Source organism: Thomasclavelia ramosa DSM 1402 (genome assembly GCF_014131695.1).
GTDB classification, from domain to species: domain Bacteria; phylum Bacillota_I; class Bacilli_A; order Erysipelotrichales; family Coprobacillaceae; genus Thomasclavelia; species Thomasclavelia ramosa.
On record NZ_CP036346.1, the window covers coordinates 2,939,490 to 3,170,175 of the forward strand.

Annotated in this window: 226 protein-coding genes, 3 pseudogenes, 2 riboswitches and 3 other annotated features (2 of these 234 only partly in view); of the genes and pseudogenes, 55 read left to right on the top strand and 174 right to left on the bottom strand. The window is 31.9% G+C overall.

The genetic code is table 11. The features are described 5' to 3' along the window. From rpoC to rplK, 7 genes are all read right to left on the bottom strand, one after another. Window positions 1-829, bottom strand: partial view of a DNA-directed RNA polymerase subunit beta' gene (rpoC, locus tag EYR00_RS14050; RefSeq protein ID WP_003539646.1) — the 5' portion only. 2,840 nt of this gene lie to the left of the window's left edge; 829 of the gene's 3,669 nt are visible here — the first part of the coding sequence; the start codon lies at window positions 827-829; its stop codon lies beyond the left edge, outside the window. An 11-nt stretch (window positions 830-840) separates the two neighbouring features. Continuing rightward, window positions 841-4,512, bottom strand: a complete 3,672-nt coding sequence (rpoB, locus tag EYR00_RS14055) for a DNA-directed RNA polymerase subunit beta (protein WP_003539644.1) — start codon at window positions 4,510-4,512, stop codon at window positions 841-843. Window positions 4,513-4,673: 161 nt separating this feature from the next. After that, a complete protein-coding gene (locus EYR00_RS14060) occupies window positions 4,674-5,267 on the bottom strand; it encodes a class I SAM-dependent methyltransferase (protein ID WP_003539643.1) in 594 nt (197 codons plus the stop codon). Between the two features lie 54 nt (window positions 5,268-5,321). Beyond that, window positions 5,322-5,693 (bottom strand): 50S ribosomal protein L7/L12, encoded by a 372-nt coding sequence (rplL, locus tag EYR00_RS14065; protein WP_003539642.1) that lies wholly within the window; start codon window positions 5,691-5,693, stop codon window positions 5,322-5,324. 29 nt (window positions 5,694-5,722) lie between these two features. Further along, the gene (gene rplJ, locus EYR00_RS14070; protein WP_003539641.1) at window positions 5,723-6,322 is read right to left on the bottom strand and encodes a 50S ribosomal protein L10; all 600 of its coding nucleotides are present in this window, start codon (window positions 6,320-6,322) and stop codon (window positions 5,723-5,725) included. Between the two features lie 37 nt (window positions 6,323-6,359). Then, window positions 6,360-6,484, bottom strand: a sequence feature (ribosomal protein L10 leader region). A gap of 11 nt (window positions 6,485-6,495) precedes the next feature. Then, window positions 6,496-7,182 carry a 50S ribosomal protein L1 gene (rplA, locus tag EYR00_RS14075; protein WP_003539640.1) on the bottom strand — a complete coding sequence of 229 codons (687 nt, stop codon included), beginning with the start codon at window positions 7,180-7,182 and terminating at the stop codon, window positions 6,496-6,498. Window positions 7,183-7,249: 67 nt separating this feature from the next. Next, window positions 7,250-7,663 carry a 50S ribosomal protein L11 gene (gene rplK, locus EYR00_RS14080; RefSeq protein WP_003539639.1) on the bottom strand — a complete coding sequence of 138 codons (414 nt, stop codon included), beginning with the start codon at window positions 7,661-7,663 and terminating at the stop codon, window positions 7,250-7,252. Between the two features lie 356 nt (window positions 7,664-8,019). On the opposite strand from rplK, the gene EYR00_RS14085 reads away from it, so the two are divergent. Continuing rightward, on the top strand, window positions 8,020-8,781 hold the full coding sequence (locus tag EYR00_RS14085) for an SDR family NAD(P)-dependent oxidoreductase (RefSeq protein ID WP_008792706.1): 762 nt from the start codon (window positions 8,020-8,022) through the stop codon (window positions 8,779-8,781). Between the two features lie 145 nt (window positions 8,782-8,926). Here the strand turns inward: EYR00_RS14085 and EYR00_RS14090 are convergent, their stop codons facing one another. The 3 genes from EYR00_RS14090 to EYR00_RS14100 form a co-directional block, all read right to left on the bottom strand. Further along, window positions 8,927-9,310, bottom strand: coding sequence for a desulfoferrodoxin family protein (locus EYR00_RS14090; RefSeq protein WP_003539637.1), 384 nt, complete (start codon window positions 9,308-9,310; stop codon window positions 8,927-8,929). 176 nt (window positions 9,311-9,486) lie between these two features. Continuing rightward, entirely contained in the window at window positions 9,487-10,230 is a 744-nt protein-coding gene (tpiA, locus tag EYR00_RS14095) for a triose-phosphate isomerase (RefSeq protein ID WP_003539636.1), read from the bottom strand. Between the two features lie 15 nt (window positions 10,231-10,245). After that, window positions 10,246-11,430 (bottom strand): phosphoglycerate kinase, encoded by a 1,185-nt coding sequence (locus EYR00_RS14100; RefSeq protein ID WP_003539635.1) that lies wholly within the window; start codon window positions 11,428-11,430, stop codon window positions 10,246-10,248. Between the two features lie 84 nt (window positions 11,431-11,514). Here EYR00_RS14100 and EYR00_RS14105 point away from each other — a divergent pair, with 84 nt between their 5' ends. From EYR00_RS14105 to EYR00_RS14115, 3 genes are all read left to right on the top strand, one after another. Beyond that, complete coding sequence (locus EYR00_RS14105; protein ID WP_003539634.1) at window positions 11,515-11,826, top strand: rhodanese-like domain-containing protein; 312 nt, start codon at window positions 11,515-11,517, stop codon at window positions 11,824-11,826. A 106-nt stretch (window positions 11,827-11,932) separates the two neighbouring features. Further along, window positions 11,933-13,057, top strand: a complete 1,125-nt coding sequence (locus tag EYR00_RS14110) for an ABC transporter ATP-binding protein (RefSeq protein WP_003539633.1) — start codon at window positions 11,933-11,935, stop codon at window positions 13,055-13,057. A 1-nt stretch (window position 13,058) separates the two neighbouring features. Next, the gene (locus tag EYR00_RS14115; protein WP_009300313.1) at window positions 13,059-14,621 is read left to right on the top strand and encodes an ABC transporter permease/substrate-binding protein; all 1,563 of its coding nucleotides are present in this window, start codon (window positions 13,059-13,061) and stop codon (window positions 14,619-14,621) included. A 211-nt stretch (window positions 14,622-14,832) separates the two neighbouring features. On the opposite strand, the gene EYR00_RS16145 is transcribed toward EYR00_RS14115, so the two are convergent. From EYR00_RS16145 to EYR00_RS14130, 6 genes are all read right to left on the bottom strand, one after another. Next, on the bottom strand, window positions 14,833-15,135 hold the full coding sequence (locus EYR00_RS16145; protein ID WP_081446390.1) for a group II intron maturase-specific domain-containing protein: 303 nt from the start codon (window positions 15,133-15,135) through the stop codon (window positions 14,833-14,835). Beyond that, a complete protein-coding gene (locus tag EYR00_RS15990) occupies window positions 15,059-15,547 on the bottom strand; it encodes a reverse transcriptase domain-containing protein (RefSeq protein ID WP_009008928.1) in 489 nt (162 codons plus the stop codon). The genes EYR00_RS16145 and EYR00_RS15990 overlap by 77 nt, the downstream gene beginning before the upstream one ends. Window positions 15,548-15,574: 27 nt before the next feature. Further along, window positions 15,575-15,856, bottom strand: a complete 282-nt coding sequence (locus EYR00_RS15995) for a reverse transcriptase family protein (protein ID WP_003539622.1) — start codon at window positions 15,854-15,856, stop codon at window positions 15,575-15,577. Next, window positions 15,843-15,989: a hypothetical protein gene (locus EYR00_RS15655; protein ID WP_003539621.1), complete on the bottom strand. Its 147-nt coding sequence runs from the start codon at window positions 15,987-15,989 to the stop codon at window positions 15,843-15,845. Before EYR00_RS15655 ends, EYR00_RS15995 begins: the two co-directional genes overlap by 14 nt. Window positions 15,990-16,427: 438 nt before the next feature. Beyond that, the gene (locus tag EYR00_RS14125; RefSeq protein WP_003539619.1) at window positions 16,428-16,571 is read right to left on the bottom strand and encodes a cyclic lactone autoinducer peptide; all 144 of its coding nucleotides are present in this window, start codon (window positions 16,569-16,571) and stop codon (window positions 16,428-16,430) included. Beyond that, a complete protein-coding gene (locus EYR00_RS14130; protein WP_040434437.1) occupies window positions 16,552-17,124 on the bottom strand; it encodes an accessory gene regulator B family protein in 573 nt (190 codons plus the stop codon). Before EYR00_RS14130 ends, EYR00_RS14125 begins: the two co-directional genes overlap by 20 nt. A 125-nt stretch (window positions 17,125-17,249) precedes the next feature. Here EYR00_RS14130 and EYR00_RS14135 point away from each other — a divergent pair, with 125 nt between their 5' ends. Then, window positions 17,250-17,954, top strand: a complete 705-nt coding sequence (locus tag EYR00_RS14135) for a LytR/AlgR family response regulator transcription factor (protein ID WP_003539617.1) — start codon at window positions 17,250-17,252, stop codon at window positions 17,952-17,954. Next, window positions 17,951-19,213, top strand: a complete 1,263-nt coding sequence (locus EYR00_RS14140) for a sensor histidine kinase (protein ID WP_009300317.1) — start codon at window positions 17,951-17,953, stop codon at window positions 19,211-19,213. Before EYR00_RS14135 ends, EYR00_RS14140 begins: the two co-directional genes overlap by 4 nt. Window positions 19,214-19,229: 16 nt before the next feature. Here EYR00_RS14140 and EYR00_RS14145 read toward each other — a convergent pair whose 3' ends face one another. From EYR00_RS14145 to EYR00_RS14155, 3 genes are all read right to left on the bottom strand, one after another. Further along, on the bottom strand, window positions 19,230-20,084 hold the full coding sequence (locus EYR00_RS14145; protein ID WP_003539614.1) for a YitT family protein: 855 nt from the start codon (window positions 20,082-20,084) through the stop codon (window positions 19,230-19,232). Window positions 20,085-20,194: 110 nt separating this feature from the next. Next, window positions 20,195-21,085: a PHP domain-containing protein gene (locus EYR00_RS14150; protein ID WP_003539612.1), complete on the bottom strand. Its 891-nt coding sequence runs from the start codon at window positions 21,083-21,085 to the stop codon at window positions 20,195-20,197. Then, complete coding sequence (locus EYR00_RS14155) at window positions 21,086-22,072, bottom strand: ROK family protein (protein WP_003539611.1); 987 nt, start codon at window positions 22,070-22,072, stop codon at window positions 21,086-21,088. Between the two features lie 130 nt (window positions 22,073-22,202). Between EYR00_RS14155 and EYR00_RS14160 the strand changes: the two genes are divergently transcribed. After that, the gene (locus EYR00_RS14160) at window positions 22,203-22,760 is read left to right on the top strand and encodes a TetR/AcrR family transcriptional regulator C-terminal domain-containing protein (protein WP_003539610.1); all 558 of its coding nucleotides are present in this window, start codon (window positions 22,203-22,205) and stop codon (window positions 22,758-22,760) included. 110 nt (window positions 22,761-22,870) lie between these two features. Then, the gene (locus tag EYR00_RS14165; RefSeq protein WP_003539607.1) at window positions 22,871-24,562 is read left to right on the top strand and encodes an oleate hydratase; all 1,692 of its coding nucleotides are present in this window, start codon (window positions 22,871-22,873) and stop codon (window positions 24,560-24,562) included. 12 nt (window positions 24,563-24,574) lie between these two features. Here the strand turns inward: EYR00_RS14165 and EYR00_RS14170 are convergent, their stop codons facing one another. From EYR00_RS14170 to EYR00_RS14220, 11 genes are all read right to left on the bottom strand, one after another. After that, window positions 24,575-24,691 (bottom strand): LPXTG cell wall anchor domain-containing protein, encoded by a 117-nt coding sequence (locus EYR00_RS14170; protein ID WP_008792698.1) that lies wholly within the window; start codon window positions 24,689-24,691, stop codon window positions 24,575-24,577. Between the two features lie 21 nt (window positions 24,692-24,712). After that, entirely contained in the window at window positions 24,713-25,216 is a 504-nt protein-coding gene (locus tag EYR00_RS14175; protein ID WP_003539605.1) for a hypothetical protein, read from the bottom strand. A 121-nt stretch (window positions 25,217-25,337) separates the two neighbouring features. Further along, window positions 25,338-27,020, bottom strand: a complete 1,683-nt coding sequence (gene ilvB / locus EYR00_RS14180) for a biosynthetic-type acetolactate synthase large subunit (protein WP_003539603.1) — start codon at window positions 27,018-27,020, stop codon at window positions 25,338-25,340. A 14-nt stretch (window positions 27,021-27,034) separates the two neighbouring features. Continuing rightward, window positions 27,035-28,708: a dihydroxy-acid dehydratase gene (gene ilvD / locus EYR00_RS14185; RefSeq protein ID WP_003539601.1), complete on the bottom strand. Its 1,674-nt coding sequence runs from the start codon at window positions 28,706-28,708 to the stop codon at window positions 27,035-27,037. 12 nt (window positions 28,709-28,720) lie between these two features. Beyond that, window positions 28,721-29,803 carry a 3-isopropylmalate dehydrogenase gene (gene leuB, locus EYR00_RS14190; RefSeq protein ID WP_003539599.1) on the bottom strand — a complete coding sequence of 361 codons (1,083 nt, stop codon included), beginning with the start codon at window positions 29,801-29,803 and terminating at the stop codon, window positions 28,721-28,723. 5 nt (window positions 29,804-29,808) lie between these two features. After that, entirely contained in the window at window positions 29,809-30,288 is a 480-nt protein-coding gene (gene leuD / locus EYR00_RS14195) for a 3-isopropylmalate dehydratase small subunit (protein ID WP_003539597.1), read from the bottom strand. Beyond that, entirely contained in the window at window positions 30,288-31,562 is a 1,275-nt protein-coding gene (gene leuC, locus EYR00_RS14200) for a 3-isopropylmalate dehydratase large subunit (RefSeq protein WP_003539595.1), read from the bottom strand. The genes leuD and leuC overlap by 1 nt, the downstream gene beginning before the upstream one ends. 98 nt (window positions 31,563-31,660) lie before the next feature. Continuing rightward, window positions 31,661-32,677: a ketol-acid reductoisomerase gene (ilvC, locus tag EYR00_RS14205; protein WP_003539587.1), complete on the bottom strand. Its 1,017-nt coding sequence runs from the start codon at window positions 32,675-32,677 to the stop codon at window positions 31,661-31,663. 20 nt (window positions 32,678-32,697) lie between these two features. Continuing rightward, window positions 32,698-33,207, bottom strand: a complete 510-nt coding sequence (gene ilvN / locus EYR00_RS14210; RefSeq protein WP_003539586.1) for an acetolactate synthase small subunit — start codon at window positions 33,205-33,207, stop codon at window positions 32,698-32,700. A 17-nt stretch (window positions 33,208-33,224) separates the two neighbouring features. After that, window positions 33,225-34,901, bottom strand: a complete 1,677-nt coding sequence (gene leuA / locus EYR00_RS14215) for a 2-isopropylmalate synthase (protein ID WP_003539584.1) — start codon at window positions 34,899-34,901, stop codon at window positions 33,225-33,227. Between the two features lie 73 nt (window positions 34,902-34,974). Beyond that, window positions 34,975-35,226 (bottom strand) — a binding site (T-box leader). Window positions 35,227-35,390: 164 nt separating this feature from the next. Next, complete coding sequence (locus EYR00_RS14220; protein ID WP_003539581.1) at window positions 35,391-36,014, bottom strand: CpXC domain-containing protein; 624 nt, start codon at window positions 36,012-36,014, stop codon at window positions 35,391-35,393. 159 nt (window positions 36,015-36,173) lie between these two features. Here EYR00_RS14220 and EYR00_RS14225 point away from each other — a divergent pair, with 159 nt between their 5' ends. After that, a complete protein-coding gene (locus EYR00_RS14225) occupies window positions 36,174-37,379 on the top strand; it encodes a CapA family protein (RefSeq protein ID WP_003539579.1) in 1,206 nt (401 codons plus the stop codon). 36 nt (window positions 37,380-37,415) lie between these two features. Here the strand turns inward: EYR00_RS14225 and EYR00_RS14230 are convergent, their stop codons facing one another. The 10 genes from EYR00_RS14230 to EYR00_RS14275 form a co-directional block, all read right to left on the bottom strand. Beyond that, window positions 37,416-38,135 carry an ABC transporter permease gene (locus EYR00_RS14230; RefSeq protein ID WP_003539578.1) on the bottom strand — a complete coding sequence of 240 codons (720 nt, stop codon included), beginning with the start codon at window positions 38,133-38,135 and terminating at the stop codon, window positions 37,416-37,418. Further along, complete coding sequence (locus tag EYR00_RS14235) at window positions 38,132-38,983, bottom strand: ABC transporter ATP-binding protein (RefSeq protein ID WP_003539576.1); 852 nt, start codon at window positions 38,981-38,983, stop codon at window positions 38,132-38,134. Before EYR00_RS14235 ends, EYR00_RS14230 begins: the two co-directional genes overlap by 4 nt. Before the next feature lies 1 nt (window position 38,984). Further along, window positions 38,985-39,761, bottom strand: a complete 777-nt coding sequence (locus tag EYR00_RS14240) for a MerR family transcriptional regulator (RefSeq protein WP_040434436.1) — start codon at window positions 39,759-39,761, stop codon at window positions 38,985-38,987. A gap of 235 nt (window positions 39,762-39,996) precedes the next feature. Next, on the bottom strand, window positions 39,997-40,491 hold the full coding sequence (gene tnpA, locus EYR00_RS14245) for an IS200/IS605 family transposase (protein ID WP_003535475.1): 495 nt from the start codon (window positions 40,489-40,491) through the stop codon (window positions 39,997-39,999). 280 nt (window positions 40,492-40,771) lie between these two features. Next, window positions 40,772-41,812, bottom strand: coding sequence for a D-alanine--D-alanine ligase family protein (locus EYR00_RS14250; protein WP_003539572.1), 1,041 nt, complete (start codon window positions 41,810-41,812; stop codon window positions 40,772-40,774). Further along, a complete protein-coding gene (locus EYR00_RS14255; RefSeq protein WP_003539570.1) occupies window positions 41,809-43,161 on the bottom strand; it encodes a UDP-N-acetylmuramoyl-tripeptide--D-alanyl-D-alanine ligase in 1,353 nt (450 codons plus the stop codon). Before EYR00_RS14255 ends, EYR00_RS14250 begins: the two co-directional genes overlap by 4 nt. Window positions 43,162-43,170: 9 nt before the next feature. Next, window positions 43,171-44,406: a DUF5050 domain-containing protein gene (locus tag EYR00_RS14260; protein WP_003539561.1), complete on the bottom strand. Its 1,236-nt coding sequence runs from the start codon at window positions 44,404-44,406 to the stop codon at window positions 43,171-43,173. Between the two features lie 100 nt (window positions 44,407-44,506). Beyond that, window positions 44,507-45,853 (bottom strand): DUF5050 domain-containing protein, encoded by a 1,347-nt coding sequence (locus EYR00_RS14265; protein WP_003539558.1) that lies wholly within the window; start codon window positions 45,851-45,853, stop codon window positions 44,507-44,509. Between the two features lie 109 nt (window positions 45,854-45,962). Next, on the bottom strand, window positions 45,963-46,979 hold the full coding sequence (locus EYR00_RS14270; protein ID WP_003539556.1) for an oxidoreductase: 1,017 nt from the start codon (window positions 46,977-46,979) through the stop codon (window positions 45,963-45,965). 85 nt (window positions 46,980-47,064) lie between these two features. Then, window positions 47,065-47,985, bottom strand: coding sequence for an AEC family transporter (locus EYR00_RS14275; RefSeq protein WP_003539554.1), 921 nt, complete (start codon window positions 47,983-47,985; stop codon window positions 47,065-47,067). A gap of 112 nt (window positions 47,986-48,097) precedes the next feature. Here EYR00_RS14275 and EYR00_RS14280 point away from each other — a divergent pair, with 112 nt between their 5' ends. Together EYR00_RS14280 and EYR00_RS14285 are read left to right on the top strand one after the other, a co-directional pair. Further along, window positions 48,098-48,343, top strand: coding sequence for a GIY-YIG nuclease family protein (locus EYR00_RS14280; RefSeq protein WP_008792687.1), 246 nt, complete (start codon window positions 48,098-48,100; stop codon window positions 48,341-48,343). 74 nt (window positions 48,344-48,417) lie between these two features. Continuing rightward, window positions 48,418-49,290 carry a methionyl aminopeptidase gene (locus EYR00_RS14285; RefSeq protein ID WP_003539550.1) on the top strand — a complete coding sequence of 291 codons (873 nt, stop codon included), beginning with the start codon at window positions 48,418-48,420 and terminating at the stop codon, window positions 49,288-49,290. 81 nt (window positions 49,291-49,371) lie between these two features. Here the strand turns inward: EYR00_RS14285 and EYR00_RS14290 are convergent, their stop codons facing one another. Then, window positions 49,372-50,454, bottom strand: coding sequence for a metallophosphoesterase (locus tag EYR00_RS14290; RefSeq protein ID WP_008792686.1), 1,083 nt, complete (start codon window positions 50,452-50,454; stop codon window positions 49,372-49,374). Between the two features lie 356 nt (window positions 50,455-50,810). Between EYR00_RS14290 and EYR00_RS14295 the strand changes: the two genes are divergently transcribed. Further along, on the top strand, window positions 50,811-51,464 hold the full coding sequence (locus tag EYR00_RS14295) for a DUF3298 and DUF4163 domain-containing protein (RefSeq protein ID WP_003539546.1): 654 nt from the start codon (window positions 50,811-50,813) through the stop codon (window positions 51,462-51,464). A gap of 149 nt (window positions 51,465-51,613) precedes the next feature. Here the strand turns inward: EYR00_RS14295 and EYR00_RS14300 are convergent, their stop codons facing one another. The 4 genes from EYR00_RS14300 to EYR00_RS14315 all read right to left on the bottom strand — a co-directional run bounded on the left by EYR00_RS14300 (window position 51,614) and on the right by EYR00_RS14315 (window position 56,787). Beyond that, window positions 51,614-52,621: a Gfo/Idh/MocA family protein gene (locus EYR00_RS14300; RefSeq protein ID WP_003539544.1), complete on the bottom strand. Its 1,008-nt coding sequence runs from the start codon at window positions 52,619-52,621 to the stop codon at window positions 51,614-51,616. Beyond that, the gene (locus tag EYR00_RS14305; protein ID WP_003539542.1) at window positions 52,621-53,637 is read right to left on the bottom strand and encodes a Gfo/Idh/MocA family oxidoreductase; all 1,017 of its coding nucleotides are present in this window, start codon (window positions 53,635-53,637) and stop codon (window positions 52,621-52,623) included. Before EYR00_RS14305 ends, EYR00_RS14300 begins: the two co-directional genes overlap by 1 nt. A gap of 721 nt (window positions 53,638-54,358) precedes the next feature. Continuing rightward, window positions 54,359-55,810 carry a glycoside hydrolase family 1 protein gene (locus tag EYR00_RS14310; protein ID WP_003539538.1) on the bottom strand — a complete coding sequence of 484 codons (1,452 nt, stop codon included), beginning with the start codon at window positions 55,808-55,810 and terminating at the stop codon, window positions 54,359-54,361. A 32-nt stretch (window positions 55,811-55,842) separates the two neighbouring features. Beyond that, entirely contained in the window at window positions 55,843-56,787 is a 945-nt protein-coding gene (locus EYR00_RS14315; protein ID WP_003539537.1) for a DUF7916 family protein, read from the bottom strand. 218 nt (window positions 56,788-57,005) lie between these two features. Between EYR00_RS14315 and EYR00_RS14320 the strand changes: the two genes are divergently transcribed. Beyond that, window positions 57,006-57,782 carry a MurR/RpiR family transcriptional regulator gene (locus EYR00_RS14320; RefSeq protein WP_003539536.1) on the top strand — a complete coding sequence of 259 codons (777 nt, stop codon included), beginning with the start codon at window positions 57,006-57,008 and terminating at the stop codon, window positions 57,780-57,782. A 33-nt stretch (window positions 57,783-57,815) separates the two neighbouring features. Here EYR00_RS14320 and EYR00_RS14325 read toward each other — a convergent pair whose 3' ends face one another. The 7 genes and pseudogenes from EYR00_RS14325 to EYR00_RS14355 all read right to left on the bottom strand — a co-directional run bounded on the left by EYR00_RS14325 (window position 57,816) and on the right by EYR00_RS14355 (window position 63,428). Then, window positions 57,816-58,295 (bottom strand): VOC family protein, encoded by a 480-nt coding sequence (locus tag EYR00_RS14325; protein ID WP_003539535.1) that lies wholly within the window; start codon window positions 58,293-58,295, stop codon window positions 57,816-57,818. A gap of 106 nt (window positions 58,296-58,401) precedes the next feature. Next, window positions 58,402-58,718, bottom strand: a pseudogene (locus tag EYR00_RS16000) (PTS sugar transporter subunit IIB). Between the two features lie 22 nt (window positions 58,719-58,740). Beyond that, window positions 58,741-60,159, bottom strand: coding sequence for a glycoside hydrolase family 1 protein (locus EYR00_RS14335; RefSeq protein ID WP_003539532.1), 1,419 nt, complete (start codon window positions 60,157-60,159; stop codon window positions 58,741-58,743). Between the two features lie 11 nt (window positions 60,160-60,170). Beyond that, window positions 60,171-61,097 carry a type I phosphomannose isomerase catalytic subunit gene (locus tag EYR00_RS14340; protein WP_003539530.1) on the bottom strand — a complete coding sequence of 309 codons (927 nt, stop codon included), beginning with the start codon at window positions 61,095-61,097 and terminating at the stop codon, window positions 60,171-60,173. 36 nt (window positions 61,098-61,133) lie between these two features. Next, window positions 61,134-61,598 carry a zinc-ribbon domain-containing protein gene (locus EYR00_RS14345; protein WP_003539528.1) on the bottom strand — a complete coding sequence of 155 codons (465 nt, stop codon included), beginning with the start codon at window positions 61,596-61,598 and terminating at the stop codon, window positions 61,134-61,136. Between the two features lie 16 nt (window positions 61,599-61,614). Further along, on the bottom strand, window positions 61,615-62,034 hold the full coding sequence (locus EYR00_RS14350) for a zinc ribbon domain-containing protein (protein ID WP_003539527.1): 420 nt from the start codon (window positions 62,032-62,034) through the stop codon (window positions 61,615-61,617). Between the two features lie 62 nt (window positions 62,035-62,096). Beyond that, the gene (locus tag EYR00_RS14355) at window positions 62,097-63,428 is read right to left on the bottom strand and encodes a PTS sugar transporter subunit IIC (RefSeq protein WP_040434435.1); all 1,332 of its coding nucleotides are present in this window, start codon (window positions 63,426-63,428) and stop codon (window positions 62,097-62,099) included. A gap of 250 nt (window positions 63,429-63,678) precedes the next feature. Between EYR00_RS14355 and EYR00_RS14360 the strand changes: the two genes are divergently transcribed. Then, window positions 63,679-65,583 carry a BglG family transcription antiterminator gene (locus EYR00_RS14360; RefSeq protein ID WP_003539523.1) on the top strand — a complete coding sequence of 635 codons (1,905 nt, stop codon included), beginning with the start codon at window positions 63,679-63,681 and terminating at the stop codon, window positions 65,581-65,583. Window positions 65,584-65,699: 116 nt separating this feature from the next. Here EYR00_RS14360 and rpiB read toward each other — a convergent pair whose 3' ends face one another. The 4 genes from rpiB to rpe are packed head-to-tail and all read right to left on the bottom strand — an operon-like array spanning window position 65,700 to window position 68,642. After that, window positions 65,700-66,155, bottom strand: a complete 456-nt coding sequence (gene rpiB / locus EYR00_RS14365; RefSeq protein WP_003539522.1) for a ribose 5-phosphate isomerase B — start codon at window positions 66,153-66,155, stop codon at window positions 65,700-65,702. A gap of 15 nt (window positions 66,156-66,170) precedes the next feature. Further along, window positions 66,171-67,637 carry a glycoside hydrolase family 1 protein gene (locus tag EYR00_RS14370; protein WP_003539519.1) on the bottom strand — a complete coding sequence of 489 codons (1,467 nt, stop codon included), beginning with the start codon at window positions 67,635-67,637 and terminating at the stop codon, window positions 66,171-66,173. Between the two features lie 36 nt (window positions 67,638-67,673). Continuing rightward, window positions 67,674-67,973 (bottom strand): PTS sugar transporter subunit IIB, encoded by a 300-nt coding sequence (locus tag EYR00_RS14375; RefSeq protein ID WP_003539517.1) that lies wholly within the window; start codon window positions 67,971-67,973, stop codon window positions 67,674-67,676. 15 nt (window positions 67,974-67,988) lie between these two features. Continuing rightward, window positions 67,989-68,642 carry a ribulose-phosphate 3-epimerase gene (gene rpe, locus EYR00_RS14380; protein WP_003539516.1) on the bottom strand — a complete coding sequence of 218 codons (654 nt, stop codon included), beginning with the start codon at window positions 68,640-68,642 and terminating at the stop codon, window positions 67,989-67,991. 200 nt (window positions 68,643-68,842) lie between these two features. Here rpe and EYR00_RS14385 point away from each other — a divergent pair, with 200 nt between their 5' ends. Beyond that, window positions 68,843-69,862, top strand: coding sequence for a LacI family DNA-binding transcriptional regulator (locus EYR00_RS14385; protein WP_003539514.1), 1,020 nt, complete (start codon window positions 68,843-68,845; stop codon window positions 69,860-69,862). 582 nt (window positions 69,863-70,444) lie between these two features. On the opposite strand, the gene ascB is transcribed toward EYR00_RS14385, so the two are convergent. From ascB to ychF, 15 genes and pseudogenes are all read right to left on the bottom strand, one after another. Continuing rightward, window positions 70,445-71,866: a 6-phospho-beta-glucosidase gene (ascB, locus tag EYR00_RS14390; RefSeq protein WP_008792679.1), complete on the bottom strand. Its 1,422-nt coding sequence runs from the start codon at window positions 71,864-71,866 to the stop codon at window positions 70,445-70,447. A gap of 59 nt (window positions 71,867-71,925) precedes the next feature. Next, complete coding sequence (locus tag EYR00_RS14395) at window positions 71,926-73,362, bottom strand: glycoside hydrolase family 1 protein (protein ID WP_008792678.1); 1,437 nt, start codon at window positions 73,360-73,362, stop codon at window positions 71,926-71,928. 167 nt (window positions 73,363-73,529) lie between these two features. Further along, complete coding sequence (gene uxuA / locus EYR00_RS14400) at window positions 73,530-74,573, bottom strand: mannonate dehydratase (RefSeq protein ID WP_003539506.1); 1,044 nt, start codon at window positions 74,571-74,573, stop codon at window positions 73,530-73,532. 17 nt (window positions 74,574-74,590) lie between these two features. Continuing rightward, window positions 74,591-75,352, bottom strand: a complete 762-nt coding sequence (locus tag EYR00_RS14405) for an IclR family transcriptional regulator (protein WP_008792677.1) — start codon at window positions 75,350-75,352, stop codon at window positions 74,591-74,593. Between the two features lie 166 nt (window positions 75,353-75,518). After that, a complete protein-coding gene (locus tag EYR00_RS14410) occupies window positions 75,519-75,815 on the bottom strand; it encodes a hypothetical protein (protein WP_003539502.1) in 297 nt (98 codons plus the stop codon). Then, on the bottom strand, window positions 75,805-76,596 hold the full coding sequence (locus EYR00_RS14415) for an IclR family transcriptional regulator (RefSeq protein WP_003539500.1): 792 nt from the start codon (window positions 76,594-76,596) through the stop codon (window positions 75,805-75,807). The genes EYR00_RS14410 and EYR00_RS14415 overlap by 11 nt, the downstream gene beginning before the upstream one ends. Before the next feature lie 55 nt (window positions 76,597-76,651). Further along, window positions 76,652-77,971 (bottom strand): PTS sugar transporter subunit IIC, encoded by a 1,320-nt coding sequence (locus EYR00_RS14420; protein ID WP_003539498.1) that lies wholly within the window; start codon window positions 77,969-77,971, stop codon window positions 76,652-76,654. Window positions 77,972-78,107: 136 nt separating this feature from the next. Beyond that, window positions 78,108-82,343: a 2-hydroxyacyl-CoA dehydratase gene (locus EYR00_RS14425; protein ID WP_003539496.1), complete on the bottom strand. Its 4,236-nt coding sequence runs from the start codon at window positions 82,341-82,343 to the stop codon at window positions 78,108-78,110. A gap of 9 nt (window positions 82,344-82,352) precedes the next feature. Then, window positions 82,353-82,784: a MarR family winged helix-turn-helix transcriptional regulator gene (locus tag EYR00_RS14430; RefSeq protein WP_008792673.1), complete on the bottom strand. Its 432-nt coding sequence runs from the start codon at window positions 82,782-82,784 to the stop codon at window positions 82,353-82,355. 170 nt (window positions 82,785-82,954) lie between these two features. Then, window positions 82,955-83,152, bottom strand: a pseudogene (locus EYR00_RS14435) (helix-turn-helix domain-containing protein); the annotation flags it as partial. Window positions 83,153-83,164: 12 nt separating this feature from the next. Further along, entirely contained in the window at window positions 83,165-83,326 is a 162-nt protein-coding gene (locus EYR00_RS14440; protein ID WP_003539491.1) for an AraC family transcriptional regulator, read from the bottom strand. Between the two features lie 93 nt (window positions 83,327-83,419). Then, a complete protein-coding gene (locus tag EYR00_RS14445; protein WP_008792671.1) occupies window positions 83,420-84,787 on the bottom strand; it encodes an O-antigen ligase family protein in 1,368 nt (455 codons plus the stop codon). 87 nt (window positions 84,788-84,874) lie between these two features. Further along, complete coding sequence (locus tag EYR00_RS14450; protein WP_008792670.1) at window positions 84,875-86,371, bottom strand: LCP family protein; 1,497 nt, start codon at window positions 86,369-86,371, stop codon at window positions 84,875-84,877. 246 nt (window positions 86,372-86,617) lie between these two features. After that, window positions 86,618-87,421: a class B sortase gene (gene srtB / locus EYR00_RS14455; protein WP_003539485.1), complete on the bottom strand. Its 804-nt coding sequence runs from the start codon at window positions 87,419-87,421 to the stop codon at window positions 86,618-86,620. After that, window positions 87,421-88,521, bottom strand: coding sequence for a redox-regulated ATPase YchF (gene ychF / locus EYR00_RS14460; protein ID WP_003539483.1), 1,101 nt, complete (start codon window positions 88,519-88,521; stop codon window positions 87,421-87,423). Before ychF ends, srtB begins: the two co-directional genes overlap by 1 nt. A 117-nt stretch (window positions 88,522-88,638) precedes the next feature. Here ychF and EYR00_RS14465 point away from each other — a divergent pair, with 117 nt between their 5' ends. The 4 genes from EYR00_RS14465 (at window position 88,639) to EYR00_RS14480 (ending at window position 92,664) form a co-directional block, all read left to right on the top strand. Continuing rightward, window positions 88,639-88,863, top strand: coding sequence for a Smr/MutS family protein (locus EYR00_RS14465; protein ID WP_003539481.1), 225 nt, complete (start codon window positions 88,639-88,641; stop codon window positions 88,861-88,863). A 9-nt stretch (window positions 88,864-88,872) separates the two neighbouring features. Continuing rightward, entirely contained in the window at window positions 88,873-89,346 is a 474-nt protein-coding gene (locus tag EYR00_RS14470) for a phosphatase PAP2 family protein (RefSeq protein ID WP_003539479.1), read from the top strand. Between the two features lie 503 nt (window positions 89,347-89,849). Then, the gene (locus tag EYR00_RS14475) at window positions 89,850-90,644 is read left to right on the top strand and encodes a MurR/RpiR family transcriptional regulator (RefSeq protein WP_003539475.1); all 795 of its coding nucleotides are present in this window, start codon (window positions 89,850-89,852) and stop codon (window positions 90,642-90,644) included. Window positions 90,645-90,777: 133 nt separating this feature from the next. Continuing rightward, window positions 90,778-92,664, top strand: coding sequence for a CE1 family esterase (locus EYR00_RS14480; RefSeq protein WP_003539466.1), 1,887 nt, complete (start codon window positions 90,778-90,780; stop codon window positions 92,662-92,664). A 35-nt stretch (window positions 92,665-92,699) separates the two neighbouring features. On the opposite strand, the gene EYR00_RS14485 is transcribed toward EYR00_RS14480, so the two are convergent. The 9 genes from EYR00_RS14485 to EYR00_RS14525 all read right to left on the bottom strand — a co-directional run bounded on the left by EYR00_RS14485 (window position 92,700) and on the right by EYR00_RS14525 (window position 105,997). Beyond that, complete coding sequence (locus tag EYR00_RS14485; RefSeq protein ID WP_003539465.1) at window positions 92,700-94,409, bottom strand: carbon starvation CstA family protein; 1,710 nt, start codon at window positions 94,407-94,409, stop codon at window positions 92,700-92,702. A gap of 173 nt (window positions 94,410-94,582) precedes the next feature. Then, entirely contained in the window at window positions 94,583-95,245 is a 663-nt protein-coding gene (locus EYR00_RS14490; protein ID WP_003539461.1) for an HAD family hydrolase, read from the bottom strand. After that, on the bottom strand, window positions 95,235-96,647 hold the full coding sequence (gene lacG, locus EYR00_RS14495) for a 6-phospho-beta-galactosidase (RefSeq protein WP_003539459.1): 1,413 nt from the start codon (window positions 96,645-96,647) through the stop codon (window positions 95,235-95,237). Before lacG ends, EYR00_RS14490 begins: the two co-directional genes overlap by 11 nt. Window positions 96,648-96,649: 2 nt before the next feature. Continuing rightward, window positions 96,650-98,296: a lactose-specific PTS transporter subunit EIIC gene (locus EYR00_RS14500; RefSeq protein ID WP_003539457.1), complete on the bottom strand. Its 1,647-nt coding sequence runs from the start codon at window positions 98,294-98,296 to the stop codon at window positions 96,650-96,652. Between the two features lie 21 nt (window positions 98,297-98,317). Then, window positions 98,318-98,626, bottom strand: coding sequence for a PTS sugar transporter subunit IIA (locus EYR00_RS14505; RefSeq protein ID WP_003539455.1), 309 nt, complete (start codon window positions 98,624-98,626; stop codon window positions 98,318-98,320). Between the two features lie 19 nt (window positions 98,627-98,645). Beyond that, window positions 98,646-101,279 (bottom strand): PRD domain-containing protein, encoded by a 2,634-nt coding sequence (locus EYR00_RS14510; protein WP_040434434.1) that lies wholly within the window; start codon window positions 101,277-101,279, stop codon window positions 98,646-98,648. A 357-nt stretch (window positions 101,280-101,636) separates the two neighbouring features. Beyond that, complete coding sequence (locus tag EYR00_RS14515; protein WP_003539453.1) at window positions 101,637-103,373, bottom strand: ABC transporter ATP-binding protein; 1,737 nt, start codon at window positions 103,371-103,373, stop codon at window positions 101,637-101,639. Then, complete coding sequence (locus tag EYR00_RS14520) at window positions 103,366-105,084, bottom strand: ABC transporter ATP-binding protein (RefSeq protein WP_003539449.1); 1,719 nt, start codon at window positions 105,082-105,084, stop codon at window positions 103,366-103,368. Before EYR00_RS14520 ends, EYR00_RS14515 begins: the two co-directional genes overlap by 8 nt. Before the next feature lie 85 nt (window positions 105,085-105,169). Beyond that, a complete protein-coding gene (locus EYR00_RS14525; RefSeq protein WP_003539447.1) occupies window positions 105,170-105,997 on the bottom strand; it encodes a MerR family transcriptional regulator in 828 nt (275 codons plus the stop codon). 244 nt (window positions 105,998-106,241) lie between these two features. On the opposite strand from EYR00_RS14525, the gene EYR00_RS14530 reads away from it, so the two are divergent. Beyond that, a complete protein-coding gene (locus EYR00_RS14530; protein ID WP_003539445.1) occupies window positions 106,242-107,825 on the top strand; it encodes a putative polysaccharide biosynthesis protein in 1,584 nt (527 codons plus the stop codon). 22 nt (window positions 107,826-107,847) lie between these two features. On the opposite strand, the gene EYR00_RS14535 is transcribed toward EYR00_RS14530, so the two are convergent. Beyond that, the gene (locus EYR00_RS14535) at window positions 107,848-108,783 is read right to left on the bottom strand and encodes a TRM11 family SAM-dependent methyltransferase (protein WP_003539443.1); all 936 of its coding nucleotides are present in this window, start codon (window positions 108,781-108,783) and stop codon (window positions 107,848-107,850) included. Window positions 108,784-108,847: 64 nt separating this feature from the next. On the opposite strand from EYR00_RS14535, the gene EYR00_RS14540 reads away from it, so the two are divergent. Next, on the top strand, window positions 108,848-110,014 hold the full coding sequence (locus EYR00_RS14540; RefSeq protein ID WP_003539441.1) for an O-antigen ligase family protein: 1,167 nt from the start codon (window positions 108,848-108,850) through the stop codon (window positions 110,012-110,014). A gap of 27 nt (window positions 110,015-110,041) precedes the next feature. On the opposite strand, the gene EYR00_RS14545 is transcribed toward EYR00_RS14540, so the two are convergent. The 14 genes from EYR00_RS14545 to EYR00_RS14610 all read right to left on the bottom strand — a co-directional run bounded on the left by EYR00_RS14545 (window position 110,042) and on the right by EYR00_RS14610 (window position 123,678). Then, complete coding sequence (locus EYR00_RS14545; RefSeq protein WP_003539439.1) at window positions 110,042-110,215, bottom strand: hypothetical protein; 174 nt, start codon at window positions 110,213-110,215, stop codon at window positions 110,042-110,044. Window positions 110,216-110,549: 334 nt separating this feature from the next. Next, window positions 110,550-110,726, bottom strand: a complete 177-nt coding sequence (locus tag EYR00_RS14550) for a hypothetical protein (protein WP_003539438.1) — start codon at window positions 110,724-110,726, stop codon at window positions 110,550-110,552. A gap of 77 nt (window positions 110,727-110,803) precedes the next feature. Further along, the gene (locus EYR00_RS14555) at window positions 110,804-111,577 is read right to left on the bottom strand and encodes a ZIP family metal transporter (protein ID WP_003539437.1); all 774 of its coding nucleotides are present in this window, start codon (window positions 111,575-111,577) and stop codon (window positions 110,804-110,806) included. Between the two features lies 1 nt (window position 111,578). Then, window positions 111,579-112,091 (bottom strand): TetR/AcrR family transcriptional regulator, encoded by a 513-nt coding sequence (locus EYR00_RS14560; RefSeq protein ID WP_003539436.1) that lies wholly within the window; start codon window positions 112,089-112,091, stop codon window positions 111,579-111,581. 104 nt (window positions 112,092-112,195) lie between these two features. Further along, window positions 112,196-114,592: an ATP-binding cassette domain-containing protein gene (locus tag EYR00_RS14565; protein ID WP_003539435.1), complete on the bottom strand. Its 2,397-nt coding sequence runs from the start codon at window positions 114,590-114,592 to the stop codon at window positions 112,196-112,198. Window positions 114,593-114,604: 12 nt separating this feature from the next. Then, complete coding sequence (gene mscL / locus EYR00_RS14570) at window positions 114,605-115,057, bottom strand: large conductance mechanosensitive channel protein MscL (protein ID WP_008792661.1); 453 nt, start codon at window positions 115,055-115,057, stop codon at window positions 114,605-114,607. Window positions 115,058-115,297: 240 nt separating this feature from the next. After that, on the bottom strand, window positions 115,298-117,205 hold the full coding sequence (locus EYR00_RS14575) for an FtsX-like permease family protein (protein WP_003539433.1): 1,908 nt from the start codon (window positions 117,203-117,205) through the stop codon (window positions 115,298-115,300). Further along, entirely contained in the window at window positions 117,202-117,957 is a 756-nt protein-coding gene (locus tag EYR00_RS14580; protein WP_003539432.1) for an ABC transporter ATP-binding protein, read from the bottom strand. Before EYR00_RS14580 ends, EYR00_RS14575 begins: the two co-directional genes overlap by 4 nt. Window positions 117,958-118,051: 94 nt before the next feature. After that, on the bottom strand, window positions 118,052-119,050 hold the full coding sequence (locus tag EYR00_RS14585) for a sensor histidine kinase (RefSeq protein ID WP_003539431.1): 999 nt from the start codon (window positions 119,048-119,050) through the stop codon (window positions 118,052-118,054). Further along, window positions 119,043-119,714, bottom strand: coding sequence for a response regulator transcription factor (locus EYR00_RS14590; RefSeq protein ID WP_003539430.1), 672 nt, complete (start codon window positions 119,712-119,714; stop codon window positions 119,043-119,045). Before EYR00_RS14590 ends, EYR00_RS14585 begins: the two co-directional genes overlap by 8 nt. Before the next feature lie 106 nt (window positions 119,715-119,820). Next, a complete protein-coding gene (locus EYR00_RS14595; protein WP_003539428.1) occupies window positions 119,821-121,935 on the bottom strand; it encodes a glycerophosphodiester phosphodiesterase family protein in 2,115 nt (704 codons plus the stop codon). 99 nt (window positions 121,936-122,034) lie between these two features. Then, window positions 122,035-122,490 (bottom strand): hypothetical protein, encoded by a 456-nt coding sequence (locus tag EYR00_RS14600; RefSeq protein WP_003539427.1) that lies wholly within the window; start codon window positions 122,488-122,490, stop codon window positions 122,035-122,037. A 44-nt stretch (window positions 122,491-122,534) separates the two neighbouring features. Further along, the gene (locus EYR00_RS14605) at window positions 122,535-123,353 is read right to left on the bottom strand and encodes a MerR family transcriptional regulator (protein WP_003539426.1); all 819 of its coding nucleotides are present in this window, start codon (window positions 123,351-123,353) and stop codon (window positions 122,535-122,537) included. Further along, entirely contained in the window at window positions 123,346-123,678 is a 333-nt protein-coding gene (locus tag EYR00_RS14610) for a winged helix-turn-helix transcriptional regulator (RefSeq protein ID WP_003539425.1), read from the bottom strand. The genes EYR00_RS14605 and EYR00_RS14610 overlap by 8 nt, the downstream gene beginning before the upstream one ends. A gap of 104 nt (window positions 123,679-123,782) precedes the next feature. Here EYR00_RS14610 and EYR00_RS15660 point away from each other — a divergent pair, with 104 nt between their 5' ends. Then, complete coding sequence (locus EYR00_RS15660) at window positions 123,783-123,920, top strand: hypothetical protein (protein WP_003539424.1); 138 nt, start codon at window positions 123,783-123,785, stop codon at window positions 123,918-123,920. 21 nt (window positions 123,921-123,941) lie between these two features. Continuing rightward, window positions 123,942-124,319 (top strand): annotated as a pseudogene (locus EYR00_RS15665) (flavin reductase); the annotation flags it as partial. A gap of 36 nt (window positions 124,320-124,355) precedes the next feature. Here the strand turns inward: EYR00_RS15665 and EYR00_RS14620 are convergent. Genes EYR00_RS14620 through EYR00_RS14630 form a run of 3 tightly spaced genes read right to left on the bottom strand, consistent with a single transcriptional unit; the run spans window position 124,356 to window position 127,071 of the window. After that, window positions 124,356-125,981, bottom strand: a complete 1,626-nt coding sequence (locus tag EYR00_RS14620) for a family 1 glycosylhydrolase (RefSeq protein ID WP_154670629.1) — start codon at window positions 125,979-125,981, stop codon at window positions 124,356-124,358. A 60-nt stretch (window positions 125,982-126,041) separates the two neighbouring features. Next, complete coding sequence (locus EYR00_RS14625; RefSeq protein ID WP_003539419.1) at window positions 126,042-126,587, bottom strand: RNA 2'-phosphotransferase; 546 nt, start codon at window positions 126,585-126,587, stop codon at window positions 126,042-126,044. Further along, window positions 126,580-127,071, bottom strand: coding sequence for a GNAT family N-acetyltransferase (locus EYR00_RS14630; protein ID WP_003539418.1), 492 nt, complete (start codon window positions 127,069-127,071; stop codon window positions 126,580-126,582). Before EYR00_RS14630 ends, EYR00_RS14625 begins: the two co-directional genes overlap by 8 nt. 145 nt (window positions 127,072-127,216) lie before the next feature. Between EYR00_RS14630 and EYR00_RS14635 the strand changes: the two genes are divergently transcribed. Continuing rightward, window positions 127,217-127,954: a NifB/NifX family molybdenum-iron cluster-binding protein gene (locus tag EYR00_RS14635; protein ID WP_040434433.1), complete on the top strand. Its 738-nt coding sequence runs from the start codon at window positions 127,217-127,219 to the stop codon at window positions 127,952-127,954. Between the two features lie 33 nt (window positions 127,955-127,987). Here EYR00_RS14635 and EYR00_RS14640 read toward each other — a convergent pair whose 3' ends face one another. The 5 genes from EYR00_RS14640 to EYR00_RS14660 form a co-directional block, all read right to left on the bottom strand. After that, window positions 127,988-128,263, bottom strand: a complete 276-nt coding sequence (locus EYR00_RS14640; protein WP_009008885.1) for a PTS glucose transporter subunit IIA — start codon at window positions 128,261-128,263, stop codon at window positions 127,988-127,990. A gap of 1,052 nt (window positions 128,264-129,315) precedes the next feature. After that, a complete protein-coding gene (locus EYR00_RS14645) occupies window positions 129,316-130,767 on the bottom strand; it encodes a glycoside hydrolase family 1 protein (protein WP_003539407.1) in 1,452 nt (483 codons plus the stop codon). A gap of 2 nt (window positions 130,768-130,769) precedes the next feature. Next, the gene (locus EYR00_RS14650; RefSeq protein ID WP_003539406.1) at window positions 130,770-131,111 is read right to left on the bottom strand and encodes a PTS sugar transporter subunit IIA; all 342 of its coding nucleotides are present in this window, start codon (window positions 131,109-131,111) and stop codon (window positions 130,770-130,772) included. 41 nt (window positions 131,112-131,152) lie between these two features. Then, on the bottom strand, window positions 131,153-132,439 hold the full coding sequence (locus EYR00_RS14655; protein ID WP_003539405.1) for a PTS sugar transporter subunit IIC: 1,287 nt from the start codon (window positions 132,437-132,439) through the stop codon (window positions 131,153-131,155). Between the two features lie 23 nt (window positions 132,440-132,462). Continuing rightward, complete coding sequence (locus EYR00_RS14660) at window positions 132,463-132,786, bottom strand: PTS sugar transporter subunit IIB (protein WP_008792651.1); 324 nt, start codon at window positions 132,784-132,786, stop codon at window positions 132,463-132,465. 194 nt (window positions 132,787-132,980) lie between these two features. Here EYR00_RS14660 and EYR00_RS14665 point away from each other — a divergent pair, with 194 nt between their 5' ends. Next, window positions 132,981-134,897, top strand: a complete 1,917-nt coding sequence (locus EYR00_RS14665; protein ID WP_003539402.1) for a BglG family transcription antiterminator — start codon at window positions 132,981-132,983, stop codon at window positions 134,895-134,897. Window positions 134,898-134,948: 51 nt separating this feature from the next. Here the strand turns inward: EYR00_RS14665 and EYR00_RS14670 are convergent, their stop codons facing one another. Together EYR00_RS14670 and EYR00_RS14675 are read right to left on the bottom strand one after the other, a co-directional pair. Next, the gene (locus EYR00_RS14670; RefSeq protein ID WP_003537319.1) at window positions 134,949-136,280 is read right to left on the bottom strand and encodes a 6-phospho-alpha-glucosidase; all 1,332 of its coding nucleotides are present in this window, start codon (window positions 136,278-136,280) and stop codon (window positions 134,949-134,951) included. Window positions 136,281-136,601: 321 nt separating this feature from the next. Next, window positions 136,602-137,360, bottom strand: a complete 759-nt coding sequence (locus EYR00_RS14675; protein ID WP_003539401.1) for a MurR/RpiR family transcriptional regulator — start codon at window positions 137,358-137,360, stop codon at window positions 136,602-136,604. A gap of 165 nt (window positions 137,361-137,525) precedes the next feature. On the opposite strand from EYR00_RS14675, the gene uraA reads away from it, so the two are divergent. After that, window positions 137,526-138,794: a uracil permease gene (uraA, locus tag EYR00_RS14680; RefSeq protein WP_003539400.1), complete on the top strand. Its 1,269-nt coding sequence runs from the start codon at window positions 137,526-137,528 to the stop codon at window positions 138,792-138,794. Window positions 138,795-138,977: 183 nt separating this feature from the next. Further along, a complete protein-coding gene (locus EYR00_RS14685) occupies window positions 138,978-140,081 on the top strand; it encodes a DUF362 domain-containing protein (protein WP_009008884.1) in 1,104 nt (367 codons plus the stop codon). A 25-nt stretch (window positions 140,082-140,106) separates the two neighbouring features. On the opposite strand, the gene EYR00_RS14690 is transcribed toward EYR00_RS14685, so the two are convergent. The 8 genes from EYR00_RS14690 to EYR00_RS14725 form a co-directional block, all read right to left on the bottom strand. Beyond that, window positions 140,107-141,210, bottom strand: a complete 1,104-nt coding sequence (locus tag EYR00_RS14690) for a helix-turn-helix domain-containing protein (RefSeq protein ID WP_003539398.1) — start codon at window positions 141,208-141,210, stop codon at window positions 140,107-140,109. Window positions 141,211-141,438: 228 nt separating this feature from the next. Continuing rightward, complete coding sequence (bioD, locus tag EYR00_RS14695; protein WP_003539397.1) at window positions 141,439-142,101, bottom strand: dethiobiotin synthase; 663 nt, start codon at window positions 142,099-142,101, stop codon at window positions 141,439-141,441. Next, window positions 142,098-143,057, bottom strand: coding sequence for a biotin synthase BioB (gene bioB, locus EYR00_RS14700; protein WP_003539396.1), 960 nt, complete (start codon window positions 143,055-143,057; stop codon window positions 142,098-142,100). Before bioB ends, bioD begins: the two co-directional genes overlap by 4 nt. Continuing rightward, window positions 143,051-143,623, bottom strand: coding sequence for a biotin transporter BioY (locus EYR00_RS14705; RefSeq protein ID WP_003539395.1), 573 nt, complete (start codon window positions 143,621-143,623; stop codon window positions 143,051-143,053). Before EYR00_RS14705 ends, bioB begins: the two co-directional genes overlap by 7 nt. Next, window positions 143,610-144,572: a biotin--[acetyl-CoA-carboxylase] ligase gene (locus EYR00_RS14710; protein ID WP_003539394.1), complete on the bottom strand. Its 963-nt coding sequence runs from the start codon at window positions 144,570-144,572 to the stop codon at window positions 143,610-143,612. Before EYR00_RS14710 ends, EYR00_RS14705 begins: the two co-directional genes overlap by 14 nt. 94 nt (window positions 144,573-144,666) lie before the next feature. Next, window positions 144,667-144,996: a hypothetical protein gene (locus EYR00_RS14715; protein WP_003539393.1), complete on the bottom strand. Its 330-nt coding sequence runs from the start codon at window positions 144,994-144,996 to the stop codon at window positions 144,667-144,669. Next, window positions 144,996-145,457, bottom strand: a complete 462-nt coding sequence (locus EYR00_RS14720) for a helix-turn-helix transcriptional regulator (RefSeq protein WP_003539392.1) — start codon at window positions 145,455-145,457, stop codon at window positions 144,996-144,998. Before EYR00_RS14720 ends, EYR00_RS14715 begins: the two co-directional genes overlap by 1 nt. A 265-nt stretch (window positions 145,458-145,722) precedes the next feature. Beyond that, window positions 145,723-146,124 (bottom strand): phosphoheptose isomerase family protein, encoded by a 402-nt coding sequence (locus EYR00_RS14725; protein ID WP_003539391.1) that lies wholly within the window; start codon window positions 146,122-146,124, stop codon window positions 145,723-145,725. Between EYR00_RS14725 and EYR00_RS16150 the strand changes: the two genes are divergently transcribed. The 3 genes from EYR00_RS16150 (at window position 146,097) to EYR00_RS14740 (ending at window position 148,345) form a co-directional block, all read left to right on the top strand. Then, window positions 146,097-146,327, top strand: a complete 231-nt coding sequence (locus EYR00_RS16150; RefSeq protein WP_224209039.1) for a hypothetical protein — start codon at window positions 146,097-146,099, stop codon at window positions 146,325-146,327. The genes EYR00_RS14725 and EYR00_RS16150 overlap by 28 nt on opposite strands. 255 nt (window positions 146,328-146,582) lie before the next feature. Then, complete coding sequence (locus tag EYR00_RS14735) at window positions 146,583-147,956, top strand: PH domain-containing protein (RefSeq protein WP_003539389.1); 1,374 nt, start codon at window positions 146,583-146,585, stop codon at window positions 147,954-147,956. Further along, window positions 147,953-148,345 carry a GntR family transcriptional regulator gene (locus tag EYR00_RS14740; protein ID WP_003539388.1) on the top strand — a complete coding sequence of 131 codons (393 nt, stop codon included), beginning with the start codon at window positions 147,953-147,955 and terminating at the stop codon, window positions 148,343-148,345. The genes EYR00_RS14735 and EYR00_RS14740 overlap by 4 nt, the downstream gene beginning before the upstream one ends. A 43-nt stretch (window positions 148,346-148,388) precedes the next feature. On the opposite strand, the gene EYR00_RS14745 is transcribed toward EYR00_RS14740, so the two are convergent. Beyond that, window positions 148,389-148,943 carry a DUF3795 domain-containing protein gene (locus EYR00_RS14745; protein ID WP_003539387.1) on the bottom strand — a complete coding sequence of 185 codons (555 nt, stop codon included), beginning with the start codon at window positions 148,941-148,943 and terminating at the stop codon, window positions 148,389-148,391. A gap of 172 nt (window positions 148,944-149,115) precedes the next feature. Here EYR00_RS14745 and EYR00_RS14750 point away from each other — a divergent pair, with 172 nt between their 5' ends. From EYR00_RS14750 to EYR00_RS14760, 3 genes are read left to right on the top strand one after another with little or no spacing between them, the layout of a single operon-like run. Beyond that, window positions 149,116-150,111 carry an ROK family protein gene (locus EYR00_RS14750; RefSeq protein WP_003539384.1) on the top strand — a complete coding sequence of 332 codons (996 nt, stop codon included), beginning with the start codon at window positions 149,116-149,118 and terminating at the stop codon, window positions 150,109-150,111. Further along, window positions 150,098-150,724: an HAD family hydrolase gene (locus tag EYR00_RS14755; RefSeq protein WP_003539382.1), complete on the top strand. Its 627-nt coding sequence runs from the start codon at window positions 150,098-150,100 to the stop codon at window positions 150,722-150,724. Before EYR00_RS14750 ends, EYR00_RS14755 begins: the two co-directional genes overlap by 14 nt. Next, window positions 150,725-151,321 carry a sugar O-acetyltransferase gene (locus EYR00_RS14760; protein WP_003539380.1) on the top strand — a complete coding sequence of 199 codons (597 nt, stop codon included), beginning with the start codon at window positions 150,725-150,727 and terminating at the stop codon, window positions 151,319-151,321. A gap of 140 nt (window positions 151,322-151,461) precedes the next feature. On the opposite strand, the gene EYR00_RS14765 is transcribed toward EYR00_RS14760, so the two are convergent. The 4 genes from EYR00_RS14765 to EYR00_RS14780 all read right to left on the bottom strand — a co-directional run bounded on the left by EYR00_RS14765 (window position 151,462) and on the right by EYR00_RS14780 (window position 156,150). Beyond that, window positions 151,462-152,601: a hypothetical protein gene (locus tag EYR00_RS14765; RefSeq protein ID WP_003539378.1), complete on the bottom strand. Its 1,140-nt coding sequence runs from the start codon at window positions 152,599-152,601 to the stop codon at window positions 151,462-151,464. A gap of 43 nt (window positions 152,602-152,644) precedes the next feature. Further along, the gene (locus EYR00_RS14770) at window positions 152,645-154,297 is read right to left on the bottom strand and encodes a glycoside hydrolase family 13 protein (protein WP_003539376.1); all 1,653 of its coding nucleotides are present in this window, start codon (window positions 154,295-154,297) and stop codon (window positions 152,645-152,647) included. A 277-nt stretch (window positions 154,298-154,574) separates the two neighbouring features. Further along, a complete protein-coding gene (locus EYR00_RS14775; protein WP_008792637.1) occupies window positions 154,575-155,642 on the bottom strand; it encodes a GTP pyrophosphokinase in 1,068 nt (355 codons plus the stop codon). Window positions 155,643-155,826: 184 nt separating this feature from the next. Further along, on the bottom strand, window positions 155,827-156,150 hold the full coding sequence (locus EYR00_RS14780; protein WP_003539364.1) for a winged helix-turn-helix transcriptional regulator: 324 nt from the start codon (window positions 156,148-156,150) through the stop codon (window positions 155,827-155,829). 161 nt (window positions 156,151-156,311) lie between these two features. Here EYR00_RS14780 and EYR00_RS14785 point away from each other — a divergent pair, with 161 nt between their 5' ends. From EYR00_RS14785 to EYR00_RS14800, 4 genes are all read left to right on the top strand, one after another. Continuing rightward, a complete protein-coding gene (locus EYR00_RS14785; protein WP_003539353.1) occupies window positions 156,312-157,163 on the top strand; it encodes an SIR2 family NAD-dependent protein deacylase in 852 nt (283 codons plus the stop codon). Then, window positions 157,160-157,927, top strand: coding sequence for a protein-ADP-ribose hydrolase (locus EYR00_RS14790; RefSeq protein ID WP_003539352.1), 768 nt, complete (start codon window positions 157,160-157,162; stop codon window positions 157,925-157,927). Before EYR00_RS14785 ends, EYR00_RS14790 begins: the two co-directional genes overlap by 4 nt. Window positions 157,928-158,152: 225 nt before the next feature. Continuing rightward, window positions 158,153-160,183, top strand: a complete 2,031-nt coding sequence (ppk1, locus tag EYR00_RS14795; protein WP_008792634.1) for a polyphosphate kinase 1 — start codon at window positions 158,153-158,155, stop codon at window positions 160,181-160,183. Between the two features lie 34 nt (window positions 160,184-160,217). Next, window positions 160,218-161,285 carry a 6-phosphofructokinase gene (locus tag EYR00_RS14800; protein ID WP_003539342.1) on the top strand — a complete coding sequence of 356 codons (1,068 nt, stop codon included), beginning with the start codon at window positions 160,218-160,220 and terminating at the stop codon, window positions 161,283-161,285. 39 nt (window positions 161,286-161,324) lie between these two features. Here EYR00_RS14800 and EYR00_RS14805 read toward each other — a convergent pair whose 3' ends face one another. After that, complete coding sequence (locus EYR00_RS14805) at window positions 161,325-161,900, bottom strand: histidine phosphatase family protein (protein ID WP_003539341.1); 576 nt, start codon at window positions 161,898-161,900, stop codon at window positions 161,325-161,327. Window positions 161,901-162,782: 882 nt separating this feature from the next. Here EYR00_RS14805 and EYR00_RS14810 point away from each other — a divergent pair. Beyond that, window positions 162,783-163,502, top strand: coding sequence for a glucosamine-6-phosphate deaminase (locus EYR00_RS14810; RefSeq protein WP_003539339.1), 720 nt, complete (start codon window positions 162,783-162,785; stop codon window positions 163,500-163,502). 98 nt (window positions 163,503-163,600) lie between these two features. On the opposite strand, the gene EYR00_RS14815 is transcribed toward EYR00_RS14810, so the two are convergent. From EYR00_RS14815 to hcp, 4 genes are all read right to left on the bottom strand, one after another. Then, window positions 163,601-164,917 carry a sensor domain-containing diguanylate cyclase gene (locus tag EYR00_RS14815; RefSeq protein WP_009300381.1) on the bottom strand — a complete coding sequence of 439 codons (1,317 nt, stop codon included), beginning with the start codon at window positions 164,915-164,917 and terminating at the stop codon, window positions 163,601-163,603. A gap of 124 nt (window positions 164,918-165,041) precedes the next feature. Continuing rightward, window positions 165,042-165,530 carry a hemerythrin domain-containing protein gene (locus EYR00_RS14820; RefSeq protein ID WP_003539336.1) on the bottom strand — a complete coding sequence of 163 codons (489 nt, stop codon included), beginning with the start codon at window positions 165,528-165,530 and terminating at the stop codon, window positions 165,042-165,044. A 1-nt stretch (window position 165,531) separates the two neighbouring features. Next, window positions 165,532-166,104: a hypothetical protein gene (locus tag EYR00_RS14825; protein WP_003539334.1), complete on the bottom strand. Its 573-nt coding sequence runs from the start codon at window positions 166,102-166,104 to the stop codon at window positions 165,532-165,534. Window positions 166,105-166,114: 10 nt separating this feature from the next. After that, on the bottom strand, window positions 166,115-167,953 hold the full coding sequence (gene hcp, locus EYR00_RS14830) for a hydroxylamine reductase (RefSeq protein ID WP_003539332.1): 1,839 nt from the start codon (window positions 167,951-167,953) through the stop codon (window positions 166,115-166,117). 130 nt (window positions 167,954-168,083) lie between these two features. Here hcp and EYR00_RS14835 point away from each other — a divergent pair, with 130 nt between their 5' ends. Further along, entirely contained in the window at window positions 168,084-168,746 is a 663-nt protein-coding gene (locus EYR00_RS14835) for a Crp/Fnr family transcriptional regulator (protein WP_008792629.1), read from the top strand. Here the strand turns inward: EYR00_RS14835 and EYR00_RS15950 are convergent. From EYR00_RS15950 to EYR00_RS14915, 17 genes are all read right to left on the bottom strand, one after another. Continuing rightward, the gene (locus EYR00_RS15950) at window positions 168,728-168,853 is read right to left on the bottom strand and encodes a hypothetical protein (RefSeq protein WP_003539328.1); all 126 of its coding nucleotides are present in this window, start codon (window positions 168,851-168,853) and stop codon (window positions 168,728-168,730) included. The genes EYR00_RS14835 and EYR00_RS15950 overlap by 19 nt on opposite strands. Before the next feature lie 73 nt (window positions 168,854-168,926). Next, window positions 168,927-169,289 (bottom strand): MmcQ/YjbR family DNA-binding protein, encoded by a 363-nt coding sequence (locus tag EYR00_RS14840; RefSeq protein WP_003539327.1) that lies wholly within the window; start codon window positions 169,287-169,289, stop codon window positions 168,927-168,929. Between the two features lie 24 nt (window positions 169,290-169,313). Then, window positions 169,314-170,369 carry a YdcF family protein gene (locus tag EYR00_RS14845; RefSeq protein WP_003539326.1) on the bottom strand — a complete coding sequence of 352 codons (1,056 nt, stop codon included), beginning with the start codon at window positions 170,367-170,369 and terminating at the stop codon, window positions 169,314-169,316. Window positions 170,370-170,535: 166 nt separating this feature from the next. Then, a complete protein-coding gene (locus EYR00_RS14850) occupies window positions 170,536-171,504 on the bottom strand; it encodes an aldo/keto reductase (RefSeq protein ID WP_003539325.1) in 969 nt (322 codons plus the stop codon). 112 nt (window positions 171,505-171,616) lie between these two features. Next, window positions 171,617-172,510, bottom strand: a complete 894-nt coding sequence (locus EYR00_RS14855; RefSeq protein ID WP_003539324.1) for a LysR family transcriptional regulator — start codon at window positions 172,508-172,510, stop codon at window positions 171,617-171,619. Between the two features lie 104 nt (window positions 172,511-172,614). Beyond that, on the bottom strand, window positions 172,615-173,793 hold the full coding sequence (locus EYR00_RS14860; protein WP_003539323.1) for a S8 family peptidase: 1,179 nt from the start codon (window positions 173,791-173,793) through the stop codon (window positions 172,615-172,617). A 601-nt stretch (window positions 173,794-174,394) separates the two neighbouring features. Continuing rightward, a complete protein-coding gene (locus tag EYR00_RS14865; protein WP_040434432.1) occupies window positions 174,395-174,805 on the bottom strand; it encodes an arsenate reductase/protein-tyrosine-phosphatase family protein in 411 nt (136 codons plus the stop codon). 93 nt (window positions 174,806-174,898) lie between these two features. Next, the gene (locus tag EYR00_RS14870) at window positions 174,899-175,234 is read right to left on the bottom strand and encodes a thioredoxin family protein (protein ID WP_003539315.1); all 336 of its coding nucleotides are present in this window, start codon (window positions 175,232-175,234) and stop codon (window positions 174,899-174,901) included. A 281-nt stretch (window positions 175,235-175,515) separates the two neighbouring features. Next, window positions 175,516-176,520, bottom strand: a complete 1,005-nt coding sequence (locus EYR00_RS14875) for a permease (RefSeq protein WP_003539313.1) — start codon at window positions 176,518-176,520, stop codon at window positions 175,516-175,518. 100 nt (window positions 176,521-176,620) lie between these two features. Further along, window positions 176,621-176,896, bottom strand: coding sequence for an ArsR/SmtB family transcription factor (locus EYR00_RS14880; protein ID WP_003539311.1), 276 nt, complete (start codon window positions 176,894-176,896; stop codon window positions 176,621-176,623). Between the two features lie 197 nt (window positions 176,897-177,093). After that, window positions 177,094-178,578, bottom strand: coding sequence for a lysine--tRNA ligase (gene lysS / locus EYR00_RS14885; protein WP_003539309.1), 1,485 nt, complete (start codon window positions 178,576-178,578; stop codon window positions 177,094-177,096). 35 nt (window positions 178,579-178,613) lie between these two features. Further along, window positions 178,614-178,849: a binding site (T-box leader), on the bottom strand. A gap of 42 nt (window positions 178,850-178,891) precedes the next feature. Next, a complete protein-coding gene (locus EYR00_RS14890; protein WP_020994447.1) occupies window positions 178,892-179,137 on the bottom strand; it encodes a helix-hairpin-helix domain-containing protein in 246 nt (81 codons plus the stop codon). Between the two features lie 126 nt (window positions 179,138-179,263). Next, on the bottom strand, window positions 179,264-180,547 hold the full coding sequence (locus EYR00_RS14895) for an O-acetylhomoserine aminocarboxypropyltransferase/cysteine synthase family protein (protein WP_003539302.1): 1,284 nt from the start codon (window positions 180,545-180,547) through the stop codon (window positions 179,264-179,266). 459 nt (window positions 180,548-181,006) lie between these two features. Beyond that, a complete protein-coding gene (locus EYR00_RS14900) occupies window positions 181,007-181,834 on the bottom strand; it encodes an alpha/beta hydrolase (protein ID WP_336244501.1) in 828 nt (275 codons plus the stop codon). A gap of 199 nt (window positions 181,835-182,033) precedes the next feature. Beyond that, on the bottom strand, window positions 182,034-182,723 hold the full coding sequence (locus tag EYR00_RS14905) for a MurR/RpiR family transcriptional regulator (RefSeq protein ID WP_008792618.1): 690 nt from the start codon (window positions 182,721-182,723) through the stop codon (window positions 182,034-182,036). Beyond that, window positions 182,710-183,471 carry a MurR/RpiR family transcriptional regulator gene (locus tag EYR00_RS14910; protein WP_003539299.1) on the bottom strand — a complete coding sequence of 254 codons (762 nt, stop codon included), beginning with the start codon at window positions 183,469-183,471 and terminating at the stop codon, window positions 182,710-182,712. The genes EYR00_RS14905 and EYR00_RS14910 overlap by 14 nt, the downstream gene beginning before the upstream one ends. A gap of 101 nt (window positions 183,472-183,572) precedes the next feature. After that, window positions 183,573-184,991, bottom strand: a complete 1,419-nt coding sequence (locus EYR00_RS14915) for an NAD(P)/FAD-dependent oxidoreductase (RefSeq protein WP_008792617.1) — start codon at window positions 184,989-184,991, stop codon at window positions 183,573-183,575. A 139-nt stretch (window positions 184,992-185,130) separates the two neighbouring features. Further along, window positions 185,131-185,236: riboswitch (TPP riboswitch) on the top strand. Between the two features lie 60 nt (window positions 185,237-185,296). On the opposite strand from EYR00_RS14915, the gene thiM reads away from it, so the two are divergent. From thiM to EYR00_RS14945, 6 genes are all read left to right on the top strand, one after another. Next, the gene (thiM, locus tag EYR00_RS14920) at window positions 185,297-186,121 is read left to right on the top strand and encodes a hydroxyethylthiazole kinase (protein WP_003535748.1); all 825 of its coding nucleotides are present in this window, start codon (window positions 185,297-185,299) and stop codon (window positions 186,119-186,121) included. After that, window positions 186,099-186,746 (top strand): thiamine phosphate synthase, encoded by a 648-nt coding sequence (gene thiE, locus EYR00_RS14925; protein ID WP_224209040.1) that lies wholly within the window; start codon window positions 186,099-186,101, stop codon window positions 186,744-186,746. Before thiM ends, thiE begins: the two co-directional genes overlap by 23 nt. Next, window positions 186,739-187,377, top strand: coding sequence for an HAD family hydrolase (locus tag EYR00_RS14930; RefSeq protein ID WP_003535746.1), 639 nt, complete (start codon window positions 186,739-186,741; stop codon window positions 187,375-187,377). Before thiE ends, EYR00_RS14930 begins: the two co-directional genes overlap by 8 nt. Window positions 187,378-187,379: 2 nt before the next feature. Next, on the top strand, window positions 187,380-188,174 hold the full coding sequence (gene thiD, locus EYR00_RS14935; protein ID WP_008792614.1) for a bifunctional hydroxymethylpyrimidine kinase/phosphomethylpyrimidine kinase: 795 nt from the start codon (window positions 187,380-187,382) through the stop codon (window positions 188,172-188,174). Window positions 188,175-188,249: 75 nt separating this feature from the next. Then, window positions 188,250-191,696: a bifunctional diguanylate cyclase/phosphodiesterase gene (locus EYR00_RS14940; protein ID WP_040434133.1), complete on the top strand. Its 3,447-nt coding sequence runs from the start codon at window positions 188,250-188,252 to the stop codon at window positions 191,694-191,696. 127 nt (window positions 191,697-191,823) lie between these two features. After that, complete coding sequence (locus tag EYR00_RS14945; RefSeq protein ID WP_003535742.1) at window positions 191,824-193,263, top strand: alanine/glycine:cation symporter family protein; 1,440 nt, start codon at window positions 191,824-191,826, stop codon at window positions 193,261-193,263. A gap of 13 nt (window positions 193,264-193,276) precedes the next feature. On the opposite strand, the gene EYR00_RS14950 is transcribed toward EYR00_RS14945, so the two are convergent. After that, on the bottom strand, window positions 193,277-193,549 hold the full coding sequence (locus EYR00_RS14950; RefSeq protein WP_003535740.1) for a hypothetical protein: 273 nt from the start codon (window positions 193,547-193,549) through the stop codon (window positions 193,277-193,279). A 206-nt stretch (window positions 193,550-193,755) separates the two neighbouring features. On the opposite strand from EYR00_RS14950, the gene EYR00_RS14955 reads away from it, so the two are divergent. Beyond that, window positions 193,756-194,178 (top strand): TspO/MBR family protein, encoded by a 423-nt coding sequence (locus EYR00_RS14955; RefSeq protein ID WP_081446368.1) that lies wholly within the window; start codon window positions 193,756-193,758, stop codon window positions 194,176-194,178. A 51-nt stretch (window positions 194,179-194,229) separates the two neighbouring features. Here EYR00_RS14955 and EYR00_RS14960 read toward each other — a convergent pair whose 3' ends face one another. Together EYR00_RS14960 and EYR00_RS14965 are read right to left on the bottom strand one after the other, a co-directional pair. Continuing rightward, window positions 194,230-194,664, bottom strand: coding sequence for a hypothetical protein (locus EYR00_RS14960; protein WP_003535736.1), 435 nt, complete (start codon window positions 194,662-194,664; stop codon window positions 194,230-194,232). 63 nt (window positions 194,665-194,727) lie between these two features. Further along, complete coding sequence (locus tag EYR00_RS14965; RefSeq protein ID WP_003535734.1) at window positions 194,728-195,678, bottom strand: NAD-dependent epimerase/dehydratase family protein; 951 nt, start codon at window positions 195,676-195,678, stop codon at window positions 194,728-194,730. A 210-nt stretch (window positions 195,679-195,888) separates the two neighbouring features. Between EYR00_RS14965 and EYR00_RS14970 the strand changes: the two genes are divergently transcribed. Next, complete coding sequence (locus EYR00_RS14970; RefSeq protein WP_003535732.1) at window positions 195,889-196,782, top strand: MurR/RpiR family transcriptional regulator; 894 nt, start codon at window positions 195,889-195,891, stop codon at window positions 196,780-196,782. Window positions 196,783-196,808: 26 nt separating this feature from the next. Here EYR00_RS14970 and EYR00_RS14975 read toward each other — a convergent pair whose 3' ends face one another. The 15 genes from EYR00_RS14975 to ispD form a co-directional block, all read right to left on the bottom strand. Next, a complete protein-coding gene (locus EYR00_RS14975; RefSeq protein WP_003535730.1) occupies window positions 196,809-197,582 on the bottom strand; it encodes a MurR/RpiR family transcriptional regulator in 774 nt (257 codons plus the stop codon). 19 nt (window positions 197,583-197,601) lie between these two features. Next, the gene (locus EYR00_RS14980; protein WP_009300391.1) at window positions 197,602-198,153 is read right to left on the bottom strand and encodes a DJ-1 family glyoxalase III; all 552 of its coding nucleotides are present in this window, start codon (window positions 198,151-198,153) and stop codon (window positions 197,602-197,604) included. Between the two features lies 1 nt (window position 198,154). Continuing rightward, complete coding sequence (locus EYR00_RS14985) at window positions 198,155-198,715, bottom strand: DJ-1 family glyoxalase III (RefSeq protein WP_003535726.1); 561 nt, start codon at window positions 198,713-198,715, stop codon at window positions 198,155-198,157. Between the two features lie 134 nt (window positions 198,716-198,849). Further along, a complete protein-coding gene (locus tag EYR00_RS14990) occupies window positions 198,850-199,572 on the bottom strand; it encodes a YdcF family protein (RefSeq protein ID WP_003535724.1) in 723 nt (240 codons plus the stop codon). Beyond that, window positions 199,562-200,755, bottom strand: coding sequence for a diphosphate--fructose-6-phosphate 1-phosphotransferase (locus EYR00_RS14995; protein WP_003535722.1), 1,194 nt, complete (start codon window positions 200,753-200,755; stop codon window positions 199,562-199,564). The genes EYR00_RS14990 and EYR00_RS14995 overlap by 11 nt, the downstream gene beginning before the upstream one ends. 22 nt (window positions 200,756-200,777) lie before the next feature. Next, window positions 200,778-202,199: a 6-phospho-beta-glucosidase gene (locus EYR00_RS15000; protein ID WP_003535720.1), complete on the bottom strand. Its 1,422-nt coding sequence runs from the start codon at window positions 202,197-202,199 to the stop codon at window positions 200,778-200,780. A gap of 2 nt (window positions 202,200-202,201) precedes the next feature. Then, window positions 202,202-203,125, bottom strand: a complete 924-nt coding sequence (locus EYR00_RS15005) for a transketolase family protein (RefSeq protein WP_003535719.1) — start codon at window positions 203,123-203,125, stop codon at window positions 202,202-202,204. A 1-nt stretch (window position 203,126) separates the two neighbouring features. Continuing rightward, entirely contained in the window at window positions 203,127-203,927 is an 801-nt protein-coding gene (locus EYR00_RS15010; RefSeq protein WP_003535718.1) for a transketolase, read from the bottom strand. Between the two features lie 51 nt (window positions 203,928-203,978). Further along, entirely contained in the window at window positions 203,979-204,659 is a 681-nt protein-coding gene (gene deoC, locus EYR00_RS15015; RefSeq protein ID WP_008792602.1) for a deoxyribose-phosphate aldolase, read from the bottom strand. Window positions 204,660-204,862: 203 nt separating this feature from the next. Next, a complete protein-coding gene (locus EYR00_RS15020; RefSeq protein WP_008792601.1) occupies window positions 204,863-205,630 on the bottom strand; it encodes a DeoR/GlpR family DNA-binding transcription regulator in 768 nt (255 codons plus the stop codon). Between the two features lie 363 nt (window positions 205,631-205,993). Further along, a complete protein-coding gene (gene rpsR / locus EYR00_RS15025; protein ID WP_003535715.1) occupies window positions 205,994-206,224 on the bottom strand; it encodes a 30S ribosomal protein S18 in 231 nt (76 codons plus the stop codon). 17 nt (window positions 206,225-206,241) lie between these two features. Continuing rightward, a complete protein-coding gene (gene ssb, locus EYR00_RS15030) occupies window positions 206,242-206,724 on the bottom strand; it encodes a single-stranded DNA-binding protein (protein WP_003535713.1) in 483 nt (160 codons plus the stop codon). A gap of 15 nt (window positions 206,725-206,739) precedes the next feature. Further along, window positions 206,740-207,021 (bottom strand): 30S ribosomal protein S6, encoded by a 282-nt coding sequence (gene rpsF, locus EYR00_RS15035; protein ID WP_003535710.1) that lies wholly within the window; start codon window positions 207,019-207,021, stop codon window positions 206,740-206,742. A gap of 134 nt (window positions 207,022-207,155) precedes the next feature. Next, window positions 207,156-208,541 (bottom strand): glycoside hydrolase family 3 N-terminal domain-containing protein, encoded by a 1,386-nt coding sequence (locus EYR00_RS15040; RefSeq protein WP_003535708.1) that lies wholly within the window; start codon window positions 208,539-208,541, stop codon window positions 207,156-207,158. Beyond that, window positions 208,542-209,177: a 2-C-methyl-D-erythritol 4-phosphate cytidylyltransferase gene (gene ispD, locus EYR00_RS15045; protein ID WP_003535706.1), complete on the bottom strand. Its 636-nt coding sequence runs from the start codon at window positions 209,175-209,177 to the stop codon at window positions 208,542-208,544. 129 nt (window positions 209,178-209,306) lie between these two features. Between ispD and EYR00_RS15050 the strand changes: the two genes are divergently transcribed. Then, entirely contained in the window at window positions 209,307-210,251 is a 945-nt protein-coding gene (locus EYR00_RS15050) for a Na/Pi cotransporter family protein (protein WP_224209136.1), read from the top strand. After that, window positions 210,223-210,801 carry a DedA family protein gene (locus EYR00_RS15055; protein ID WP_003535700.1) on the top strand — a complete coding sequence of 193 codons (579 nt, stop codon included), beginning with the start codon at window positions 210,223-210,225 and terminating at the stop codon, window positions 210,799-210,801. The genes EYR00_RS15050 and EYR00_RS15055 overlap by 29 nt, the downstream gene beginning before the upstream one ends. On the opposite strand, the gene EYR00_RS15060 is transcribed toward EYR00_RS15055, so the two are convergent. From EYR00_RS15060 to EYR00_RS15070, 3 genes are all read right to left on the bottom strand, one after another. Beyond that, window positions 210,798-212,795 (bottom strand): AAA family ATPase, encoded by a 1,998-nt coding sequence (locus EYR00_RS15060; protein WP_003535699.1) that lies wholly within the window; start codon window positions 212,793-212,795, stop codon window positions 210,798-210,800. The two genes, EYR00_RS15055 and EYR00_RS15060, sit on opposite strands and share 4 nt — an antisense overlap. Window positions 212,796-212,888: 93 nt before the next feature. Beyond that, entirely contained in the window at window positions 212,889-213,887 is a 999-nt protein-coding gene (locus tag EYR00_RS15065; RefSeq protein WP_003535697.1) for a diguanylate cyclase domain-containing protein, read from the bottom strand. Window positions 213,888-214,026: 139 nt separating this feature from the next. Next, a complete protein-coding gene (locus EYR00_RS15070) occupies window positions 214,027-214,389 on the bottom strand; it encodes a hypothetical protein (protein WP_003535696.1) in 363 nt (120 codons plus the stop codon). Window positions 214,390-214,462: 73 nt separating this feature from the next. On the opposite strand from EYR00_RS15070, the gene EYR00_RS15075 reads away from it, so the two are divergent. Next, complete coding sequence (locus EYR00_RS15075) at window positions 214,463-215,155, top strand: GTP pyrophosphokinase (RefSeq protein WP_008792597.1); 693 nt, start codon at window positions 214,463-214,465, stop codon at window positions 215,153-215,155. A gap of 27 nt (window positions 215,156-215,182) precedes the next feature. Here EYR00_RS15075 and EYR00_RS15080 read toward each other — a convergent pair whose 3' ends face one another. After that, window positions 215,183-215,329, bottom strand: coding sequence for an IS3 family transposase (locus EYR00_RS15080; RefSeq protein WP_369931495.1), 147 nt, complete (start codon window positions 215,327-215,329; stop codon window positions 215,183-215,185). 352 nt (window positions 215,330-215,681) lie between these two features. Here EYR00_RS15080 and EYR00_RS15085 point away from each other — a divergent pair, with 352 nt between their 5' ends. Then, window positions 215,682-216,173 carry an ECF transporter S component gene (locus EYR00_RS15085; RefSeq protein WP_003535694.1) on the top strand — a complete coding sequence of 164 codons (492 nt, stop codon included), beginning with the start codon at window positions 215,682-215,684 and terminating at the stop codon, window positions 216,171-216,173. A 25-nt stretch (window positions 216,174-216,198) separates the two neighbouring features. Here EYR00_RS15085 and EYR00_RS15090 read toward each other — a convergent pair whose 3' ends face one another. Further along, window positions 216,199-216,801 carry a LysR substrate-binding domain-containing protein gene (locus tag EYR00_RS15090; protein WP_081446366.1) on the bottom strand — a complete coding sequence of 201 codons (603 nt, stop codon included), beginning with the start codon at window positions 216,799-216,801 and terminating at the stop codon, window positions 216,199-216,201. Between the two features lie 159 nt (window positions 216,802-216,960). Here EYR00_RS15090 and EYR00_RS15670 point away from each other — a divergent pair, with 159 nt between their 5' ends. The 3 genes from EYR00_RS15670 (at window position 216,961) to EYR00_RS15100 (ending at window position 219,086) form a co-directional block, all read left to right on the top strand. After that, on the top strand, window positions 216,961-217,734 hold the full coding sequence (locus tag EYR00_RS15670) for an aldo/keto reductase (protein ID WP_003535682.1): 774 nt from the start codon (window positions 216,961-216,963) through the stop codon (window positions 217,732-217,734). Continuing rightward, on the top strand, window positions 217,692-217,937 hold the full coding sequence (locus EYR00_RS16155) for an aldo/keto reductase (RefSeq protein ID WP_418902988.1): 246 nt from the start codon (window positions 217,692-217,694) through the stop codon (window positions 217,935-217,937). Before EYR00_RS15670 ends, EYR00_RS16155 begins: the two co-directional genes overlap by 43 nt. Window positions 217,938-218,255: 318 nt before the next feature. Then, the gene (locus EYR00_RS15100) at window positions 218,256-219,086 is read left to right on the top strand and encodes a class I SAM-dependent methyltransferase (protein ID WP_003535680.1); all 831 of its coding nucleotides are present in this window, start codon (window positions 218,256-218,258) and stop codon (window positions 219,084-219,086) included. 38 nt (window positions 219,087-219,124) lie between these two features. On the opposite strand, the gene EYR00_RS15105 is transcribed toward EYR00_RS15100, so the two are convergent. From EYR00_RS15105 to EYR00_RS15155, 11 genes are all read right to left on the bottom strand, one after another. Next, the gene (locus EYR00_RS15105; RefSeq protein WP_008792592.1) at window positions 219,125-219,529 is read right to left on the bottom strand and encodes a GNAT family N-acetyltransferase; all 405 of its coding nucleotides are present in this window, start codon (window positions 219,527-219,529) and stop codon (window positions 219,125-219,127) included. A 42-nt stretch (window positions 219,530-219,571) separates the two neighbouring features. Next, window positions 219,572-220,879 carry a diaminopimelate decarboxylase gene (gene lysA, locus EYR00_RS15110; protein ID WP_003535675.1) on the bottom strand — a complete coding sequence of 436 codons (1,308 nt, stop codon included), beginning with the start codon at window positions 220,877-220,879 and terminating at the stop codon, window positions 219,572-219,574. Between the two features lie 12 nt (window positions 220,880-220,891). Continuing rightward, entirely contained in the window at window positions 220,892-221,635 is a 744-nt protein-coding gene (dapB, locus tag EYR00_RS15115; protein WP_009008852.1) for a 4-hydroxy-tetrahydrodipicolinate reductase, read from the bottom strand. Window position 221,636: 1 nt separating this feature from the next. Continuing rightward, window positions 221,637-222,530, bottom strand: a complete 894-nt coding sequence (gene dapA, locus EYR00_RS15120) for a 4-hydroxy-tetrahydrodipicolinate synthase (RefSeq protein ID WP_003535671.1) — start codon at window positions 222,528-222,530, stop codon at window positions 221,637-221,639. A 9-nt stretch (window positions 222,531-222,539) separates the two neighbouring features. Then, window positions 222,540-223,010, bottom strand: coding sequence for an ACT domain-containing protein (locus EYR00_RS15125; RefSeq protein WP_008792590.1), 471 nt, complete (start codon window positions 223,008-223,010; stop codon window positions 222,540-222,542). Window positions 223,011-223,070: 60 nt separating this feature from the next. Beyond that, window positions 223,071-223,244: riboswitch (Lysine riboswitch) on the bottom strand. 246 nt (window positions 223,245-223,490) lie between these two features. After that, window positions 223,491-224,825 (bottom strand): dicarboxylate/amino acid:cation symporter, encoded by a 1,335-nt coding sequence (locus EYR00_RS15130; protein ID WP_003535667.1) that lies wholly within the window; start codon window positions 224,823-224,825, stop codon window positions 223,491-223,493. 226 nt (window positions 224,826-225,051) lie between these two features. Then, window positions 225,052-225,600 carry a sugar O-acetyltransferase gene (locus EYR00_RS15135; RefSeq protein WP_003535665.1) on the bottom strand — a complete coding sequence of 183 codons (549 nt, stop codon included), beginning with the start codon at window positions 225,598-225,600 and terminating at the stop codon, window positions 225,052-225,054. Between the two features lie 93 nt (window positions 225,601-225,693). Then, window positions 225,694-227,667, bottom strand: a complete 1,974-nt coding sequence (locus tag EYR00_RS15140) for an ABC transporter permease (protein ID WP_003535663.1) — start codon at window positions 227,665-227,667, stop codon at window positions 225,694-225,696. Further along, on the bottom strand, window positions 227,657-228,424 hold the full coding sequence (locus EYR00_RS15145; RefSeq protein ID WP_003535661.1) for an ABC transporter ATP-binding protein: 768 nt from the start codon (window positions 228,422-228,424) through the stop codon (window positions 227,657-227,659). The genes EYR00_RS15140 and EYR00_RS15145 overlap by 11 nt, the downstream gene beginning before the upstream one ends. A 67-nt stretch (window positions 228,425-228,491) precedes the next feature. Further along, window positions 228,492-229,502 (bottom strand): sensor histidine kinase, encoded by a 1,011-nt coding sequence (locus tag EYR00_RS15150; protein ID WP_003535659.1) that lies wholly within the window; start codon window positions 229,500-229,502, stop codon window positions 228,492-228,494. Further along, window positions 229,499-230,158 (bottom strand): response regulator transcription factor, encoded by a 660-nt coding sequence (locus tag EYR00_RS15155; protein ID WP_008792589.1) that lies wholly within the window; start codon window positions 230,156-230,158, stop codon window positions 229,499-229,501. The genes EYR00_RS15150 and EYR00_RS15155 overlap by 4 nt, the downstream gene beginning before the upstream one ends. Window positions 230,159-230,532: 374 nt before the next feature. On the opposite strand from EYR00_RS15155, the gene EYR00_RS15160 reads away from it, so the two are divergent. Continuing rightward, window positions 230,533-230,686, top strand: the start of a protein-coding gene (locus tag EYR00_RS15160; RefSeq protein WP_003535656.1) for an MBL fold metallo-hydrolase. Its footprint extends 2,717 nt past the window's final position; 154 of the gene's 2,871 nt are visible here — the first part of the coding sequence; its start codon is at window positions 230,533-230,535; its stop codon lies off the right edge, out of view.

Below are 230,686 nucleotides of genomic sequence, written 5' to 3' on the forward strand. Positions count from 1 at the left end.
GTGTTCCAAGTTCTAATAATTTCTTTAAACGATTATTACGAGTAATAACACGACGATATAAATCGTTTAAATCAGAAGTAGCAAAACGCCCCCCATCCAATTGTAACATTGGACGCAAATCAGGTGGTATTACCGGTAAAGCTTCAAGAATCATCCACTCTGGTTCATTTGTTGAAGTTCTAAAAGCCTCAATTGCTTCTAATCGTTTTAATAATTTTGTTCTCTTTTGACCTTGAGCTTCTTTAAGTTCTTTAGTTACTTTTGCAAATTCAGCATCTAGATCAACTTGTTGTAATAATGTTTGAATTGCTTCAGCCCCAATTTGGGCTTCAAAAGTATGACCAAATTGTTCAAAACATTTACGATAGTCTCTTTCAGATAATACTTGCTTGTATTCTAATGGTGTACTTCCTTTATCAATAACAACATAAGAAACAAAGTAAATAATTTCTTCTAATTGTTTTGGTGACATATCTAAGATAAGTCCCATTCTTGATGGAATTCCTTTCAAATACCAAATATGAGCGATTGGTGTTGCTAATTCAATGTGTCCCATTCTTTCGCGACGAACAGCTGATTTAGTTACTTCAACTCCACAACGATCACATACTACACCTTTATAACGTACTTTTTTGTATTTACCGCAACTACATTCCCAGTCCTTTGAAGGACCAAAAATCTTTTCACAAAATAATCCGTCCTTTTCCGGTTTTTGAGAACGATAGTTAATAGTTTCAGGTTTTTTAACCTCACCATAAGACCATTCGCGAATCTTTTCAGGGGAAGCTAAGCCAATTTGAATTGCTGAGAATTTATTTGTATTTGCCATCTTTATTCCTCCTATAATGATTCACTTTCTTCGATTTCTTCTAATTCTTCATCAAAATCTTCGTCGATATCTTCGAAATCTTCCTCTTCTTCAACATCTAAATCATCCTCAAGAATTTCTTCTTCTAATTCATCTTCTGTTTCAGGAGTTTCAATCACTTCATCTTTATCGATACTACGAGGGAAACGATGTTCCTCTTCTTCGATATTACGCATATCTACTTCATTATCATTTTCATCTAATAGACGAATATCTAATGCAAGAGCTTGCAATTCTTTCTTTAACACTCTAAATGATTCAGGTAATCCTGGTTCTGGTAATGGTTGTCCTTTAACAATTGCTTCATAAGTCTTAACACGACCAACAACATCGTCAGATTTTACTGTTAATATTTCACGTAATGTATATGCAGCACCATATGCTTCAAGTGCCCAAACTTCCATTTCCCCAAATCTTTGTCCACCATTTTGTGCTTTACCACCTAATGGTTGTTGCGTAACTAGTGAGTATGGACCAACTGAACGAGCATGTAATTTATCATCAACCATGTGGGCTAATTTAATCATATACATGATTCCAACTGAGATATTATTATCAAAATATTCACCAGTACGACCAGAAATAACAGGTTGTTTACCATCTTTAGACATTCCTGCTTCAGCCATGATATCTTCTAGATCACTTGGATGTAAACCATCGAAGGCTGGTGTTGCAATATATAAACCTAATTGACGAGCAGCATAACCTAAATGTAATTCAAGTACTTGCCCGATATTCATACGAGAAGGTACCCCTAATGGGTTTAACATAATATCCAATGGTGTTCCATCTTCTAAGTGTGGCATATCTTCAATTGGTAAAATTTTAGAGATTACCCCTTTATTACCATGACGTCCTGCCATTTTATCCCCTTCAGAAATTTTTCTCTTTTGAACAATATAAACTTTAACAACTTTATTAACACCTGGTTGTAATTCATCACCATTTTTTCTTTCAAATACTTTAATGTCATGAACGATTCCAGCCCCACCATGAGGAACTCTTAATGAATTATCTTTAACTTCACGAGATTTTTCTCCAAAGATTGCAAGTAATAATTTTTCTTCTGCCGAAAGCTCAGCTTGACCTTTTGGTGTTACTTTACCAACTAGAATGTCACCCTCTTTAACTTCAGCACCAATCATAATGATCCCGTCACTATTTAGGTTTTTACGAGCTTCATCCCCAACGTTAGGAATGTCACGAGTAATTTCTTCAGGCCCTAATTTAGTATCACGACATTCGATTGCATACTCATCAATATGAACAGATGTATAAACATCATCTTTCACTAATCTTTCAGACATAATAACCGCATCTTCATAGTTATATCCATTCCATTCCATGAATCCTACTAATACGTTTTGTCCTAAAGCAAGTTCACCTTGTTCCATAGCCGGACCATCAGCTAAAACTTGACCTTTCAATACTTTTTCCCCAGTCTTAACGATTGGTTTGTGGTTAATACATGTACCGTTGTTTGAAATCTTAAACTTAGATAAACGGTAGCGATGTTCAACCCCTTCATTATCTTCAACAATTACTTTTTTAGCATCAACATATGTTACAATTCCATCTTCACGTGATACTACTGCCGCACCTGAATCACGAGCTGCCTGATGCTCCATCCCAGTTCCAACAAATGGCGTATGTGGATTTAACAATGGTACAGCTTGACGTTGCATGTTGGCACCCATTAAAGCACGAGTAGCATCATCATTTTCAAGGAACGGAATACAAGAAGTAGCAACCGATACAATTTGTTTTGGTGAAATATCGATATAATCTACTTCTTCGCGCTTAGCCATGATATTTTCTCCTAAGTGACGAGCAATAACTTGGGCATCTAGAATCGTACCATCTTTATCAGTTCTAACATTTGCTTGCGCAATAATATAATTTTTTTCTTCATCAGCAGTTAAATAACGAACATCATGTTCATCAATAACACAATTATTTACTTTACGATATGGCGTTTCAATAAACCCATATTGATTAATTTTAGCATAAGAAGCTAATGTTGAAATCAACCCGATGTTTGGACCTTCAGGTGTTTCAATTGGACAAATTCTTCCGTAGTGAGACGCATGTACGTCACGGACTTCATAACCAGCACGATCACGGCTTAGACCACCAGGCCCTAATGCTGATAAACGACGTTTATTAGTAAGTTCGGCAAGGGGATTGATTTGATCCATAAATTGAGACAATTGTGAAGAAGAGAAAAATTCCTTAATTGCCGCAGTTAACGGACGAATATTAGTAAGTGATTGTGGTGTAATTGAATCAACTTCAGACAATGACATTCTTTCTTTTACAACCCGTTCCATTCTTGATAAACCAATTCTAAATTGATTTTGAATTAATTCACCAACAGAACGAACACGACGATTACCTAAATGGTCAATATCATCTAATAATCCAATCCGAGCCATTAAGTTAACACGATCTTCAGCTGTTAAATCTAACGCATCATAGATATCTACTAAGTTAAACATATATGAATAAGCAGCCATCATATCAGAAATAGTAACAAACTTACTATCTAAAGATAAATCAGTACCAATAACTCGCATCTTTTTAGTTTTAGTATCATCTACATAAACATCTAATACTTGGATCACACCGTTTGATTCTAATCTAGGGTTGGTATCAAGTTCACGTGTATGAGCTCCAGCTTCAAAAATTGGTTTAATTGTATCACTAACTTCTTGAGTAACTACAGTACCCTCTGGGTATACTACATTTCCGTCAACATCAACTAAATCTTCTGCTAAAATACGTCCCGCAATACGATCTAAAAGGCTCAATTTTTTTCTGAACTTAAAGCGTCCAGCTTTAGCTAGATCATAACGTTTACAATCAAAGAAACGCGTATATAATAAGTTGTTAGCACCTTCTAATGTTGCTGGTTCACCTGGTCTTAATTTATTATAAATTTCAATTAAAGCTTCTTCAGTATTAGTTGTATTATCTTTAGCTAAAGTGTTGATGATATACTCGTGTTCACCAAAAACATCGATGATTTCATCGTTACTTGAAAGACCTAAAGCTCTTAATAATACAGTTCCCGGCATCTTTCTATTACGATCGATACGCACGTTTAAAACATCCTTAGCATCTGTTTCAAATTCTAGCCAAGTACCTCTTGAAGGGATAATACTCCCATTAAATACTGTTTTACCACTTTTATCTAAGGCATCAGCAAAATATGCCCCTGGAGACCGAACTAATTGTGATACGATAACACGTTCAGCACCGTTAATGATGAAAGTTCCTGAGTCAGTCATCAATGGGAAATCTCCCATAAATACTTCTTGTTCTTTAATTTCACCAGTACCAGAATTAACTAAACGTAAAGATGCTCTAATTGGTGCAGCATAGTTAGCATCACGGTCTTTGCTCTCTTCGACTGAATATTTTGCTTCATCAAATGTACAATCTACGAATTCTAACGACAATGTTTCGTTAAAGTTAGTAATTGGGTAGATATCTTCAAATACTTCCTTAATACCTACTTCTTTAAACCATTTATATGAATTTGTTTGAATTTCTACTAAATTTGGAAGTTCTAAAGATCCACTAATTCTTGAATAATTACGACGAGTAATCTTGCTTTTTGCTTCAGTTATTTTGTTTTCCACGTATTAACTCCACCCCTTTATATTTCTCTATCAACATGTTTTAGAGCGCGCAAAAGCGCTTGATTTTAAACATTAATAGGCATTTTAATACTCTATCACAAGGATATTTTAAAGTCAACAAAAAAATAAAAAAATATCAAAAAAACTATTGACAAGTAAATTTACTTGTTAATAGCTTTTAAAATATAATATCCTTTATCCTTTTTTACGACATTTGCATTACCAAAAACACTTTCTAGATTCTTCTTAGCTGATGGCGCCCCTTGTTTCTTTTGAATCACAACCCAAATTTCTCCATGAAGATTTAAATGTTCTTTAGCTTCAACTAAAATTTTTGTAACAGTTTCTTTTCCAGCCCGAATCGGAGGATTTGTAACAATTACATCATATTTATTAGTAACATTTTCATAAACACTACTTAAATAAACATTAGCTTCTAAATTATTAGCAGCTAGATTCTGTTTTGCTAATAACAAGGCCCGTTCATTCACATCAATCATATCGATTTCCAAAGCCGGGTAAGCACTTTTAAGAGCAACCCCAAAAGTGCCGTAACCGCACCCCACATCCAATAAAGTAGATTTACCCTCATCTAATTCAATTGCATCTAATAAAACTCGTGATCCAAAATCAATCATTTTTTTAGAAAAAACTCCATGATCACTAGTAAATATTAGTTCTTTACCACGATAAGTAAAAATAAATTGTTCTGGTTCACTAATTAAATCTTCATTATTTGTATAGTAATGTTTCATATGTCCTCCAAGATAAAAGAGCCCCGAAGGGCTCTTTATTTAGTCAAATATAAATTATTTAACTTCTACAGAAGCTCCAGCAGCTTCTAATTTTTCTTTAATTTCTGCTCCTTCTGCAGCAGGAATGTTTTCTTTGATTACAGATGGTGCTTTGTCAACTAAACCTTTAGCATCAACTAATCCTAATCCAGTGATTTCTCTTACAGCTTTGATTACAGCAACTTTAGTTCCACCAGCTTCTGTCAATGTAACAGTTACGTTAGCAGGTTCTCCAGCAGCTTCTTCAGCTCCAGCAGCAGCTACAGCTACAGGTGCAGCAGCAGTTACGTCAAATTTTTCTTCAATTGCTTTTACTAAATCATTTAATTCTAAGATTGTAGCTTCTTCTAAGTAAGCTAAGATATCTTCATGTGTTAATTTTGCCATGTTTATTTTCCTCCAATTTATATAGCTGATTATTCAGCTGTTTCTTCTTTTGTTTCTTCAGCTGTTTCTTCAACAACTGGTGTTTCTGGTGCAGCTTCCTCAACTGGTGCTGCTTCTTCTGCTGCTGCGCTACCATCTTCTGGTTTAGCTTCTGCAACAGCTTTTACTACGCGTGCAAACTTGCTAACTGGTGCTTGTAACATTCCAAGTAACATAGAGTACATACCTTCGCGGTTAGGTAATTTAGAAATTTCTTTAACTTCATCCACTGTTAATAATTTACCTTCAACCACTGCCGCTTTAATTACTAAAGCTTCATGATCTTTCGCGAATTTTGCGATTACTCTTGCTGGTGCTACAGCATCGCTATTACCAAGTGCAATTGCGTTTGGTCCTGTTAATTCTGCATTAAGTCCTTCATATTCTGTTGCTACAGTAGCTCTTTGAACTAATGAGTTTTTATAAACTTTTAATTCAACATCTTCTGCACGTAAGTTGTTACGTAATTCTGTCATTTCTGCGACAGATAAACCACGATATTCAACTACAACTGCAGATTGAGCTCCTTTCAATTTAGCAGCGATTTCTTCGACTAATGCGCTTTTTGCTTTAATTGCTTCTGCTGACATTGTCACACCTCCTGTAAATTTTTATATATGCAACAATATACTCAAACTAAAACTCTCGTTTAAACGAGAGTCAAAGTCAATATATAATATATATCTCTTTAACACCTCGGTAACAAATTAAGGTTTCCCAGTTACTGTCTTGGGTATATTGATTGCGCCTTGTTTAGCAGCTACTATTTAGCGGCTGCGATTTTAATGCTAGGTCCCATAGTTGATGAGACAACGATGTTTTTCATATAAACACCTTTTGAAGTAGAAGGTTTGATTTTTACTAATAAATCATAGATTGCTGTAAAGTTTTCTACTAATTTATCATTATCAAATGAAACACGTCCAATTGTCATTTGAACATTTCCTTCTTTATCTGTACGGTAAGTTACCTTACCAGCTTTTGTTTCTTTAACAGCTTTAGCAACATCCATAGTTACTGTTCCTGTTTTAGGGTTAGGCATTAATCCTTTAGGTCCAAGAATACGACCTAACTTACCTAATTCAGCCATCATATCAGGAGTAGCGATCATTACTTCAAAATCTAACCATCCTTTTTTGATGTCTTCTAAAATTTCTTTACCACCAACAACATCAGCTCCAGCATCTTTAGCTTCTTGAGCTTTAGGTCCTTCAGTAACAACTAAAACTTTTTTAGACTTACCAGTACCGTTTGGTAATACTAATGCCCCACGTAATTGTTGATCAGCTTGACGAGGATCTACTCCTAATCTAAATGCAACATCAACTGCGGCATCAAATTTAACTTTACTAGTTTCTTTTACTAATGCAACTGCTTCTTCGATTGAATAAGCTTTACCTTTTTCAATTAATTTAGCAGCTTCTTGATATCTTTTACTTTTCTTTGCCATTATTTTTCCTCCTTAGTGGTCAAACGGATTATCCTTCCACAAATGACGATTAATATTTAATCTTTAATTATGCTTCTACTTTAACACCCATGTTACGAGCAGTACCAGCGATGATTTTCATTGCTGATTCTAAATCGATAGCGTTTAAGTCTGGCATTTTGTATTCAGCGATTTCTTTTAATTTTTCAGCTGATAATGTAGCAACTTCAGTAGTTCCGGCATTGCTTGAACCTTTTTTGATTCCACAAGCCTTTTTAATCATTTCCGCTGCTGGTGCAGTTTTTAGTACAAAACTAAAATCTTTATCTTCATAAATAGTCAAAACTACTGGTACAGTTTCACCCATACGATCTCTTGTTTGATCATTGAAAGCTGTACAGAATTTAGGCATTTGAATTCCTGCTCCTGCTAATGCTGGACCTGGTTTAGCTCCTCCAGCTGGGAATTGAATCTTCATGACTCTTGCGACTTTTTTACTCACGTGACATACCTCCTATATAAAATTTGTCCGTGCTGTGGTCAAATGGACATTGTCCTTCCACGCATAGTAACACATATTGCGTCAACTAAGGATTATACATTATTATTCGATAAATGCAATACTTTTTTATTTTTTTCTCTAAATTATTTTTATTTATGGTCAAATATCTTAGATCAGCTAATAATAAAACCTGCTTTATTTCCTTTACTATAAGATTTATACTAAAACATTTATCTTATTCATCTAATAAAATAAATGTTTTCGGGAATATTATTATTGCATATTATTGGACAACATTAATAAATACGTCTAATATATCAAATAAGTTAGCTATAACTAACCAAAGGAGAGATAATATGAAAACATTACAAAATAAAGTCGCTATTATTACTGGTGGTGGTCGTGGTATTGGTTTTGGGTTAGCAAAAGCCTTTGCTAAAGCCGGGGCTAACCTAGTTATTACCGGGAGAAACAGAAATACTTTACACAATGCTAAAGAGAAATTAGAATCTCAATACCAAATCAATGTACTATGCATTCCTGCTGATGGAGCTAATGAAGATGATGTTAATAATGTCATTAACAAAACCATCAAATATTATGGAAAAATTAATATCGTTGTAAATAACGCACAGGCATCTAAATCTGGCGTTATGTTAAAAGACCATACTAAAGAAGACTTTGATTTAGCAATTAATTCCGGTCTATACGCAACCTTCTTTTATATGCGAGCTGCTTACCCATATTTAAAAGAAAGTCATGGTAGTGTTATCAACTTTGCCTCAGGGGCTGGACTATTTGGCAAACTCGGACAATCTTCTTATGCCGCTGCCAAAGAAGGGATTCGAGGGTTAAGCCGTGTTGCAGCAGCTGAATGGGGTCCTGATAACATTAATGTAAATGTAATTTGCCCCTTAGCAATGACTGAAGGTCTTACTAAATGGAAGGAAGAGTACCCTGACTTATATGAAAAAACTATTCAAGGTATTCCAATGCAACGCTTTGCTGATCCTGAAAATGACATTGGAAGTGCAGCAGTCTTTTTTGCTAGCGAAGCCGGTCACTACATTACCGGAGAAACTATGACGATTCAAGGTGGTAGTGGTCTTCGACCTTAGTCGTAATTTTAAACTAAAAAGAGTGATTCACTTGATACTACTCCTAAAACTGGAACCCCCAGACTAACAGTAAAGATAATATCAGCAGAACACTCTTTCTTTTTATTATATACGGACAAAAATAAAAACCCCACAATGGAGGTTTCTATAGTTCGATTTCTGTTTTCCATAATCCATGAAGATTGCAATATTCATAGACTGTAGCTTTACCACTTTTACCAGCAATATTAAACTTAGCAATTGGTTCGTCATCAGAAGTTAGTGTGACCTTCTTATTGCTACCATCAGCAAATTCAATCCAAATATTACTAATTAAATGTTCTGGTGTCATTGGATGTAAAACATCCCCTACAACAGCAGTTAAGCAATCACCTTCTACTTTTAAAACTGGAACATGTTTTTCAAGTGCCGCATCAACCGCACCTGCTTCAACCTCTTCCATTTTCTTACCACAGCACATTAATGGTACTCCATGATCCTCAACCATTTCCACAACATTTCCACAAATTGGACATTTTAATAATTTCATCTTCAAACCTCCTTTTTAATTTATCTATCCCTTGCAACTACACTATAGCATAGTTTAACAATAATAGTTACTAATATGCTTTATTAATTTAATTAATAAAACTCCTTCTTTATTATACCCTATTTAAATAAAAATATACATATTAAAAGAGACTTCTTTATGAAGTCTCTCAATTATTATCCTAAGTTTTCAATCATTGCAATGTAAGAATCAGCTTGTAAAGAAGCTCCACCTACTAAAGCACCATCGATATCTGGTTGTTCTAATAAAGTTTTTAATCCTTCTGGTTTAACTGATCCACCATATTGAATTCTAACTTGATCAGCAACTTCTTGACCGTAAAGTTCAGCAACAACACTACGAATATATCCACAAACATCTTGTGCAATTTCATTAGTAGCAGTTTTTCCAGTTCCAATTGCCCATACTGGTTCATAAGCAATCACAGTACGTCCTGCGCATTTAGGGCAAACATCTTTGAAGGCAGCAACTGTTTGAGTTTTAACAACATCTTTAGTAGTTCCAGCTTCGTACTCTTCTAATGTTTCACCAACACAAACGATTGGAGTCATATCATTTTTTAATACTTGTAACATTTTAGCATTAACTGTTTCATCAGTTTCACCAAAATATTGTCTTCTTTCAGAATGTCCTAGGATTACCCATTCAACTCCAATTTCTTTTAACATTTCAACACTAACTTCACCAGTATAAGCTCCGCTATCTTTGAAATGACAGTTTTCAGCAGCAACTAATAATTTTTTAGTTCCTTCTTTTGCAGCTTGTAAAGCTAAGTATGGCGTAGCAATACCCCAATCAGCACTGTCTGATACTTTAGCATCTACAGCTTCAACAAACGCTTTTGTTTCAGCGATTGTTTTATTCATTTTCCAGTTTCCTACGATAATTGGTTTTCTCATTATAATTTCCCCTTATTATTTATCATCGATTGCAGCAATACCAGGAAGAACTTTACCTTCCATATATTCTAATGAAGCTCCACCACCAGTTGAAATGTGAGAAACTTTATCAGCATATCCTAATTGCATAACAGCAGCAGCACTGTCTCCACCACCGATAATAGTATTAGCACCATCTAAGTTAGCTAAAGCTTCGCATACAGCAATTGTTCCTTTAGCAAATGGTTCCATTTCGAACACACCCATTGGGCCATTCCATACTACAGTTTTAGCACCTTGTAATGCTTCTTTGAATAATTCAACAGATTTAGGTCCGATGTCTAATCCCATGTATCCATCAGGTACATCTTCACCACATTCTTTGATATCACCATCTACAGCAAATTTATCAGAACAAATTGAATCGATTGGTAAGATTAATTTATCTCCGGCTTTAGCAATTAATTCTTTAGCGATTTCAATTCTGTCATCTTCAACTAAAGAGTTACCAATGTTATGACCCATAGCTTTAGCGAAAGTATAGCACATACCTCCACCAACGATAACTTTATCAGCAACTTTTAATAAGTTTTCGATAACTAAGATTTTATCAGAAACTTTAGCTCCACCTAAAATTGCGACCATTGGTCTTTCAGGATCATTTACAGCTTTTCCAATATAAGCGATTTCTTTTTCAACTAAGAATCCAGCTGCACTTGGTAAGTGAGCAGGGATACCAGCAGTTGAAGCATGTGCTCTATGTACAGAACCAAATGCATCTTCAACAAATACATCACCTAAAGAAGCCCAATATTTACCTAATTCAGGATCATTTTTAGATTCACCAGCTTCATAACGAGTATTTTGTACTAAGATTACTGCTCCATCAGCAGCATTTTTGATTGCATCTTCTAATACCGGTCCTCTTGTTGCATTAACAAAAGTAACAGGTTTTCCTAAATGTTTTTCTAAACAAGGAGCTACAACAGCTAAATCATTTTTAGCTTTGTCTTCTTCTGTTTTTACTTTTCCTAAGTGTGAGAATAAAACTACACATTTTGGAGCTTGTTCTAATAGATAATTGATTGTAGGTAAAGCAGCTACCACACGATTATCATTTGTAATTTCTCCAGTTTCTTTGTTTCTTGGTACGTTGAAGTCAACACGGCATAAAACTACTTTTCCAGCGACTTCGATATCTTTGATTGTTTTTTTATCCATCTTTAATATTCCTCCATGGCTGAATTATATCACTGTTATTCATTGTTTTCAATTAATTTCATACAATATAATGAGGTGAAATATATGGAAAACAGCCAATTAATCAGTGTCGACAAATTACCCGAATTACTAAAACATGATTATACATTTATCGATTTAAGAGATCCTTTACAATTTAATAAAATTCATTTGCGCAAGTTCATCAATATCCCTTACGATACTTTTATCGCCACTCCACCACAATTCCCCAAAGATAAACCTATTTATTTAATCTGTTACAGCGGCAAAAGATCCCTTGATCTAGCTCAAAAATTAACGCGCTGTGGTTATCACGCATACAGCTTCAACGGCGGTTTTTATGCTGTTGAACACCCCATCAATAAACAATTTTATTGATGAAATCATGCTAATTTATTATCACAACAATAGAAGTAAATTACCATATTCACATAAAGTACACATTTTCTGTGATATAATAGGTACTTAAGAAGGGAATGATTAAATGATTGAATTTAAAAACATCTATAAGTCTTTTAAGGACAAACATGTACTAGAAGACGTTTCGTTTTCAATTGATAAGGGAGAATTCGTTTGTATCATCGGTCCTAGTGGCTGTGGTAAAACTACCGCTTTAAAAATGATCAACCGCTTGATCAAGCCTACTCGTGGGGCTATCTATGTTGACGGTAAAGACATCAGCAAAGAAGACGAAATTGATTTAAGACGAAATATTGGTTATGTAATTCAACAGACAGGATTATTTCCCCATATGACTGTCAAAGAAAACATCGAATTAATACCAAAATTAAAAAACAAGAAGGATCCCAGCCTTGCCACCAAGGTTGTTGAACTATTGGATATGGTAGGACTCGATCCAGAAGGGTATATGAACTTATACCCTACTCAAATGAGTGGCGGTCAACAGCAAAGGGTCGGAGTTGCCCGAGCGTTCGCCAGTGATCCAGAGATCATCTTAATGGATGAGCCATTTAGTGCTCTTGATCCAATCACCAGAGAACAACTCCAAGATGAGTTGCTAACGTTACAAAACAAGCTACATAAAACCATTATTTTTGTAACTCATGATATGGCTGAAGCAATCAAGATGGCTGATCGAATTTGTATTATGTCTGATGGCCGTGTCCAACAATTTGATACGCCTGAACAAATTTTAAAGCATCCTGCTAATGATTTTGTTCATAACTTCGTTGGAAAAAAACGAATATGGGATTCGCCAGAATTAATCAAGGTAGCTGATATCATGATTGATAAGCCAATTACTTGTAATGTCAATTTAAAATGTATCAAAGCTGTAAACATTATGTATAATTATAAAGTTGATAGTTTGATGATCGTTGATAATCATCAAAACTTTTTAGGAATTCTTGATGCTAATCAAGCAGCTAGAGAAAAGAATCGTGATAAAAAGGTCGATGAGGTAATGCATACCGAATGTTTATCAGTTAAACCCGATGAATCTATCGTTGATGTCATCAATCTAGCTAACAGCAGTAATATTTACACTTTGCCAGTAGTTGATGATAAAAACAAATTAGTTGGATTAATTACTAAGAGTACATTAGTAACCACTTTATCAAAGAAATATGATGAAAGTGAGGATGATTAAAATGAATGAATTTATTAATTACTTTAGTCAAAACTTTTCAACTATCTTCGGACTCTTTATCGATCATATTCAACTAACGATTCTTGCTATTATTATTTCAATTTTAATTGGAGTTCCACTAGGAATCATTATTACTTATTTTAAACCATCAAAAAAACCAGTCATGGCAATTGCAAATATTATTCAAGCAATTCCATCAATGGCCTTGTTAGGATTCATGATTCCTTTATTAGGAATAGGAACAAAACCAGCGATTGTAATGGTTATCTTGTATTCGTTATTACCAATTATAAAAAATACCGTAGCTGGATTGGATAGCATTAATAGCGATACCCTTGAAGCAGCTAAAGGAATCGGATTAACACCAATGCAAGTTCTTTATAAAGTTCAAATTCCTTTAGCAGCACCTGTTATCATGGCCGGAGTTAGAATCTCAGCAGTCAGTTCAGTCGGGTTAATGACTCTAGCAGCTTTTATTGGTGCCGGAGGATTAGGGTATTTAGTCTATGCGGGAATCCGAACAGTAAATAATGCACAGATTCTAGCCGGAGCTATTCCTGCCTGTATCTTAGCATTATTGATTGATTATATTTTTTCAATTTTAGAAGTCTTAGTTACCCCTAAATGCAATCAACTAGCCAGTCCACAAAGCAAAGGAAAAAAACTTATTGATAAGATCGTTATTATCGCTACTTGTATCTGTCTAGCTGGAAGTTTTGTTTATACTAATTTAGGCAAAACTAGCGATAAAATCACAATCAATATTGGTAGTATGGACTTTTCTGAACAAGAAATATTGAACTATATGTTAAAGTATTTGATTGAAAAAAATACCGATGTAGAAGTAAACCAGTCATTATCACTTGGCTCTTCGTCAATCGTCTTAGATGCGATGAAAACTGGTGATGTCGATATGTATGTCGATTATACAGGAACTATTTACGGTAGTGTTCTCGGCCTTGAGCCTAACAGTGACGTAGAAGCTGTCTACAACACAGTCAAAGACGAAATGAAAAAACAATATAATTTTACCGTTTTAGAACCACTAGGATTTAACAACACTTATACCTTAGCAATGAGCAAGCAAACTGCTGATAAATATAACATCGAAACAATTAGTGATCTATGTAAAGTTTCTAATCAATTAATCTTTTCACCAACATTAACATTTGTTGAAAGAAAAGACTGCTTAGTCGGTTTACAAGAAACATATCCACTTCAGTTTAAAGAAGTTATCCCAATTGACGGTTCACCTCGATATACAGCATTAGTTAATAATGAATGTGATCTAGTTGATGCTTTTTCTACTGATGGACTATTAAAGAAATTTGACTTAAAGGTGTTAACTGATGACAAAAACTTCTTCTTACCATACAATGCTATTCCGATCATTAATCAAAGAATCAAAGATGAATGTCCAGAAATCATTGAATTAGTTAATCAATTACAAAATTATCTAAACGAAGAAGTAATGGTAGACCTAAATTATAAAGTAGATGAAGAAAAACAAAAAACAAAAGATGTTGCTTATAACTTTTTATTAGAAAACAATTTAATAAAATAATCGAGTAGGAGAAAATAAATAATTTTATATTTATTTTCGACCTCTCACACCACCGTACGTGCCGTACGACGGTTTAAATCTATATTGAAATATGTTTTAACTGATACTGGACTACCATTGATGGTAGCCCTTTTTTATATAGTAAATTGTTTGTTATTTTTGTTTGTAGAAATGTGCTTGCACATCTTGCATATGACTCACGACAGTTTGCCTAAGTCTTTGCTTGCCATGGTAATACTCCTAATTTTATTAGTTGCTTTTCCCTGCTTTTGTTCGTCTTCCACTTCTTCCAAAGGCACATTCTTATTCGAAATTTTATTTGTTTATCTAGTTTTCTACATACACCCATAAAATTTTCTATCCGATAGTAATTAATCCATCCAACTATCAGTTGTCTTATCTTAAGTATTCTATATTCCCAAGATACTGACCAACTTCTATTTGTTAGTTTCTTCAATTTTGTTTGCAGTTTTCTCATGTGGTTTTGCTTTCCACATAGATGAAAAAGAGTCATAGTAGAAACCAAATCCTAAATATTTAATATCATTAGGTTTCAAAATTTTGCTTTTAGTCATGTTTACCTTAAATCTACGTTTCTTTTCTATGAATTTACTAATGTTTTCCATTACTCTATCGGCGGCTTTACTGCTACCCACTAATATAATACAATCGTCTGCATAACGTGTGAATCTTAGCCCTCGTGCTTCCATTTCTTTATCTAGTTCATTGAGAACTATGTTACTGAGTAGGGGACTTAGATTTCCCCCTTGTGGTGTTCCTACGACTGACTCTCTATATTCATTATCAATCATAATTCCACTCACTAGGAATTTTCTAATTAGAGATACTATCTCCTCACTTTTTACACCCTTCATGACAAGTGAGATGAGTTTATCGTGATTAACTGTATCAAAGAACTTTTCCAAGTCTATATCTACTACCTACTGAAAGCCTTAATTCATATATTCTAACGCTTTGATAATTGCCATTTCGCAACACCTATTTGGTCTAAAGCCAAAACTATTGTCACTAAATATTGATTCGTAGATAGGTATTAATACTTGGGCTATGGCTTGTTGAACAAATCTATCAAGTACTGTTGGTACTCCTAAATTTTGTACTCCGCCATCAGGTTTAGGTATTTCTACTCTTCGTACAAGTTCTGGCTTATATGTCTTGTTACGTATACTGTCCTTAATTTCTTCTAGATAACCTTTAAGTTCATCTACTCCCATCTGCTCCACTTGCACTTTTGTTTCGTTTTACTTGTGTAAATGCTAGTCCTAGATTAGTATCACTAAGCATCTGTTCAAGCAATGCATTATCAGTTTTCATATTTCCGTTACCTCCATTTCTTTCGCTATCCATTATACTCACTTCCCCTGTATTCTTCTTTCGGGCCTTCGCTCCATGACCATTACAGCCACTTCTTTGCTACTACGACCTCTGCTGACTTCCCATGATTCATTATTACTAGGATTTCTCCATCATGAGACCTCCCAGGATAATGTCATATCTCTTTCCTTCCATATATCTGCCACATTTACATATAATAGTTTCATTCCACAACCTCTTATGACTTCATGTTGCTTTGCACACTCGTCCCCATTATATGCCTGATGTGATTCATGTTCCTCGGACCAAGATTTTGCCTCCATCTTCTTTCAGATTCCACCTCACGATAGACACCCTTGATATTGGCTAGTGGTTGGCACCCCCATAGTGGACTTTCACCACCTAGATATATGCCATGCCCGGCATACAAAAAAGGATTGAGATACGCAATTTATCTCAATCCTTTTCTTATTAATATCTGTCGTATTTCTTTAATGCCTCAGGTTCTTGTTCTTGATAAATATGTCTTTGTGAATATACACTTACCGCTTGAACAGCAACTAAAAATAAACCTGAACTTAAAACTTTTAATACTTTACTTTTTAGATTTTTCATAATCAATCTTCCCTCCCAACATTAGTAGATTAATCACAATAAATATATAAACCATTATGTCTAAATATCCATTATGAATATGGAATAATGCCGCTATTATTGTTAGATAAATTATTAAGACTATTTTTGAATAACGTATGAATACATCTTTCTTCTTTTTACTCGCAACTTTATTCACGTTATCTACTGGACCTAAAGCTAAAATATTAATTGAACCAATCAAACACACTATTAATATTGTCATTAATGTAAAATGATAATAATTTAAAAATATAACACCCGCCAAGAAAAAACCAGCATATGTACAAATACAAGCGGCATAACTTTTACAATGATACCCGCCTAAAATTGATCTTGTGCTTGATAAAACAATTTCATAAACAACTGCTTCAATAAAATGATTAGTCATTAAACCCAAAAATAAAAGCAGCAACGTCCCAATCACTTCAGAAATAATCAGCTTAGCTCCATGAAGGTATATTTCTTTATCCTCATCTAAATAATTACCTTTGTCTAAATAATTCACTAACTTATTTGATAAACTATCAATCATAACCACATCTCCTTTCATCACAATATCATAACACCAAATTAATACAATATATATGTCGTAAAGTACTATTTTATTTCGCGAATCGTCAAGTTTCGTATATAATAGTCACTAAAGGAGAAATAACTATGTATAAGTTTGCAATTATTGATGATAATCATTTTGACCAAAAATTAATCCTATCGACATTAGAAAAGGAATGTCAGCTTCATAATATTGAATATAAACTTGATGTTTATAATAATTCATTGAATTTTGATTTGAGTATTTTTTATGACGCTATCTTCTTAGATATCGAAATGCCTAAAGAAGATGGTTTTTCATTTGCCGAACGTCTTAATAATTATTATGAAACAAAAATTATAGTTGTTACTAATAATAATGATTATCGCGCAAACGCATACAATATTCATCCATTTCAGTTTATTAATAAACAAAATATTAAAATAGAAATAATCAATGTCTGTAATCAGTTATTTAAATCATTGAAAAAGAATGATAAATTTATTACTGGTTATATTTACGATCGGAAGAAAAATATTCGCATCAAAGATATTTATTACATCATTGTAGAAGATCACTTATGTTATATCTTTTTATATGAAAACAAAAAATCTATTTGTATTCGTGACACTATAGGAAACATTGAAAAATCCCACCTTTCTAATGGATTAGTACGCATTAATCGTTCTACTATAATAAATATGTTACATATAAAAGATATTAAAAAGAATAAAATTTGTTTAAAAAATAATATCGAACTAATCATATCCTTAGGATATAATAAACATTTCGAAAAACACTATCAAAGCTATATTTGGGGGTTACTATGAGCTATTTTGATTTAATTATAAATATTACTGAAGCTTTTATTTGCACATTATTTGTATACAAATTATTTAACAGGAAATTTTCCACCTATTTGATTGCCTCTCTCTTTTATTCGGGAGTCATAACAGCATGTAATTTTACATCATCACCCGAAATAATAATGATTGTTCTTTCAATTCTAATTCTCTTTTCCTATTCACACTTTCTAAATAAAGCGAATTATTTACAAAATATCTTTATCGCTTTGTTCATTAATACTCTTGTTAATGTAGCAACTACTTTATCAATTTGTTTCTCTACTTTACTAGCCAAATTTCCAATCGATTCAGTTGACGGTTATCATTTAATGGCTATGATTTCAAAACCAATCTTACTTGTTCTCGTACTTGCAACAGCCAGTCATATTAAAAAGTATTATTTTTTAGAAAGTCAAGTACTTAAATATATTACAATTTCAATTGTTTTATTAAACTTTATTTACAGCGTTACTGTTGATTACATATTTTATGGGGATAATCTTAATTCCACTCTAACATTGCTATTATTGCTTATTGATGCCCTAACAATCTGTCTTTGTTTTGTATTCTTTGAGGCCCAGCGCGAACAATATCGTATTCTCGAATTACAACGAAAAAGTATGAAAATTGAAAACTTAGAAACTATTCAAAGTATCAATGAAAATAATTATCAACAACTAAGAAATTGGAAACATGATATTATCCATGTCTTTAATGCCATAAAATATCAACTAACTAATAAAAATTATAATGAAGCTTTTAAAATCATCAATGAATATAATCATAATTTAAATAGCAATAACTTTGTTCAATCTTCTGGAAATGAATTATTAGATTATTTATTATTACAAAAAGTTAATCAAATAAAGGATAAAGAGATTCACCTTATAACTAGTTGTCATAATACCATTGGTCCACTGGAAGATGCCCATTTCTTTATTATTGTGGGAAACTTAATTGACAACGCAATTGAAAATTGCGATTCAAATTTCAATAAACAACTTTGGGTTTCTATCGGGACAAAACCAGAGTATTATTTTATTAGTATTAAAAACAGTATCAAAGATAGTGTTCTAGCTGCTAATCCAGATTTAAATACAACTAAAGTTGACTCTGAGCATCATGGAATTGGTATTAATAACGTACGACTATTAGTCAACCATTACCAAGGTTTAATTAAATTCGAAGAAGATGAAGGTTACTTTATTGTCAAAATACTAATACCAAATAATCCCGCCAGTTAAACTAACGGGATTATTTTTATAATGGTGCATTGTAAAAACGACCAACATATTTTTCTGACTTACTTACATTAATAATTATCTTGGGGTCAACTTCTTTTAAAGCAGTAACAACATCATCAACCTCATAACTTGAAACAATTGCCGTTAACATAGAAACCGGCGTCTTAGAATATCCACCCATTCCATCTAAAGCTGTAATCCCATGATGAAAATTTTTGCAATATATTGCCATAACATCATCTTTGTTTTTTGTGAAAATCTGCATCATTACACGTTTATAACGGGTATGAAAATTAGAAACTGTTTTTGTTGACATAAATTGGAATAAAATTGAATATCCTGCTGCCTCAAAACCAAAAATATATCCAAATACACACAACATTATTGTATTAAAAATGAACACTTGATTCCAGATTTCCTTTCCGCTCTTATTGGAAACATACAATGCTATAAAATCGGTTCCACCACTTGAAGCATTACCTTTCAAAGCAATTACAATACTTCCGCCAAACATAAATCCACCAAAAATAACATTTAATATCTTGTCATCAAATAATGGAACTTGTGGCATCAATGGTAAAAACAACGATGTCAGACCAACCTGCAAAAGCGAAAAGAAAACAAATCGTGGTGATATTTTTTTTGCACAAAATAAAGCTACTGGGATATTTAAAAACAATAAGCCAATTGAAGTAGGTATATTGTGCCCGATTAGTTCAGCAATCATATCGATCATTATTGCGATTCCCATAAATCCGCCTGATAAAATCCCGGCTGGCCGAACTAAATTTTTTGTTGCAAAAGCCATGATTAACGATGATAAAAACACAGCACCAAAGCTAATCAAGCATTTCTTCTTTTTTATATCCATGTTACTGATCCCCTTTTATACGCCCCGATTATAGCACAGTGATTGTATCAATTAAAGAACAATTATAATTTATTTTTGATAAAAAAGAGCGCTCCATTACGCTCTTATAATTAGATTAATTTATATTCTTTTAATTGATTTTCAATATCATGTTCATCGATCGTACAGCGACATTCACCAAGCTCAATTGCCGGCTTAGTTTTACCATGATAATCACTACCACATGTAATCAAAATCTGATGTTTTTTTCCTGCTTGATAGAAATATTCAACTGTTTCAGGACTATGATAATTACTAAAAGCTTCAACCCCTTCTACACCTAATTCCACCATCTCATCAAAAATCTCAAATTTACCTTTTAAATTATTCCCAGGATGAGCTAAAACAACTGTTCCTCCATGCCTCTTGATTAAATCAATCGTTTCTTTTAAAGTCGGATAAACTATTTCTGTATAACATGGTTTCCCTTGAGCATAGAAATCCCAATAAAAATTAACATATGGATTATCGCTACGTTCTCCCCCGCTACGATATGGTTTTAATAAAGAATTTTCATTATAACGTTGATCATTTAATAATACTTCACCAAACATTTCCCCCGTATAAACACCATTATCACTTAAAGCATCTAACGCTGCTTGATCAACATCAAAACCTAACATATTTGTTAATTTTACCTTTTCTTTTGAACATGCTAGTTCTTGGTTCAATACATTTTCTTCTAACGTCACGAAATCCGCATGATGATAATCAACCCCATAACCTAAAACATGTAGGTTGATTCCCTTATAAGTACAGTCAATTTCGACACTAGGAATATATTTAATATTTAATTTAGCTGCTGCTTCTTTCGCTTCATCAATCGCTTTAACACTATTATGATCAGCAATTGCCATAACCTTAATTCCTGCTTTGTGGCATTGTTCAACTAATTGAGTCGGAGTAAATTCACCATCATCACTATATTTTGAATGCATGTGTAAATCAATATACTTTTCCATTTATCTATCTCTCTTTCGCATTTTATTTTTTAATACTTCAATTCCTAAACTATACAATCCATCTTTAATTAATTGATCTAAATTATCGATATCAATAATTTTAGGCCAATGTTCTGCGGGTAAATAATTAATTAATTGACTCGAATCAAACTCTTTAAATACATCACTGCAAACACCAATAATTTCCGGATTGATAACACAACAAATCGTTGCTAATTGTTTTAATAGTAAATCATTTGGAGCTTTAAACAACATTTCATCTTGCTCATGATGGCTCATAAACGGCAAATATGATAGTTCACCCGCAAAGTTAGAATATCCGCTGCATAATCGATGATTAATTAAAATACCACATCCAACATATTTAATCTTAGGCTGATACATTAACGCTAAATTGTTAGCATTTGGATAATGAATTCCAAACCCTATGCTAGCCGCATTAACATCATTGTCCATTATTATATCAAGATTGAAATGCTCTTTCAGCAGCTTTAACAACTCACAATTTCGTAACGCTTCAAAATCACAAATTCCAACTTTTCCATCTTTACACACTCCCGGGATACTTAGTGCTAGCACTGTTACTTTATAATCATCACAAATTAAATTACTTATGGCTTCTAGTAATTCATCGATTGAACCCTCTTCACTAATAAGCTTTTCTTCCTTTAAAATATTCCCTAATAAATCTGTAATTTTAACAAGAAAATAATAATATTGATCATCTCTTTTTAAACTTACGTTACCTAAATGATAATAATCTTTATTTAGAATATATTGTTTTGATTTGCGACCACCAGTTGACTGCGCTTCTCCAACAAGCTTAATTTCATCATCTTTTAGTAATAATTGTAAGATGTTTGTTGTTGCTGCAAGTGATAGACCAGTATGTTTAGCTAAATCGTTTTTAGTCCAAATTTCACCATTATAAAAACATAATCGTACTTGATGAATATTATTCGTTTTTAATTCTGTAATTTTAACCAAATATCTCCCCCCTTTTTTTGCCTTTCGTCACAATAAAATGAAAGATTATATACTTATTATAACAAGATTATTATTAATGTAAATGTTTTATTCATAAAAATTTGTTACAATAATCATCGAGGTGAACTATATGTCTGATTCTTTAATCACTAAACGGGCTTTGGCTAAAACTTTAAAAGAACTTTGTCAGTATCGAAACTTTGAAAAAATTTCCATTAACGATCTAACTAATAAATGTGGTCTAAATCGTCAAACTTTTTATTATCACTTCCAAGATAAATATGATTTATTACAGTGGTTATATTATGATGAATTATTTGCAGATATCGAGAATATCATTACTTTTGACAACTGGGATCAATGTCTATTAACAGTTTTAGAAAAAATATATCAAGAAAAAGATTTTTATATTAGCACTATCAATACCAACGAACAATATTTTTATCATGATCTATATAATCTGGCTCAGAAATGTTTTTATGATGCGATTACTAAGCTTGATGTAAACAAAACCGTTTCCCCACAAGAAAAGAATTTTTTTAGTGAATTTTATGCTTATGGAATTGCCGGAACAGTACTCCGCTGGATAAAAACCAATATGAAAAATGAGCCTGCAAAACTTGCACACGGACTAAAAAAAATCGCTACTCAAAGTGAAACTTTTGCTGCTAGTTTATTAAATAATTAGACAATTAATTATATCTGTCTAGTATTTAGACAAAGTTAAATCTTTGTTTAAATACTTTTTATTTTTTCTGGCTATACTAGTATTTGTTAGAAGAAAGAAGGATATTAAAAATGAAAACTAAAACAAAATTATTAACTGGAGCAGCTCTTCTAGCTGGAGCTGGAGCAGTTGCAGCAAAGAAATACGCTGATAACAAAGATACAGTTAGAAAACCTGTTGAAATTACAAACCAACAATTTTATTTAATTGGTGGCGGGCTTGCCAGTATGGCCGCGGCTGCCTATTTGATTCAAGACGGTCATGTTGATGGTAAAAATATTCATATTTTTGAAGGCATGAAAATTCTTGGTGGTAGTAATGATGGTGCCGGATCAATTAAAGATGGATTTGTTTGTCGTGGCGGACGAATGTTAAATGAAGAAACTTATGAGAATTTTTGGGAATTATTCGATCGAATTCCTTCACTTGACCATCCTGGTCAAAGCGTAACTAAAGAAATACTAGATTTTGATCATTTACATCCAACTGAAGCTCGGGCACGTTTAATTGATCGTCATGGAAAAATTCTTGACGTTAAGTCAATGGGCTTTGATAATAACGATCGCTTAACTTTAGGAAAATTAATGATTACTCCTGAATCTAAACTTGATGATATTACGATTGAACAATGGTTTAAAGATGCACCTCATTTCTTTACAACTAACTTCTGGTATATGTGGCAAACAACTTTTGCCTTTCAAAAATGGTCAAGTGTTTTTGAATTAAAACGCTATATGAACCGCATGATTTTTGAATTCCCACGTATCGAAACATTAGCCGGCGTAACAAGAACACCATATAATCAATTTGAGTCAGTTATTTTACCAATCAAGAAATACTTAGATAGTCATCATGTCAACTTTGTAACAAACGCTACTGTTACAGATATTGATTTTAAAGATGATGATACTATTACTGTTAAAGTGCTTTACTTAAATAAAGATGGCAAAGATGAAAAAATCATTCTCAATGATAATGACATTTGTATTATGACTAATGCATGTATGACTGACAGTGCTACCTTAGGAGATTACAAAACTCCTGCTCCTAAACCTCTTGAAAAACCAATTTCTGGCGAACTCTGGTATAAGGTTGCCCAAAAGAAACCAAACCTCGGTAATCCTGAGCCATTCTTTGGTAACATTAAAGAAACAAACTGGGAGAGTATTACTGTGACATTTAAAGGAAATAAATTCCTTAAAATAATTGAGGAATTCTCAACTAACATCCCTGGTAGTGGTGCTTTAATGACCTTTAAAGACTCATCATGGCTAATGTCGATGGTCGTTGCAGCCCAACCGCATTTCAAAGCACAAGATGCTAACACTACAATTTTTTGGGCTTACGGCTTATACACTGATCGTTTAGGCGACTATATTAAAAAACCAATGAAAGATTGTACTGGAGAAGAAATTTTTGATGAATTACTATATCATCTTCATTTAATTGATCGTAAAGAGGAAATTAAAAAAGACATCATCAATGTCATTCCATGTATGATGCCATATGTAGATGCCCAGTTCCAGCCTCGAAAAATGAGCGATCGACCTCATGTTGTTCCCAAAGGATCTACTAACTTTGCGATGATTTCTCAATTTGTAGAAATCCCTGAGGATATGGTCTTTACCGAAGAATATTCTGTAAGAGCCGCAAGAATTGCAGTTTATACATTACTAGGAATCAATAAACCAATCTGTAAGGTCACACCATATAATAAAGATCCTAAAGTCTTGAAAAAAGCTTTAGAAACCGCTTATCGCTAGCGGTTTCTTTTTTTATTTTTGTTTCTTTTTGCGATAAATCAATACTCCTGCGATAACAACGATAGCAATTACCATAATTACTATGTATGGTGTAATATTTGTATTATCACCCGTTAACACTACATTCATTTATATTCCCCCTTTTCCTCATTACGCTTTAACATAGCGATCTTTTTTTCGCATTTCTTCAACTTGAAATTGTTTTTTAATTTTCTCAAGGTTAATTGCAAAATATTTTTCAATCGCCCAACGATCATCCATTGAAATAATCTCCAATAAATTCATCGGATCATATACATAGATATGTAATTCTGCAAATTTCTTTATCAATGATACAACCCCTCGAAAACTTCTAAATTCTAAAGTAAATAATGAACCATCATGAAAATAAATATTTAAATCAATTTGATAAATTGTCGCACGATTAATAGTGATTCGTGTTGCTGCACCTGTGGATAAAGTCATCTTTACTTTTTCAATCTCATTAAAATAAACGCTCCTATCTTTAGCATTTAGATGATTAACCGGCATTAATACAAAACGCTCATTCTCCACAATCACCTTGAATAATCCAAGAATACTACTACCGTTTTTTGTTAACCTGTCAATTTGCTGATCATCATAATCATAGACACATTTGTATACGTTTTGCATTGTCTTGCCTCCTTATAACCTTATCCTATATTTCAATTATTACACTTGATATTTAGATTTTCAATGCATATTATAATAAATACTTTTAAAAAACAAAAAGATAGTAATTAAAAATTACTACCTATTGTTTATTCTTTAAATCAGTATCGTCAAAAGCTTCCGCAATTGCACCACCTGGAGCAACCATCGGGAATACTTTATCATCTTTACCAATCATACATTCAATCACTACAGGACCGTCATGCTCCATTGCAATTTTGATTGCTGAAGCAACTTCTTCTTTAGTTGTAACTTTAATTGCTTTACAACCTAAACCTTCAGCAACTTTACAAAAATCAACTTTATCTTCGAGAATTGTGTTGGAATAACGTTGTCCATAGAACAATGTTTGCCATTGACGAACCATTCCTAAAACTTGATTATTCATAACGACTTGAATTACTGGAATATTATAACGGCTTAGAGTTGCTAATTCATTTAAATTCATTCTAAAACATCCGTCTCCAGCAATATTAAAGACAGTTTGGTGGGGATTAGCTAATTTTGCTCCCATTGCTGCTCCTAAACCAAATCCCATGGTTCCAGCACCACCTGAAGAAATAAATTGACGAGGGCGACGATAATTAAAGTATTGAGCCGCCCACATTTGATGTTGTCCAACATCAGTACAAATTATTGCTTCACTATTAGTGAGATAATCAATTTGTTCAATTACATAAGGACCTGTTAAACCTTCATCATCATAACTTAAAGGATAACGTTCTTTTAAATCACGAATTTCTTTTAACCATTGAGGATGATTTTGACGTGTTAATTTTTCATTAAGTTCTTTAAGTACATTTTTAGCATCACCAACGATCCCTAAATCAACAACAACATTTTTATTAATTTCAGCAGCATCAACATCAATATGAATAATCTTTGCATCTTTAGCAAAACGATTTGTATCTCCAGTAACTCGATCAGAGAACCGAGCCCCTACAACAATCAATAAATCACATTGACTAACCCCAAAATTTGAGGCTTTTGTTCCATGCATCCCTAACATTCCAGTATAACGAGGACGGGTATTATCATATGCGCCTTTACCCATTAAAGAATCCGTAACAGGAGCATCAATTTTTTCTGCAAATTCTTTCAATTCGCTGGCCGCATCACTAGCGATTGCCCCACCACCAACAAAAATAAATGGTTTTTCACTTGCTTCAATCATCTTGATAGCTTGATCTAATTCTTGAGCACCATAAGTATATTTACGTGGTTCGATCACTTCTGGAACAATTGGCTCAAAATCAAATTTAGCCGCTGTAACATCCTTAGTTATATCCACTAATACCGGCCCAGGACGACCTTCGCTCGCAATATGAAAGGCTTTACGGATCGTTGGTGCCAAATCTTTAATATCTTTAACAATAAAATTATGTTTAGTAATTGGCATAGTAACTCCAGCGATATCAATTTCTTGGAAGCTGTCACGCCCAAGCAGCGATACTGCAACATTAGCAGTAATTGCAACTAATGGTGTTGAATCCATGTAAGCCGTAGCAATCCCTGTAACCAGATTCGTAGCTCCCGGCCCAGAAGTCGCCATACACACTCCAACCTTTCCTGTTGAGCGCGCATAGCCGTCAGCAGCATGGGCCGCACCTTGTTCGTGAGATGTTAAGATATGATGAATCTTATCTTGATATTGGTATAAAGCATCATAAATATTTAGAATTGTTCCACCTGGATAACCAAACACTGTATCAACACCTTGTTCAATTAAACATTCAGCAACAATTTGGGAACCTGTTAATAACATTTAAATACCTCCCTCTACTTATTTTTTTGTACTTCTAAAATAGCACCACGATCACCTGAAGTTACCATTGCCGCATATCTCGCTAGGTAACCAGTCGTTACTTTTGGTTCTCTTGGCTGCCATTTAGCTTTACGTTTTGCCATTTCTTCATCAGAAATTTTTAAATTGATTTTATATTCAGGAATATTAATTTCTATAATATCGCCTTCTTCAACTAAAGCAATCGGTCCACCTACTGCCGCTTCAGGTGAAACATGTCCAATCGAAGCTCCACGAGATGCCCCTGAGAATCGACCATCAGTAATTAAGGCTACTGTTGATCCTAAGCCCATTCCGGCAATTGCAGAGGTTGGATTCAACATTTCGCGCATTCCAGGCCCACCCTTAGGTCCTTCGTAACGAATCACAACAACGTCTCCCGCTACGATCTTACCACCTTTAATTGCTTCAATCGCATCTTCTTCACAATCAAAGACCCTTGCAGGACCACTATGTTCCATCATTTCCGGCACAACTGCTGAGCGTTTTACTACACTACCATCAGGCGCTAAATTTCCCGATAAAACAGCTAATCCGCCTGTTTTACTATATGGATTTTCAATTGTTCGAATTACTTCAGGATCAAAGTTAACTGCATCTTTAATATTTTCACCTACTGTTTTACCAGTAACAGTCATACAATCAAGATTCAATAAATTTAATTTACTGATTTCTTTCATTACTGCATAAATACCGCCTGCTTCGTTCAAGTCTTCCATATAAGTAGGTCCAGCTGGCGCCAAATGGCAAAGATTAGGTGTTTTTTCACTTATTTCATTAGCAAACTTTATATTGAAATCAAAACCAATTTCATGAGCAATAGCTGGCAAATGTAACATTGAATTAGTTGAACATCCCAACGCCATATCCATCGTTAAAGCATTCATCATTGATTCTTTAGTGATAATATCACGAGGACGAATGTCTTTCTTTAACAATTCCATAATTTGCATTCCCGCATGTTTAGCTAATTTAATTCTTTCAGAATAGACAGCAGGAATAGTCCCATTCCCACGAAGCCCCATTCCTAACACTTCAGTCAGACAGTTCATTGAATTAGCCGTATACATCCCAGAACATGAACCACATGTTGGACAAGCATGATTTTCATAATAACGAACTTCTTCCTCATCAATTTTACCTGCACTATAGCTTCCTACCGCTTCAAACATTGATGATAAACTAGTTTTTTTACCATGTACGCGTCCAGCTAACATTGGCCCCCCAGAAACAAAGATAGTTGGTATATTGATCCTTGCAGCCGCCATCAATAATCCTGGTACATTTTTATCGCAGTTGGGTACCATAACTAAAGCATCAAATTGATGAGCTAAAGCCATTGCTTCAGTACTATCAGCAATTAAATCTCTAGTTACTAACGAATACTTCATTCCAATATGTCCCATAGCAATTCCATCACATACCGCAATAGCCGGGAATTCTCTAGGTACTCCACCCGCTAGGGCTACTCCCATTTTTACTGATTCAACGATTTTATCAAGATTCATATGTCCAGGGACAATTTCATTATATGAACTAACAATTCCAATTAACGGTTTATCCATCTCTTCTTCAGTTAAACCTAAAGCATTAAATAATGATCGATGTGGTGCCTGCTGCATCCCTTTTTTTACATTATCACTTTTCATTTTCTATCCCCCTTATAAATTTGCAACAATTAAGTCACCCATTTCTTTAGTTCCTACTAAAGTTTTATTATCTGACATGATATCACTTGTTCGATATCCTTGTTGTAATACTTTTTCAATTGCATTTTCAATCACTTTCGCTTCATCATCTAGATCAAACGAATAACGAAGCATCATTGCAGCTGATAAAATAGTAGCAATTGGATTAGCAATATTTTTACCAGCAATATCAGGCGCACTACCATGACTTGGTTCGTACATTCCAAATTTATCAACACGTAGTGATGCACTTGCCAGCATCCCAATCGAACCTGTTACCATACTAGCTTCATCACTTAGAATATCCCCAAACATATTCTCCGTCAAAATAACATCAAATTGTTTTGGATCCTTTACCAGTTGCATTGCACAGTTATCAACTAACATATGCTCCAGCACAACTTCAGGATAATCTTTTGCAACTTCACTTACAACTTTACGCCATAATCTTGAAGTATCAATAACATTAGCTTTATCAACACTCGTGACTTTTTTATTACGTTTCATAGCAATATCAAACGCTCTTTTAGCAATTCTTCTAATTTCAGTCTCACTATAACTCATTGCATCTCGAGCCACTAATTCACCATTTTCTTCTTTCGTTGAACGTTCACCAAAATATAACCCACCGGTAAGTTCACGCATGATCATCATGTCAAACCCACCCTCAGTTAATTCTTCCTTCAAAGGACAAGCACCCTTTAATTCATCATATAAGACCGCCGGTCTTAAATTAGCAAACAATCCTAACTCTTTACGAATTTTCAATAACCCCGCTTCAGGACGAAGATTCGGTTCTAATTTATACCAAGGTGATGTTGTAGTATCACCACCAATTGACCCAAGTAAAACACTATCACTATTTTTAGCAATCGCCAACGCCTCATCAGTTAGAGGAACGCCATGAACATCGATTGAAGCACCACCCATTAAAATTTGAGTATAATTAAATTTATGATTATATTTATCAGCGATAGCATCTAAAACTTTCATCGCTTCAGTTACAATTTCTGGTCCGATTCCATCACCTTTTATTACAGCAATATTTTTTTCCATTATCCTTACCCCTTTTTACTATTAACATAGTTGACTAAACCATCTAATTCAATCATCTTTTGTAAGAACTCTGGGAAAGGTTGACTTTGATAAGTTTCACCTTTTGTAATATTAGTAATTAAACCAGTGGTAAAATCTACTGTAACTTCATCACCTTGATTAATTCCTGCTACTGCTTCTGGACATTCCATGATTGGAAATCCAATATTAATTGAATTACGATAGAAAATACGAGCAAAACTTTCTGCAATGACGCATTTAGTTCCTGCTGTTTTTAAACATAGAGGAGCATGTTCTCTTGAAGAACCGCAACCAAAATTTTTTCCAGCAACAATAATATCACCCGATTCAACCGTTTTAGCAAAATCAGGATCAATATCCACCATCGCATGACTAGCTAATTCTTTAGCATCAAATGAATTTAAATAACGTGCTGGAATAATTACATCCGTATCAACATTATCACCATATTTATATATTTTCATTATTCTTCACCTACTTTTTCAGGATTTGCAATATATCCCGCAATTGCACTTGCGGCTGCTACTTCTGGAGAAGCTAAGTAAATTAACGCTTCTGTGTCGCCCATTCGACCAACAAAATTGCGGTTAGTTGTAGAAACACACTTTTCACCTTTAGCCATAACTCCCATATGTCCACCCATACAAGGTCCACAGCTTGGGGTATTAAATGCACATCCAGCTTCAACAAAAATTTCTGCTAAACCTTCATGAATACATTGAACAAAGATTTTCTGAGTCGCTGGAACAACCATTACACGAACATTTTTAGCTACTTGTTTTCCCTTAAGGATTGCTGCCGCTTTACGTAAATCAGACAAACGCCCATTCGTACATGAACCAATTACGACTTGATCGATCATAATCTTATCCATTGCTTCAATTTCATCAATCGTATGCCCATTCCCTGGTAAATGTGGGAAAGCTACTGTTGGTCTAACTTTACCTAAATCTATTTCAATCACTTCATCATATTCAGCATCCTCATCAGCTTCATAGACAGCATATTCTTTCACTGAGTGTTTTTCCATATAAGCAATCGTTTGCTCATCAACAGGAAAAATCCCGTTTTTAGCCCCAGCTTCAATTGCCATATTACAAATCGTAAAACGATCATCCATTGTTAAGTGTTGAATTCCTTCACCAACAAATTCCATACTTTTATAACGGGCCCCATCAACTCCAATACGAGTAATAATATCCAAAATAATATCTTTACCACTAACAAATTGACTAGGCTTTCCGGTTAAGACAAATTTGATTGCACTAGGCACTTTAAACCATAATTCACCAGTTGCCATTCCTGTTGCAATATCAGTAGTTCCAACACCAGTTGAAAAAGCTCCTAAAGCGCCATAAGTACATGTATGTGAATCAGCCCCAATGATACATTCACCAGCGACAACAATTCCTTTTTCTGGTAAAATTGCATGTTCAACCCCACATTTACCTTGTTCCATATGATGAGTTAAACATTGATCATTTGAAAAATCTAAAATTGCTTTAGAGTTTTCAGCCGACTTAATATCTTTATTTGGTGTAAAATGATCAGGAACTAAAATCACCTTATCTTTATCAAAGACTTTGTCAGCCATTTGATGAAAAATTGGTAATGCCATCGGTCCTGTGATGTCGTTAGCCATTACAACATCAAGTTTTGCTTCGATTAGCTGCCCCGCCACAACTGCGTCTAATCCTGCATGTTTTGCTAATATTTTTTGTGTCATTGTCATTGCCACTTTTATATTCCCCCTTATCTTTACCTTTGTAGGTTGTAATTAGGGAGTAAGAAATTACTCCTTAATTACAACACACAAAAGTGTGTTGTTATAATAAATTAGTTATTGATTAATTTATCTTCATCAGACCAAGCGTATAATTTTCTTACATCTTCCCCAGTTTTTTCAGAAATATGTTCGCTTGCTAATTTTCTCATTGCTTTGAAATGAGCTTGTCCACCAGCTTCAGACATATCTAATAAGAAGTCTTTAGCAAATGTACCATCTTGAATATCTTGTAATACCTTTTTCATTGCTTTTTTAGTATCTTCTGTGATAATTTTTGGTCCTGTAATATAATCACCATATTCAGCAGTATTTGAAATTGAATATCTCATTCCTGCAAAACCTGATTGGTAAATTAAATCAACGATTAATTTCATTTCATGGATACATTCGAAATAAGCATTTCTTGGATCATACCCAGCTTCAACTAATGTTTCAAAACCAGCTTGCATTAAAGCACAAACTCCACCACATAATACTGCTTGTTCACCAAATAAATCAGTTTCTGTTTCTGTTCTAAAATCAGTTTCAAGAACTCCAGCTCTTGCTCCACCGATAGCTAAAGCATATGCTAAAGCAACATCTTGAGCACGACCAGTAGCATCTTGTTCAACAGCGACTAAGCAAGGTACACCTTTACCAACTTGGTACTCACTACGTACTGTATGTCCAGGTCCTTTTGGTGCAACCATAGTTACATCAACATTCTTAGGTGGTACGATTTGTCCAAAATGAATATTGAAACCATGAGCAAACATTAACATATTTCCTTCTTCTAAGTTTGGTTCAATTGATTCTTTGTATAATTTAGCTTGTAATTCATCATTGATCAAAATCATGATGATGTCAGCTTTTTTAGCTGCTTCAGCAGAAGTATAAACTTCAAAACCTTGTTCTTCAGCTTTTTTCCAAGATTTAGAACCTTCATATAAACCGATAATTACGTTTACTCCTGATTCTTTCATATTTAATGCATGAGCATGTCCTTGAGAACCATACCCGATCACGGCAACAGTTTTACCGTCTAATAAAGATAAATCACAATCTGATTCATAAAAAATTTTAGCCATTTTTTCTAATCCCCCTATTTCTATTTGTTATGACTTTCTATATCAATTTCGCCAAGACCACGTTTGATACCAGATAATCCGGTTCTAACCATCTCAACAACATTGAAACCTTCTAACATGGCAAGCAGTCCATCAATCTTTGACTGATCTCCTGTTACCTCGATTACTAATGATGCTGGTGCAACATCAATAATCCGTGCTCTAAAGATATCGGCAATGGAAACAAGTGACGAACGTTGTTTTTCATCAGCCTCAACTTTAACTAAAACTAATTCCCGGTATACCGATTCTTCCGGTTTCAATGGGAAAATTTCAATTACTTCGACTAGTTTACCTAACTGTTTTTCAATTTGATTTAAAATCAATTCATCACCAACAGCCACAACCGTCATGCGTGAAACATTAGGTTCATTGGTCTTGCCAACGCTTAAACTTTCAATTCCATAACCACGACGACTAAATAAACCAGCCACTCTGCTTAATACACCTGGGTTATTTTCCACTAATAACGATAATACTAAACGATTCATGTTCGGCTCCTTTCCACTTATTTTAGCGTCTTATACAGACGATTCATTCCAGATATTATCGCTTTTACAGTTGCAGTTGTAATATTTGGATGAATCCCCACTCCGTATTCTTGTCTAGCACTTCCCTTAGCTCTTAAATAAACATAAGCCGCTGCTTTTGAGCTTGATCCTGAAGTTAATGCATGTTCACTATAATCTAATAAGTGTGAATGCATTTCTGGAAGTGAGTTTAAAGCATTTTTAACAGCATCGATTGGTCCATTACCATATCCTGTTAAAGTTGTAACTTCACCATGCGCCTCAATCGTAATCTCAGCACGACGTTCAAACTCACTATCATCTTCACTTATATCAATCAGCTTTTGTTTAATAAAGCGATAAGGTTCATCAATATCTACATATTCTTCAATGAATGTATCGTAGACTCTTTCTGGAGAAACTTCTCCTTCTTCTTCACTTATATCTTGAATTACTTTAGCAAAATCTACTTGTAATCCTTTTGGTAAATGGAAACCATACATACTTTCCATTACATATGCTACACCACCTTTACCAGATTGTGAATTAATACGCACAATCGGTTCATATTGGCGGCCTAGATCACTAGGATCAATCGGCAAATAAGGTACTTCCCAAATTTGACTGTCACGTTCATGCATTGCATGAGTTCCTTTATTAATTGCATCTTGGTGACTACCTGAAAATGCGGTAAACACTAACTTTCCTACATATGGTTGACGAGGTGGGATTTCCATTTTCGTTACTTTTTCATAAACATGTTTTATATTATTGATATTGCTCATATCTAGTTTTGGATCAATTCCTTGGGTAAACATATTTAAGGCTACTACGACAATATCAAGATTTCCTGTTCTTTCACCATTACCAAATAGTGTTCCTTCAACACGATCAGCTCCTGCCATAATTCCTAATTCAGTAGCCGCTACACCACAACCACGATCATTGTGAGTATGCAACGATACAATGACACGATCACGATCACTAAAGTGAGTACACATCCATTCAATTTGATCAGCATACACATTAGGTGTTGCCATTTCTACTGTTGACGGTAAATTGATAATTACTTTATTATCTTTAGTAGCGCCCCATTCATCCATCACCGCTTCACAAACTTCTAAGGCATATTCCAGTTCAGTTCCAGTAAAACTTTCTGGTGAATATTCAAGAATTACTTCCCCATCAAATTCTCTACTTAATTCTTTGACTAATTTAACACCATCGACTGCAATCTGTTTAATTTCTTCTTTACTTCGATTAAAGACGACATCACGTTGTAATACTGAAGTTGAATTATAAACATGAACGATTGCTCTCTTTAATCCTTTTAATGATTCAAAAGTCTTTCTAATTAAATGTTCACGTGCTTGAGTTAGAACTTGAACAGTCACATCATCAGGAATTAAATTTTCATCAATCAAAATTCTTAAAAAATCATATTCAATTTGACTAGAAGAAGGAAAACCAACTTCTATTTCTTTAAACCCCATATCAACTAAAAGTTGAAACATTTCGACTTTTTCTTCGATTTTCATAGGGGTAATCAACGCCTGATTGCCATCACGTAAATCTACAGAGACCCAAGTTGGCGCTTTTTCAATTTGTTTATCCGGCCAAGTACGTTCTTTAAAGTTGATTGGTTCAAATCTCTTATACTTTTGATAATTCATCATTTTTTCTTCCTCCCTTTTGCATAATAAATACTTATAAAAAAACTCTCGCACTCAAAATGACAGACTATGTCATTTTGAGGACGAGAGTATAGTAACCCCGTGGTTCCACCTCAATTTATTAATACCTCACGATATTAATCTCACCAAGTACGCTATTATATATAGTTCATACTTTTGCTAGATAACGGTTGCACTCCGTAGCCACCTACTTGATTCAGCGCTCCACTCAAGGATGAGTTCAACAAATCATCAACAATTCTTTTCACCACCCAGAATCTCTCTATGCTCGATAAATTTATTTACTAGTTCCTATCAAAGTATTTAAGTTATGTTACTGAATATAATAGCCCGTAATTTTGTCGAAGTCAACCCTTTTTCATAAATTTTATAGATAATTAATTATCTGATTAATAATTAATTATTTCACAAGTCGATTCAATATAAAAGTCCTGATTTTATCAAGTATTTTACCAATATCATCTATTTATTCTAATGACAATTTAGTTTCAAATTATTGAACTTATTTAGACGTAAAACCGTTCTAGAAGCAAAGAGCCTATCTACTATATAATCATTAGCCAAACAACGATTATACTTCTTTGTTAAAGTCAAATAATCTTGCTTATTAAACATAAATATCTTAATAACTTCATTATCTGGATATAATAAAACAAACTCTAGTCCTTGTCCATCTCTTAATACCAATTGATAAGACGCTTTGCTCCTTAAAGTAGTTTGAATATTATGTTTCATTATCTCAACAATTCGATCATCTAAACCATTTTCTTTAATAACGATTTTTTCTTTTAATTCACTTACACTTTTTACAAAACGAAGTTGATAAGCGGTTAAATCTATTTTCACTTTCTTTAAAAAACGGTGTCCATCATGGCTCAACACCACCGCATATTTTAATTTCTCATCATAATACATACATTCATACGAAATCCTTTGATAATGTCCACAATGCGGACAACGATATAAAAACAAATCTTCTTCAAAAATATTCTGTTTTGCCTCTAAATCTTGTCTATTAATTATTGGATATAACTGTTTTTCCCCAACCCCTAAGCAATGAACACAGGTAACTTCCAGCTTAATCTCATTAGTCATCTTTCATTCCTCCTCAATGTCCTTGCATACATTCTACTAAACTAAATAAATCTAACTACCAAATCTTCTATAATTTATCTTAAGAATATGCAAAGATTTTTCAGCTTATTTAAGACAATTAGCATGATTGATCATGTTACAATATAAAGGGTGATAAAAATGTCAAAGAAAAAATTAAAACTAAAACGTCCAATTAAAATATTTCTTAATTTTCTCCTGCTTTTATCCCTCGTAACGGGGACGTATTTATTTATCAATAGAAAAGAAACATCAATCAAATCACCAAACAAATCCACTTCTACTAAAAGGCCAAGAATAGTTAATGCATCTTTTATCGGCGATTTATTATATGAACAGCCATACTATGATTGGATTGGAACAAGTTACAATGATAAAGGCTATTATGACTTAGTAAAACCATATTTTTTAAATGACGATCTAACATTAGCCAATATGGAAGTCCCTATCGGCGGCAAAGGATTAGGAGTATCCGGAACTGGTTATAGTTTTAATGCTCCTGAGGAAATTGGTAATCAAGTTATCGCTATGGGTGTCGATGCTGTTAATCTTGCTAATAATCATGCTAACGACGCGGGTCCTCAAGGACGTATCAATACATTAAGCTTCTTTAAAAAACACCAGATTCTAACAACCGGAATCTATGAATCAAAAGAAGTCCGAACACAAATCCCTACAAAAACCATAAATGATATAACCTTCAGTTTTCTTGGCTACACTTATAAAACTAATAAGCCTGATAATCAAAACAGAGAACTGATTGGTTATTATCGCAACCTTGACACTATGAAACTCGATAATGCTCATAAAGAAATCATAAAACAAGAAGTTGCACAAGCAAAACAGCTTAGTGATATAGTTATCGTTAGTGTTCATTGGGGCAATGAGTTTACATATGCTGTCAATAGTGAACAAAAAGAATTAGCTAATTATCTAAACGAATTAGGGGTTGATGTCATTATCGGTCATCATTCACATTGTATTCAGCCAATTGAATGGTTAGAAACTACCAACCATAAAACACTTGTTGTATATTCATTAGGATCATTTATTTCAGCTGATAATCAGGTAACTAGAGCAACACCAGAATTTGCCAATGCATATAATGTTTCAATGATCCTGCAAATAACTTTTGAAAAGAATAATAATTCTACCATAATTAAAAATATTAATTCTCTCCCAGTCATCAACTATTATGATCAAAAATTTGAAAATTTTAAATTGGTGCCTATAGATAAATATAATGAAAAATTAGAAAAAAGTCATAATCGTTATTCAAAAGGATTAACTAAAGACTTCATTACCAATAGTTTTAACAATGTGATTGATCAACAGTTTAAACAATAAAAAGCACTAAATCAGCTTGTACTAATTTAGGCTTTTTTAATCTTCTTTTCTTATCTGCTTGATCTTGAAACTTGCTACAATTAGCATTATCATAAAAATTATTAACTGAACAGCCACATTAAGCCACAAAAAATCATTTGTACACATTAATTCAAATCCCCATGTGGCCGGTAAAATTCTGCCTATCACCTGTAATACGTTAGGGAGCATTGCTACAGGGAACATTATTCCTGATAACATGATCGACGGTAAAAAAACTAGTTGCGTTGCCATTCCCATTTTCGCTGCACTTTTGAAAAATACACCAAAAACCATTCCAATACTCAAACTAACTATGATAAATAAAATCACCCCCAATAAATATATAAAAATATTTTCAGGTATTTGTGCTTTAAAAATAATCGGGGCACTTATTAAAATTATCAAACTCATCACAAATAAATGCATAATCCCAGAAATAAAATTACTTGCGGCAATCGTCCATAAAGGAATCTTTCCTACCTGATAAGCCTTTTTTATGTCACTATGATAAAATTCCACTAACGGATATGGAGAACCTAAGACTCCACCCATGGTAATAGCAAAAACACTCATTACTTGAATTATCGTTTTATCAGCATCGGGCAAAATCGATATAAAACCCCCCCCAATAAACAAATAAAAGACTAAGGGAACCACATAATAATGAACTAATAATTCTTTACTGCGAAGATTTAATTTCCAGTTTAATCCAATTTGATAGATGAAAGCCCTCATGATTGCACCTCTTTTAAAAATCTTTCTTCCAGCTTTGGCTGAACAGTATTTATTTCCATAATTTTAATACTTTGTTCCTCGGTTAATTGAATAATTGCTTTTAATGTTATCTCTAAGTTTGTAGTCTCAAAGATATAATACTCCTGTTCCTGAGAAACTATTTCAAACTGCTCATTTAATCGGGGCACCTTTGAAAAACGAACCTTTAATTTAAATTTACTTTGCATTGTTTGATGCAATTGATCAGGAGCCCCAATAAAAACAATTTTCCCATGATTTAATACTCCGATTCGATCACACAACTCTTCAACCTCGGTCATATCATGACTCGCTAATAAAATTGTTTTACCTTGGGTTTTTAGTCGTTTAATTTCTTGGTGGATACTGTTACGTCCCTCAACATCAAGTCCTGCAGTTGGCTCATCAAGTACAATAATATCGGGGTGTCCTAATAGCGCAATTGCAAGATGTAAACGACGCTTTTGTCCTGTCGATAACTGGTGATATTGCTTTTTTAGAAAAGCTTTAATTCCTAAATAAATAAAATAATCGTCAGTCACCTCAAGATCTTGCCATTTTGCAAATAACATGATTGCTTCTTTAGCGGTAATATCCGCTGGTAATGATGATGATTGCAGTTGAACCCCCAGCTTACCATTTATTAAAATTTTACCTGTATCGTATCGTCGAATCCCCTCTAAACATTCTAATGTCGTTGTTTTCCCCGCACCGTTTGTGCCAAGTAAAGCAAATATTTCCCCTTTAACAACAGTAAAACTAATATTTTCTAAAACCTGATGTTTACCATAAACCTTACCAAGATTATTAATCTGCAATGCAATATCCATATTACTCTTGCTCCTTTTGGATCCTCTTAAAATAATATTCTAGAGCCGCAGTTAGATAATTATCTATTTCTTTTTGTTTAACTGCCAGATCATTATTCCAATCATTCTTTTTATCATTAAATTTTTGTAACTCTGGCAACAGTTCTAAATTACCTCCAGTAAATTCTAAAATCATTTCCCACCACTGTTTGGCAATCATAAAGCATTCTGGACTATCAGGACTTACCCCCTGTTTCTTTAACACATACAGCTTATCTAAGACTTCTTGATAAGTGCTAAATATTCTTAACCCGGCCTCTGGATCATCACCAAATCGTTCTTTAATATGATCAGTAATTGTATTATCAAAATGTTTCCACACCCAATATTCTTTATTTCCCAAACGAAGTAACTCTATTATTTCAGCATATTTTTTTAAATCTACCGTATTCATTTCTTGAACTTCTCTAGATAAGGCAATCGTTGCTTCTAAAGCTTCTGATAAGTTAGCAATTTGTTCTTGAATCACACTTTTTTGTTGATTTAAAATCGCTGCAACTTCCTGTGGTGTGTCGAGATTAAATAATTTAGTTTTAATTTCTACAAGTGAAAAACCAAGATATTTAAATGATAAAATTTGATGCAATTTAACAATATCTTTAGTTGAATAGAGCCGTCTTCCCCCTTTGCTAATTGCTGCTGGCTTCAACAACCCCTCACGATCATAATATTGTAGTGTACGAACTGTTACATCCATCTTTTGTGCTAATTCTCCAATTGTTAAGTAGTCCTCATTCATATCATCACCTCTATAAACATTATAGTTCATGACCTTACGTCACGAGCAACAATTATTGAAATTATTTATAAAAAAGAACTAAATAAAAACCACGCCTAAAAGACGTGGTTTTCTCTGAGGCTATAAGCCTATATTGCTTGCTCGCGTCTCAAGGCGCTGCTTTCTCTTCGTTCAAGCTATCGCTTTTGACTCTCGCCATCCCTCAAAGGGATTTATTTCCTCCTTTCTCCTTTTGTTATCTTCTTCTCTCTTTTTTGTTTTCTTTCTTCATTTCTTTATCTTCAAATGGATTTTGATATTCTTTTACACTCAATTTATCCATTGCTATATCATGTCCCTCTTGTTCCCTTATATATTTTGCGACTGTTTGATCATTTAGTCCTACTGTACTCACATAATATCCTTCTGACCAAAAATGTCTATTTCCATATTTATATTTCAAATTTGCATGTCGATCAAATATCATTAATGCTGACTTACCTTTCAAATACCCCATAAATGATGATACACTTAACTTTGGTGGTATCATTACCAACATGTGTACATGATCTGACATCAAATGCCCCTCTATAATTTCCACCCCTTTATATTGACATAATCTTATTATTATTTCTCTTATATCATTTCTAAGTTGATTATATATCACTTTTCGTCTATACTTTGGTGTGAAGACGATGTGATATTTACACATCCACTTCGTATGTGCCAATGAATTTGTTTTTTGTGCCATACTTAATCACCTTTCCTTTCTTATAATGACAGCTTGAACAACTCCATTATATCGGAAAGGTGATATCTTTGTATAACTTCTTTATTGCTCCACCCGCATAGCAGGTGGTTTTTTATTTCGCATACTTCGTATGCTCAACTGACTTAAGTCTATATGTTCAAATTTTCAATTTGAACAGGTAATTAAAAGGATTGTCACCTGTGAATTACAGGTGACAATCCTCTAATTAGAAACTATTTATAAACTGTCCTACTTGGGAAGTTCAGTTCAAAACAAGTTCTTATTTTTGTAAGGCCAAGACAATCAAGCGATCCAATAATTCCGGATAAGTGATCCCGAAATCATTCATTAATTGTGGATACATTGAAATCTTAGTAAATCCTGGCATTGTATTAATTTCATTCAAATAAATTTTATTAGTTTTTTTATCTAAGAAAAAATCAACTCGGCTTAAGCCATGACCATCAACAGCTTTAAAAACTTTAATTGCATATTGACGAATTTGTTCTTGGATTTGCTCATCTACCAGAGCCGGAATACACGTTTTACTTTCTTCATCTTCATATTTCGATTCAAACGTATAAAACTCACCATGAGGCATGATTTGACCGACTCGTGAAACAATTACATCATCATTACCTAATACAGCTGTTTCTAACTCAATACAGTCTATGCACTCCTCAACTACGACATGACGATCATATTTAGCTGCCTCACTTAATTTCCCAATCAATTCAGTCTGATTATCACAACGATAACATCCAACACTTGAACCTGAACGACTAGCCTTAATAAAGCAAGGCATTCCTAATTCTCTAACAATATAGTCTTCAATTTCTTCAATCTCATCAAAAGTATTTGTTACTACAACTAATTTTTCGTCATAACGTTTTTTCACATATACTGATTTAACTTGCGGAACACCTACTGTATCTAAAATCTTTTTTGTATAGATTTTATCCATTGCTACACTAGAGCCCATCACCCGACAGCCAACATAAGGTAATTTTGCTAATTCAAATAAACCTTGAATTGTTCCGTCTTCACCATACATTCCATGTAATACTGGAAATGCTACATCTTGATTTTTTAATAATCCATAAACATCTTCAACCATGCTACTGTTATCTAACCAAGTATTTTTAGCTAAATCTGTCTGCTTCGCATCAAGATAATGCCAACCACCATCTAAATCAATCCCAACTAAGGTGATTTCGTATTTATTCGCATCCAAATTGTTTAATACCGATGTACAAGACATTCTTGAAACAATATGCTCACTTGATTGTCCCCCACATAAAACCAATAATTTTTGTTTCATGAAAATTTCTCCTCTATTTTGGTGACAACGTCTTTTAATTTCATTCCATTTGAGCCCTTCAATAAGACAACGTCATCATTTTGTAAATTATTCTTTAAATAATTTACCACTTCTTGATTATTATTACAATAATAAATCTCTGCCATCCCTGACAAAGCAGCACTATCGCTCATAAACTTAGCTTCTCGGCCAACCGCAACTAACACATCAATTTGTTTTTCCGCTACATATTTACCAACACTTCGATGCAATTGCTCGCTGAATTCGCCCAATTCTAACATATCCGCTAATACAGCTATTTTTCTACGCGAATACGTAGCCAATACGTCAATACTTGATTTCATTGAATCTTCACTAGCATTATATGTGCCATCAATCAAGGTAATGTTGTTTTTTAATTCAATTACATCCATCCGTTTTTTAGTTAATTCAAATTGACTAATTCCTTGAATACATTTTTCCATTGGAATTTCTAGATTTATTCCAATCGCAATCGCAACAAGAGCATTTAAAACAAAATGATTCCCCGGTACTGGGACAACAACTTGATAGACCTTCCCATTATAATTGATTGTAAATTCACTATGATCATCCATTAAAATAACTTTTTCAGCTTTAAAAACAGCAGCGCAATCAACACCGACTTTAACAACCTTGAAATTATCAAATCGAACCGTTGACAGCATATCATTATCACCATTAATTACTAATGTACTGCCGTCACTCATTCCCGCAACAATTTCTAATTTTGCTTTTAGAATATTTTCACGACTTCCTAATTCTCCAATATGTGCTGTTCCAACATTAGTAATCGCGCTAATATCCGGACAAGCAATTCGTGATAACTCTTCCATTTCATTAAGATGATTCATACCCATTTCTAAAATCATCACTTCCTCATCTTTTAATCTCAAGATTGTCAATGGCAAGCCAATATTATTATTATAATTACCTTCTGTTTTCAATGTCTTATACTGCTGTTTAACAACACTATAAACCATATCACGTGTGCTTGTTTTACCCACGCTCCCAGTAATTCCAACAACTTTGACCTTGCGATGTTTCCGTAAATAATGAGCCATCTTTTGCAAAGCTTTTAACGTATTATCTACTAAGATAACAACATGCTTATCATCTTCAATCAACCGATCAGTAATTATAGCGCTGGCACCATTTGTAAATGCACTTTCAATAAAATCATGGCCATCATAGCGTTCACCAATAATTGGAATATACATCATCCCGACCTCAGCTTGACGACTATCTTGGCTAAAACCTGTTATTTCCATTGTTTCATCACCACTAATAAGTTTCCCACCGGTAGCAATTACTATCTCACTTACTTTCATTTCATCCCCCTAGAACTCATTACCTTTAATCGTTGGTTGATTTTCATCATCTAAAATATGGCGCTTCCCATCAAGACCAACAATTTCATATCCAATCACACTATCTGAGTTTCCTTTAGTTAACACCAGCAGCTTATCACCTACAACCTCAAATGTCAGACTGCCTCCAATATCCATCGTATATAACTTCTTTTTATCTTTTCCATCAAGATCCATCGTATAAATAATATTCTTATCTTGAATAACTAATTTCTTCTCAACCAGGTTCACTAATGATAAATTATTACTTTCATAAATAACTTTACTTTGTCCTTCTAAATCACTTTTAACTAGCCCATCATTATTTATATAATATAAATATTCACCATCATAAGTATAAACATTAGTATTATTGGCAAGATTCTTCTTGTCGCTGCCATCCAATGCAATCGAAACTAATTCATTATTTTTATTAATATAAAAAATTCTACCTTTTTCCTCATCAACAACAATACTATAAGAAACCTCATCACTAATCTTATGATCCTGATTTGTCTCTAATTCAAGACAATGAATTGTTTCACCATCACTATCATTTTGATAATAGACTTTATCACCAAGATTATGTACATAATATACATTCTTTAATAAAATATCTTCTGCTTTTGTCTTTTTATCCATTCGAATATAATCATTATTTTCATCAAGATAATAATACCACTGCTCATCTTCACTAAAAACAGTAACTGCTTGTTCCAAAACAAGTTCGCGATTATTAAAACTACGATCATATTTCAATAATTCAGAATTCATCATTAAATAAACAGCATTATCATTAACATAACTAATCCCTAAATAATTAATATTTGTCGCTTGACTATATTTACCTGTATTTTTATTGATTGATATTTTACTATCACTATAATCATTAGTGATTGTGTTTGAATTATCATTCTCTGCCAGCTTAATCGGATTATTAATAACATATTGACGCATTACTGTCGTCACTACAATTAAAACAATAAAAACAGCCCAAATTTTCTTACTACGCCAATAATTTTGCGCTGATTCATTAGACTTAAGCAATGTTTGTTCAGTCTTATCAGCTGCAATAAACTCATCGACTTTTTCAGGTTCAATAATCTGTTCTTCCTTTATAATATCTACTTCTTTATCTAACCCTACCGGCGTTCCGCAAACAGGACATCTTTTTTCATGTTCTAATAATCGCGCTCCACATTTTCTACATCTTTTAATCTTTTCCATTTAGTCACCTACTTTAATGCCTACATTTTACCATATCACCAAAGTAAAAAAAAGCGTGTTATTAGCGTAAAAGAAAAGACTTCGCTTCAATAAGCTTAGTCTATTCTTCTTCATTATTATTCAATTTAGCGATAGCCGTATCATAAAAATCATTTATATACCACTGCTTTAAATACTCATCACCATTTCCTGTACTATACACAATATAATTGCCTATTACATTAAATACAGTTACATCATAATCAATCGATACAATATGCCCATCACTAGTCATTAAATCATCATCATAGTTAGTATATACAATTGTATTATTTGTAACGATATAATTATTAACCTCACCTTCAACAAGCAGTTCATCATTTTCATCAGCAATACTATAACAATGTACGCCTTGATAATCTTGATAATAAAGCAAATCTCCACTCACATAAATTTTCCCAGTACTAGATAAATTAAATTGTGATAATTTATTTCCGGCCAAATCAATAGCCTGAATATAATCATGTTCAATTGTTGTATAAAAAACTAAACTATCTTGCATGTCATAACTATAATCTGAAATTTCATCGCTTATGATTTTTATTGATGTTGCACTTACCTCATCATATATAAACAGTCCCTCTTCATCATACTTAGTATATAGGAACTTATTTTTATCTATTGGTAATACATTATCCATTTCAAAAAGGGCTGTCAATTCACCACTTTTCATATCATAACGTGCATATCTTCCATACTGTTCATAGTAAAGATAGTCATCAGTACTATAAATATACCTTTCTCCGTCATCTACAAGCGATTTAAAGTTACTAAAATTCCGTTCTGTTTGATATATTTGATAATCCATCCCAAAATAAATATTTGAATCCGTTAAAAAAGCATAACCACCATTTTTTAAATTTCCCTCTTGCGTTATACTGCTATTACTATCAAATAATTGTAATGTTGATAATTCTTGATAATCCCGTTGATCATTCGAATTTTTAAAAATTTGCCCGAAAATAGTTACTCCTGCAATCAATATCACTACAATTCCAACTATAATATTTCTTAGTTTTTCTTCATTATTAGCAGCCTTCTTTTTTATGATTGGAAAGCCCATGCTGTTAATTCGCTGTCTAGCTTCTTCTAAACGTTGTTTGATTTCATTATTGCTTGATTTGTAATCATACATCTCTTGTTGGTGGTAAACATGGCTTTTTTCACTATGTTTATCGCAGTCTTTATTATTTGTTGAATTATTTATGTTAAAACTACTGGCGTACTTCTTAGTGACATCAGTCTTCTTTTCATACTTTGTTGGATTCCCACAATTAGGGCATCGTGGTTGACCAAAATGTATTGCCGCTCCACAAACTGAGCAATGACTTATCTTCCCCTGACGATGACCACATAACGGACATTTTAAACTATTTTTATACTCATTTCCGCAATTATCACATCTCATTGTACCTCACCCCCTATTAATTATATTGTACCATGCCCCTATTTAGAGTCAATCAGCCAAATAATATAAATAATTTTTATCAAAAATAAAAAGATACTGTCGTATCTTCTTACTTACACATTTTAACTCCGGTTTCTAATATTTCCATTTGCAATAAAGTTTGTTCATCTTTGACCCGAGGTTCCTTACCCTCAATAATACTTTCATATAAGCCATCAAAAACATTTCCATAATCCCCTACTTCAGAGATGACTTTTTCTTCATGAAAAACACCTGCATCATCATAATACGATAACGTTCCATAATCTTCAGGACGATCAATTCCAAAATTTGGTGACCCCGGCATATAAAATAACTTGAGGTGTTCTTCTTGACGATCTTTTGTCGCTTTAACAAAGCATCCTTTATCACCATAAACAACAAAACTAGGACGTTCTTTTACTCTAAAATAACTTGACTTTACTGAAACTTTAAGTGTTCCATAATATAGATCCAAATCAAAATAATCATTCATTCGTCCTGATCCTAATAATTGTCTTACATCATAATGAATCTTTTCAGGTTTACCAAAATAAGAAATTACTTGATCTAAAGTATGACATCCATGACCATATAAATATCCATTGTACCCAACATATTCATGAACATTTAGTGGTATTTCCGGACGATAATAGTCATAATGCATTTCTACTTCTAATAAATTACCTAATTTTCCACTTTCGATCACTTTTTGAACTGTTAAAAAATCAGAATCATAACGACGGTTTTGATAGCATTGCACTAATAACCCTTTTTCTTTAGCTAATGCAAATATTTCTTTAGCTTCAGCACTATTTTTCATAAAAGGCTTTTCAACCAAACAATTTTTACCATGTTCTAAAACCATTCTAGCATACTCATAATGACTATCATGACGAGTGCAAACACTAATCAGCTGAATCTCTGGATCGTTTAATAGACTATCTAAATCATCAGTATAATTTATTCCTGCAACACGTGACCAATCATGTTTATTTAAATTTCGAGCATAAATAGTTTTTACTTTAATATTTTTTCTTGTCAGTACAAATGGCAATTGATAACGATTAGTACTTTTACCATTGCCAATAAATCCCATTGTTAACATAATCTTCTCCTTCTACTTTGATATATCATATTGTACTATATTCTAATCATTAATTATATTTTTTACGATAATTGAAAAGATGATTTTAAACAACCATATTAATAACCAAACATAATAACGGAATTGTAAGTAATGATAGCGCTGTTGATAAAAAGACAATTTCTACTGCCAAATTTGAATCTCCATCATACTTCTCAGCCAAAATTGCTGTCGTACTTCCTGCTGGCATTCCCGCCAAAACTGTTGCTACTGCAGTTACTAATGGTGGTAGATTAACTATTGCACAACTAAATAAGACCAATAAAGGAATTAAAATCAAACGGATAAAACTATAGTAGAGGGTCAATCTATTTATAACATCTCTAATTTTGATTTCTGCCAAGATTCCACCTATTACAATCATTGATAAAGCCATCGTACAATTACTAAGTGACTGGATTGATACTTTTAAAAAACTTGGTAATTGAATTTGGCCAATCATAATAAACAGGCCAATAAATACTGCGATAATGCAAGGATGTGTAATTACTTTCTTAATAACATCTTTACCTTTAGCATTAGTAAAACATGCAACCCCACCAGACCACATTACAATTCTTTGGGGAATTAAATAAATGGAAGCAAATAATAATCCATCTAATCCATAAAGGCCTTGAATCAAGGGTGAGCCCATAAATCCAGCATTGGAGCAGATCGTTCCGTATTGTAAAACACTTTGTTGTCGTTTTGTTGCCTTAATAAAGAAATACTTTCCAAATACTTGGCAAGCAAACTGAATAATAATCGAAACAATCAAAATTGTTAGACCACTCTTGATGATTTGAGTATCCATTTTAATCATAAAAGAGTAAATAATATTAGCCGGCAGTACAATATATATTACTAAATCCGTCAAGCTCTTTCGATGCTCTTTAGAAATAATATTTGTCTTTCTTAAAATATATCCAATTATCATTAAAATAAATATTTCAAATTGTAAATCCATTAAATTATTAAAATCAACCACAATAACACCTCTTTGAAGATATCTTAAACTAATTTTCTTGACACGTCATCTAAAACTTACCATTATTCCTATAATTAGTTATAATATAAACAATAAAAGTAAGGGTGAAATAATGAAAACAAACTACGTCTATATCGTCAAATGTCAGGATAATACTTTCTATACAGGCTGGACAACTGATCTAGTAAAGCGAATCAATGCTCATAATCATGGCAAAGGTGCAAAATATACCAAAGCTCGTCGCCCCGTTGAACTGGTTTACTTTGAGGAGTATACTGAAAAAAGCCTTGCGTTGAAACGGGAATACGCTATTAAGCAAATGACACGTAAAGAAAAAGAATTATTAATCAACAGTTAGCATAGGCTAAGTAATTTCTTTGGAAATTAAAGAATAACGTGTTATACTAGATTCATATAGAAAGAAGGCAAAATATGAAATTAAACCGAAATGATTTATGCTGGTGCGGCAGTCAAAAAAAATACAAAAAATGCCATCTAGCATTTGATGAAAAATTAGAGCAATTAAAGCAGCAAGGAAAAAAAATTCCAACCCATAAAATGATAAAGACGCCTGAGCAAATTGAGGGAATTAAAAAAGCCGCAGTAATAAACTCAGGTTTATTAGACTATATTGAAGCAAATATCAAAGTTGGAATGACAACTGAAGAAATTGATGTTATGGCAAAGGAATATACTGCCAAATATGGAGCAGTTTGTGCTGATTATCAATATATGGGTTATCCAAAACATATTTGTGTCTCGATCAACGATGTTGTTTGTCATGGTATTCCTAATGAGCAAACTATTTTACAAGAAGGTGATATTGTAAATGTTGATGCTACAACCATGCTGAATGGTTATTATGCCGACGCTTCTAGAATGTTTATGATTGGTAAAGTTTCTAATGAAGCTAAAAAACTAGTCAGCGATACAAAAAAGGCTTTAGAACTCGGTATGGCTAGTGTTATCCCCTATCAAAGTTGTGTTGGCGACATTGGTAAAGCAATCGAAACATTTGCTAAAGCTATGGGTTATAGTGTTGTTAGAGAATTTTGTGGTCATGGTGTTGGTTTAGCGATTCATGAAGATCCTTATGTTTTCCATTTTGAGCCAAATGTGCCTACTGTTACCCTTGTCCCAGGAATGGTCTTTACAATTGAACCAATGTTAAATCTTGGTGGTCGTGAAGTATATGTTGATGAGTCAGATGAATGGACTGTTTATACTGATGATGAATCACTTTCAGCACAATGGGAGCATACGTTGTTAGTGACTGAAGATGGTATTGAAATTATTTCAAAATAATAAAACCTCCGATTTGAAGTGAACCACCATTATTTAGATTAGACACCTAAATAATGGGATTCATTTCAGTTTGGAGGTCTTTTATTTTATATTTATAATTACATACTCACTAGGAGCACCTGTTTTGATTGGATAACGCCATCCCGCTATTCCTGTCGTCGTAATTGCTGTAAAATCACCAATATCCCTTTGTCCACGAATCAACGTATCACTTGTCAATGACTGAACAATTCCCATAGGGAACAATTGTCCACCATGAGTATGCCCAGATAATTGTAAATCAATTCCTAGAGCTGCATTTTCATCAAGGTTTAAAGGCTGATGATCGAGCATGATCGTGTAGTTACCACGTTTATTTTCAGGAATCATCTCTAATAATTGACTAGTTGACAAACGAGGATTTGTACCCCAAAAACTTGCATCTTTTCGACCAATAATATTTATATTGTCTAAGCTAACTACTGCATCTTCCAATACAACGATTCCATTTTTCTCCAACGTAGCACGAACATCTTCAGGACCAAATTCACTATCGCTAAAAGCATGAGAGCCATTGTCATGATTACCATAAACATAGTAGATTCCTTGTTGATTATTGATCGATGCTAGCGCCTTACTAGCATTAACCATATCATCTAATGGGGTATTTTCATCAAAGATATCCCCTGTTAAAACTACTAAATCAGCATTCAGCTGGCTCATTTCATCACAATATTTTTGTAGCTCCGTAACACTTAATGATGTTGACATATGTAAGTCAGCAATTTCAAGAATTTTAAGATCCTCAACTTTATCACTTTTTAGATCATATGTTGTAGCTACAACATGTTTAATATTATAGTAGCCATAACCTAAAAATAACGCCGTAACTACTATTCCCAAAATACCAGTAGTAAATGAAATCCGATAAATCGGGAATCTTTTTAAGCCTAGATTTAATAGCTCAAACAACAACATGACAACTAATAAATGATAATAAATAACCCCATATAACTCCAACGTGTTCATTGCTGGAATTGATAGCACCATTATCACTAATCCAATTATAATAATGAGGAACCAATTAGTATGAATATTTAAAATCGTTCGTAATAAACGGTTAATAAAAAAAGTAAAATAAATAATACCGGGTATAACCGCAAGCAAACCCATATATAAGTACATAAAATCCCTCCTTTTAATTTAGAATACACGCTGAAGTATGCTTCAGGTCAAGTAATTTTTATAAAACACATATCTTCACATATTTATATTCTAACAAAATAAAAAGAGCATATAACAACATAATTTACTAAACAAACAACAAAAATATTCCAAACAGTCTTAAACATTACCAGCTTTATCCTACTCTCTATTTTTACCGTACTCTCTTTTTATTACCCAACATATTACTAAAAATAATTAATAAATCATATTTCCTTAACAAGAAAATTTTAGTTTGAATAACTTATCAAATTATCGTAAAAACTATAATGATAGCAAAGCTATCAACACATTTATCAACTAGAAAGAGATGAAATATGAAGAAACGTTTCCTGATTTTTTTACTAATTATTGCACCATTATGTATCAATGCTGTTCATGCCAGTGAAGATAATGCTAAACTTCAATTATTAAAAGAGAAACATTATGAAACTGAAGGTACAATCGTTACTGTCAAGATTCCCCATGTTGTTAATGTTAAAGATGACAAAGTAAAAAAAGTTATTAATAAGCTGATTACCCAGGCAATTGATGACTTTACTAACGAATTTAAAGAATTTGACAAAGAACCAAACACAGAACATAAATTAATTGCAGATATTACTTTCCAAAACTACTATAGTGACGATAAAATAATATCATTTTCAATTAATGCCACCCAAATCATGGCAGACAGCTATTTACAAAAGAAATTTTATACAGTAGATCTTAAAACTGGCGAAGTCTACAATATTGAACATTTCTTAGGTTCAGATTATCAAAATATCGTTAAAAAATCTGTACAACAACAGATTGCGGAGAATAAAGAAAAATATCCTAACCTAATGTATTTTGATGAAGCGGTTAATAATTTAAAGATTACTAATGAACAACCATTTTATATCAACAAAGATAATCAGGTAGTTGTTGTTTTCAATCAATTTGAAATAGCTCCTGGTTATATGTCATTACCGGAATTTATTATTAAATAGTTGATAAATCTAGAGGTTAAATAATATTTTAACCTCTTTTATATTTGTAAATCATTTATTTAAAAAATATCCACGACATGTCTAACATCATGGATATTTATAATTAGCAAGTGGTATATTATTTATAAACTATATTGTTAACAATTTTATTATTTATCTGCAGCAAATTCTATTCCCGCACTTTGACGAGCTTTAGTCGCAATCTCAATAGTAATCAAACTAATTTCCTGCATTTTTTTAGCACGAGTAAAATCTTTTTCATCAATCATTTTAACAAATTCTACAAATTCATGATACATCCGATGTTTATCATTATTGTAAGAAACCTCATCACCTTCATTATTCATTTGTTTAGCACTACCCTTATTCATTAATACTTTAAAACCATTTAAGCTATTAGCAGGTGTAGAAATTGTAATACATCCTGCATCACCTTGAATATTTGTTGCAACGGGAGCTTTACAATCTTTAGCTCCAATACATACACATTTAAAACTATCATAGTCTAATGTTAAAATTCCTGAAGTATCAATTCCTCTTTGAATATTTGCCTCATAATTGACATTTAATGGTTTACCAAATAAAGCTACTACTAAATTTATATTATAAATATTTAGATCCATTAATGCCCCTCCCGACATGGCTGGATTAAATGCTGGCAAGACTTCTCCTGCTTTAAAAGCATCATAACGTGATGAATATTGTGAATAATTAGCACTAACGATCTTAATTTGTCCTAGTGTTGGTAATAACTCTTTAATTTTTAAAGTATTTGGTAAATATTGGGTACTAACTGCCTCAACCATAATAACTTTATTAGTGTCTGCTAAAGCAACCAATTCTTCTAATTCTTTAAGATTAGAAGTAAATGGTTTTTCACAGATTACATGTTTACCGGCTAAAATTGCCTTTTTGCACATTTCATAATGTAAATGATTAGGCACCGCTACATAAACTACTTCAACCTCACTATCTTCCAGCATTACATCAATATTTGTATAATGCGCTTTAATATTGTTAGCTTGGCACATCTCAACAATTTTTTCTTTTTCAGCCGGTGTGGCACATAAAGCAACTAACTCCATACCAGTAACTTCATGAGCAAAAGTTAAAAAATCATGAACGATCATACCGGCCCCAACGATTCCGACCTTCATTATTTAGCCTCCTTTGCTACTTTAGTTGCTTCTTCGATAATTTTTAAAACTTCTATTACTTCCTCATCGGCAACTAATTTATGAGCCCCATTTACAATAACATCATTTAAATTGTCATAAATAATTCCATAATCCCCAATTTCTGTAGGTACTTTTTTTGTAATATCATTGCCATTATCATCAATGTAAGACAATGTTCCCCATTTATCTTCTGGTAATGGATCAAATGATACATGGATCGCTCCTGGTTTAGGTTTTTCTGATGAATTATGACCAAGTGCCGGCATTAAGAAACTTCCTTTTTTGCCATGAACGATAAAGCGTGGATAATCAAGTTTTACATAATAACTAGTTTTAACAATTGCTTTAAATCCATCATAAAAGAAATCAAAATCATAATAATCATCACTGACTCCAGGATTATCAACACTACGACAGTCATATACAACTCGATTAGGTTTACCGAATTCACCAATGATTTGATCAATTGGATGAACTGCTAACCCATATAAAATTCCCATACCTTTATTATTTGCTATTGATGGTCTAAAATAATCATAATGTGACTCAATTTCCACAATGTCTCCAAGTACACCTGATTCAATAACTTTACGAACTGTGCGCATATCAGCATCATAACGACGATTTTGGTTAGCCATTGCTACTAGACCTTTTTCTTTAGCATAATCGAATACATCTTTAGCTTCTTTAGCGGTCATTGCAAATGGTTTTTCACATAAAACATGTTTACCATGATCCAATGCCTGCATTGTATACTCCACATGATAACGATCTGGGGTATTAACAACTACCAAGTTAACATCAGGATCATCCATAATCTCATTAATTGAACTAGTAAACTTAATCCCCGGATACCAGCTCTCTTTTTCTTCATTAATTTCTGTTTCTAAACGATAAATATACTTTACATCAATGAAGTCTTTTCTTTTTTCAACATATGGTAAATGATAACGACAAACGCTGTTACCAAACCCAATATAAGCAACTTTTAACATCTTTCTTTCCTCCTATTTTATAGGTTTATTTTATGATGAAAAAAACCTATAAAACAGTGATTTTCCAGCTCTTGCAATTGAATTTCATACATTTATTTACAGTACTGTAATTTAATTTCATACTACTAAATTAAATTAATCAAGTAGCGGAAAATTTTAAATATTTTCCCTCTCTTACACCACTGTCCATACGGTTCCATATACGGCAGTTTAATTAAATTTCAATTTATATCTCAATAAATAATAATCTAAACAACTAACTAGTCCATTGTGTGCTAGCCTTTCTTTTGCTACAGCACGCACAACACATGTTCTAGTTATCACGAATTGATAGCATATGATATTTGTCTTGCTCTACCATAATTTACCCCAAGTTTTCTAACACCATGACTAGGCTTTGGAATTTCAATACTTTTAACAGGTTGTGGTTTGTAAGACCTTGTTTCAATTTGTCTTTTATTTCATCATTGGCTACATTATCCACACTACTTGTGCTTTTATAGACAAGTATCATATTTTTCTTAGATAAGACTTCCTCTAATAATTTGTGTGATCTTCTCCTTTTCGCTTTCTAATGCCTAGATCCAAGTGTATATGCCCTTCGGCTCAAATACATTTCCGATGCACTATGTGATTCGTCGACAACTACATTCACAAAGGACTTTCACCCTAGATGTATGACAAGTCGTCATACTTAAAAAAGATGTCTCTAACAGACATCTTAATCTAGATCTTTTCCATCCGATTTAATCGCTTTTTGATACCAATAAAATGAATCCTTTTTTATCCGATGTAAATCACCAACTCCATCATCATTCATATCTACATAAATAAACCCATATCGCTTATCCATTTGTCCTGTTGTAAATGATACCAAATCAATTGGTGCCCATGATGTATAACCAAAAATATTAACGCCCTCTTCACGAGCTTTCATTAGGCTCTTTATATGACTGCGATGATAATTAATTCGATAATCATCATGAATAGAGCCATCATCCTCCACTTGATCATGTGCCCCCAAACCATTTTCCACATCAAATAACGGTACTTGATATCGATCATTCAGTACATGTAAAAAATATTCATAACCTGTAGGATCAATTTGCCAGCCCCAATCAGATGCTTCTAAATATGGATTGGCTAAACTACCCTGACCACCTGCTGTTGCTAAGTTTCCCTCTACATCATGCGTAGTAAATACATTTGACATATAGTATGAATATGCTAGAAAGTCAGATTTACCTTCCATTAGAATCTTCTTATCTTCTTCACTAATTTCTAAAGATACATTATTATCTTTCCAGATACGTTTTGCATAAGCTGGATAATATCCCCTTACCATCGTATCTGCACAATATGCAAATTTTTCTTGAAACAACTTATATGAACCTAAAACATCTTTTGGATCACACGTATATGGATAACAGCAGAACCCTGCAATCATACAACCAACTTTGATTTCCTCATCTATTTCATGAGCTGCTTTTACCGCTTCTGCCGCCGCTACCATTTGATTATGTAATTCTTCAAAAGCAAACTGTTTTCCTTCTTTAACATTAAAGTGAAGCAAAATGTTAATTTCATTAAAGGTTAACCACTTATTGACTAAATCTTTATATTCAATAAAACATACTTTAGCAAATTCAACAAACTGATGAATCATCTCTCTATTTGTCCAGTCACCATAGGTTTCTTCCAAATAGACTGGTTCATCATATTTATACAAAGTTATAACTGGATCAATTCCATACTTCCTACATTCTTTAAAAACATTACGATAAAATTCAACTCCTGCTTGATTTACTCCACCTTCAACACCATGCGGGAAAATTCTAGCCCAAGAAATCGTCGTGTTAAAAGTTGTAAAACCAAGTTCAGCAAATAAGGCAATATCTTCCTTATATCGATGATAAAAATCTATCCCTACATGATTTGTATATCTAACATCATCAAATAATTCATATTTTGCCCCCTTTGGTAAATGATCAAATTGTCGCATTTTTCCTCTTGTACCATCAGCATTTAAATAATGAATATAACGATTATTAGTTGTTGTTCCGGGATCACCGAAATCTACTTGAACCGGACTCTTACCATCTTCATCCCATGCTCCTTCACATTGAGCCGCACTAATCGAACCGCCCCATAAAAATTTATCTGGAAAACTCATCTTTATTATCCTCCTTAAGCCTTCTTTTATTTTTATCTTCTTGGTGTTGCCATTTGCGCCCAAGTATACGCCTTTCCTTTTAAAGTGATTGCCATTTGGTAAATATTTTCCGGCCAGGTTCCACCACCAAAACCACCATCACCAATAGCATGAACATCACATCCTGTTTGTTTCATCATCAGCGTTATTTGACGAATTGTATCAACATCTGCTGCTTCAACATTACTATTTAAAAAGCTCATAGCAAGAGCCCCATTTCGATGCGTAAATTCAATTAATTCACGAATCATCTCAACTGTAATACCGTGGCGTGAGCCCGGAGCAGGAAAATCAATAATATCAGCCCCAGCCTCAATCAACTGCTTAATAATATTTTTAGCATCATAATCAGCAAGTGGATCACCTAATACTTTTTCACTAATGCCATCCTCCCATTTTCCAGCAAAAATCAGCATATCATCACCACAAATCGCTCTAGCCTCTTTTGTCCACTTAATCACATCTTTAATTGATGTACCACTTCCCGGATTACCACCTAAAATGAGAAATGATACACCCCATTGTTTTGCCTTTAAAAGATTTTCTTTTGTACATACCATACCTGCTAGATCGTATAACTGAGAATTCTCTTGGTTATTAAAATCAAGCCCTTCTTTAGGACACCCCAAATAAATTCCCACTGGTCTACCACCTACTAAATCCTTCAATTCTTGGTAATCAAATCCTTGCATGCCAGGACAATCAGCTGGATGAAAAAAATCAAAACCATTCAATAAAACCATATCCGCACCAAAAGCAAACATTAATTCGGTACTGGTACAATTAGGAAATAAGATTGGATTTTTTAAATACGTTTGTCCCATCAGCACCCTACCTTCAGATTTAAAAATTGCTTCTTTTAATTCTCTACCAGTATAATTAGAAATTTTACTAGCTTTTGCACTAATCAATCTAGTTACTTGATTATGTAGTTCCATCTTTTTTCTCCTTATATCTATTTTCTTACAACTAAATCTTAATTTAAAAAGTAGTCTAAAAAAATCATATATAGATATTTTGTAATTAAATTTCAAAGATATAAATAATTATGAAATTTAATTTCAAAAATATCATTAGTAGTGAGAAAACGTTTTCTCTATGTCTATTAATATGTTAAAATATAAGTATAAATAATCCCTAAAAAGGAGTGCATAAAATGATTCGTGAATTAATCGATAGCATTAAACTGACAAAAAAAGAACAAGTTATTTCCGAATATTTAGAACAAGAGCCTGATTGCGTGCTTCAATATAACGCTAAAGAATTAGCTGCTTTAATCAAAGTTAGTGCCCCCACCCTTATTCGCTTTGTTCAAAAATTAGGATTTAAAGGCTATAGTGATTTTCAAGTGACTTACACCCAAGAAAAAACAATGTATGATCAAATGAAAAATATACGGATTGATTCAAAAAGTTCTATTCGTGATGTAATTGAAACCCTACCTGCAATATATGACCATGTTTTTAAAGAAACTCGAAAACTAACTCGTTTTGAATCGTTTGTTCGAACGATAAATTATATGCTGCAAGCTAAACAAATTGATTTTTATGCCAATGACAATAATTATTCAGAAGTTCAATCTGCCTGTTTAAAACTAAATACCATTGGTATCAAAGCACAATGCTTTAACACTTTGAATACTGCCTATATTGATAACATCGATCCTCGAGACATCTTAGCTTTCGTAGTTAGTCACTCGGGAAAAAATCAAACAATGGTCGATGCCGCATATGAACTCCGAAAAAAACGAATCCGTGTCATCGCAATTACAGGAAAAATCGACCCAACTTTAGAACTTGTATGCAATGAAGCCTTGTATATTGATTCATCCTCACATCATCTGCCTCATCATATTATGCTATATGGATTATCGATACATTATATTTTAGATATTCTCGTTACCTCACTTTATTACAAAAAATACAAAGAATAATAAACAAGACCTTACGCTCCCGTAGGGTCTTATTTAACCGACATTTCCTTGATGCTGCAAAGATAAATCAGTATACTGCATAATTTCAAATTTATTTCCATCCGGATCATGAATCCACATTTGCCAAGTTTCTGATTGACCTTTATTAGGCTCAATATCAATTTCGATACCAGCTTCAATCAGCTCTTTTCGTGCTTCAAAAATATCATCAACCATTAAAGCAAAGTGTGAATACCCTAGTCTAACATCTGGCTTTTCATGTTCTAGCTGGTTATCTGCTTTATTAAATAATTCCAAATATTGTCCCGGGGCTAACTCAATAAAAATATAAGCAATCCCATCTGGATCAGTAATTGCTTTTTTAGCCCAAGCTCCACGGCTTTTTTGTCCAAGATAAGCCCCATAACGCATAATTATTTTAGCTTTTAATCCTAATTTATTTTCATAAAAATCTCTCATTTTATCCATCTGATCAGTATAAAATGAAAGATGCATCACTTCATTAAATTTCATTTTTAACCTCGCATTTTTATAAAAAGGTCTGTTTAAATAAAACAATCAAAGCTATTTAAACGGAAAAATAGATTTCATGACTATCTAAACAAACCATTTTTATTATTTATTTTCCACCTAATTTTAAAGCTGTATCCAAGACCTTAGCACCATTCATTGTCCCATAATCCTGCATATTAATTATTTCAGCCGGTTTATCAAGAAACATTTTTTTAACATTCTTTAATTCATTTTAACATTCTTTAATTCATAACGTACTTGTGGTCCTAATAAAATATCATCAGCTGCTTCACCATATTTTTCAATTTGTCCAACGGGATGGGCTTCGATTTGAAATTCAATTTCTTTTGTTTCGGCAGTCTCTTTCATTCTATTAACTAATAGACTTGTTGACATTCCCGTTGCACACACTAACAAAAACATTCATCATTATTCCCCCTCTAGCCTAATATTCAATATTATTCTCTAAATCATCACCATTGGTAGCAATACATTTTTTATACCAGTAAAACGATTTTTTAGGATAACGTTTTAAATCTTTTAAGTCTTCAAAATCACGATCAACATAAACAAATCCATAACGTTTTCTAATTTCTTTATGACTACTTAAAAAATCAATTGGACTCCAAGCTAAATAACCAATTAAATCAACACCATCATGTTCAACAGCCTGTTTAATTGCTTTGATATGCTGTTGATAATAATCAATACGTTGATCATCATATACTTTTTGATCAATTAACTGTTCATCAATTCCAATACCATTTTCTACGATAAACAATGGTTTATGATATCGATGATAAAAATCAATTAACGAATATCGTAATCCCTGTGAATCAATTTGCCAGCCCCACTCATTTGCTTGATAATAAGGATTTTTAAGATTGCGCTGATCAAATAAAATAGCATCCTCTAAAGTAATCACATCATCAATTTCATCAAATGAAGCCTGAACACTACTGCGATAATATGAAAATGCTAGATAATCCAGTTTGGTCGATGCTGATTTAATTACCTCTTCATCAGCTTTATTTAGACTGATTGTTATATTTCTATTTAGTGCATACTGCTTAAAATAATCTGGTAGTTCTCCTTGACACATCGTATCAAAAGCAAAATAGTTGTGTAACTTATTTTTAAAATCTGCAGCAATAATATCACTACTTTTACAAGTGAGTGGATAGAATGGTGCATGCCCAATCATACCACCTACTTTGGCTTGTGGATCAACACGTTTAATTACCTCTACAGCACGAGCATGTGCAATTTGTACATTAATATTTAATTGTACGAACATCTCTGCTTTAGACATTCCATCTGGTAAATAAGCTCCTGCCACCAGATCACTTTGACAATAAGCTAAATTAATTTCATTATATGTCAGCCAGTATTTAACTTTTCCTTTCAGTCTAGAAACTACCGCTTCAACATGGCGAGCATAAAAGTTAATTACTTCTTTGTTCATAAACCCATTATAGTTTTTTAACAGATAATCCGGCATATCAAAATGAACTAAAGATACTACTGGTTCAATTCCTTTTGATAAAAGATAGTCGACCATCTTTTCATAATAAGCTAACCCTGCTTCATTAGGACTTTCTTCATTACCAAGCGGGTGAATCCTTGACCATACTACTGAAAAGCGATATGCTTTATATCCCATTTGAGCCATGTAATCAATATCTTCTTGATAATGATGATAATGATCAGTAGCTACTTTTGTATCACAAAACATCGGTTCAATCCCGGGTTCTGGAGTAACTATTAGAGTGTCATAAACATTTAACCCTTTACCATCTTCTAAATATGCGCCTTCAGCTTGAACGTTGCTTAAAGCACCGCCCCATAAAAATTCTTCTTTCATGATCTTCTCCTTTATCTCGTTGTCATCATAATAGTCATATGACCATCAAAAACAATTTTGTTTCCTTGCGGAATCAAGAAATTATCACCGACTTTAATAGGCACTCCATCAACAGTCCCAGAGCCCCTCACAACCGTCGCCAACTGATAATTATCATGATAATAGTGATTCTCCCCTGTAAGTTCTAGTTTTGTTACAGTAAATGAGTCATTATCAATAAAAACAGTTTGTTCACCATTTTCTAATGATGTCATTACAGTCGTAAGCTTATTTTCCATCTCCTTTTGATCATAAGACAAACATTCAATTGCTTCTTTTAAATGCAATTCACGTTCATTGCCATTTGCATCTTTACGATGATAATCATAAAAACGGAAAGTAACATCTGTAGCCTGTTGGATTTCATAAACAACACTCCCCTTTTTTAATGCATGTAATAATCCAGCCGGAAGATATACAAAATCATCAGGATGGACTTCTAAATGACGAATCAGTTTATCCCACTGTTCTTCCTTGATATAGTGAGTCAAATCAGCTTCATCTTTGGCATTGTGTCCATAAACAATCTTGGCTCCTGGCTCAGCTTCAATAAAATACCAAGCTTCATTTTTGCCTGCTTGATAACCTAACTTTAAAGCCGCTTTTACATCAGGATGAACTTGGATACTTAAATCATCTTCTGGTCCTACTAACGAAATAATAACCGGAAACTGTTCATTAGGATGACCAAATAATTCTTGATGCTCCTGCCATAATTCTAATAAAGTTTTTCCTTGATATGGTGCAGTCTCACAAATATTTGAAGCCCCTTTTTGGCAGCTAAATGACCAAGCCTGTCCAACTCCATCCGGAAAATCATGATAGCCAAAATAATCTTTAACTAACGTATGTCCCCATATAGCCAAGCGCGGGATCGGTTTAAAAAATAATACACCCATAATTTTTCTCCTTATAAAAAATAGGCATTAATATGCCTATAGTGTAAACAAAGCAAATAAACCAATTACGGTTACAAAGATTGATAAGCAATTAGCTAATGAGACAATATTAGCTTTGATTCTAAAACCATATTTACTATAAATTAAATTATTTACTTGTTTTGCCTTAGTGACATGATAATCACCTAACAAAGCAAAAACAACGATTACGATTCGCATTGGTAAACTTGTTCCAATTCCATCACCAAAATAATTCCATGGTACGATAGCTAAAATAAGTGCTAAAACTGAAGCAAATAAAGCTGCACCAATATATGGATTTTTTTCATCTCGATGCTTTTCCATTCGTTCAATATCTTTTTTAGACATCTTTTGTTTTATTTTATTATCATTATATTTTTGAGCATAACTACGTTGTTCAACTTTAATTACTTCACTACCACAGCTATCACAAAATTTTGCAGAATCTTTAAGTACAGCACCACATTTTCGACAATACATAATATCCACCTGCTCTCTATTTCAAAATAACTTGTGAAAAATTAACTAAACTAACAAAACCACTAATAACGATCGATACCCAAGCATAATTTTTATTACCATTTGGTTCGAATCCTTTTTTTCGATCCTGTTTATCTACCCGCAATGACAATACACCACAAACGATTGCCCCAAGATAAGCAAACGAACTAAGAATATATGGAATCTTTACATTTCCACCAACTGCACTAAATATTGTTCCTGCGATAAAATCCAATCCAATTAAACCGATAAAAAATAGGAGGATCCCTAATTTAGCCCAGCTATTTTCACGGGGATTCTTTTTTAACTTTGATTTGTTTTTTTGTTTAAGTGCATCTGCACTAATTTCTTTACCGCAATGATAACAGAAAGCTGAATCTTGTGGTATTTCCTTGTGACAATATGGACATTCCATAATTAGTTCCTCCTTATTTTTTAATTAAGAGAACTTGTTAAAGTTTTCTTAATTAATTAATTCTATGCCTCTGCAGTATTCATTTTAGCAACTTCAGCTTTTTCATAAGCTTTCCAGAATGGATAGAAGATAACTAATCCGATTGCTAGATTGATAAATACAATAATGATACCACCAACTGAACCACCAGCAGATAAATAACCTAAGATTGGTGAAGGTGTTGCCCAAGGCAATGACATATACATTTTTCCTACAAAACCAATACTAGTTAACCAATAAGTTAAAGCCCCTGTTAATGTATGAGTTAAAATAAATGGAATTAATAGGAAACCATTCATTACTACTGGTAACCCAAACATAATTGGTTCAATAATACAGAAAATTGCAGGTGGTAAACAGATTGTTGCTAATGGTTTCAAATGAGGTAATTTCTTACTAGACATAAACATGTAAATTAAAATTGGCCAGAAAGATGATACCCATTGAGATAGACGACATAAGTTTGGTGTCCAAACATATGGTAAATCTTTAACTAATGTTCCAGCAGTAAAAGCAGTGTTGTTATCAGCAAGCCATTGATTTGTAAAGACATTAGTAACTGCACCAGTAATATTGTCACCATGTAGACCACACATCCATAGCAATGCTGATAAGAATTGCTGCAAGCTATAAACAAAGACATTGTCTGCCGCTCCTAAGACTGGTAATAACATTTCTCCAACCAATACTGGAATATTGATTCCGGCTAAAGTTCTAATTCCCCAACATACAATCGTAATAAAGAAATAAGGAATAATTGCTGAGAAACTATCTGAGATAGCAGGTGGTACTGAATCAGGCAATTTGATTACAATATTCTTTTTTAAACATATATTAATAATATTAATTGCAATTGCTCCAGCGATCATTGCTGTAATCAAACCTGAACCACCCCAATAAGTACTTTCGAAAGCACTGCCTCCAGCACTTAAAGTTCCATCTTTAGCAGTGATTACTAAATTACCAACAGAATCATAGTTTAATAACATAAAAGCAAAGAATGCTCCGACTGCCCCTGTAGTCTTATTAAATCCTTTAATTTCTGCATATTCTCCCCCGAAAGCGATAATAATGTAGATAGCCATAATTCCCATTGATAAACTATTGACTAATGCAAGATCATCAGCCCAAGGCTTTAAAAATGGAATTAATGCTTTAGTTGTCAATCCACCATCTGAACAGAATAAGTATACTACTAAGAAGATTGACCCAACCATTGTTACTGGTAATGCTGCGACCATCCCATTTACGATTGCTCGTACAAATGGGATCTGTCCAAATCTTGTCATTGGTCCAGCGATTACATCAACTTTTTCCAATACTTTGTCCATGAAGGACTTTTTTTCAGTAGACATATTTTTTCCTCCCTTAATTTTCAAAAACGCTTTAAATGTAAACGTTTTCTCTTTGTCTATCTATATAGTATACCCATTCACTTATTTTTTCGATATATTATCCTGTCGTAAATTATGCCATTTTTATTTACAAATACCTCAAACCCATTGGTATTATTAATGTTTTTAGAAAATAGAAGTCTTAAAAAACAATGAGTAAACGTTTACTTTTTTTACTAATTTTGATATAGTTTTACTAGGGAGTGACCATATGAAACTAAAAAAAAACGAATTAAAAATTATTCAATTATTATTAGCTTCACCAGACTACATTTCAACCTACGATATCGCTACCTCGACAGGAATTCCTCGTCGTTTAGTGCGTGATGAAATTAGTAACGTTAGAGTTATTTTGTCATCATTAAACCTTAATTTATTATCCAAGCCTTCAAAAGGTTATTTTATCGAAGGAAAGTCTTCTAAAGATTTAAGCCGATTGCAAAACATTATTAATGATAATGAGCGTGATGAAAATAATGTTTTTCCAACTTTACCAAAAGATCGTAGAAATTATATTGCAAAAAGATTAATTGAAGAGGCCAGCTACATTAAATTAGAAACTTTCGCTAATGAATTATTAGTAAGTCGACCAACTGTTGCTAATGATGTCCTTCTTTTAAAAAAAGATATTCATAAATATGGTTTAACTTTAATTCAAAAACCAAATTACGGTATTAGTATTCAAGGAAGTGAAATTTCAAAAAGAAAAGTCTTAGCTGACTGGGTTTTTGAAAACTTAACACAATCAGATATGTTTGGTGATTTCTTGGATGCCTATTTTAATTCTCCAGATTATCAAATCATTGAGATCATTAATCAGCATCAAATCATTATGAGCGATATTAGTTTGATTGACTTTTTAATTTGTTTCTCTATCGCTATTGCAAGGAATACGATCAATCATACGATTGATAGCCCAATCGCTAATTTCGAGCAATTCAAGGATCGTTTTGAATATGCTACTGCTAAAGAATTAGGAAAATATGTTCAAGAACGTTTTAAAATTGATTTCAATGAATATGAGATTCAAAATATTACTATTTTATTAATCTGTAAAAGGTCATCACGCGGCTTATCTGCTTCTCATGATGATAACGTAATTACCATTGCTAATGAAATTCTAGCGAGAATCAAAGCAGAAACATTAATTACTTTTGATACTGATAAATTATTTAGAATCCTATCGCTATATATTGAAAATACTTTGATCAGACAAGCATATGTTGAAAAAATCCGTACCCCGGTATATGAAAATATTCAATATGAATATCCTCTACCATATCATTTAGCATCTATTGCATCAGCAACGATTCAACAACACTCCAAGATAAAGTTATCACGTAGTGAATTATCGGCATTTACAATACTCTTTAATAATGCTATTAACAATCAAAACAAGAAAAAGAAAAAAGTTTTATTGATCAATTGTATGAGTGGTTCTATGTTTACACTACATCGTTATCGGATTGAAACTGAATTAGCAGCACAATTAGTTATTACTAAATATACTCAATATTATCGAATCAATGAGGAGGACTTAAGTAATTATGACTTAATTATTTCTTCAGTACCGATTCGTAAACAATTATCGATTCCTGTAATTAATACCAGTTATATGATTACTAATGATGATATCATTAGAATCAAAAGCTATTTATCTTATTTATTCAATGATGAAGACCTTGTTTATTATTTTCATCCATATCTATATTCATCCAATGTTAAAGTCAAAAGCAAAAAGGGCGTCGCCTCAACTTTCTATCATTTATTAACATGTCTTTATCCAAATCTAAAAGATACTTTCAAATACGAGTTAAATAAACAGCATCGTTATACTTTGAACACTTTCAATAATGTGATTGGGCTAATAAAACTAAATAAACCAATCAATGCCAATAACAATATCGTCGCAATTACTTTAAATGAACCAATCCTGTTTGATCAGCAGCAAATGCAGGTCATTATCCTCTTTTCATGTTTAGACAATAATAATATTATGTATAATACTTTATTTAATACGCTGAAAAATGTTGCTAATAATGAACTTGATGTAAAAAAATTATTATCTCACTTATCGTATCCAGAGTTTCTCAGCGTAATCAAAAACAACAAATAGCTTTAAAAGCATTTGTTGTTTTTTCATTACACTTTATTTTAGCTAAGAATTATATTATCAATGGCAGAGATTATTAGTACAGGGAGGCACTAATAGACAATACAATTCACTAACAGTTATTTACTTTTTTGTCTTTCTTCAATTTCTTTCAACATATCGATTCTAACTTGATGACGCCCACCTTCATACTCACCAGTTAACCAGGCATCAACAATCATTTTTGCAAGTTCAATTCCTACTACTCGTGCGCCAAAAGCCAGCATATTAGTATTATTATGCTCTCTTGATAATTTGGCTGAATATGGCTCACTACATGTCACACAGCGAATTCCATTTACTTTGTTGGCAGCCAAAGAAATTCCTACGCCTGTTCCGCAGATTACGATACCTTTATCAACCTCACCATTTACAACTGCATTAGCGACCGCTTCACCAGAAACTGGATAATTAAATCTTTCACTGCTATCAGTACCATAATTGATTACTTCATAGCCATATTTTGCTTCAATATACTCTCTGATCACATTTTTATATTCAACCGCAACATGATCATTTCCAATTCCAATTTTCATAACTTTCTCCTGACTCTAATCTAGATCTTCACCATTGCTGGCAATTACCTTCTTATACCAATAGAATGAATCTTTTCTTGAGCGATGTAGATCACCATTTCCTTGATCATCCATATCAACATAGATAAATCCATATTTTTTATCCATTTGCCCGGTACCCGCACTTACTAAGTCGATACATCCCCAAGTTGTATAACCAAATAGGTTTACACCTTCTTCGACTGCTTCTTTCATGCATTGAATATGTCGACGATGATAATCAATTCTTGCCGAATCATGACAAATACCATCTTCACCCTCAGTTTCAATCAGTCCAATACCATTTTCAACATCAAATAACGGTACTTGATAACGATCATTTAAAATGTGCAAGAAATGTTTAAATCCTAACGGATCAATTTGCCAACCCCAAGCATTTGCTTCAAGATACGGATTTTTAACACTTCCTAAAATGTTTCCTCCAGTAATATCCAATTGTTCTTCATTATGAGTAGTAATTACCCCCGAAGCATAATAAGAAAATCCTAAAAAGTCTGCTTTTCCTTCTTTTAAATCCTTTTTATCTTGTTCTGTAATTTCTGGAGTAAAATTCCACTCTTCCCAAATTCTTTTAGCATAAGGTGGATATTCTCCCCTTATTTGAGTATCTGCACTATATCCAAAGAAATCTTGGAAACGTTTATATTGTGCAAATGCATCTTTTGGATCAGGAGTAAGTGGATAATTCATATTTCCACAAATCATTGCACCAACTTTAAGATCTTTATCAATTTCATGAGCAACAATAGTTGCCCTAGCAGCCGCAACCAATTGATTGTGCAAATAAGCTAGATCTCTTTTAGCTTTATCTTTAGGAGTATCATTTAATGGCATAATGATATTAATTTCATTAAATGTCATCCATTTATTTACCAAATCTTTATATTCAGTAAAACAAACTCGTGCAAATTCAACAAATTCGTCAATCATTGCCCGATTGCGCCAACCACCGTGTTGTTCAAGAAGAGAAACCGGTTCATCATATTTATACAGTGTAATAACTGGATCCATACCATACTTTCTACATTCTTCAAAAACACTACGATAGAATTCAACGCCTTCTTGATTAACACCCCCCTTAATACCATGAGGATAAATACGAGCCCATGATATAGATGTATTAAATGTTGTATATCCCATTTCTGCTAACAAGGCAATATCTTCTTTATAACGATGATAAAAATCACTAGCCACATGGTTAGTATAATGTAAATCATCAAATAACTGAAACTTACACCCTTCTGGTAATTCATCAACTGCTTCCCAGTCTTTATGCACTTTTTTACCCTCTTGGTCTAAATACCAAATTTGACGACGTTCTTTAGCTGAACCAGCTGTGCAATAATCTACTAATACTGGTGATTTTCCACCTTCATTCCAACCACCTTCAATTTGAGCAGCACTAATTGAACCACCCCATAAAAAACCTTTTGGAAAACTCATAATAAACCTCCTAAAATTTATTTTAATTTAATCTTATTACCCTTCAATCAATTTTAAAGCAGTATCCAAAACCTTATTACCATTCATCATTCCATAATCTTGCATATTAATAACTTCAACCGGCTTATTTGGATATTTAGCCTTAACATTCTTTAATTCATAACGCACCTGTGGGCCTAATAAAATCACATCTGCAGCATCTCCAAATTGATCGATACTCCCAACTGGATGTGCTTCAATATTAATCCCGATTCCTTTTGCTGCAGCCGCTTCGTTCATTCGATTTACAAGTAGACTTGTTGACATTCCAGCTGCACATACTAACAAAATATTCATTTTATCCTTCCTCCTTTATAACTTTCTTAATTCTGTAATAATCTCTTTATAACTTTTTTCTTTGCCAAACAACGCACTAGTTCCTAAAATAAATCCTTTAACGCCTACCTTTGATAACATCGCGATTTTTTCTGGTGAACAAGCACCATCGATCATTACCTGATAGCCGCCATAGTTAGAGGCAGCATCAACAAACTGCCGGAATTTTGGAGTGACAAAATCTAAATATTTTTGTCCTGCAAAACCTGGGTTAACACTCATTAGCATGACATAATCACATAAATACAAAAGTTCTTTAACTGTTTCAAAAGATGTTCCCGGATTCAAAGCAATTCCTGCTTTTGCTCCAGCATCTTTAATCTTTTGTAATGTTCGGCAAGCATGCTTATCAGTCTCTGGATGAATATAAATAATCTTTACGCCTAAAGCTGCGAATTTCTCAATATAATCACTTGGGTTGACGACCATTAGATGCACATCACATGGTTTCGTTGCTTGTTTACATATATACTCAATATCTTGCAGACCCATCCCAAAATTTGGAACATAGCTACCATCCATAACATCTAGATGAAAAAAATCAATCCCACCTTCTTCTAACTCTTTTATTTCCTTTTCAAGATTGCCAAAATTAGCACACATCATTGATGGACATAATAGTTTCTCCATACAATCCTCCTATATTTTGAGTAAACGTTTACCTTTCGTTCATACTCCTATTATATATATCTTGAGTAAACGTTTCCACATATATCCATGGCACAATATGTGCCGTTGTATTTATTCACCTTTTTCTTTGTGAGTAAGCGATTACATTTTATTGAAAATATCTATTTTTTAATCTATAATGAAAATGGAGGGGAACAAAAATGGTAAAGAAAAAAAATATTTCAATTAAGGAAATAGCTAAGTTAGCTGATGTCTCTGTCGCCACTGTTTCTAGAGTTATCAACAATAATGGCCGCTTTTCTGATAAAACTAAAGAGAAGGTCGAAACAATTATTAAAGAATATGGTTATACTGCTAATATTGCCGCCAAAAGCTTACGGACATCAAAATCAAAAACAATCGGATTAATTGTTCCAAACATCGATAATGAATGGTTTTCACAGTTAGCATTAGATATCGAAAACTATTTTTTTAAACACAATTATTCAGTATTTATTTGTAATACCTCACAAAATGAAGAAAAAGAAGTTGCTTATTTCAAATCACTAGATTCTAAATTAGTGGACGGAATCATCTGCATTTCAGGAATTGAAACAATCCCATCAGATTCATTAACTCGTGACATCCCAATTGTTTGTATTGATCGAAAACCCAAAGATCATAGTAATGCCTACTATGTTGAATCTAATCACTATTTAGGGGGATATTTAGCAACTGAAGAACTAATTCAACAAGGGTGTAAAAATATTGCAATCGTATCACGAAATAAGTCATTATCCGTCAACAAGCAGCGTTTAATGGGCTATCGTCAAGCTTTAAAAGATTATCAATTACAAGAAAACAAACAGCTAGAATTATTATTGGATATTGAACAAGCTAATTACGAAGGGGCTAAAGAAGCAATTAATCAATTAATTAAAAACAATATTCCTTTTGATGGTGTCTTTGCAACTAATGATTGGCGTGCTTATGGGGTACTTGTAGGACTTTTAGAAAACAATGTTAAAGTCCCTGATGAAGTTAAGATCATTGGTTTTGATGATATTTTCATTTCTGCATCCAGCCACCCATCACTTTCAACAATCAAGCAGAACATTCCTGCTTTAACTAAAACAGCTTGTAGTTTACTTTTAGATTTAATGAATGATATTGCTATCAATGATGAAAAAAAGCAATTTATTTTGCCAGTCGAAGTTATTCGACGAGATTCAACTAGTTGATTATAATACTCTTTTAAACTTATACGTGATATGCTCCCTTTTAAAGAACAAATAATCTTGTTGTTTAGAAGAGAGCATTTTATTTAATTAAAAAGCTAGAGATATTTCTCTAATTTTTAATGGTTTATTTAAATCACACAAACGAATTTTCAATTAAATCACCAACCTTAGGATCTAAAATATTATAATTTTCTTTCCATAAATCTATTTTACACTGACAAAACTCATAGAAATCTTTTCTAGTATTAAAGTCTTTGATTATTAAATGATTATCATTAAATTCCGCAATAACAGACGGTGCATAGTTAGAGATATACTTAAAATCACTTTGCTCATTACATCGCATAAATGAATGAAAAATATTTCTTTTCGCTAACTGAAAAAATCTGCACTATTCATAATCCATTCCCCTTTGGTCTCAAATAACATTCTATTTTAGTATATTAAACTAATTAAATTCTTCTCTTTAAGATTATCTCACTACTATACATTATCTGCGAATTAAAATTATGTCTCATATTATGCCAATACTTTTAAATCAAGTAATTAAAAAGAGCCCTTCACAGACCCTTTTAAATATATTTAATCTAATCTTTCACCATTACTAGCAATTACCTGCTTATACCAATTAAAAGATTTTTTCTTTCTTCTTTCTAGCGTTCCATTACCTTGATCATCTTTATCAACATAAATAAAACCGTATCGTTTACTCATTTCTCCCGTTGAAGCAGCAACTAAATCTATACAGCCCCAAGTCGTATAACCAATTAAATCAACACCGTCATCAATCGCATCTTTCATTGCCTTAATATGTTTTCTCAAATAATCAATTCGATAGTCATCCAGAATAGAACCATCTTCTTCAATAGTATCTTTGGCACCTAATCCATTTTCTACAATAAATAACGGCTTTTGATAACGATCATACAAATAATTCAAAGTAATTCTCAAGCCCAAAGGATCAATTTGCCAGCCCCAATCAGAAGTTTCTAAATATGGATTTTTAACAGACTTTACTACATTACCATCCGTCATACCACGACTAGGATCAGCACTAGCGCAGCGTGACTGATAATAACTAAATGAAATAAAATCCACAGGATATTTTTTCAATATTTCCAAGTCATCAGTTTGGATTTCTATGTTAATATCTTTTTCTTTAAACACCTTTTTAGCATAACTTGGATAATATCCTCTGGCTTGAACATCGATAAACATTAAATTTTCGCGATCTTTATTCATTGCTAGCCAAACATCTTTAGGATCACAACTATATGGATAAAATTGTCCTCCTGCTAACATGCAGCCTACTCTATTTAAAGGGTTTATTTCATGAGCTATTTTTGTTGCCAGTGCCGAAGCAACTAGTTCATGATGAGCTGCTTGATATTTTACTTGTTCATGATTTTCATCTGGTTTAAATGCTATTCCAGCTCCAGAAAATGGTGAATGTAATAAAATATTGATTTCATTAAATGTTAACCAGTATTTAACTAAACCATCAAATCTTTCAAAACATACTCTTGCATACCTTATAAAGCACTCAATCATTTCTCTACTTCTCCATGACCCGTATTTTTCAACTAGCCCCATCGGTACATCAAAATGGCACAAAGTAACTAATGGTTCAATCCCGTATTTTTGACATTCCTTAAATAAATCAAGATAGAATGAAATTCCAGCTTCATTAGGCTGTTCATCATCGCCATGAGGAAAAATTCTAGCCCATGCAATACTTGTACGAAAAGTTTTAAAGCCCATTTCCGCAAATAGTTTAATATCTTCTTGATAACGATGATAAAAATCAATTGCCTCATGGCTAGGATAATTCTCACCATCTATTAACTTAACAGGATACATGTCACCTAATTTTACATACATTCGCTTTTCACCATGCGGAATCATATCAACGGTCGTTAACCCTTTGCCATCCTCAAGATAAGCTCCTTCAGCCTGGTTAGCAGCGATTGCTCCACCCCATAAAAAACCCTTTGGAAATCCCATAACCTTCTCCTTTATCACTTCAAGTATTTTCAATTCTGATAACTTAGAAAAAATCAGAACTATTTATAAACCTCTTCATCTGTTTCTATTTCAAAACTACGTTTTTCTATAATTTCTTTATAGAAATAAGCTGATTTCTTTAAACGCCTATTTCGGTTGTCTTCTAAATCAATTTCAACTAAGCCATATCTATTTTTAAAAGCATTCATTGGCGAAACATTATCAGTAAATGCCCATAGCATATATCCTTTACAGTTAGAGCCTTCTGTAACTCCTCTAAGCAGCCAATCCAAATGCATAGAGATAAATTCAATACGATAATCATCTTGAATCATACCAGATTCATTTTTGTATTGCTTTTCATTCTCTACCCCCATACCACTTTCGGCAACAAACCATTCGAAATTATGATAATCATTCTTCATTCTCATGGCCATATCATACATGATTTGTGGATAGATTTCCCAGCCTCGATGAGGATTCATTTTCTTTCCTGGCATATTAAATTCTTCATAATAAAAATCTGGATGAAATGGTGCTTCTGGATGAACTATCGTTGTTCTTCCTTTTACTCGATTTGGATGATATAAATTAATTCCCACCCAATCCAAAGTATTATTTTGAATAATCTCAAGTTCTTCTTGGGTATATTCCATTAAAATATCATGCTTCTTCAATAAATCAAAGAAACCCTCTTCATAGTGACCTAAGATTGCTGGATCTAAAAAAATACGATTATAAAATAAGTCATATTTATCAGCCGCCTCTAAATCGCGAGGAGAATTCCCTCTTGGATAAGCTGTCTCCACATTAATAATAGTACCAAACTTCCCACCGGCAATCCGATATCCACCCTCTTTATAAACTTTCATAATCATATTTGTCGCTAAAGCTTTATTATAATTCCATTGCATCCAAGCTTTACTATCTTGATAAAAAGGATATCTTAGTGCATCAAGATGGATTCTAGTTTGAACTACGACCGGTTCATTAAAAGCAAACCAATATTTTACTTTATGACTATAGCGCTTAAATGCTTCTTGAGCATATTTCACAAATAATTCCACCACACGTTTACTTGCAAATCCATCATATTTTTTAAATAATTCAGCAGGTATTTCATAATGTTCCAAACATACCATCGGTTCAATTCCTTGAGCAATCAATTCATCCAGCATTTTATCATAGTAATTCGCATATTCTTCGTCAACTACAATATTTTCATAATCCGTTAAAAATCGTGACCAGTTTAACGATGTCCTATAACAATTCATGCCAATCTCTTTCATATAAGCAATATCTTCCTTATAGCGATGATAATAGTCAGTCGCTACCGCAGGACCATAACCATTATGCCAAACATTTTTATTTTCCTTATACCATAAATCTATATAAGAATCCTGAGACTCCTTTTTCTCACTCCAGCCTTCTGTCTGCCAAGCACTTGCAGCTGCACCTAAGAAAAAATTCTCTGGTAATTTTACTGTTTTTTTCATATTTTTCTCCATTTCCCCACGCTACGCGCATGGACACAAATATTTCTTGAAAACATTCTAGTTCTTTCTACTCTTCCTATCCCCCTGCTATAATGAAAGAGAGGTGGTATACTACAGAGCACGATAAGGAGAGCAGGTAACTCTACTCGTTAGAATATCCTGTGTAATTATAAGTCGCCGTCATCTTTCAAAGCATCAATAATCCCCCCAAGATACATAGCCCCCAAACCTCTATCGTATAAACCATATCCCGGTTTACCAGTTTCTCCCCATATCATTCGACCATGATCCGGTCTTATATATCCTTCAAAACCTACTTCAATATATGCACGCATAATTTCCACCATATCTAAAGACCCACATCTTGAATAGTGGGCACTTTCTTCAAAAGAACCATCATCTAATATTTTTACATTTCTAATATGTGCAAAATGAATTCTTCTCATTTTTCCATATTTTCTAATTAACAACGGAATATCATTAAAAGAAGCACACCCTAATGATCCACTGCACAACGTTAAGCCATGATGGCTATCATCATATAACGATAAAAATCTATCTAAATTTTTTTCATTTGTAATAATACGTGGAATCTCAAAAATAGACCAAGGCGGATCATCGGGATGAATGGCCATGTTAACATCACACTCAACAGCAACTGGTAAGATCTCTTTTATAAAATATTTAAGATTTTCCCATAATCCTTCCTCACCCAACTCTTTGTATGCTGTAATTAATTCACTCACTTCCATTACTGAATAAGAAGTATCCCAACCCGGTAAAGATAGTTTCGTTGGGTCTAATTGAGCAACTTCATTTTTGTAATAGACTAATGCTTTCGAACCATCATTTAATTGATGATCAACAGAAGATCTAGTCCAATCAAAAACAGGCATAAAATTATAACAAATGCATTTAATTCCGCATTTAGCAAGATTTCTAATTGTTTGTTTATAATTATCTATATACCTTTGATAATCATTTCTCTTTAATTTAATATCCTCATGCACCGGAACACTTTCAATAACTTCCAGCTCTAAGCCAACTAAATTTACTTCGGCTTTTAGCTTTTCAATCTTTTCAATCGGCCATACTTCTCCGACCGGTATATCATATACTGCACTCACAATTCCTGTGATATTAGGAATTTGTTTAATATATTCTAAACTTACAGGATCATCCGTTCCATACCAGCGAAATGTCATTTTCATAATTACCAACTCCTTCCTTACTGAGGATTATAGCCTAATTTATAGGAAATCTGTTTACCCACATCTTTAATAAGTAATCCTAAATCATCTAAATCGATACTACTTTCATAAAAACCAACACAACTGATGGCAGCAACAACATGTCCTTCATGATCAAAAAGTGGTGCAGCCACAGCTATTTGTTGCAGAGTGTTTTCTCGATCATCTTTTGCATAGCCCCGTTGCCTTACCTCTGCTAATTCTTCAATAAGTTTCTCTTTAGTTTTGATTGTAAAATACGTATATGAAATAAAATCAATCTTATCAATGATTTTATTAATTTCCTCTTCGCTTTTATAAGCTAACATAGCTTTTCCTAATGCTGCACAATGAAGTGATTTTCTTGTACCAACATTAGCTGTTGTAATAATACTGTTTTCTGACTCATATTTATAAATATAAGTCACCATATTCTCATCTAAAACAGCCATAAAAGTTGTTGCATTCATCTTGTTTGCGAAATCAATTAAATTACTTTTAGCTATATTTACAATATCTATATTATTTAAATAACTACTTCCAATAAGAAACGATGCTAACCCAATCTTATATTTTGTAATACCGGTTTGATTATCTTCAACAACCATATTTTTATATACTAATGTTTTGATGATATCAAAAACACTTGACTTTGGATAATCAAATATTAATGATAGCTCCGTTAAAGTATACCCTTCTTTACTTCTTGAAAGTAATTCTAATATTTCTATTGCTCTTAATAATGTACGATTTAGCTTCATTTTTTCCTCCATCTCCATTGCCATCAATTTAGTATATACCAATTAATTTTTAGCAAATTTATAATTACGAATTTGATTCGTAATATCGTCTATTTATACTATAATTTCTTTTGTAGTGGAGGTCAACATTCTTTACTTGATTTTATAAATTGATAACGATTTCCCATTAAATAATTTTATATCTTTCTAACTGCAATAAAACAAACATACATAAAATTGTCACTGCAACAACTGATTGGGCATAGCGTTCTATTTTTGTGAATTCCGATTTCTTACACCAGATTCTATATAATGCATATGGCGGAAATAAAACATTAAAAACATAAGTTATAATTTTATATAGTGTAAAAGCCTTAACTTGATGGGGATCAGGTTTGTTTAATTCATTCCGCAATTTTATAATATGTTTTTGTTGTTCTGTTAAACCTTGCAAATTTTGTTTCTTTTTTACTTTACTTGCCATGAATATTCCTCCTGCCTGTATCATCTATATAACCTAACTTTTTAGAAATAGTCAGTGCTATCCTTTTCATTTCTTCACCAATCTCTTTAATTCTTAAATTAGTATCATATAAAAAAGTGCAGCTTATTGCAGCAACGACATTTTTATTGTGATTAAAAATAGGTGCTGCTATACAAATTTGATAAATAGAATCTTCCTGAAAATCAACCGCATATCCTATATTTTTAACCCTTTTTAATTCTTTAAGATACTTTTGAGGGCTAGTAATCGTATATTCTGTTAACGGTTTAAAATCAATTTCTTTTAAAATATCTTTAATAACTTCTGGTTTTCTTTGAAAAGCTAACAAACATTTTCCTAGTGCCGTACTATAGATTGGTTTTCTCGTACCAATATTAGCATTAGTGACTATACGATGTGGCGCTTCATACTTATATAAATATGTAACCATTTTGTTATCTAAGATAGCAAGAAATGCCGTTGCATTAAAATGATTAGCAGTTTCTATCAATTGATTTTTGGCTGCTTCTACAAGATCTAAGCGCTCAATATTCCCGCTTCCAATAATAAAAGCATTTATTCCCATTTTATATTTTAATTTCCCATGATTTTGATCCTCGACAATCATTTTTTTATACAGTAATGTCTTAACAATATCAAAAGCACTTGATTTAGGTATATCTAAAGCTTCTGTTATTTCTAACAAAGTACATCCATCTTTTTGATTAGCTATATATTCAAGAATTTTAATTGTTCTTAAGGCTGTACGATTAAGTTTCATTTAATTTTCCTTCTCTAATGTATGTACGAAAAGCCGCTAATGCGGCTTCAGCCTTCTATTGTGAAACAATATCCTTTTGTTTATTAGCGATAATAACAAATGGAGTATAAATAGCAATGGAAATAACAATACATAGTGCTTGGGTAATTACTGTTCCAATACTGCCACCTGAAGCTATCCAGGCATTAATAAATGGCGGGGTTGTCCAAGGGAAAGCATATACTAATATATCTGAGAATCCAATAATCGTCATGAAATATCCAAATGCCATTGTTGCTAATGGGGTAATAATAAAAGGAATCATCAATAATGGATTAAGCATAATTGGTAAACCAAAATGCAAAGTTTCAGAAATATTGAAAATATTTGGAGCAATAGACAACTTAGCTACTTGTTTATAATCTTCACGTTTTGAGAAGACTAAACATGCAATCAACAAACCAACAACACAACCTGAACCACCAATATTACCATAAGTATCCCAAAACGACATAGAAATAATATTAAGATCAGCCGGATTATAGTTCGGATTTGCAACAATATCCGTATTAGCTAAAATTGCTGCATTCAATAACGGGTCCCTTACTGGTTTAATAATTTGATTACCATGAATACCTACACACCAGAAAATTTGTGCTACTAACATTAACAATAAGACTCCTGGTAACCCTTGTACTACTGCCTGCAATGGTTTTTGAATAAAAGTATAGATGATATCATATAAACTTAGTCCCGCTAATTGAACCACTGTATAGTTAATCGCTGCAAAAATAATAATTGTCAATGCAAATGGAAATAAGTTATTAAAACTGCTTGTTACATTTGAAGGTACTGAATCTGGCATATTAATCTTCAAATATTTACTTTTACATAATTTTGTAAATAGTTCTACCGAAAGCAGTGCAATAATCATTCCCAAAAACAATCCTTTAGAAGCCGTATAATCTTTGGCAATTCCAGCAACCGTAATTGACTCTTCTCCTACTGTAGCTACAATATTTGTACTTAAGCATGCAACAAAACTACAAACCGCTACTATTCCCGTCATAAACCCTTTTATTCCATTTTTAACTCCCAGCTCTAATCCAATTAAAACGACAGCTGCAATTGTAAAGAAATTTAAAGTAGCATAATTTGCTGCATTAAATAGATCAGTGAACATTTCCAACCAAGAAAACCCTTGCACCTTTGCTAAACTAATCCCTGTTGTTTCCGTCGAACAAACTACATTAACAATCAACGTACAAAAAGCTCCAGTAATAATTACCGGCATCAGTGTTGTAAAAGCTGTTTTAATTGCATACATATGTTTTTGATTACTAATCTTGCTTGCTACAACTAATAATTTTTCAGTTAACGAATCTGAAATTTTCATTTTCCTTCTCCTTTCATATATACGAACTTAGTTCTTATATATGTATTTTAGAAAATAAAGTTATCAATGTCAACGAATCAAGTGTATTTGTGTACAATATCCGTATATACGTAAAATAGTACAAAAAAAAACCAGATTACTCTGGTTTTTTATTCATGTTCTTAAATGCAGTTGAAAGCATTAATTTAATACGATTTAATTGATTAACCTCACTTGCACCAGGATCATAGTCTATTGCCACGATATTACTTTCAGGATAAGCTTTGCGTAAAGCTTTAATTGCCCCTTTACCCGTAACATGGTTTGGCAAACATCCGAATGGCTGCATACAAACAATATTAGGAGCTCCTGATTCAATTAGTTCAATCATCTCACCCGTTAAGAACCATCCTTCTCCCGTCTGATTTCCAATCGAAACAATCGAACTAGCTTTTTTAGCTAAATGTTGGATTGATGCAGGAGGATCAAAACGATTAGATTTCTTTAAAGCTTTGATCATATCATGACGAAGTAAATCAACAAACTTAATTGCTAAATTACAAATTCGTGCAGAATTTTTAGAAGCATGAAAATGTTCATTTTCAAAATCAGTATTATAGAAACAATATTGGAAGAAATCTATTAAATCAGGCATTACTGCTTCGCCACCTTCACGTTCAATTATTTCTACAATTTCATTATTTGCAGTTGGATGAAATTTTACTAAGATTTCACCAACTAAACCAACCCGTGGTTTTTTTATATCTAATAGTGGTAATTCATCAAATTCTTTAACAATTTGATAAACATTTTTTCTAAATTGTTTAATACTTCCATTTTTTACATTTTCTTGACATCGTTCAACCCATGATTGATATAAATCATTTGCACTTCCTGGAATTACTTCATAAGGTCGAACTCGATATAATACTCGCATGAAAATATCACCGTACATTGCCCCAATTACTACCTTTTTAATTAGTGGCAAAGTTAATTTAAATCCAGGATTATTTTCCAAACCTTGAAGATTGGCAGAAATAACAGGTACTTGAGGCATTCCTGCATCTTGCAATGCTTTACGGATAAAGGCGATATAATTAGTAGCACGGCATCCTCCGCCAGTTTGCGATATAATTACAGCAGTCTTTTCTAAATCATACTTACCACTCAATAAAGCTTCCATAATTTGACCCGTAACTAAAATACTTGGATAACAAGCATCATTATTAACATATTTTAAACCAGCATCAACTGCCCCTTTATCAACTGATGGTAAAACCACTAAATTATAACCAGACTCCTGCATTGCTGTCTCTACAAATTGGAAATGTAAAGGTGACATCTGCGGGCATAAAATAGTATAACCTTGATCACGCATCTCTTTAGTAAAAGGTACTTTTAAGGGCTGATATTTTGGATAGAGCTGTTTTTTGTTTTTAGCTTGTTTTTCAATCGTTGCTTTTAATGAACGAATTCGGATTCTAATTGCCCCAAGATTGCTCCCCTCATCAATTTTAATCAAAGTATAGATTTTATGACGAGCTTTTAAAATATCAGCAACTTGATCACTAGTCACAGCATCTAGCCCACAACCAAATGAAGTCAATTGAATCAACTCTAAATTAGGCTGAGTTGCTACAAATGAAGCAGCCCGATACAATCTTGAGTGATATGTCCATTGATCGACTACTCGCAATTGATCTAAATCCTTATCTAAGTGGCAAACACTATCTTCACTAAGAACTGCCATGCCCTCAGCTGTAATCAAATCAGCTAATCCATGGTTGATTTCCGGATCAACATGATATGGACGTCCAGATAAAACAATTCCTGTCATCTTATTATCTTTAAGATATTGTAAAACCATTTCTCCTTGATCTTGAATATCTTGCCGACATTTAGCTAATTCATCATAAGCATCATTAATTGCACTCAATAATTCTTTGTCGTTAACATTAAATGCCCGCAATTCATCCTTTAAGTTATTGAATAAAGTTTTTCGATTGCTTAGGTCCATAAATGGATTTCGATAGATAATACTGCGATTCTCCAGATTATCAACATTATTACGAATTACTTCTGGATATGAAGTAACGACCGGACAATTATAATGATTATTAGCATTATCAAATTCTTTACGTTCATAAGCTAGACTTGGATAGAAAATATATTTTATACCTTTCTCAATCAAAGCTTCAATATGCCCATGTGCTAATTTAGCTGGGTAACAAACACTTTCTGATGGAATTGATTCAATGCCCTTTTCATAAATTGCTTTAGATGAGCGAGGAGAAAGAATTACTCTAAATCCTAATTTAGTAAAGAAAGTATGCCAAAACGGATAATTTTCATACATATTCAATACTCGAGGAATTCCCACAGTCCCACGCACAGCCTGATCTTCAGTTAGTGAACGATAGTTAAAGACACGACGATATTTGTAATCAAATAAATTTGGTAATTTCTTTGATGAAACTGGTATATTGGCTCCACGTTCACAACGGTTACCACTAATATACTCACTATTATCATTAAATGTAGATACGGTCAACATACAGTGGTTAGTACATTTTTCACAATATCTAATTTCACTTTGACAAGTGAAATTTTCTAATTCATCCTTAGTTAATAAGGTTGTCGGTTCTCCTTGGTAACTTTCTCGGGCTAAACGGGCAATCCCAAAAGCTCCCATCAATCCTGCAATATCTGGACGAATGGCATTAACACCAGCTTCTTTTTCGAACGCTCTTAATACTGCCTCATTATAAAAAGTTCCCCCCTGGACTAAAATACTGTCCCCTAGTTCTTCTTTACTTCTTAATTTAATTACTTTATATAGAGCATTTTTGATTACTGAATATGATAAACCAGCACTAATATCTTCAACTTTTGCCCCTTCTTTTTGGGCTTGTTTTACTTTTGAGTTCATAAATACAGTACAACGACTTCCTAAGTCGATTGGCGCTTTTGACTCTAATGCCAGCTTTGCAAAATCACTCACCTCGTATCCTAAGGATTTAGCAAAAGTCTCAATAAATGAACCACATCCACTTGAACAAGCCTCATTTAATAAAATATCTTGAATAATTCCATCCTTGATCTTGATTGCTTTCATATCTTGACCACCAATATCTAAAATGAAACTTACATCTTCTTTAAAATAAGTAGCAGCCTTATAATGAGCCATCGTTTCCACTTCACTCATATCAACTTTAAGAGCCGCCTTGATTAATGCTTCACCATAACCAGTGACTCCACTACGAACTAATTTAACATTAGGAGGAATAAAATCATAAATATCTTTGACTATTTTTACTACCACATCTAGCGGATTACCTTCATTTGAATCATAGAAAGAGTATAATAAAGAATCATTATCATCGATCAATACCGCTTTAGTTGTTGTAGAACCAACATCTAAACCTAAATACACATTCCCGACATACCCCTTAATATCATTTTTTCGAACTTTATTAATATAATGACGATGTCTAAACCCATTTCGATCATTTTCATCAGCAAATAGTGGGTCTAGTGTATCTTCGCTAGCAAGCATTGTTTCATCAATATTATCTAATTTCTCAATCAACGCTTCAATCGTTGTTGGCTTTTCTTCTTCTTTCGCTAATAGAGTAGCTCCCATGGCAACAAACAGTTGAGAATTATCAGGAAAAATAATTTCGTCATCTTGTAAATTTAAGGTTTCAATAAAACGTTGTCTTAATTGATCTAAAAAATATAACGGCCCCCCTAAAAAAGCTACTTTACCACGGATTGGTTTACCACAGGCAAGACCACTGATCGTCTGATTGACTACTGCTTGAAAAATTGAAATCGCAATATCCTCTTTGTTTGCCCCTTCGTTAATTAGAGGCTGTACATCAGTTTTCGCAAATACTCCACAACGTGAAGCAATTGGATAAATCATTTGATAATTTTTCGCTAATTCATTCAATCCTCCAGCATCAGTTTGAAGTAATGATGCCATCTGGTCAATAAAAGCTCCAGTTCCCCCTGCACAAGTTCCATTCATTCTTTGTTCCAGTGAACCTTGAAAATAAGTTATTTTAGCATCCTCTCCACCAAGTTCAATTGCAACATCACATTCAGGAATATAAGTTTCAATTGTTTTTGTGCAGGCAATTACTTCTTGAACAAATTTAACATCTAGACATGAAGAAAGTGATAACCCCCCTGAACCTGTCATCACAGCCGTTACTTCTAAATTACCAAATTGTTCTTTAACATCATTGATTAATGTTTTAATTGTTGCTTGGATATCAGAATAATGTCGCTCATATTTTGAATAGATACAATTATCATCCTGATCCGTAATATAAATTTTTATCGTAGTTGACCCAACGTCAATTCCCATGTAATACTTCTTTTCCATTTTGTTCTCCTACTCTAAATTTTTCTTAATCTTACCAATTATTCTGATTAAGTCATCGACCTCTTGCGGTTCTAAATCTTTAACCAAAATTTCTTCCATTTTTTGAATATGTGATTCTAATAACTCTTTGAACTCATGTGCTTTGGTCGTGAGAACGATCTTTTTTAATCGTGCGTCATAATCAACACTTACCCGTTTTACAAAACCATTACCTTCTAAGCATTGTAATAAACCCGTTGCTGTTGAACGGCGAATATTGAAAGTTGCTTCGATATCTTTTTGAAAAATATCTTTATCTTGATGATCATACAAATACCCTAAAACTAACCCTTGAGGTCCAGTTAAACCATTGTGCTCTTCATTAAAACCCAATTCATTTAAACACCGGCAAATCAAGTTCGCAAGAATCCTAATTTCTATTCCGATCCGCTTTTCTTTCACTATTTCCCCTCCTATTGTTAGGTTGCTAACATTATATACCAATGTCGAAAGATGTCAACGTTTATGCTTTTATTTTTAAACAATTTTTATTTTTACCCCTTATAATCTACAATATTATCAATTAAATAATTCAAAAGAAAAAGAACATCGGCCTGCCAGTACAATGTTCATCAGTTAAATAATTGGAACCCAACTGACCTAAGTTCTAATTTTAGTTGCACCAGCAATAACTTTTGTTGCTTTCGATAACTGCTAGGACTCATTTTAAACAATGCTTTAAAACTTTTAGAAAATGAACGTTGAGTATCATAACCACTAATCAATGCAATATCCTCATAAACAAGCATCCGCGCTGCCTCATTAAAACGACGTCGTTGAAGCTATTGATAAATTGTAATTCCTGCAATCATAGTAAACATTCGATACAAATGATATTTTAAGTAGCCAATTTCCTGTGCAATCGTAGTAAGTGTTAAATTTTCATCCTGTAGATGTTCTTCAATATAATCTATTACTTTATTAATTTGCTCTTCATTGTTCATTCTTATTTACTTCCCCTGCTCTAAGCATAGCACATTAGTTAATTTCATCTTGCACCATTCTTGCGCAATTAAAAAAGGCTACCAAAATAGCCTTTAAATCTTATCAATATTACTTATTTCTGTAATATTTTGATATGTGTATAAATACCCTAAAAAGCACCATGCTAATGTAGCTGATAAAGAATAAATATAGAATACCCCATAATCAGATAAACTACCAATAAATTCACTTAAAACGATCATAGCGAACATTTGAACAATAAAGTATATTTCTTTGCCGTGACTTTTTTTCAAAACATTAAAAATCATTAAAAGTGTCTTAAAGAAAAATACAACAAATAATATAAACCCAATTACCCCAGTAGTTACTAACGCCTCTAAAAAAACATTATGACTATGAACAACTTGAACTGCCCAATACTCCAATGCATCTGTTTCCTGACTGCCTATTTTTTTAAAATTATTTGCTCCAATTCCAATAACTGGTTCCGTATGCCAAATTTCTAAAGCAGCTTTAGTTAATGATACCCGTCCATTAGAAACCTCATCGATAATTGTCAATCCTTGATTAAAATCTTGCCAATTCCCAGCAATTAATAAATGTCCCGCCTTAACAACTTTATCCATTTGAAAACGACTTGTCTCCTTAGAAGCAATTCCCTGCATCTGTGGAACAATCTCAACTACCCGCTGACCTACTAGACTTGCACCAGCAATAACTACAATTAGACTAATTACCAGCCCTAATCTCTTAAAATTACTATACGGCTTACGACGTATTAAAAAATAATATCCAACCATGACGATAATGATTGCTAAAATAATTAATGCCGCACGACATCTTGTTAAAAGAATATATACCAGCTGAATCCCAATATTCGCAAGATACCAGTATTTTCCCTTAAACTTCTGCCTTACTGCGACTAACGCTAAAACAATCGTAATACACGCTAAAAAAGCAGCTGGATTACTATTAAAATAAATTCCAAACAAACGATTCCCGACCATTCCTAAAGTCCAGCCGTTAGCTAAACTAGAAAAATGCACTAAATACATTCCAATAGAGATAAGTGAAGCTCCACCAACTAATACATTTACTAGTGGAATAATCATTCGTACTTCATCTTCAATATCATCTTTGCTCATTGAAACAGGATTATTAAAAATCAATAAATAAATAACTAATTGCATTACTGCAATAACATAGGAATTTAAATCACTATAGTCATTCCTCGCTGTAGCAAGCAATAAAATCAGTCCTTGAACGATCATTAGCAAACTGTAATTCTTTTTTAATTTAAACTTTTTTTTATAAATATCATGCACAATTATTACTAATGCCCAAATCAATAATGGCACAAACAGGTAGTTCGTCTCAATACCTAAATAGCCCAATGCTAAAGTATTGATAAACATATATATAATAAAACATAATTTATAATACTTTCGATTAAAAACCATTTTCTTCTATCTCCAATTTAATACTCTTATTATACCATTATTATAAAAAAATAAAACAACAAAGGAGCTCGAAAGAGCTCCTCTTATTTAATGAGTTAATCCTTTTAATTCACTATCTTTAATTTCTTTACCTTCTTCGACTTTATTGATCAATTCTCGTACTCTTTCAATATGTGATTCAAAAGGAATCATAACATCACTATTAGTCCCTTTCATTGAAAAAGTATCATCCATTAATTGATACTCACCTTCAATTTGAACATTGATGATCTTCCAATCCGCCATATCATTTAATTGCATATTTATCAATGACTTAATCTCTTTATCTGACATATCTGTTTCAAAGCAGCCTTCAACTGCACTTAAAATATTATTAAAATTAGTAATAATCTTAGGTGACATAGCTTTATCAAGCATTGCCTTTAAAACCTTTTGCTGATTTTCACCACGAGCAAAATCACCACGTTTTAATCTTTTTCTTTCTCGAACGAAACACAATGCTTTATCACCATCCATCTCATTCAAACCTTCACTGATTTGATAATTACCATGCAAAGTTTCAAAAGCCTCACTTGAATTAACTGTAATTCCGCCTAAAGCATCAACAATATTAGTCATACCACTAAAATTAGTACGTGCAAAATAATTAATTTTCATTTCCAATAAATCTTGAATTGTATTAATTGTTTCACTTGTTCCATATATACCAGTATGTGTTAATTTATCCATTTTTCCATTTTTATGCAAGTTAATTTGACAATCACGAGGTATACTTGTCATCAAAATTTGTTTTGTTTTGGGATTTACCGTAACAATTAAATTTACATCACTACGTGATACTGTTTTTAAACTTCCATAAACATCAATTCCTGTAACATAAATTGAAAAAGCATTTTCAGTAACATCTGTTTGTTTAGTCGTTACTTCCATTTTCGCATCATAAGCATATGATTTTAAAACCTTAGTAACATCATTAAATTCTTCATGATTTGTCTGCAGCATCGTTCGATATTGTTCACCAACAACAATTGCATCTACTTTTCCCTCATAAAGAGCATCTGCAAGTGAAGCATAATTATCATACTTAGTATATTCATGATCACCAATCTCGGTATCAAGATCTTTTAAGGCTTCAGCAATCGTAACAGTATCCTTTTCATAAGATACTCCAATTTTTTTGGAACTATCAAGATCTTTTAATTTAGTAATTTTACCATTCTTTAATGAAATCACTGAAACAACATATTCTTGTCCAGTGGCATTAGAAACATTTTCAATAAAATTATTCCCTCTTGAAATATAAGTACAGCCAGCAATCAAAATGATACTTGTCAATAAACTAATAATTTTAGTAACTATTCCTCGTTTACTCGATAATCCTTTTTTGATTTTTTGTTCACTACTATAAATAATTCCAAAGAATCCTGCTAATAACAACGCTAATACCACAATTCCAGCAATTAAATACTTAGTCGGCACTAAATCCAGTTTGAATGTAAAGTAGACTACTGCAATCGTAGCTAATAATTGAATTCCTAAGACAAAAAACTTCGATGTAATAAATTTGAGTATTTTTTCTTTCATATTCTTGCTCCCAACTATAACAGTTTTACCTATCATACATAAAATAACTTTATTCGTCAAATTAATCCCTTTTTTTCTTTGATTCGGACGTATATAGATATTATAATCTATAAATCTATGTAATAAAAAAGAAAAATATGTTAATTATCTACTTCTTATCAAGTGCCATTCATAACTAATTTACTATAAAAGTTTATATTGCAAAAATTATATATAAAAAGACTTGTGATTTTCCACAAGTCTAAATTAATCCATTGTTTCCGTTTTAGGATCAATTCCTGCTCTATCCAAGACTGCATGAACAACATTACGTTTTCCGCTTTCACTACCAGCTGAAGTACATGTTGATAAAGTAATTACCGGATTACCTGCAGCTTGTTCAAAATCAACCTTAATATCACTAGTTTTTAACATCTCTTGATAAAAAGCTTGAATATCAGTAATTCCAGTATTATATAATAAACTCTCTTCTGGAATAATATGTGCTGCTACTACTTTATAACGACTTACTGTCCCATCTGGTAAATAAATATAAACATACGGGTGTTTATCTGCAAAATCTTGTTCTGTATATGATTTAATGTTATTAAACATTGAACCATTTTTCATATTATGACCATAAATAACAGTATTTAAATCAGTAAAAGGGTTTTTATTTTCACTTGCAATAAAAATTGAACCGGCTCTAAATTCCTTTTTGTCAATATCACTATGAATATATGTATCATTAGTTTCTCCTTGAACAATTGGATAACTAACTTTAGTATCAGGAATATCGATCCATCCCTTAACATCTGAATTTCTTGCTAATAAGGCTTCAAAATCAATTGTCTTATATGAATTTTTTTGTTCTGTATTTTCAGTAACATATGTTTCTTCTACTTCTTTATTACTATCATCCATGCTCTTATATTCAAGAAAAATTGAGGCTAGATTATACGCACTATAACAAAATACACAAATACAAACTAATAAAATAATTTTTCTAATTAAATCTTTAGCTCCAGTCGGTTTTATTCTCTCAATAAAACTCTTTTTTGTTTTTGCCATTAGACATTAAATTTAAACAACATGATGTCACCATCTTGACCAACATATTGTTTTCCTTCCTGACGAATCTTACCAGCTTCTTTTAAAGCATGTTCACTGCCATATTCGACTAAATCATCAAAACTATATGTTTCTGCTTTAATAAAACCTCTCTGGAAATCACTATGAATAATTCCCGCCATTTCTGGGGCTGTCATACCTTCTTTAAAAGTCCAAGCTCGTACTTCTTGTACCCCGGCAGTAAAGTATGTACGAAGTCCTAATAGTTTATAGGCTTCTTTGATCAATTTATCAAGACCGCTTTCTTCAATTCCTAAATCTTGTAAAAATAAATCTTTTTCTTCTTTATCCATTCCAACTAATTCACTTTCAATTTTTGCACAAATAGGGACAACATCAGCCCCTTCACCAGCTGCAAATTCAACGACTTTATTATAATGTGGATTAGTAGTTGGATCTTCTAAGTCTTCTTCACCTAGATTTGCCACATAAATGATTGGTTTCATTGTTAATAAAGTATATTGTTTAACAACATCCATTTCTTCTTTACTAAACTCGATCACTCGAGCTGGTTTATTGGCTTCTAGCGTACTTTTTAATTTTTCTAAAATAGCGACTTCTAACTTCGCTTCTTTGTCTCCTGATTGTGCTTTTTTACCAATTCGTCCAATTCTTTTTTCTACAGTATCTAAATCAGCAAAAATCAACTCTAAATTAATTGTTTCAATATCTCTAATAGGATCGACATCGCCATCAACATGAGTTACATCCTTATCTCTAAAACAGCGAACAACTTCACAAATTGCATCAGTTTCACGAATATTCCCTAAAAATTTATTTCCTAAACCCTCACCACGACTCGCCCCTTTAACAAGACCAGCAATATCAGTAAAACCGAAAGTAGTTGGAACAGTTTTTTTAGGTTCAACTAATTCTGTTAACTTATCTAAACGATAATCAGGTACTTCTACAACCCCAACATTAGGGTCGATTGTTGCAAACGGATAGTTTGCTGCCTCAACTTGGGCATTTGTTATTGCATTAAACAATGTTGACTTCCCAACATTTGGCAATCCTACAATTCCGGCTGTCAGTGCCATTTATATCACTCCATTCATATGCTCTTATATTCTACTTAATATCCAGGTAAATTGCAAGTTTGTTTAATTTTAAAGTATCTAGTATAATTAACTAAACTTTAATTTAAGGAGACTATTATGTTTAATCAAATCGATATTCACGGCTGTACTACGATTGAAGCTAAAATCCGGCTGGATAACTATCTAAATTCATTATCCCCCAATACGAAAGAAATTACTGTAGTTCACGGCTATTCAAGTAAAATACTACAACAATTTATTCGGAAGCAATATAAACATAAACGTGCTGGTCGGCGCATCTTAACAATGAATGCAGGCGAAACGATCATTCAATTAAAATAAGGAGTTTTTATGGAAAAATTTTATCAAACAATGTTATCTAATATTCGTAAACATCCCTTGCTGCAAAAAATCATTATGGGCTTTACCCGCTATATCCCTATTATTACTTTTATTGTTTATTCAATTTTGCTCGTTTATTTACTTTATACTCAAAATACATTATTAGCTAAAACACTTTATAAGCCACTTGCTTCATTTTTAATTGTAACACTTTTGCGCAAAGTAATTAATCGTAAACGCCCTTATGAAGCTATGGCTATTGATCCTTTAATAGAACATAAGCAAGGTGAATCTTTCCCTTCACGACATACGGTCAGTGCTTTTGCAATTGCATTAGCTTGTCTTCAGGTAAATTCACTGCTTGGGACGATCATGTTAATTCTAGCATTTGTCGTTAGCTGTTCACGAATCTTAAGTGGTGTTCATTATATCAGTGATGTTCTAAGTGCCGTAATCATTGCTTTAATCATCAGTTTCCTCTAAGCGTATATGCATATATATAAAAGATGGTGCCTATGCTATTTCAATTACCTGTTGATACTAATTTAGATAATCCGTTAAATCAATCTATTTTAACCAAACAAGTTCTCGTTTATATAAATAATAAATCATGGATAAAAGAAATTGATTAAAAACGTCATTTATTTTAATTGTTTAAAAATGAATTGAACTATAAATATCTGTTCTATATGATTTATGATAGCTCAAATGATGCTCTTATCAAACAATTATATCAAAAGCTCTCTAAATACATTAATCTAACTATAAGCTCCTCGTCGAACGTGATGATGGGCTTCCATCAACACTTGAAATAATTTTAACAGACCATTAAAAACTCTTCTTTTGAAATTACTATCTCTTGTGAACTGGTAATAATCAAGTTGATTCAAAATAATTATTGACCCAAAATATTACCTAGTTAATAATGTTTATTCAAAAACAATTAAATATTTCATTTTTATGCTATACTTTTATTGGTGATAAAAATGAAAAGAGAAGGTATTCATGGTTTAATTCAATATCTTAATAAAACTACTAATAATGCAACTAATACTCAGGTTGCTAAAGCAATCTTTACTAATCGTGATAAAATCAATGAAATCAGTCTTGAAAAACTAGCCGGTGACAATTACTTGTCTCAAGCTTCGGTTAGCCGGTTTATAAAAAATCAGGGTTATAAAAATATCAATGAGTATCGTTGGGATTTCATTGCTGGACAACAAATGCTGCGACTTAATGCTTTTAATAATAAAAAAGTGATTATTAGTAAAAATAACGAAGAAATTAAAAATGATGTAAAACAATCATTACAAAATGCTTTTAATGATATTGATAAGCTTGATATGACAGCACTTGAAAGATTAGTTAAAATAATCAATAATTATAAACAGGTTCTTTTTATTGGTTCTGAATTTTCATTGGCTAATATTTATCTAGTTCAATTAGAAATGGTTCAATATGGTATCAATGCTTATAGTTATAACGATCCCATTATTATGGCAGAAAATCTTAGGTCTTTGAAAGAAGATACCCTAATTATTTGTATCAGTACCAGTGGTCAATGGTACAATGCTCCTTCAACTAAGGAAATTAGAGATATCTTATTCAGTCTTAATAACCCTAAAATTCTTCTTACCTGCATTACACAGCATACTGATGAAGCAAAGTTTGATTATATCTATAAATTTGGCAATCAGCGTAATGATGAAATTAGCGGTTATATCCAGCTTACTTATTTTATTCCAATCTTTAGAAATATGTATATTCGTTACATCGACTAGTTCATTCAGTTTTTGAATAAACTAGTTTTATTTTGAATTGATCGTTCAAAGATAATTATGTTTTATTATTATAAGCGCTTGTATAATTTTAATGTAACTTAAAAGTTATAAATATAAAATCAGGGGTGGAACAATGAAAAAAATAACAAAAGCATTATTAGCACTAACATTGTCACTATTAATGTTAGCAGCTCCAATTTCAGTTAATCAATTATATGCAAATGAAAACATTTTAACTGAAGTAACTAGTGACACAATCAATAATTATACTTACTACGAATATGATAGTGAAGCAGATGGCTACACCTCAGAACGTAGTAATATCTTAACACCTATTTATTACATTTTTGCGGGAAAACAAGATCTTACTAGCGCTGATAAATTAATTGAAGAAATTGGTCTTCTCGATAATGTTCATGAATGGGCAGGGAAAGTATATATTATTAATCCTATATCAACGCAATATAACAATGATGATGTCACAGCCTTCAAAAAATTAGCCGGCACTGGTGTCAGCAACATTAAAGTGATCGGAATTGATGAGGGTGCCACTTTCGTCAATAATTATATTAGTCAAAATTGTTACTTTATTGCTGGAATGATGGTATATGGCGGTACAATGAATAGCGATTTAACTTATAACGTTCCTATACCAGCATATTTAAGTTCAACAGCAACATCAGCTGTTAGTTATTACAAACAAGCTAATCAAACTGACCAATCTCAATCATTTAACAACTACACGATCTATCAAAATTCTACAAATCCATTACAAATCGTGGTAAATTCAAAAACAGATGAAACATTAAAAAATGCATTCGATAATGCCTGGGAAACAGTTTTTTCTAAAAACTATCGTCAGCATAATGAAACAACCGAGTTCTATAATATGCCTGTTACTGATACAAATTTAGCTAATGCTGAGCAACCGTATAAACTAATTGAAACGCCAATTTTTGATCGCCTTGGAATCATTCATAATCAAGAGATTAATCAAACTGTCTCAAATATGCCTGGAAAATACACTTGGTTTGAATATTTACCTAATCAAGTAATTGATACTAAGAAAGATTCAGTTCCTTTAGTTCTTACGCTTCATGGAAACGGTAATGATCCTCGGGTTCAAGCCGATTCTTCTGGTTGGATTGAATTAGCTACAAAAGAGAACTTTATCGTTGTATCCCCAGAATGGCAGGATGCTAGTGTCAATTTTTCAAAATGCGATGGTTTAGGGGATGAAGGAATTATTAACTTAATTGATGATTTGAAAATTAAATATCCACAAATCGACAGATCACGAGTATATGTTACCGGCTTATCAGCAGGCGGTGCCGAGTCATTATTATTAGGGGTCAAGAATAGTGAAACTTTTGCAGGGGTTGGGGCTGTTTCTGGTGTCAATCTTTATAGTGAAGCAATCACTGAATTAACCAATGATTATAAAGGACATGAAACACCTTTATTATATATTTGTGGTGATCATGATTTCTTTCAAATGATTCCTGTTGATGGTTCAAGTCAATACGGTACTTCACAATTATATGGTTTTAGTATTTGGGCTGAAGACAGTAATACACATATATATAGTGCCCTACAAGCATATCAAAAAATCAATGACTTAACCGTGACGGATATGAATATGGATTTAAACCCTTATTATGGCATTAAATTAGATAATCAGCAATGGACAAAACTTGGTGAAAAAGACATGTATACAGGAACTTTGTCTAACAATAACGGTGTAGTAATGGAACTTGCTGCAATTAAAGATCATGCTCACTGGAACTATAAACCAGAAGCTCAATATATTTGGAATTTCTTTAAAAACTACCAACGTGATCTACTAACTGGTGAACTGATTTTTGTCAACAATGGTAGCAATACTACAACAGTTATTGATAAAAAAGATGATTTGACAACTTCTGTAAAAACAGGAGATGAAGTTGAATTTGAATATCTAGGTATTCTATCTGTTATTACGATAACTACTTTTATCTATTTTAAAAAGAAAATAGCATAATAAAAACATTGAGTAATTAAATTACTCAATGTTTTTTACACTTTTTTTGTCTTAAATAATTTTCTAAAATCAAAGAAAGCAACTAATACTCCCAAAGCAATTAATAAAATTGCAAAAATCAATTGTAGTCCTGATGTCAAGAAATCAAAAGTTCCTGTTGTCATCCATGCATTTACGATGTTATATACAGAAAGACCAAGTGAACTTAAAGTTACTACCAGCATTGTACACATTGGAATGTATAACATAAATCCTTTTCGACCAGTCACCTTTAGGAAAACAGATAATGAAATCAATACCATAGCTGCTAACAATTGATTTGCTGAACCGAATAACGGCCAGATATTATTGTAACCACCTAATGATAATAAATAACCAAAGAACAAGGTAATTAATGTTGCAAAATACTTATTTGTAAGAATTTTATTCAACCCTGAAGCTTCTTGAGAATTTTCTACTTCAAATAATTCTTGGAATGATAAACGTCCAATTCTTGCAACAGCATCCAATGATGTAAGAGCTAATGCTGAAACGAACATTGTCATAATGCAAATTCCCCATTCTTGAGGTAATCCTAGTTTAGAAACAAAAGCCGTTACCCCTACTGAGAATTTAGTAAATGGAGTAGCTCCTTCAGCAGTAACTAATGAAGCTAGCTGATCAGTTAAAACACCGTCACTAACTAATTGAGTTAAAGAACCAACTACGACAACAACTAAGATTGCTAATAGTGATTCCAATAACATTGAACCATAACCAACTTGTAACATATCTTTTTCATTTTTGATTTGTTTACTACTTGTTTCTGATGAAACCAGTGAATGAAAACCAGAAACAGCTCCACAAGCAATCGTGATAAACAAAGTTGGGAACATGTAGCTGCCTGTCTCACTTGTAAAACCAGTAAATGCTGGTAGTGAAATAGTTGGGTTATAGAATAGTACGCCGACTACTGCAGCCACGATCATTCCAACAAATAAAAACGTAGTTAAATAATCACGAGGTTGTTTCAATAACCACATTGGTGTAACAGAAGCAAAGAAAATATAGACAAAGACGACATATAGCCAAGTTGTTTTACTGAAATAAATTGGAAAAGCAATCCCTCCAATTAACATCAAAACAATTAAGCCAATTCCTAGCATTGCTTGCACTTTGCCACTTACATGCCGTTTCTTTAAAAAGAAACCAAAAGCAATCGCTACAACGATATACAACATTGAAATTGATGCAGCTGCAGCATTTGGCTGTAATTTAGAACCATCAACAGCTGAAAAACCATTAAATGTTCCTGCTACCATATCAGCAAAAGCAGCAATTACCAAAAGTGTAAATAACCAGCAAAACAAGAAAAATAATTTCTTCCCAGTTTTACCAATATATTCTTCAATGATACCACCCATTGATTTACCGTTTGATTTTACTGATGCATAAAGTGCTCCAAAATCTTGGACAGCACCAAAGAAAATTCCCCCAACAATAATCCATAAAACTGTAGGTACCCAACCAAACATCAATGCCATAACCGGTCCCGTTACAGGTCCTGCTCCAGCGATTGATGAAAACTGATGTGCAAATACTTCCCATTTGCTACTAGGAACAAAATCAACCCCATCTTCATTAGCAACCGCTGGTGTCTTAGCCTTAGGGTCGATTCCCCAAGTTTTCTCCAAATAGCGACCATAAATTACATAAGCTGCTGCCAATGCAACCATCGAAAGCGCCAGTAATAATAATCCATTCATTTTTTATTTCCCCCTTTAATGTATATACCTATACAATGTTTTATATAGAATACTCTTATGATTATTGTTTGTCAAGATAATAATTTTTTTATTTTAATTATTTTTAGGATTTTAGATAATAAATATACATATAATTGTTTAAAAAACAAAAAGATTGACTTTTATAGCCAATCCTAGATTAATTTATTAAAATCACTGAAGTCTTGTATCGTCATGATAACGCCAGGTAAATCCCGATACTCACTTTCTTTTTCCTGAGGACAGATTACTACGATTTTTTCAATTCCCGCTTTATATGCATTCGCAATTCCTGAAAAAGAATCTTCAAACACTAAAATATCTTTAACATTATGTTTTAATTTTTGTGCTGCATCTTTAAACATATTAACTTTATTTGAATAGGAACCATCATCATAGATAATCATTTCAGGGTCAATCCACTTATCTAGATTAAATGATTCAACAAAAAAATCAATATTTTCTTTAATTGAAGCACTAGCAATCGTAAAAGGAATTCCCAGTTCTTTTAATTTATCAAAAAAAGCTACTGCTCCATCTACCAAATGAAAAGATGCTTTATCTTGCTTACAAAATTCACGATAATATTCTTCTTTTAATAATGAATATTTTTTAAGCTCTTCACTCGTTGCTTGATTATTCATCATATACTGAATATTTTTAGCATTCGGTGTTCCATTAAACTGCTCATGCAACTCCTCGTCACTGATCCCCCTACCGCGAATCAGCTTGGAGATTTTTCCCCAAGCTAAAACATGTTTATCATTGTCAAAGAATAATGTTCCATTAAAATCAAAGATAATTGCTTTATAATTCAATCTTATCTAACTCCTTTGTTTCACTAATTTGCTTGAACCAGCTAGCTGATTTTTTTGGATATCTAACTTGACTGTCATAATCAACATAGAATAGTCCATAACGCTTATTATAACCATTAGACCAAGAAAATACATCCATTAACGACCAAACAAAATATCCTTTAACATCCGCACCATCATCAATTGCTTTTAAAATCCATGATAAGTGCTTTCTAATATAATCAATCCTTGGAGTATCATCGATCTTACCTCCAACAAATTCATCCTTATATCCCATTCCATTTTCTGTGATATAAATTGCTTTATAGTTAGGATATTGATTTTTAATTCGCATGATCATATCATAAAGTCCTTGAGGATAAATCAACCAGTCCCAGTCAGTTCTTTCGATTCCTTCCTTAAACATCCGTTCACCAACACCCTTCAGTCTAAAACGTGAAGTACCTTTATCCCCCGTTCCATTATGGAAGATATCATTCTCACCATCGTAAGCTTGAATAAAGTGGCTTTGATAATAATTAATTCCTAGATAATCATTTAACTTAGCAGCTTTTTTCATGATTTCCAAATCTTCTAGATCAACTCTAAAAGTTCCATTATTTAAAGCGACTAATCGTTTAATTATCGTAAGAGTTTCATCAGTGTATTCACCTAAGAAAGTTGCATCTAAAACAAACTGGTTAGCTAATACATCTTCATTTTTTGTTGCCTGATAATCAGCTTCATTATCATTATAAGGATATTTTGTTTCTAAAGAGTGAATAATTCCAATTTGGCCTGGATATTTTCCCTCTTTAAATGCCAATACTGCTTTCGCATGGGCAACCATCATATGATGCATTGAATAAACTGCTTTAGGAATATCATATTTAATTGCTGGTGGAAAACTTCCTACAATGTATTGATTTACTGCAATTGGCCATACTTCATTAAAGGTGAACCAATATTTTACTTCATCATGATATTCTTGAAAACAAAATTTTGCATAATTAGTATATTGATCGATGATTTCATGATTTAAAAAATCACCAATTTTATGCAAAGCATCAGGAGTATCAAAATGATGTAATGTAACATATGGTTCAACACCCTGCTTTTTACATTCTTGAAAAACACGATGATAAAAATCTACCCCTTCTTGATTAATTTGACCAACACCATTAGGAAAAATTCTTGACCAGGCAATCGAGATTCTAATCCCTTTGATTCCATAATCACGGCATAATTTTAAATCTATCGGATATTGATGATAAAAATCACTCGCCGGATCACCAGAAAAACGTCCTTCTTTTTTTAAATAATCATCCCAGGCAACTTTACCTTTTCCATATTTCAAAGTACTTCCTTCACATTGGTAAGCAGCTGTAGCACCACCAAATACAAAATTATCAGGAAATTTCATTTTTATTCTCCCTCCATAATTTTAAACACAAATTTCAAGGCCCCATCAGGATCTCTTGTTAGATTGATATATTGTTTACCTTCACAAGCAACACATTTAATTCCTAAACGATCTGTATCTTTTTTCAAATCTTCATAATAATTAGCTACTTGTGGTGCCAATACAACTAAATCATAATCTTTCATAATATCCATATGTGCTCCATAAGAACCGGCAGCTGTAATCAATGGAATATTTTGTTCTTTAGCGCCTTTAGCTAGAGCATTTGCTAATAAACCACTTGTTCCACCACCAGCACATAAAACCAAGATTCGTTTTGATTTTAAAGTATTTCCATCTACTTCAATCATTTCTTCTTCTTTTTCAACTGCATCTAAGTTCTTATTCTTTTCTTCTTCACACTTTTCATTATCATAAACTTTAAAAAATGGATAATAAATAGCAAAATCAACTAGTAGAATAACTGCAGCAAAAAGAATTGTTAATAAACCTAAACCGCATCCTAAAACAATCCCAATTGGTCCTGGTGTTGTCCAAGGTAATACATACATAAAACTATTCATGCCTAAGAAATCTACAAAAGCTTTAAATAACCAAACATTTAAAATCGGAGCGAAAATAAATGGAATAAAGAAAATTGGATTTAAGATAAGCGGTGCCCCAAATAAAATTGGTTCATTAACCCCAAAGATTACCGGAATCGAACTAGCACGGCCAATTGCTTTTAATTCTTTTGATTTTGACATAAATGCAAACATCAATGTAATTACAAGAGTTGCACCAGTCCCACCAATTGTTGCAACAAATTGTTGAACTCCTGGTGTTAATATATTATTAGCATGTTGTCCCGCTTGGAATAAATCTAAATTGTTTGCTATATTTACATAATAGATTGCCGAAACTGCCGGTTCCACGATTGATGGACCTTGAATTCCCACAAACCAGAATAATGACATTGCCCCATAAATAATAGCCAACCCGATATACCCATCTGCTGCAGTAAATAGTGGTTGAAAAAATTCAATTACACCTTGAGCAAAACATATTCCAGTTACATTCCTAAAAATAATATCAAAAATAGTAAAGATGATTGCTGAAACCGCAAACGGTATAACATCAGCAAAGGTTTGAGAAATATTTGGTGGTACTGCATCTGGCATTTTAATAGTTACATTTCGTTTTACACAAAAACGATAAACATTACAAACGACAAAGGCAACTAAAAAGGCTGTTAATAACCCTTTTGACCCCATATAGCCATTTGCAAACCCGCCTTCGATCGAATCGACCCCAACAATCAAGAAACCAACAATTGCTGCCATTAACGCAGAAATATTATTGATTTGACGATTAACCGGCATATCACGATTAAAATTATCTGCTAAATTCTTAGCCGTAGTACCTGCAACAACAAGAGCTAAAATCCCCATTGAGTAATTATATGGTTTTAAGATCATTGCTTCTATTTCTTTAGACCAGTAAAAACCAAAGATATTTGGTACATATGCAAGTAACATAAAAATACTTGAAAATAATACAATCGGCATGGCCGAAATGAAACCATCACGAATCGCTCGTAAATAGCGGTTACGTGAAACTTTTTCAAAGAAAGGTTTTAATTTCTCTATATTTGAAACTAATTTATTCATATACGATCCCCCGTTAAATTTTTATTTTTTATATACATCCATTAAAGTCCCAACAATATCCTTTAATAATAATGTTGTCATCAGATGATCTTGACCATGAACCATGATAAAACCAACCTCAACATTATCCCCTCGAGCTTCTTGTTGCAATAAATCTGTTTGAGCTTTATGAGCATCTACTAAACATTCATTAGCTTCTGCTACTAATCTATCAGCAGTCACTAAGTCACCTGCTTTAGCTTTCTCTACAGCCATTAATAATTTTGAACGAGCATCCCCTGAGTAAGCTACGATTTCAAAGGCAACCATTGTTGCTTCTTCTTTAGTCATATTTAATCCTTCTTTCTATTTATCTCTTTTTAACGATTGAAATAATCGTTGCAATTTCAGCGTCACTGATTGATATATTTAAAGCCATCTCTAAAGGAACTAAAAGTTCCTTGACCTTACTAACTAACATTCCATGATTTAAAATTATGTTTGATGCAATAAAATTAACAATCGGTGCTTGATGTCTACTGATTCGATCAATCAAACAAACCAAGTGTACTATTAAACCGATTTGCTGATCCTCATCTAAAGTTGCATCTAGTGTAACTTCTAAACTCTTAGTAAAATCCAATAGATAATCTTTTATTCCATCAACATCTACCTCATTGAACTGATCCTTTAAATATTCAAATATTTCATTAATATCATCACGTGCTTCATCTTCCTCAATGAATATCTCTTCTAAAGTTTTAGCATTCTTTTGTTCTAGCCATCTCACTTCAGCAAAAGGATATTGAGCTAAATTTGGTCTATTATTACCAATAATTCCGATAATTTTTCCTTCATTAGCAATAATATTGATTTCATTGTATAGATGATTAGCTTCACTATTTTCAATTACATGAACAGTAACATTACTTAAATCAAAATGTTCATTTAAATAACTCTTTAACCTTGTAACTTCTGACTGCTCTTTTGAAATTATTACTAAGATCTTCTTATCACTTTGTTTTCTAAAATATTTTATATCTTTAAACTTTGTTTGAAGATATTCATAAATTTCATCGACTGAATCATTATTACTGGCTTTATTACTGCTAGTGACACCAATTAAAGTAACTGGCATTTCTAAATATTTAATTTCTATTTTTGTTTCAAAAGCAATTGATTCAGCCATAGTTCGAATTGAACCCATGTCATAAATAAGAATAATCCCTTTACCCTGATCAACCTTTATAATTTGCTCTTTCAAATCTTCATAGGCATCATCCATGCTTTTATCTAAAGGCAAATCATAGGCATAAGTATTGTTATGCATTGCTAAAGCGTTAACAACGTTAACAATCGAACTAGCCGAACTGTCACCATGCATCGCAATCAAAGTAACAACATGTTTATTAGTTACAGGCTTACTCTCATTTAAAATAAACAGCATTGTAAAGATTATTTCATCAATATTCATCTTTACCCTAAATTCTTCTTCAATTTCATGAACGAATTCTTTAGCAAGATGATAATGTTTAGGATAAAGATCAATCATCCGCTTAATTTCTTCATTTGCAAGACGCTGTTTACTGCTTACTTTAATTAGTGAAGCATTAATATGCAGACATAACCCATAAAGAATATTTTCTTGATAATTTATTGCTAGTTCACTGCTTACACGAGTAATGAAACGTTCAACTAAACTAATTAATTTCATTGAAACAATTTTACTTAATTGCTCTTTATCACTTACACGATTACTCAATTCATTTAAATATTCTTGAAAATCTTGATGAAGCTGTAATGAAACTAATGTATTAATTTGTTCCTCACTAACACTTTGTTTTTTTAACTCTTTTTTACGAACATCAATCGTTCGATAAATATTAGCATTATTTTCCTTTGCTCTATTTTTTAATACCTCATTTTTAGTAAATGCAAATTTACAATCTCCAGGAATAATCTCATCAATTTCTTCTTTAAATGTTTTATAGTAAATCATTCCTTTGCGAACATAATTAGGAAAATCTGATAACAATAACTCAATATGGTGATGATGAACATCATGTTCTCTTACATAACAATTAGCTACTCCTGTATGAATATCATTTTTTAAACCACGGATATTGTCCTTCACTTCATATAATAATAAGGAGTGTAATATATTAGTGCTTACTTCTAGAACCCGATCAAGTTTTCTGGCTTCTTGTTTTAAAAACAATTCTAAAAGAGCAAATCGTTCTTTTAAGGGTCTTTGACTTAATGGCAAAAGTTCAATAACAAAATCCATTTTATTACGATAGAGATCATAAAGATCCTTACTGGCATCACTGGCTATTGCACAAAGCATGATACATTTATAATTACGCGGTAATTCTACATATTGATTAGAGGGCATCTTATTACTTGTAATGATTGAAAATAACATTGTTCTTTGATACCCTGATAAAAGTTCAACATGTTTAATCAACAGCATGCCTTGATTAGTCTGATGTACTAGTCCAGTATTCACTTCATCACCATAAAGCATTTCATTAATAATCGTAGGATTTTCAATGAATGTTTTACAGTCGAAAACTGTAAATGGTGCATTATTTTTTAATACTTTAGATTTAACTGCAAAGTCATAAACGTTTTTAGCAAAATATTTAACCCCACTTCCACTTTCTGCAGTTAAGAGAATATGAGGACTTCCTTGAGGATAAAGAATGGCAGCTTTTGCTAGCATCACTGCTTCATTCAAACTTTGGTTATAACCAATTAAATTCTCAAAGTCTTTTTGATTAGTCAATTGGAAATTTGCTAATTGATACAGTACTGGACGTGTAGTTGTTTTAGTAATTTTTCCTTCTTTAACCAATTGATTCAAAATACTGCTTAGATTAGTTCTTTGCATGTCTAATTTTTCGGATAGATACTGAGTTGTCAATTTAGGATATTCATCTGTACTTTGAGTAATTGAATATTCTTTAATGAACTCAAATACTTTTACTTTGTTTGATTTCATAGCTAACTCCTTTGACACTACTTGCTCTAGCCAATTACAACTATAAAATAATCAATTATTTCTCGCAAACTTGATAAATCATCATTTTTTAATACACTAGAGCATATTTTATAAGTAGTGTATACGCTTTCTTTTAATTTTTACAAGTTCAATTATACACTAAACTATAATAATCATATATTTTTATTTTAGTGTATAAAATATTTATGTCCCTATTTCTTCTTTTATACACAAAATACTTTTTGAATAATTTCCTTTAAAATAATAAAAACTGCTAAAGTTTACCTCCAGCAGTTATCTTTACCTTTATAGTTTATAATCATTTTAGCTTATTGTATCTTTTTTATTAAATATCTATCACTTAGCTAAATTAAATTGGCTATTATGAAGATTATAATAATAACCTTGTTTCTCTAACAATTCTTGATGCGTTCCCTGTTCAAGAATATGTCCTTTATCCATTACTAAGATCATATCGGCATTTTTGATCGTCGATAAACGATGAGCCACAATAAATGTCGTTCGACCTTTCATCATCGTTTCGAAAGCTTCCTGGATTTGTAATTCTGTACGTGTATCAATTGAGCTTGTTGCTTCATCAAGAATCAGCATTGGAGGTTTTGTTAACATAATTCGGGCAATACAAATCAATTGCTTTTGCCCTTGAGAAATATTTCCTCCATCTTCATCAATCATAGTATCATAACCTTCAGGTTGTTTCATAATAAATTTATGAACCCGGGCTTTTTTAGCAGCAGCAATAATCTGTTCATCTGTAGCATCGCTTTTTCCATAAGCTATATTTTCTTTAATAGTTCCTTTAAATATCCATGACTCTTGCAATACCATTCCGTACATACGACGTAAATAATCTCGCTCCATATCTAATGTACTAACATTATCAACCATAATACTTCCACTATTTTGATCATAAAAGCGCATTAATAAATTAATTAGAGTTGTTTTTCCACAACCAGTTTTACCAACAATTGCAATTGTTTGACCTGGTAATGCCTCTAAACTAAGATTTTCTATTAATGATACTTTAGGGTCATAGCTAAAGTATACATTTTTTAAAGAAACATTACCTTCCATTATTTCAACGTTTTGAGGATTACTGACTGGTTTTTCAACAGGTTCGTCTAATAAATTAAATACTCTCTGACTAGCTGCTAAAGCTGTTTGCATTTCTGTCATTACTGACGAAATTTCATTAAAAGGTTTGGTATATTGGTTTGCATAAGTTAAAAAGCTAGATAATAAACCAACCGTAAAGCTACCATTTAACACGCTAATTGCACCAAATACTCCAACCGCACCATACACCAGACTATTAACAATCCTTGTCGTCGGATTGATCAAAGCTCCATAAAATTGTGACTTTACACCACTTACATGCATTCGTTGGTTTACTTCTTTAAAACGTTCTTCATTCATTTGTTCATAATTAAAGGCTTTAATGATTCGTTGATTCCCTATCATTTCTTCAATATAGCCATTCATTTCACCTCGAAGTTCAAGCTGTTCTTTAAAATAGATATGGGTCCTTTTAACGATTAGTGAAGCGACTAGTAATGATAACGGGGTTAAAACAATCACTACGATTGCAATTGATAAATTAATCAAACACATTATAATAATTGTTCCAACAATCGTTGCAACACCAGTAAATAAACTAGTAAAACTTTGCAATAAACCCGCTGCAATCAAATCAATATCATTAATTACTCGACCAATAATATCACCATGTGGCGTACTATCAATATATTTTAATGGTAATAAATGAATCTTTTCAAAGACGCGATCACGAAGATCGTTCGTTATATTATAAGTAATCTTATTAGTTAATTGCCCCAAGATCCATTGGACTAATGCTCCCGCAAGCACAACTCCTACAATCACTAGAAGCTGCCAAAACAAACGACTAAAATCAACCAGTCCTATTCCTATTAATAGATCGATTGCTTGTCCAAATAAGATTGGCGTAATTAATGTCAAACAGACACTAATAAAAGATAAGATAAATATTAAACCTAAAATCACACGATATGGTCGACAATATGTCAATAACCGCTTTATCGTCTTACTATTCATGATCGTCACCATCCTTACTATGTTGTGAAGCATAGATTTCTTGATAGATCTTACAATCTTTCATTAACTGTTCATGACTATCAAAGCCAACCAAGTCACCATGATATAAAACCATTATCTTATCTGCCTGTTCAATTGAAGCTGTTCGTTGTGAGATAATAATTTTTGTCATATTAAGTTGTTTCAATGCTTGTCTCAATTTAAAATCAGTTGCATAATCAAGTGCACTTGAACTATCATCAAGAATTAAGATTTCCGGCTGTTTAACTAATGCTCTGGCAATCGTTAAACGTTGTTTTTGACCCCCAGATAAATTCTTTCCGCCTTGTTCAATTACTGTATCTAATCCAGCCGCTTTATCTTCGAGCATTTCCTTTCCCTGAGCAATTTCCAAGGCCTTGAGCAATTGTTGATCATTGGCTGTTTGATTTCCTAACTGTAAATTTTCTCTAATCGTTCCTGAAATAAGAGCTGCATATTGTGGTACAAATCCAATAAAAGAACGTAAAGCATGAAGATCATAATTTTTAATCGCTTCTCCATTAATTAAAATCTCGCCACTGCTAACATCATAAAAACGCCCAATTAAATTTACTAAAGAAGTTTTTCCAGCTCCTGTTCCACCAATAATTCCAATTGTTTGACCACGTTTTATCGTAAAATTTAAATCATTTAAAACATTTTTTTGTTCATAAGCAAAGCTAACATGTCTAAATTCAATACAATCTTCACTTTCTCGATATATTTGTATTTGTCCATCATTAACTACTGCCGGTTCTGTTTCCAAAACCTCAAAAATCCTTGTATAACTAGCACCTGCTTTATTGTAGATCGATAACACATTAGCAAAAACAATCAAGGCTAATAAAATAGAATTCATATAATTAACTAGAGCAATAACTTCCCCTTGCGATAATCCCCCAACATTTACTTCAGTTCCACCAAAATAAACTATTAAAACAATAGCCACATTAACAATCAGATATGTAAATGGATTTAATAATGCTTGAATTCTCCCTACTTTTACTTGGATATCTTTTTGTTGCCGAGTTTCTGTTTTAAACTTATTAATTTCTTTATCTTGTGAAGCAAATGCTCGAATTACTCTAATTCCATTTAAGTTTTCACGAACGATCAAACTAATTTTATCAAGCTTTTTTTGAACATTATTAAAATACGGCATTGAAATTATTGTAATCATCAACATAACAATTGCTAAAACGATAGCCCCAACTACAAAAATAGAAACCAGCGGCCCGCTAATCAAAAACGCTAAAAACAAGGAACCAATCATAATAAACGGTGCCCGTGAAGTTAACCGGATCGTCATTGCTACTGCCAATTGAATTTGTACAACATCATTAATCAATCTAGTTACTAAGGTAGGCGCACTTAATTTATCCAAATTATGATGATCATAACGATTAATTTGATGATACATATCTTCACGCAATTTTGTTCCAACACTTTGTGATGTAAGTGATGCATAATATTGACATACTAACGCAAATAAATAACCAGCCACCGCTAATCCTACCAAAAATAACCCCCTTACTAAAATATAATTTTGATCATTGTTTTTAATTCCTACATCAATAATATCAGCCATTACCAATGGAACCATTAATTCTAAGGCTGCTTCGGCAATTTTGAAAACAAATCCAATTATCGCGGGAAATCGATACTCTTTAACATATTTTAATAATTTCATTGTCTAACCCCCAAATCTGGATTTATTATACCCTATCTTTCCACAAAAATAAAAGGAATTAGAATTTAATCTAATTCCCAATCCGCTATTTAGTCACCGGTATTTGTAATTCTGTTAGCCATTCATCCTTACTTTCTTTATTCCAGATTCCATCAATATAGCTCTCACGGGGATTATCAAGTACCTGATATCCATTTTCTTCAATCCATTTAAAAGCATACGCATATGCTTTAGGTAATCCCGCATAATCACCTTTATGCATTATAGATACTGCTTTAACCGCCGGCATCTTTTTAAACTTGATATCATCAAAATCTACCTTCACTTGATCAACCGCCTCACAAAATTCAATATCAATATCTTTTTCTTTATATTCACCATCTCGATAAATAATAAAACAATATTCTGGAACTGTACATTTTAAGTCCGGGTACTTATTCATCACTTTTTGACCTATTGCAGGAATCAATTCAAAATAACTGTCATACCCAGGGACTACCATTCTTTTCGAATATACGGTACATGCTGGTAATTCTTTAATACTTGCTTGATAATTCATAAATGTATCCTCCTCTTTGCCAGATAAAATAAACTCAATGCGTGAAAGTTGATCTTCTGCTTCACTAATGCTTTCTTTTATTGCTTTTTTCCGACTTTCTAGAATTGCAACACCATCAACACCATTAATAATCATCTGTATTTCATCTAATGATAAACCTATTTGTCTTAATGACTGAATTTGATGAATTATTACTAATTGATTACTCGTATAAAAACGATATTTACTATAAGTATCTACATATGCCGGCGCCAGCAATCCAATCTCATCATAATGTCGCAAAGTCTTTACAGTCGTTTTAGCCATTTTTGAAAACTCACCAATCGAAAACATCTTATCACCTTCCATAAACATCGTATAAGCTCCCCTTACCGGAGAGTCAAGCAAATATAAAATTAATTTTCTAATCACCCTATTCTAACATATTTTATCTTTTTTATTTAAACTACCGACAATAAAGAACTAATTATCTTTTTATGATAAAATAAAATAATTAAAACAAGAATCTTATTAATAATTAAAATTTTCATACATTTATCCTTCAATAAATGGTATGGTTAATATAATATGACATTATTATCCATAAGGAGTTTATTTTATGAAAAAGAATTCAATTTTTAAACAGGCTGCTTTTTTAGCTGCTGCTGGAATATTAGTAAGAATTATTGGTCTGTTATATCGAAGTCCATTAACTAAACTGATTGGTTCACAAGGAATGGGTTACTATTCTACTGCTTATAATGTATATGCACTAATTCTTTTAGTTTCTTCTTACAGTATTCCAACTGCTATTTCTAAGTTGTTATCTGAAAAACTGGCCGTTAATCAATATAATAATGTTAAAAAGATTCTTCTTTGCTCATTTATTTATATTGTTGCAGTTGGTGGAGGAGCAGCAATTATCGCATTTGTAATTGCACCCTATATTGTTCCTGATAAAGCTGTTTCAGCTTTGCGAATTCTTTGTCCAACGATCTTTCTTTCTGGACTATTGGGGATTTTTAGGGGTTATTTTCAAGCCTTTAAAACTACTGCCTTTACTGGAATTTCACAAATAATCGAACAAGTATTTAATGCCGGTGTTTCAATTGGAGCTGCTTATCTATTTATTCAACCATACCTTAATAATCAAAGTCTAGTTGCTAGTCACGGGGCAACTGGTAGTGCCTTAGGCACTGGCGCCGGAGTTTTAATCAGCTTATGTTATATGTTGTTCATGTTCAAAAGAACTAAACAAAGTTATTTAAATCCTCCAAATATCGAAGCAGCCGATCCCCATACAGATTCGTTTAAAGATATCTTTAAAATGATTTCAAATATTGTTACTCCAATAATTTTGGCTACTTGCGTTTACAACCTTATCTCAACTATTGATATGTATATGTTTTATCTAGTTTGTGGTGATGGTGCCAAATCCATCAGTGCCTTTGGGGCTTATGGGGGTGAGTATATTATTTTACAAAACGTTCCTGTAGCTCTTGCCTCAGCAATGTCAACAGCTTCAATTCCCAATATTTCATCAGCATGGCTATTTAAAGATACTGCTGAAGTTAAAAAACAAATTGCTCAAGGAACAAAAGTCATCATGTTGATCCTTATTCCCAGTGCCGTTGGAATGAGTATTCTTGCAGTTCCGATTATTCAAGCAATTTTTCCGCAAAAAGAAACGGTTGTTCTAGCCAGCACCCTTTTAACATTTGGGAGTCCAGCAATTGTTTTCTATGGTCTTTCTACCTATACCAATGGATTATTGCAAGCTTTAGGATATTCATCTATTCCTTTAAAAAATGCTATATATGCGTTAATTATCCATTGTTTTATTACTCTATTTCTTTTACTTGCAACGAATTTAAATATTTATTCTCTATTGATCGGTAACTGTCTTTATGGTTTACAGCTTTGTTTCGCAAATCAAAGAGCTTTAAAACATATTACTACTTATTATCAAGAGAAATTACACACCTTCATCTACCCATTGATTAGTTCAGCAATTATGGCATTTACAGTCGCGCTATGCTACTATGGTTTAATTAAAGTTATTGATCGTTTGATTATCACTCTATTTATTGCAATCGTTATTGGAGTCATTATATATTTTGGAACATTGCTTTTTCTATATAAAGATAATGTTGAAGAATTATCACAAATACCTTATCTTCAAAAAATCATAAAACATAAATAAAAGCAACCAAATGTTGCTTTTATTAAATACAAATATAAATATAGCGTCCAAATTTAACATATTCTGTCTTTTTACGTAAGCAGCCGTCAATGATCAAAAAGCCAGCTTGATTTATTTCTTTACTCATTTCCTCAAAAGTTACCATAATCATTTTGTCACAAATTCTTCGCGAGGACTGAATCATTCTACACTGTTCTTCGTAAGTTATTGGAGTATATAAATTATATGGGATATCCATGATTGCAACATCGTAATGTTTTTGTAAGTCATGAATACTCACCTTATTAATCAAATACTCATCATAACCATAATACTTTAAATTTTTACGTGCTTGCCAAGATATTTCCCTGGAAATATCGAATCCTTCAATATCTAAATCTAAAGCGAGTCCTTCTAGAACAACTGTCCCCATACCACAACAAGGATCAACGATCGTTACCTGATCATTATCTCCAGCTGCTAAATTAACTAAAGTTCGAGCTAACCGGATATCTAAAGAATTAGAAAAAGTATTAGGTTTATCATCGTGTTTTTGCCAAGACGGAACACCATGATGATAATAACCGCAAAGCCATTGATCTTCTAATTTTGTAATCGCGATAGTATGTTGCGGTCTAGACATATTAACACTTCCTGCAATACCCCAAGAAATATCTTTACACCTAAGTAAACTTTCTTGATAGTCAACATGAGTAACTTCATTTTTTAAATATATTACTTTAAAATTCTGGTAATCTTTATGCAGCGCAGCCACTTTTTCGATTAGTTTATTAAAATCAGCATCTATTCCCCAAAGATCGAGCTTTGCTTTTACAAAAACACTTTTATCAACACTATAATCTTTATTTGATAAATAATATTTACTCTTAAATTCATCTTTAAATAATGTTCTAAATTCTAAAGCACATAATTCTTTATCTTCTGGGGGATAGTTAAAAACATATAAATACTTTTTCATTATATCTCCTTTGTTTGTGTCTATTTTATATTTATGCTATAGTAACAGTACTTGGAGGTCTATTATGAAATTTATCAATTCATTAAAAGAACGTTTTACTAAGGAACAATTAATGATTATTGCTACCGCCCTTAGTTTATCTACCCCATTTTATATTTGTGTACCTTTTTTATTACTTGAAACATTATACCTATTGTACACTAAAAAAATTATAAATGCGTTTAAAAGTACCCCAAAATCTAAATATTTAATAATTTTTATGCTTTTAACATTAGCTATTTCTTTAATTTATCAAAATTGGATTGGTGTAGGATGTGTCGCACTTATCTTTATCTTTGTTTCACTAATGTTATATTATCGACAATATATCAATGAAGATACTTTTGAATTTATTTTAGATATGTTAATTGCATTATCGATTCTATGGGCCATTTATGGACTATTTGAACAAATTCAAATTCTCGATCGTTTAGGTTATGATCATTTTACTTTAAAAGTATTTAGCAGACGTGAAAATCGTCTTAATTCTGTTTTCTTCAATGCTAATTACTATGCCATGATGATTGAATTTACCATCATGATGATTGGATATAAAATATTTGGTACTAAAAATGTCAAAAAACAGCTTTATTATTTTATCGTTGCCTGCCTTAATTTCTTTTTATTATATATGACTGGATGTCGTACCGCTTTTGTTGCAACCGCTGGAGCAATGTTAGTATTCTTGATCATCAATAAAAATTACCGGATTTGCAGTTTAATTGGGCTACTTTGTATCATTGGTGGTATTTATTTTATCTTTAATCCTGAACAGTTCCCAAGAATTGAAAAACTAGTTGATAACTTTACTGTAAGAACAAAGATCTGGCATGCTGCAATTGAAGGAATCAAAGCCCATCCGCTCTTTGGTCAAGGCCCAATGACATATATGATGATTTTTAAACAGTATGGTGGTCATGTCACTCAACATGCTCACAGCGTCTATCTTGATCCGATTTTATCATTTGGTGTCGTTGGCGTTGCTACTCTTGTTCCTTATATGTTTGATAATTGTAAAAGATTATTTAAGGTCTATCAAGAAAAGCTAAATCTCCGTTATGTCGCCCTTGTAATTTCATGCATTGCAGTTATTCTATTACATGGTGTTCTTGATTATACAATTTTCTGGGTACACACAGGTATGCTATTTTTATTAATTGCTTCATCATTTGAAATGTTTAAACATAAATAAAAAAAAGGAAATCATAATTTCCTTTTTTTAATACCAGTCTTTGATTTGGACTTTTTCTTTTACACAAATTATTCCCATCCAAATTAGGCTAAAACCAATTAAACCAACTACCCAAAGAGGAATTCCCTGGACTACGCAATCTCCAACTAGAATTTCTACAACTACAAATAAACTTATCGCAACTAAAGCTAATTTGTTCATTAAAACCGCCTCCTTAATAAATATATGTTTATCCTTATCTTTATAATACTTATTTTGTAGACTAATAATATCATCAATTTGTTAACAAAATGTTAAATTTTGGAATTTATGAAATATGAAAAATGAGGCTGTTGCCTCATCTTTCATATACATAGGGAAAGTTATTCAAATAGAGCAGGTATAAGATATGATTAGTCTTTTAATCAAAATTTTATAGTGTGCATAAAGGACTTAGCATTATTTTATAACCAATCCATCTATACCATAGCTAAATTATCTAATATTCTCATTTAAAATTATATCATCCCTGCTTTAATTCTATGTAAAGTTTTAGTTATTTAACCTCACCCTTACTAGCTAAATAGATAATTCCTAACATTACCGGTACAAAAACAATAATTATTGCACTTCCCGGTAAATTACTATTACCACTATAAGCCATAACTCCTGACAAATTAGATAAAATTGTTATTAAAAACATTCCCAAACCTAACCCTAATCTCTTTTTCATTTCTGTCACCTCTTTAACCTCATTTTACTTAATTACAGAAACGAAACTATACAACTGTGCTTAAGATTATGTAAAGATTAACCTAAGGCGACATCTAACATCATCATCACGACAAACCCAATAGCAAAACCAATAGTTGCAATATTACTATGATGCCCTTGTGAAGCCTCCGGAATAAGTTCCTCAACAACTACATAAACCATGGCTCCTGCCGCAAATGCTAATAGATATGGTAAAATCGGTACTACTAATGAAGCCATCAAAATAGTTAATCCTGCACCAATCGGTTCAACAATACCTGATAGCATCCCATATATAAATGATTTGTTCTTTGATAACCCAGAACTTTTTAACGGCATTGAAATAATTGCTCCTTCAGGAAAGTTTTGAATTGCAATTCCCAGCGATAAAGCTAAAGCTCCCGCATAAGTTACTCCCTGACTTCCAGATGCCAATCCCGCAAAAATAACTCCAACTGCCATTCCTTCTGGGATGTTATGCAAAGTTACTGCTAAGACTAACATTGTTGATTTTTTCAATTGACTTTTAGGACCCTCTTCTTCATTATCCAAATGCATATGAGGTACATTACGATCAAGTAAAAGCAAAAAAGCTATTCCTAATAGAAAACCTACTGCTGCAGGAACAAACGCCATTTTTCCCAAATCACTTGACATATCCATCGCCGGAATCAATAGTGACCAAACAGAAGCTGCAATCATTACTCCCGAAGCAAATCCTAATAATACTTTCTGAACTAAATCGTTCATTTTATTTTTCATAAAATAGACACACGCTGCCCCTGCCGTCGTTCCAATAAACGGAATCAATATTCCAATTAATGTTTCCATATTATATTTCCTTTCTTTCTAATAACTTATTCCAGCCCGCCTGATAAAATTCTTGTAAATCACTGACAAAATCCTCAGCTTGTTTCTCAGTCATTTGATGACGGACAATTTCAAAAACACCAAATAAATATGAATGATTAATAATATGTGATAATTTATCATCAAAACCATGTTCATTAAATTGCTTCGTTTTTTCATTTACTAAACAATCTAAATATTCTTCATAACGAGTTCCTTTACTACAGCAAATGATTAATTTAAAAACTTCAAAATTTTGATAAATGTAATCAATCGTCTCAAGATTAATTCCCTCAACCAAATAATCATTTTTAAATTCCTCAGACACTTCTTCAACAATATCATTAAAAAGTGCCTCTTTATTTTTATAATATCCATACATTGCTCCAGTTGTTACATGAGCTGCTTTGGCAATTTTTCTTAGCGATGCACCAAGATACCCACTATTTAAAAACTCCTGAGTCGCAACATTTATAATTTTTTCTTGTGTAGTCATAGTCACCTCCAAAATATAACACTGTTATATTTCGACATTATTCTACCTCAGAGCTATTGCATAAGCAAATAATATGCATAAAAATAAGAACTTCGTAGAAGTTCTTACAAAAATTCACCAATTATTGAATTCTCATTACCCTTTATATCATTTGGTGTCCCAGCAGCAATTACATAACCACCATCATTTCCTCCCGCTGGCCCCAGATCAACGATCCAGTCAGCAGCATTGATAATCTGCTGATTATGTTCAACGATTACTACTGTATTACCACTATCAACAATACGATCAAGCAAAAGTAGTAAATGCTCAATATCCAGAGGATGTAAGCCAATTGTTGGTTCATCAATTAAATAAAGATTATGTTTATTTATGTTTGTTAGTAATGTCGTTGCCAATTTTAAACGCTGTTTTTCACCACCCGACAGCGTTGTTAAAACTTGTCCCAATTCTAAATACCCTAAACCAACATCTTGCAGCATTTTTAAAGTTTTAATTATTTTGGGACAATCACTAAAAAAACCGACCCCTTCATCAACTGATAAATGAAGCACATCATCAATTGAATGTTCATGATATTTTAATGCAAGGATTTCAGGAATGAAACGTTTTCCTTGACAAACTGGACAGACAACCTCAACATCTTTAAAAAATAACATGTTGCTAGTAACAGTTCCTAATCCTTCACAATTTTCACAACGTCCTCCTTGGCTGTTAAAAGAAAAATGTTTAGCCGTAAAACCCATTTCTTTAGTTGCTTCTAAACTTCCAAAAAGCTTTCTAATTTCATCATAAATTCCTGTATATGTAGCAATATTAGAGCGCCTTGTCGTCGTAATACTTTCTTGTCTGACAGCAATAATATCATCAAAATATCGATAATGCTGTTTAGCTAATACAGCAAACACCAAAGTACTTTTACCAGACCCTGATACACCGGTAACAACATTTAAACAATCAACTAAAAAAGTTACATCAATATTTTTCAAATTATGAACATGAGCATTTTTCACCTCAAAATATCGATTACTTGTTCGATATACTCTTTTACATTTCTTTTTATTAACAAAATATTGTCCAGTTATTGAACTAGGATTATTTTGCAACTCGTGATAAGTTCCTAATGCAAGAATTTGACCACCATGCTTTCCTGCACCAGGTCCAAGGTCAATTAAATAATCTGCTGCTTTAATTACATCTAAATCATGTTCAATTACAATCACCGTATTCTCTTGATCTCGCAATTCCTTTAAAACATTAATAATTCCTGCTGTATCTTTAGGATGTAATCCCATTGTTGGCTCATCAAAAATATAAATTATCCCCGTTAACTGACTTTGTAAAGCCGCTGCCAATTTAATTCTTTGTTTCTCACCGCCAGATAAAGTCATTGTTTGACGATCTAAATGCAAATATCCTAAACCAACATTAATGATTCTTTGAATTTTTGTTTTTAAATCAATTATATATTGTTGGACAGCTTCTTTTTGTGGTCCTGAAACAGTAGCTTCCAGCTGCTCAAGCCAATGTAGTAATTCCGTCAAAGGCATTTTTGTTGTTGCTGTAATAACTGTTTTATTCACTGTAATTTGACGACTTAATGAATTAAGCTTTTCACCATGACAATCAGAACATACCTGTTCATCGAAATAACTGCTTATTTCTTTACTTTGATTTTTCTTTTCTTCAACCCGACGCCATAAATTAGTTATAATTCCTTCAAACTTACTTATTTTTATTTTACCAAAAAGTTCCTTAAACTGTTTTGATTCAGTTCCATATAATAAGATCACTCTTTGCTGCTGATTAAAATCAATCACTTTTGTTTCCGGAGTCACTGAAAGCCCCAGTTCTCGATATACTTTTTCTAATTGTTCGATTTGATATTCTTTATAACGATGATGCCAAAATGCAACTGCACCCTCGCGAAGAGATAAGTTTGGCTCAAGTACTTTATCTAAATTAAGTATTAATGTTTTACCTAATCCAAAGCAAGTTGGACAGGCACCTTTTTCACTATTAAAAGAAAAATGTGATCTTGTTAATTTTTCCATCTTATAATGACAATAATTACAGTACATATAAACAGTAAAATCATTATCAGCTCGAACTAATTCTTCATGACAGTATGATGCATCAATCATTTTACCACAGTGGGGACATTTACGAACTCCTAGCTTTTCATAAATCATTCGAATATCAGTGTAAATATCTGTTACTGTTCCCAGTGAAGAACGAGGATTATTATTTTTTTCATCCTGTGTAATTACAACTGCTGGTGAAACATTTCTTATTACTTCGACTCCTGGTTTATTAATTCCTTGAAAAGAAATTGCTTCTAAATACTGTCGCTGACATTCTTGATAAAGAACATCAATTGCTAAAGTTGATTTACCTGACCCGGATAAACCAGTGATTACGACTAATTTATTCCGAGGAATCGTCAAATCAAGATTCTTTAAATTACCATGATACGCATTTTTAATTATAATATCTTTCATGTCAACTCCTGCTTAATCAACTTTTTCTTCTAGAATAGAAGTACAATGAGGACAGCGGGTTGCCTCTTTCGCAACTTTTTCTCTACAATAAGGGCATACTTTTGTTGTTTCAACCAGCACTTCTTCCTTGTCAGTCAATTTAGCTTTGATACTTTCATTAATTTTATTCATTGCACGAACAATTAAGAAAATAATCATTGCTATAATTAAGAAATTAATCACCGCCGTTAAAAAACTTCCATACTTTAAAACTGGAGCATTTTCACCACTCCCCATGACAAGTTTTAAATCAGAAAAATCAACTCCGCCAAAAATCCCTAAAATCGGTGAAATAATATCATTATTAAGTGAAGTTACGATTGTTGTAAAAGCACCACCAACAATGACCCCTACAGCCATGTCCATAACATTTCCTCGAGTTATAAACTTCTTAAATTCCTCAATAATACCTGATTTTTTTTTCATCATTTAACCTCCTAACAAGTTAATATGTTTAATTATACCATATTTCTATTATTTCAACGTTTTTTCTTAATAGCTTATCAACATAATTATTAAATATAATAATTATGTAATTAAACCCCTAGTTTTATTTCTACAATTCAATAGCCAAATATAATTTACTTGTATCTTCTTTTCTTGCTTGCTGCAAGTGCTTTATTAGTAAAAAATAACAGGACAAATTAAACTTCATCCTGCTTTTATTTAATGATCACTCAATACTTTCTTTTTAAACATTAATACTGAAATAGTATAGATTATATAAAAGATTACTAAAATAACGATAGCACTAACAATATTTACAGTGTATAGTTCTGTCTTCATAACATTAGCTAGCGCATGAACAGAAAAATATGAGGACAGTACCATCAAAACAAAAGGACAATAATAAGCAAAACGTATCTCATTTCTAATTGACCTACTCAATGTTCGTTTACTGATTCCTAGTTTTTTTAGAACATTATATCTCTCTCGATCCTCAAAAGCCTCATTACTCAATTTCATAAAAATGATACTTCCACTAGCTAAAATGAATACTAAAAACAAGAAAATACAAATAGAGTACATTACTCGAACCCAAGCAATATCCCCACCATTAGGATCATTGGCTAAATAACTCACATAATCTACAGGTCCATCTTTTACCAAACTATTTAAATAATCAATCGATGCTTGATAATTATTAGAATCTTTTATTTGATAGTTATACATATAAAACTCTTGTCCAAAATTTCTTAACTTTTCATATGTGTTATCACTAACAATATAGGTACTAATATTTTCTTGCAATAATCCTAAATATGATGTTGCAGTTTCATCAACAATTTGATATTTTTCACCTGCAATTTCTATCACCGGATTAATTTCAGGATCTGAGATATCAAGTAAATATAATCTCGTCAAATTAACTACTTGCTGATCATCTAATTTTGGTATATCAAATTCAATTTTAGCCTCTTTTGCGGCTTTTTTTAACTGGCTATATGAAACTACACCATACTGATTATATAGATATTTACTTTTAACCATATCTGCATTTAAGGCAATATAGTTTAGACTATTATGATAGTTGAGCTCATTATTACTACTGATTTTTTGAGCAATTTGGTTGCCATCAAGAGCTTTATTTGCCATCACAGTATAAGTATAAGTATCTCTAAAATGACTGATATTATCGTAGCGTTGTTTCATTGCAAATGAGGTTGCTAAAACGGTAACCGAACAAATCATTAAAATCGTTACCATTGCATAAGCACGATAATTCTTTTTTAAACGAAATGCTAAATTATTGACCCACAATGAGCGTTCTTTTTGATATAGATAACTTTTGTTTTGAGCTAACTTTTTAATTACAAACGGAATTACCCCATTATATAGAAAATAGATTCCAGCAACAACCAAAACTACTGCATAAAATATATAGATAAACGAAGACATATCACCAACCATCATCGCAGCATAATAGCCACCACAAATCAAAACTACCCCAATTACCACTTTTAATAAAGTAATAATTATTTTTTCTTCACGTAATTCATTTTGTTTTGATGCTGATAACATATCTAAAACACTGCTTCTTAAAATGTTAATATAGCCTTTAATAATCATAATAGCAAAAATCGTGACAAATAAAGCGGTTGTCAGTAATACAGGAATAATACTAAAACTAAATGAAACATCCACGCTTATATCTGATAAGCGTAATAACAACATTGTAAAAAGTTTAGAAAAAAGCGCTCCACTCCCTAGGCCAATAATTAATGATAAAAGTCCAATCATCGCAACTTCAATTACATACATCTTACCAATTTTTACATTATCCAGTCCCATAAAAGTAAAAATTCCAATTTCTTTTTTACGCTGTGATAAAAAAACATTTGTCGCATACCAGATAAAAAAGAAGACAAAAATTATTAAAACAATAGAAATAACTTGAATAATAATTGCAATATAATCACTGTTTTTTTCTTTTAAAACATCCATCGCATTAGAAAAAACAATATTTTGAAAATTAAAAAACGTAAAAATTGAAAACGATAAAGAAATAATCAAAGCAACATAATTTTTGACACTGCGTTTAAAATTTGAATAAGCTAATTTAAATAAACTCATTCTTGTTCACTTCCCATCGAAGCTAGTAAGCTTAAAATTTCATCATAAAACTTTTGTCGCTCACCACTATGATTTAAGCGACATTTAATTGCTCCATCACTAAGCATATAAACCTGTTTAGCATAGCTGGCACTATAAGCATCATGAGTTACCATTAAAATCGTTGCATTGCCTGACTCATTCGCTTTTTTCAAAGAAATTAATAAATCTTTACTTGATTTAGAATCTAATGCTCCTGTCGGTTCATCAGCAAAAATAATCCGTGGATTAGTAATCAATGCTCGTGCACTGGCACCACGCTGCTTTTGTCCCCCTGATAATTGATAAGGATATTTATTTAAATGTTCACTTAATCCAAATAAAGAGGCCATCTGTTTAGTCTTTTCAATAATTTCACGGCTTCTCTTTCCATTTAAACTCAACGGTAAAGCAATATTATCCTGTAAAGTCATATTATCTAATAAATTATAATCTTGAAAAATAAAACCAATTTTCTCCTGTCTAATTTTCGACAACCGCTTATTATTAACCTTTGTAATATCCTCACCATCAATAATGATTTCACCACGAGTTGGTTTATCTAAAGTTGATAACATATTTAATAAAGTCGATTTACCTGCTCCAGAAGGTCCCATAATTGCAATAAAATCATTTTCATAAATGTCTAAATTAATATTTTTTAATACTTTAGTCTGATAATCTTTACCACCATAACTTTTAACGAGATTTTTTATTTCCACAATCTTTCTCATTTTTAATTCCTCCTTAGATTACAACTAAAGTTTACCAACTAATCAAGAAAAAATCCTAACGCTTATCTAACAGTTAGCTCTATAATCTTACATTTTAGTAATCTAGCATGAAATATTCTGCATTATCTTCAAATTGTAATTTAAAGCGGCTTCCTGAGCAAAAAGTATTATCATAGATAACTTTAATGCCTAACTTCTCTGCTATCTCTTTAACAAAATATAAACCCATTCCCGTTGAGCGATAGTCTCCATCACGAAGATTATGACCGATAAAGCCACGGTCAAATATATATGGAGCATCTTCCGATGCAATTCCGATTCCATTATCTTCAACAATAAGTTCTAATCCATCATGATCTTCTCTAATATAAAAAGTCAAATTTGGTTCTGTTTGTTTATATTTAATCGAGTTGGTAATGAACTGGTCCAGCATATATGTTAACCAGCGCCGATCACTATAAACATACTCATTCTCTACCTTTAAATTAATTTTAAAATGATCATTAATTAAGAAATAAGATTGATGTTTTATCGCTTCCTTAATAACTTGAGATAAAAAAACTTTCTCTATTTTAATATCATTCACAGGATTTCTAAGCTTACTAGACATTAACATTGTATTTAATAATAATTGAATTTGTTCAATAGTTAAACGCATTTGTTTTTTTAAAACTAGATCTTGATTACGTTCATTCATTAAGCGCATTGAAGCAATCGGCAACTTAGCTTCATGTGACCATCTAGAAATATAATCCGATAATTCTTGTATTTGAGTACTTAAGTGATTAATTTCTTCATGATAATATAAATCGTTTTGCTCAATAACACTAAGTGCTTGCAACGATAAATAGCTTTTTAATTCCTTTGTGGTCAAAAAATTATTAGTTTTCATTATTTTTTCAACTGCTCGGTATTTCACATTTCCATAAATAAAGATCGTAATCCCAATAAAAATTAAAATAACATCCAAATAAACCAGATCACTTAAATATAAGCGACTACCACACAAATATAAAAAATAAATATTAATAAATACTAAAACTAACATTCCACCTACAATAGGCCGTAATTTCTCTTTTAAATAATTAATCAATATAATAACCTACTCCCTTTTTCGTCTTAATAATATCTTTTCCATTCGTTAATTCCTTTAATTTATTTCGTAGACGTGAAATATGAACCGATAAAGTCGCATCAGTAACAAATTCATCAGTATTCCACAATGTCATCATCAACTGTTCCCTGGTTACCCAGTTGCCTCGTTGCCCTAATAGTGTCGACATTATCTTACCTTCTGATTTAGTCAATTCTAAAACTTTATTTTGATATACAAATCGCCCCCTCACAATATCATAAGAGGTATCCTCATCAAGATATTCTTTTTCCAAATGTTTATATTCATAAGTTCTTCTCAATATTGCTTTTATTTTCACCAACAGCAATTCTAAATCAAATGGTTTTTCAATATAATCATCGCCTCCAGCTGACAGTGCCAGAATTTTATCAGCATTTTGCTCTCGACTAGAAATAAATAATATTGGTACTGTGGAATTTTCCCTTATCTTTTGACACCAGTAAAAACCATCATAAAAAGGCAAATTAATATCTAATAAAATCAAATCCGGCTGATATGTACAATATACTTGATCTACATGCTTAAAATCCTCAAGATACTTTGCCTGAAAATTCCACTTAACACATAATAATTGCAATTCACGCGCCAAGATCAAATCATCTTCAACTATCATGATTTTCATTCTCTTCAACTCCTTTTATTCATTATACTATCGCCTCTTAAGATAGCCTAGTAATTTAACCAACCTTACAAAACTGTTAGAAAAAAAACTAGATCGCAATCTAGTTTTAACTATCAGGATATCCTGACCCATGATGATAATAATACTGATAATTATTCTCTTTGAATTTATCGACTGCTTTTCTCCCCCGATTAGGATAATTAGTAATGATTCCACTAACCCCAAGTTCAAGATACTGTATCATCCTACTTTCATCATCTACTGTCCATACATAAACAGGAACCCAATTACGATTAGCCTTTTCTACAAAACTCACTGTAGCTCGATTTTCTTCTATCGCCAAAAAGTCGATACCTTGGTTCCATAATGATCCTTCAATATCTCCAGCACTACCATAAATACAATATCCAATCCACCATTCAGGACGCTGACTTTGAAGATATTGAACAGTATCTAAATCAAGCGACATGTAGATAGCCTGCTTTTGATAATCATTTTTCTCTATAACATCAATAATTTTTTTAGCTAGTTTTTCTCCATTACCGCCCTCAACTTTTAACTCAATCAAAAGTCCCATTTTAGTGCTATTCTTTTTTAACTTTTTAATCAAATGATCTAGCGTCGGAATTTTATCAGTGTATTCGTTATGATAAACCAAGGTTTCACTTAATTGTTTAGCAGTCATATTTTTTACTTTTTCATCTTTATGTGCCAATCGCGACAAATCTGCATCATGAATCACAACAGGAACCCCGTCTTTAGATAATTGCACATCAATTTCTGCATAATCCGCTCCTTTATCAGCTGCTGTCATGATAGCTCCATCTGTATTTTCAACCCCGTAAATTGAACCACGATGACCGATTACCCATGGATGATGGAGCATCAACGGTTGTTCTAAATACATACCTACTAGACAAACAGAAATAAAAGCTAAGAGTGCTGTAACCATTCTAGGATGATGATTATATAAGCGAGAATTATTTAAAGTTCGTTTAATTAAGCGATAAGGCAAAAACAGCAAACCACTATCATCTTCAAATTCCTGACCATTTTTTCTTTTTTCATAACGAATAATAATACTAGCAGCAAAATACATCAACAAAACAACAATTAAGATAGCTGATAAAATATATATTGAATTAGGAAAAAGATAAGTAATCAAGATAAACATACAGGGCCAAAAAACAAGGTTGATCATCCCACGATACTTTTGATAAAAATGTGTTTCAAAAAAATATTTATCCAAGCTTTGAAAAAAACGATTACCATGAATTTGTGCTTTTAATAAAGTTCGGTCAAATAAGCGATTAAATTCTAAATCCACCTTTACTTTCAATAGTTCAGGCTCGTGCTTACCCATAACACCTATTAAATATTGATAGAAAACAATCATCAAGACCATGATTATTAATGTATATATGATGTATTCCAATAAATAAATTCTAAATCTCGAAGAAATAATTAAATTCTTTAAAAAATAACGATTAAAATCCGCATTTTTTATTAAAGCATCTGGTAATATTTGAATTAATCCATTCTCAAGAACGATCCAAATACCCATTATTCCAATTAATGAAATACGTTCTTTTAATGTCAATAATTTATGGAACTTTATATTTTCTTTAAAGGCTTTAATAATATTTTCTTTTTTTAAAATCATTAAAACCGGTACAAAAAACATTAATCCATAAATTCCAAAATACAATCCATAGATTAAACATATTAAAATATTCCCTTGAAAAGTTAAGCTCAATTCTCCAAAAATAAAATTAGGAATTTTTAAACTTGGTATCAATGAGTTTATATAACCAAGATGCACTAATGGTAAAATAAATAAAAAGAATATTCCTGTTAAAATACTACTAGGATGCTTTAAACAACTCAAATTTAATAACGAGGTTTTCATTACCTCATAAATTCGAAAATCTTTATTTTGCTTATTTAAAGTAATCATATTGATCAGTACACTAAATTCATATCCAATTGCAATTACTGCCATCATCATAATAATTAAAACAACTGTAATCCCTTCAAGATTTAAGAAATTAAATAATATGTATTGGTTAAATGCAGCTCCGCTGGAATTATTATTTAAATATATTTGAAGAATTTTATTAATCAATGGACTGATAATTAGGAATATTGCAAATTTATAGAAAATCTCAAATTTTAGGATTTTAAAAAAGAGATGTTTAAAGTTTTTTAATTTATCTTTCATTTTCACACCCCCAATATGACTTATTCTATCATTATTACCAATTTATTGTTATTAATAATCCTTAAAAATTTTCTTAAAAAAAACTACCCTTCCGGCAGTTTACTTAAATCTAGCATTATTATAGTTGTAGGGGATACTCGTTCCTACTACAACATCTTCAATTCTATCAAGAATCAACCAATCATCCATATTCCCCTGATGATCAAAATCTAATGGTTTAATTGCTTCTACATCTGTAAATTCAACTAAACACAAACATTTTTTATGCCAGCGAACTTGTTGTTTTGGCGTTAAATCTAATTTATCTTGATACTTTAATAATATTTCATTTATTTCATCTTCACTTAATTTAATAAAATTTAAAACGTTAACTACTCTTGCTTTTGCTGTTATTTTTTTAGTTCCTTTTTCCATGAAATATAATACTTCGTCATTGAATACTCTACTATGAGGAATCTTGCGTCCTGCTGCTCCTCGAATTATCATTGTTTTTTTGCCACTCATAATCTTTTCTAAGACTTTTTCTTTATTGTCTAAATATACTAAATGTATCATCTAATCACCTCAAATTTATTATAAAGCCTCTAGTAACTAGAGAGTCAAATGCTTTTTACAGGAATTCTTAGTTCAGTCACAAATTCATTTTCATCATTAGTAAAGATAGGATCTATTAAATAATATTCTAATGCTGGCCCACACATTACTAAATTATTTTTTTTCATCCATTCCATCATAAGAGTATAAGTCTTATATTCATCTCGATAAGGCCCATAATGAAGAGCAGAAACACATAAATAACCAGGTTCTTTTCTAACTACTCCACCAATTTCATGATTTAAATCAATTTGAATAGAAACTTCAATATCAGCACAATCGGGATCATATTGCTGATAATCATCATAATAACGCGCCATTATATTTCCTATCGGCTCTAAATTATTCTTACGACATAAAGTATTTAATTCACTAAATCGACGCATAAAGGCTGCTTGGTCTGCTAAACCTTGTTGACGAACATAAGCAATATAAATTTCCGGTATTTCCTTTAATTGTAAATGCAACTGATGATCTTGATACTTTAGACACTCCAAAAAGAATCCTAAACGTTTCTCTAATTTATTTAATTCAGCTATTGTTTTTTTTAATTCAGCATGTTTTTGATTCAAGGTTTCTTCACTCAAAGAAACGGAATTATTTGCAAGCTGATGTTTAATCTCTTTAATTGAATACCCCTGAATCTTAAATTGATTAATAATATTAGCTTGTAATATCTGATGTCTAGCGTAATAACGATAGCTTGATTCAATATCCCTTTTTTCAGGGACTAATAGCCCGATTTCATCATAGTAACGTAAGGTCCGTATCGGAATATTACAAATTTCTGCAATCTCACCTATCGAATAATATTCTTTATCCATGATTATCTCCATCATTAATGTGTTCATGTCCCCACTTGCATAAACATTCTAACACCGGCATCAATGTTAAACCACGTGGAGACAATGAATATTCAACTTTAGGCGGGACTTGCGGATACTCATTGCGAATGATCAAGTCGTCCTTTTCCAATTCTTTTAACTGAGTGCTTAGCATTTTATGTGTAATTGTTCCTAATGCACGTTTTAACTCACTATATCGTAGTACTTGTTTTTTCCATAACCAAAATAATATGTGCATTTTCCATTTGCCATCGATCAAAGACATTGCATATGCAAATGGTCTTACATTTACTTCATCGTTCATTTTTACTCTCCTTTTAGATAGTATCTTACTTATAAGTGTATACTTGTTATTAATTTAGTTCTAATTTATCATATAGTTATTAAAATAACAAGGAGGCTAATTAGATGAAAAAACAAATAAATGTATTTGATTATGCTAAAGAAATTATGGAAGCTGTTCAAACTGGCGTTCTTTTAACAACTAAAGTTGATGATAAAGTCAATAGTATGACAATTTCCTGGGGAACCTTAGGAATTGAATGAGCAACAGAATTATTTACTGTTTTTGTAAGAGAACATCGTTTCACTAAAGAACAGATAGAAAAAAATCCTGAATTTACAATCAATATTCCTTTAGGTGCTTTTGATAAGAAAATTTTAGGGGTTTGCGGTACGAAATCAGGAAGAGATATTGATAAAGTTAAAGAACTTGGGCCTACTTTAGAAGATCCTGATAAAATATCAGTTCCAGGTATTAAAGAGCTTCCTTTGACACTTGAATGTAAAATTGTCTATCAACAAGTACAAGATAAAAATGCAATTACTCCAAACAATTTAGAACGTTTTTATCCTCAAGATGTTGATAGTTCATTCTATGGAGCAAATAAAGATTTACACACGGCTTATTATGGCCAAATCATTAATGCTTATATTATTGAATAAATAGAAAAGTCCGGTTAATTATTCCGGACATTTTCATTATTTAGCCTCTAAACGATTCAGTAAATCTATAATCAATCTTTGATTATTATCATTAACATCAAATTTATCAAGTAATTGATTTATTTTTAAGCGTCCCCCTAGTTTTAATTGAAGGTCAGTAACTTTTCCTTCACTAACTAATTTAATAATTTCTCTAAGCCCTTTTATTTCCAAAACATCCTTTAATTGACTATTTAAAGTATAACGTTTTTTTTCATCAACACACTCACCATTTGTTCTTATAATTTCCTGATATACATAAAATGAATCTTTAATATAACGTTTTAAAGTACCATTTCCATCATTATCTTTATCTACGTAAATAAATCCATAACGTTTTTTCATTTCGCCAGTTGAATAGCTTACAATATCAATCGGACTCCACCAAGTGTACCCAAGCAACTCAACTCCATCTAAGTCTACTGCTTTTTTCATTTCTCGAACATGTTGCGTCAAATAATCAATTCGGTAATTATCATGAATTTGATGATCGTTACTAATTTCATCGACTGCTCCTAGTCCATTTTCTACGATAAATAACGGAATTTGATAACGATCATATAAGTAATTCAAAGAAACTCTAAGTCCCTTAGGATCAATCGGCCAGCCCCATTCGCTTACTTTAATATATGAGTTTTTAGCTCCACTAAAAAGATTTCCGCCACTTCCAAGATTATCTAAAATATCACTTGACATCGTAATACTCTGGTAATAACTAAAACCAATATAATCAACTTTTCCTTGTTCTAAGATTTTTTCATCACCATCTATGACTGGTAATTCAATTCCATAACGTGACATCCATGTCAATGCTTTATTTGAATATCTCCCTCGTACCTGAACATCGGTAAAAAACATATTTACATCCATAAAATTATGATTAAACATTACATCATCGGGTTTACATGTAGCGCTATAACCACATAAGAAGGCAATCATACAGCCAATTTGAGCAGAAGGAATAATCTCATGACAAGCTTTAACCGCTTTTGCTCCTGCTAAGAACATATGATGACATGCAGTCAAAACGGTTTGTAAATAATTATTATCAATTTTTGCAATCACACCACCTCCAGTATAAGGATTGGTGATCATTCCATTAATCTCGTTAAAAGTTAGCCAATATTTGACTTTAGCAGAATATCTTTTGAAACATGTAATAGCAAAACGTTCAAAATAATCAACACACCGCCGATCAAAAAAGCCATTGTACTGCCTGCTTAAATAATAAGGCATTTCATAATGCGATAATGTGACCACTGGTTCAATATCTAGTTTCAACATCTCATCAAATAATTGATCATAAAACTGCAACCCTTTTTCATTCGGCTCTAGCTCATCACCATTAGGATAGATACGTGACCAAGCAATTGACACTCGCAAACAATTAAAGCCCATTTCTTTAAAATATTGTAAATCATCTTTATAGTAATGATAAAAATTAATTGCTTCATGACTTGGATAATATTCTCCAGCAACAATCCCATCAGTCCGTTTTCGTTTTTTAGTCTTACTTCCTGCAAGCATTACATCACTAACACTTAATCCCTTACCATCGAGATTATACGCACCTTCGCACTGACTCGCAGCCAAAGCACCACCCCATAAAAAGTTTTCTTTCATCGTTTTCCACCTCATACTTATTATTATAACATAGAAAATAAAAAGCAATGGTATTAACCATCACTTAATTACTTCCATTACATATTTATAATCAATGTCCTCAGTTAACCACACACCATTTTGGGAATAATAAAATTTACAGCCATCTTCACACATTGCCTTTGTATCAATAACTAAAACAATTGCTTTACCATGTCTACTTCCGACTTTAAATGCTGTTTCAATATCTTTCGATAAATGAACATATAAACGTTTCATTTTTTTAATCCCTTCTTGCTCTATCTTGTTCAAATATTTAAATGCCGTTCCATGATAAAGATATTCTGGTGGAATCTTTTCAATTAATTCAATATCTACTTTGATTGAATGACCTTGGTTAGCTCGAATTTTTGTATGATCTTCATTATATTGATATCGCTGTTTATTATTTGTCATGACAATCTCATCTAATAATGTTCGATTAATAAAACGACCACTATTATTAATTCCTAACAACAACTCATCAACCTTTGCCCATCCATGATAATCTAGCTTTAATCCAATTAGTTCCGGTTTATGTCGTAAAATCAAACTAATAAACTTACCAAGATTTACTAAATCATTCATGTTCAAACTCTAAACGCATATCATACCAGATAGCACCACCATGCATTGACTGAGAAATCCCACAATTTTTAAATCCAAACTTCTCATAATAATGCAATAATTTATCCTTGCAAGTAAGAATACATCCTTTTCGTCCTGCCATACGGGCATCATCAATTACCACCTGCATGACTTTGGCAGCTAACCCTTGTTGACGATATTCAGGAATTGTATTTACTCCAAAAATTGCCTGCCATTCTCCTGCTTCATCATGTAAGCTAGCATCTTCAAACATAATATCATTGATCGTTGTTTCATTTGTTACCATTCCGTTAATAAAACTAATCAATTTTCCTTCATCTTCCAATAGCCAAAAATGATTCGGATAAGTTTTCAAACGTTTTTTAAAATTACTCCGACTAGCTGCTTCTGCAGGTGGAAAACAAGTGGCTTCAACAGCTGTAATTGCTTTTAAATCTTTAATTGTTGCTTTACGTATTATCATTGTTAAAACCTCCTTTACTCGTTTAGAGTATATCACTTATTATAAAATTAATAAAGAATCATTGGATAGTGGTTAATTATTGCTATTTTTATAATATTAGCTTATAATGTTATTGACATATGTCAATAACAAAGGTGGTGAAGCTATGCCAAGACCATGTCGAAAAAGAAAAGTATGCAGATTACCTAGATATGCATATTTTGGTCCAAACCCGTCAGCTACAAAAACAGTAGTCCTATCAATCGACGAATATGAAACAATTAGATTAATGGATCTTGAAGGACTCACACAACAAGAATGTGCTAAACAAATGGATGTTGCCCGAACAACCGTTCAGAGTATTTATGAACAAGCACGTTATAAGCTTGCTCAAAGCATTGTCCGGGGCTATTCTTTAAAAATTGAAGGTGGTAACTACTCTCTTTGTGACAAAGCTCACTTAGTCAATTGCACTTCATCTTGTACAATTAAAAATAAAAGAAAAATGGAGGATAACAGAATGAAAATAGCAGTAACTTATGAAGATGGTAATATTTTTCAACATTTTGGAAAGAGTAAAGAGTTTAAAGTATACGACATTGAGAATCAAGAAATTATCTCTAGTCAAATAGAAAGTACTAACGGTCAGGGTCATTCAGCCTTAGCAGAAATTCTAAAAAATCTTAACATTGATGTATTGATTTGTGGTGGAATTGGCGGAGGTGCACGAAATATCCTCACATCATTAGGAATCGAAATCATTCCTGGGGTCATTGGCAGTAGTGATGAAGCAGTAATCGACTATCTAAAGGGTGAGTTGCATTACGATCCTAACACAGCCTGTAATCACCATGATGATGGTCATCACGCTTGTCAAGAACACGATAATAAATGTTGTCATTAAAAAGATGAGACTAAAAACTATAGTCTCATCTTTTTAAAATTCAACTTTAATTAATTCTACATCATTAGAAACCACCGCTTCATTAGTATTTTTTATCTCTTTTAAATCAGTATGATTTGTTATTAAGACAGGTGTTTCTAATGAATATCCCGCAGCCTTAATCTTATCCATGTCAAATTCCAATAGTAATTGTCCTTGACCAATACGTGCAATAAAGCCCTCACCATTTAATTGAACTGCATTAATTCCCACGTAAATTAATAATTCAACACCACCTTTGGGGTACCGTAAAGTGAAAAAAGCGCTCAATTAGTGACTAATCCAGTTAATGCTAATGTTGTAAAACATACCTTTCAAATTGATGGAGATGGCTATGGTACCTTACAAATTGCTCACACTTTAACAAGAGAAACATTCCAACACCATCTCTTTCTTTACATGAATTTAGTTTAAAGAATGAAATAGATAATAAAAGTAAGTATACTGATGTATGGAATAATCCCTATATGTGTAGAATTTTAATGAATGCAACTTATCTTAGAAATTTAATTCTTCATAAAAGGGAATATTTCAAAACTAGAGGTGAGTATCAAAAACTTCCAAAAGAGAAATGAAAAATCTTTAAACATCATCATGAAATAATTATAGACGAAAAGATATTCTGTATTTATCAAGCAAAATTAGAAAGCAAGGAAGTACGTTCAAAACGAAAACGAAAGATTTATAAAAATATATTTCATGGTTTATTATATTGTGCAGACTGTGATAACCTTTTAAAGACCTTATTGTATCGCTTTTACCAGTAACTGAAATCATTAAAAATAGATCTTCTTTATTAGCAATTAAATCAATTGCAAACAGGTTATCGGGCTATTAACCTCTCCAACACAGCGAACTCTTCTTGTTTATTTTACTAAAACGGCTAACTTTCTCATCATTTTATCATTAAGGTATAATGCATCAATTCGATTGTATCAATATATTTTTTCAATCTTATTATTCTCTTTATTAACGGTATCTTTAGCATTATTTAAGCTATTTACATATTTAACGCAATCATATTTAAATTCTGCATAACCTGAATATCCTACTTTTAACAAAATCATTGTTTTAGTAACTTTCTTCAGTTAATATTTCTGTTAGCGATAATCTTTAAATCTTTGTTAAACCTTTACAAATCAATTCACACGGTTTTAATTCATTTTAGTTAATAAATTCTTTTTTAGATTGATATTAAAAATAAAATCCATTGATCATCGCCTCCTGTCTCTTTAGTAATTGCATCTTACAATGGAATCTTTTTCAAATTAATTATCAAAATAAAACTATAGTTTCTTTAAAAAACCATAGTTTTATATAAACTATTCTAATTTTAAACCATTACTTTTAATAACATTTTGATACCATATATATGAATCTTTTTTATATCTTTTATGACTGCCTACTCCATAATCATCTTGATCATTATAAATAAATCCATATCTTTTTTTCATTTCACTTGTTCCTGAAGAAACCATATCAATTGGCGACCAGGCACAATAAGCAAAAACCTTGACACCTCGTGTGATTGCTTTATTCAAAGCAATAATATGTTCTCTAATATAATCAATTCGATAATCGTCGTGTATTGTATCATTATCTAACCTTTCAATTTGACCAATTCCATTTTCAGCAATCATTAATGGTTTTTGATAACGATCCCAATATTTAAGAAAACAATCATATAGACCAAGAGGATTAATTGTCCATCCCCATGGATTAGTCTCCAGATAAGGATTTAATTGGGAATCGCCAATAGCTAAAGTATTCTTTTCATGACTGACAACGTTAGAATTATAATAACTAATCGCTAAAAAATCTAAAGTATTTTCTTTTATTAATACTAGATCGGTTTCTTTTATCTCTACGGCGATATGATTATGACTAAAATAACTTATTGCATATCCAGGATATTCTCCCCTTAATTGTACATCTGCATAAAAATACATTGTCATTTGATTTTTTTCAGTTGAAAAAACAACATCCTTAGGCTTACAAGTCATTGGTGTTACTAAAAAATCAGCTAGCATACACCCAAATTTAAAGTTATTATTTATTTTACTTCCAATCTCTTTTATTTTTGCACAGACAACAAATTTATTATGAATAGCTTGATATTTCTTTTGTTCCAATTGTGTCACTGTATCTTTTACAATTCCTAACGAACTGAGACCTACCCGTGTTAAATTAATCTGATTAACAGGTATCCAATATGTTACTTTATCCTTATATCTTTGCATAATCAAAGTTGCATATTTTATGAATGCTGTCACAACTTTTTCATTTAAAAAACCATTATATTTTAAAGCTAAATCAATTGGCATATCATCATGATATAATGTAACAATAGGCACTATCCCCATTTCTTTTAACAAATTAAATATTTTATCATAATATTTTAATCCTTTCTCACTAGGTTCACCATCTATTCCATTTGGAAATACTCTTGCCCAACTTATTGAAAACCGAAAACAAGTAATCCCCATTTCCTTAAGCAATATCAAATCCTCTTTATAACGATGATAAAATTCAATTCCTATTTTTTTAGGAAAATTATATCTTTCTGGATAATTGAGACGGTCTAAAATCTCCGCTTTAGATAAATCTCCTTTCACCTTTGCTTTATCATTTGGATCATAATTTTGCAAATCAGCAACTGTCAATGCTCTATCATCAGCCCCCTCAGCCTGTTTTGCGCTCATTGCCACGCCCCATAAAAAATCTTTAGGAAATTGATAATATATTTGTTTTTTGTATTTTTCTGTTAGTAGCATATTTAATTCTCCTTATGACCCTGTATTTGGTAAAAAGATTCAAATAATATTATCATTTTTTCTGTCAAATTAACCTCACTCATGATTGTCATAAGAGTATCTTGAGCATGGGTAAATAATAAACATGTTTTATAATGTTCACCTGCAGCCTCTTTTTGAATTATTTCTGTTTGTTCTTGATGTGCTTTTTTTATATCCTCCCTTGCCTCCACAATTTTCTTATGTGCATTTGAAAAATCAAAGATACTGAGTGCCTCCAATGCTTCATTTGCTTTTGTTCTTGCATTGCCTGAATTCATAATGATTTTCATCGCAACTGGTATTAAAAGACTATTTTCATCCATTTATTATTCCTCCACACTATATGACTAATTGGTTACGTTAATCAAAATTCTTTCTTTAATAATTCTTTTTCATGTTCTTCTTTAACAAGCTGATTATCATATCTCATTAAAAATGGATACCAGATCAATCCATAAATAATAAATAGTACAAGAAACCATATAAACGCTCGGAAATCATCAGTAGTTAACCAGGTGCAAATCGGCGCAGGAATACGAGAAATATTATTAACTCCGGCTGGAATATTTAGCATACCAGCTTTCATTACAAACCAGATAATTAATGGACCAATAATTGAATTTATCCACATTGGAATCATTAGTAACGGATTAAAGACAATTGGCGCCCCATAAACAAGTGGCTCATTAATATTAAATATTGACGGTCCAATACAGATTTTCCCCATTGTTTTTAATTTTTTAGATTTACATTTAAATAACATTAGAAAATTTAATGGTAATGTTCCACCTAAGCCCCCCATTGCGATTAAGGCCGTTGTAAAAATCGTTTCTGTTGTCACAATATAAATTGGACTTCCTCCAGCCAATGCCATCTCAGCATTGGCTGCAATTCCCGCCATTAAAATTGGTTTAACAATAGCATTTAACGACCAAGCTGAAATACCTACTGAATATAACAATACGTATAAAAAACAAATAACAACAAATCCCAGTAAAGATTGTCCTAAATTAACAATCGGCTGGAATATTAAATTAATAAATTCTACTAAATCAAAACCTATTGTAAATACAGTTACTCCAAATATTAAATAGATAATTGTCATTGGAACAATATTATTTATCCATTCACAAACAAAATCCGGCATTGTAGCACTATCTTCCAAAATATGTAACTTTGCATATAAATGGAAAATCAACATTACAACTAATCCTACAATAATCGCAATAAATAAACCTGATCCACCTAAAAAATTAATATCTGTAAAAGTAAGTTCAGTTTTCCCAGTTGTTGCATTTTTTAATAAGGTTGCCATGGTTGGACATAAGGCCATTAAAAATACAGTCACTGAAGTTAACCCTGCAGTTATTGTATATTTAGGATGATCCAGTTCCACCATCCCAAAATAAGTAACCATAAAAGCTACTATCAATGACATCATTCCAAAGCTAAATGTATTAACAAAACTCAAGTCCGGTAGTGATGGAATGTAACGTACAAATACATTGTAAATTGAAATAACTGATCCTACCAAAATAAACGGCAAGATTTTCTGCATTGCGCTCGCCACTGCTGCAATCCAAGGATTACTGAAAACTTTTTGCATCCCTGGTGCTAATTTATTAGTAAACCAATTCATAATTCCTTTCATTTTTCTCTCTCCTGTTATATATTTTATTTATAAAACTCTTCTATTTCTAATAATGCTAATTCAAGTAATGCTTTTCCATCTAACATTGAATAAATTTCTTCAGGAATAACAATTACAGGAATATTATATGGGGCTGCCATATCTTTAAAAGCATTCAGCCTAAATTCATAATGCGGTCCAATGCAAAGAATATCCATTTTTGGCAAATATTGTGTGACTTCGCTTTCACTCTTTGCTTCAATAGTTGCATCTATTTTACCTTTTTTTGCAGCTGCTCGAGCTTTTTGAGCTAAAAATCCTGAAGAGAGCCCTCCTCCACAACAAAGATAAATATGTGCTTGTGCCATTTTTATTTCCTCCATTTCTTATTTGTCTGCAAGTTCTTGAACTTTACGCTTATATTTAATCATTTTGTTCATATCTACTCAACTAACATTCTGCACAGTGCAAATAAGTATTTTGCACTGTGCAAAATTCTAGTTTTAAATAAAAATTAAAACTATTATAATATAGAAAACAACAACTAGGGAAGGATGAGAGCATGAGAAGGAAGCAAGAAGAATTGATCAATTATTTATATACTCATAATGAAAAAGTTACAGCAAATATTCTTTCAAAAGCATTAAATCTCTCTATTCGAACAATTAAATCATATATTGCCGAATTAAACATGAATTATCCTAGCTTGATTTCTTCTAGCAATCGTGGTTATGTCATCGATAAAGTAAAAGCTAACTCACTACTTCAATATAAAGACGATATTCCTCAGGACTATGAAAGCAGATGTATTTATATCATAAAAAAGACGCTTTTAGAAAAGCAGGACTATATTGATATTTTTGATTTATGTGAGGAATTATTCATTAGCTATAGTACTTTAAAAAAAGATATTTATAAAATGAATACTTCATTTGCAAATTTTAAAATTACTTTTTCTAGTGAAAATAATAAACTTCATGTTGGAGGTTCTGAACAAAATAAACGTAAACTAATTAGCCATGTGATGTCAGAAGAAGTAAGCGGAAATTTTCTTAACTTAACTTTGCTACAAGAAAGTTTCCCAGATTATGATCTTGATGATGCCTGCACCCTAATCAAAGATATTTGCAAACAGCATCACTACTATCTTAACGATTTTTCTTGTGTTAATTTTATTTTGCATGTAACTATTATGGTTAGTCGAATCAACCATGGTAATCACATTATTAACAATAATGAATTAATTCAAGTTACTAATAAAAATGATGAAAAAATAGCTAAAGAACTATGCCTAGCCTTAGAACAAGTCTTTAATGTCTCTTTTAACTCATCAGAAATACTTGAAATCTATATTCTCTTTAAAAATAATGCAAATTATATAAATGATGAAAACGAAAATGTTTCTTTATTAGTATCAGATGAAATTATTCAAATTACCAAAAATATCATAAAAAATGTTGATGAACATTTCTTTATTAATCTTGACTCCGATAATTTTATAACTCCTTTTATGCTACATCTAAAAAACCTTAAAAATAGATTAATAAAAAACAATCTTCTTAAAAATCCAATGCTTGATTCTATTAAAATATCATGCCCAACTATATATGATATCTCAACGTTTATTGCTTATCAGCTGACATTATCATTTCATGAAAACGTCAATGAGGATGAAATAGCCTTCATTGCTTTACATGTAGGAACAGAGATAGAAAGACAAAAAAAAGAAGAAACAAAAGTATCCTGTCTCCTATTATGTCCTGAATATTTAAATATCACTAGTACTTTACACAAAAAAATTATGATGGATTTTGGAGATCAATTAACTATTCAAAAATCAATTTCATTTGAAAATGAGATCCTAGGGAATAATTTTGATCTTCTTATCACTACTGTTCCTGTTTTAGAATCTACAAACTACTTTACCGTATTATTACCACCATTCCCAATGAGCTATGAGAAAAATAAGATTTTAGATGCAATCATTAGAATAGAGAACACTAAAAAAAGTCAAATTCTTACTAATAATCTTAATTTTTATTTTAATGAAAAACTTTTTTATTCAATGAATGAAGATATTAGTAAATCCGCTGTTATTAACGAACTAGCAGAACGAATGATTAATCTAGGCTATGTAGAAGAAAACTTTAAAGAAGAGATATGGAAAAGAGAAACAGCAAGTTCTACAGCTTTTATGAATATTGCCATTCCACATCCTATGAAAATGAGCGCTTATAAAACTAGTATAGGAGTGGTAATTAGTCATAAAGGAATTGACTGGGGAAACCAGCATTTTGTCAATGTAGTTTTTATGATTGCTTTTAATAAAATAGATAACAAACATTTTCATGCATTGTATGAATCTCTAGTATTATTATTTAATGAACCAATTGTAATATCAGAAATAAAAAAATGTAAGAACTTTAATGATTTTAAAGATATCGTTATAAAAAACTATTTAAAATTCAATGAACGATAAAAAAGATACCAGTATCAACACACTAGTATCTTTTTAAATAGTTTTAACATCTTATTTCAATTCAGGCCAGAAATCTTTATTCGCTTCAATTAAATCATCTAAGATTAATTTCGCTACTCTTGCACTTGGTACTGTTTTTGATAATGTGATTGCTTGCCATAATTTTTGATAGCTTCCTGTTATCCATGCATCTACTACTAATTTCTCTACTGATACTTGTTGTTCCATTAATCCCTTTTGGAATTGTGGAATTGATCCCTGACAGATTCTTTCATATCCGCTGCTTCCTACGATACATGGAATCTCTACCATTGCCGTACGGTCAAAGTTTTCTACTGCTCCTTCATTCGGTACGATCAATAACATTTTTTCTTTAGTGTTTTTAGCAATTGCACAAGCTAAGTCAACAATATATTCAGCATGCGCATCTGGTTCAAACCCTCCGTCTACAGCTGTTCCTTTTTCGATGATCTTTCTACAAGCTGTAAAGATATTCTTTTCTCGATGCTCCATTACTTCATTTGCCCGTGTATGTTCCGGATTAGTATGTTCTACTACATAATCAGGATATAAATAATATTTTAAATATGTGTTTGGGATTGTTTCTGGATCTAATGCATAAACATCTTTTGCTTTTGCGAATGTTTCAATCCAGCTTTGTTCCACGTGCTGATTCGTTCCTGACAGTGCATCTGCAAAACCATTAGCTGCCATATGCTTCTTGATTTCCGGCATTAAGTCATTACCGTCTTTATCTTCAATTTTATGCCACCATCCAAAGTGGTTTAATCCATAATATCCAACAGACATCTCTTTACGTGACTTTAACCCTACCATGTTAGCCATCTTTTCTTCAAGATCGATTGGCATGTCACAGATATTTAAGATCTTAGAATCAGGACGTAATCTTCTTGTTGCTTCAGCTACGATGGCAGCTGGATTAGAATAATTTAACATCCAGGCATTTGGAGAATATTTTTCCATGTAATCCAGAATTTCAATAACCCCGCCAATAGAACGCATGCCATAAGCAATTCCACCAGGACCACAAGTCTCTTGACCAACAACATTATATTTCATTGGAATCTTTTCATCTTTTTCACGCATTGCATATAATCCAACACGAATATGACACATAACGAAGTCAACATCAGTAAAAGCTTCTTCTGGATCAGTAGTATAAGCGAACTCAACTTCTGGTGCATTTTCTTTTAAATAAATTTCACAGGCTTTAGCGATGGTTTCTTGACGTTCCGCAAAATTATCATAAAATTTAATTTTTCTAATTGGAAAACGATCCATATGATCTAACAATAATAAACAAATCCCAGGTGTGAAAGTACTTCCACCACCAGCAATAACAACTGAATATTTCTTTTCCATTTTCTTTTTCTCCTCTGTTTCATGGATTAATAAGTTTTAGAAACCCTCTATGCATCCAATATAAATAACATTCGCGCTAAATATATATTTATATTCCATGACCCCCAAGAGAGTTAATTTATTTTTTGCTGCACTAAGATCTTAATGTACCTTTATTGTAATATAAATAATTTTTGATTCAACATCTTAAGCGTATTTAAAGAAGAGGTTCACATTTATATCCTTTGCACAAGATCTGTGCATAAGTACAGTAAATATTAATAAAAAACCCTTAAAATTAAACTTCAAGGGTTCTCAAACTTAAAATTGTGCAGAAATATTTTACTCATCTAAATTATCCAGATAATCTAGATATTTAAGAAATAAAATTTCTACTGTATTAAAATATGCTGAAGTCGTTTCATAGGTACGATTATTAAATCTTTTGTATTGATCTGTAATTACATACAAACTTTTATCAGCAAGCCGCGCTAGTGTATTATTATTTAGTTTAGTGATAGAAACAATATAAGTACCTTTATTTTTCAATGTTTTCATTGCCTCAATTGCCATTTCATTTTCACCAGATACAGAAATAAAAATCATTACATCCTGTTCTCCTAAACCGTTAATAGTCATCTTTAATTCACTTTTACCATATAAGGTGACGAAAAATACTTTAGTTTGAAGAAAAACTCTTTTAATCATTTCGGCTACTGTATTTTGTGTCTCACCAGTTCCAAAGACAAAGAGCCTACGTGCGTGATGTATATGTTCAAAGAGGTCATCAAGATCGCTATCTTTAGTTAGTTCCATACTTTTTAGATAATTATTACAAATTTCATCAAGCATTCCATCATTCTTTACTTGAACCTGCTGACATTCTAATTTTAAACGCATCTTAAATTCACGAAATCCCTCAAAAGATATCTTTTGGCTAAATCTTGAAATTGTTGCCCGTGATATGTTACAACGTTTAGATAATTCATCAATAGATATTTCACAGCACTCTTTTTTATGGGCTAATATATATTTCCAAATCATTAAATCATTTTCATTTAAATCATCATAATACTGATTTACCAGTTCTTCTAATTGCATAGTTTTACCTCCTGCACCATCATTTTAACATATTGTTCAACCAAGCGATAAAGGAAATAATCAAATATTTGAACAATTAAATTTTTTAAACTAAAATAAGAAGATTTTTATAGACAGTATCACTAAATAATGACATAATATTTAAGGTTAAAAAGGAGGACATGTATGTCTAATAAACGGATTATTCAAGTTGAGGATAAAGTCCCAGGAAAATTACTGATTCCATTATCATTACAACATATGTTTGCAATGTTTGGTGCCAGTGTTTTAGTACCTTTCTTATTTGGGATAAATCCAGCTATCGTCTTATTCATGAACGGTATTGGAACGTTATTATTTATTGTTATTACAAAAGGGAAAGCCCCTGCCTATCTAGGTTCTAGCTTCGCTTTTATTGCTCCAGCAAATATTGTCATTTCTAAATTTGGCTACCCTTATGCTTTGGGGGGATTCGTAGCAGTCGGATTTTGCGGCTGTTTATTAGCCTTAATTATTAAAAAATGTGGGACAAAATGGATCGATATTGTTTTACCACCAGCTGCAATGGGACCAGTAGTTGCATTAATTGGATTAGAATTAAGTGCTACTGCTGCAAATAATGCAGGCTTGATTGGTGATAATATTCAGATGGCCAATGTTTGGGTATTTTTAATTACTCTAGGAGTTGCAATTTTTGGAAATATTTGTTTTAGAAAATTTTTAAGTGTCATTCCAATTCTTATTGCAATTATCTGTGGATATATTGCAGCAATTTGTTTTGGATTAGTAGATTTTACAACTGTAGCAAATGCTCCACTATTTGCAATACCTAATTTCTCAACTCCAAAATTTGATATTAACGCTATCTTGATGATCTTACCAGTTCTTCTTGTAATTACTTCAGAACATATCGGTCATCAAATTGTTACAGGAAAAATAATCGGTAAAAACCTGTTAGAAGACCCTGGATTACATCGTTCTTTATTTGGTGATAATTTTTCAACTATGATTTCAGGATTTATCGGTTCTGTTCCAACAACTACATATGGTGAAAATATTGGGGTTATGGCTATCACCGGTGTATATAGTGTTCAAGTAATTGCAGGTGCAGCTGTTCTTTCTATTATTTGTTCATTCGTAGGACCCTTATCAGCACTAATTCAAACTATTCCTGGACCGGTTATTGGTGGAATCAGTTTCTTACTATATGGAATGATTGGTACTAGTGGATTAAGAATTTTAGTTGATCAAAAAGTTGATTACGCAACTAATAAAAACCTTATCTTAACTTCAGTTGTTTTTGTTACAGGATTAAGCAGTATTACGCTAAGCTTTGGTGGTGTCGAATTAACTGGAATGGTGCTAGCTTGTATTGTTGCTATGATTCTTTCACTAACTTTCTACTTATTAGATAAATTCAATTTGACTAATGATACTGCTGAGGAAAATAATTAATAATTTATTTAAAGGAACATCTCGATTTATATTTGAGATGCTCTTTTTTTGTTGTAATTATTTGCTATTTATATTGCGTTAAAGCATACTTTAAGATGTAAGATATAATTGATTTAGCTTTTAGCCTACAATAAATAGTGCTAAAATTAAATTATACAAGGACATAATATCATGGAGGTAATTATGGAAAAAGCAAAAGTTTATTATTGTGATATGCATACAGGAAGAATGAATCTTCCTGAAAAACTGAAGTTTTTAATGAAGAAAGCAGGTTTTGAAGAAATTGACTTTAAAAACAAATACACTGCTATCAAAGTACATTTCGGAGAACCCGGTAATTTAGCTTTTTTACGCCCAAATTACGCTAAAGCTGTTGCTGACTATGTAAAAGAATTGGGTGGAAAAGCTTTCGTAACTGATTGTAATACTCTATATGTGGGAGGAAGAAAAAATGCACTAGATCATTTAGACAGTGCTTATTCTAATGGCTACAATCCTTTCCAAACCGGAGTTCACACAATCATTGCTGATGGTTTAAAAGGAACAGATGAAGAAATCGTTCCAATCAATGGAGAATATGTTAAAGAAGCAAAAATTGGTCAAGCGATTATGGATGCTGATATTATCATTTCGTTAAATCACTTTAAAGGACACGAATTGACTGGATTTGGTGGTGCTTTGAAAAATTTAGGTATGGGATGTGGTTCCCGTGCTGGTAAAATGGAAATGCACAGTGCTGGCAAACCTGTCGTTGAGCAAGATAAGTGTATTGGCTGTGGACAATGTATTAAAATTTGTGCTCATAACGGGACAAGTATTACTGATCACAAAGCCTCTATCGATCATGATAAATGTGTTGGATGCGGTCGCTGTATTGGAGTCTGTCCTAAAGATGCAATCGTTGCCAGCATGGATGAAGCTAATGACATTTTAAACTATAAGATTGCTGAATATACTAAAGCAGTTGTGCAAGATCGACCATGTTTTCATATTTCATTGGTTATTGATGTATCACCTTATTGTGATTGTCATAGTGAAAATGATATTGCCATCGTCCCTGATGTCGGAATGTTTGCCTCATTTGATCCCGTTGCTTTAGATATGGCTTGTGCTGATGCTGTTAATAAACAGCCTGCTATTGCAAATAGTTTGTTAGATAAACATGGTCATCATCATCATGATCACTTTACAGACGTATCACCTGAAACAAACTGGAAATCTTGTTTAGAACATGGTGAAAAAATTGGAATCGGAACTCGTGAATACGAACTCATTGAAATAAAATAGTAAAAAAGATCATTACGATCTTTTTTTAAATATCTCCATAACGATAGATAGGATACTCAGAATAACTAATTCCTCCAGTTTGAACATAACGGTTAATATTAACCAATTCATATGATTGCTCAGCGGTTATTATATTTACGATAACATTTATCTCACTACCATTAGATAAGTCTTTTGATAATTTTATCTTTTTTTGCTTATCTAAAGTTGTATTAGTTTGACCAATTTTTTCATAATTATTATTTTTAATTTTATTAATAATTATCTCTACTTTATTTGATAAAGTACCACTATAATCAATCTTTTCGTTTTCTAAATAACTATAATCTAATTTATAAATCATATTATTTCTAATCAATTTATAATTTTTATCACCTGGAATATAGATATAAATCAAGTGACTCAACAAGTTGTCTAAATGATGTTCTATTTCTGAATCCGCATTAATTTTTTCTCCTTTATCACCATTTTTAACCAAAATTTCAAAGTTAGCATAATTCACTAAAGGAATTGTTTCTGTTAAAACAAAAGTATAAGCATTTTCTTTAGTCATTGGATAAATACTCTGATTATTAAAAACATCAACAATACAGATATTTACTTGAGTTATATCTGTATAATTATTTAAAACGCATTTATAATTAATACTCATTGTCATTTTATCAAAGTCATAACTAATCACTTTAAATGTTGTATTTGAATAATCTATTATATTGTTATCGGTTATTGGAGTTGTACTATTATTAGGATAAAAAACTACCTCATTAGTTCCCTTTTTAACTAGTATTGCTAATGCAACACATAAACAAAGAGTACAAATAATAATAATTATCCAATCACGAATAATCTTTTTTTTATTTTCCTTTTGTAGATTCTCTAACACTAATGATGTTTGTTCATATATCTTATTGATTGAATCAGCTTCTGTTTCATCATCAAGATCTAATAATTGGGTAATACTTATTTCATAAAATTGACTTATTGTTATCATCATTTTCATGTCTGGTAAACTTAAATCACTTTCCCATTTAGACACTGTTTGCCTTGATACATTTAATTCACGGCCCAAAGCTTCTTGTGAAATCCCTTTTTCTTGCCTTAGGCTTAGTAGTTTTTTACCAATGCTCATAACCCATCCCTCCTATCTATATCATAGATATTTTGTCTTTTTTCGTCTATATCAATCCGTTAACATTTCGCCAATAATGTTAACATGAAAAAAACTGTAACTACATATTGATATAACTCCGCTAAAGTAGATAGGAACCGATTATTTATAATTAAAAGTGAATTTGAAATATCTCCCGTTTATTAGATATTAAGTATTAAATACCGAGGTATATTTCACTTTTTTATCTTAACTTTCTATAATTTGTTCAAACCATTCAATCTTATCAGCTTTTTTGTTTAAATACCCTAAAACTTTATAACTACTTAATCTTTCAATCATTATTCGATTATCTTGATGAAGGAGATTGTTACTATCAAAATTATTCATAATAAAACCAAGTACATTTAAATTTAACTGTTTAGCATATTGAGCCGTTAAAACTGCTCCATTAATACTACCCAAGCCTGATGATGTTACAATTATTAGCGGATAGTTAGCCAGTAACATCACATCACTAAGCATTATCAATTTATCATCGCGCAGTGGACAAATAATACCACCACTTCCTTCAATAACAACAAAATCATGCTTATTTTCTAAATCTGTCAAATCTGCTTTTATAGTATTTAAATCAACTGGTGTATTAGTCTTTTTTGCAGCTAGATGAGGCGCAAATGCTTCTTCATAAACAAAAGATACTTTACAGCTTTCATTTGGCAGACTTGCATACTGCTTAACAACTTCTAAATCACCTGGTATCAGTACATCATTTTCAACAACGGCACCACTTAAGGCCGCCTTATAATAACCAACCTTATACTGTGATTTCAAGGCTTTAACTATTCTTGCACTTACATATGTCTTTCCAACATCTGTCCCTGTTCCAGTAACAAACAAACCTTTAATCATGGCTTGGCTACCCTAAATCCCAATTGCTTAATGATTCTTTGATCTTCAGCAATAGTTATTCCCTGAGTTGTAAGCATATCTCCAGTGATAGCGCCATTAGCACCACTTTTAAATACATTTATTCCTTTATCATCAAAAAGCCCTCTACCACCAGCCATTCTAATCGTTGCATCAGGAAGAATAAAACGAAAAATGGCAAATATTCTTTCAACATCTTCTTTTGATAATGGTTTCAAATGTTCTAACGGTGTTCCTCTAATTGGATTTAGAACATTGATTGGAACCGACTTTATTCCTAAGTCTTTTAATTCAAAAGCTAGATCAAGTCGATCAAGCCATGATTCTCCCATTCCTACAATTCCGCCACTACAAACCTCCAAACCTGCTAATTTTGCAGCCTTAATTGTTTTGATTTTTTGCTCGTAACTATGAGTAGTACAAACATTATTAAAGTAGTTACGTGATGTTTCCAAATTATTATGATATCTTTTAACGCCTGTTTCTTTAAGTTTTTTTAACTCTTCAAAGTTTAATAGTCCTAGTGAAGCACATAAGGATATCGTTGTAGTATCATTAAGTTCTTGATATATTTTTAAAATTTTATTAAATTCTTGAACATTTAATTTCCGTCCGGATGTCACAATAGAAAAACGTTCGACACCTTGCTTTTGATTATGTAGGGCTATTGCTTTAATTTCACTAATTTTCAACAAATTATAAATATCAATTCCAGTTTGATAATAAACTGATTGAGCACAATATTTACAATTCTCACTACACCGCCCGCTTTTACCATTAATAATTGAACAAAGATCAAATGTACTACCACAATAGCTTCTTCTAATTAGTTCAGCCCCTTGCTTTAAAGTCCCTAGATCATAATCTATCAGCATCTTAGCTTCTGCTTTACTAATTTCATAACCAGCCATAATTTGTGCAATGAGCTTCTCTAACATTGTATTCTCCTCTTTTTAAAAATCTTTTCAAATCTAATTCCTGTCCCGACTGCTAAAAAACTTAAAAATAAGTCACCTGGTAAATCTAAAGGAAAACATGAGAGCAAAACTAGTTTCCAAGTTATTGGAGTTCCAGTATAGTAATTCAAAATGATATATTTATAGCCAAGTCCAATCATATAAGTGGCCAAAAGACCACTCAATACTGCCAAAACATATTTTTTTGCTGCTATTTCATTAGTTTTTTCACATATTATGCCTGTAACATACGCTCCTGCAATAAAACCAATTAAATAACCAAAACTAGGTCTAACAATATACGCTAAACCTCCACCGGCCGCAAATATTGGTAATCCTAGTAATCCAATTACAACATACAGTAATACTGCCAATGCTCCTAATTTTGAGCCTAATAAAATTCCAGCTAGCAAAACAAAGAAAAATTGTAATGTAAAATAATCCATGAAAGGTACCGGAATCTGTATAAATGCTCCGATTGTAATTAGAGCCGTAAAAATTGCACAATAGGTTATTTTCTTTGTTGTTAGTAACTTATTCTGCTCCATGGTTTCCTCCTATAATACTTACTTCACCCGCGGTTAATACCATTTCTGCACCATTGCTACTAACGACCAAATTACCTAAATCATTAATTTCACGAACTAAACCGGTAAACTGCTCCCCCTTTTGATTAAAAGTTATTTGCTTATGCAATACACATGAAGCCATGCGATATTCATTCAAAACCAATTTAAAATCCTCATCGATAATTGCAAATAGCTGATTTAAGATTTCTGCAATAAATTGATTACGATTAGCTTCTTGTAATCCTAGAGAAGTAGCTATGGAAGCTATTTCTAATGGAAAATTATCAGTTGATACATTAATTCCAATTCCAATAATAATTGCTTCGATCATTCCGCTTTCAAAATCACTAATTGCCTCACTTAAAATACCACAAACCTTCTTCCCTCGATAATACAAATCATTAACCCACTTAATTGCTACTTCAATATCATATAGCTTTGCAATTGCTCGCCTAACCGCAACTGCTGTTTTAATTGTAATCATAGTTGCATTTTGTAGCGAATCTCCTGTTTTTAATAAAACACTCATATAAACCCCTTTTTGAGCCGGTGAATAAAAACTTCGTCCAAATCTACCACGTCCGGCGCTTTGTTCTTCAGACACAATTACACTATGATTTTTACCACCATTTATTGCTAATTTCTTCATTTGTGTATTGGTTGAATCGATTGTTTTATATGAAAAGATATCAATTTCTTCAGTTAAATAATATGCAATTCCTTGTTTTGATAAAACATCACTATTTTCTAATAATACATATCCTTTATTTGGCGTTGCTTCAATATTATATCCCTCTTCTTTTAATGTCTTTATCGCTTTCCAAATTGCCGCACGACTAACATGCAATTGGTTGGCTAACTCTTGTCCGGATATTACCTTACTACGATTTTCTTCAAGTAAAGCAATTACATTTTGTTTTACACTCATTGAATCACCTCGTTTTTAAGCATAGCAAACATTCACTAAATTGTAAACTAATTATTTAAAATTAGTTTACAATTAAAAAGACAACCTTAGTTGTCTACTTAGTCAATTCTATTACATCTTTAATCATGGTTATCCTAATCATTCTACTAATCGTCTTTCTTCCCATACTAACAATTAAAACCCAATCATCATCTAAATCAATGATTTTACCTTCTACACTATATGGGACATCAATCAAAAACATGGTTTCTTTTACAATCAATTCGCAATCACACTGCTTTAATCCTGCTAAAATATTCTTAATTCGATCTGTTTCCTTAATTTCTTTTTCAATATTTTTAACATCATTTTTCTTTAGTTTTTCAATCTCATATATTGCACAAATACTTATAACTAAAGCAATAATTGCAATAATAGTCGTCATTATAATTCCCCCTCGACCTTAAAGCCGCTAATACATGATAGATCAATTAGTTTGGTAACAGTTTCTTTTTTTATAAACGAACCTTTTTTTGTTCGATGATACTGCACTTTAACCCAATCATCATTGACATCAACAATTAGAACCTTTCCATCACTTGTAGATATATCTAACAAATAGGCATCTCGTGTGCACTCCAGCGTACAAGTTTTTCCGATCAAATATTGTAAAAGATGTAGGTCTTTAGTTTTATTATTACTAACTATTTCAATCTCATTTTCCATTAAATCATCTAAACTTATATTATATAACTGTGCCAATTCCATGGCTTTATCAACTGCGGGTAAGGCTTGATCACATTCCCAGTTAGAAATAGTTTGTCTACTCACTGATAACTTATCTGCAACCTCTTGTTGACTATAGCCCTGTTTTTTTCTTAATCGCATTAATTTTTCGCCTAACATCTGCTTTCCTCCTATAATTAACAGTATAAATAAACCATCAAAATAATGCTACCAAAGATATTAGGAATGTTGTCAAATATTTTTGACAAGCCTTTCTAGACATAATCTTAAACAGCCGTTTTACTCTTGACCGCTTGAGAAAAATCTGTATAAATCCATTTCGTCAAATCAATTTCTTTACTTTTAGCAATACACCATGTCATTACTTGGAAAAGAATAATTAGTAAATATGCAGCCTGATACTCATCTAAAGCAATATCTAATGCTAAGGTCTTATTGATTGTGCTTTCGTAATAGCAAACACGTGCTCCGTATACTGTGATTCATAGGCTTTTAATAGTTTTGCTTTAGATAATCTTGGACTTGGCGTTTCGATAAAGAAAATTCGATGTTCTGGATTGACTTCCAAATATGGTCCATGCATATAAGCCTCTAACTTATAACCTTGACTTGCAACCCTAATTGTTTCAGAAAATTTTGTTTCCATCTCTTTAGCTGTTCCTACTGTTGCGCCATAATCAATAACACTGAAACGAACCGCATCTTTAAAATCATCATTATACTGACTTACAAAAGTTTCATTTTTCTTAATGATTTTATTAATCTTAGTTGTTACCGTATTTATCTTTTCAAGAAAAAGTGATTGCCCGTTTGGGTGAGGTCTCAAGTATCTTCAATATCAGTGAACCAATTATGTTTGGACTTCCTGTCGTTTTCAACCCTATTTATACTGTTCCTTTCTGTATTGTTTCTATTTGTTTCAACTTTAATAGCATATTTTGCAACTGCAGTTGGCTTAGTAGGACATACTTATATTGTTATCCCATGGGTAACTCCCCCCTTACTTTCTGGTTATCTATCTACTGGTGATATACGGGGTACGCCCTCACAGATCGTTATAACCATAATTGGACTCTTAGTTTATGCACCACTTGTATCAGCTTCTAATAAAGCTGCTAAAAAACAAGGTTTAGAAACAGCTGAATAATTATCAACCTGGCAGAATCGAATCGATTCTGCTTTTTGTTGCGAATCATTTTCAGCAAAATATGTTATAATATTTTATTATTTTATTTTGTATTATTTGTATTATGTTATATAATACAAATATAAGAGGTGAGTAATATGTGGATTTTAATTTTATGTTTAGTTTTTATTAATGTAGTAATGTACTTTTCTTCTAAACGAGAGAGTCGTTATAATGAAGGACGCTTATTTTTAGTTACAATCCCTGATTGGACTTATGAATCTGTTGAAATTAAAGAAATTGAGAAACAGTTTAAAAAAGAACATTTATGGGTATTTATTATCTCATTTATAACATTTATTCCTTTATTTATTTTTTCAACTAAATGGCTATTACTTTATTTTATGATTGTGATATGGTTTAACGTTTCCGTCTATTATGTTCCGTATAGAAAAGCACGTGCTAAATTATTAGCTTTAAAAAAATTGCGCAATTGGCCAGATGAAAAAATAGAGAAAATTAAAATTGATTTATCATTATCAGCCTATATGGAAAAACACCCTTTTAATTTAAGACGTTACTTCTTCGTTTTAATAATTGATCTATCTGTATTAGGAAATATGATTTATTTCCACGCTGAAAATGCCATGTATCTTTACATGGTATTACAATTTATGGTCTTAGTACTTGGAATTGTCTTTATTAAAAAATTACCAAATAAAACATTCTGTAAAAACAGTGAAGTAAATATAACATTGAATTTACTACGTCGTGATTCTTTTCATCATTGTTTTTTCTTTTTAATCACTGGTGATAGTATTTTTAACTTAGCTTTACAATTTTTCTTACTTGAAAAGCTACCTTTTGTAATACTCTTTTTAGTTGCCTTAATAATGATTCTTTGTGTAATTATCATTGTCATTAAAGCTAACCATTATCGAGAGAAAAAGGCAAAGATTCTCGCTCATTACAACGAATGTGAATATACCATCAGTAATGATGATTGCTGGAAAATCGGTTGGTTTGGTCCAACGTATTATAATAAAGCTGATCCACGTACACTTATTTCAGCGCCAAATGGAACACAGATGACATTTAATACTGCAAAACCGGCTTATCGAATTTTTATTATTGGTATTTGGACATTTGTTATTGCTTTATTGCTATGGTTATTTGGATATCCGTATTATTTAGATATAACTAATAATCTTGTCAATCTTTCTTTAACCGATCAAGCAGTAGTTGTTGATAGTCCTTTCTACGATGTTTCAATTGATCTTCAAAAAGTTAATAAAGCAGAACTAGCCGATGATTTAGGTAAAGGAATTAGAACTAATGGAACCGATACTTTTGTTTATGGTAAGGGAAATTATACTTTTGACCGTTATGGTAAGTGTAAAGTATACATGGCAAGTTTGCATCCTTGCTATATAATTTTGTATACTGATGATATAACCTATATCGTTAATGATGATGATATTCAAAATACTAAACTCATCTATCAAGAAATTCAGGAGGTGCTTAGCCAATGATTATTAATCTAGACTATACAAGTGAAATTCCAATTTATTTGCAACTACGTAATGAAATTGTTAAAGGTATTGCTAATGGTCAATTTAAATACGGCGAGTCATTACCAACCGTTAGGACTTTAGCTCAAGATCTTCAAGTAAATAATATGACCGTTAATAAAGCTTATGGGCTGCTAAAACAAGAAGGCTATATTTGTATTGATCGCCGTCATGGTGCTAAAGTTCAACCAACGATTGATAATTCTCATGAACATCAAGAAAAATTACTTGATGAGCTAGAGTTACTAGCTAGTGAAGCAATTGTTAAAGGCATGAATAAGGATGAATTTATTAATACTTGTAAAGCTTTATTACAAACAATTCAATATGATGCTTCAATTGTACAATAAAAATACCCGTAAATTAGTTACTCTTGCTAATCTTACGGGTAAATTATTTTTTACTCTTCTTATTTAATTTCAAGATTAAGCTATGTTGTTTGGCTAAATCTTGAAATAAATCAAATACATATTTAGCTTGCTCTTTTTTTGTTAGAGCTGACAGCTTTGAATTAGTTTCTATCTGTTTAATTAGACTTTTAAGTTCTTCTAACTCTAAAAGATTTACAGCAAGACAATAAAAACTCTTTTTTCGTCCATCATTATATTTTTCTAAAAATATTTTTAAAATATCTATCTTTTCAAGCTGCTCTTGATTATATGTGTCTATACCACCATCTTTAGCTTTCATTAAATCTTGATGATAATGTTGATGTGTAATAAATGAATCATATTTAGCAAATTTCATGTATTTATCACAAGGATATGATGAACATTCATAACAATATGTGAGATTATCATGTTCCAAACTACAACGAGCAATCCTACAACTTTGATTTCCTGCTCCACCACCACATCCTGGACAGTAACCATCAATATGCATCGGACACAAACCACAGTTCAAACCGCACAAAGATAATAATTGATTATTTCGTTTAAATCCTTTCATTTTTTTCTCCCCATATTATTAATAGTTTAACTTATTATCTTTAATTCTAGCATAAATTTCCATAAAATATAAACCAGCAGATAAAATCTTTCCATTTTTAAAAATATATTTATTTTTTATTATTAGCTTGTAAATAACTTTTATTAAAGTATAATAAAAGTAGGAGGCACACATGAACAAAAAAATTCTTAAAGATGTAAAAAAACATCACTTACATCTATTATTACAATCATTATTTAGTAGAGACAGTGCCACAATGAGCGAATTGAGCAATGATACTCAATTATCACAGCCTAGTGTAAGAAATATGATTCGCCTTTTGCAACAACACGATATTGTTAAAGAAACAGGTAACGATCATTCAACCGGTGGACGTTGCCCAACCCGCTTTGCATTAGTTGAAAAGCATTTTAATATAATCTGTCTCTATATTCAAAACCCTAAAATAACTTATCAAATTCATTCTTACAAAAAAATACTAACAACCGATATTCTGGAATTTGAGGATGAACAACAATTAATTACTCTAATTAAAGTGCTTCTCACCAAATTCAATTGTCAATGTATCGTTATTGCAGTTGAAGGAATCGTTAGAGATAATGAATATTTAACCGACCACAATAACCACTTTGAAACCCACACTTGGATCACAGAGTTAGAAAAGAGTATCAATATTCCTATTCTAGTTGAAAACGATGTCAAAGCGATGCAATTAGGTACTTGTTATCATCATCATAAAAATAGTTCAATTTATTTGCACCTAAACAAAAAGGGAATTGGTAGTTCATATATGTATAATGGACAATTAGTTCATGGCAAATATGGAATTGCTGGTGAAATAGGACTTATTCCTTATCACGATATTTCCTTAAATCAAGCAGTTAGGACATGTAACAAGCCAAAAGACTTTCAAAACATTATTGCTTATCTATTAATAATTGTTTTAACGTCTTTAGACCCTGAGCATGTTGACCTTTCTCTTGAACTTGATTGGGACTTGGATTGGCATTTAATTAATGAAACTATTTATACTTATCTACACTCACAATTTATTTATGATATTAAAGTTTATAAACAATATTTAGATAACTTATTCCATGGGTTAAATTATTTAGGAATTGAAAAAATATTAAAACAATTAGTGGAGGAAAGTAATGAAAAAATATAAAGCAATTATTTATGACCTTGACGGAACAGTATTAAATACAATAAATATGAATATGTATCCCTTGATTAAGATTATTAAAGAAGAAACCGGTGAAGATTGGACATTTGAACAAGTCTTAAAATTTTTACCCTATCCAGGTATGAAAGTAATGGAAGAGTTACAAGTAGCTGATAAAGAAAAGACTTACGCTAGATGGGTTAAATATGTCAATGAATATGAAGAAAGCGCTTCTTTATACCCAGGGTTTGAAGAAATTTTTGAAGCATTTGACGGAAGCATCATTCAAGCAGTTGCTTCAGCAAAAACAACAGCACAGTATCAAATTGATTTTGTTGCAAAAGGTTTAGATAAATATATGAAAACTGCTGTTTTAGCTAACGATACAGTCAAGCATAAACCCGATCCCGAACCGTTATTAGAATGTTTAAAGCGATTATCTTTGCAACCTGAAGATGTTATTTATATCGGTGATGCTCATTCTGATTATCTCGCATCTAAAAACGCTGGTATCGACTTTGGTTATGCAAAATGGGGAAGTGTTTCCGCTAAAGGTATTGATAAACCAGATCACGTGTTTGAGCAGCCACTTGATCTATTAAAGTTATTATCTTAAATGACTGAAAAAGAAAAAATGTTAGCTGGGGAATTATATGATTGTGGCGATGCCGAATTACTTGCTCTATGGCATCGAGCCAAAGATCTAGCCCGAGATTATAATCTAACCAATTCTAGCGATACTAAAAGAAAAAGTGAGCTTCTTAATGAATTATTAGGTAAAGTTGGAAACCAATTATGGATTACCCCACCTTTTCATGTTGATTATGGCTGTAATATATATTTTGGGAATAACTGCGAAGTTAATATGAATTGTACATTTCTCGATGATAATAAAATTATTATTGGTGATAATGTTTTAATTGCTCCAAATGTACAAATATATACCGCTTATCATCCTACTCATTATCTTGATCGTTTTACTATCAGTGAAAATGAAACATTCAATTTTTGTAAAACACAAACAGCCCCAGTTATTATTGGTAAAAATGTTTGGATTGGCGGGGGAACAATTATTCTACCGGGAGTTACAATTGGTGATAATACCGTAATTGGAGCAGGTAGTGTTGTTACAAAAGATATCCCTGCTGATACAATTGCTTATGGCAATCCTTGTAAAGTTCATAAAGCCAATGAACGCAGCAAAAGTATTTAATAAAAAAGAACTAGATTTAACAAATCGTTTGATGTGACCTCAGAAAGTTAGATCAAAAATGATATGTGCCCTGAATTTTAGATACATATCAAATTCTAACGGTTAGGAGGTCGGTACAGTTAAATCCAGCTCTTTTTATTTTATTCAATCTTCAAATCAACTAATTCACTGGCATAATCCGTTTTGTAGTCCCCGTTATATTGCTCACTAAACACTTTTATCTGATAGTTATCATGATCATATTTTTTTGGCAACTCAATTAAAGCAACACCCATTTTAGTAACACTAATATCAGCTAACTGACCATAAGATACAATCTCATTTTGTGTTTTATCAATTATAACTGCACTGAGTAAATCCCCATCGCCTTGGGCACTATAATTAAAACTTATTTTATTATTTTCTTTAACCTGATCGCTCACAACTAAGGTTTGTGAAGCATCTTTTAATGTTAAACGATAATCACTAAGTAATTCTTGATGTTCCACGTCCTGCATTGCTTTGCTCCCGACTACTCCACTGACTTTACCACCTTGGGCTGCAGCAAAAAATAAAACTGCATGAGGATCAAGATTAGCAGTAGCTCTTGCACTAAGATGCTCGACAGTAATATCTAATTGTGCAAAAACTCCACATTTAGAGATATATCCCGCTAATTTAGGATCATCTTTAGCAGCTGCTGACAACCAGTAATAATTCCCCTCCTGACGATAATGACGATCTTCAAGTCCACAACTATTTGAATTCATTATTTTTGCTGTTGGGGCAAAAAATTTATCACCAAATAACTGTGATTCTATAAATGAATAACTAGTAACAGTAACAACGTCACCACCTGGTTGAGTAGTATTAAATATTACTTCCGCTTCTTTTGGTGATAAAGTTTGAGATGCTAACGCAATCTCTGCTTGTCGTAAAGCACTAGTTTCATAGCGATTACTTTCCTGATCAAATGGTGTTGAGGTTTGAAGCTTTGTTGAAATTAATAAAATGGATTTAATAGCTTTTCCATCTTCATCAAAAAAGCTAGTTTCTTCCGGATTTAAAATATTCCATTGAAATTGACCATCAGCCCCTAAATATAAAGTTTCAAACTTCCCGGATGTTCCCCTAGCTATTTTTTCAACAGCCTTATCTGCCATCATCATACTTTGTTTATCTTGTATATTCAAAGTATCGGGATTTTTATAATTATTAGCCGGAGCATTATTTTTTAAAAATAATCCTATTAAAGTTACTATAATTACAGTGCAACCAATCTTAAAATATTTTTTAGGCATTTTCTTACCTCCTGATCATTCAAGATCATCCCTAATACTAACTTTAAACAACTAGTACAACCGCTTCATAAGCCCGTAATTTCCCTCTTATCAAATCATTATAATTTCCTAGTAACACCTTTGCTTCAGCTTCAAATAAAGTTTTATCATAGGTAACCTCTTTAGCTGTAAAATTAGATAAGACAAATAATTTTTTTCCGTCATACTCCCGTTTATAAACATAGACTTCATTACTATCCTCATAATATTCTTGATAATCACCAAACTGAACAACTTCATTTTCCTTTAAAATTGAGATCATTTTTTTATAGTAATTAAAAATTGAGTTTTCATCAGTTATTTGTGCTTGTGCATTAAGCCATTTATAATTTTGATTAACTTTGATCCATGGTTCAGCATCAGAGAATCCTGCATTTTCTAGATCATTCCATTGCATTGGAGTACGTGCATGATCACGACTTGATTTATTAATAAATCGAAGCATCTCTTCAGGGGTAAACATTTTTTCCACTTCAACATACTGATGATAAGAATTTATACTTTCAATATCTCTAAGCTCACCAATATTCTTAAACTCAACATTAGTCATTCCAAGTTCTTCACCTTGATAAATATAAGGAGTCCCTTGTAAAAAATATTGGGCAGTAGCAAGCATTTTTGCTGATTTTTCCCAAGTTTCTTTAGAACTTGTATCTCCAAAACGACTAACTACTCGTGGTTGATCATGATTATTCCAAAATAACGAATTCCATGCTCGTCCATGCATATCAATTTGCCATTTTCTTAAAATTGCTTTTACATCCGTTAATTTAAATCTTTCATCACTCCATTTTTGTTTTTCACCACCATCAACATCCATTAATTCAAATTGGAAAACCATACTCATTTCTTTTCCATCATTACTTGCATATTGAATAGCTTCTTTTGTTGTCACTGCTGGAGCTTCTCCAACAGTCATCACATCATATTTTGAAAAAACGTTATCTGTTAACTCACGAATATATTCATGGACACGAGGTCCATTAGCACTGACACTATGCCCCTTTATTGGACTATCTTGATAAATATTATCTTGATCTTTAGAAATCAAATTAATGACATCCATTCTAAATCCATCAATTCCTTTATCAAGCCACCAGGCAATCATTTTTTGAATTTCATTTCTAACATCAGTATTATCCCAATTTAAATCCGGTTGTTTTTTAGAAAATAAATGTAAATAATACTGTTTCGTTGTCTCATCATACTGCCAAGCTGAACCTAGAAAACAACTTGTCCAATTATTTGGTACACTGCCATCTTCTTTACCATCTTTCCAAATATAATAATCACGATATGGATTATCTTTACTTTTCTTACTTTCGATAAACCATCTATGTTCATCAGAGGTATGATTAACAACAAGATCCATAACTATCTTAATATTTCGCTTATGAGCTTGCGTTAAAAGATTCTCAAAATCAGTCATATTTCCAAAACATTGCATTATCTCATAGTAGTCTGAGATATCATATCCATTATCATCATTTGGCGATTCATAAATTGGCGTGATCCACAACACATCAACTCCCAATGTTGCTAAATAATCTAACTGCTCAGTAATCCCATTAATATCACCGATCCCATCATGATTGGTATCTTTAAAACTCCGCACATATATTTCATACACAACACTCTTTTGCCACCAGTTTTTCATTTTATTATTCCTCCTCAAATCCTAAACTATAGCCCAATATAAACGAAACAATTAATAATACTAACATCATAATTATACCATAAATATTATTATAAACATCTTTTTCCTCAGAAAAAGCAAGCGTTATCATTATAATATCTTGTAAGTTCTAAATAACTTATAGAAAGCCCCTAGCAAACTCGTAAGACTGATCACAATTACATTTATATCCATTATTATAAATACTTTAAACATTATAAAAAAACTAGAGCTAACTCTAGTTTAAATAGCTGTTAATTTAATCAGCAGCTTCTAATTTATAATCTTTCAATATTCTTTTTAATTCTATTAATCGATTTTTAAAATTAACACTAGAAATAAACTGTTCTGTGAACTTCTCAAACTCCACTTCACCTTTCTCTACTACTAAAATAAAATAGCATAAACATAACAATGGCATATCACCAGAAATTATATTTGTTTTAGTCCTTGTTGCATCACGATAAAGAACATCAATGTGTTCCATTATCAGCTGTTGATATTGCTTTAATTTTTGATCTACCTCCTGAAGTTTACTTATATTCAAATACTCAAACATCCTAATGATATTCTCAAAATTACCCTGACTAACCTTCTTAGCTTTCATTTCTTTAATTAAAAATTCTGTCAATTCATTATATTCAGGACTTTTGACTTTAAATACAGCTAATGATTCTTTATCAATATCAGCACTTAAATAAGAAAGCAGCAAATGATTTTGATATGCAAAGATCTCATTTTTAATTCTTAAAAATTCCTCATCTGCCAATTCTAACAATCCAGCTAACCGTGAAAAACTCCTTTTAATATCATAGGGAATCTCTTCTTGAGATTTATAACCTAAATCATGTTCAATCTCAGCCCATGTGTATTGCAGAATTGAGCTAATTTGAATTTCTAATTTTAAATTATGATACTTAAGATATTCCTGTGCTTTAACATACTTAGGATCAATTTGAACCACATAATGCAACGAACGATACCCAAAACGTTTTGGATCCAGACTCTTTCTTTTATCAATAGAATTATCACGATCAATAATAAACTCATTTTCAATTAATTTCGATATTTGATCAACAGTATCCGTATAATATGTAATTACCCTAATACCTGATAAATCTGTTATTTCATCTAATTTTTGATACTTGTTTTTTAACTCTATCTTTTTAGATAAACTCTCAATACTCTTTGTTCTACTAGTGATTGAATGAAACGATATTTGTTCACGATTCAACAAATTACATATATATGTTTCCATCAAATTTGTAAATTGTTCATATGTTGTAAGATTATTGCTATATTCTCTTACTAAATCTTCATTATCCATAATTTTCCCCTCTAACTCTCTAGTCATAAGTTATATCATGCACTATTATACTTGTTAAGAAACTAGAAATTTGACACTTTATATCTTTATGAGTCGTATTTTTATCAATTTCTATTTTTTACTGAACCCCCTTTAAGATCATTCAGCCATCCAAAAAATATTAATACTGAGACTCTATCCATTATTATATTGATTGATGATTTTTCTTAAAATCTTCACCCCAGCTATACATAGCATCCAAGATTGGTTTTAAACTATAACCTAACTCAGTTAGCGAATATTCGACTTTAGGAGGAACTTCGGGATAAACTTTACGACTAATCAATCCACTCTCCTCCATTGCCCGAAGGTTTGAAGTTAATACTTTTTGAGAAATCGTTCCGATTGATTTTTTTAACTCACCAAATCTTTTTTTCCCTGGTAGCAGATCCCTAATAATCAAAACCTTCCATTTATCACTTATTAATAATAATGTAGTTTCAACTGGACATTTTGGAAATTCTTTCATATGTGTACTCCTTATAGTTTCTTATAGTAACTAAGTATATTTTATAAACTATACTTATGAAAGTCAAGTTAGTTACATAAAAGAAACTAAGCCACTTTTATGTGCGTACTTCACAAATAGCAACCATTGAAGGATAATAACGATGAGAAGGGAGTGTTATAATGTTTCAAAGAGAATCACTTGATATTTTAAAATTGAGTCAAGCAATCAAAAAATGTGATGCAATCTTAATTGGAGCTGGAGCTGGACTTTCTAGCGCCGCTGGTCTGTCATACTCAGGGAACCGTTTTAAAAAATATTTTAATGATTTCATTACAAAATATCATTTACAAGATATGTATTCGGCAGGCTTTTACCCCTATCCTAGTTTAGAGAAATACTGGGCTTATTGGAGTCGTCATATTTATTATAACCGCTATTTGGAAGCCCCTAAAGATACTTATAAAAAATTATTAAACCTACTCATTAATAAAGATTATTTCGTCATTACAACAAATGTTGATCATCAGTTTCAAATAGCTGGTTTTATTAAAGAAAAATTATTTTATACTCAAGGAGATTACGGACTTTGGCAATGTTCAAAACCATGCCATCAAAAAACTTATGATAATTACGAGACAGTTGTTACAATGATCAAACAACAGCATGATTTGAAAATTCCCAGTTCACTAATTCCGTACTGTCCAATATGTAATGCTCCAATGACAATGAATCTTCGCTGTGATAAAACATTTGTTCAAGATTCCGGCTGGTATCATGCCCAAGAACGTTATTATCACTTTTTAAATAAATATCATTATTCCAAAATCGTTTATTTAGAATTAGGAGTTGGCTATAATACCCCTGGAATTATCAAATATCCATTTTGGCAATTAACTATAGAGAATCCTAAAGCTATTTATGCCTGCATCAATCAAGATATTATTGATTTACCTTCGGAATTAAAAAAACAGACTATCATGATCAACGATAACATTCATAATGTCTTATCGTCTTTGGAGAAATTGCTATGAATCAAATAACCCGATTACAATTTTTAATTAACTATTTAATTCAAGAAAATAAACTTGAAATTGAACTTCCTACAGAACAAGCACAACTATTTTCCCTTTATCGCTCATTAGTAAATATTCGTGAAGCAAAAACAGCTACTGACAAATTCATTATGATTCAAAACAAAATGTTAAAAAATGAAATTAAACGAAAAGGAATCATTGACTCAAGCAATTTCAAAAAATCAATGAATATCTGGCGTGGTGATATCACCCAACTAAAAGTTGATGCCATTGTAAATGCTGCCAATAATCAAATGGAAGGATGCTTTATCCCTGGACATAATTGTATCGACAATGCTATCCATACCTTTGCAGGAGTTCAATTAAGAAATGAATGTCACCAAATCATGTCTAAACAGCGTTATCTTGAGCCCACCGGAAAAGCAAAAATAACTAATGCTTATAATCTTCCTTGTCGTTATATCGTCCATACAGTTGGTCCTATCGTTCATAATGTACTAACAGATGAAAAGCGCTTTTTATTAGCTGAATGTTATCGTAATTGTTTAAAAAAAGCTGAGGTTTATGGATTAAAAAGTATTGCTTTTTGTTGTATCTCTACAGGAGTATTTAACTTTCCTAAAAAAGAAGCAGCTCAAATTGCAGTCAATACAGTATCCACATTTCTTAAAGGAAGTCAGATTGAAAAAGTTATTTTTAACGTTTTCAAAGAGGACGATGAAATGATCTATCAGCAATTACTAAATAATAAATCTAAATAGAATCGTAATATTTTTAGGTGTTTTGACAACACCTTTTTCTTTTGAATGATTTAAATCATTTTACATATTTATGGTTTTGATGAATACTAAAATCAAAAGTGCTATACTAATATTAAAGAAACGTTAAATTTGCGTAAGAGTTTTGTAAGTAATCCGACTTTACTTGATAATTTTTTTAATAAATATTATGTTATTTTTAGAAACAAAATAGGAGGCGCCATTTCAATGAATAAATGTAAAGAAAATCGTGAATTATCTTGGCTTAAATTTAATGATCGAGTATTAATGCAGGCTAAAGATAATAAAGTCCCTTTAGGTGAAAAGTTAAGTTTTATTTCTATTTTTCAATCAAATCTTGATGAATTTTTTATGGTTAGAATTGGATCATTATATGATCAAATGCTATTCTATCCTAGTTCTAAAGACAATAAAACTGGAATGACTGGTGAAGAACAGCTAAAGGCATGTTTACGAAGAATTACTTATTTAAATAAAAAGAAAGATCGTATTTATCAAAGTATTATGGATGAATTAAAAACTCATGGATGGGGAATCGTAAAATACCGTGATTTAAAGAACAAAGAAGATCGTAAATATTTTGAAAGTTATTTTGAACGAGAAATTCTTCCATTAATCTCTCCCCAGGTTATTTCAAAACGTCAACCATTCCCTTTTTTAAATAACCGTGAAGTTTATGTTGTTGTTCAGTTAGAATCAAAGAAGGGAAAAAGAAAGATGGGAATCGTTTCTTGTGCAAATGCTATGGATGAACGAATGATTGCGATTCCTAGTATGCAAGGGAAGTTTATTTTGATTGAAGATATCATCCTGCATTTTATTTCTAATATCTTCTCTAAATATACAATAAAAAATAAAGGTTTCATCAGAGTTACAAGAAGTGCTGATATTGATGAAGATGATCACTCTTTAGAAGGTCATGAAGACTATCGAGAAATGATGGAAACATTAATTAAACAACGTAGAAAATTATGTCCTATTCGTTTGGAAGTATCACCAGGCTTAGAAGAGTTAGAAATCTTGATGTTAATGAACTTCTTGAACCTCAAAAAACATCAGGTTTTCGAGTGCAATGCTCCATTAGATTTGAAATTCACTAGTGAGTTACGTGATCATTTACGCTACATTCACCCAGAAATGTTCTATAAAAAATTAGAAGCTAAAAACAGTCCTTTAGTTGAAAATACTGTTCCAATGATCAAACAAATTTTAAAAAAGGATATTTTATTATCATATCCATATGAGTCGATGTCACCATTTCTCCGTTTATTAGATGAGGCTAGTCGAGATACAAATGTTGCCAGTATTAAAATGACTTTATATCGTGTTGCAAAGAAATCTAAGATTATTAAATCATTGATTGAAGCTGCTGAAAACGGTAAAGAAGTTGTTGTTTTAGTTGAATTACGAGCACGTTTTGATGAAGAAAATAACATTGACTGGTCAAAACGACTTGAAGAATCTGGATGCCGTGTTATCTATGGTTTAGATGGACTTAAAGTTCACTCAAAATTATGTTTAATAACTTATAAAAATAATCAGGGTGTTCATTATATTAGCCAGGTGGGAACAGGAAACTATAATGAAAATACATCAAAGCTTTATACTGATTTATCACTAATGACATCTAACTACGAAATTGGGGAAGAAATCAACAGCATTTTTAATCATCTATGTCTTGGCGAAACAGAAAATGAAGTTAATCTTTTAATGGTTGCTCCTAACTGTATGATTACAAAAATATTTGAACATATTGATAATCAAATTGCTTTAGCCAAAGCGGGTAAAGAAGCTTATATTGGATTTAAATGCAATTCCGTCACTAGTAAAGAAATGATCGATAAGCTAATCGAAGCAAGCCAGGCAGGGGTTAAAATTGATATGATTGTTCGTGGTATATGTTGTATTTTACCTGGTGTTGAGGGATTAACTGATAATATTAGAATAATTTCTATTGTTGGTAGGTACTTGGAACATTCACGTATTTACATCTTTGGTAAAGGCAGTGCTCAAAAAGTATACATTTCTTCTGCTGATTTAATGACAAGAAATTTATCACGTCGTGTTGAAGTCGCTGCCCCAATTTTAGATGAAAAATTAAGAAAACGAATTATTACAATGTTTAATACAATGTTGAAAGATAATGTTAAAGCATGCCGCTTATTAGAAGATGGTACTTACAAACGAGTAAAAAATAAAGAGCCAGAATTGAATAGTCAGGAATATTTTTTCAAATAATTGGCAATATAAATAATAATAAAGGAGTGATTATATGCGGGTAGGTATTTTAACAAGTGGTGGTGATTGCCAAGCACTAAATGTAACAATGCGTGGTCTAGCAAAAACTTTATATCGAAATGTAAACGATATAGAAATTATTGGCTTTCTTCAAGGCTATAAAGGGTTAATGTATGAAGATTATAAAATTATGAAGCCCAAGGATTTTTCTGGAATAATTAATATTGGTGGGACAATTTTAGGAACATCACGTTGTCCTTTTAAAAAAATGCGAGTAATTGAAGATGACTTTGACAAAGTAGCTGCAATGAAAAACACATATGCAAAATTAAAATTAGATTGTCTTGTTGTGCTAGGCGGAAATGGTTCTATAAAATCAGCTAACATGCTCTCTCAAGAAGGATTGAATGTTATAGCGCTACCTAAAACAATCGATAATGATACATGGGGAACTGATTATACTTTTGGCTATCAGTCTGCAATTGATATTGCAACCACATACCTTGATCAAATTCATACTACCGCTGCCAGCCACAACCGTGTTTTTGTAATTGAAGTAATGGGACATAAAGTTGGCCATATTTGTTTGTCAGCAGGAATTGCTTCAGGCGCTGATGTAATTTTGTTACCAGAAATTCCTTACGATATTAAAGAAGTAGCTAAGGCTATTAAAACTAGAGAAAAAAATGGGAAAAAATTCAGTATTATCGCTTGTGCGGAAGGCGCTTTATCCAAAGAAGAAGCAACACTATCAAAAAAAGAGTATAAAGCTAAAGTTAAAGCCCGCAATGGTCAATCAGTTGTTTACGAGATTGCAGCAGAATTAGAAAAATATATTGATAGCGAAATTCGTGTGTCATGTATTGGTCATGCCCAGCGCGGAGGACAGCCATGTCCATACGATCGAATGATCTCAACTCAATTTGGGGTAGCTGGAGCCCGTTTAGTTATGGGCGGAGATTATGGCAAATTAGTTATCTTAAAAAATAATGGAGTTACTGCTATTCCCTTAGTTGAAAGTGCTGGTAAACTAAAATATGTTGATGCTGTAGGAGCAAAAGTTAAAGACGCTAAGTTACTAGGTATCTCATTTGGTGATTAAAAAGTCTAAATATAGATTAATTTCTATATCTAGACTTTTTTACTTTAATTCACTAGTTACATCAATGACTTCAACTAATGAAAACTGCTCATCATTAAATTGATACTTTAAAACAACACAATTGGGCATATCATTAGGTAGCGATACTTGCTGATTTTGTTCCCATCTTTTCGCAAAACAATAGCAAGAAAGACCGTGTGAGACTATTAACACTGTTTCTTGATCAGTATTTTTCATAAGTTCTAAAACAGTTGTTGAAACACGTTCACTTACTTCATTTTCACTTTCACCACCAAATTTCTTAAAGAAATTGCCAAATGGAAAAGGGGGATCAAGATCATCGCTTTCTCCTTCATAAATACCAAAATTCCATTCTTTTAAACCTTTAAGCCGCTGATATGGGAGGCTAGTTACAATTTCTAGAGTATCACAAGCTCTTTCTGAAGATGATGCATAAGCACCATCAAAAACAATCTCATTATTCTCCAAATACTCTTTTACACATCTTGCTTGTCTTTTTCCCAGTTCTGTCAAAGGTGAATCACACCACCCCTGCATTAACCTTTTTTGATTAAATAACGTTTGTCCATGACGCATCATATATAATGTTTTCATATTTTGACTTCTGGTATATTGTAATTAACTTATTTAACCGTCAATTGTATACACCTCTTCCTTTCATTAGATTTCATTTAGAATCGAATTGTGAATAGGTACTTTTGTTTTTGCCTTCTGTAGCCCGACTACCTGGAAAAGGTTAATACCACATCTTTGTATCTTAATTGTAATCAGTTAGATAAGTTTTTGAACTTGTATTTCGCATCAGGTCTTTGATACTCTGTTTGTGGTTTGATCACATTTCATTACCTTATATAAAGAGAGGATGTGTTTTCCATATTTTACACTGATATCGATGTTGACAAATTTAGATGAGACTAGCGATATCCATAACTTCAGCTCTACTGTCAAAGTCATAGAATTTGTAGGTATAGACCCCGGTACTTATCAGTCAATTTCTCGAACAGCACAGTCAAAACGTGGTTCGCGCTATTAAGAAAAAGCTATATCAATACATTCTGCCAGTCTGCAAGTACAATCTCACTTTCAATAAATATTATAAACTAAAACGACTGTAAGGTAAATTCCACAGATGTGCCCAGGACCACTCAGTACGAAAACTTACAAGAGTAATCTATAAATTATTGTCTGAAAACATATAGTTTGATAAAAACTGCTCATTTAAAAATACTGAACTTAATATTTTTAAAAAGCTGCATGCAGTAGTAGTTTTCAGCGTAACCAAAATTCACTTTTCAAAGAACTAAAAAATATTTTAGCTAATTATCAAAAATTACTTGATTTATATATAGTTAACTTTTCTTGATCATTTACAACCGATAAACTTATGTATCTAAAAAAATACAGTATACTTAAATTATATATTACATTTTTTTATTTACATCATTTTAATCAAAAATTGAAAAGGAGCTTACTAAAATGAAACTAATAATTGAAGAAAATGAACAAAAAATGAGTGAAAGTGCAATGTTTATTCTATTAGGTGCCATGATGCAAGATAAACGTGTCAATATTTCACTTACTTCCGGTCGTTCTCCTAAAACGATGTATGACATGATGATTCCTTATGTAAAAAATCAGGCTAAATTTAAAGATATTGAGTATTATCTTTTTGATGAAAACCCATATATTGATGAACCTTATGGACCAAACTGGAAGGATATGCAAGAATTATTTTTTAAAGCCGCTAATATTCCTGATGAGCGTATTCACATTATGACTTCAAATGACTGGCAAGACTATGATAATAAAATTAGAAATGCTGGAGGAATTGATGTAATGGTGATTGGTCTTGGATATGATGGACATTTTTGTGGTAATTGTCCTCGTTGTACACCTTTTGACAGTTATACTTACTGTATTGATTTCAAGAAAAAGCAGGCCGTTAATCCAGATTATGGAGACCGTCCTCGACAACCTCATACTTTGACAATGGGTCCTAAAAGTCTAATGCGAGTCAAACATCTAGTCATGATCGTTAATGGTAAAGAAAAAGCAGAAATTTTTAAACGCTTCTTAGATGAGCCTGTTAATCAAGATGTGCCGGCAACAATTTTAAAGCTTCACCCTAACTTTACTGTTATTTGCGATCAAGCAGCTGCTAGTTTGATTGATCCACAACAATATTCTAATTTATAACAAAAAACACAGTGATCTATTTTTGATATTCTCTCTATCAAGTAGATAGGGCACTACTTATGAGGAATCATATCATTTAACAATCACTGTGTTTTATATTATATATTCTTATGTTTTTTGATTTCATACATCCGACTATCAGCACATTTAATAACCTCTTCTAAACTTTTACCATCATTAGGATAAACAGCATATCCCATGCTAACTTCCGGATAATATTCAAAGCCATCTAAATTTATCTTTTCTGTTATTTGCTCAGCAATTATTTGGAGGGTCTTCTTGGTGGAAGAATTATTTTTAATAATGATGACAAATTCGTCACCACCTACTCGAAAAGCATAATCCTCTCGTGATAAGTACCTCATGATCCGTAAAGCTATTTCTTTTAATAACACATCTCCTGCTAAATGACCATATGTGTCATTTACAACTTTAAATTTATCTACATCTAAATAAACAAAAATAAACGAAGTTTGACGAGCAATTAAGTCGTTTAAAACAAAATTCATTTTCCGACCATTATAAAGCGTTGTTAGATAATCACGATTAGAAATATCGATCATTCTTCGGCGCTGTTCGTTAATTTTTAGTAATGTATAAACTAATAACGGTATCAACAATGACAAACAGATAGCTAATATAATAACTGGCATTAAATCACTACTTCGAACCCATCCGTTAATTGGTGAAACACTCAAAGTCCAAGTATTTCCTGGAACTTCAAAACTTAAATTTATTGTGTCATCTAATAGTTCATGATCGGATTTCAAAATAATCTGTTTTTTATTATTATCTGGATCAATACGCCATAACTGATATTCATATCCCATATTTTCAAATGAATCTAGATGTACTGAATCAAAAATTTCTGGTACATTTAAAACAACAATTGCAAATCCCCAAAAATTATTTTCTCCATTTTCTTCTAAATAAATTGGTTGTCGAACAACAATTCCCTTTCCTGATTGATAGAGTTCGAATGGTCCAGCCAAGGTAGTTTCCCCAGTATCACGAGCTTTTTTAGCTTCCGTTGCACGTTCTGGATCTTCGAAGATATTTCCAAAAGCTCCTTCATTACCTTCAAGAGGATAAACATATTGAACGTCTCCCTGCGGAGCTAATTGAATACTTCTAAATGTATTATCATCATTATATAGTTGATGTGCAACTCGATCAAAATCATTAATATTACCATTACTATCTACAATTAGCAGCTTCAACGTTTCAGCAGTTTGAATATACGAAGACAGGACCCGATCTAGCTGACTAACTTGAGCCTCTGTAAAATAATGAATTTTCTCTTTGGCTGCTGCTACCTTATCATTAATGACACCGTACAAGATAAAAAATGATAGAATGCTCATTATCATAAATATTAAAATTGCAGCAATAAATGGCTTATGTTTCTTTATCATCACTCTACCCCCTATCATAACTATAGAACATAATTATATCACTATTTGCAACACTCCTCAATTTAAGTAATTTTAATAAAAAAACAACTATTACAAAAATAGCTGCTTTTCACTTATATTATACTTAATAATTTTGATTTTCTTTGATCATTTCAGCAAAGATTTCTTCTGATAAATGTTTTTTAGCAAACGGATAAACTACTGTATCCTCTTTTTCAATATGCCTTCTTAGTAACATACAATAAGCATGTCCATTTGAAATTATTGTTAGTTTATCAATTAACAAATGATTGCGATGATAACGTTGAAGTGCTTCATCCCACTGTTTAACATACAATCTTGCAAGATCATGTTCAACAATCATACCATGTCGAACCAAATTTTCAGCAACTTTACCTAAATACTCTATCATATATCTAAATAAAATCTTTTCTTCACGCTGATGATGTTCTTTATCAGCAAACTCTCTAATAAATAAAATATCTCTTTTCATTTGTTCATAATCAAAAATATTTGCTTCCATAAATTCTATTAAACGTTGCTCTAATTCATTAACAAATGCTAATATTTTTTGATGATCAGCTTCTAAATCTTTAATTATATTGTTTGTCATTTTATTCCTCCATCTTTAACATATAAGTATTATAATTAAGTCTTGAAAATACTATATGGCTATCTGAAAGTACCCCATCAAGCCAAGCTTTGCGATATTTTTGAAATATTTCAAAATCTAAATATTGATGAACCATTTCATTATATTCATAAATAATTTGATTTTCCTCTTGGCTCATTATTTTAATACCTTTATCACAAGGCATTCCATCGATAAGGTAATTATTAATTACTTTGAATAATTCTATGCAGTTATGATAGTTCTCATTGATTGAAATTTCTTTGCCAGCCTCGAACAACACTTCCCTAACTTCCTCAAAATCACTTTTTTCTATATGTTCAACAATAAATGCAAATCGTTTTTCTACTATCATCAATTCCATAGAAAGCCATTGATGAATTGCTTGATGATCAATAATTTCCTCTAGACTTCCATCTTGAATTGTGCCACATTCCTGAGCAACAATCTCATTAAGCTGGGGACAAATTCTTTTAAGAATCTTTTGATTTAATTGTTCTTGATATTGAATTTTTCTATATAACCAATAATGTACTGGCCCTAAAAACGCACTCATTAAATTCCTCCTACTGATTTAATTGTTTTAAAATTTCTTCAACATCTAAACCATGGACTAGACAAGCATCAGCTAAAGTTTCAGATTGCGATGCCGGACAACCAAGACACCCCATTCCACTATCGCTTAAAATTTGTGCTGCTTGTGGATCCATACCAATAATACTTCCAACTAGCATATCGCGATGAAACTTATCTTCTTTTTTTGTCTGAGGAAAAAATAAATTTAAATCTTCTTGAACACTTTGAATACCAGAAATTTGAAAATTATCTACAAGAAAATCAACAATATTAGGTGATAAAAAGGCTGGTAAAGTTGGTCCTAAATGAATATTTTTAACTCCTAATGATAACAATGCCAATAAAACAATTACAGCCTTTTGTTCATACCAGGCAATATTATAAATAACCGGTAACTCATTAATATCTTCTAATGCAAATACCTCTTTAAGTTTTAAAGCAATCATCGCTAGTGAATAAGAATCATTACATTGACCAGCATCTAATACTCGAGGAATACCATTGATTGTTCCTAAATCTAGTTTATTATAACGATATTTAGCACAACCAGCTGTTAAGATAACACTATCTGTCGGTAAGCTTTGAGCAAAATCAGTATAATATTGACGGGTTGGATGACGCCCATCACATCCCGCCATTACAACAAACTTTTTAATATCCCCATTTTTAACAGCTGTTACGATTTGGTCAGCCAACGCAAGTACTTGATGATGAGCAAAACCACCAACAATCTTACCAGTTTCAATTTGAGTAGGAGCTAAGCATTTTTTAGCATGCTCAATGATTTGTGAAAAATCCTTATAGCCGTGTTCATCTTTATCAATATGAACACATCCCTCAAAACCAACTGCTCCAGTTGTATAAACCCGTTCTTGATAACTAGCAAGTGGCGGTACTAAACAATTTGTTGTTAATAAGACCGGTCCATTAAAAGCCTTAAACTCTTCTCTTTGTTTCCACCAGGCATTACCATAGTTTCCAACAAAATTTGGATATTTTTTAAAAAATGGATAATAATGAGCAGGTAACATCTCACTATGAGTATAAACATCTATTCCCGTATCTTTAGTCTGTTCTAATAGCATTTCTAAATCTTTAAGATCATGACCAGAAACTAAAATTCCCGGGTTATTTCGAACTCCAATATTAACTTCTGTTATTTCTGGATTTCCATAAGTGCTAGTATTAGCTTGATCTAATAATTCCATTACCTGAACACCATATTTTCCAGTTTCCATCGTTAATGCTACATAATCATTTAAAGACATCGTTGAAGTTTCAATCTTAACCAAAGTAGTTTCAATAAAACGATCAATCTCATCTTTTCGAAACCCTAATGCATGAGCATGTTTATTATATGCTGCCATTCCTTTTAAACCATAAGTAATCAGCTGTTTTAAACTTCTAATATCTTCATCTGCTGTTTCTAAAACTCCAACCATCTGCATTCTTTTCTCAATTGCTTCTATCTCCATCTCCATCCAAAGAGCTCTGTTTGAAAGTACAGCTTGATCATCTAACTGTAAAAGCAGCTCTTTTTTTAAAGTAAGTGTTTTTCTAACAGCTTCAATAATCATTTGATCATCAAAGTTGGCATTAGTAATTGTAATAAATAGATTTTCACTCACTTGATCATCATATACATTATTGATTTCTTTACCTTTACAACGTACCTCATTAATTACCTCAGCTAAGCCTTTCGTAACATCAATTAATAAATCTTGCAGCCCTGCTGTTTCTGGGGTCTTTCCACAAACACCAACTTGACTACATCCCTGATTTCCTACTGTCTCTTGACACTGATAACAAAACATTTTATTTTCCATCATAATTTCTCCTTTATAATCTCTATATTTTTAATAATCACATTAATCGAGAGTATTAATCTTGACTCCACAGCCATACTATAATAAAGTATTTATAACATTTATGTTGTTTTTACAACAAAAGGAGCAAATTATGAAAAAATTACAAATTTTAAAACAATGTTCATTATTTAAAGGAATTGATCCTGCTGAAATTGAAAAACTATTAAACTGCTTGAAAAGCCATGAAAAAACATATCAAAAAAACGAAACAATTATCAGACAAGGTGATATTATTCATGAAATTGGATTAGTTCTTGACGGTCAAGCACATATTTATCATATTGATTTTTGGGGTAATAAAACAATTATTAGCGAAATTAAAGCCAGTGAATTCTTTTTAGAATCTTATGCCTGTGCCTTACAACAAGAAATTGATTTAAATGTCGTAGCTACAGAAATAACAACAATTCTTTTCTTAGATATCTCCCATCTTATTAGATCATGCCAACACTCATGTTCTTTTCATCATAAAATAATTCAAAATCTCCTTTCAATCGTCTCAAACAAAAATGTCCTTTTAACTCAAAAAATTCATCACTTAACTAGACGAACAACTCAAGAAAAAATTCTTTCTTATTTAAATTCGCAAGCACTAAAAAATAATTCTTTAACTTTTGAAATTCCTTTTAATCGTCAACAACTAGCTGACTACTTAGCAGTAGAGAGAAGTGCTTTATCTAGTGAATTAAGTAAACTACAGAAAAATGGTATTATTGCTTATAAAAAGAATACATTTCAACTAAAAAAATCATGAAAATATATAAATTCATGATTTTTATCATCTTCCCTCTTTAATCTTGTAATATTTCCAGATTTAATAATATCAATATTTTTAGCAATCTTCTTTTCTAGAATAGTCATTTTAATCCTCCTTTAAATTTCCAAACTATTCCCGTCATTCCAATGCATCGTTTCATCAAAATTCCCCTTTTGATTATAAAGATAATATCTCTAACTGTCTTTTTTTACTAAAGCTCGACAATACCAACTCATAAGCCTCATCTAACATATCCTTTAGTAATTGATCGCTAATCGAACCATTTACTTTTATTGAATTCCAATGTTTTTTATTCATATAGTAACCAGGAATTATATCTTCATGCTGTTCTTGAAGATCCATTCCGTTTTCTGGTCTTAATTTTAAAGTTATATAATATGGATTATCTTGTTCATCTAGACAAACTGCCACACACATCTTACCGTCAATAACATATCTAATCCAATTCCATTCTGTTTGAAGATTTTTAGAAATTCCCGCCTTCGCTAATAAATAACTGTCTATCCATTCATATTTCACCTTTTAATCTCCTTTGACCCCTGTTTAACCAATTAATGCACTAAACAAAATATACATTAAAGTTCCAAACATAAAAATACTCCCTAAAACAACCAAATAAAGCTTTTTATTCATTGCTAGATAGGCAATATATTCTCTTAATACAGCATTGGCTAAATAATAGAAAGCAGTCTTACCACCTAATCCGCTCATTATCAGACCAACTTGGCGGGCATAAATACCTGCCCTCATTAAATGATAACTACTGCTGGCATAAGCGCATTTATAGTTTTCACCATGGCTTTTTTCTTCCATGACCGCTTTAGAAAACTGCATGTTTTCAAGAGTGTTTTTAGACTTTTCTTCCGTTATAATTAATTCTTCACTATAACCCTGTTCAATCGCATACTCTTTCATTGCTAGAGCTTCGGCTCTCGTTTCATCACTTCCTTGTCCTCCGGACATCAACAAATAAGGTGCAAATCCTTTTTTCTTTTCTTGCTTTTTAGCAAACTTTAAAGCCGCTTGTATACGCTTTGCTAATAAAGGAGAAACATTTCCATTAATTAGTCCACTTCCTAAAACAATGATATAATTTAAATTTTTTCTAGGATGAAAAAGATTTGTTAATATCAAAGTTTCTATAAATAAGAAAATATGAAAAGTAAGAAATAAGATCATTACGATCAGGCCACTCCACAATGCCATAATTGGTAATGGTGGATTAATCCTACCTAAAAATGATGATAGTGTAATCAGTAAAATTATCCCTACCGCTACCAACAAAGTCAAAATATGCGAAAGACTGAACCTCTCTTTTCGAAGAATGATAACACTATTTATTAATAAGAATGCAATTAAGATATAGACTCCAAATAATAAAACAAACAAGGCAAATAAAAAAATTACACCAACTAATAAATATACTAATCTATTTGAATAATTAATTCCTAACATTACTAAAAAACTAGCAAAGGTACTTAAAAACATGAAAAATAAAAAGCCAGCTAGTAAGTTTATATTTTGCTTTCTTTTTATCCTCCAAAATGCGCCTAACCATAAAAGTGTTAGAATAACCAAGATCAATATATAGGGCATCATTTTACCACCGGCTTTCTTTCAACTCTATTATAGACTAATAACGCCGATATACCAAATAATACACTTTTTCAAAACTAAATACACCGTGATAGTTTCTATATTATTCATTATTCAGGATTAAACGTATAACACTAAAAAGTACAAATTCCTTTGTACTTTTCTCTGCTTAAAAATGTGTTTCATCAATATCAAGATTGTCTAATGCTTGATTAATAGCCGCCATCTCCTGTTCAGTCAACTCAACTTCCATTGCTCCTAAATTTTCTTCCAAACGATGTATTTTGGTTGTTCCTGGAATAGGAACAATCCAATCTTTTTGATTAATCTCCCAAGCTAGAACAATTTGTGCGCTAGTAGCATTTTTACGTTCAGCAATTTCTTGCACTAAATCTAATAAGGCCTGATTACGTTTCATTACTTCAGGATTAAAACGTCCCATATTATTTCTAAAATCACCTTCAGCATACTTTGTTGCTAGCGTATATTTACCTGATAAAAATCCGTTTCCTAGTGGAGAATAAGCAACAAATCCTACATTTAACTCCTCACAAACTTTAAACACTTCCTTTTCAGGCTGTCTAAAGACCATTGAATACTGATTTTCAATACAAGTTACTGGACATACCGCATGTGCTCTTTTTAAATAATCTAATGGTGCATTTGATAAACCCCAATGTTTTATTTTTCCTTTAGCTATTAACTCTTTCATCACGCTAGCCACTATTTCTGGTTCTACTTCAGGATCAACTCGATGTTGATAATATAGATCAATATAATCAACGCCTAGTCGTTTTAACGATCCCTCTAATTGTTCTCTAATCGAATCCGGCTTACTATTTAAAATATTTTGTGGTTTACCATCAACGATTTCTTGTCCATAAATACCAAATTTTGTAGCAATAATTACTTCATCTCGAGGGAAAATCTCCAATGCTTTACCTAATAAAACTTCATTTGCTTCACCATATACAACAGCTGTATCAAAAAAATTGCATCCTAAAGTAACCGCATGTCTAATTAATTTAATCATCTCTTCACGATCAGCAGGAGCCCCATAAGCATGATCCATTCCCATACATCCAAGCCCAATAGCAGATACTTCTAATCCTTGACCTAATATTCTCGTTTTTCTCATTTTTATCTTCTCCTATATTTATATTTCTTTTGCATCTTTATAATATATAATTATTTATAAACATAGAAGTCTCAATAAGTAGTATCGATATAACCTTAGGGTTATATCGATACTATATATCTAAAACTCTTTTTACTGCATTAACAAACTCAATAACTTGCCGTGAAGGCTCTAATGAAAACAATAAACCATAAGGCATATAATAATCCCATTCAACTGGAATAGTTTTAATTAAAGGATGAATATTTTTCCAGCTCTTGACACTCATAAGCAAACTTTTATTATTTTCGCATTCATTAAAAACAGAGATATCAAAAAACTCAAACTCTTTGATTATAATAGTAGGATCATTTTTAATTAAATCATCACGCATTTCATCAACATATTTATTCCAGCCTCTTTTAATCAGCATTAATTCACGTCCATGAATATCTTGCAAAGACAGCTTATCTTTGTTACTTAATTCATCATAAATAGATAAAGCAAGACAAATTGATTCTTTTTTTATTTCTAGAGAATCACAGCCCCGCTGTTTGAAATTATCCTTTTCAAATACACCAGCAACCAAATCAATATTATCGCCTAAATTAGCTAGTATTTCTCGAGCATTTTCCGGAGTATTTTCAAATGGAATTAGTTGAATTCTTAAATTAGGACATAATTCATGAATCCGCGGCCATAAATCGATAAGAAATTGACTTGGTGTTGTATTTGATGTTCCAATTCTTATTACCATTTCTTCTTTTTCCATCGCCTTGTGTGCTCGTACAATTGAATCCTTTGCATATTTAATTAAATATTTGGCATCCCTGTATAAAGATGCTCCTGCTGGTGTCAAAGATACCCCTTGATGAGTTCTTTTTAGAAGTTTTAAACCCAAATTTGTCTCTAGAATATTTATCTGTTTAATTACAGCACTAGGACTAATAAATAAGTCCTCAGCAGCTTTAGAGAAACTACCGCGATCAACAACCTTTATAAATGTTTCTAATTGAGGGTTATACATATTCTCACTTCCTTTATTCTATTTTAAATTATTTAAAGAATAGTTAAAATGTTTTTATAACCTATTTTTCTTATTCATCACATTTTTATTAGATATATATATTGTTATTCTCGTCCATGCCAGCAGTTAGCTAGTTTAAACATTGTTTCCATATCTAATATTCCTCCCGTTAATATCTTTCCCTTAAGTTCTGGGTTTTCCATCGCACTTGATAAAATAATTCTTTTTAAAGTTATTGTTGAGATATTCGGCATACTTGATTTTAATAACGCTGCTGCTCCTGCTACATGTGGGGCTGCCATTGAAGTTCCATTCAAGGGGCTATACTCACCAGCAAGGTCAAGACTGAGAATGTTTGTTCCAGGGGCTGCTATATCAACAGTTTTAAGACCATAATTTGAAAAACGGGCTAAAGTATCATAGGGATCGACCGCTGCTACAGAAATAATATTTTTACAATCATATGATGCTGGATACATTGGATCAACATCATTGTTAGTTCCATCATTTCCAGCCGAAGCAACAAATAAGCCATCATACTGATCAATGGCATCTTTTAAAGCTTGTGAATAAGCTCGTCCACCCCAACTGGCATTTAAAATAGAAATCTTATAATAATTTGCAAAATCTATTGCCGCAATTGCCGAAGCAACATCAAGACCAAATTTTAAAGCTGCTACTCTTACTTGCCAGCATACTCCAGTAATACCAATACGATTATTTCCAACTGCACCAATCGTCCCTGCAACATGACTACCATGACCATCTATATCCATTGAATCACTACTATTATCTGCAAAGTTCCAGCCATAAATTAATCTTCCATTCCACGTAGTCCACATATTTTCTCTTATGTCCGGATGATTTTGATCTATTCCTGTATCAATCACTCCAACACTGATACTACTATCACCAGTTGTATAATCCCATGCAAGTGGTGCATTGATTTTTTGAATTCCCCAAAGCTGATTGTATAAAGGATCATTTGAGATAATATGCATTTCTTCAATATAATCCGGTTCTGCATAAACAATATATGGACTTGATGATAATTTTGCAACTGCATTAGTAACTGCATGAGGATTTTTATCTTTTAAATAAATAAGAACTATATTAGTTCCCTCATTTAGACTTTCAGTATTCTTTGAATGGAAGATGATTTCTGCTTTTTCATAATCAATCCCATCTAAAACAAGATCAATATAATAGTCTAGTACATCTTTAGAAGTAATATTTATATTTAATGCTACAATTACTTTTCCAAGCTCATAATTATTATTCATTTTACTTCCTCCTTACCTATATACTTTATATTTTATGATACTATTTCCAATTCATTACTATATTTATTGCAGCGCTTTGTTGAAAATAAAACTGTATAGCAGGAATAAAGTGAATTTTGTTTGCTAAACTATGGTAATTAAAAAATTGACTCTTAACATGTGAAAGTGTCAATCCAAAACTTAATCAAATTATCTTTATATTTTTTATAATTTCATATATTTTCTCCTGTCGTTAATTTTTTCAACTAATTATACGTACTAAAAAAAATAAATTTCAATTCAACTTACCTTTTTTAATATTGAGAACTTGTGTACTAAATAAAACAATATCCTTATTACATCTTGCCTGATTGTTTATCTATTTTTTCTTCATGTGTAACGTAATAGTACACCTTTTATAAAATCAAAAAGTACTGATTTAATCATATTTTTATTATGTTTAATATATTTTTGAAGATTATTTATTTCTATTTTTACGGAAAATCTATGACTTTTATTTATGGGCGTATAAAGATTAGATGGAAAGTGTGTCAGTTGAAATATATAATAATTATTCTCAACAAGAATAGAATTACTCCCTATCCTATAAATTTTATTTGCCTTAGATATTCATTTTGGATATTCTTGTAGATAATTCATTAATATTTGCAAATATATTATCTATCACTCTACCAAATTCTTCATCACTCTTACCTGTTGGATCATCCAAATTCCAATCTTCCTTGTATCTGCAAGGAAGAAATGTACAATTAACATTACATCCCATAGTTATAACAATATCTACTTCTGGAATATCGACTAGTAACTTAGGGTGTTGTGTTTTTTCCATATCCATATCATATCGTTTTTTCATTATCCTAACAGCATCCTGATTTATTTGCGGTTTTACTTCTGTTCCTGCTGAATAGCTTTCAAATACATCAGAAGCAAACAATTTTGCTATTGCCTCTGCAATCTGGCTTCTACAAGAATTATGAACACATATAAATGCGACTCTTGGCATATTATTCATTTCTTTCAAATTGTTTAATATTAAATAAAAACAATAATAAGCAATTTCATCTCGCTTAAATCCCCTTCACAAAAAACACCTTGTTTCAATGATTCATCCATCTATTGTTAATATGATATTCTTAACTTCTTCTATCGTTAAAACCTTTCCAAAAGATACTACTTTCTCATCAATTACAAGCGCAGGTGTAGACATAATCCCATAGCTTGCTATTTCTGTAAAATCTGTGATATGTTCTATACTCATTTCCTGTCCTAATTCATCCAAGGCTTCTTTAACATTTTTCTCTAAAGTTGCACATTTAGCACAGCCAGAACCTAAGACTTTAATTCTTGAACCCTTATCTTTCTTTTCCAATCCTCTCTTCATACTCCCATCACCACATTGAACATTACAACAATTTTTCTCTTTTTTCTTAAATAATTTCATCACTTATTTCTCCTTTTATTCATAATTAAATTTTGAGACAACATCTAATAATGGATTTTCTTATCTAGGAACTGCCATCATCCATTTATCATCTAGATATTGATTTATAACTAAAATAATTTCTTTAACAAAATCTTCTTTCCCGTCCTACCTTAATTATAACCCCAAACATGTACATCCACCAACTGAGTGAATTGAATAGTTAAAACCACTTTTTAACATTTAATTAATCTCCATCGTTATATTAAAATGTACAATATTTCTCATATTAAACATATCTTCTACATTAATAGAAATGAAAATATATTAAACATAAAACCTACAGATATAATACCTACTGTTACTATTGCCACAAATACAATCATAAGTTTTCTCTTCACTGCCTTTGATAGCATAATCATTGATGGTAAAGATAATGTTGTAACAGCCATCATAAATGATAAAACAGTTCCAAGCCCTGCCCCTTTTAACAATAGACTTTCTGCTATAGGAATTGTTCCAAATATATCAGCATACATAGGTACACCAACTACTGTTGCAAGTGGAACAGAATAAAAATTATGATCACCTAGTATAGACTGTATCCAATGTTCGGGTATTACATTATGAATGACTGATCCAATAGCAACACCTACAAATATATATATTGATACTTTCTTAACTGTTTCTATGACTTGTTCTTTTGCAAAGTTTCGTCTATCTTTGACTGTTAAGCTCACAAAACCAACATCTACATTATCTGTCTGTTTAATAAAATCAGCCACTTGGTCATCCATACCAAGTTTTTCTATCAACCTTCCCCCAACAACAGATATAATCAAACCAGCTATAACATATAACACCGCCACTTTCCATCCGAATATGCTCATTAATAATATCAGCGCTCCTAGATCAACCATAGGTGAAGAAATCAGAAACGAGAATGTTACGCCTAAGGGTAAGCCTGCACTTGTAAATCCCATGAAGATAGGAATCGATGAACAACTACAAAACGGTGTAACTGTTCCAAGTAAAGCTCCTAATATATTTGCCCAAATACCATAAAATCTTCCTAATATCTTTTTTGTTTTTTCTGGTGGAAAATAACTTTGAATATATGAAATAATATAAATCAATACCGATAATAATATAAATATCTTAATACTATCATAAATAAAAAAATGCAACATCCCACCTATTTTTTCATCTATATTTAATCCAATGCTAGTTAATATTGATCCAATCAATTCATTTAACCATCGCATCCCAAGAATCTGGTCTTGAAAAAACAGCAAAATTTGACTCATAGCACCCTCCTTATATCGATATATTTCGATGTATAAAACAAATAAATTTCCACCTATTTAGTGGTGGTAATTTATACAACAGTTAACTTATTTACATATTTCATACTTTGAGCTGTTGTAAATATTCTATTGCAAACTGTATACCATCTTTAGATAAAGAATAATGAGACCATTTCCCATCTTTTCTAACATTTACAATTTTAGCGTCAGTTAACAGTTTCATATGGTGCGATAACGTAGATTGGCTAACATCTAATATATCTAACAATTTACATGCGCAATGTTCACCGGATTTCAAAATATCTAATATTCTTAAACGATTAGGATCGCAGAATGCTTTAAAAACCTTAGCATCTTGATTAAACTGTTTTTCCATCAAACCACCTCATATCTATCTTCTTCGATGTGATATTAACATACATATCGATATTCGTCAATATATTTGTAAAATATATCGTAATTATAGTGCTTGAAAGAAATGATATTATTCTTAGATTCATGCATATAAAAAGCAGATATCATTTAAGAAATCTGCTTCATTCTCACGAAATTCTCACAAGAAAATACATGACTTTACTTATTCTTCATATGAGGGAATAAAATTACCTCACGGATTGATTCTTGTCCAGTTAATAACATAACAAGTCTATCAATTCCCATACCCATTCCACCTGTTGGTGGTAATCCATATTCCAATGCTTCTACATAATCTAAATCCATTTCATTAGCTTCATCATTACCTAATTCTTTTTCTTTTAACTGATTAGCAAATCTTTCATACTGATCAATTGGATCATTTAATTCAGTAAATGCATTAGCATATTCATTACCACAGATAAATAATTCAAAACGTTGTGTAAAACGTGGATCATCTAAATTCTTCTTTGCAAGTGGTGAAATCTCAATTGGATGACCATAGACAAATGTCGGTTCAATAATTGTTTCTTCAACATATTTTTCAAAGAATTCATTGATAATATGACCATAGCCAAAATGAGGTTCTACCTCAATATGATGCTCTTCTGCTAATTTCTTAGCATCATCAAAGCTTAATTGATCAGCAAAATCAATTCCTGTTTTTTCTTTAATTGCATCTGTCATTGAAATACGTTTAAATCCTGGTGCTAAAGAAATCTTATTTCCCTTATATTCTAACTCATATGTACCACAAACTTCATTAGCTGCATTTGAAATAATTCCTTCAGTTAAATCCATCATCCCTTCAAGGTCACTAAAGGCTTTATAAACTTCAATTGTTGTAAATTCAGGATTATGTGTTCTATCCATTCCTTCATTTCTGAATAAACGTCCAATTTCATAAACCGCATCCATACCACCAACAATTAATCTCTTTAATCCTAATTCAGTTGCAATACGTAAATAAAAATTCATATCCAAAGCATTATGATGAGTAACAAAAGGTCTCGCACTGGCACCACCTAAAATTGGATTTAATACAGGTGTTTCTACCTCAACATAGCCTTGATTATCTAGATAATGTTGAATAGAACGGATTATTTTTGGTCTTGCAAAAGCAATTTTACGAGCTTCTTCATTCATGATTAAATCAACATATCTTCTTCTATAACGTTCTTCAACATCACTTAATCCATGATATTTTTCTGGTAAAGGACGTAAAGCCTTAGTTAAATGAGTATACTCTTCAACCTTAATAGAACATTCCCCTGTATTTGTCATAAATACGGTTCCTTTTACACCAACGATATCTCCAATATCACCTTTTTTGATAATTTCATAAACATCTTCACCGACTGCATCCTTACGTACATATAACTGGATTTGACCATCTCGATCTTGAATATGCATGAAGCACACTTTCCCTTTGCGACGCTTTGTCATAATTCTTCCAGCGACTTTAACCTCAACAGCCATTTCTTCTAATTCTTCATGCGTCTTATCACCGTAAGTTTCCTTAATTTCTTTTGAATATGCAGTAACATCAAACCGTTGTCCAAAAGGATCAATTCCCTTATCTACTAGCTCTTGTAATTTTTCACGGCGAACTAACTCTTGTTCGCTAAACTTTCTTTCTTCCATTTTTTCCTCCTAAAATATAAAAAACTCTCATCCGCTAAAGGGACGAGAGTATCGTGGTACCACCCTAATTCGTTAATAAGTCACCTTATTAACCTCAACAACTATCAAATAATAGTTTTGCCTGTAACGTGGCTCACGTTATCTAATCAACCTTAATATCCTAGATACAGCTCCTAGTCTTTTTTCATTATATCCTGTGTTATCCCATTCCACCAGCCGAGACTCTCTTAAACACATAAAATACAATTACTCCTCTATTCATCGCCTTTATTCATCTTTGTAATCTTAACTTATCTTCCAATTATTGTCAATATCAATCTTTCCAAATCCACCATTTTAACTTTTTGGGATCTGGATTTTTACTACTTGCATAATATACTACCATACGGTACATATAAAGTTGGCAGCGATCTACCATTTGTCCTCTAACATCACATTCTTTTTGATACATTTCTTCTGGGTCAGCGCCTTTTAAAGAAGCTATCGTTTCATAACCAATTAAATTCAATGATGCAGCAGTTGCTTTACCAACATAAGGTATTTTAGTTAACTCACTCATAATGATCACCTCAATTACATTATAAGCCACTAATAACTTAAAAGCTATCCTCTGGGATAGCTTTTGGTCAATAGAAATTTTAAGCAACAACAATTTCTAGTTATATTATTGACGTATTTTTATTTTTTATACATGGTCAAATGCATTTTCGATATCTTCTAACAAATCATCTATATGCTCTAAACCAATTGACAATCTAATAGTGTTAGCTTTAATTCCAGATGCTGCTAATTCAGCTTCATTCATTTGTGAATGCGTTGTTGAAGCAGGATGAATTACTAATGATTTCGCATCAGCTACATTTGCTAATAAAGAAAAAATTTCTAAATTATCTATAAATTTCTTAGCATCATTTTCGTCACCAGCAATTTCAAAAGTAAAAATTGATCCAGCTCCATGTGAGAAATATCGTTGATATAATTCATGATAAGGACTATTATTTAGTGATGGATGATTAACTTTTGCAACTTTAGGATGTTTACTTAAATAATCAACCACTTTTAAAGCATTTTCTACATGACGCTCTACTCGTAGTGATAATGTCTCCAATCCTTGTAATAAAAGAAAAGCATTGAACGGAGAAATAGTCGCTCCCTTATCACGTAATACTACTGCTCTAATTCTAGTTACAAAGGCGGCAGCTCCAGCAGCTTCAGTAAAAATAACACCGTGATAACTTGGATCAGGTTTACTTAATTGTGGGAACTTCCCTGAAGCCTGCCAATCAAACTTTCCAGAATCGACAATTACACCACCTAAAGTAGTTCCATGCCCGCCAATAAACTTAGTTGCTGAATGCACAACAATATCTGCTCCATGTTCAATTGGCCTAAATAAATATGGTGTTCCAAATGTATTATCAATAATTAATGGAATACCATGCTCATGAGCAATTTTACTAACTGCCTCAACATCAACTAAACTTGAATTAGGATTTCCTAATGACTCTATAAAAATCGCTTTGGTATTTTCTTGTAACGCTAATTTAAAATTCTCGGGATCATCACTATCAACAAATGTTGTATTAACACCATAATTTGTCAATGTGTGAGCTAATAAATTATATGTCCCCCCATAAATTTGTTTAGCTGCCACAATATGATCACCACTTCGTGTAATACTTTCAATCGCATAAGTCACTGCAGCCGCTCCTGAAGCTACTGCTAATGCTGCTACCCCACCTTCTAAAGCTGCCATTCTTTGTTCAAAAACATCTTCAGTTGGATTAGTTAAGCGTCCATAAATATTACCAGCATCACTTAATCCAAAACGTGCTGCCGCATGATCACAATTATCAAATACATAAGCTGCTGTCTGGTAAATAGGCACTGCTCTTGCTCCGGTAGGATCAGTTATTTCTTGTCCTACATGTAACTGTTTAGTTTCAAATCTTAAATTATCTTTACTCATTTTATTTTCCTCTTTTCTTAATGTTTGTTATCTATGATTTATAAAAAACAATACATTCGTCCATTCCGAAAATTATTTCTGAGCTGTTGTAGTAGTTCAAAATTCATTTTTCTTCCCCTTATCCTACTGTTATAGTATGAATAGAGTATACTAAACTATTTCCTACCTGTCAATAGGGAAATAAAAAGTCATGTTATAAATTTATATGTATCTATTGTCAAATGGTCAAAAATAATTAACTTACTAGATATAAACTAGCATTTTATGGGGTAGCAATAGTCTTATATTATTAATGATTCCCTTTCTTTAATTTTTGTTCTTTCTAAAACTTAAAAAATATATTGCTATACCTTTCAATTTTTTCCATAATAAAAATCTCACTTCTATAGTCTTGGTAAGATTATATTATCACATCTATCTACTTTGGCGAGATTATATCTAATTATTTAAAAGTTTTTATTAATGTGTTTTACGATGTCTATAATAGTATTGTATTGAAATTCCTAATAATGATAAACCGCTTATGATCAACAATCCTGTCATATCGACACTATCGCCAGTTTTTACAGCAGCTGTTGAATTTGATTGGGGAGCAACATCGGCATCAGGATTAGATGGAGTTGAAACTACTGTTTCACGATCCCACAAATAATCTTTTACAAATTCACTGAACTGACTACGCCATACACCCCAGTCATGAGCTCCATTTTTCCATTCAAAAACTACATTAGCTCCGGCTTTTATCAATTCTTCATTAATTTGAACATTGACATTCCGCCTAACAAAAGTATCAAAAATTCCTACACTCACATAGTATTGTGATACTTTGAGAAACGCTGCAACCATTTCCAGTGTTAATGTTTCTTCAACAAAATCTAATGTACGACTCGGTGAAAATACACCATAATAGCCAAATGTTTCATTACTATAGAACATTGCTTGAACTGTAACTGTAGCTCCACTAGACAGACCAGCTAGTACTTTATCTTGGGAATTTGCTGAAACACTATAATTCTTTTCAATGTAAAGCATAATGCATTCTGTAAGATTTTTTAGGCTATCACCCTTTTCAAAGTTAAAATATGTATTATCCTTAGTAACCACAATTGCGTCAGCCACTTCACCATCAGCAATTAGATTATCCATAATATTATTTGCTGAAGCGATATTCATCCACTCAACATCATTTCCCCCACCACCATGTGCAAGATAAATTGTCTTATAAGTTTTATTTGTATCATAGTCATGCGGTAAATATATACCTAACGGCTGGCTACTGCCATCAATGTTGTTATATTAGCCTCTATAAATGATAAACATAATAAGCTGATTATTCCTAATTTTAATCTTCTCATAAATCTAGCCTCCTTTTCTCTTTTCTATTAATATTTTATCACAGCCTCATTTTGAAATTGCTTTTATTTGGCGTGGTTTCTATAATAAAGAAAATCATTGATAAATAATAAAAAGGGGCATATTTTGAACCTTACAAAGCATAAAAATTATAAATTTTCTCAAACAAACTACAAAGCTGATAAATTGCTTCACTAAAATTAATGTTATCATCAATTCTATAGCACTCATCAAGATTACGATTCCCCGTCGCAATCTTTCCTACATATAAATGATCAATCTTTTGTTCTTTAATAAAATGTTTCAATTCAAGATAGCCACTAAAAAATTCTGCCATTAAATCCAAATCACTTTTATATAGAGATACGACTATTATTAAGTCACTCCCAGTAAACTTTTTTTCAACTACCATCTGTCCATATGACTTTAATGATAATTGGATATCTAAATCTATCCCAATTTCATAAAACTTTTGTTTATATACAATTAGTGAGCTAACTGAGTAACTATCACCAATTACTATAAGTCTTTGTTTTTTTGCTAACTTATCTCTTAAATTTTTCTCAATAATTCTCTCTTTAAATATTTCTTGATGTTTTTTCTCTTTAGTAATCAAGTATTGAACGTCAGTGTAGTTTTTATAGCCTAATTTTTTTAAAAAACGTAATAAAGTTGATTTTGATACTTTTGTATCTTTTAAAATATCAACCATCTTGATTGATTCAATCTGATTACTTTTTTTGATCAGATACGCTGCTAAAAGATAATCATTACTATTATATGAAGAAGTACACAAAATTAAGTTTAGTTTACCTATTATCATAATAACCACCATAATAACAATAAGCTATATTTTGAAAATAGTTATCTAAAATCATATTTTCTAGCGTCTCATCTAGGTAACTAGGAATTTTTAAAAATAGGGCTTTTTCACAAAGAAAATTTTTATAGCCAACACAAATAAGATTGTTTTTCCCCACTAATAAATGTTCAATCAAAGTTGGTTTTAACTCCGCAATTCTTCCTGTCATTGAAAGCAAAATAATTAAATCATCCGCTTGAGGTTCGATATAATTATTATTATAAATAGTATTTTGAATCACAAGTTTTTGCATCATCACCATATCACCTTGAAAACGCAATAATGAATCCATCATCTCATTCGAACCGATTAAAATAACACGGCTACATTTTTTAATCATCTCACAGCACTGATTTATTAATCCTTGATCTGATACTGTCCAATAATCATCGTTATCTAATAGCGGTTTTAAAAGCTGATTAACTTGTTGATTATTTTTGCGAATCGAACGTTCCTCCAACTGACTTATTCGTGCCGCCGCATGGACTTGCATTAAATCTTTAATAATTGAAAATTTTTTAAATCCAAATATTCTAAAAAAGCGATTGAGAGTAGAAACAGAAACATAACATGCATCTGCAATTTCCTGAAGTGTCATTTCAAAAACATCATAATAGTGCAGTAATAAATAATAAGCAATATTATAATTAGTATCTTGAATATCCGGATTATTAATTATTTTTAATAATGAAGTAACAAAAACATTCATTTAAGTTTCTCCTTCCCTATGGTCTTATTATTAAGTTTACCACCATGATACTACACCTGTCAAAATAGAAAAATCCTGTCTAAAACAGGATTTTTACCTTACTATTTAAGATGTTCAATAATATGACGTGCTACGATGATTCCATTTGCTCCTGCCTGAGCCAGCCCTCTTGTTAATCCGGCTCCATCACCTGCTACATACAGATCATCTATTTCACATTCAAACCCTTCTCTTACCTTTGGCCGCGCTGAATAGAATTTCGCTTCCACTCCATACAGCAACGTATGCTCATTCGCTATCCCCGGTGTTACATTATCCAGTGCCTCAATCATCTCGATAATTGATTTCATCGTGTTGTACGGTAATACCAGCCCCAGATCTCCCGGTACCGCCTCTGCTAAGGTCGGCTCTGTATACCCTTCTTTCAAACGCTTGTAAGTCGTTCTTCTCCCTTTCTTGATATCTCCATATCTTTGCACCATGACTGATCCGTTTGACAGCTTGTTCGCCAGTCTGCTCACCTCATGTGCAAATTCATTCGGTTCATTGAACGGCTCGCTGAAGGTATGGGATACCAGCAGCGCAAAGTTGGTATTCTTGCTCCCCAGCTTCGGATCATGATAGGCATGTCCGTTCGCCAGCATCGTCCCGCTGTGATTCTCTATTACTACATGCCCTGACGGATTTGAACAGAATGTTCTTACTTTTGTTCCGACACTTGTATTATAGACAAATTTACCTTCATACAGATTGCTGTTGATCTCTTCCATTACGATATTGCTGGTCTCTACCCGCACTCCTATATCGACCTGATTATTATAAAGCTCCAGTCCATGCTGTTTCAGTACTTTTGTCAGCCAGGCAGAACCGTCTCGTCCCGGTGCCAGTACGATCTTCTTCGCTTTGATGACCTCATCATTTTCCAGAACTACCCCGACAGCATGTCCGTCTTCAACCAGCACTTCCTTTACAGCTGTTCTAAATGCCATATCAATATGTTCTTTCAGTTCCGTTGACATTTCTGTCATGATCCGCAGATTCTCTTCTGTTCCTAAATGTCTTACCTTGGCCCGCAGCAGTTTTAATCCTACTGCATAGCCTCGATGTTCAATTTCTTTGACCTTGTCAGTCGTAGGATCCGTTATTTCTCTGGTTGCTCCGTGTTTTAAATAAAGATTGTCAACATAGTTGATTACATCTTCAACCTCATTGGTTGAAAGATAGTCAGTCAGCCAGCCGCCAAATTCACTGGTAATATTGAATTTACCGTCAGAATAGGCACCGGCACCGCCAAATCCGGCTGTAATCGAACAGGCAGGAAGACAGCCCGGTTCATTGTTCCTGATGATTGGACAGGACTTGATCTTCTTTTCCTTGATTGGACAGTGACGTTTCATAACATCCTGACCTTTATCTATAAGCAATACGTTCAATTCCGGCTGTTTCAAATACAGTTCATAGCAGGCCATGATTCCTGCTGGTCCCGCTCCAACAACCACAACATCATAATTATTTTTCATTTTATCGCTCCGTTCTGGGTTTTAACGCTAACCCTACTAATTATACTCGATATAATTATGCATTTCAATCTTCTTTTATTATCAACGCAAAAAAATTTTGATACTTAGTTTGCTGAAATAGTTTGAAAATGCTATGATATAGTTAAAGCACGGGAGCTTGTAAACAGGCTGAGAGGAAGTTGTGAACTTCGACCGCTAACCTGATTTGGATAATGCCAACGTAGGGACATACTCACTAACAATAAGTAGGGAATATGGCACTTGGCATATTCTCTTTTTAGTGCTTTAAGAAAGTGAGGAAGAATATGTTTGAAAAAGTTTTAGAAGAAATTAAATTACGCAATCCAATTGTGCATTGCATTACTAACTATGTTACTGTCAATGATTGTGCTAATGCCATCTTAGCTGTTAATGGCAGCCCCATTATGGCTGATGACATTCATGAAGTTGAGGAAATTACAACAATCTGTAATGCTTTAGTAATCAATATTGGTACGCTGAATGAAAGGACAGTTGCTTCAATGATCAAAGCAGGAAAAATGGCTAACCATTTAAATCACCCTGTTGTTCTCGATCCTGTTGGTGCTGGAGCTAGCAAGCTTCGGACTAATACTGCAAAAAAACTACTTGAAGAAATTAATTTTAGTGTTATTCGAGGAAATATTTCCGAAATAAAAGCCCTAGCAATGAATATGACTTCAACTCAAGGAGTCGATGCCAATATCAATGATATTGTAACAGCTGAAAATCTTAATGAAGTTATTAGTTTTGCTAAGAAATTTAGTCAAGAAACCGGTGCCGTAATCGCAATCACTGGAGCAACTGATATTGTTGCCAATCAAGAAAAAACCTATGTAATCACTAACGGTTGTGCAATGATGTCACGAATCACAGGAACAGGTTGTATGTTATCGGCAATTCTTGGAGCAACAACCGCTATTGGTCAAAATGATCTTTTAGAAACTACTGCTTATACGATTGCAATGATGGGATACTGTGGTGAGTTAGCTGATCAAAGAGTTCGTAATGACAATAGTGGAACAAGCAGTTTTAGAATGCATTTAATCGATGCCTTGAGTACAATTAATTATTATCAATTGAAAGCCGGTGTTAAAATTGAACTTCACTAGAAACATGCTAGAACTATATTTAGTCAGCGACCGCAGCTGGTTGAACGATCGTCCACTTGAAGAAGATATTGAACAAGCTATTTTAGGTGGAGTAACAATGGTTCAATTACGCGAAAAAAATTTAACCGATGAAGAATTTACTATTCAAGCAAAAAAAGTCAAAACAATTTGTTCTAAATACCATATTCCCTTTATCATCAACGATAATGTAGCCGTAGCATTGGCTGTAGACAGTGATGGAATTCATATCGGTCAAGATGATCAGCCTGTTAAAAGAGTTCGAAAAATAATCGGTCCTCATAAAATTATTGGGGTTTCTGCTCACAACTTAAAAGAAGCTCTTGCCGCCAAGGAAGATGGTGCTGATTATTTAGGAGTGGGAGCCATGTTCAATACTTCAACTAAAGATGATGCTACAGCAGTGAGCTTTACCCAATTACATGAAATAACTACAAAAATTGGCTTACCTGTTGTAGCAATCGGTGGTATCAACCAAGACAATTGCCTACTCTTAAAAGGAACAAAAATTGATGGTATTGCTGTTGTTTCAGCCATTATGAGCGCTCCTGATATAAAAGAAGCAGCCGCTAAATTAAAAGCACATGCCCGAGGAATCTATGATTAAAGGTTATATCATTGACATGGATGGAACTCTGCTTGATTCGATGCACATTTGGAATGAATTAGGCAGTCGTTTTCTCGAATTAAAAGGAATTACCCCTGAGGCAAATCTTAAAGATATCTTGGCACCACTATCAATTAACCAAGCAATTAAATACATCGCTGAGACATATCAATTAAAAGAGCCTCTTGATGTTTTAATCAATGAAGTTAATAGTTTATTGAATCATATTTATTTAAGCGAAATTCCCTTAAAACCAGGGGCTTTGGAATTTATTACTAACTGTTTTAACCATCATAAAAAACTGTGCTTATTAACTGCAAATAATTATCAAGCAACAATTAACATTCTTGATAAATATAATCTAACATCAAAATTTGATGAAATTATTACATGTGATCATACTACTTTAGATAAACGCAGTGGCGAGGCCTACAATTATGCAATCTCTGCATTACACCTCCATAAAGATGAATGCATTGTTATTGAAGATGCCCTTCATGCAATAATTGCTGCAAAAAAGCAAGGTTTTACAGTATGGGCCGTTGCAGATCAAAGTAATCAAGATGATTGGGATGAAATTTGCAAAATAAGTGATTTAAATTTAAAAAATTTATCAGAAATGGAGATATGATTATGAAAAAAGTTCTAACTATCGCAGGAACTGATCCAACAGGTGGAGCAGGAGTTCAAGCGGATCTAAAAACCATGACAGCTCATAAAGTCTACGGGATGAGTATTATTACTGCCTTAGTGGCCCAAAACACATTAGGTGTTAGAGATATTATGGAAGTAAAACCTGATTTTTTAGCCGAACAGTTTGACTGTGTCTTTGAAGATATTTATCCTGATGCAATTAAAATTGGAATGGTTTCCAGTCCAGTATTAATTGAAATGATCGTAAATAAATTAACATCACAAAAAGATTGTCCTATCGTTGTTGATCCTGTTATGGTTTCTACTAGCGGATCTCGTTTATTAGCTGACAATGCTCTAAGACTCTTGAAAGAAAAGCTTATTCCATTAGCTACTATTATTACCCCTAATATCCCTGAAGCACAGGTTTTAACAAATTTAAAAATTAATACTAAAGATGACATGATTACAGCCGCAAAGATGATTAGTGAATGGTACCACGGCTACATTTTGATCAAAGGGGGCCATTTTGAAGAACGGGCTGATGACCTTCTTTATTACCGGGGAAATATTACTTGGTTGACAGGAGAAAAAATTAATAATCCTAATACTCATGGCACTGGCTGTACCCTTTCTTCAGCAATTGCTTCCAATCTAGCTTTAGAATATTCAATTGAAGAAAGCGTTACTAGAGCTAAAGTCTATATTACCGGGGCTTTAAAAGCTAATCTTAACCTAGGTCATGGCAGTGGACCATTAGATCATTGCTGGAATATTAATCAAACATTAAAATAATTCAACCGATATAATTGCTTTAGTAGTATAATGAGGTAGAGCTATTTTTTCTAATTTAATAAGGAGGAAAATAGAATGCCAGTTAATCCATATAATCTTGATATGATCACTAAGATCTGTAACCATTTAAATACTGCTTGTGCAATCATTACATATCGTCATAATTTTCATTTTGAATATGCTAATGATCTTTATTATCAACTTTTTAAATACAAGCGTAATGACGGCTTCAACTATTCTCTTCCCTATTCTAATGATTATCAAAAAGTAAAAAATACAATTACTAGTATCATTCAAAAGAAAGAAGAATTTCTCGAAATTGAGACTCAATCATTTAATAAAGATAATGACTTGATTTGGACTCGTTCCAGACTATCCTTTATATACAATAATCAGTCAGTATATATAATTTGTTTAGTCGAAAATATTACTGAAAACAAAAAAGTTTTAAAAAATCTAGAAATCAGTCATCAAAAATATCTTCATGAGGGACAGTTTAAAGCAGCAATAGCATCAGATGCTTTAGTATCCTATGAAATTAATATTGATGATGATTTAATTATCGAAGATATTATCGAAAATACCGTTAACATGTTAAAACTAGTTGACTTAAACACTAACTGTAGTTATAGTGAGTTTTTACTTCGCTGGACTAAAAAATGCGTCCATCCTGATGATAAAAATAAATTCTACCAAGAATTACATCCTCACCGTTTAAAGAAATTATTTGAACAGGGGATTACGGAAGTATATTGTGAATATCGTTCGCTCAATGCAACTCAAAAACAAGGCTGGGTCAGTACAACGATTCATCTCTTACACGTTGGTGAAACAAATAAATTATTTGGCTTTGTCTATGTAAAAGATATTAATGATAAGAAAATACATGAATTAGAATTATTGCGCCAATCTCAATCCGATCCGCTCACTAAACTATACAATCGAACCGCTTTTGGTCAAATTGTTAATGAATATTTAAATAAAAAAAGAGAGTCTAGTAGTGCTTTATTATTGATTGATATTGATAACTTTAAAAATATCAACGATAATCTTGGTCATAGTTTTGGGGATACCGTTTTATGTGAGATTGCTCATAAGCTAACAAATATTTTTAATAACAAAGCAATTATTGGGCGTTATGGCGGCGATGAATTCATTATTTTCATTAAAGATATTCCCTCCAAGAAATATGTTTACCATAAAGCTAGTATCATTCTTGAAGAACTTCATCTTTATTACTCATCAAATTATCAAGAGTATACGATCAGCAGTTCAATTGGTATTACTTTTAGCCCTGATGACGGTAAAACATTACACGAATTGTTTGAACAAACCGATTCTGCTCTCTATCGAGCAAAAAAACTGGGCAAATCGCAATATTTTGCTTTTAATGATAGCTATCAGGATATAACTCCTGTAACTAATTATATTAGTAAAGGCTGGCTAATTGATGAACTTGATGAAATTGTTTATGTTAGCAGCCTAGATACTTATGAATTACTATACTTAAATCGAAAGGGACGTGAAATCACCGGAATTGAAGCGGGAGAATATAATCATATTAAATGTTACGAAGCTCTACAAGGTCGAACTAGCCCCTGCCCATTTTGTACTAATGCTAAATTAAATCTTAATGAATTTTATATTTGGGAGTTTAGCAATCAGCATCTAAATAAAGACTATATTGTTAAAGATAAATTAGTATTATGGGAAGGAACACCTATGCGAATGGAAATTGCTGTTGATGTTTCTGATACTCATAACTTCAATCTTCAACGTGTTCCTACTGAATTTGCAATTGAAAAAACGATTTTAGATTGTCTTCAAGCCTTGACAATTCCGGACACTCTTGAAGAAGCTATTAACAACGTTTTAGAGATCATTGGCAATTTTTACCAAGCAACAAGAGCATATATCGTTGAAATTGACCTAAATACAAAAATTGGTTCAAACACTTATGAATGGTGCCGAGAAAACTATCCTCACTATCGTGACCAACTACAGCGGATTGATTTAAATGAAATTCCTTATATTTATGAAGCTTTTGAACATCATAACAATCTAATTATCAATGATTGTGAAGCCATCAAAAAAGAGCATCCTCGAGAATATGCACACTTTATTAGTCGTGAAGCCCATTCTTTAGTGACAATTCCCTATGAGGAAACTGGCATTTTTGCAGGCTATATTGGTGTTGACAATCCTTCAATTAACCAAAATACAATTGCATTACTTGATTCTATCAATTTTTCTATCGTCAACGAGATAAAGAAACGTCGATTATATGAAAAAACACAGTACAATCTTTATCACGATAACTTAAGCGGCTTACTTAATCGTAATAGTTTTACTCAATTTTTGAGTTATGAAAATAGTGCTGTTTACTCTCAAGGAGTCATTCTTGCAGATATCAACGGCTTGAAAGAAATTAATCGCGATTTTGGACATTACCATGGTGATAAAATAATTACGATTATTTCTAGTATTATGAATTCATATTTCCCAAGCGAAAAAATCTTTAGATTAAGTGGTGATGAATTCATCATTATTGTAAACGATCTTGAGTATAAACAATTTATTGAAGCTACTAAGCAGATGGAAGATACTTTACTCGGTTCAACTCCAAATGGTGTCTCACTTGGATACACATGGAGTGAAGATAACATGGATATTAATGATTTGATTCACCAAGCCGAAGAATTAATGATGATCAACAAACAAATATACTATGAACGAGCTGATACATATAAAAAACACTATTCACCTAAAAAACTTGAAAATCTTCTCAAATGTTTTAAAGCAAAACAATTTGTTGTTTACTTACAGCCAAAATTTGATATTGATCAAAACAAAGTTGTTTCGGCCGAAGCTTTGGTCCGACTTGAATATCCCGGTCACGGCTTAATCATGCCAAATAAATTTATTCCCACATTAGAAAAAGAACGAATGACTCGTTACTTAGATTTTTATATGTTTGAACAAATTTGTGAAATTCTTGAGCGTTGGCAAAAAGAAGGAAAAGAATTAATTCCTATTTCTGTCAATATTTCTCGCCTTACCCTTCTAGAATCTGACTTTACTAATTCCTTAAAACGAATTAAAAATAAGTATAATATTCCTAACAATTTCATAACTCTTGAAATTACTGAAAGCATTGGAAATATCGATCGTAGTATCATTGCTACGATTTCTAAGCGCATTAAAGATCTCGGTTTTAATATTTCACTAGATGACTTCGGTGCTAAATATGCAAATATGTCATTATTATCAACTTTAAATTTTGATGAATTAAAAATTGATAAATCAATGATCGACACATTAGTAAATAACGATAAATGTCAAACTATCTTACATCATATAATTGAAATGTGTAAAAAAATTAATGTTGCCTGTGTCGCTGAAGGAGTTGAAACTGAAAAACAAATAGAACTGTTGGTTTGTTTAGGCTGCAATATTATTCAAGGGTTTTATTATTCTAAACCAATTTCTTTACAAGAATTTGAGGATAAGTATCATCAATAATTTGTCTAAAAGTGTATCCTAATGGATACACTTTTTGTGCATTCTTATTTACAGTAGAAATCAAACATGGTAACATACAAAAGTATGATTATAATGCATTTTTGCGCTTTATAATCAAGATTAATTAATGAAAGGAAGTGAATGCGTGATATCAATTCAAGAATTACTTGGATTAATCAATGAATTTTTATATAGCAATATTTTAATTGCTCTGCTTGTTGCAACCGGGGTGTATTTTACAATTCGAACTAAATTTGTTCAATTTAGAATGTTACCAGAAGGAATTCGACTTCTTAAGGAAAAATCACATCATGATGATGGTGTTTCATCTTTTCAAGCACTAATGATTTCAACTGCATCACGAGTAGGAACTGGTAATATTGCTGGTGTTGCTACAGCTTTGGCTGCTGGTGGAGCTGGTTCTATTTTTTGGATGTGGATAATTGCTCTGATTGGTGGAGCCAGTGCTTTTATTGAATCAACCTTAGCCCAAGTCTATAAAGAAAAAGACGGCGACTCATTTCGTGGAGGACCAGCTTATTATATTGAAAAAGCTATCGGAAAACGCTGGTTAGGAATTATTTTTTCGTGTCTGTTGATTGCTTGCTTTATTTTTGGCTTTAATCCATTGCAAGCATATAATGTTAGTAGTGCCGTCGAATATTATTTTTCAAACAATGAATTAGTTGCCTTTGTTATTGGTGCAGTTTTAGCTTTAGCTACTGCTGCGGTTATTTTTGGCGGAGTCCATCGAATCGGGATCATTAGCTCCAAAGTTGTACCAGTCATGGCTATTTTATATATATTACTTGGTTTATACATAACCTTTAGCAATCTTAATCAGCTACCAGAAATATTTAGTGATATTTTTAATCAAGCATTTGATTTTAAAGCGATTGCAGGAGGATTTGCCGGCTCTTGTGTAATGCATGGAATCAAACGTGGGCTTTTTTCTAACGAAGCTGGAATGGGATCCGCACCGAACGCTGGAGCAACCGCAGATGTTTCTCATCCTGTAAAACAAGGTTTAGTACAAACCATCTCTGTTTTTATTGATACTATGTTAATTTGTTCCACTACTGCTTTTATGTTACTAAATTATGGGACAGAATCTGGATTAACAGGAATGCCGTATGTTCAACAAGCTATTTTTGCTGAAGTAGGTGAATTTGGTATTCATTTTATAACAATTTCTATTTTCTTATTTGCTTTTTCTTCTTTGATTGGAAACTATTGCTATGCTGAAAGTAATTTTAAATTTATTATTGACAACAAAAAAGCTTTATTTATTTTTAGAATTATTACTGTAATTATAATTTTCTTTGGTGCCCAAGCTAGTTTTAATACTATTTGGGATCTAGCTGATGTTTTGATGGGCTTTATGGCAATCATGAATATTGTCGTAATTTTATTGTTAGGTAAAATTGCTTTTAAATGTTTAAAAGACTATAGTATTCAAAAAAAGGAAGGAAAAGATCCAATTTTCCACCCTGATAATTTAGGAATTAAAAACGCTGAATTTTGGCATGATATTGAAAAAGAATATGAAAAACCTGTTGAAGTATGATCCTCAACAGGTTTTATTTATCCAAATTTGCTTCTAATTCTTTTATTCGTGTATTAATACTGTCAATTTCCTGAACGATTGCTGCTGTCTTTTCATCAAAAATATTATCATTACTAATAATTTCATAATACAGTTTGCCTAATTCAATAAACTTCTCATCTAAATCAGCCTGAGCACTTTTTATACTCACTCTCGTTTTCGCGACATCCGCTAATTCAGATGATTTTTCAATTGTTTTTTCTGTCAGTTTTGCTGCTTTTTTACTTAGATCATCAAATAATGCCATGATTATTCCTCCTTATATCTAGCTCATCACATAATTATTTTACCACAACCTCAGTAATCTACAATCACCTTTTCTCTAAAACTCTTTTACTCAGGATATTATACCCTAAATTTTATCAACAAGCATATAATTTTATTTTTTTCATATATTTTTGATGAGGTGATTTTATAAAAATTCAATGGCAGAAATTAATTATATGTATTATTATTCCCCTTTTTGTAGGTACTCTTTCAGCATTTCTTACACACGATGCTATGACCACATTTGAAACAATTCAAAAGCCAGTGCTATCACCACCGGGATGGCTATTTCCAATCGTTTGGACTGTTCTATATATTTTAATGGGAATAGCATCCTATCTAGTCTTGACTACAGAGTCTTCTCAGCATGTAACTCTTTTCATTTATAAGATTCAGCTTTTTTTCAATTTTATTTGGCCTATTATCTTCTTTAATCTTAGGTTGTACTTACTTGCCTTTATTTGGCTAATAATTTTATGGCTGCTTATCTTAATAACAGCAATCCTATTTTACAAAACAAATAAATTAGCTGGCTATCTAATGCTCCCATATCTTATTTGGGTAACTTTTGCTGGTTATTTAAATCTTTCGATCTATCTTTTAAATTAAGTTCAACAATAAAAAAAGCCATTTACTATATGTAAAAGGCTTTTTTGCTATTTATAAAAACTGCCGAATATCAATTACTAATTTTTCCTCAAGATTAATTAATCTTTTTGTAATATCTTTCGTTTTTTCATCAGCTGCTTCATATTGATTAAGATATTTATTAAGAGATTTTACTCCCATATTGCATCCATCAGTTATTAGATCGGCAATCGTTTGATCAGATTCATGCATAACCAATTTAGCATTTGTCTTGACCCAAGACATGCCTTTAGCCATTGGATTAGGTTCTTTGCCTTCATCATGAAACTTATCTAAAAGAGTTTGAATCTCTTCTTTTAACTGCTCATGTTCTCTTTTGCAGTCAATTAAATGCTGTCTTAACGTTTCATCATGTGCATAATCTAAAACATCATCGATTGAAGCTGCACCCATCTTAATCCCTGCATCACATTCTCGTAATAATTTTATAGTATCTGGTTCAATCATTATTTGTACGCTCCTTTTATTCTATAAAATCATTATGCTCTTTTTATTTATATTTATTCTTAATTATAAGGTAATAATCCCTCTTTCAATATAGCTGGCTACTGCTTGTTCCACTGTTTCTAAGGTTGTATATTTAGGTGAATATTCTAACAATTTTTGTGCATTTTCAATACTATATTCCCCACTTCTTGCAATATGATAATAAGTATGATCTATTAATTCATCATCATTAACATATTTACACCATTTTTCCCATGACAAAAATTTAATTTTAGGCTCTTGATTAAAATAACGGTACATTGCTTTAGCATACCCATATAAAGTCATTGATTCTCTTTCAACCGCATGAAAACTCTCTCCTAATGCTTGATTTCTATGAGTGATTGCCTGATAAAACATTTGCGCAACATCATCACCATGGACATGATGTAAAGTTTCCATACCTAAATTTGGTAAATAGATTTCCTGCCCATTTGCAATTTTTTGAAATACTGAAAAGTCTGTATTCCCAAGAGGATTAATAATTGTCCAGCCTGGTCCAGAAATTTGACCTGGTATAATTATCGTTGCTGGAAAACCATTTTTGCGATACTGTTCTTTTAAATACAACTCACTTTGATATTTATCAACTCCATAATCATCCAAAGGCTCTTTTAAACTATTTGGATCAGCTGGTAAAAATTCTGCTCGACCATGAGCCCAAATCGATGAACAATATAAATAATGAGATATCTTAATTTCCTTCAATGCTGTAACCATTTTTTTCGTATCTTCGATATTAAAGTTGATTAAGTCTACAACAATATCAGCATTCATTTTAGCAACTTTATAAGCAAAGTCTTCATCTTTATTACGATCTAAAACTACTTGTTCTACCATCTTCCAAGCAGGATCATTTATGTATGGCTTACTTTTACCCCGACTAATTGCTACAACTTTAAACCCTCCCTTCACTAATTTAGGCACTAAATATGAACCGATATGTCCACATGCCCCAATAACAACTACTTTCATAAATCTTCCTCCTTTTGATAAACCTATCTTAATTCAAATAAAGATGACATTAAAGCTAGTTTTATCCTTTTAGAAAAGCTTTCTCATTTATCTTTATAAATACAAGTATCATTTGTAAAAGCCTTTTACAAACCGCTTTGCTTAATCCATTGCTTATCATATTTGTTATGATAGAATATAATAGAAACGATAATACCAGGAGGGCGAGCAATGCTATTACAAGAAAAAATGAAAAACACAAAATTTTCTCCAAGTGAAGAAATAGTTATTGATTTTATCTTAACAAAACAAGAGCGAATAAAAGATTATTCGACAACGATGATTGCTGGTGAAACATATACTTCACCATCGCTATTGGTTAGAATTTCTAAAAAATTAGGATTCAGTGGTTATAATAATTTTAAAAACGCCTTTTTAGAAGAAGTTCAATATTTGCACAAAAGTCATTTAAATATAGATGCCAATCAACCTTTTTTAAAAACAGATTCAATTATGAATATCGCTAACAAAATAACACAGTTAAAAACTGAAAGTCTTAATGATACCCTTTCATTAATTCATCACGATACACTGCAAAAAGCAGTGAGAGCATTACAAAAAAGTAATACTGTTAAAGTTTTTGGTGTTTCTAATTTATCATTTCCAGCTGAAGAATTTGTTTTTAAATTACGCCACATCGGTAAAAATGCTGAAGTTTTTGTGTTAAATAGCAATATCTATCAAGAAGCAATGATGGCCAATTCTAATGATTTAGGAATTTGTCTTTCATATTCTGGAGAATCTGGTGAAATTATTAAAATTGCTAATATTTTAAAGAAAAAGAATGTCCCTATTATCGCAATAACAAGTATTGGTGAAAATAGTTTAACTCGATTAGCTGATATTGTTTTACGGGTTACAACAAGAGAAAAATCATATTCAAAAATTGGTGCTTATTCTTCACTAGAATCCATCTCACTTATTTTAGATGTATTATATTCTTGCTTTTTTACAACAGCCTATGATCAGCATTATACTTTTAAAACTGAACTCGCTAAAAATACGGAATCACGAGAAATTACTAATTTAATTATTCAAGAAAATGAACAAAATGAAAAAGAATGACTTTTAACAAAAGTCATTCTTTCCTATTATTTAAGCTGATGCAAACGTGAATATTCTTGAGCAATTAGTCCGGCAATAAATTGTAATTGATAAGGATGACTGTTTTGATCTTGTAACGATTTAAATAAAATTGTTCGATCAATACATTCAGGATACTCTCTGTCATCACTCGATATCATCCATATTTTAGGTGCTGTTAATCTTTTTTTCAAAGCTCTTAAATCTTGATAATCAAAATATGCACCTGTATACGAAAAAATTATAATCAAATCATCTTCATCAGCCGCAACAATATATTGAATTTGTTGAGAATAGGAGATATTAGTATATACCTGTTTATTCAGCATTAATAAGTCACCTTGCAAATTAAAAGCTACTGCTCCAGCTTTTAACAAACCAAAAATGGCTACCTTTTGATATTCATTGATATCCTTACATAAATCAATTACTGCATCCATATCAATTGATTTTTCAACCATGATAATACTTTCTCTTACTTTATGACTATAATCATGCAGTCTTGCTTGTTTCGAAGTTGCGTGTGAATGATCTTCAAAAGATAAATCTGTTGACAACAACAGTTCTTTTAATTCAGCAAAGTCCCTTAAACCTACTTCTTTACAAAAACGGGAAATTGAGCTTACCGCAACATTGCATTCCTTAGCAATTTCCTTGATTCCAAGATTTTGAACTTCCTCAAGGTGATTCAAAATATATGCTGCTATCTGGCTATTAGTTGAACCATTTTTTTCGCTGACAAGCGTACTTAAAAAAACTATTGGTAATTTATCATAGATCATTATTATCACTCACTTTCACTTATCTTCCACCAGCAAAGTTATATAATAGTCTTTCCTTCATTTCACTAACATCTTGACCTAACACTTCGATAATCTTAAATGCAAATGGATATGATGTTGCTGGCCCTTGGCTTGTTATAATATTCTGATCAAAAACAACAACCTTATCAACAAATTCTCCACCTACTAATTTATCGGCATATCCAGTATAGCCAGTCACATTTTTACCGTCGATAACTCTTGCCTTTGATAAAACAATTGTTCCAGAACATATTGCTGCTAAATACTTTCCATTTTCATTATAGTATTGAACCATTTCAATAACCAGTGGATTTGCTCCTAAATTCACACCCCCTGGTCTTCCGCCAGGTAAAACCAGCATATCATAATTTTTGATCTCATCACTAAAAATCTTATCTACTTTTATCATCATCCCCTGCATCCCCCTAACGTACTGTTCAGCAAAACCAAATGTATGACACTCAATTCCGGCTCTTCTTAACAAGTCTACAATCGTCACTGTTTCACTTTCTTCGTATCCATCTACTACCAATACTGCAGCTTTTCTCATACTATTCATCCTCCTTAACATCAAAAGCATTAAAATAGACCATTCTTTTTTTGAGAGCTAGTGAATTGCCACCCAATAAATCTACCAGCTTATATGCAAATGCATAAACTGTTGCTGGACCGCGACTCGTTACAATTTTCCCATCAATCACCACTTTATCATGTAAGTAATTTCCTTGTTTTATTTTTTGCTCGTATCCCACATAAGCAGTATAGTTTTTTCCTTTTAGTAATCCCGCCTTTTCTAAAACAATCGGAGCTGCACATATGGCACAAATATACTTGTTTTTTTGTGCCATTATATTTAAAATTTCGATTAACCTTGTATTATCTCTTAAGTTAGCAGCACCGGGATACCCTCCTGGTAAAATAATCATATCATAATCAATTACCTCATCATTTAGTACGCTGTCACATTTCACAATAATATCATGTGCTCCTGCAACATCCTTTTCAAAACCGATCATATCGCATTGAAAATTAGCACGACGAATAATATCTATAATAGATAACGTCTCCCCTTCTTCAAACCCTGGAGCTACAATAACTGCTGCCTTTTTCATATCTTCTTTCCTCCTTTTAATTTATATTTACACAATAATATTGTTTACACCGTTTATCAATTCATTTCCAAAATTAAGAAATCATAAAAAAGACTTTTGTTTCACCAAAAGTCTAAATATTATTGATAAAGTTTTTATTTCCTTTGATATTTACCATATCGAAAAAAGATATATCTATATGCCGCCAGTATCTTTTGAGGAACTTCAACATGTTCAATATACTGCTTACCATTTGGTCCATAGCCATCTTTATCATCGATGACTCTCTTCATTTCTCCTAATAAAAGTGAAATATATCGTTCTTTTGACCATAAGCCCCAAATATTATTTTTAAGTTCAAATCCAATATTCTCAACAACTGGCAAAAAACATCTATAATTATCAAAATTTATATGTGGAGCATAATGTCTTGCAGTTGCATCGATTCGCCTTTGCATAAGAGGATCATGAACCAATAAAATATTTTTTACTATAATGTCTTCTTTTTTGAGAAGTTTGAAAGCAAACTGAATATTTTCCCCACAATTAGTAGATTCTTTTTCTAATAAAATAGTATTGTCTACCCCATAATTTTCTTCAATAAGATACTTAAATAATTCTGCTTCACTTCTTTTAGTAATATCTTTAATATCATACTTCTCTTTAATCGTATTGATTAAAATATCTGTAGTATGACCTTTTCCTCCAGCAATCATGAAGTGATAAGCATGCCCTGTTTTGTATAGTTGATAAGCTATTAATCCAGTTTCAGCAATAGCATTTCCTAATACTAAAATCAGATCATACTTTTTCTTCTCATCATATGTATTTATCGCTAAAAATTGATTAAGAAGATTAAAAGCCTGACTATCTTTCATTTAATTGCAAATATTGAGGAAGCTCAATTTGTCCACTTTTATATATTAAAGGAACCACATAATCAATATATTCTTTTTTAATCTTCTTATTCTTTTCATCAATCCATTCTAATGGAAATGGTTTAACATGATTTGCTACTTTATGAATATCAACGTGACTTAATAAAAATTCATTTCTATTTTTTGAAATTGTGACCATAATCCCCGTTCGTTTATCCAACGCACAATTTATTGCATAACTACCAATACGTAAAGCATTTTCTATGTCTATGTAACTGGCTAAATGTGCTGCACAACGCTGAAGGGTACTTAACTGAATGGCCCGTACTTTACAGCCAAGATGGTCACCGATAAGTTTTTTTAGATAATTTGAACAGCCATTATTTGATAAATGACCAAATGCATCTTTTTGAATCCCACTATCTAGTGATACACACATTCCATATTGATCTCGAATACCTTCAGATACAGCAATAATACAGTGATCCTTCTTTTTTAATTTATCTTTGATCTGTTCAAGAAAGTCATTTTCATCAAAAATGTTTTCCGGCATATAAATTAAATCGATAGAATCAGGATAGACTTCATTAACAAGTTGTGCTGAAGCTGTTAACCAGCCAGCATCTCGCCCCATAATTTCTACGATCGTTACTGATTTTATTGGATATATAACACTGTCAAAAGCAATTTCACATAATGAGGTAGCAACATAATGACAGGCAGAAGGGTATCCTGGTGTATAATCAATATTCATAAGATCATTGTCAATTGTTTTAGGGATACCAATAAAGTTGATTGGGCAATTACATATTTTTGCATAAGTACTTAATTTTTCAATAGTATCCATTGAATCATTACCACCAATATAAAAGAAGTCAGTAATTTCATACTTATTTAATATTGTAATTATTCTTTGCTTAATTGATTGATCCTTTTCGAAAATCTTATATCTACATGAGCCTAAATACATTGCTGGTGTATGAATCAACTTAAACAAATTCTTCTGATCTTTAAAACTACTTAAATCAACCATCTTTTCATCTAACAATCCATCTATTCCATTAATCATTCCATATATTTTCTCATAATCTGCTTTCAAAGCTCCTTGAATGACCCCGGCTAATGTTGCATTAATAACTACTGTCGGCCCACCAGATTGTCCGATTATACATTTTCTCGACATGATCTTCATCCCCTTATCTGCTTTAAATATTTTCTAATTCCTCACCATTTGATTGAATAACTTTTTTATACCAGTTAAATGATTTTTTCTTTGATCTTTTTAATGTTCCCTTTCCTTCATCATCTCGATCAACATATATAAACCCATAACGTTTTGTCATTTGACCTTCAGTTGCTGAAATTACATCTATTGGGCCCCAGGTTAAGTAACCCATCAAATCAATTCCATCATCTAGTGCTAGTTTTACTTGTTCAATATGAGCTTTTAAATATTCTATTCTATAATCATCTTTAATTGAGCCATCTGTTTCTACAACATCAGGTGCTCCTAAACCATTTTCAACAATAAATAATGGTTTATGAAATCTTTCTTGTAAGAAATTCAATGTAATTCTTATTCCTTGAGGATCAATGATCCATCCCCATTGTGATGCATCACAATAAGGATTTTGTAACTTGCCATAGTTATTGATCTTTAATCTGTGATCTGTCGTTACTACTTTACTTGCATAATAACTGAAAGCAACAAAGTCAACTGTATTATTTTTTAGAATCTCCTCATCATCTTTTTCCATATGTATAGTGATTCCTTCTTTTTTCATTTTAGCTTTCATATGATATGGATATTCTCCAAAAACTTGAACATCTGTCAACATTAGTTCCTTATTATTTTCCTCAAAAGCTTTTAATACATCTGATGGGTGACAAGTATACGGATAGACGACCCCACCTGCAATCATACATCCAACTTGATTATTTTTATCAATCTCATGTCCTATTTTTGTTGCTAATGCTGAAGCGAGTAACTGATGATGCATTGCCTGATACTTAATTTGTTCAATATTATCACCTTTTCTATATAATAAACCTAGGGTTGAATAGGGCTGAAATAAACCAACATTGATTTCACAAAAAGTTAACCATTTTGTTACCTTTCCTTTATAACGGGTCATTAACATACGGACTAGTCGGCAGTAGAAATCGATCATTTTTCGATTAGCCCAGCCACCATAATGCTTTGCTAAATACAACGGTACATTAAAATGATTAAGTGTTATTAAAGGTTGAATTCCATGTTTAAGTAATTCATCTATTAAACTATCATAGTATGTTAGGCCTTTTTCATTTGGTTGTTCTTCATCTCCATACGGAAATAAACGCGTCCAGTTAACTGACAAACGTAAACATTTGAAACCCATCTCTCCAAACAAAGCAATATCCTCTTTGTAACGATGGTAAAAATCGATTGCAATTCTATTTGGACAATACTCAATATTTTCATTCATATAATCAAGTGGTGAAGCATATGCTGCCTGCCTTGCTTCTAATCCGCCCGGAATTACATCCATTAAATCTAGACCTCTTCCATCTGCATCAAAAGCACCTTCGCATTGATTAGCTGCTAAACTGCCACCCCATAAAAAATCATCTTTAAACTTTGTCATTTTTATTCCTCCACTGTTTCTAATACAGACTTTACTAGGTAATCTGCATCAATCTTATATTTACTCATTAATTCCTCTGGTGTTCCACTTTCACCAAATGTATCTTGGATAGCAATTGGATATATCTTTTTAGGCTTATCCAACTTCTCACAAACTAAACTATACAAACCACCTATAATATTGTGTTCTTCCAATGTAAAGATAAGATCATAACTATTTATAATTGAATTTAGTTGCATCGTATTTATTGGTTTAAGTGAGGACACATTGTATAATGACGGGTATATATTATTTTTAGCTAAAATTTCAATAGCTTTCCTAGCCTCATTTACCATAATACCAGTCGCTAAAAAAGCAATTTTACAACCTTTAACAATTGGAACGATTTCGCCTAAAAGAAATTTATAATTAGAGTCCAAAATATTATCCACTGCATATCTGCTCGTTCTTAAATATACAGGACCATCATAGTCAACCATAAACTGCATCATAGCTTTTGTTTCATTTGCGTCGCACGGTTGCAAAACTACCATGCCCGGCAAAACTCGCATTAAAGCAATATCTTCATTACATTGATGAGTTGCTCCATCTTCGCCAACAGTCAAGCCGGCATGAGTTGCACAAAGTTTTACATTTAAATGTGGGTAAGCAATAGAATTCCTAATTTGTTCAAAAGCACGCCCTGCTAAAAACATGGCAAATGAACTTACAAAAGGCTTTAACCCCTGAACCGCCAAACCTGCACCTATTCCGACCATATTTGCTTCAGCAATTCCTGTGCTATAAAATTGCTGTGGTCTTGCTTCCTTAGCATAACATGTTTTTGTTGCGGGCGATAAATCCGCATCCAAAACAATAACATCGTTATTTTTTATCACTAGCTCTTTTAGTGCTTCTCCAAAGGCCTCTCTTGTTGCAATCTTCATCCTAATGACCTCCTAACTCCCTCAGAGCTTGTTCCATTTCTTTACGATTTGGAGCCTTTCCATGCCATTCAATCTCATTTTCCATAAATGAAATTCCTTTTCCTTTTACTGTATGAGCAATGATTGCAGTAGGTTTTTGACTATTTTTTGCCATCTCCACAGCTGCTTCAATTTCATCAAAATCATGACCATTTATATTGATAACTTCAAAACCAAAAGCTAAGAACTTTTCCAAGAAAGGTTGTGGCCCAATAACATCGACTATTTTTCCATCAATTTGTAATCCATTATAGTCAAGAAAAAGAATAAAATGACTAAGTTGATAATGACTTGCTGCCATTAGAGCCTCATATACTTGTCCCTCCTCAAATTCTCCATCACCACAAATTACATAAGTATAATAATTATTATTTTTGTACTTATTTGCCAAAGTGATTCCAACAGCTGCACTTATCCCCTGCCCTAATGATCCCGTTGACATATCTACACCTTTCGTATCATTCATATTTGGATGCCCCTGTAAAGAAGAATTAATTTTTCTAAAAGTCATTAACTCTTTTTCATCTAACACTTTCATTTCTTTTAATACAGCATATAAAGCTGGTGCCCCATGACCTTTAGATAGTACCAGCTTATTTCTTTCATTAGAATTAATATTATCTTTAGTTAGCTTTAATTCTTTTTGGTACAAGTACATTAAAATATCAATACAAGATAAAGATCCACCTGGATGTCCAGATTTAGCTTCATATATCATTTTAATAATACTTTTTCTAGCTTCACTAGCCATTTTATTTAACATCGTTTACACCGCCCCCTTCTCTTCTTAGCTTTTGTAAACACTTTTGATTAGCTAGTCTAACCCTAACACAACAGATACTGATCTATATCCAACTCCCATACGATCAATTCCCATATCAATCAATTGTAAAAAATGTTCTCTTGTTCGAATACATCCACTTCCTTTAATCTTAATTTTATCACCACATTCTTCCATCATTACTTTGATTATTTCCAAACTCGCTCCATGAGCTTCATGTCCCGTTAAAAATCCAGTACTCGTTTTAACAAAATCAGCACCCGCTTCTATACAAATATGACACATTTTTCTTATTTGTAACTCATTTAAAGCATCAGTCTCAAAAATAACTTTAATTTCTCTTCCATATTTATGGGCCGCTTCGGTACAGGCTTTAATATCCGCTAAAACTTCTTCCCACTTTCCACTTTTGATCATTCCAAAGTTAGCGACTATATCAATTTCTTTAACCGAATCGTATTTAGCCACAATTTCAATTTGTTTAACTTTAGATTCTGTTGAGCTTGTTCCAAATGGAAAATCACATACTGGACATAGCATTGTGTCTGTTCCTTTAACATAAGGCTCACATAAATCCATATAACCAGGATTAATGCAAATAGTTGCACAATTTAACTTTACTCCATCTTTTGTTAGATCGATAATTTCCTGTTCAGTAAATTCTGGTTTTAAAACTGAATAGTCAATATAAGATGCTAACTCCTTTAAATTCATTTCATTTGCCTTTTTTGTTATTTTTTTCATTTTTCTAATAGATAACTATTTATTTTTGTTTGTTTTTGTTCGTTATCTTTCCTCCTTAATTAAAAAATAACACATAAACAAACATTTGTAAACATATATTTGTTTATTTTTGTTCGTTTTTGTTTTTTTGTATAAAAAAACATATCAAACAAACTAGTTCAATATGTCTTTATTTAATCTTCATTTGTTAAAATATAATTTACTGGAATATCATCAATATTCATATGAGCATCCTTATTACAGATAACTGCATCAAAATCATCACTGCTAATAAAGCTACAAAAACCTTTAACACTTAACTTTGATGAATCAATTAATAAATACTTCTTTACTGCTAAGTCCATTGCTTTTTGTTTTACTGCCATTGTATCCATTTCAGCTGTATAGACTAATTTTCTATCTATATCTATCCCGGCACAACTTAAGAAAGCATAATCAAAATTAAACTTTTCTAAGTCACTTAAAGTAATTGGACCAACTGACATATTGTATTCTGGAATATATTTACCACCAATCATAAATAATTCAGATTCAAAATCATTAAATCCATTTGCAATCAAGGTACTATGTGTTACTATTTTAACATTTTTTCCTTTTATATATTTTAGCATCGGTACAATACTTGTTCCACCATCTAAAAATATACAATCTCCATCCCTGATAAATGATGCTGCTTTTTTACATACTAAATCTTTCTCTTTATTATTAGTAATTCTTTCGCTCATTTGTTTTTCATCTTTATTTGAAAGAATTGTTTTTTGCTCAATACTTTTTGCTCCGCCATGAACCCTTATCAGCAGTCCTTGTTTTTCAAGTTCTTCACAATCTCTTCTTATCGTTGTTTCTGTTACATCTAAGTTTTCAGAAAGTTCTTTTGTTGAAATAAACCCACGTTCATTAACTGTATTTACTATTCTTAAAAACCTCTCACTTGCAATCATCATACTCACCTCTTCTTTTCATTATACTTAAATGCCATTTTTATTCAATTATTTTAAAAAGATAATCTTTTTCATTATATAATTACTTTTTATAAAATTATATGATTTGTTAACTATAACTTTAAACAATATCTAAGATTTGCTAAATCAAACTGTTCTATAAATAAACCTTGATTTAATCAAGGTTTATTAGTCAAAATTATTCACCAACGTATGATAACACTTATTTTATTGATTTTTAATGGTTTCTCATCCATAAATCACTATATTTACACCTATTATTTCTATTTAAAAGATTTTTTGATGTCAAATCTTTTAGAAAAAAAGAAAAACCCTTGAATTCATCAAGGGTTTAAATTTCAATTATTCACCAACGTATGGTAATAAAGCCATTTGACGAGCACGTTTGATAGCTGTAGCTAACATTCTTTGATATTTAGCGCTAGTACCAGTTACACGTCTTGGGATAATTTTCCCGTTAGCTGAAACGAATCTTTTTAATAATTCAACATCTTTGTAATCGATGTAAGTAATTTTGTTTTTAGTGAAGTAGCAAACTTTTTTTCTACCCATTCTTTGTTTTCTAAATGCCATTTTGAAAACTCCTTTCTTTAAAACTGAATATCATCTTCCATGATATCATATGTATTAATTGAATTATCAAATTCTTTTTCTAATTCAACTGTTTTCATATCATAGAAATTATCATTATTTTGTGGTTGTTGGTACGGTTGTTGCATTTGTTGTTGTGGCTGTGGTTGCCTTTCACGAGCAGCTCTTGTTTCTAAGAATTGCACACTATCACAAATAACTTCTACAACATATACCTTTTGACCTTGAGTATTGTCATAGCTACGTGTTTGGATTCTTCCTTCAACACCAACTAAACTTCCCTTAGAACAATATCTCTCAACATTTTCAGCAGGTTTACGCCACACAACACAATTAATAAAATCTGCTTGTTGTTGACCATCTCTGCTTGTAAAATTACGATTTACCGCTAAAGTAAAAGAAGTAACCGCATCACCTTGTGGTGTTCTTCTAAGTTCAGGATCTCTAGTCATTCGTCCTACTAGGACTACTCTATTAATCATCTAGTACGCCTCCTTCTATTTGCGAAGAGTTAAATGACGTAACATAGATGCATTGATGTTTGATAATCGTTCAAATTCAGCAACATCAGCAGCTGTACAAGTAGCATCAACAACTACATAGTACCCTTTTTTGTAATCTTTGATTTCATAAGCTAAATCGCGTAATCCCCATTCGTCAACGTTATCAACAGTTCCACCGTTAGCAGTTAAAATTCCTTTAAAACTTTCGATTAAAGCGTTTCTAGCGTCATCTTCAACGTCAGGTTTTACAATAAACATAATTTCATACTTGTTCATTTCTATACCTCCTATGGTCTATTGGCTTATCTCTTTGGATAAGCAGGCAGTAAATATAATATTTTTACATGCTCAATTATAATAGCACACCAATCAAAACAAAGCAATGATTTATTTGATTAAATCATCATATTTTACAGTATCCCTAACTGACTTTTCCAAGTTAAGATTCGCATTACAGAACGATCCAACGAATTGAGACATATTTCATCATTCTTAGCTGCTGCAATAAGTGCCGAGATATGTTCTTGAGGATTAGAAGTCATAATTAAATCATTCCCTGCCTTAATCGCTTTAAGCGCAACTTCACCTTCACTTCCAAAGGCTTTTGCACTAGCCATTGAAATATCATCAGCAATAATAACGCCATGATAATTTAAGTCATCTCGTAAAATCTTACTCACTCTAGGTGACAATGATGCTAGATTTTGATCATCAATACTATCAACTACTATGTGACTAATCAAAATACTATTTGCACCTGCAGATATTCCAGCTTTAAATGGTAAGAAATCATTATTGACAAGCGAATCATAATCACGTGAATCGTGGCATATAGCAGTATGATTATCAGCAACGTTCCCATATCCGGGAAAATGTTTTAAAACACTTCCCATCTTAATATCATTCATTGCCTTTACGACATTTTTCACAAATTCAGCTGTTTCATTAGGATCAGTTCCAAATGAACGTTGATAGATAAAATCATCTTTACTCATTGCAACATCAGCTACCGGACCTATATTTACATTAATTCCAAATTCTTTTAAAAACTCCGACTTTTCTGTAGCATCACTAATAATAGCGTCCATCCCGCCTGCTTTAAAAACATCTTGGGGAGAACGAAATTTGTTACTGCGTAAATTATTACTAACCCGTACTACAGTTCCGCCCTCTTCATCTACTGCAATCAACATCGGGATAGTAACTGCTTTTTGATATGACTGAATATTTTCAATTACTTCCTCACGGGTCCGATTATGAAAATCACGATTATATAACATATAGCCACCTAATTGATATTGTGACAACAACTCAACTGCTTGACTTTCAGGACACCGAGCTAAAAATAATTGTGCTATTTTCTGCTCTAACGTCATCTTTTCAACCATTACTGCAATCTTATGCGAAGCTATCGTAGCATCCGTATTACCAGTTCCACCATTTCTAACTTGAACCGCTTGAACATTTAAGCCTAAAACATCAATTGCTTGTATCGCGGTTGTTTGCTCGAGTTTACCCGTATATTTGATAGTTACTAAGTTCCCATACTGTAACTCATCACCTTTTATTTTGGCCTTTTGACAATCCACCGTATAAACAATATTATTATCATCACGCAAACTGATTGTTTCATGTGTTATATCAACTATCTGTCCCTTTAACTCTTTAGCTGTTATCGTAGTTTCGCCTTCCCCTGCTAAGCGCAACTGATAAACTAACGCCCCCATGATCAATCCTAATAAAACAATGATTATAATGATTTTATGAGTAATAAAATTATTATTTCTTTCCTTCATTTAAAGATCCTCAGGAGTAGTTATTTTAATATTCTCATAACTGCCTATTACAACTTTGACTGGAGCTGTACTAAACTCTTCAACCAATGAGGCATCATCAGTAGCAATAAACCCACTATCTTGAGCCTGTTGATAACAAACTTTAATTAAACTCGTTTTAAAGGCTTGCGGAGTTTGAGCTTGCATCAATCTTGCCCTCGGCAAAGTCACCTCAACAGTATCATCACAACAAAGTTTGATCGTATCTTTAACTGGTACCATCAATAAACAGGCATCATATTCTTTTAAACATAATAATAAATCATCTATTTTTTCTGTCGTTATATATGGTCTAGCTCCATCATGGATTAATACATGATCCTGGTCAACTACCTGCAGGCCATTATAAACACTATCTTGACGCTCTTTACCTCCATAAACATAAACAATTCTCTTATCTGTCACTAACTGTTTTAAATCAGTTATCTCATCCGCTTTTGTAACTACAACAAGCTGCTTACAGCGCGGATCATTTAAAAAAGTTTTCATCGTCATTTGATACACAGTTTGATTACCAAAACGATATAACATTTTATTATAATCCAGTCCACTCCGGCTTCCTTTTCCAGCACATAAAATAATCGCACTATAATTCATCAATATCACATCCTTTCACTCATTGTAACATTTAATGATTATCTTGAAAACAAACATTATTTATCGATTTATTAATATAATTAGTAATAATAAGGGAGTGATTTTATTACTAAAAATATAATTGGTTTTATTGCTAGTCTCGGTGTTTTTCTTTATAGTATGCATCTAATGTCAACTAGCCTTGATACCTTAGCAAACGATAAGCTTGAAAATATTTTATATAAACTATCTTCAAATAAATATTTAGGTGTTATCACCGGAACAGCCATCACAGCAATAATTCATAGTTCCTCTGCTACTACTATTATTCTCATCGGTCTCCTTAATAGTCATCTAATTTCATTAAATCAAGCAACTTGGATTATTTTAGGTGCTAATATCGGAACTACTGTAACTGGACTCATGATTGCTTTAGATTTAGGTCAGTCAGCAATCTATTTATGTGTCCTTGGATTATTACTAATGTTCTTAAAAAATAAAATTGCTTATTTAGGACGTGTCTTAATGGCCCTAGGATTGATTTTTTTAGCAATGGACAGTATGGCCGTAGCTCTGGCACCATTACAAACATCCCCATATTTTATTAATATGTTTGGTCATTTAGACAATCCTTTAACCGCTATTTTAGTTGGAACAGTTTTTACGGCGTTGATTCAAAGCTCAACTGCATCAGTTGGCGTCTTGCAAACTATTTATCAAAAGGGATTAATTAGTTTTGCAATGGCTACCAATGTTATTTATGGTCAAAATATTGGCACTTGTATAACCGCAGTTTTAGCATCACTTAATGGCGATCGCAGTTCAAAACGTTTAAGTGCTATTCATATCTTAATTAATGTACTCGGAACTATTATTTTTGTAATCTTAGCAAAATTTATCCCACTAGTTTCATTCATCGAATCCTTGACTCCAAATTATATGATGCAAATTGCTTATATGCATACTTTCTTTAATATCATTTCAACTATTATTCTATTACCATTTGATAACTTATTGATCTATCTGGCTAATAAAGTAATCCCATTATCAAAACAGGAGGTCACTTATGCTCACAAACCTTCTCGCTTATATTAACACCTACGGCTACAAGGCAATCTTTCTTTTAATTGCGATTGAAAATTTATTTCCGCCTATCCCATGTGAAATAATTTTAACTTTTGGCGGTTTCATGACAACGATCACAAACCTAACACCTCTAGGCGTAATTACAGTTGCTTCGCTTGGTTCTTATTTAGGCGCAGTGATTCTATATTGGTTTGGCTACTTAATCAATCTAGAACGACTCGAAAAGCTTCTAGTCCGATTTTATTTTAAACGTCATGATCTATCCCGTTCCCTTAACTGGTTTGAACAATATGGAAAAATCTCTGTTCTTATTGGTCGCTTGATTCCGATTGTTAGATCATTGATTTCTCTGCCTGCCGGAATTACTAAAATGAACTTCTTTAGTTTCTCATTTTATACTTTGATTGGTACAATCATTTGGAATAGTATTTTAGTAGTTCTTGGAATTATTTTAGGAAATAACTGGATCTTAATTAGTAAATATGTTAAACAATACGCACTGATTATTGCAATCATCACACTATTAATTATTTTATGGAAAAAGCGAAGACTCAATTAACTTTGGGCCTTCGCTTTATTTTGAAAATATTTATTAGCTGCTTTAACAATTCCTCTTCCTTGAAGTTTCATATCATATTCCTTTAAAATCAACTCAATATCTTCTTCTTTAACCTCATGAGGACAATTTTTACGAATAATTTTCTTTAAATCCATTTTTGTTAAATTCTTAAAATTAATTATTTCATCGATACGGCTTAATAATTCATCACTAAAAAAATTCTTAACTTTACTACTATGATTATTCTTTTTAAATCCTAATGTATTTTTAGCAGTCCCTTTATTTGACGTCATAATAATAATTGTATTATTAAAATATACTTTTCGTTTATGACTATCTTCTAAATAACCTTCATCAAATACTTGAAGAAAAAGATTTATAACATCTTGACTTGCTTTATCAATTTCATCTAAAAGAATAATACTTTTAGGATAGGTTTGTAATTGTCCCAGTAATAAACTTGGTTTATCATAACCAACATATCCCGGGGCTGCTCCAATTATCTTTTGAACACTGCTGCTATCACGATATTCACTCATATCTAAGCGAATCAATTTACGCCCCAAAAGTTTTGAAAGCTGTTTTGCACTTTCACTTTTTCCAACACCACTATTTCCAACAAATAACATTACTGCACTTGGTTGTTTTGACTGTTTTGTTAATTTTAATTGATTGATTATTTGTTCAATCGCTTTACTTTGTCCAATAATATGATGATTCAATTTTGCTTTAATTTCATCATAATCATAATCCTCACTTATCTTAACTGATGTATATTCTTCTATAACATCTTTAACAATTTGTTTAGTAATAATATGTTGCTGCTTAAATCGGGCTTTAACACAAGCTAAATCAAAAATATCGATGGCTTTATCAGGGAAAGTTCGATTTTTGATATAACGATCAACATTATCAACTAAATATGTTAAAACTTCATTATCGACTTCAATCTGATGAAATTGCTCATAAAATAATTTAGTTTTCTGTAAAATTTCTAATGTTTCTTCTTTAGTATTTTCTTTTAGTGTAATAACACTAAAACGTCGATTCATTGCTTGATCCTTTTCAAAATGCTGGAAATATTCTTCTGTCGTTGTTGCACCAATAATCGTTAGATCTTTTCTCGCTAAATACGGTTTTAAAATATTAGCAGCATCAATAGCCCCTTCGGCGCCACCAGCTCCAATAATATTATGGATCTCATCAATAAAAATGATGACATTATCCATTTCCTTTACCTTATCAATAATCTTTCGTAGCTTTTCTTCAAATTCACCACGATATTTTGTTCCTGCAACAATACTAGATAAGCTCAATTCATAAATAATTTTCTTTTTTAATCCTTCATTTACTTGTTTTTGATTAATTAAATACGCTAATTTTTCTACTAAAGCTGACTTACCTACACCAGCTTCACCAATAATCAACGCATTATTTTTTTCTTTCTTACTTAAAATCATACATAATTTTTCTAATTCTTTTTGTCTACCAACAATTAAATGTTCACCCTGTTTTACTTTCTTATTAAGATTAACTAGTGATTGAATCTGATCTAATTTAGTTTCTAATTCACTACTTTCATTTAATTGATAGATAATTTCTTCAAAATCAACTTTATATTTCTTTAATAATTCGTGAGCTACACTTTCTTCACTCTGCAATAAAGCAATTGTTAGGATATTAAGCGTTACTTTACTTTTATTTTGTTGATTAGTGATTTCCATTGCTGCTTCTAAGATACTTTTTACAGCATCACTATACTCCATATAAAAAGGTTGATCATCATTTGTCCCAAACAACCTTTTTATATCCTCATATATATTTTTATCATCAACATCATATTTCTTAACTAATTCCCGTAATTTGGAATCACTTATCTTTAACAGCGATAGCAGTAAATGTTCACTACCGACATTATTATGACCTAAATCAAAAGCAATACTTTCGCCTACCACAATTGCTTTTTGGGCTTGTTCATCAAATTTTGTTAACATGTTCCACCTCTAATTTTATTATATGTTTGACCTCTTAAATTATTAACGAAACGATTTATTTTAAACATAAAACAGTTCCCTTTCGAGAACTGTTTAGAGTTGATATATAGATATTCTGTTTCGACCATTATTTTTACTTAAATATAGTGCTTTATCGGCATTAGACCACAACTCTTGATAATTTTTACCATGTTTAGGATAATATGCTCCCCCGATACTTAAAGTAATTGTGCTGCTTCTATCAATTGTTGTAATATTCTTCTGCCAATTTTGTTTAAATTCTTTAATAGTCTTTTCAATTGCATCATAATTAGCATCGTCTAAAGCCAGATAAATGATAAATTCATCACCGCCAATGCGACCACAAATTCCTGATTTAAAACTTTCTTGCATTGTATTAGCTAATTTTATCAAAACCTCATCACCATACGGATGACCATTATTATCATTAACTTCTTTAAAATAATCTATGTCTAATACTAAGATCACTCCATACTGATGATTACTCATCGCTTCAGTAACTTCTTTTTCAAGTGATGGACGATTTAATATTCCAGTAAGATAATCATGTCTTAAATTATAGATTACTTGTTGATTGGACATCTCTAATTCCTTCGTCTTTTCAGCAATTTCCTTTTTTAACTGAGCATTACTTTCTTCGACAATCCGTTGTGGGAAAAACTCATCATCACCTTGACTATAATCCGGTACTGATTGATGAACATGGATAATCTTCCACTGCATATCATGATATTCAATAATAAAGGTTACTCGTGATGAAAAACTATAGACTAACTGGTCGTTACTATTTTGTCGGCCCTCAATTTGGCCAATTACTACAAATAAGTTATCAGCTAATTCAGTTCCCTGATACCATTCATCTTCAATTATAAAAGTTCCATCCCAAAGTTCTGCTTCTTTATTCAAAGCCGTCATAAGTTCTTGAATGTTGCGACTAACCTCGTGAGCTCCCGTCCCAATGATTGTAATCCTTTTATCAATTATATCTTCTAATAACTTATAATTACGCTTCCCAAGATACTCATGGGCTATATATTGACAAAAGATTTCAGCATCTTTTACTGTTTTCATCTCTGACTCCTTTCATTACTACTCTATTAAATAGTATAGCATATTTCAGTTATATTTAGGACATAATAAAAGACTATCAGTAAAGTGAGTTCCAAAAGTTGGATATAACCAACTAGAAGAATTCGCTTCACTGATAATCTTAAGAAAATAATTCTGCAAAAAATGATTTCTTTTTAATTTCTTTACTACTTACACAATAACTTGCCTTCAAAGTACCCGTAAGTTCCTTTCCTTTGCCAGCGCCTAGGACAATTGTATATTCTCCATTATAATACTTAGCTTGATAATCTTTTTGATGATCAGCTAGTGCTTGATCAACATCATCAACACTTTTAATCCAATCTTTATAGTCTTTAATTAAGTCATCTTTTGTTTCATACATTGTCTTAATATCTTTATCACTATTACTATTGGCAATTATTTTATATTTTGGGTCATTACTTGAAGCATTTACTGATACAATATTCATCATAATTAATAATACTACAATTGTTTTTTTCATCTAGTTCACCTCAAGTTCATTATTACCAACTATGATTAAGTTATACAAAAAATATTTAATAAAGGGGTATTTTATGACTAATCGAATTATGCAAAAGGAAATTGTCAGTGATCCTTTTACCGCACTAGTTCCTAATACAGATATAACTGACACTTTACAAGAATTTATGGCGCTGCAACAACTTTATGATGCGGGAATTAAAGAAGTAAGAACAAAATTAGAAATTCTTGATGATGAGTTTAAAATAAAACATGATCATAATCCTATTCATCATATGGAATATCGTTTAAAATCTGTAAACAGTATATTGGGAAAACTAGAAAAACGGGGCCTAGAAGTATCTTTAGATTCTATTGTAACTAATTTGACTGATATTGCTGGTGTTCGCGTTATTTGTAATTATGTTAGCGATGTCTATAAAATTGCTGATTTATTAATAAAACAAAGTGATATTAAACTTATTGCCAAAAAAGATTACATTAAACATCCCAAGGAGAATGGTTATCGTAGTTTACATCTAGTTGTTGAAGTTCCTATCTTCTTAGCAGAGAAAGTTCAGCCAACTACTGTAGAAATTCAAATTAGAACGATTGCGATGGACTTTTGGGCAAGTTTAGAACATCACTTGCGATATAAAGCTGATAATGAAGTTCCTGATGGAGTTCGTGATGAGCTAATTGAATGTGCTAAAACAATTTCTAATCTGGATTATAAAATGCAAGGTATCCATGAGGAATTAAATAAACCAAAGAAAAAAGTGATTTAGTGTAGTATTCCCAAAAAGTTGGACACATTAAATTAAAGCTAAATCTTGAAAGGATTGTTGTCTATATGCAAGTGGACTCAATCCTTTTCTTTTTGTATTGATTCTCTCGTTATTATAATATTCGATATATTCACTCATTGCAGCTTTGAGTTGTTCTCTTGTTTTAAACTCTATTAATCAATTCGATTCTTTGTTCAACAGATATGGTTGTTCTTCCATGTTCTAATCCTATTTCTCCAAGTGAATCAAATATCCTAGACCAGCGAAGAACTTAATTATAAAAACTTCATGTTTAATTCCTGGTGGTCCTTTTATGCATTCACCATTTTTTATGTTTTTAAATACATTCTAATTTAAGTTCTTTACTCTACTTCATATAAAAAGTGACCTCCTAAAGTTGGTCACTACATAGATTACTTTTTCTCTATATTAATTTAAACTGTCCTTTTAAAATATCTTATTATTGGTTATTAAGATATGGTCAATATTTTGCTATTATATTATCAATTCTAAAGGGGGATTAGAAATGATTAATGAAAAAACAAATCAACTCGCAAAAACAGCACTAATGATAGCCCTAATTTTTGTTGGAACATTCAGTATTAGAATTCCCAATCCAGCTACTGGAGGATACTTTCATATGGGCGACAGTATGATCTTTTTAAGTGTATTGATTCTAGGTAAAAGAGATGGTGCCTTTGCTGGTGCATTAGGAGGTGCTTTAGCCGATTTACTATGTGGTGCAGCTATCTGGATCGGACCAACTTTAATTATTAAATTCATTATGGCCTGGATCATGGGAATTATTTGGGAACAGTATCCAAGTAAAATAATAAGTGCAATTGGTGGTGGCGTTTTCCAAATTATAGCTTATACAGCAGCTGAAACTTTTTTATTTACTTGGCCCGCTGCACTTGGAGCTTTACCTGGTCTAACTATGCAGACTGCTGGTGGCATTATTATTTATGTTATCTTAGCAAGAGCTTTACAGACAACAAAATTATTAAACAGTGATTAAAGAGTTACTGCATTTCAGCAATTTTTTATAAATTTATTTTATTAATTGCAATATAGTTGATAAAGTTTTCTGCAGCTGCTGAAATATAATCTACTTTATTATAAACTAGATAGATTACACGGTAATCTTTTTTTAATTTTAAAGGAATGACCTTTAAATCAAATTCTTTTAAAAATGATGTATTAGCAGCGATTCCTACACCAAACCCTTGATTGATCATCCCACCAATCAATAATTCATTTTCCTGTTTAGAAATATAGCGGGGCTCCAATTTATGTTCTGCAAAAATTTCTTTAACTGTTTGAGCAATTACTAAATCATCAAGATAGCCTACTAAATCATAGTTTACTAATTCTTCTAAACTTATCTCCTGCTTATTTGCAAGTTCGTGATCTGGTGGAACAACAGCAACAAATTCCTGATATAAAACAGGAATAAAAACTAATTCTGGAGCAATTATTTTTCCACAAAAACCTATGTCATATTTATGTTCTTTTAGCCCTTTAATAATATTTTCTGTTTTATCAGTTTGAATTTTAAACTCTGTTTGGGGATATTGCTGGAGATAACCTCTGATTGTATCTGGAATATATTGTGATGATAGTGTATGAATTATTCCTAATTCAATCGGCTCTCTATTTGGACCTCAGATAGCTGCTAATTTTGTTAACAGTGAAGCCGGCCCCCTTGCCTATAACAATGTCTATTTAATTGCTATTGGTGTTGCAATCATCGGTCTTATCTTAAATACTTATTTAATCAAAAAAACTGCTTAGGAGATGAAAAAATGGAATATATTAACATTAAAGGTTTAGACAAACCGATTTCAAAATTAATTATGGGTACAGCCTGGTTTAATCCAGCCTTTGAAGAAGAAATTTTTACAATGTTGGATCAATATGTTGCTGCTGGAGGAACAGTAATCGACACAGGTAGATTTTATGGGGCAAACAAAGATGGAGAACATGCTTGTGAATCTGAACGAGTTTTAAAAAAATGGTTTGATTCTCGTAATAATCGCGATCAATTAGTAATTATGGATAAAGCATGTCACCCAATTATTACCCCTGAAGGCTGCCATCATCCAGAGTATTGGCGAGTAAAGCCAGATATTATTACTGACGATCTTCATTATAGTTTACTTCATACAGGGTGCGATCATTTTGATATTTACTTACTTCATCGCGATGATCCTAGTGTCCCTGTCAATGAAATAATGGATCGTTTAGAACAGCATCGTCAAGAAGGTTTAATTACTACTTATGGTGTATCCAATTGGGAACTAGATCGTGTTCAAGCGGCAGTAGAATATTGCCAACAAATGGGCTACCAAGGATTATCAGTAAATAATCCATCTTATTCTTTAGCCCATGTCGCGAAAACACGTTGGCCTGGCTGTGTCTATGCAGATGACGATTTTGCTAAATGGCATCAAAATAAAGATGTTACTCTATTTAGCTGGCCGCTCAAGGACACGGTTTCTTCGCTGATATTTACGATGATAACGCACCTCAGGACATTAAAGATGCTTTCTTTACTCCAGAAAACTTTGAACGATTAAAACGAGCTAAAGAATTAAGAAAACTCAAAGGGGTTCCTTCAATCAATATTGCCCTTGCATATGTACTTGACCAGCCATTTGATGTTGCAGCTATTGTTGGCAGTCGTAATAAAAGTGAATTTGATTCATGTGCTGAGGCGTTAAAAATAAGATTAACTCCTGCTGAAATTGATTATCTATGTCTTAAAACAGACAAATTATAAATTAATAAAAGCCATAGCAGTTATGGCTTTTATTAATTGTTTTTACTTTACAAATACTATATAATTTAATTACGGTAACTATTAAGGAGATGATTTTGTCCGGCGCACTTGATGTTACATAATCAGTAACATAAGTGAAACGTGGAAAACTTAGATAATCAAAAATGCATAATTTTTTACCTGTCAAAAACAGGTTTTATTGTTATGCCCAAATGATTATTTTAATTTCCACATTAATAGTCAAAACTCTTAACTGTGGAAATAACCACAGTTTTTTATTTTATCTAGTTACCGGATCATACGAAAGGACAAAACACGATGAAAGATATATTAAAACAATTAAATACGCGACCTAAATTATTTGAACAAAGTACAGCAAGTATTTGGGACGACCCTCATATTTCAAAAGGCATGTTAAAAGCTCATCTTAACGAGAACCAAGAATCAGCTACCCGTAAACTTGACTTTGTAAAAAAATCAGTTGCCTGGATCAATACTGTACTACCTAATCATCATTATAACAACTTACTTGATCTTGGTTGTGGCCCCGGTATTTATGCTGAATTATTCTATCAGTATGGTTATCAGGTTACTGGTATCGATCTATCAAAACGGTCAATCAGTTATGCTCAGGCTTCCGCCAAACAAAAAGGATTTGATATTATTTACCTTCGTAGTGACTATACCAAATCGAACTTTAGACAGCACTATGATTTAGTTACTTTAATTTATTGTGATTTTGGTGTCCTTCCTCCTGCTACTAGGAAAAAGCTCTTGCAAAAGATCTATAACACATTATCCCCCAAAGGCGCTTTATTATTTGATGTCTTTACTCCTTTACAATATGATGGAGCGGTAGAACATAAAAATTGGCAAATAAATGAAAATGGTTTTTGGCATAATGACTGGCACTTAGTTTTAAATGCTTTTTATCGTTATGATAATGTCCATACATTTTTAAATCAGTATACTGTCATTAACGAAGATAGAATAACTACTTATAATATCTGGGAACATACTTTTTCCCTGAAAGAATTAGAGAAAGACTTAAAAAATGCCGGCTTTACTAAACTTGATTTTTATAAAGATGTCATTGGACAAAAATATGATAAAACAAGTAAAACTATTTGTGTAATTGCCCAAAAATAAGACTAAATAAAAATGACTCCTTAAAAAGTCATTTTTTATTAATAATTCTTATTCAGATAAAACATTGGTTTTGCTTTTTCATTAACTTCAAAACCAAGATGTTCATAAAAACCAACAGCAGTATTTACACCAATCAAACAAACTTTATGATAGTCCTTATAATGTTCCAGCATCATTTGCATCAGTTTTTTACCAATTCCATATTTTTGATATTGTGGATTGACTAAAACATAATGAACATAAGCAACCATGATACTATCGTCCATCGAAGCAACCAGACCAACACACTTATCATTATCCCAAGCGCTAAAAACACTTCCATAGTTTTTTATTGCCTGTACTAATTGAGCAGGATAGTTCGCTGACTCCCACTCTACCGATTTAAATAAATCAACTAATCTCTCTTGCGAAATCTCTTTAATATTCTTATAGGTTAATTCCATAAATTCCTCCATCTATGTTTAAAGCGGCATATGCCGCTTTAATTAATATTTTGAATCAATGTCGTAATAAACTAAATCATCAAATGTCTGGCGACGAATCACTTCACGATCCTTACCTTCATACGTAAATACCACTGCCGGTTTTGGCAATTGATTATAATTTGATGACATTGAATAATGATACGCTCCTGTTGAAAACATTGCCAGAATATCTCCGGGCTCTGGGTCTTGTAACATAATATCCTTAATTAAAATATCCCCAGATTCACAGTTCTTTCCAGCAACAGTAATTAGGTGATCCGTCGGCATTTCTGCTTTATTTGCAATAATAGCATCATATTTAGCAGCATATAAGCTAGAACGAATATTATCAGTCATCCCACCATCAACTGTAATATAATCACGAATATCTTTAATATATTTAGATGACCCGACGGTATATAATGTGATTCCAGCATTTCCTACACAATAACGACCAGGCTCAACTAGGACCATCGGACGTTTTAATCCCCGAGCATCAAATCCTTTAGTAATGATTTCCATGATCGTATCAACTACTGTTTCAAATTCTAATGGGTTATCAGCAGCTGTATAAGCAATTCCAAAACCACCACCTGCATTTAATTTATTAATTACAATTCCAAAAATATCATAAATTTCATAAGCAATTTCAACAAATTTATTCATTGCTAAAACATACGCTTGAATATCTTCAATTTGGCTGCCAACATGACAATGTATTCCATCAAAATTAATATTTGGAGCATCAATTACCTTTTTGATTGCTTTTAGATATGTATTATCATGGCTGCTAAAACCAAATTTTGTATCTTTGGCACCAACTCGAATATAGTCATGACCTCCTGCATAAACCCCCGGTGTGATTCTGACAATCCCATTTATTTTGACACCTAATCTCGAAGCAATTTCTTGGACTAAATCTATTTCATAAAAATTATCTATTACAAAATTTTCTACCCCGTTTTCTAACGCGTATTCTATTTCTGATGGTAATTTATTATTTCCATGGAAATAAATCTTTTTAGGATCAAATCCACTTTTTAAAGCAACTGAAATCTCACCCGCTGATACACAATCGATTCCAACACCATATTCTTTAGCAATTTTATAAATTGCAATACAAGAAAATGATTTTGATGCAAATAATGGTAGTGTATTTTCATACTTTTCAATCATTTTCGTTTTTAATTTATTAAATTGATGTCTAATATGTCCTTCAGACATAACATATAAAGGTGTTCCATATTTTTTTGCTAACTCTGTTGCTTTAACATCATCTATGTATAAGTTATTATTTTTAATTTGTGCAAATTCCGTTTGTAAGACCATATTTTCCCCCTATTAATATAATGATTTTAAAGTAAATAAACCATTATCTTTATCATTTAGTGCATAAGCAGCACTAATCGCACCTTGAACAAATACTTCTTTTGATAAAGCCGTATGCTTGATTTCAATAATTTCATCTACTCCCGCAAACATAATCGTGTGTTCCCCAAAAATTGTTCCCCCACGCAATGACTGGATCCCAATTTCTTCTTTCTTTCGTTTTTCATGACGACTGCTGCGATCATAACACGCTTCTACGCCATCAATTTCCTCAGCCATAACTTCATATAATAATTCAGCAGTTCCTGAAGGTGCATCAATTTTCTGATTATGATGTTTTTCAAGGATCTCAATATCATATCCTGCGTCATAAAATTCTTTTGCGAATTGTCGTAACATTTTTGTAACCATCTGCACCCCAAATGATGTGTTATATGATTGAAAGATAGCAATTTCTTTAGATGCTTCTTTAATTTGATCAAGCTGTTCTTGACTATAACCTGTCGTAGCAATTACTAATTTTGTTTGATTCGCTAATGCATACGTTAAAATATCATTTAAATTGTTCGGATGAGAAAAGTCGATGATGACATCGGCTTTTTCATCGCACTCTTTTAATGAACTATATGTTTTTTCAGGAACTTTTTCATCAAATTCATAACTTACAATTCCCATTAATTCCATATCATTTTGACTTCTTACTTTATGGGCAATCTTTTTCCCCATTAATCCATATCCATATACTAATACTTTCATCTTAAAACCCCAACTTTTCAAATGCATCCATCGCATCAAACAATAATTTTTTATTTTCTTCGGTTGTTTCAATCAAAGGCAATCTCAATGTCGGTTTACATACATTCATTCTTGCTAATGCAGCTTTAGGCATAATTGGATTAACATCAATGAACAAATAGCGACATACCGGCTCAAGAGCATAGGCCAATTCTTGAGCTTTAGGTAAATCACCTTTTAATGCTAATTGAGCCAACAATTCAGTTTGGCGTGGATAAATATTTGATAATACTGAAATAACTCCTTTTCCTCCGGCACAAATAAATGGCAAGATATTATCATCACATCCTGAATACATATCAAAATCCATACCTTGAGTTTTAGCTAAAACTTCCATTGCATATGCAATATTATCTGTTGCATCTTTCATAGCAACAATATTTTTATGTTTAGCTAATTCAACAACTGTTGCAACATTAATATTTATTCCCGTTCTTCCTGGAACATTATATAAAATCATTGGAATATCTACTGCATCAGCAACTGTCGTATAATGTTTGATCAAACCACGCTGACTTGTTTTATTGTAATATGGAGTTACAACTAAAATTGCATCAGCCCCTTTTTCTTTAGCATAATGTGCTTTCTTTAAAGCTGTTGCGGTGTCATTTGATCCTGCTCCAGCGATAACCTTTACACCAGTTCCCGCTGCCATCTCTAATGTAATATCTAATAATTTAAATTCATCATCAATATGAATCGTTGCAGTTTCACCAGTAGTTCCATTAACTAATAAAGCTTGTACACCGCCATCAAGCATTCTTTGAACCTGACATCTAAATCCATCATAATCAATACTTCCATCTTCATGCATTGGTAATACTAGTGCTACTGCACTACCTTCAAAAATAGCCATAATTTCCTCCTATATATTTAAGCCAAAAGCTTCATCTAATTTTTTCATTGCTAATTCTTTGTGTTTCTTATCAACAATAAACGAGATTGTTCGTTTAGAGGTTGTTACTTGATAAAAATGAATGTTGTTATCCCCTAAAATAGTAAATACTTTAGCCGCTGCCCCAGGGGTCGTTTCTAGTAATTTTCCCCCAACTGCAATTTTAAAATATTTACGATTAGTCGCAATTTCTAATTGCTTAACCTCATCTTTTAATCTCATAATTGCATCATTAAGATTCTTTTGATATTTTTCATCAAGTGTAATCTCAATTTGCATCGCATCTTCAATCATTACTTGAGAAATCATATCTACATTTACCCCACACTCACTCAAGATTGTAAATATCTTGGCAATAATCATTGGGTGTTTAGGAACATTTCTAAGTTGTAATTGAATAATATTTTCTTCGTAGCTCACTGCATCAATAATATTTTCCATCATTGTTCTCCTTTACAAAAAAAGTTGCAATGAGTATCATTGCAACATAAACAGCGTATGAACAATGATAGCTCACCATTATCTATTGATAATGACAGTCTTATAGATCTTCACTATAAGCCCAGAGGATAAACGCATGCAATCATTTATCTCTTCGGCGAACGCTCCTCCCTTTTTACCTGGTTTGCATCTTATGGTAAAAACTTCTTAACAATTCGCGCCTCTATCTAATATCTGTTTACAATATATCACAATAGATATCATATTACAATACCAATTATACCGCTTTAACCAGTGTTTTTATATAAAAACATGCTCATTTTTGGCTTTATCAATAATTTATATGAAACAAAATCATAAAAATGTCAAAATTATACAAATAAAGAAAAATAACTATTCTTGATTATTTTTCCAGATAGATTGTTTTCACTAAAATATGAACATAAAAAAGCTATGAATTTATCTTCATAGCTTCTATTTTTAAATTATTTCTAAATCCGGCTGTCCGATTGTTTCATTATTATAAACAGCAAGGTCTAATTCATTTTCACTTCGGGCAACTAACATTGCAGCACTAGCGGCACCAACAACATTAGTTGCTGTTCTTGCCATATCTACAATACTTGAAATAGGTGCTAATAAAACAATAATTTCAATCGGTAAGCCTGCTGAAGCAAATAATGCAGTAGCAGTAATGGTTGCAGTACCAGGCACCCCAACAGTTCCAATTGATACTACTACAGCTAAAACAATTAAAAATATATACTGGCCGATTGAATAATCAATCCCCAAAACATTTATTGCGAAGACTGCTAATAAAACTGGCCAAATTCCTGCACATCCCGGCATACCTAGATTAGCCCCTAAACTAGCTACAAATGAAGCAACATCTTCATTAACTCCTAGTTTCTTTGTAAGTTGTCTAACAGTGACAGGAATTGTCCCAATACTACTTTGAGAAGTGAATGCTACTACCCCAGCCGGCCAAATTCCTTTAAAGAAATTAAGCGGATTTAACTTTCCTACCACCTTTAATAAAACACTGGTTACCCCAAAAATTTGGATTATACTCAATAAATATGCTAATCCTAAGACGCTCAATAGCGGAATCAGATCACTTAGAGCACTCTTGCTTACTGCACGTGCAATCAATGCTAATACAGCATACGGTGTAAAGCTAATAACAAAGTTAACAACCTCTCCCATCACACGATTTCCGGCATCTATAAAATGCTTAAACGGTAAAACAGCTTTTTGCTGATTACGGGCAATCTTATTGTAGGCAATCGCAACAATTACAGCGAAAATTACAATAGGTACTACTTCGCCATTTACCCAACTGTTAGCCAAATTGCTTGGAAATAAATTAATGATCGTATCGATGAATGCCGGAACTTCCACCGCTTTATAATCACTTGCCAATTGATAATTTATGCCACTTCCAACTTTAGTTACTACTGCTAAGGTCAGTGTTATAGTACTAGCTAGTAGGGTGTTTAATAATAAAAATATTATCGCTTTGGCACTTATTTTCTTTAATTTGATCGATGTTCCTAAATTTGTAATACTTGAAATAATACTGAATAATAATAGCGGGATAACGATCGCTAAGATCAAATGCGAATAAATCGTTCCGATTGCTTCTAAATACAAATAATGTCCTTTAAAAATCAATCCTACGGCTACCCCAAAAACTAATCCTAAAATAGTTAAAAGCCCAAAATCATACTTCTTCACTTTACCTAGAAAATAGATAATTGCGAAGAAAACACCTGCAAGAAGCACGGCTCCTAATTCAAAAATATTTATATTCATTTAACTGTCCTCTTTCCTTAATAAATTTATTTAACAACATTATTAATTATGACAACAGCCATACATTCGTTCCCATTCAAAAATCTTTTTATTTTTTAATATCTTTACGGAAATCATCCTATCCCTCTTTTCCTACTATATTAGTATGATATAAATTTATACTATTGCTGGACAAATGTCAAGAATAATGAAAAGTTCTTAGCAAAAGCTTAAGAACTTTATAAAATCATATCTTCTTTTTTAGTTGACATGGATTGCCATAAGCTAGTACGTTAGCAGGAACATCTTTAGTTACCACACTGCCTGCTCCAATAACGCTATTATCGCCAATCGTAACTCCTGGTAAAATAGTACAGTTTCCACCAATCCAAACATTATTCCCAATGGTAACTGCTTTCCCAAATTCAATTTCTTTTAAACGCTCTTGTGGATCGATTGAATGACAGGCAGTATATATTTGGGTATGTGGACCAATCAGAGTATTATCACCGATCTTAATTTCACAAACATCTAAAAACACACAGCCGTAATTAATCATAACATCTTTTCCCAAATAGATATTACAGCCATAATCACATTGAAATGGCGGATGAATCCAAAAATTACCGCTTGTATTAATAATTTTTTTCATTAAGCGGCTTCGCATATTATATACATGAAAACACCTTTTATTATACCTATGCAAACGCCGCGCTGTCTTATCATACATATAGATCAGTTTTAAATCTCGGGGATTATAAATTTCTCCCGCTCTCATCTTTTCAAACTCACTCATTTTATCACCTACTTGTTATCATCATAACATATAATCTATACCTCAATTACTAGTATATAAAATTGAAGTGAATCCCCTCGTCAGTATAATCCTCTACTTATCTTTAATAATACTTTTACTACACTGGTATGTGATGATAAAATAACCACCATAAATAATAACTAAAAAGATTCCAGTCGTTATAATAGCATCAAATACATTAGCCTGATTAAATGTTTGCAGCATTATATTGCAAACCTGGATACCAAAAATTGAATGAATCAATGCTAAGATAAGCGGGAAAGCAAAATAAACAGCTATTTGCTTAAATAAAGAACGATTAATCATTTTTTCATCAACACCAACGTTCCTTAAAATCTGATATTTTCCTTTATTATCAATGCTTTGTGACAACTCTTTGAGTGCCAAGATAGCAGCACAAGAAATCAAAAATACAATTCCTATATATAAACCAATAAAGATAACCATAGCTCCCATAGACACACTACTACTTGAAATTTGAATTCTTGTATTAATCAATAAGACATCAGAGCTATAACTGTGCATTTTTTCATCTACTTCGTTTCTTGTATCCTGATCATTTGCAGCATAATTACCCACTAAATAACTATCAGCAGGAATAAAATTACTAACCGCTTCATCTGGAACAATATACACTCCCATACACATATGACTAGACTGCATTGATAAAAAACCATTTTGACATTTATCAAATTTACTCTGATATATCTTTCCGTTTAACTCAATAGCTGGTTTTTCTTTAAGAAATTGATTTCGACTAAACATTAAATTTTCATAATTCCCCATTACAACATATTCGTCTTTTAAATCATAAGTTGGTAAATTATATATTTTAGCCAATTTATTATAATCACTAAGTTTAATAATATCTTCACAATTATTCAAATAACTTTCACTTACATCTTTAAAGGCACTGCCAAAAGTATCTCTATATGTCAATTGTGAAGTACGATAAGTCATAAATGTATAAATGTTTTTTAAATCATCTAATCCTATTTGCTTTTGAGACAAATATTTTGTAATTGATAAATTATCAACACTTACATCTTTTTGCATTTGAATATCAACTGGAGCTAACTCATTTATCTCTTCTGTTGCAGAATTATTTAACGCAAAAGCACTTGAAAAAATACAGATTGTTAAAAAAAGCATTAAACAAATTACCGTTGTTGAAAGTACTGTTGTATTAATCTTACTACTAATTTGTTTAACCGTAAAACTATTTAAATTTTTGAAATAATAATTTTTAGATGCCATAACAAATTTTAAAATCAAACCTGAAATAGACCAATAGATTAAAAACGTTGCGACAGCACCATAAATCATTTGGAAAAGCACTGAGCTGCTGTTCGTTAAATTACCAGCTCCTGCGGTAACGTTATAATAAGCATAACTTAATAATACAACAGCACCAATAAAGATCCCTATACAAAGATAGGTATTCTTTAATTTAACTTCTTCATTTTGTCTATTTGCTGTCAATAATTTAATTAATTGTTGGCGATTTACTTGAATCGTATTAAAAACCATAACCAGAAGATACATAATCCCAAAATAAATCATTGTTTTTATCCACGCACTTAAAGAGAAAACAAATGTAAATTTAGTCATGTCTGCTTCAAACATATTAGCTACAACAATCGACATTACTTGAGATAGAGCGACTCCTAAGACTAAACCAATTACTAATGAAATCAAACCAATTGTTATAGTTTCAACTAATAGTATTTTAGAAATCTGTTTTTTTGACATTCCTAATATCATATATATCCCAAACTCTTTTTTTCTTCGCTTCATTAAAAATTGATTTGCATAGACAATTAAAAACCCTAATATAAATGAAACAAATACACTTACGCCTGACAACACATTATTCATTAGTTTAATAATATCTTTAGTTGAACTATTTAGTTTCAGCATAACTGTTTGGCTTTCCAAAGAATTGAAGATATAAAAGATTGCCACTCCAAGGATTAATGTAAAAAAATAGATTGCATAATCTTTAAAACTTTTTCTAATATTCTTTAATGAAAGATTAAATAACATCACTTACATCGCCCCCAAGCAAAGAAACAACATCAATAATTTTATCAAAAAATTGTTTACGAGTAGCTTCACCTCGATTAAATTGATTAAAGACCTTTCCATCTTTGATAAAAATCACTTTAGAAGCATAGCTGGCACTAAAAGCATCATGAGTTACCATTAGAATCGTTGTTTGATAGTCTTGATTTAATCTTTGAAGTCGTTCTAATAACATTTTAGAACTTTTAGAATCTAACGCTCCAGTAGGCTCATCTGCTAAAACAAGTTTAGGATTTGTAACAATGGCCCGCGCACTAGCTACACGCTGTTTTTGTCCTCCAGACATTTCATAAGGATATTTATTTAAAATATCTTCAATATCTAATTTTCTTGCAACAACTTTTATTTGCTGTTCAATTGCTTTAGCTTTAAAATTTTGAATTTGTAAAGCCAAAGCAATATTTTCATAAGCTGTTAGCGTATCTAATAAATTAAAATCTTGAAAAATAAATCCTAGTTCTTCACGTCTAAACCTATTTAGATCATTACCTTTAAGTTTTGTAATATCCTGACCTTCAATATAAATATGACCACTTGTAACTTTATCAATAGTTGAAATAACATTCAGTAGTGTAGTTTTCCCTGAACCACTAGCCCCCATGATAGCAATAAATTCACCTTTATCAACATTCATTGAAATATTGCTGATAGCTTTAGTAAGATTACTCTTATTTCCATAATATTTACTAATATTTTCAATCGTTAGAATATTTTCCATAATCTTTTCTCCTTTACAATTAAATTATAGAAAAAAGGCGGTCTTGGTAACATCGAAATAACTTACATCACCTTACAACCTTGTAATATTGCTCATCATTAAAAGAAATTGTTACTTTCGTATACTCACTATATTTAGATTCAATTATAATCTTATGACCTAATTTATCACATAATCGCTTAACAATATATAAGCCCATCCCCGTAGAACTAGAAACAAGACGCCCGTTTTCACCAGTAAATGATTTTTCAAATACTCTCGTTAGATCACTAGTCTTGATTCCCAGACCATTATCAATTATTTCTAAAGCAATATTATTCCTTCTAATCACATTAAAAGCTATTTTACACTTATCTGTACGCCGATATTTAATACTATTACTAACAATTTGATTAATAATAAATTCTAGCCACTTGCTATCGCTTAAAACAGAACAATTAACTTGACCGATTTCGATCTTAATATTTTGATACAATAAACTATCTTGGTTCTTCTTAATAACATTTCTAATAATTGTTCCTAATTCACATTGTTTAATCAAATAATCTTTCTCACTACTATCTTGTCGGGCATAATATAAAACTTGTTCTACATAATTTTCAATTCGACTAACTTGATCCTTTAGTTTTCTTTCATTATGTTCATGATTATGAATCATCAACTTTACACTAGAAATTGGTAATTTAACTTCATGAATCCATAATTCAATATATTCTTTAAAATTCTTAAGATTATCTTGATAAGTCTCAATCTCCTCATACATTGACTTATCAATCTCATACAATGCCTCATATAAAATCTTTCCTTCTAGAAAATCAGGCTGAGCAATCAATTCTGTAATTAAACATTTTTTATCTAATTGATTTAATTTAATGCGAAAATTATTATAGAAAGCATGTTTTTGATAATAATCATATCCAATAAGCAAACCACTAAATAAAAGCATAACTAAAACAATAGCATAAATTAATGCATTTGAAACTTTAAACATCAATAAGAAGAATAGCACGCTCACAATCATAATTATTAATAAAACTAGATAGGCCAGTCTATCTAGTAAGTATTCTTTTATTCTCATATTAACATATACCCCTGATCTCTCCTTGTTTCAATCACATCAAAAAGGCCAATCTTTTCAAGTCTTTTTCTTAGTCTAGTCATATTAACTGTCAAAGTATTATCATCAATAAATTTATCCGTACCCCATAGATAATTCATAATATCATCACGAGTTACGATTTTCCCTTGATTCATAAGAAGATAATAAAAAATTCCCATCTCATTTTTAGATAACAATAATTCCTGATCATCTTTTTCTAACGTACTTTTCATCAAATTAACCCTAATATTTTGATAAGTCAGTTTTGGTTCAGCTTTATGGAGTCGCTTAAAAACAGCTTCAATATGCAGTAATAAAATCGTTGGATTATATGGTTTAGTAATATAATCATCAGCACCATAGCTTAATGCAAGAATTTCATCGATCTCACTATCTTTACTTGTAACCATAATAACTGGAATAGTTGATTTTTCTCTTAATTTTTTTAATAGCTGCTGTCCATTCAAAAATGGAATCTTAATATCTAATAGAATCAAATCTGGATCTATTACTAAAATCTCTTCTAACGCATTTTTAAAATCTTTTAGAATGATTCCTTGGTAACCATTATTATCTAATAAAACTTTTAATTCTTCTCGTAATTCTAAATCATCTTCAATAATTAATATTTTCATAACGATCTCCTCTTTTTTATTATACACAATTATTTTTTATTACATAGTTATCTTACAAAGATGTAAGTTATTATTATCTCATTTTTTAGTTAGAAAAATTCGCTACGATAATTTTAAAACAAAAAAAGACATAGGATAAATCCTATGTCTCAATCATATAATTACTAAATATCGTTATTAGTGTAGAATTTCTATTTAACAGTTTTAATTTATAAATAAGTAAGTTATTTAATGATTATATCATATTTAATTGTATAAATATCAATCAAATTATGATATTAGGTATCAAATTATGATACTTACCATCAGTTTTTGTAATCGCTTTCATAAAGCCGCTGTGATAAAATATTTATAATGAAGGAGGGAAAAAAGAAATGTTTAAGAAAAAATTTTTTATTGGTTCCCTAAGCCTGATGTTCGCATTAAGTGGTATTGGTGCGGTACAGGCCGAAGGAGACCAAGGATCCAAATCAACAGCATCTAAAGTAGTAGAACTTGATCCAAATGGAAATGCATTTTTAACAGATC

Coding starts and splice junctions, on each gene's coding strand:
- tnpA (WP_003535475.1), bottom strand. CDS start 40,491: ATGGCACAAAAAACAAATTCATTGGCACATACGAAGTGGATGTGTAAA.
- EYR00_RS15655 (WP_003539621.1), bottom strand. CDS start 15,989: ATGGATAGCGAAAGAAATGGAGGTAACGGAAATATGAAAACTGATAAT.
- EYR00_RS14600 (WP_003539427.1), bottom strand. CDS start 122,490: ATGATACATTTAGTATATTTAGACAATAAAGAAAAAGTCTTAGAAAAG.
- EYR00_RS14140 (WP_009300317.1), top strand. CDS start 17,951: ATGAGCTATTTTGATTTAATTATAAATATTACTGAAGCTTTTATTTGC.
- EYR00_RS14315 (WP_003539537.1), bottom strand. CDS start 56,787: ATGGAACTACATAATCAAGTAACTAGATTGATTAGTGCAAAAGCTAGT.
- EYR00_RS14350 (WP_003539527.1), bottom strand. CDS start 62,034: ATGGAATGTCCATATTGTCACAAGGAAATACCACAAGATTCAGCTTTC.
- EYR00_RS14515 (WP_003539453.1), bottom strand. CDS start 103,373: ATGAATAGTAAGACGATAAAGCGGTTATTGACATATTGTCGACCATAT.
- ilvD (WP_003539601.1), bottom strand. CDS start 28,708: ATGAAAAGTGATAATGTAAAAAAAGGGATGCAGCAGGCACCACATCGA.
- EYR00_RS14485 (WP_003539465.1), bottom strand. CDS start 94,409: ATGAATGGATTATTATTACTGGCGCTTTCGATGGTTGCATTGGCAGCA.
- EYR00_RS14370 (WP_003539519.1), bottom strand. CDS start 67,637: ATGAGTTTTCCAAAAGGTTTTTTATGGGGTGGTTCAATTAGTGCTGCT.
- EYR00_RS14850 (WP_003539325.1), bottom strand. CDS start 171,504: ATGAGAAAAACGAGAATATTAGGTCAAGGATTAGAAGTATCTGCTATT.
- EYR00_RS14160 (WP_003539610.1), top strand. CDS start 22,203: ATGTCTGATTCTTTAATCACTAAACGGGCTTTGGCTAAAACTTTAAAA.
- EYR00_RS14305 (WP_003539542.1), bottom strand. CDS start 53,637: ATGTTAAAAGTTGCTTATATTGGGTTTGGTAACAGCGTTTGTCGTTAT.
- EYR00_RS14325 (WP_003539535.1), bottom strand. CDS start 58,295: ATGAAATTTAATGAAGTGATGCATCTTTCATTTTATACTGATCAGATG.
- EYR00_RS14970 (WP_003535732.1), top strand. CDS start 195,889: ATGCTATTACAAGAAAAAATGAAAAACACAAAATTTTCTCCAAGTGAA.
- EYR00_RS14375 (WP_003539517.1), bottom strand. CDS start 67,973: ATGAATATTTTGTTAGTATGTGCAGCTGGAATGTCAACAAGTCTACTT.
- EYR00_RS14575 (WP_003539433.1), bottom strand. CDS start 117,205: ATGAGTTTATTTAAATTAGCTTATTCAAATTTTAAACGCAGTGTCAAA.
- ispD (WP_003535706.1), bottom strand. CDS start 209,177: ATGAATTATAGTGCGATTATTTTATGTGCTGGAAAAGGAAGCCGGAGT.
- EYR00_RS14320 (WP_003539536.1), top strand. CDS start 57,006: ATGATTCGTGAATTAATCGATAGCATTAAACTGACAAAAAAAGAACAA.
- EYR00_RS15055 (WP_003535700.1), top strand. CDS start 210,223: ATGCTCACAAACCTTCTCGCTTATATTAACACCTACGGCTACAAGGCA.
- dapB (WP_009008852.1), bottom strand. CDS start 221,635: ATGAAAGTATTAGTATATGGATATGGATTAATGGGGAAAAAGATTGCC.
- EYR00_RS14975 (WP_003535730.1), bottom strand. CDS start 197,582: ATGATCTATGATAAATTACCAATAGTTTTTTTAAGTACGCTTGTCAGC.
- EYR00_RS15000 (WP_003535720.1), bottom strand. CDS start 202,199: ATGACAAAGTTTAAAGATGATTTTTTATGGGGTGGCAGTTTAGCAGCT.
- EYR00_RS14740 (WP_003539388.1), top strand. CDS start 147,953: ATGATTATTAATCTAGACTATACAAGTGAAATTCCAATTTATTTGCAA.
- EYR00_RS14625 (WP_003539419.1), bottom strand. CDS start 126,587: ATGAATGATTTAGTAAATCTTGGTAAGTTTATTAGTTTGATTTTACGA.
- EYR00_RS14165 (WP_003539607.1), top strand. CDS start 22,871: ATGAAAACTAAAACAAAATTATTAACTGGAGCAGCTCTTCTAGCTGGA.
- EYR00_RS14255 (WP_003539570.1), bottom strand. CDS start 43,161: ATGAAAGTAAGTGAGATAGTAATTGCTACCGGTGGGAAACTTATTAGT.
- EYR00_RS15670 (WP_003535682.1), top strand. CDS start 216,961: ATGGAATATATTAACATTAAAGGTTTAGACAAACCGATTTCAAAATTA.
- lysS (WP_003539309.1), bottom strand. CDS start 178,578: ATGGAAGAAAGAAAGTTTAGCGAACAAGAGTTAGTTCGCCGTGAAAAA.
- EYR00_RS15660 (WP_003539424.1), top strand. CDS start 123,783: ATGAAAAAACAAATAAATGTATTTGATTATGCTAAAGAAATTATGGAA.
- EYR00_RS14650 (WP_003539406.1), bottom strand. CDS start 131,111: ATGGATGAAAATAGTCTTTTAATACCAGTTGCGATGAAAATCATTATG.
- EYR00_RS14410 (WP_003539502.1), bottom strand. CDS start 75,815: ATGGCAAGTAAAGTAAAAAAGAAACAAAATTTGCAAGGTTTAACAGAA.
- EYR00_RS15020 (WP_008792601.1), bottom strand. CDS start 205,630: ATGATTGCAAGTGAGAGGTTTTTAAGAATAGTAAATACAGTTAATGAA.
- EYR00_RS14250 (WP_003539572.1), bottom strand. CDS start 41,812: ATGAAACAAAAATTATTGGTTTTATGTGGGGGACAATCAAGTGAGCAT.
- EYR00_RS14745 (WP_003539387.1), bottom strand. CDS start 148,943: ATGAAAGGATTTAAACGAAATAATCAATTATTATCTTTGTGCGGTTTG.
- EYR00_RS14985 (WP_003535726.1), bottom strand. CDS start 198,715: ATGAAAAAGGCAGCAGTTATTGTAGCTCCAGGGTTTGAAGAAGGGGAG.
- EYR00_RS14810 (WP_003539339.1), top strand. CDS start 162,783: ATGAAACTAATAATTGAAGAAAATGAACAAAAAATGAGTGAAAGTGCA.
- rpiB (WP_003539522.1), bottom strand. CDS start 66,155: ATGAAAATTGGAATTGGAAATGATCATGTTGCGGTTGAATATAAAAAT.
- EYR00_RS14085 (WP_008792706.1), top strand. CDS start 8,020: ATGAAAACATTACAAAATAAAGTCGCTATTATTACTGGTGGTGGTCGT.
- EYR00_RS15135 (WP_003535665.1), bottom strand. CDS start 225,600: ATGAGTGAGTTTGAAAAGATGAGAGCGGGAGAAATTTATAATCCCCGA.
- leuB (WP_003539599.1), bottom strand. CDS start 29,803: ATGGAAAAAAATATTGCTGTAATAAAAGGTGATGGAATCGGACCAGAA.
- EYR00_RS15105 (WP_008792592.1), bottom strand. CDS start 219,529: ATGGAATTAACCTATAAGAATATTAAAGAGATTTCGCAAGAGAGATTA.
- EYR00_RS16145 (WP_081446390.1), bottom strand. CDS start 15,135: ATGACTCTTTTTCATCTATGTGGAAAGCAAAACCACATGAGAAAACTG.
- EYR00_RS14385 (WP_003539514.1), top strand. CDS start 68,843: ATGGTAAAGAAAAAAAATATTTCAATTAAGGAAATAGCTAAGTTAGCT.
- ilvN (WP_003539586.1), bottom strand. CDS start 33,207: ATGAATCGTTTAGTATTATCGTTATTAGTGGAAAATAACCCAGGTGTA.
- rplJ (WP_003539641.1), bottom strand. CDS start 6,322: ATGTCAGCAGAAGCAATTAAAGCAAAAAGCGCATTAGTCGAAGAAATC.
- EYR00_RS14345 (WP_003539528.1), bottom strand. CDS start 61,598: ATGTATTGTCGAAAATGTGGTGCTGTACTTAAAGATTCTGCAAAATTT.
- EYR00_RS14805 (WP_003539341.1), bottom strand. CDS start 161,900: ATGAAAACATTATATATGATGCGTCATGGACAAACGTTATTTAATCAA.
- leuD (WP_003539597.1), bottom strand. CDS start 30,288: ATGAAAATATATAAATATGGTGATAATGTTGATACGGATGTAATTATT.
- EYR00_RS14450 (WP_008792670.1), bottom strand. CDS start 86,371: ATGAAAGAAAAAATACTCAAATTTATTACATCGAAGTTTTTTGTCTTA.
- EYR00_RS14845 (WP_003539326.1), bottom strand. CDS start 170,369: ATGATGCCCTATATATTGATCTTGGTTATTCTAACACTTTTATGGTTA.
- EYR00_RS14790 (WP_003539352.1), top strand. CDS start 157,160: ATGAATCAAATAACCCGATTACAATTTTTAATTAACTATTTAATTCAA.
- EYR00_RS14760 (WP_003539380.1), top strand. CDS start 150,725: ATGACTGAAAAAGAAAAAATGTTAGCTGGGGAATTATATGATTGTGGC.
- EYR00_RS14965 (WP_003535734.1), bottom strand. CDS start 195,678: ATGAAAGTAGTTGTTATTGGGGCATGTGGACATATCGGTTCATATTTA.
- bioD (WP_003539397.1), bottom strand. CDS start 142,101: ATGATTAAAGGTTTGTTTGTTACTGGAACAGGGACAGATGTTGGAAAG.
- EYR00_RS14100 (WP_003539635.1), bottom strand. CDS start 11,430: ATGGATAAAAAAACAATCAAAGATATCGAAGTCGCTGGAAAAGTAGTT.
- EYR00_RS14475 (WP_003539475.1), top strand. CDS start 89,850: ATGAAAAGAGAAGGTATTCATGGTTTAATTCAATATCTTAATAAAACT.
- EYR00_RS14800 (WP_003539342.1), top strand. CDS start 160,218: ATGCGGGTAGGTATTTTAACAAGTGGTGGTGATTGCCAAGCACTAAAT.
- mscL (WP_008792661.1), bottom strand. CDS start 115,057: ATGAAAAAAAAATCAGGTATTATTGAGGAATTTAAGAAGTTTATAACT.
- EYR00_RS14480 (WP_003539466.1), top strand. CDS start 90,778: ATGAAAAAAATAACAAAAGCATTATTAGCACTAACATTGTCACTATTA.
- ilvB (WP_003539603.1), bottom strand. CDS start 27,020: ATGTTATTAACAGGTTCCCAAATTGTTGCTGAATGTTTAATTGAACAA.
- EYR00_RS14855 (WP_003539324.1), bottom strand. CDS start 172,510: ATGTATAACCCTCAATTAGAAACATTTATAAAGGTTGTTGATCGCGGT.
- EYR00_RS14285 (WP_003539550.1), top strand. CDS start 48,418: ATGAAATTAAACCGAAATGATTTATGCTGGTGCGGCAGTCAAAAAAAA.
- EYR00_RS14945 (WP_003535742.1), top strand. CDS start 191,824: ATGAAAGGAAGTGAATGCGTGATATCAATTCAAGAATTACTTGGATTA.
- EYR00_RS14470 (WP_003539479.1), top strand. CDS start 88,873: ATGGAAAAATTTTATCAAACAATGTTATCTAATATTCGTAAACATCCC.
- EYR00_RS15150 (WP_003535659.1), bottom strand. CDS start 229,502: ATGAGAATAAAAGAATACTTACTAGATAGACTGGCCTATCTAGTTTTA.
- thiM (WP_003535748.1), top strand. CDS start 185,297: ATGTTTGAAAAAGTTTTAGAAGAAATTAAATTACGCAATCCAATTGTG.
- EYR00_RS15140 (WP_003535663.1), bottom strand. CDS start 227,667: ATGTTATTTAATCTTTCATTAAAGAATATTAGAAAAAGTTTTAAAGAT.
- EYR00_RS14540 (WP_003539441.1), top strand. CDS start 108,848: ATGAAATTTATCAATTCATTAAAAGAACGTTTTACTAAGGAACAATTA.
- EYR00_RS14750 (WP_003539384.1), top strand. CDS start 149,116: ATGAACAAAAAAATTCTTAAAGATGTAAAAAAACATCACTTACATCTA.
- EYR00_RS14820 (WP_003539336.1), bottom strand. CDS start 165,530: ATGACAAACAATATAATTAAAGATTTAGAAGCTGATCATCAAAAAATA.
- uraA (WP_003539400.1), top strand. CDS start 137,526: ATGTCTAATAAACGGATTATTCAAGTTGAGGATAAAGTCCCAGGAAAA.
- EYR00_RS14815 (WP_009300381.1), bottom strand. CDS start 164,917: ATGATAAAGAAACATAAGCCATTTATTGCTGCAATTTTAATATTTATG.
- ssb (WP_003535713.1), bottom strand. CDS start 206,724: ATGATTAATAGAGTAGTCCTAGTAGGACGAATGACTAGAGATCCTGAA.
- EYR00_RS14465 (WP_003539481.1), top strand. CDS start 88,639: ATGTTTAATCAAATCGATATTCACGGCTGTACTACGATTGAAGCTAAA.
- EYR00_RS14595 (WP_003539428.1), bottom strand. CDS start 121,935: ATGAAAGATAAATTAAAAAACTTTAAACATCTCTTTTTTAAAATCCTA.
- EYR00_RS14525 (WP_003539447.1), bottom strand. CDS start 105,997: ATGTTTATGGAAGGTGATAAGATGTTTTCGATTGGTGAGTTTTCAAAA.
- EYR00_RS15040 (WP_003535708.1), bottom strand. CDS start 208,541: ATGAAGGAAAGAAATAATAATTTTATTACTCATAAAATCATTATAATC.
- EYR00_RS14310 (WP_003539538.1), bottom strand. CDS start 55,810: ATGAGTTTTCCAGATAAATTTTTATGGGGCGGTTCGATTAGTGCGGCT.
- EYR00_RS14295 (WP_003539546.1), top strand. CDS start 50,811: ATGAAGAAACGTTTCCTGATTTTTTTACTAATTATTGCACCATTATGT.
- rplA (WP_003539640.1), bottom strand. CDS start 7,182: ATGGCAAAGAAAAGTAAAAGATATCAAGAAGCTGCTAAATTAATTGAA.
- EYR00_RS14910 (WP_003539299.1), bottom strand. CDS start 183,471: ATGAATGTTTTTGTTACTTCATTATTAAAAATAATTAATAATCCGGAT.
- EYR00_RS14990 (WP_003535724.1), bottom strand. CDS start 199,572: ATGAAAGATAGTCAGGCTTTTAATCTTCTTAATCAATTTTTAGCGATA.
- hcp (WP_003539332.1), bottom strand. CDS start 167,953: ATGATGGAAAATAAAATGTTTTGTTATCAGTGTCAAGAGACAGTAGGA.
- EYR00_RS14915 (WP_008792617.1), bottom strand. CDS start 184,991: ATGAAAAATAATTATGATGTTGTGGTTGTTGGAGCGGGACCAGCAGGA.
- EYR00_RS14405 (WP_008792677.1), bottom strand. CDS start 75,352: ATGAAGCTAAATCGTACATTATTAAGAGCAATAGAAATATTAGAATTA.
- EYR00_RS14890 (WP_020994447.1), bottom strand. CDS start 179,137: ATGAGTGAGTTAACTAAAATACCTTATGTTGGTAAAGCAACTGCTGCA.
- EYR00_RS15075 (WP_008792597.1), top strand. CDS start 214,463: ATGACTAATCGAATTATGCAAAAGGAAATTGTCAGTGATCCTTTTACC.
- EYR00_RS14565 (WP_003539435.1), bottom strand. CDS start 114,592: ATGAAAGATATTATAATTAAAAATGCGTATCATGGTAATTTAAAGAAT.
- EYR00_RS14415 (WP_003539500.1), bottom strand. CDS start 76,596: ATGAAACTTAATCGTACAGCCTTAAGAACAATTAAAATTCTTGAATAT.
- bioB (WP_003539396.1), bottom strand. CDS start 143,057: ATGTTAGAGAAGCTCATTGCACAAATTATGGCTGGTTATGAAATTAGT.
- EYR00_RS14870 (WP_003539315.1), bottom strand. CDS start 175,234: ATGAAATTATTTAAGAAAAAAGAGAAAAATTGTTGTAATGTTCAATGT.
- EYR00_RS15060 (WP_003535699.1), bottom strand. CDS start 212,795: ATGTTAACAAAATTTGATGAACAAGCCCAAAAAGCAATTGTGGTAGGC.
- EYR00_RS14135 (WP_003539617.1), top strand. CDS start 17,250: ATGTATAAGTTTGCAATTATTGATGATAATCATTTTGACCAAAAATTA.
- EYR00_RS14425 (WP_003539496.1), bottom strand. CDS start 82,343: ATGGAAAAGAAGTATTACATGGGAATTGACGTTGGGTCAACTACGATA.
- EYR00_RS14710 (WP_003539394.1), bottom strand. CDS start 144,572: ATGAGTGTAAAACAAAATGTAATTGCTTTACTTGAAGAAAATCGTAGT.
- EYR00_RS14610 (WP_003539425.1), bottom strand. CDS start 123,678: ATGAACGATGAAGTAAATGTAAGACCATTTGCATATGCAATGTCTTTG.
- EYR00_RS14895 (WP_003539302.1), bottom strand. CDS start 180,547: ATGAGTAAAGATAATTTAAGATTTGAAACTAAACAGTTACATGTAGGA.
- EYR00_RS14995 (WP_003535722.1), bottom strand. CDS start 200,755: ATGTCGAGAAAATGTATAATCGGACAATCTGGTGGGCCGACAGTAGTT.
- EYR00_RS14265 (WP_003539558.1), bottom strand. CDS start 45,853: ATGAGATGTGATAATTGCGGAAATGAGTATAAAAATAGTTTAAAATGT.
- EYR00_RS15145 (WP_003535661.1), bottom strand. CDS start 228,424: ATGGAAAATATTCTAACGATTGAAAATATTAGTAAATATTATGGAAAT.
- EYR00_RS15130 (WP_003535667.1), bottom strand. CDS start 224,825: ATGAATATAAATATTTTTGAATTAGGAGCCGTGCTTCTTGCAGGTGTT.
- EYR00_RS14605 (WP_003539426.1), bottom strand. CDS start 123,353: ATGGATAAAGAATATTATTCGATAGGTGAGATTGCAGAAATTTGTAAT.
- EYR00_RS14735 (WP_003539389.1), top strand. CDS start 146,583: ATGTGGATTTTAATTTTATGTTTAGTTTTTATTAATGTAGTAATGTAC.
- EYR00_RS15005 (WP_003535719.1), bottom strand. CDS start 203,125: ATGAAGATTGCAACAAGAGAGGCCTTTGGAGAAGCACTAAAAGAGCTA.
- EYR00_RS14635 (WP_040434433.1), top strand. CDS start 127,217: ATGCCAAGACCATGTCGAAAAAGAAAAGTATGCAGATTACCTAGATAT.
- EYR00_RS14270 (WP_003539556.1), bottom strand. CDS start 46,979: ATGTTAACAATGGGATTTATTGGCAATGGTAAAAGTACTAATCGTTAT.
- EYR00_RS14240 (WP_040434436.1), bottom strand. CDS start 39,761: ATGAATGAGGACTACTTAACAATTGGAGAATTAGCACAAAAGATGGAT.
- EYR00_RS14235 (WP_003539576.1), bottom strand. CDS start 38,983: ATGGATATTGCATTGCAGATTAATAATCTTGGTAAGGTTTATGGTAAA.
- EYR00_RS14115 (WP_009300313.1), top strand. CDS start 13,059: ATGAATGAATTTATTAATTACTTTAGTCAAAACTTTTCAACTATCTTC.
- EYR00_RS14705 (WP_003539395.1), bottom strand. CDS start 143,623: ATGGAGCAGAATAAGTTACTAACAACAAAGAAAATAACCTATTGTGCA.
- EYR00_RS14785 (WP_003539353.1), top strand. CDS start 156,312: ATGTTTCAAAGAGAATCACTTGATATTTTAAAATTGAGTCAAGCAATC.
- EYR00_RS15085 (WP_003535694.1), top strand. CDS start 215,682: ATGATTAATGAAAAAACAAATCAACTCGCAAAAACAGCACTAATGATA.
- EYR00_RS14875 (WP_003539313.1), bottom strand. CDS start 176,520: ATGAGTCAAATTTTGCTGTTTTTTCAAGACCAGATTCTTGGGATGCGA.
- EYR00_RS14220 (WP_003539581.1), bottom strand. CDS start 36,014: ATGACTAATGAGATTAAGCTGGAAGTTACCTGTGTTCATTGCTTAGGG.
- EYR00_RS15155 (WP_008792589.1), bottom strand. CDS start 230,158: ATGAAAATATTAATTATTGAAGATGATTTAGAATTACGAGAAGAATTA.
- deoC (WP_008792602.1), bottom strand. CDS start 204,659: ATGAATTTAAAGGAGTTAGCATCTTATATTGACTATTCAGTTTTAAAA.
- EYR00_RS14535 (WP_003539443.1), bottom strand. CDS start 108,783: ATGAAAAAGTATTTATATGTTTTTAACTATCCCCCAGAAGATAAAGAA.
- EYR00_RS14835 (WP_008792629.1), top strand. CDS start 168,084: ATGAAAAAATTACAAATTTTAAAACAATGTTCATTATTTAAAGGAATT.
- ychF (WP_003539483.1), bottom strand. CDS start 88,521: ATGGCACTGACAGCCGGAATTGTAGGATTGCCAAATGTTGGGAAGTCA.
- EYR00_RS14775 (WP_008792637.1), bottom strand. CDS start 155,642: ATGGATAATGAAGATTTAGTAAGAGAATATAGCAATAATCTTACAACA.
- tpiA (WP_003539636.1), bottom strand. CDS start 10,230: ATGAGAAAACCAATTATCGTAGGAAACTGGAAAATGAATAAAACAATC.
- leuA (WP_003539584.1), bottom strand. CDS start 34,901: ATGATGAATTATCAAAAGTATAAGAGATTTGAACCAATCAACTTTAAA.
- EYR00_RS14620 (WP_154670629.1), bottom strand. CDS start 125,981: ATGAAAGAAAACTTTTTATGGGGTGGTGCTTTGGCTGCGAGTCAGTGC.
- EYR00_RS14905 (WP_008792618.1), bottom strand. CDS start 182,723: ATGATAATAGGTAAACTAAACTTAATTTTGTGTACTTCTTCATATAAT.
- EYR00_RS14110 (WP_003539633.1), top strand. CDS start 11,933: ATGATTGAATTTAAAAACATCTATAAGTCTTTTAAGGACAAACATGTA.
- EYR00_RS14225 (WP_003539579.1), top strand. CDS start 36,174: ATGTCAAAGAAAAAATTAAAACTAAAACGTCCAATTAAAATATTTCTT.
- EYR00_RS14780 (WP_003539364.1), bottom strand. CDS start 156,150: ATGAAAGAATTTCCAAAATGTCCAGTTGAAACTACATTATTATTAATA.
- EYR00_RS14445 (WP_008792671.1), bottom strand. CDS start 84,787: ATGGTTTTTAATCGAAAGTATTATAAATTATGTTTTATTATATATATG.
- EYR00_RS14880 (WP_003539311.1), bottom strand. CDS start 176,896: ATGGAAAAACAGTTTAATCAAGATGCTAAGGTTTTTAAAGCATTCTGC.
- EYR00_RS14765 (WP_003539378.1), bottom strand. CDS start 152,601: ATGCCTAAAAAATATTTTAAGATTGGTTGCACTGTAATTATAGTAACT.
- EYR00_RS15950 (WP_003539328.1), bottom strand. CDS start 168,853: ATGACTATTCTAGAAAAGAAGATTGCTAAAAATATTGATATTATTAAA.
- EYR00_RS14715 (WP_003539393.1), bottom strand. CDS start 144,996: ATGACGACTATTATTGCAATTATTGCTTTAGTTATAAGTATTTGTGCA.
- rpsR (WP_003535715.1), bottom strand. CDS start 206,224: ATGGCATTTAGAAAACAAAGAATGGGTAGAAAAAAAGTTTGCTACTTC.
- EYR00_RS14865 (WP_040434432.1), bottom strand. CDS start 174,805: ATGAATAATATGCCAAGAGTCGCATTTATATGTGTTCATAATTCTTGT.
- EYR00_RS14645 (WP_003539407.1), bottom strand. CDS start 130,767: ATGCTACTAACAGAAAAATACAAAAAACAAATATATTATCAATTTCCT.
- EYR00_RS14860 (WP_003539323.1), bottom strand. CDS start 173,793: ATGAATAATAATTATGAGCTTGGAAAAGTAATTGTAGCATTAAATATA.
- EYR00_RS14670 (WP_003537319.1), bottom strand. CDS start 136,280: ATGGAAAAGAAATATTCAGTTGTTATTGCTGGTGGTGGAAGTACTTTC.
- EYR00_RS14260 (WP_003539561.1), bottom strand. CDS start 44,406: ATGGAAAAGATTAAAAGATGTAGAAAATGTGGAGCGCGATTATTAGAA.
- EYR00_RS14580 (WP_003539432.1), bottom strand. CDS start 117,957: ATGAGAAAGATTGTGGAAATAAAAAATCTCGTTAAAAGTTATGGTGGT.
- lysA (WP_003535675.1), bottom strand. CDS start 220,879: ATGGTCTTACAAACGGAATTTGCACAAATTAAAAATAATAACTTATAC.
- thiD (WP_008792614.1), top strand. CDS start 187,380: ATGAAAAAAGTTCTAACTATCGCAGGAACTGATCCAACAGGTGGAGCA.
- EYR00_RS14550 (WP_003539438.1), bottom strand. CDS start 110,726: ATGAAAAAGAGATTAGGGTTAGGTTTGGGAATGTTTTTAATAACAATT.
- dapA (WP_003535671.1), bottom strand. CDS start 222,530: ATGGCTATTTTTGAAGGTAGTGCAGTAGCACTAGTATTACCAATGCAT.
- EYR00_RS14755 (WP_003539382.1), top strand. CDS start 150,098: ATGAAAAAATATAAAGCAATTATTTATGACCTTGACGGAACAGTATTA.
- EYR00_RS14630 (WP_003539418.1), bottom strand. CDS start 127,071: ATGATAATACGTAAAGCAACAATTAAAGATTTAAAAGCAATTACAGCT.
- EYR00_RS14530 (WP_003539445.1), top strand. CDS start 106,242: ATGAAAAAGAATTCAATTTTTAAACAGGCTGCTTTTTTAGCTGCTGCT.
- EYR00_RS14060 (WP_003539643.1), bottom strand. CDS start 5,267: ATGAAACATTACTATACAAATAATGAAGATTTAATTAGTGAACCAGAA.
- EYR00_RS15100 (WP_003535680.1), top strand. CDS start 218,256: ATGAAAGATATATTAAAACAATTAAATACGCGACCTAAATTATTTGAA.
- EYR00_RS14280 (WP_008792687.1), top strand. CDS start 48,098: ATGAAAACAAACTACGTCTATATCGTCAAATGTCAGGATAATACTTTC.
- EYR00_RS14770 (WP_003539376.1), bottom strand. CDS start 154,297: ATGAAAAACTGGTGGCAAAAGAGTGTTGTGTATGAAATATATGTGCGG.
- EYR00_RS14300 (WP_003539544.1), bottom strand. CDS start 52,621: ATGAAGGTCGGAATCGTTGGGGCCGGTATGATCGTTCATGATTTTTTA.
- lacG (WP_003539459.1), bottom strand. CDS start 96,647: ATGAAATTTCCTGATAATTTTGTATTTGGTGGTGCTACAGCTGCTTAC.
- EYR00_RS14980 (WP_009300391.1), bottom strand. CDS start 198,153: ATGAGAAAAGCTGCAGTATTGGTAGTAGATGGATACGAAGAAAGTGAA.
- EYR00_RS14510 (WP_040434434.1), bottom strand. CDS start 101,279: ATGAAATCAAACAAAGTAAAAGTATTTGAGTTCATTAAAGAATATTCA.
- EYR00_RS14440 (WP_003539491.1), bottom strand. CDS start 83,326: ATGAACAATGAAGAGCAAATTAATAAAGTAATAGATTATATTGAAGAA.
- EYR00_RS14130 (WP_040434437.1), bottom strand. CDS start 17,124: ATGATTGATAGTTTATCAAATAAGTTAGTGAATTATTTAGACAAAGGT.
- EYR00_RS15070 (WP_003535696.1), bottom strand. CDS start 214,389: ATGAAAAAAACAATTGTAGTATTATTAATTATGATGAATATTGTATCA.
- EYR00_RS14500 (WP_003539457.1), bottom strand. CDS start 98,296: ATGAATAAATTAGTTTCAAATATAGAGAAATTAAAACCTTTCTTTGAA.
- EYR00_RS14675 (WP_003539401.1), bottom strand. CDS start 137,360: ATGCAATTAGAAGAACTGGTAAATCAGTATTATGATGATTTAAATGAA.
- rpsF (WP_003535710.1), bottom strand. CDS start 207,021: ATGAACAAGTATGAAATTATGTTTATTGTAAAACCTGACGTTGAAGAT.
- EYR00_RS15065 (WP_003535697.1), bottom strand. CDS start 213,887: ATGAAAACAGTAAAAGATGCTGAAATCTTTTGTCAATATATAGCCCAT.
- EYR00_RS14340 (WP_003539530.1), bottom strand. CDS start 61,097: ATGGGTGTATTATTTTTTAAACCGATCCCGCGCTTGGCTATATGGGGA.
- EYR00_RS14355 (WP_040434435.1), bottom strand. CDS start 63,428: ATGTCTACTGAAAAAAAGTCCTTCATGGACAAAGTATTGGAAAAAGTT.
- EYR00_RS14545 (WP_003539439.1), bottom strand. CDS start 110,215: ATGAACAAATTAGCTTTAGTTGCGATAAGTTTATTTGTAGTTGTAGAA.
- ppk1 (WP_008792634.1), top strand. CDS start 158,153: ATGAATAAATGTAAAGAAAATCGTGAATTATCTTGGCTTAAATTTAAT.
- EYR00_RS14960 (WP_003535736.1), bottom strand. CDS start 194,664: ATGATTGAACCAGATACTATAAAATTATTACGAGAATGTGATGCAGGG.
- EYR00_RS14655 (WP_003539405.1), bottom strand. CDS start 132,439: ATGAAAGGAATTATGAATTGGTTTACTAATAAATTAGCACCAGGGATG.
- EYR00_RS14145 (WP_003539614.1), bottom strand. CDS start 20,084: ATGGATATAAAAAAGAAGAAATGCTTGATTAGCTTTGGTGCTGTGTTT.
- ascB (WP_008792679.1), bottom strand. CDS start 71,866: ATGGGATTTCCAAAGGGTTTTTTATGGGGTGGAGCAATCGCTGCTAAC.
- srtB (WP_003539485.1), bottom strand. CDS start 87,421: ATGGCAAAAACAAAAAAGAGTTTTATTGAGAGAATAAAACCGACTGGA.
- EYR00_RS14825 (WP_003539334.1), bottom strand. CDS start 166,104: ATGAGTGCGTTTTTAGGGCCAGTACATTATTGGTTATATAGAAAAATT.
- EYR00_RS14290 (WP_008792686.1), bottom strand. CDS start 50,454: ATGTACTTATATATGGGTTTGCTTGCGGTTATACCCGGTATTATTTAT.
- EYR00_RS14665 (WP_003539402.1), top strand. CDS start 132,981: ATGAGAAGGAAGCAAGAAGAATTGATCAATTATTTATATACTCATAAT.
- EYR00_RS14420 (WP_003539498.1), bottom strand. CDS start 77,971: ATGAAAATTTCAGATTCGTTAACTGAAAAATTATTAGTTGTAGCAAGC.
- EYR00_RS14590 (WP_003539430.1), bottom strand. CDS start 119,714: ATGAAAATCATGATAGTTGAAGATGATTTGATCTTGGCGCGTGAATTG.
- ilvC (WP_003539587.1), bottom strand. CDS start 32,677: ATGGCTAAAATTTTTTATGAATCAGATTGTGATTTATCTTTATTAGAC.
- EYR00_RS14395 (WP_008792678.1), bottom strand. CDS start 73,362: ATGAAAAAAACAGTAAAATTACCAGAGAATTTTTTCTTAGGTGCAGCT.
- EYR00_RS14150 (WP_003539612.1), bottom strand. CDS start 21,085: ATGGAAAAGTATATTGATTTACACATGCATTCAAAATATAGTGATGAT.
- EYR00_RS14505 (WP_003539455.1), bottom strand. CDS start 98,626: ATGACTAAAGAAGAAGCAACAATGGTTGCCTTTGAAATCGTAGCTTAC.
- EYR00_RS14360 (WP_003539523.1), top strand. CDS start 63,679: ATGAAACTAAAAAAAAACGAATTAAAAATTATTCAATTATTATTAGCT.
- EYR00_RS15010 (WP_003535718.1), bottom strand. CDS start 203,927: ATGTTAAATAAAATGGCTAGTGAAGCTAGAAAAAGTATTATTAAAATG.
- EYR00_RS14520 (WP_003539449.1), bottom strand. CDS start 105,084: ATGAAATTATTAAAATATGTTAAAGAGTATCGATTTCCCGCGATAATT.
- EYR00_RS15995 (WP_003539622.1), bottom strand. CDS start 15,856: ATGGGAGTAGATGAACTTAAAGGTTATCTAGAAGAAATTAAGGACAGT.
- EYR00_RS14720 (WP_003539392.1), bottom strand. CDS start 145,457: ATGTTAGGCGAAAAATTAATGCGATTAAGAAAAAAACAGGGCTATAGT.
- EYR00_RS14090 (WP_003539637.1), bottom strand. CDS start 9,310: ATGAAATTATTAAAATGTCCAATTTGTGGAAATGTTGTGGAAATGGTT.
- EYR00_RS14690 (WP_003539398.1), bottom strand. CDS start 141,210: ATGAGCATTGGTAAAAAACTACTAAGCCTAAGGCAAGAAAAAGGGATT.
- EYR00_RS14940 (WP_040434133.1), top strand. CDS start 188,250: ATGCCAGTTAATCCATATAATCTTGATATGATCACTAAGATCTGTAAC.
- EYR00_RS14335 (WP_003539532.1), bottom strand. CDS start 60,159: ATGAAAGAAGAATTTTTATGGGGCGGTGCTTTAAGCAACGTTCAAGCT.
- EYR00_RS14930 (WP_003535746.1), top strand. CDS start 186,739: ATGATTAAAGGTTATATCATTGACATGGATGGAACTCTGCTTGATTCG.
- EYR00_RS15125 (WP_008792590.1), bottom strand. CDS start 223,010: ATGGAAAATATTATTGATGCAGTGAGCTACGAAGAAAATATTATTCAA.
- EYR00_RS14660 (WP_008792651.1), bottom strand. CDS start 132,786: ATGGCACAAGCACATATTTATCTTTGTTGTGGAGGAGGGCTCTCTTCA.
- EYR00_RS14555 (WP_003539437.1), bottom strand. CDS start 111,577: ATGGAAACATTAATTGGAATATTGATTCCGTTTATTGGAACGACGGCA.
- EYR00_RS14685 (WP_009008884.1), top strand. CDS start 138,978: ATGGAAAAAGCAAAAGTTTATTATTGTGATATGCATACAGGAAGAATG.
- uxuA (WP_003539506.1), bottom strand. CDS start 74,573: ATGAAAATGACATTTCGCTGGTATGGAACGGATGATCCTGTAAGTTTA.
- EYR00_RS14560 (WP_003539436.1), bottom strand. CDS start 112,091: ATGACTACACAAGAAAAAATTATAAATGTTGCGACTCAGGAGTTTTTA.
- rplL (WP_003539642.1), bottom strand. CDS start 5,693: ATGGCAAAATTAACACATGAAGATATCTTAGCTTACTTAGAAGAAGCT.
- EYR00_RS14950 (WP_003535740.1), bottom strand. CDS start 193,549: ATGGCATTATTTGATGATCTAAGTAAAAAAGCAGCAAAACTGACAGAA.
- rpe (WP_003539516.1), bottom strand. CDS start 68,642: ATGGAGAAACTATTATGTCCATCAATGATGTGTGCTAATTTTGGCAAT.
- EYR00_RS14175 (WP_003539605.1), bottom strand. CDS start 25,216: ATGCAAAACGTATACAAATGTGTCTATGATTATGATGATCAGCAAATT.
- EYR00_RS14170 (WP_008792698.1), bottom strand. CDS start 24,691: ATGAATGTAGTGTTAACGGGTGATAATACAAATATTACACCATACATA.
- EYR00_RS14105 (WP_003539634.1), top strand. CDS start 11,515: ATGGAAAACAGCCAATTAATCAGTGTCGACAAATTACCCGAATTACTA.
- EYR00_RS14125 (WP_003539619.1), bottom strand. CDS start 16,571: ATGAAAAATCTAAAAAGTAAAGTATTAAAAGTTTTAAGTTCAGGTTTA.
- EYR00_RS14230 (WP_003539578.1), bottom strand. CDS start 38,135: ATGAGGGCTTTCATCTATCAAATTGGATTAAACTGGAAATTAAATCTT.